This window comes from Aestuariivivens sediminicola (genome assembly GCF_022662015.1).
Taxonomy (GTDB): domain Bacteria; phylum Bacteroidota; class Bacteroidia; order Flavobacteriales; family Flavobacteriaceae; genus Aestuariivivens; species Aestuariivivens sediminicola.
In genome coordinates this window covers 57,672-221,313 of record NZ_JAKMCM010000006.1, presented here as the reverse complement: position 1 = coordinate 221,313, position 163,642 = coordinate 57,672, and the positions used below count along the sequence as shown (strand labels likewise).

Here is a 163,642-nt window from a genome sequence, read left to right as displayed (position 1 = left end):
CGATTGTAACTACGATACAGATGTGTCCTTTACCGGTGATGTTACCGATGAGGCTGACAACTGTTCTACAAATATCGAGGCTACTTACGTGGATAGCGCGCCTGTGGCCGGACCTTGTGAAGGTACACTGGTCATTACCAGAACCTGGAGCCTCTCCGATAACTGTGGTAATGCTGCAGCAGATCAGGTACAAACCATTACGATCTCTGACAACATTGCGCCTACATTCACTGCACCGGCGGATATCACGATCAACTGTGAAGACAATGCGGATGACCTTACTCTAACGGGGGATGTCACCGATGAAGCAGATAATTGTTCCACCGGATTGAGCGCCACTTTTGTTGATGACATTGCTGAAGGCGATTGTCCGAATGAGCGTGTTATTACCAGAACCTGGAGCCTCTCCGATAACTGTGGTAACACAGCGGCAGATCAGGTACAGATCATCACTGTCATTGACGATCAGGCCCCGGAATTGATTACAGAATTCCCGAGTGCCGTTAACGTGAGTTGTGATGCCATTCCTGACGCTCCGGAACTTGGATTCGCGGATAACTGTTCAGAGAATGTTAGTGTTGTCTTTACCGAATCATCCACATATACGACTAACATTACGGAAAGTTATGAAATCATCAGAACTTGGGAAGTGACGGATGAATGTAACAATACTGCGGTATATGAGCAAGTCGTAACCGTTACAATTGATGAGTTCCTGAATCAGATTTCAGACGAAGCCTGTTCGGATGACGGCGATATTAATTTAGATGACTATATCAGTAATTTCAATGATGATGCCAGCTGGACCTTTGTTGCAGGAGTCACCAACAACATCAACTTTAATGGAAGTATTTTCGATCCTTCAAACTTAGTGGACATCAATGGTGATGAAGACTATCTGGGAGACTACGTATTCAGTTATACCTATACAAGTCCGACCGGATGTTTGGAAACGACTGAAGTAACGATCAATATAAATGATGATTGCGTTGTATTCCCATGTAGTTCAGAGGATATCGTCATTTCTCAAGCCGTTACTCCAAACGGTGATATGTATAACGAAAGTTTCGATATAACAGGTATTACTGCCGATTGTGGTTTTGAGATTAGAGTTCAAATCTTCAATAGATGGGGTGCTCAAATTTTCGACGGCAATAATTATGCTATCGGAGAAGGTATGGGTAATTGGCGAGGTCAGGCCCACAAATCGTCTATTGGTAATGCCGAAACTGTCCCAAATGGTACATATTATTACATCATAACTTTAGAAAATAGTGGATTGCCTCCATTTACTGGACCAGTTTACTTAGGAACCAAATAAAACTTTAACCTATGAAACTTATGAAACAGTACATAATCGCTATAGCGTTGTTAAGTTGTACGCTTGGATTGGCTCAGCAATTGCCGCAGTTCACGCAGTACATGTACAATACTATTTCTATTAACCCGGCCTACGCGGGTAGTAGAGAAGCATTAAGCATCGTTGGCCTCCACAGAAGCCAATGGGTAGGCTTTGATGGTGGCCCCATTACACAAACGCTTTCCATTCATTCGCCTCTAAGAAATGATAGAATAGGTTTAGGCTTATCGTTTATTCAAGATGATTTGGGACCTGAGAACTTCTCATATCTGTACGGCGATTTCTCGTATAGCATTCCAACAGGAGTGGATGGTAAATTGGCATTCGGAATTAAAGGAGGGTTCACCAGTTACAGTCTGGATCCTGATTTTCGTCAATCCCAAAGCTTCGACCCGACCATTCGTGGTATAGAGGATCGGTGGAGTCCCAACATAGGTTTAGGTGTATTTTGGAGTACCAATAAATGGTATCTCGGATTGTCCGCTCCACGTATTTTAAACAACGATCGCAACCGCGATGAGGGTTACGAAGCCCTTGAGCGCCTGAGTTATTACTTTACCGGAGGTTATGTATTTAATCTGAGTAACACGCTAAAGTTTAAGCCCTCTTATTTGGTTAAAGCGACAAATGGTGCGCCTTTATCATACGATTTCACGGCCAACTTCTTGTTTAATGAAAAGTTCTGGCTGGGTGCCTCTTATCGATTGAATGAATCCACAGGAGCGTTCGGAGGCTTTGCCGATTTTCAGGTGTCAAGACAATTACGCGTCGGTTATGCTTATGAAAAACCCATTTCGGATATAAATAACTATACCAATGGAACCCATGAGGTTTTATTAATCTATGAGTTCAAGTTTATGAGTAATAAATTAAAATCACCTAGATATTTCTAATAAAAAATGAATTCCATGAAATTAAAAGATTACATATTAGTGAGTATCCTATTGACGGTGAGTTTTACAGTCTCTGCGCAATATGGAAAACAGAAAAAAGCAGATACATTATTCAATAAGTTCTCTTTTGTAAAAGCTTCTGAAGTGTACCAGGAACTTATTGAAAACAAGTACAATGAAGATTATGCCATAAGACGTCTTGCCGATTGCTATGCCTTATTGCGCGATCCTAAAAATGCGGCTAAATACTATAAGAAAGCTGTTAATCAGGAAAATATTCCCATAGAATATTACTATAATTATGCTCAGGCACTACGAGGTATCGAAAATTACGACGAATCCGAAAAATGGATGCAGCGTTTTAAAGATTCCGGTGGTGTTGTAAATAAAAGTAAGTTCTTGAAGCGAGGTAATTTCATAACCAACATCTTCAATGCCAAGCAACAGTATTTTTTGAATAAGTTCAACCATAATTCAAAACTCAGTGATTTTGGAGCTTATGAGCACCAGGGGAAGATCTATTTTGCATCAACAAGGGATGAAGGCGTTTCAATTAAACGTTTATATGGATGGAACGAACAGCCTTTCCTGGATGTTTATGCCATAAATAAAGATCGAAAGGAACCTGCAGACCATACTTCGAAATTAAAAGGTGATGTTAACACCATATATCACGATGGTCCTGTAACCATTACAAACGATGGTAGAACCATGTATTTTACACGAAACAGTTTCATAAATAATGTTTATGACAGCAACGAAAAAGGGATAAATCAGGTCAAAATTTACAGGGCTACTCTAAAAGATAGCACATGGACAGACGTTGAAGATTTGTCTATTAATGATTCGGAGTTCAGCACCCAGCATCCCGCCCTGAGCCCTGATAATAAAAAATTATATTTTGCATCCGACAGACCGGGTGGTCTTGGTGCATCGGATATTTATGTTGTCGACATAAATGACGACGGATCTCTGGGTGAGCCAGAAAACCTTGGAGAAGTTGTAAACACCAAAGGATCCGAAGGTATGCCTTTTATTAATAATGAAGGCAGTTTATTCTTCTCATCAGATGGTCATGTGGGACTGGGCCTTTTGGATATTTTTGGGACGGTTGCAGATGAATCAGGAGCAATTGTAGACGTTATCAATCTTGGCGTTCCCGTAAATTCCAGTAAGGATGACTTTTCATTTACAATGAATGCTGATGGCCTTTCCGGTTATTTTGCATCTAATCGTTCCGGTGGTATGGGAGATGATGATATCTATGCCTATACCCGTGTCCCGTTACTTAATGTAGAGGGAACGGTAACCGACATTGTGAACAATAAACCGGTGCCTAATGCGATTATAACCCTACTCGATGGAAATGGTAAGCAAATTGCTTATATGGAAACGGATGACGAAGGTTATTTTGAAATCAATATTGACAGAAATGTGGATTATGAAATTACCGCCAGTCAGAAAAAATATGAAGACGATAATAAAAAGTTCACATCCAAAGGGATTGAGGATTCCGTTACAACCATTACGGTGGATCTGGAGTTAACACCTGTTAGAGATGTTGTAAAACTGGCAGACCTTGGCATTATTTATTTCGATTTCGATAAACACAATATTCGTCCTGATGCCGCATTGGAATTGGATAAAATTGTGAAACTGATGAACGAAGATTATCCGGGAATGGTTATCCGAATTGAATCGCATACCGATTCCAGAGGAACTTTAACCTATAATGACAAATTATCTATAGATCGAGCCAATTCAACCTATGAATACCTCATTTCGAACGGTGTTGATCCTTCAAGGATTACAGCCCATGAAGGTTTTGGTGAACGCAGGTTAACCAATGGCTGTGACGGTAGTGTTAATTGTGAAGAAAACAAACACCAGTTGAACAGAAGAACTGAATTCATCATCATTAAGATGCAATAATAAAGCTAAATTCAATACTGATGTAAAAACCACTAAGATCAAAACTTAGTGGTTTTTATGTTTTTAAAGGGTTCTACTTCAGAATATTATCTCCGATGCCTAAACGCTACTATAATTGAATGAATAAGACAAAGGTCTATCCAAATCATACACTCCGGTCAGTTTTTACAATGAATTCGCCAGCAATAAGCATCTGTGTTGTACGCATCCGTCATGCCCGAAAATCACATATTTACCATGGTAATCTATGGTATGCATGCCATCAGTTCTCGGTTTGTATTGAAGGATCCCGTGGCCATACAAAAAAGGACGAATACATAACCATTTATTAAACGGGCTGTAACGATATGAGGCTTGAATCATGTACAGATTCCATGTCTCAAATCAGACTATTTTCGTCAATCTGTAAGGCGGTCCTAAAATTGGACACATATAGAAGAGACACCAAATAACGCGATTATTGTGGGGACAACTAATGGTTCAATTGGTTGAAAAGGGAATGTATAGTTAAGTTTGACGTCGTGCAGTACCGCATTTAAACATAAAAAATCCTCTCAGGAATGAGAGGATTTTATACCTAAAGCTAAATTCAATAACAATAAAGTTATCATATAACCTGTGCAATAAGGACTCGCTCAAAAGTCAGATACATAGGCTATGTTTTAAATTACTTCTTCAAGTAATGTTTATCTTTTTATAAATATGTTGGTATAATACCATTTACCTTCATCATTCTGCTCAGCGGAAACATCAAAATTGGTATAATCCCCTTCTATATTGGCCTTATGGCTTTCACTCTTTAACCATGCGTTGACGACAGATTCGGCCGAGGTGTAACCGTAGGCCACATTTTCAGATACTTTAGAAGCGCCGGCATTTTCTTTTAAGTAAGTGCTTCGCTTATAGAAGTTGTCATGAGAAACCACATTTTTATCAACCATGTAATCGGTATGGGAAAAGGCGACCGATTTTACGACTTTCATGTCATTCAGGGGATCTAATCCCTGGGATAACCTGTGATCATTAATAATATCCAGGATTTCAATTTCGATGGCCTTAGCAGCTGGAGAAACAAGGTTTTCAGCTAAGGAATCAGCAGTGTCATTGAGGTTTTCCGTCGAACAGGAAACTAAAGACAATGCGAGCAGTGCCACAACAGGCAGTTGTCTTAATAACTTCATAAGTAGGTAAATTTAGATTTGGTTCTGTAAAATTATAAGCCTACTTAGAAGACAATGTTAATAAAGTGTTAAAATCGATTAAAAACACGTAGTTAATCGATACTATGTGTTTTTTATCGATGAATAGTCGTTCGGGAATTAAAAAACATGTATTTAATCGTTATTTTAGGGAGATAATCGATGTATTTCCCAACTATAGTCCTTCTGAAGTCTGTAACGGATTCTATCATGTAATCGATTGGGGCGACCTTGCCAAAATTCGAATTCAATAGGCCGAACCATATAGCCTCCCCAATGCTTGGGTCTTGGAATGGTCTTTCCTTCGTATTTCTTTTCCAGGGCTTTAAGTTGATTTTCTAAAATAGCCCTGTTTGCAACTATTTCACTCTGGTTGGATACCAGAGCTCCCAATTGACTGCCGCGTGGACGTGATTCAAAGTAACCATCACTTAAATTTTTAGCAATTTTTTCGGCTTCTCCCTTTATAATGATCTGTCGTTCCGCTCCGTGCCAAAAAAAAGACAGGCAGACCTTTGGACTCGCCTGAATGTCCTTCCCTTTATCGCTATTGTAATTGGTGTAAAAGATAAACCCTTCATATGTGAAGCGCTTCAGCAAAACCACCCTGTTTTTTGGGAAGCCATCACGTCCTAATGTCGAAATGGTCATGGCATTGTTTTCGTCTTCAGGGAAATGTCTTTCGATCTCGTAAAACCATTTCTGAAACAATTCCAGGGGGTTTTCAGGGACATCTGCCAACCGCAGTTCCCCTTTTTCATATGTCTTTCTATGATGACTTAAATCCTTTTCCATGATGGTCGTGCAAGTTAATGCAAATTTCTAAAATGTAAAGACTTTCCCGTCTTCACAAAGTTCAACCGGTTCAAAAATTTCCTCGGCTTCAGCCTTAAAGCCTTCTATACCTCTGTAACGTGTCGAATAATGCCCGAGCAATAATCTTCCAACCTGTGCCTGCTTCGCTATTCTTGCAGCCTGTTTGGCCGTTGAGTGCTTCGTTGAAGGTGCCAGACGGGCATGTTTCTCCAAGAAGGTAGATTCATGATACAGCGCCGTGGCATTTTTAATTAGGGGTACAATGTCCTCCTTATAGGTTGTATCACTACAGAAGGCATAACTTTTTGGAGCTTTGGGATCTAAGGTAACCGTTTCATTTTTTATCAGTTCACCATTTTTATTAACCACATCAGAACCCTGCTTTAGTTTACTGTAATAGGCAACATCTATATTTGCTTTTTCAGCGGCCCTGATATTGAGCTTTCGCTCTCCAGGCTTTTCTTTGAACAGGTAGCCGTTCGTGTACACTCTGTGATCCAACGGGATGGTGTATACCTCAACCAAATCGTCCTCAAAAATTAATTTCGATGTTTTTGAGGTTAACTCATGAAAGACAAGTTGATAGTTGGTCCAGGAATCTGATAATTTCATTTGAAGGGTCACAATGTCCTTGATCCCCTTTGGTCCATAAATATGCAGATCGGCTTCTCTGGTAAGCAATCTGAAGGTGGAAATAAGCCCTACCAAGCCAAAAAAATGATCACCATGAAGATGTGAAATAAAAATATGCTTTATGCGACTGAATTTAATCTTGTTTTTGCGCAATTGTACCTGGGTGCCTTCACCGCAATCTATTAAAAACATATGATTGTTTATTTCCAATACCTGAGCCGTCGTATTGTTTAAAGCCCTGGGTGTCGCACTATAGCATCCTAAGATCGTAAGTTTCATTTAAGTTCTGACCGGTATTGTTTTCAAGTTGTATTGATCATCTGAGATCCATTGAACAACCTGCGCTTATTATATCCCTAAATCACGTTCCATCTCTTCCATCTCAATAATATCATAAGCTTCTTGCATCGTAGGCACAACAACGATTTCGTCGGGAACATCATCCAAATCGATGTTATCCGTAACGATTACGAAAGACTGTTTGGAGGCCCTATGCGTGTTAGACAGCTGTAAAAACTCAATAATATCGGCTGTCTGGATCTTTTGAATTGAGCTTAACGTAATTATGACATTATTATTTTTCAATTTGGGGTAAATGGCCTGTATTTTCTTTACCAGTTCTATTATGGAGGATTTCTCCTGAGTAATTATGGAAATAGTTCCATTTTGATCTAGTATCATCGTTTACTGTTTTATTTTTGCAGCTAATAAATAAATCACAGCCATTCTAATGGCCACACCGTTTTGCACCTGGTCTAAAATAATGGAATGATTGGAATCGGCGACATCGCTCGTTATCTCTACTCCCCTGTTTATGGGGCCCGGATGCATGATTACAATGTCCTTATCGAGTGCATCCAATAAGGCCTTATTCACACCAAATTGCTGGGTATATTCGCGTGTGGTTGGAAAATAGCTGACTTCCATTCGTTCATTCTGCACACGAAGCATATTGGCCACGTCGCACCAGTTTAAGGCTGTTTTTAAATTGGTCTCAACGTTCACTCCTAATTGATCTATATATTTGGGGATCAGGGTCTTTGGACCACATACCATGACCTCCGCTCCCTGCAGTTGTAATGCAAAAATATTGGAAAGTGCTACACGACTGTGCAGTATATCTCCAACGATGACGACTTTCTTGCCCCTCACGCTCCCTAGCCGCTCCCTTATGGAATACGAATCCAAAAGTGCCTGGGTGGGATGCTCATGAGCCCCATCACCAGCATTGATTATACTGGCCTTAACATGTTTGGATAAAAATACCCCGGCTCCGGGATTAGGATGACGCATCACAACCATATCGACCTTCATGGATAGGATGTTATTCACCGTATCAATCAAGGTCTCCCCTTTCTTAACCGAAGATTGTGCAGATGAGAAGTTCAAGACATCAGCCGATAACCTTTTTTCCGCCAATTCGAATGAAAGTTTGGTTCGTGTGGAATTTTCGAAAAATAAATTGGCAATGGTAATGTCTCTTAGTGAAGGTACTTTTTTAATGGGACGGTTGATCACTTCCTTAAAATGATCGGCCGTATCGAAAATGAGTTCAATATCTGCTTTGTTAAGATATTTTATTCCTAATAAGTGATCAACACTTAATTCGCTCATTGTTATTATTTATGTTTTTATTTTTCTATAAGATAAACCGAATCCTCCTTGTCATTTTCCATCCAGTTTACTTTTACTTTTTCTTCGTTAATAACATCTACCTGACGGCCGCGATAATCCGGTTGTATTGGTAAATGACGGCTAAATCGCCTGTCAATCAGGGTTAACAGTTCAATTTCTCTGGGCCTTCCAAAGGACTGTATGGCGGTCAAGGCCGCTCTGATACTCCTTCCTGTATACAAGACATCGTCTATAAATACAACTTTCTTGTCCTCCACTATAAAGTTGATCTCCGTCGTATTGGCCGCTAAGGTTTTATCTCCCCTTCTAAAATCATCCCGGTAAAAGGTAATATCCAAATACCCAAGCACAATGTGTTTTACCTTATAATCTTCCTTTAAAATTTGCGCTATTCGATTTGCCAAATAGATTCCCCTGGGCTGTAAACCAATTAAAACGGTGTTGGTAAAATCCGTATGCTTTTCTATTAATTGACAAGCCAATCGGTGAAGAATGATGTTTACCTCTTTTGCGTTAAGTAAAACTTTTTGACTCATATACTATCCAAACAGCTTTGGGCTACAAAGGTAATGCAAAAATCTTTATCTCATACCTTCAGGCCTGGAGTTATTGTAAAGAGATGCATTACGCATTCAGCGTATACCTAAATTATAAAAATCACCACCGCTTTTAACGATGCGTTCATAAAAACAGAAAGCCTTCAACCCGAAGGATTGAAGGCTTTTATGACCATCTGAAAGGGTTGAACAACAGGTCTTTCCTTCCAGTTAAGACAAGTAGATCTAAAGATTACTTTTTCTTACCGTCCATTTTATCTTTAAGCGCTTGCAAGGCATCGTTGGCATCACCCAAGGTTGGTTTTGCCTCTGCTGCTGCCGCTTCTGCTTTTCTAGCAGCCTGCTTTACAATTTTCGCTTCTTCTGCTTTAAATACCGCTGTGTGGGAAGCCACTACACGTTTGAACTCCTTGTTAAATTCAATGATTTTAAATTCTGCCTCTTCGCCTTTTTTAAGTTTTGAACCGTCTTCTTTCTCAAGATGACGAGAAGGGATGAAAGCTACCAAATCTTCATTGAATGCTACAGTTGCTCCTTTGTCTACAATTTCAGTAATTTTTGATTTATGAACTGTATTCAAGGCAAATTCCTTTTCGTATTTGTCCCATGGGTTCTCTGTTGTCTGTTTGTGCCCTAAGCTTAGTTTACGGCCCTCTACATCCAACTCCAATACAACAACATCCAGGGTATCACCTACGGCACAAAACTCGCTTGGATGCTTAATTTTCTTGGTCCAAGACAGGTCAGAAATATAAATCAATCCATCGATACCTTCTTCCAATTCAACAAAGACACCAAAGTTTGTAAAGTTTCTCACAATACCTTTATGGTGAGACCCGACAGGATACTTCGCTGTAATATCTGTCCATGGATCCGGGGTCAATTGCTTAATGCCCAAAGACATTTTGCGCTCTTCCCTATCGAGGGTCAATATGACGGCATCAACTTCATCTCCTACAGATACAAAATCCTGTGCTGAACGCAAATGCGTAGACCAGGACATCTCGGAGACATGGATTAAACCTTCCACGCCATCTGCTACCTCAATAAATGCACCGTAATCTGCAATAACTACGACTTTTCCTTTTACCTTGTCACCCACTTTAACCTCATCGGCCAAAGCTTCCCAAGGATGTTTACTCAATTGTTTCAGACCCAATTGGATGCGAGACTTGTCTTCATCAAAATCCAAGATGACCACATTGAGTTTCTCATCCAGTTCAACAATTTCATTTGGATGATTTATTCTGGACCAGGACAGGTCTGTTATGTGAATTAAACCATCAACACCTCCTAAGTCAATAAATACCCCATAAGACGTGATATTTTTCACAACACCTTCCAGGACTTGACCTTTTTCTAATTGACCAATGATTTCTTTCTTCTGCTCTTCGATATCCGCTTCAATTAAAGCCTTGTGTGAAACAACCACATTCTTGAATTCATGGTTTATTTTTACCACCTTGAATTCCATAGTTTTATTTACATACTGATCGTAATCACGTATCGGTTTCACATCAATTTGTGAGCCTGGCAGGAATGCTTCAATACCAAACACATCTACAATCATACCGCCTTTGGTTCTGCATTTCACGAAACCATTAACGATCTCTCCGGTATCATGTGCCTTATTGACGCGATCCCATGCCTTGATGACACGCGCCTTTCTGTGTGACAAAACTAATTGTCCCGTCGCATCCTCACGCACATCAATAAGTACCTCTACTTTATCACCCACCTTTAAGTTAGGGTTGTAACGGAACTCATTCAGGGAAATAACACCTTCTGACTTGGCATTGATGTCAATGATCGCATCGCGATCTGTAATATGTACCACAGTACCTTCTACAACTTCATTGTCTAAAGTGTCTACAAAGTTCTCTGCTACTAATTTTTCAAATTCCTTAAGCTGTTTGTCATCAACCTCGTCAATTCCTTCTTGGTAATTGTGCCAGTTAAAATCTTTTAAGAATTTTTCAGGATTTGCTTGAGCTTCCGATACTTCAGGAGCTTCAACTGCTTTTGCTTCCTCCGTTACTTCGGTTTCAGCTTGTTTTGCTTTTTCAGCCATTTAGTTAAATTGAGCAATGCTCTCACTGACCATATCCAAACCAGGGTCAAACATTGCTGTTTTGTATTCTGTAAACCTTGGAAAAATTAAGCGCTTAATTCACAGAAGCGTTATAGTTATTTTTTAAATCGACTCCTTTTATTCTCCAATAATTCGCTAAAAGGAGTGCAAAAGTAATGTTTTTTTAATGAAACACCTAATGTATACGAGCAAAAAGTGAGAATGAAGTGTGCAGTAAAAAGTGCAAATGATAGGCCTGTCGACTAAGCTTTATTTAAAACCTGGTTAACCAGGTTTAAAATGACGTCATATTGTTCTTTCAAATCCATATCGGTATTGTCAATTTCAATGGCATCAGAGGCCTTGATCAGAGGTGAATCTTTCCGGTTGGAATCGATAAAATCTCTATCCTTTACATTTTTTAATACGGCTTCAAAAGAGACGTCTTCTCCACGTTGTAAAAGTTCATTATACCTGCGTTCAGCTCTTATTTCGGGGGAGGCGGTCATGAATAATTTCAGTTCGGCATTTGGAAAAACAACAGTGCCTATATCTCGTCCATCCATAACAACACCTTTATTCCCGCCCATTTCTTTTTGAATTTTCACCAATTGAGCCCGAATTTCCGGTACGGCAGCAATCTGACTTACAAATTCCGAAACGGCGAGTGTACGAATGGCTTTCTCGACATTTTCCCCATTGAGGTACACTTCGGCATATCCCAATGCCGGATTGAATTTGAAGCTGATCGCCACATCATCCAGTATGGAGAGCAATGCAGCCTTGTCGAATTGATCATGGTCAATACATCCGTGCTGCATAGCAAAATAGGTCACCGCTCTATACATCGCACCGGAGTCCACGTAAATATAGCCCAAATGTTTGGCCAATTGCTTGGCTACAGTGCTTTTCCCGGTCGATGAATAGCCATCAATGGCAATGGTAATTTTCTTCATTTTCTTCAATTGAAGACAAAATTAACTAATTTAAAGTTTAATACGCGTCTGGAGTACTTATAGCGCCTGTTGTACCTATCCATTCAAATCGATTTGCAACCCGAAAAAATTGGCATTCGCTGCGCTGGTATATTTGGCATGGGTGTAACTAAATCGCATTTTATTCATCTTTATCGAAATCCCTGCCGACAATCCCGAAAAGTTACGTTGATCAATTATTCGCAGCTCCTCTGCCCTTCTAAAATTGTACCCCAACCGAATGTTAAAGCCCTTCTCAGGAAATAATTCTGCCCCCAAAATGGTGTGTCTTATGACCTGACCTAAAAACCCAATCTTTTCCTGAGTTTGATTACCGGATAAATCGCTTGTGGCTCTTGCCGGATTTGGCCTGGCTATGGGCCAGTCCTGCAGATTTTCCAATGTCACATGCCATCGTATCGGAACATGTTCTAAGGTTTGCGACATACCAAAATCGATTTCAAAGGGCAAAGGCTCATTTAAACCGGCATAGGTCTTTATCTGAGTGCCCATATTCCGAATCGCGAGCGCAGCATGAAAATCAAGGTTGTCGTTGATGTATAGCAATCCCAAATCACAGGCTACACCCAGGGAATTATACTGTTCCAACTTCGAGGTGATGAACTTTAAATTGGCCCCGAAATAGAAGTCAGAATAGCCAATTTGAAAGGCATAACCGAAGGACAGGGCCGCCTCATTTCCGGTAAATGTTCCTGTTGCGTTTCCATTCTCATCATACCCATCGAAAGAACCATAATTTATATAGGTTATGCCGGCGTGGAACGTTTGTGTGCGACGGTCTACGGTATACGCATAAGATGCCGTACCATAACCTATTCCTCCCAGATAACTCGTGTAATTCAATGCCAGTTGATTGTCCATATCAACATTAATGGTAGCCGGGTTGAACAGCCCTTGAGTCACATCATAATCCACGTTAGTCAACACCTTACCACCTAAAGCAGCCTGCCTGGGAGAGGACACTAAATTCAAAAACTGGTAGGTCGCCTCTCCTCCAACTTGTGAATAGGTGATGGTCCCAATTAATAACGCAAATAATGTGACGCTTTTCCTAAGCATATATATATGGCGCAAAGTAAACAAATCTATCTTAAAACGATGGCACCTCCTTTTTATTTTAGTTAAAAACAGGCCTCAAAAAATAATGCCTCTCGAAAGAGGCATGAATAATATAGTGTTCACGAAATCATTAATCTCATTATTTCAGTTCATCTTATTAGGAACGATTAATAGGTCCAATGACATATGCGCGATGAAGGTCATTTGACTAAGGGGTCATTGCATATTGCTTCCAATTCAGAACATGGAGATCAGAACTTAAAGTTTTTTGGCATCCTTAACCTTTTGGTTCGTAATCGCAATATCGATAACTTCACTCATATCGGTCACATAGTGGAAGGTTAACCCCTTGAGGTATTCCTGCTTTATCTCTTCAATATCCCGACGGTTATCCTCGCAAAGCAATATTTCCTTAATCCGGGCACGTTTGGCCGCTAATATCTTTTCCTTGATACCGCCTACGGGTAACACCTTCCCCCGCAGTGTTATTTCGCCTGTCATGGCCAAACTTTTCTTTACTTTCTTTTGGGTAAACAAGGACACTAAAGAGGTTAACATCGTGACACCTGCACTTGGTCCGTCTTTCGGTGTAGCGCCCTCAGGCACATGAATATGCACGTTGTATTTGTCGAAAACATCAGGATTGATACCAAGACGTTTCGCATTGGACTTAATGTATTGCAAGGCAATGGTTGCCGATTCCTTCATAACTGTACCGAGGTTACCCGTAATACTTAAATTACCCTTGCCCTTGGACAATATGGACTCTATAAATAAAATATCACCTCCAACACGTGTCCATGCCAAACCGGTAACGACGCCGGCCACGTTATTGTTCTCATATTTGTCGCGTTCCAATTTCGGACCACCCAGGACCTCGATAATATCGTCATTCGTGACTTTGATATTGTAATCTTCTTCCATAGCAATATTCTTAGCCGCATAGCGCACCATTTTTGCTATTTGCTTTTCTAAACCACGTACTCCGGATTCACGGGTGTAACCCTCAACTATTTTTTCCAATTGCGGTTTTCCTATTTTCAAGTGTGTGCTGTCCAATCCATGCTCCTTCAATTGTTTGGGCAACAAATGCCGCTTTGCGATTTCGACCTTTTCTTCAATGGTGTACCCGGTAACATTTATAATTTCCATTCGGTCCAACAGGGCGGGTTGGATGGTATTCAAACTATTACAAGTCGCTATGAACATGACTTTCGAAAGGTCATAGCCCATTTCCAAAAAGTTATCATAAAACTCACTGTTCTGCTCCGGATCCAATACCTCCAACATGGCTGAGGACGGATCACCCTGATGTGAATTTGATAGTTTATCAATTTCATCCAAAACGAAAACCGGATTGGAGGTGCCCGCTTTTTTGATACTTTGAATAATTCGACCGGGCATCGCACCAATGTAGGTTTTTCGATGACCGCGAATTTCTGCTTCATCCCGCAAGCCGCCAAGCGACATGCGAACATATTCCCTACCTAAGGCTTCAGCAATGGATTTACCCAATGAGGTCTTTCCAACACCGGGAGGACCGTATAAACACAATATGGGCGATTTCATGTCATTACGCAGTTTTAAAACGGCCAGGTATTCGATGATTCGGCGTTTCACATCTTCCAGTCCAAAATGATCCCTGTCCAGAATTTTCATGGCCCGTTTCAAGTCAAAAAGGTCTTGACTAAAGTCGTTCCATGGCAAATCCAAGAACAGATCCAGATAGTTCCTTTGAATCGAATATTCTGCGACCTGTGGGTTCATTCGCTGCATTTTGGCAATCTCCTTTTCGAAATGCTCGGCTACCTTTTCATCCCACTTTTTGTCCTTGGCGCGCACTTTCATCTCCTCGATTTCCTGATCATGACTTACACCACCCAGTTCTTCCTGAATGGTTTTCATTTGTTGATGCAAGAAATACTCACGCTGCTGCTGGCTCATATCCATTTGTACCTTGGATTGAATATCGTTCTTCAATGCCAGTTTCTGGAACTCCACATTCATGTGTTTTAAAGTGGCCAGTGCCCGTCTTTTGAGATCATTCATCTCGAGCAACTTCTGTTTCTCCTCTACAGGAAGGTTCATGTTCGAGGATACAAAATTCACCAGAAATGAATTACTCTCAATATTTTTTATGGCAAACGATGCTTCACTGGGTATGTTTGGATTTTCACGGATAATTTGAAGTGCAAGATCCTTTATGGAATCGATAATGGCAGTAAATTCCTTGTTGTTTATGGCCGGTTTCGCCTCAGGTAAGTCCCTGATGGTCGCATTCATATACGGTTCTTCGGTCAGTACCTCGGCAATTTGAAATCGTTTCTTTCCCTGAATGATCACCGTAATGTTTCCATCCGGCATTTTCAAGACGCGTAAAATTCGGGCTACTGTTCCTGTTCCATGGATCTCCTGAGCATTCGGATTTTCAACCGATTCCTCTTTTTGGGCAACCACCCCGATAACCTTATTGCCCTTGTTCGCATCATTAATGAGCTTGATGGATTTGTCCCGACCCGCCGTTATGGGGATAACAACACCGGGAAACAATACCGTATTTCGCAAGGATAATATGGGTAAGGTTTCAGGTAATTCCTCATTATTAATTTCTTCTTCATCCTCAGGTGTCATCAGCGGAATTAATTCTGAATTCTCATCAAACTCCTGTAATGACAAACTGTCAAACCTTATTAAATTGGATTTCTTCATCTATGTTTCTCAGTCAATCTGTCATTAATTACAAATTGAATCGCTATTTTACAAATTACTAAATTTATTTAATTAACTGTTTTACAATGAGTTAATATAAACTTACAGCACACAGCCATTATATCATTTCAATAGCTATGCCACACTACATTAAAGTTCTTCTATAAACATGTTTTTAAATTTTTCCGGCTTTCTTTAAAGCCAGCAAAACAAGTATTGGAATCGCCAATAAACCGATCATCAGGAGGTTCGTTCTGAATAACCAGGGCGACATCATCAAGGTAATGACGTAACCACCAACAGCACCACCAAAGTGGGCGTCATGACCAATATTTCCAATTCTGTTTTTCATACCGTATATGGAATACAGCAAATAACCGATGCCAAACAGGTAAGCCGGAATGGGTATCGGTACAAAAAACAGGTACAGGCTCATGCCTGGTTGAAGCAATATGGCGGCGTAAACAATTCCCATTACCGCTCCGCTGGCACCAACGGCACTGTAATGGTATTCATCCTTATGAAAGTACAGGGACAATAAGTTTCCCAGCAGTAAACTTCCAAAGTAGATGACTATAAATTTTGTGACATTCAACAATCCTATGACGACATCTGCAAAAAAATAAAGCGTAAACATGTTGAAAAACAAATGCGCATTGTCGGCATGCAAAAATCCGGAACTTAACATGCGTATCTGTTCGCCTCGTCGCACCGCGCCAACATTAAATTTATACTTTTCAAAAAAACCGAAATCACCAAAGCCCTTATAGGAAATAATAACATTGGCTGCAATAATAATAACGGTAATCAGGTCTAAATTGCCCATAGCTTTTCAGGTTTACAATCAAATTAATCTATCTTTGCGGCTACAAATCTATAACTAATTCATGCAATTTTTAGTTTATATTTTAGTATATCCGCTTTTGTGGTTCATTTCCATACTGCCCTTTCGCGTTTTGTACTTCCTTTCAGACCTGTTTTATGTGCTTCTTTATTACATTATAGGTTACAGGAAAAAAGTGGTGTCTAAAAATTTGGCCCTTGTTTTTCCGAAGAAATCGAAAAAAGAAATTAAAACGATTGAAAAAGCATTTTACAAACACTTGTGTGATATGTTTTTAGAAATGGTTAAAACCATGAGCATTTCGAACACCGAATTGAATAAACGTTTTGATATTGTTAATGTTGAAGAATTAAAACGCCTCGAATCCTTAAATAAGAGTGTCATTATCATGTTTGGTCATTATGCCAGTTGGGAATGGGCTATTGAACTTCAAAACCACATCAATTTTGAGGGCTATGCCGTTTATAAAAAATTAGCTAACCCGTATTTTGACCGGCTTGTAAGGAACATTCGTTCAAAATTCAAGACCACCTTGATTAGTACAAAAGAAACGATTAATACCATCAATGAAAATGAAAATAAGGGTGTTAAAAGTGTCATTGCATTTTTAAGCGACCAATCCCCCAGATTGAGTAAAGAGGTCTATTGGGGTGAATTCATGGGAGTAAAGGTCCCCTGTTTTACAGGTGCGGAACGTTTGGCGAAAAAGTTAGACCTGAACATAGCTTTTTTGAAAGTTAAAAAGTTAAGGCGTGGTTTTTACCAGGCTGAGGTCGTTACACTTGCTGAACACCCGAAGGACTATCCCGATTATAAACTCACGGATATATTCCTGCGTGAAGTTGAAAAACAAATTCACGAGGCCCCGGAATATTATTTTTGGACGCATAAACGCTGGAAACATCATAAGAAAGCACCTGAGTAATGGTCATATACAAAAAGGAAACGTGATTTAATAGGATGCAACGAAAGTTCGGATATAGGGTGTACCCTTTACAACAAGGCTAAAATTATAGCATAACAGAAAAATAAGCCTGGCTATTTATATCCCGGCTATCGCCCTGATCTCTTCTATAAATTCATCGGCCAAGGCGTTGGCCTCTTCCTGAGACTTCGCTTCCGTATAAATGCGAATGATGGGTTCGGTATTACTTTTCCTGAGATGCACCCAGCGATCCGGAAAATCAATCTTTACACCATCAATAGTGGTCAGTTGCTCGTTTTGATAGCGTTTTTCAATGGTCTTTAAAATACCATCGACATCTAATTGCGGGGTCAGTTCTATTTTCTTTTTGCTCATAAAGTAACTGGGGTATGTTTTGCGCAACTCACTAACACTCATTTTTTTATCTGCCAGTAAACTCAAAAACAGCGCCACACCAACCAGGGCATCACGACCATAATGCAATTCCGGATAAATGATTCCTCCATTACCTTCACCACCAATGACCACCTTATTCTTCTTCATGAGCTTCACCACATTCACTTCCCCTACAGCACTGGCCTCATATTTTCCTCCATATTTCTCTGTAATATCTCGTAAGGCACGTGTTGAGCTCATATTACTTACCGTATTGCCCGGTGTTCTGCTCAACACGTAATCCGCACAGGCTACCAGGGTATACTCTTCTCCGAACATCTCACCGTTTTCGTCAATAAAGGCCAAACGATCCACATCCGGGTCGACAACAATACCAAAATCGGCGTGTTCTTCTACCACCTTTTTCGAAATATCGGTTAAATGCTCCTTTAGCGGCTCCGGGTTATGGGGAAAGTGTCCGTTAGGTTCGCAATACAGTTTTACCACATGTACACCCAGGCGTTCCAATAACAGGGGTATGGCTATACCCCCTGAGGAGTTCACGCCGTCAACCACAACCTTAAAACGCTCCGCTTCAATGGCTTTTACATTAACCAGTGGTAAATCTAAAACCTCAATGATGTGTAAATCGAAATAGGCGTCATTCTTGGTGATTTTTCCAAGGCTATCAATATCTGCAAATACAATGTCATCACTCTCGGCAATTTTCAAAATTTCAGCACCGTCATCGCCATCCAGGAATTCACCTTTGTCGTTCAACAATTTTAGGGCATTCCATTGTTTCGGATTGTGACTGGCCGTCAATATAATACCCCCGTCCGCATGTTCCATAGGTACTGCCACCTCAACAGTGGGTGTGGTCGATAAGCCCACGTTAACCACATGTATACCCTGTCCGACCAGCGTATTCATGACCAAATTTTGGATCATCTTTCCTGAAATTCGAGCATCTCTGCCGACAACTACTTTATAACTGTCCTTCTCTCGCTGCCTTTTGAGCCATACCCCGTAAGCCGCTGCAAATTTAACCGCATCTATAGGCGTTAAATTATCGCCTACACGGCCACCTATAGTACCTCTAATACCTGAAATTGATTTGATGAGTGTCATAAAAACGATTCTATTCGCGAACAAATATACAACTAGAAAATCGTTTTTAGCCCCTTAAAAAACGGTTTTGTTTCACGCTTAAATTGGTTTGAGAATTCGTTTGACAAAAGACCTTATTCTCAATAATTGTTAAAAGATTGTCCATTTCTTTAATCCTAATTCGTAAATTTCAGCAATGAACTTTTTAGCGCATATTTATCTTTCCGGGGATAATGACCTTATTACCATCGGTAATTTTATTGCAGACGGTATAAAAGGAAAAGATTACGAGAACTATTCCAGGGATATTCAGATCGGCATTTTATTGCATCGTGAAATAGACACCTATACCGATGCTCATGAAACGGTTAGATTAAGTACCAAACGACTGCATGAAAAATACGGGCACTATTCCGGTGTCATTGTCGACATTCTCTATGATCATTTTCTAGCTAAAAATTGGCCTGATTACTGCGCCACGCCCTTGGAAAGATACGTACAGTATTTTTACGATATCTTAGAGACCCATTATGACCTATTGCCTCATCGTGTAAAAAAAATGATGCCGTATATGATAACAGACGACTGGTTGTCAAGCTATGCTTCTATTGAAGGTATTTCGAGGGTATTGGATGGTATGAACCGCAGAACCAAGAACCGCTCCGGAATGCATGAGGCGATTTATGAACTGGAGACCTTTTACCCACATTTTGAAGAAGAGTTCAGAGATTTCTTTGACGACCTTATCATTTTTTCCAACCAAAAGCTTCTGCAACTATCAAATACAGTGTACTAGAATGAATAAAGGTTTTTATCTATCCCTACTTCTCTTAATTGGTTTTGCATGCAAGGATTCCAGAGAGTCTTCAGAATTACGAACTCCTGAAAGCGGATTAATAACCGAAAAGGCCATGGTGGTATCGGCACGAATAGAGGCTTCTCAAATAGGGAGTGACATTCTTAAGATGGGAGGCAACGCCTTTGATGCCATGATTGGAACAGAACTAGCTCTGGCAGTGGCCTATCCATTCGCAGGGAATCTGGGAGGTGGCGGATTTATGGTCTACAGGACCAATGATGGTGCCATTGGGGCGATTGATTACAGGGAAAAGGCCCCCCTGGCTGCCACCAAGGATATGTTTCTCGATTCCATTGGCAAGGTGATCCCCAACAAAAGTATCATTGGTGCTATGGCGGTTGGCATACCGGGAACAGTGGCTGGCGTATTTGCCGTTCATGAAAAATTTGGAACCATCCCCATGGACTCCATTTTAAAACCCGTGATTGCCTTGGCAAGACGCGGTGTTGTCGTTACCCAAAAGCAAGAAAAACGGATACAAAAATACCAACCTTTATTTCCTAAAGCCAATAAAGACAGCATTCCCTTTGATCGGCATTGGAAGGAAAATGACACCATCAAATATCCTGCTTTGGCTAAAACCTTAGAGCACATAGCGCTTCATGGAAAGGCCGGTTTTTATAAAGGAAGAACAGCAAAAATTCTAGTCGATTTTATCCAGGACAATGGTGGCATCATGACCTTGGAGGATTTGGAGAAATATGAGGCCAAATGGCGTACACCTGTTGTTTTCACCTATGATGATCTGAGAATCATCTCGATGTCACCTCCTGCCAGTGGCGGTGTTTGTCTGGCACAGATTATGAAAATGATCGAACCTTTCGATCTGCATGCCTATGGCCATAATACCCTAAAAACCATACAGGTATTGACCGAAGCCGAGCGAAGAGCCTACGCCGATAGAAGTTTTTATCTGGGTGACCCTGATTTCGTTGATATTCCTTTAGACACCTTGTTGGATGTGCGTTATTTAAACCATCGCATGCAGAACTTTTCATTCGAGAGGGCGACGAAGTCCAGCGACATAAGCCATGGAAACATTGCGCTTTTTGAAAGCAATGAAACCACCCATTATTCGATTGTCGATCAATTTGGAAATGCCATTTCCGCAACAACCACGCTTAACGGGGCCTATGGTTCAAAACTCTATTGCTCTGAACTGGGTTTTTTCCTGAATAATGAAATGGACGATTTTAGCAGCAAACCGGGGGCCCCAAACATGTTTGGTCTCATCGGTGCTGAGGCCAACAGCATAGCCCCTGAAAAACGAATGCTCAGTTCTATGACACCTACCATTGTTGAAAAAAATGGGGAACTTTATATGTCTGTTGGTACACCCGGTGGATCCACCATTATAACTTCGGTATTACAGACTATTTTGAATGTGCATGAGTTTCATATGACCATGCAGGACGCTGTAAATGCACCTCGGTTCCACCATCAGTGGTTACCCGATGAAATCAGAATGGAACCCCATTCATTTGATACGACGCTTATAAATAGTCTGGAGAATTTAGGATATACCATCAACCTGGAGGACTCGCCAGTAATCGGCAAAGTCGATGGAATACTTGTTTTAAAGGATAAAAAGTTAGAGGGTGGTGCAGATCGTCGAGGGGATGATACGGCAGTCGGTTTTTAGCTTTTTTCTTTCTTTTACTCAACCACAATTAATATTTTAGCCAAAGAGGGATGCAATGGCATTTCTAAAATTGGGGCTGACATGACATTTAAAAAAATATTGAAAATACTGGTTGGAGTTTTGGTGTTCTTAACATTGCCCAGTCTTTTACTCTACGGGTTTTTATATTTTAAATATAACGAACCCCTGCCCAACGGCGTTTCGGGTGAACCCGCCGATGCCCTTGCTCATAAAATGCTGGAATCTTTAAATTACGAAGCTTTCAAGAATACGGCGTACATCGAATGGACCTTTAAAAAGCGTCGGCACTACAAATGGTATAAAAACAAACAACATTGCGATGTCCTATGGGAGGATTTTCGGGTTAATTTAAACCTTTCGGGTTCCGGTGCTCATAAGGCTTATGTCCATGGATTCATAAAAGACGGTCCTATGGCAAACGAACTCATTGAAAAAGCGATTTCCTATTTTAATAATGACTCATTCTGGCTGGTAGCGCCCTATAAGGTATTTGACGATGGGGTAAAGCGGCAACTGGTAACCGATGACCAGGGTGAAGCCCTACTGGTTACGTATACACTAGGAGGTTCCACACCAGGAGATTCCTATCTCTGGATCCTTAACAAGGAGCACAGGCCGATTGCTTTTAAGATGTGGACGTCCATCTTACCTATCGATGGATTAATGGCCTCATGGAACGACTGGACCACTACGACCACCGGTGCTCAGCTTCCTACATTTCATAAGTTTTTATTTTTTGGCTTGGAGATAGAAAATATAAAAACGGCTCTCTAAGAAGCTATAAGCTCTGGCATCCCACAAGCAAGATGCGGTTCTTGACTCAGATTAAGACCACATTAACACACCAACTGAACTATTTACCTCTCTGACCTACAAACTGATGTGATTTCGATTTAAACAGCACGTTAAAGGTTGTTAAACTGCCGTAAATTCTTGTAATGTACTGCTGCAAATCTATTTTCCCCTGTTCATCCAGATCACTTGAGTTAATCCGCTGTTCCATAACGCGCAATCGGTCCCTGACCATGGTAATTTTATGAAAAAAGGTGTCAATTGGAATCTCCTTACTCTGCAATGCGGTATCGGCAGGCTGCAGGATCATGGTTCCCCCCTTCCATTTGTCCGCTATCGGAACCGTTTCCGAAAAACCACTCCATTTCTTTAAAATATGGACTAAACTGCTTTCTACCTCGAAAAAACTAACTGTATCAACAACATCCTGACAGGCCTCAATCGTTTCAAATTCACTATCTAAATCTATGGTTTCCAAACCATTTTCCATGAATGTTACCCAATAATGCTGAGACGTTACGTTCGTAATGACACCCTTGCCATATTCAGGATGATTAATTCTTGAGCCTATGCCTAATAATTTCATGATTCCTTTTTTTATTGATTGCTGTATTTAATTTCTATACTGTGTTCTAAAGAAATATATACAATGATACAAAACTTGAACAGTTCTATAAGCATAATGATAAAATGATTGTGCCAATATAGCAATCCTTCCATATGTTTCAACTCATGTATACTTTTTGCCTACATATACATGTTCAAGATAAAAAAATATGCACCTCATAGTCTTTGTGATCATCCATATTTAAACATTACAACAGGTAAAATTACGCTTATTACATCTCAATAATCATTACCTATTAACCTCTTATTTAAAAGAGCTATTTATACTATTTAAGTCTAAACAAACGTCGTTTCCTTAGAATAAAAAGATATAAACCTGGTGAAATAGTGTTACTCAGGCCCGTATTGTGTTAAAAATGATTTTCGTTTAAAACATACATTCAAATAACGTATATTAGTTACCAAATTCGACTTTTCCTTAAAACATCAATCTTATTATAGTCATAATTATCCTTAAAGAATTCTAAACATGCGAGGTTTTCAGTTTCTATTGCTGCTAGGTTTATTATTTATGTCGTGCAAACATAAAAATGAAACCTTATTTATTGCTGCCACATCAGCAGCTACCGGAATTGACTTTAACAACACCATCACTGAAACGAATGACTTGAACATTCTTGATTACATCTATTTCTATAATGGTGGCGGTGTAGCTATCGGTGATATCAATAATGATAGTTTACCGGATATTTTCTTTTCGGGTAACCAGGTAAAAAACAAATTGTTCCTGAATAAGGGCAACCTGGAATTTGAGGATATCACAGCCAAGGCCGGTGTATCTGGCCATAGCTCCTGGAACACTGGTGCTGTTATGGGTGATGTGAATGGTGACGGCCTATTGGATATTTACGTCTGCGCGGTTGTTGGGCTGAATGACTTTAATGGCCATAATGAACTCTATATAAATAATGGGGATGAGACCTTCACAGAAAGTGCAGCGCAATATAAACTGGACCATAGGTCCTACAGCTCTTCTGCAGCCTTTTTAGATTACGATTTGGATGGCGATTTGGATATCTATCTCCTAAATCATGCCGTACATACGGATGACTCCTACAAGGGGGTGAGTTTGCGTCAAAAACGGAATTACAGCACTGGTGACAAACTTTTAAGGAATGATGGAGATGTTTTTATCGACGTGAGTGAGTCAGCAGGTATTATTGGTAGTATCAGTGGATATGGATTGGGTGTTACTATTGCCGATTTTAATCAGGATGCCTACCCCGATATCTATGTGAGTAATGATTTTTATGAAGACGATTATTATTATTTGAACAATGGCGATGGCAGCTTTTCAGAAAAACTTAGGGATTATTTCGGTCATGTAAGCAGATTTTCAATGGGAAATGATGTCGCTGATTTAAATCAGGATGGATGGCCTGATATCATGTCATTGGATATGCTTCCTGAAGATGAGGTGGTTTTAAAATCCTCGCAGGGCGATGATAATGTGCAAACCCATAATATGAGAAAACTGATGTTTGGTTATCATAACCAGTACACCAGAAACATGCTCCATATTAACCAGCAGAATGCCAATTTTTTAGAAACAGGACTCTTAAGCGGTGTGGCCGCAACAGACTGGAGTTGGAGTTGTCTTTTTGCAGATTACGATCAGGATGGTAAACAGGATCTTTTTGTAACCAACGGCATCCTAAAACGCCCTAATGATTTAGATTTTACAAATTTCTTTTCCAGCGACAACATCGGGGATAACCGGAAGGAATCAAAATTAATGAGCCAGAAAGCCCTTGATGCAATGCCTTCAGGTAAGATTAGGAATTTCATGTTTAAAGGAGGTGAAAACTTACTGTTCGAGGATGTATCAAACGAATGGATCCCGGATGAAAAATTTGTTTCCGGTGCAACAGCTATTGGTGATTTGGATAATGATGGTGATTTGGATATCGTGGTGAGCAATCTTAATGAACAGGCGTCCATATATGTTAACCAAATTAACGATTTAAAACCGGCTAATGCCAATTTTATTAAACTCAGATTTAATTACTCAGATGCTAATCCCTTCGGTATCGGTACTAAGGTATTTGCACATTACGATGGCGAACTTCAGTATAAGGAACTCTATACGGCCAGAGGGTTCCAATCGTCGTCGGAACCGATTATGCATTTTGGTTTTAGCGATGTAAGCACCTTAGATTCACTGGTGATCATATGGCCAAACAAAACGAGTCAAACCCTAAAAGACATTCGTTTAAACCGCACCTTAACCGTCGTACCTCATGAGGTTAGACCCTTTGAGTATGACGCATTACTAAAAACATCGACGCCATTGTTCAGAAAAACGGATCTTAATTTAGGTGTTGATTTCAAACATGTTGAAGACAACTACCTTGATTTTAATAGGCAGAAACTCATTCCCTATCGCGTATCAGATCGCGGTCCAGCCGTTGCCATAGGTGATTTGAATAACGATGGCAGGGAGGATATTTATTTTGGCGGATCAAAATCCATAGCCTCAAAAGTATTTTTTCAAACAGATACGACGTTCACTGAACAGGACGACTTGCCATTTTTAAGTGATCCCATATATGAAGATGTCGAAGCCATTATTGCCGATTTTAACAATGATGGAATGAACGACATCATTATCGGGTCAGGTGGGGGTGATTTTTCAAATCAAACTAAGCCACTACTCGATAATTACTATACAAAATCCAGGGATACCTTTAAAAAAGAAAGCTTCCCGGAATTTTACGAAAATGCATCCGTAATCATTGCCAACGATTTTGATAATGATGAGGATTTGGATGTCTTTATTGGAAGTCATGCGGTATCCAACGATTTTGGTAATATTCCGAATTCATTCATCCTTAAAAATCAGAATGGCAGTTTCTCAATTCTGAACAATGAAAAACTTCAAAAAGCAGGAATGGTGACGGATGCCATATGGGATGATTTTGATGGTGATGGGCAGGTCGATCTCATCGTAGTTGGAGAATGGATGTCTCCGAAATTCTTCAAAAACAATAAGGGTGATTTTACCGAAGTAACCGTAATGGACACCGCATTAAGAGGCTTATGGAGACAAATTGAAGCATTTGACATTGACAATGACGGAGATACAGATTACCTTTTGGGAAACTGGGGCAGCAATTCTAAGTTCAAGGCGTCAACCGAGCACCCGATGAAAATGTATTATGCAGACTTTGACCAAAACGGTAAAACCGAAACTATAGTTTGCACCTATAAGAACGGTGAATATTATCCGCTGTTAGGACTAAATGAACTTTCCGGGCAATTGGTTAATTTGCGTAAAATATTCAGTAAATATAAAGATTTTGCAGGTCAGCCGATTGAGAATATTTTAGGTAAGGACCAACTAAAAAAAGCTAAAGTTCTGGAGGTTGACGAACTAAGATCCGGATATTTAAAAAATGAAGATAATGTATTTTCATTTGTGCCCTTTAAAAATGAATTACAGGTATCGCCGATAACATCCTTTTTAAGTTTCGATTTTAATGCCGATGGAAGAAATGAAATTTTAGCGGGTGGTAATTATTTTGGTGTGACCCCATTTCATGGTAAATTCGACTCCTTTCCGGGGGCCTTGATAAAAAATGAAAATGATATCATAATGGGGCATTTAATTGGTTTGGATTTCAGTAATAAAGCGATCAAAAATCTCAGTATGATCCACATGAATGGCTCCTACTATTTATTGGCTACGATAAACAATGATAAAGCAGAAATTTATGAGCTTTTAGATTAATTTTTAAAAACTAATTTGTTTCCAGTTGTTTTTTCCAATGCCATTCTATCTTCAAATTAACACTGAAAATCGTACCTTTGCACTTTTGCAAATTTTATGGGTCATTTTGACGAATTTATCGAAGTTAAAGGGGCAAGGGTACACAACCTAAAAAATATTGATGTATCCATTCCCAGGGAAAAACTGGTGGTCATTACCGGTCTATCCGGTAGTGGGAAATCCTCATTGGCATTCGATACCATTTATGCTGAAGGGCAGCGCCGCTACATTGAAACCTTTTCTGCATATGCCAGACAATTTTTAGGCGGTTTAGAACGCCCCGATGTCGATAAAATAGACGGCCTGTCGCCCGTCATTGCAATAGAACAAAAAACGACTAGCAAATCGCCGCGATCAACAGTTGGTACGATAACTGAAATCTATGATTTTATGCGCTTGTTGTTTGCCAGGGCAAGTGATGCCTACAGCTACAATACCGGGGAAAAGATGGTAAGTTATAGTGATGAACAAATTAAGCAACTCATCCTCGAAAACTTTAACGGTAAGCGCATTAACATTCTTGCTCCGGTCATTCAATCTCGAAAGGGGCATTACCGCGAACTCTTTCAACAAATTGCCAGGCAGGGCTTTGTCAAGGTGCGAACCGATGGTGAAATACGAGATATTGTCAGTGGTATGCGACTGGACAGGTACAAATCACATGATATTGAAATCGTTATAGATCGCTTAAAGATCGATAACTCAGCAGATCTGGATAAAAGACTTACCGAGAGCATCAATACGGCCATGTACCATGGCAACGATGTACTTCTAGTCATTAATCAGGACACCAATGCCTTACGATATTTCAGCAGAAATTTAATGTGTCCCAGCTCCGGTGTTTCATACCCGAATCCGGAACCCAATAATTTTTCATTTAATTCACCAAAAGGCGCCTGTACGCATTGTAACGGGATTGGTGAACTATATCAGATCAATGAGAGCAAGATTATCCCGGATACCTCATTATCTATAAAAAATGGCGCTTTGGCGCCGCATGGTCCGGAAAAGAAAAGTTGGATTTTTAAACAGTTCGAGACCATTGCGCAGCGATTCGAATTTCAATTAAGCGATCCATGGAAATCCATACCCGAAGCGGCCAAACATATGATTTTGTATGGAGGCAATGAAAAGTTTTCGATCGAGAGTAAAACTTTGGGCGTAACGCGTAATTACAATATTGATTTTGAAGGTGTCGCCAACTTTATTGAAAAACAATACAAAACGGCAGAGTCAAAATCTCTAAAACGCTGGGCCAAGGAATTTATGGATAAAATTACCTGTCCGACTTGTGAAGGCTCAAGACTTAAGAAAGAATCGCTCTATTTTAAAATTAATGATAAAAATATTGCCGATTTGGTCAACTTAGATATTGGTGAGTTGGCAGAATGGTTCAAAGACCTTAAACATCATCTTTCGGATAAACAGTTTATAATTGCAGAGGAAATTCTTAAGGAAATTAATTCCAGGTTACAATTTCTACGCGATGTCGGCCTGGATTATCTGGCACTGAACCGAAGTTCAAAATCGCTTTCCGGTGGAGAAGCCCAGCGTATTCGTCTGGCCACCCAGATAGGATCGCAATTGGTTGGGGTGTTATACATTTTGGATGAACCGAGTATCGGCTTACATCAGCGGGATAACGAAAAACTCATTAACTCGTTGTTGTCATTGCGAGATATCGGAAATTCCATTATTGTTGTAGAGCATGACAAAGACATGATTGAACGAGCCGATTATATTGTCGACATTGGACCTGAGGCGGGCAGGCATGGCGGTGAGATCATCAGTATAGGTCCCCTTGACGAATTAAAATCGCATGATACACTAACTGCAGAATACCTAAACGGTACCAAAGCAATCGAGGTTCCCAAAAAAAGACGTTCGGGTAATGGAAACTATCTGGAGTTGAGAGGTTGTACCGGCAACAATTTAAAAAATGTATCGGTTAAATTTCCACTGGGAAAAATGATAGGTGTTACGGGGGTATCCGGTAGTGGAAAATCGACGCTTATTAACGAAACCCTATATCCCATTTTAAATGCGCATTATTTCAATGGTGTAAAAAAGCCAATGCCTTACAAAAGTATTGAAGGTCTGGAACATATCGATAAGGTCATCGATATTAATCAATCCCCTATAGGGAGAACGCCGCGGAGCAATCCAGCCACGTATACCGGAGTTTTCAGTGAGATTAGAGCCCTGTTTGCCAAAATTCCGGAAGCCATGATACGGGGTTATAAAGCCGGTCGCTTTAGTTTCAATGTATCCGGAGGACGTTGTGAAACCTGCAAAGGAGGTGGTTTGAGGGTCATTGAAATGAATTTCTTACCCGATGTTTACGTGGAGTGTGAAACCTGTCAGGGGAAACGATTTAACCGAGAGACCCTTGAGATACGGTATAAGGGCAAATCCATCAGCGATGTATTAAATATGACCATCAATGAAGCTGTGGCATTTTTTGAGCACATTCCTAAAATTTATAATAAATTAAAAACGATAAAGGATGTGGGACTGGGCTATATTACCTTGGGCCAACAGAGCACAACACTGTCCGGCGGTGAAGCACAACGCATCAAACTGGCGACCGAATTAAGTAAGAGAGATACAGGCAACACCTTTTATATACTCGATGAGCCAACAACAGGACTCCATTTCGAAGATATAAGAGTTCTTATGTTAGTCCTGAATAAATTGGTGAATAAGGGAAACACAGTGCTCATCATAGAACATAATATGGACGTTATTAAAACGGTCGACCATATTATTGACATCGGCTATGAAGGGGGTAAAAAAGGCGGAAAAATAGTGGCAGAAGGAGCTCCGGAGGCCATTATCAACCATAAAAAAAGCTATACCGCCAGGTTTTTAAAAAAAGAATTAAATTAGAAAATTGAATTTTAGTGACGTGCTATGAGAAAACAACATCACCACAAAGGTTGGAATGAGATCAAAACAAACGACTCCTGGGCCATATTTAAAATCATGGGAGAATTTGTAAATGGCTTTGAGAAAATGAGTCAAATCGGACCCTGCGTTTCCATTTTTGGATCAGCCCGGACCAAACCTGATCATGAAACCTTCAAATTAGCAGAACAGATTGCACGGAAAATAGTAGAATCCGGCTATGGTGTAATTACAGGCGGAGGCCCCGGAATAATGGAAGCGGGGAACAAGGGTGCTCATTTAGGCGGAGGAACTTCCGTCGGTCTGAATATAGAACTGCCTTTTGAACAACACGACAACCCTTATATCGATAAGGATAAGAGTCTAGATTTCGACTATTTCTTTGTTCGCAAGGTGATGTTCGTTAAGTATTCTCAGGGGTTCATCGTCATGCCGGGGGGATTCGGTACATTGGATGAGCTTTTTGAGGCCCTTACGCTTATACAAACAAAAAAAATTGAAAAATTTCCAATCATTTTGGTGGGATCCGATTTTTGGGAAGGTCTATTGCACTGGGTTAAGGACACGCTTTTAGCTAAATTTTCGAACATCAGTCCCAACGATCTCAACTTAATACATGTTGTGGACACAGCGGACGAGGTTATAGATATTTTAGATGCATTCTATAAGGAATCGCGCCTAAGCCCGAATTTTTAACCCCATTTATGTCCATGTTGATTGAAAACCTGTGAAGTTCTCCTATTTTGGATGACCCATAAATAAACGTATAATTCGCTATATTGCAACGCCTTGAATGATATCTTAAAAGCCTAAATGTTAATAATTTGAAGTCAAGTCTCTTTAGTATCTTAATATGCTTCCTCTTTCAATCTCTTGCCTTTGGTCAAAATAAAATAGACGTAAAAGCAAAATTTGATATTGAAAAAAGAGAGATTGCCATTATTCAAAGCATTACCTATACCAACACCACCCAGGATACTTTAAGTACCATTTATTTAAACGATTGGAACAATAGTTACGCCACCAAGACCACGCCCTTGGCCATAAGGATTGCCGATGAATATATTAATGACTTCCACCTGGCCAAAAATGAAGAACGCGGATACTCTGTCATTACCTCCATCAAGCAACATAATGCTGAGGTTCCTCATGAACAGCTTCTAAATCAGATAGATGTCATAAAAGTGGATCTCAACGTTCCCGTGCTTCCCGGACAGTCCTATACCTTAGACCTGAACTATTTGGTTAAAATTCCAAGAGACAAATTTACAAGTTATGGTATAACACCGGAAGGTGATCTCAATTTGAGATATTGGTATATAACACCGGCTGTATATGATGGTAAGTGGCATTACTACAGTAATAAGAACTTAGACGATCTGTTTATTCCAAAATCCGACCTGCATCTAGAGATTGAGTTTCCAAAATCCTATTATTTGACCTCCGAACTGGACGTGGATGGCATCTTGGAAACTACGGCCAGACAACGGGTTGTCAAATTAAGCGGCTCTAATAGAATAAATACAAAACTTTACTTAAATAAAACACCAACATTTAATTCGCTGGAATCGAAGGGAATTGAAATTCTTTCAAGTATAAATGAAGAAGGTCTCGAGAAGATAGATAAAGCTTTAATAACGGATAAAGTCGTTCATTTTATAAAAAAGAATTTCGGAGCATATCCACATAAAAAGCTTCTCGTCTCTCAGATAGATTTTTTGAAAGACCCCATTTATGGGTTGAATTTTTTACCCAGCTTTGTTAAACCCTATCCGAATCACTTTGAGTATGAACTGAAATTGTTAAAACTAGTGTTACATAATTATCTGGAGAACACCTTATTGATCAATCCAAGGAGAGACCAATGGTTATTGGATGGCATTCAGATCTTTTATTTGATGAATTATGTGGATGAATATTATCCCGACATGAAGTTTTTAGGGTCATTAGCGGACTTTTGGGGCGTGCGTTCATTTCGTGCCGCAGATATGACCTTCAACGAAAAATATGTGTTCGGGTATATGGTTATGGCCAGGACCAACCGAGATCAACCATTGCTTATGGCAAAGGATTCACTCCTAAAATTCAATAAGAACATAGCCAATAAATATAAAGCCGGGATTGGGCTCAAATATTTGGATGACTTCATTAATGCTGACGTACTAGAAAAAAGCCTCAGCACATTTTTAATGAACACAAAGCTCCAATTAACTTCGAGCGAGGAATTTGAGCGCTTTTTAAAACGGCGAACTTCAAAAAATATTGACTGGTTTTTCAAGGATTACCTGGAAACACGTAAAAAAATTGATTTCAGAATTAAGGATGTTAATGACGCTGAGGATTCCATTACACTGACAATCAAGAACAAGCGTCATAACAGTATGCCCATCTCCCTGTATACGCTAAATAACGATAGCATCATCTCTAAAATTTGGGTAGAGAACATAGACAAGAGCAAGACCCTCACCATACCAAAGCAGGACGCCAATAAATTGGTTTTAAACTATGAAAAATTAATCCCTGAAATTAATTTGAGGGACAACTGGAAATCTTTAAAGGGAATTTTCTTCAACAATAAACCCTTGCAGTTTCGCCTTTTCAAAGATGTCGAAGACCCTTATTACAACCAGGTGTTTGTGCTTCCTATTGCTGAATTCAACAACATTTATGATGGGATAACCCTCGGTATGCGCTTCTACAATACGGCATTACTGAGAAAGCGCTTTAACTATAAGATTGCTCCAAAATATTCATTCAGGTCCAAATCCCTGACTGGTGGAGGTGCCATGTGGATGAATCACTACTTCGAAAATAACGATTTGTATTCCTTGAATTATGGGATTAGAGCCAGCTACAACTCCTATGCGGACGATTTATTCGTAAGACAGATCATTCCATCGGTTACCCTCATGTTCCGACAGGACAATGATTTCAGGTCGAACAAAAGACAATCCCTTGTCATACGATATGTGGACATACATCGCGATAGAGACCCCAATAACACATTGAGTTCCTCAGAACCCAATTACACTGTGTTTAATACCAGGTATGTGCATTCCAATGACAATCTAATTCATTTTAACAAATGGTACGTCGATTTTCAGGTGGCTAAAAATTTCAGTAAGCTGGCCTTCAATTATGAATACAGAAAGTTATTTGAGAGCAACAGGCAGTTAAATCTGAGATTATTTGCGGGTACCTTTATCGAAAACAACAATGATCCAGCATCGGATTATTTTAGTTTCGCACTGGACAGACCAACAGATTATCTGTTCGATTACATGTATCTGGGGCGATCTGAAAATACGGGAATCTTCAGCCAGCAATATATCGATGCAGAAGGGGGCTTTAAATCAAAACTGCAAACGCCTTTTGCCAATCAATGGATAACCACTCTAAATACCAGTACCACCTTGTGGAACTATATTTTGGCCTATGGAGATATCGGTTTTGTCAAGAACCATAATAGCCATCCGAAATTTGTTTATGACTCCGGTATTAGAGTCAATCTTGTAACCGATTATTTTGAAGTTTATTTTCCCATATATTCCAATTTAGGTTGGGAAATCGGACAACCTAACTACGATCAGAAAATTAGAATCAAATTTACAGTAGACCCTCAGATTCTGTTGGGCTTATTCCGCAGGCGCTGGTTCTAGATATTCCATTTATTGAAATATTATCTGTTTAAATTGAATAAAATGAATAATATTCAATTATTTTCTATATTTCAATAACTTTTTTAAATATAATTCAATTATTTAACACAGCTATAAATTGCAAAAGCAACAAACTTTAGTTAAATTTGCAACGCACTTTATCAAGACAATGGATATCATCCCCGATTTAAAAAGCAACATCACTTTTGAGGACTTCAAAGCAGAAGTTTTGAAAGATTATGCCACAGCTTTGAGAAGCCGGGAATGCAGTTTATTGGGGCGTCGAGAGGTCTTGACCGGTAAGGCAAAATTTGGAATTTTTGGCGACGGGAAAGAGGTACCTCAATTGGCTATGGCCAAGGCTTTTGCAAAAGGCGACTGGCGTTCAGGTTATTACAGAGACCAGACCTTTATGATGGCCATTGGTGAATTTACGGTAGAGCACTTTTTTGCCGGGCTCTACGCCAATACGGATTTAGAACTGGAACCCATGTCCGCCGGGAGGCAAATGGGTGGTCATTTTGTGACACATAGTCTTGATGAACACGGAGAATGGAAGGATTTAACGACTCAGTATAACTCCAGTGCAGACATCTCCCCCACTGCCGGTCAAATGCCACGTCTTTTGGGACTGGCTCAGGCGTCTAAAATTTACAAAAACCTAAAAGCCATCGATGCCGCTAAATTTTCGAACAATGGCAACGAAGTGGCCTGGGGTACCATTGGAAATGCCAGCACCAGTGAAGGCCTGTTTTTTGAAACGGTAAATGCTGCTGGCGTTCTTCAAATTCCAATGATTATAAGTATATGGGATGATGAATATGGAATTTCGGTGCCGGCAAAATACCAAACGACCAAAGAGAATATTTCCGAAATTTTAAATGGTTTCCAAAGGGATAAGGAGCAGAAGGGCTATGAGATTCTGCGCGTTAAGGGTTGGGATTATCCCAATCTTATCGAAACCTATCAGGAGGCTGCTGCCATTGCGCGACATGAGCACGTTCCGGTAATTATTCATGTACAGGAACTAACCCAGCCGCAAGGACATTCGACTTCCGGCTCCCATGAACGCTATAAAAGTAAGGAGCGTTTGGATTGGGAAGCCGAACACGATTGCAATATCAAAATGCGCGAATGGATCATCGAAAGCGGTATTGCATCGAATGAATCGCTTTTGGAGTTAGAACGGAACATTAAAAAAGAAGTCCGGGCCATTAAGAAAAGTACCTGGGAGGAATTTTTAGAGCCGATTCGCAAGGATCGGAAAGCACTTATTGCTCTCCTTCAACCCCTGGTTGATACGAGTCCAAATGGAGTGTTTTTAGGCAAGCTGTTAAAAGACTTGTCCGCAATTAATGAACCCACCCGAAAGGATGTGGTTTCCTATGCGCGGCGCGCACTGCGTTTTACCATCGGCGAATCATCTGATGAGAAACGTAAACTGTCGGAATGGATAACTCAGGTCCTCGAGGATACCGAGCCGAAGTTTAGCTCTCATCTGTACTCTGAAACAGAGCGCTCCGCGATCCATGTGAAAGAGGTGAAACCTATTTATCAAGATGACGAACTGAATCAGGTTGACGGCAGAATCATAATTCGGGATAATTTTGATGCCATTTTCAATACACACCCCGAAGTACTTATTTTTGGGGAAGACACCGGAAACATTGGGGATGTGAATCAAGGCCTTGAAGGTTTACAGGAAAAATACGGTGAACTCCGCATAGCGGACACCGGAATTCGAGAAGCCACTATTGTAGGACAGGGTATCGGCCTTGCATTAAGGGGGCTTCGACCCATAGCAGAAATCCAATATTTGGATTACCTGTTATACGCACTTCAGATCATAAGTGACGACCTGGCGACGCTGCACTATCGTACCAAAGGCATGCAGAAGGCACCGTTAATAGTCCGTACCAGAGGACATCGGCTTGAAGGTATCTGGCATTCCGGATCTCCAATGGGAGGTATTGTGAACCTGGTAAGGGGTATTTTTGTTTTAGTGCCCAGGAACATGACCAAGGCGGCCGGTTTTTACAACACCCTACTCGAAGGCGACGATCCTGCAATTGTAATTGAATGTTTAAATGGGTATCGTTTGAAAGAGCGTATGCCGAGCAACCTTTCCGAGCTACGAACACCTATCGGAGTCGTTGAAACCGTTAAGGAAGGAAAAGATATTACCCTGGTGTCTTATGGTTCTACCCTGCGCATTGTTATGGATACTGCCAAAGCGCTATTAAGTGTGGGTATTGATGCCGAAGTTATTGATGTTCAATCTCTGATTCCTCTTGACTTAAATCATGATATCGTTAAAAGTATAGCAAAAACGAATCGTCTAATGGTAATTGACGAGGATGTTCCCGGGGGTGCTTCAGCCTATATTCTAAATGAAGTATTGAATACCCAGAAGGGATATCAGTATCTGGACAGCGCACCCAAAACCTTAACTGCCAAGGACCACAGACCGGCCTATGGAAATGATGGAGATTACTTCTCCAAACCTTCTGCAGAAGATGTTTTTGAAGCCGTATATGACGTCATGCATGAATTTAATCCATCTGATTTTCCTAAATTGAGATAAGATCAAGACCTTTAATGAAAGCAGTTCCACTTAAAGAGATCAAAAAAGAGTTAAACATGCTTTCCCAACCTGAACTTCAGGAACTGTGTCTCAGGTTATCGCGATTCAAAAAGGAAAATAAAGAACTCCTATCCTATCTTTTATTTGAATCCGCCAACGAGGAAGGCTATATCCAAAGCGTTAAGATGTATATGGACCATGAATTTGATCAGATAAACAGGGCGAGCTTTTTTTACATTCGAAAAAGTATGCGTAAAATTCTACGGAACGTTAAAAAGTATATTCGATATTCACAAAACAAAGAAACTGAAGTAGAGCTGCTACTTTATTTTTGTACGCTTCTACGAGATTTTAAGCCCAGTATACATCGAAGTCAACAGTTAATCAATATGTACCAACGCCAAATAGCCCTTGTACGAAAGATAGTAAAATCACTTCACGAAGATCTGCAGTATGATTATAATTTAAAGTTGGATGGGTTAAAACCCGTAAATTTTTAACTTTACATCGGTTGTGGATGTGCCATAAAGGTTAATCTGTTAGTGTTGGTTCAATCACTACAAAAAAACCTTATTCAAATCATCAAGAGATGTAAACACAGGCCTAAGAAAAACATATGAACGGGATTCATCAAAAGACATTACAAGATCTGGAATTTCCAACTGTGCTTGAACAGCTGAGTGACTATTGCGTCACCGGTTTAGGTCACCAGCATGCGCTTCAGATTATGCCGTATCGGTCTGAGGATGAACTGAAACTTGCTCTGGAACAGACCAATGAATACCTGTCGTCTTTTCAGAATGACAATCGCATTCCAAACCATGGATTCGAGGCCATCAGCAAAGAGCTAAAACTTTTAATGATAGAAAACACTTTTTTGGATGTTCATGGATTACAAAAAATAGCAGCCATATCCCTTACGGTCAATACCATTATCCAATTCTTACAGAAATTCAATGAATACTACCCCAAATTACATAGGTCGGCTTCGGAGATCGAAGTGACGAAAGTGCTCATTGAAAAGGTGGATGGCATTATTGATCGGTTCGGCGATGTAAAGGACAATGCATCCGTCTTACTTTACGACATCAGGAAGGCCATAAATAAAGTGAAAGGCAGGATTAATCAAAGTTTTGCAACAGCAATGCACACCTATCAGAAGTTGGATTATTTGGACGATATCCGGGAATCCGTAGTGGATAACCATCGGGTGTTGGCGGTAAAAGCGATGTACAGACGCAAGGTAAACGGTCAGGTTATGGGAAGTAGTAAAACCGGGAGCATTGTTTACATTGAACCCGAAACCACCATACAGCATTCCCGTGAGTTGAGTAACCTCGAGCATGAAGAGAAAGAGGAAATTATCAGGATTTTAAAGGAGGTTACCAATGCTATACGTCCCTATTTACCATTACTTCAGGACTATCAATCCTTCTTAATAAGCATGGATGTCATTTCGGCAAAAGCCAAATACGCGAGGTCCCTCAATGCCATACTGCCCGCTCTTTCCGAGAACCGGAGCCTCTATTTGCGCGATGCCTATCATCCCCTGCTCTATCTGAATAATTTGGAAAAGGACATTCCAACCTTTCCACAAACCATAAGGCTTAAAGACGATAGCCGAATAATTGTGATATCGGGTCCGAATGCAGGGGGCAAAAGTATCACGCTTAAGACCATAGGTTTGCTTCAGGTCATGCTGCAAAGTGGATTGCTGATTCCGGTTCATGAACGCAGTGAGGTCTGCCTGTTCGACAGAATTCTGAGTGACATCGGAGACAACCAATCCATTGAAAATCATTTAAGTACCTATAGCTATCGTTTAAAACAGATGAACTATTTCTTAAAGAAATGCAATGCCAATACCCTGTTTTTAATTGATGAGTTCGGAACAGGAAGTGATCCGGAATTGGGTGGGGCACTGGCGGAAACATTTTTAGAGGAATTCTATCATAGAAAGGCTTTTGGCATAATAACGACCCATTATTCGAATCTTAAGATCTTAGCGACGGAATTGCCGCATATGGTTAATGCGAACATGTTGTTCAACGAGCATACCTTAGAGCCTATGTTTAAACTCGCCGTGGGTCAGGCGGGAAGTTCTTTTACCTTCGAAGTTGCTCAGAAGAATGGCATCCCCTACAGTCTGATCAACCGTGCCAAAAAGAAGATAGAGCGCAGTAAGATTCGATTTGATGCTACCATCGCCAAATTGCAGAAAGAACGATCGCGATTGGAAAAGACAGGACAGTCTTTGCGTCAAAATGAGAGAAAAACGAGTGAGGAGGCGGACCGACTTGAAGAAATAAACGCCAAGATCCAAAAAAAACTGGAAAGCTATCAGGAGTTATACGACAGCAACCAGCGTCTTATTTACCTTGGACAAAAAGTAAAGGATCTGGCTGAAAAATATGTTGAAAACAAGCGTAAACGTGATTTGATGGCCGAATTGTTTAAACTGGTGCAGATAGAGAATTCAAAACGCCAAAAAATTACACCCAAACAAAAGAAATTAGTCAAAGCCAAGGAGCAGCAGGTGAAACAGGAGGTTGAAAAGAAAGTAAACCATATTCGAAAACAGAAAAAAGAGGCCAGGAAAAAGGCCATAGCTATCCCAAAGCCAAAACCCATCCTGAAAGTTGGGGATCGTGTGCGTATGGAAGATGGGCGTGCAGTTGGCAGCATCGACAAAATTGAAAAGAACAAAGCGGTTGTAAACTATGGTGTTTTTATCACCAAGGTCAGTCTGGAACAGCTGGAACTCGTGGAAACTAAAAGATGACAGTACCTATACCGAACCACAAGCAACTCATCCTTTTCGATGGGGTGTGTAACCTCTGCAATGGCGCAGTGCAATATGTCATTCGACATGATAAAAATGAGCACTTCATGTTTGCTCCTTTGCAGGGTGAGGCTGGACAAAAGCTTATCAGGCATTATGATATCGATACTTCAAAAACAGATTCCATAATATTATATACACCGGGAGAAGGCCTGGCATTTAAAAGTACGGGTGCTTTGAAAATCGCTTCACGATTAAGGTTACCTGTCAGCCTTTCGGTTGTTTTCTTTATCATACCGGTAGTCATCCGTAATTGGGTATACGATTACGTGGCCAGAAATCGGTATAAATGGTTTGGGAAACAAGCCTCTTGCATGGTTCCAACAGTAGAATTGAAAGCCAGATTCCTGGATTGAGGCGGAATCAACCCAATTGAATTGAGTGAATGACAAGCTATCGCATTATGCTTTAGTTTTTAGTCAGTAGTCTATAGATCTTAGAGCTTAGTTGGTTGAATAAGCGTATTATTAATTACGCATTTATCTGTCATTCCTGCGCCCGCCTGCCAGTCGATCAGGTAGGCAGGAATCCACAAGTAGAAATAAAAAAGAATTTTGAATTAAATAATCAGAACCCTCCGTCCCCCCGATCCCGAGTATTCGGGAGGGGCCACCTCCCTTAGTCTTAAGTGAGGAGCCGGATATATTAATATCTGAAGTAATTAAAGTCCCTAATAGCTGGCAGGCGAGTGTCAATCAATTGCAAAAGGCGTAAAAAATCCATGTTGTTTGACGACCATCGGGAGGAGTTCATGGATTTTAGCCTTTAAAATTAGAATTGACCGCCGAAGCCATAAGGACTAGACCTTTTTGGTTCTTTTTGCGGCAATGGGAAAAAGAACATTACTAAGAATTAAAATCTATCTATAATGGATTCCTGCCTTCGCAGGAATGACAGATCGTTGTCAAATATAATCTAAGTAATACCAAATGACTTCGATTGGGGATTCGGGGCAGTTTATATTGCCGAATAATTGAATTACTGCATACTTCTTAAGCAATTACAAATTCGAATTTCTTTTGTCATTCCTGCGCCCGCCTGCCAGTCGATCAGGTAGGCAGGAATCCACAAGTAGAAATAAAAAAGAATTTTGAATTAAATAATCAGAACCCTCCGTCCCCCCGATCCCTAGTATTCGGGAGGGGCCACCTCCCTTAGTCTTAAGGGAGGAGCCGGATATATTAATATCTGAAGTAATTAAAGTCCCTAATAGCTGGCAGGCGAGTGTCAATCAATTGAAAAAGGCGTAAAAATCCATATTGTTTGACGACCATCGGGAGGAATTCATGGATTTTAGCCTTTAAAATTAGAATTGACCGCCGAAGCCATAAGGACTAGACCTTTTTGGTTCTTTTTGTGGCAATGGGAAAAAGAACATTACTAAGAATTAAAATCTATCTATAATGGATTCCTGCCGTAGTTTATCCTGAGCCATAGTCGAAAGGCAGGAATGACAAGATAATTCAAATCTGTATTGCTCTTATCCAATAGTAAGAATATAAGCTCAAAAGCTTGGAGATTCAGGAGTGAAGCGACGCCAAGTTTTGAGCTTGGTTCACCGCAGGTGAAATTCCTACTATTGGTGTCCTTTTTTTGGTTCATTTTTTTGGACAAGCAAAAAAATGAACATAAAACCATATTGACCGCCGAAGCCATAAGGACTAGACTTTCCTGCCTGCCATCCGCCAGGTAGGCAGGTTTGGTTCTTTTTGTGGCAATGGGAAAAAGAACATTACTAAGAATTAAAATCTATCTATAATGGATTCCTGCCCTAGTTTATCCTGAGCCATAGTCGAAAGGCAGGAATGACAAGATAATTCAAATCTGTATTGCTCTTATCCAATAGTAAAAATATAAGCTCAAAAGCTTGGAGATTCAGGAGTGAAGCGACGCCAAGTTTTGAGCTTGGTTCACCGCAGGTGAAATTCCTACTATTGGTGTCCTTTTTTTGGTTCATTTTTTTGGACAAGCAAAAAAATGAACATAAAACCATATTGACCGCCGAAGCCATAAGGACTAGACTTTCCTGCCTGCCATCCGCCAGGTAGGCAGGTTTGGTTCTTTTTGTGGCAATGGGAAAAAGAACATTACTAAGAATTAAAATCTATCTATAATGGATTCCTGCCGTAGTTTATCCTGGGCCATAGTCGAAAGGCAGGAATGACATGAATTAACCTTTAATAAGACCTGTTTACTAAAAAAAAGAGGATCTTTATAGCACTCCTGAAGTGCACAGCTATAGCATTCTATTACACTTAATTTGGTGTATAAACCGAAAATACGTTTGGGAACACCAGTGTTTACAGGGCTTAAAAAAGATGCGGGAAAAATAAAATTCCATGCCTGTGTTTTCGCCATTTTATGCTTATGTTTTTTCCATTCCATACCCATGAAATTTTGGGCTTATAGACCAGGCATGAAACGAGGGATGGAAACCCGTGAGCACATTAAAAAATGCTTAAATTGAGATCAAATTGCTAGATTTTTATCTCAACAAAAACCCAATTAAGACATTCTTTAGTGGTATTCATTTTTAACTAAGGTGTCGTCAATTTCTATTAATTTATTTGTTTACTTTTGATATGACCGTCATACGGTTAATTCTGCAATAATCCATATGAAAACTAACATTATGAAAACTGCAACCCACCTCCTATTTACAATCCTTATGTTGTCTGTATGCAGCAGTTGTAACAGATCCGCCTCAAACAAAAGCAATGACCAATTAAAACCGCCTCACCTTGCTCCCTTTCAAGATATTGACACCATTGCGACGAATGACTGGTGGAACCGCAAACCCAACCCCATAATCGATGTTAAAGTCAATCGAGAGGAGGTCATTGCATTTGGTATATATACAGTGCACAACAACACACTGAAGCTCACAGCACAACTTTTTCCATTGTATCCCGATGAATCGAGAGCGGTTCATTTAGAAATTAAAAAAGACGACAGGTGGCAGGACATCATGACGGAGAAGGTCAATGACCTGGGTTGGTCTGCGACATTTCGTGTGGAAAATTGGAGTGCCCGGGAGGACACACCCTACAGATTGCGACATGGCAGTAATGCCACATATGAAGGTCTGATTAGAAAGGATCCGAAGGACAAAAAAGATATTGTGTTAGCCGCGCTGTCCTGTAACAGTAATAAGGATCGAGGCGACAGAGACCAATACGTTAAAAACATCAACTACCAGGATCCGGATATTGTGTTTTTTGCAGGCGATCAGTCCTATGACCACTCTGAACATACAGCGGCATGGTTAAAATTCGGGATGCAGTTTAGAGAGGTGTTTAGAAATCGCCCATGTATTACCATCCCTGATGATCATGATATTGGTCAGGGCAACCTCTGGGGAGAATACGGTAAGAAGGCATCGACACCTGCCGGAGATGATGGCGGCTATTTTTATCACCCTGAATATGTGAAGATGGTGGAGCGTTGCCAAACCAGTCATTTACCGGATCCTTTTGATCCTGCTCCAATTAAACAAGGCATAGGGGTATACTATACCAACCTTATCGTAGGTGGTGTTGATTTTGCCATTATAGAAGATAGAAAATTTAAATCGGGCCCGAAAGGCAAAATACCGCAGATCGGACCGAGGCCGGACCATATCAGGGATCCAAACTATGACCCTGCCAGTGTCGATCTGGAAGGACTTGAATTACTTGGGAAAAGGCAACTCGACTTTTTGGATACCTGGGGACAGAAGGACACGGATCATCTTAAAGTCGTTCTATCGCAAACAGGTTTCTGCGGAGGGGCTCATATACATGGTAGTATGGACAATCGACTGCATGCCGATATGGATTCTAACGGTTGGCCACAGTCCGGAAGGAACAGAGCACTGACGGCCATTAAAAAGGCTAATGCCGTTCACATTGCGGGAGATCAGCATTTGGCAACCGTCATTAAACATGGCATTGATGCTTTTGAAGATGGCCCATGGGCCTTTGTTGTCCCGGCCATCGTGAACAATTATTACAGCAGATGGTGGTGGCCGGAAGATGAAAAAGCAGGCCCCAATTCTAATGGTTTATTGCCTTGGAATGGAAGATACCTTGATGGTTTTAATAATAAAATAACCATGCATGCCTATGTCAATCCGGATAATCCATCTCAGGGAGCAGGCTATGGTCTCATACGATTTCATAAAGACGAGAAAGCGGTCACTTTCGAATGCTGGCCAAGGGATAGTGATGTCTCTGCACCGAATGCCGAACAGTTTCAAGGCTTTCCATACCGCGTTGAACTTGACGAATAGTAAGGTGTTAGGTTAGGATATGCATAGCATCCGGTAAACCTCCAAAACAATTGACATATGACTCTTCTTTAATTGAATTTATAAAAGCCATTTCATAACCCTGTCATGCCATTTCTTAATTTAAAAAAAACGTTTAATCACCAGGGCTGGCACTTTATTGCATTGCTCATATTACTTTGTTTGCTGTATTGGTATGCACAGACCCATGTCGGCATGACTTCGGGCAGCCTTTGGGGGTTGAGTACAACAGAATGGATGCTCCTAACGGTAATTATACCTGTACTCCATCAGGTCTATGTCATGCTGTGTTGGAGAATTGAACTTTACCAAAAAGGCATTTCTACAAGGTTTGGAAAACGAGGATTTACCCTTTATAAAATCGGATTTGCAATGCTTATTCTTCTTCGCCCGGTCACACTTATTTTATTGGCCGTTTCGAATCAGGGCACCATACGTATGGCCTCTTATTTAGCTTATACGATCGCGGTCATCCTACTGATTCCCTCCCTTTATCTCTTTTATTCGGTAAAGACCTATTTTGGAATCAACAGGGCGTTTGGAATAGACCATTTCTACCCGGACGAATACAAAACCATGGGATTCGTAAGAAAAGGCATTTTTAAATTCACCTCTAACGGCATGTACCTCTTCGGTTTTCTGATCCTATGGGTCCCCGGTATCCTTTTAAAATCGGAAGCGGCCATAGCAATAGCACTATTTAGCCACATCTATATATGGGTCCATTATTACTGTACCGAACGTCCGGATATGAAATCCATATATGGCAGAGAAAACAGGGGTAATACAGCCTAATCCTGCAAAGGTCCTCTAAAGGGCTAAGGTGCCTGTTATTTGAGACTCTTTAAAATAAAATCTACGGTCCTGTTGGTATTGTTATTTTCGGCATAGGCATCTGTAATATGCCTGGCAGGAACAGCAAGACCCTTGTCAATCAGGACTTCGATTACATCAAGATACTCCATGGTCACTTTACCGGTTAACAGAAGACTTAAATCCTTGCCCTCGTGATAATAGTCATACACCTTTTTCAATCCGGTTAAGTACAAATAATCTTTGGTAAACCCGCCACCCCGATGGGCACGAACCGTAATATAATAGGCATTTTCACGGTCCAGATCATACTGATTGTGCAATAACCTGAAGGTCCTGGAGAAGGAGTACCCCTTGGCCAGACTATCCACTGCAATAACGCGGTAGGCCAATTCTTTCAATCGTCGTATGGTCAGGTTATTACTCATGTATTCTGCAAAAACCGCCAAGCCTTCCTGCGTTTCCTCATAATTGGGAAAACCATGTGAAAATATTTTCAAAGGATGTAACATACCATTCATTGTTGTCACCATATGTACCCCTATCTCATGGTTGGTCAGGACGGCAATTTCGTTATCAGAAAACGTATAATTGGTATTTAAAACCAGGGTTTTAACGTTGTTCAACACCATGGCAATGGCCGAGATCTGACTGGAATGTTTTATGGCATAACTAAAGTCGTACCGTTGCGAAAAGGATCTGAAAAACGATTCGGCCTGCTGAGCCGAATATTTAGGTTTAAAAATAGGGTCCTGATCATCTTCGTCTTCAAAATGCAGAATGAATTTGGCATTTTCGACATCTGTTTCCGTGGGCGTACCAAAACAGTGCAGGCAATTATAATAGAATTTTTTTTCAGTGCCTATGGTCTCAATACATTGTATGAGGCCCGAATAGGCGTAAATGATCTCCTCATAAAGGTTTTTAATCTGTTCGTCCTCGATCAGTTCCAGGGGTTGCGTAAATAACTCCCTATGTAATCTAAACCGATCGAAATTTATTTCGGGATATTCAAAAACCGGAGGCTTTACATATTTCGATGAAAAGAATCGCTCCTTTTCCTCCTCTATATTTATGGGATTAACATAACTGAGCAGTTCAATTTGCTTAACTAAAGCATCGATAGCGTTATCGATGTCTAGGAGAATTTCTGTTGATACCTGCCGGTCCATCTTCATTTTATCTATCTTTTAAAGGTCTCGAATGTTTCAATAGCATGCTTTTCAATACGTTCCGCCAATTGCGTTTCAACGGCCTTAACCACTTCCGGATAAATGATCTGATCGTACTCATCGCAATACACTTTAGCTATTTCGGTTGCCAAAACTAAGGTATTTTTGAAATTCTGAGTAATGAATCTTAAAAAATACCCATTGCCCTGAAAGGTGTCATTAATTTTTGAGGTCGATTTTATACCTCTGGGGAACTGGACTTGAGAAAGACTTTGACGCCATTGCTCCACCACCATGCCAAACCGCTTGTTATCAATATTGCTTGTGCCTAAATTCCAGGTCGGCACTTCCCTGTCCCAACGTTTCCAGTTATAACTGTGCATATCGTAAACCGTACAGAACCCAAACCGGGATTCAACAGTCTGTATGAGGGCAAAGACCACCTTATAGAAATTGGCGTGCTTTTCGAGGCTCTTTTGAACCATCACCTCAGGGAGTGGCTCTTTCCACAACGGTTTACCCCAGGCTGTAACAAAAACGGCCTCTTCCGGAACCCTGTTCAAATCATATTCGAACCTGGAGTCGCATCCCGCAATAACTATAGGATGTGATTGAACCATCGTCCTGGTTTCAGGATCCTCTTCATACCAGCGCTCATATGCGGTATGCAGACACGAATCCCAAAGCTCCTTTCTAAACTGATGGCCATCATGTACTGCGCCACAAACATAGGGTACATAATCTGCAATTTTAATCCGAAATGAATAATCCGAAGACACCGCTTCAAAGATATGCTGCTGTCTTATTTTATAAATAATCTCGTTTACAGATAATTTTTCCATAATTATGCTTCTACTAATGTGCCCCATTCGGTCCATGAACCATCATAAACGGCACAGTTTTTATAGCCTGAAATTTCGGCTCCCAAGGCCAGGATACAGGCCGTAATACCGGAACCACAGGAAAACACAAGTTTGTCATCCTTATCAGCGATAGTATTAAACCTCTTTTCCAATGCTTCTTTATCCATTAACAGCTCCTCATCCATGAGTGCTGTATAGGGTAAGCTGACGGCATTTGGAATATGCCCGCTCCGCAATCCCTTTCGAGGTTCGGCTACCTCAGCATTAAAACGTGCCGCCGATCGGGCATCTAAAATCCTGGCGGTTCGGTCGGCAGAAATGGTTTTCATAGCATCAAAGAACACCATGGTGTCGGGTCGAAACTGCGCCTTAAAATTACCTTTTGGACCGCTGTAGGGTCTCATGGGTTCAACCGGATAACCGGCCTTTACCCAGGCCGGGAACCCTCCGTTGAGTACCGCGACTTTGGTATGGCCAAAAGCCTTAAACATCCACCACACCCTGGCACTCGAATAGATGCCTTTATCATCATATACCACAATGACACTATCGATGTTAATACCCAGGTTTCGAGCTTCTGTTTGAAATTGTGCCTCGGAAGGAAAGGCATTGGGAAAGGGATCGGATGTATTGCTGAATTTATGCTTAATGTCGAAATATCTGCTCTGTGGAAGCTGGTCCGCGATGGTACTGGACCCTTTATCAATGGTACCGTCAAGAATGATTATATTCTCGGCATTCAAATTTTCATGAAGCCAGTGAACAGAGACAACAGGATGTTTTATTTCTAAATCTGACATGGCTTATTGAAAGGCTTTGAATGTTTGAGGTATGATGATCCATCGATCATTGACATAAAAAAAAGCGGCTCTTGTTTTTTGTTCCTCACCATTATCATCAACATATTGTAGTCCATAAACCACGACATCGTCTTTTAAGTATTTCCCAAGTGTGCTGTAATCTTCAGGTAAACCATGGGTTATCGAAGCCAATAAGTCCTGCTTTGTCGCCATTAATAAGCGTACTTTATCAGTGTCATGCGGTGGTTTCATACTATGATCCGGGACCTTATCGATACCATCCCATTTCGTATTGGCATACGTCATGGCCTTATCAGCGTAATCCTTATTTAAAAAGAGCATCTCAAAATCTGCCATTGCCGGTCTTAAAGTTTTTAAAAAATTATGGTTCACATCATTCCGCAATTTTGAAATGACCTGATACCATTGTTCAACGGTGCTGTTCTGGCCATGCAATTGTAACCCTATCAAACACATCAAAACTATCATCAATGCTTTTTTAAGGGCCCTTGTGCTATGCATCTTCAACGGTTTTTCTCAATCGCGCACGCCTGTCAAAAGCCTGTAACTTATCCAAAACCTTACTTTCAAGGAAATCGATAACCTTTTCTTCAATTTTAACCTTGGGCTTATACACTTTGTTCATGTAGGTGATACCACCAGGGGACATGACATTGACCTCAACAAGCTTGCCACCAATAACATCGATACCCACAAAATAAAGACCATCATTCACCAGTTTAGGGCCTATCTGCTTGCAAAGTGCCTTTTCCGTTTTCGTTAAATTATGTTTTTGTACACTGCCCCCCGCAGAGACATTTGAGCGATGATCATCACTTCCGGGCACCCGTTTCATGGCACCAATAGGTTCCCCGTTCAGCAGTAAGATTCGAATATCCCCCTGGTCCGCCCCTTCTATATAATCCTGCAAAATAACGTAATTGGATGAGCCATCGCTATTGGTAATGTAGAAGTCTAACAAGGAATTGATGTTACTCATGGCCGATTTTTCGATTAAAATAACGCCCGAACCCCCATAACCGTTCAAAGGCTTCAAAATCATTTTATCGGCTTTGGATTCCTTGATCTGCCTAATGAGGTATCGTTTGTTTTTAGACACATGAGTCGCTGGAATTATATTGCTGTGGGCATCACCAAAGGCTGCGGTATACAGCTTGTTATTGGCCTCACGCATGCCTTCCAATGAATTGATGATAAACACATCATCCTTTACAGAGTCTAAGAAATTCAACATGATAGGATCCAGGGGTGGATTTGCCCTAAAGAAAATGGCATCGAAGCCGGCCAAAGGCAACATTTCCTCTCTTAAATCGGCTTTTTTATAGAAGGCCCTGAGGCTGGACGGTACTTTTTCCATACGATTAAGAACCGTACAAAAAGCGTTGGTAACGCTATTGCGTATGGTTAAATTGGCAGGGGTACACATGGCTAAACCATGGCCTCTCTTTGCACACTCCTTGATCAAGGCCAGTGTGGAATCGTTTTCCGGATCAATCTGATCCCAGGGATACATGATAAAACAAACGTTCATGTTGTTTTAATGGTTTTAATTAAAAATAAAAATTTTATTTGACTTCATCATAATGGTCATCCCATTCTTTAGGTTTAGGATCATGAATCTTATCCAAAGATTTGGCTACCAGCATGGATACGGTGGCATCTCCGGTAACATTGACTACCGTTCTGCACATATCCAAAGGCCGGTCTACCGCAAAAATAAGTGCTAATCCAATAGGCAGTAATTCTCCCGGAAATCCTATTGATTCCAAAACAATTACAAGCATGACCATTCCTGCGCTTGGCACAGCAGCACTGCCGATTGATGCCAATAAGGCTGTTAAAATAATGACCAACTGATTGGTAAACGTCAATCCCTCAGGCCAAATAACCTGCATGATAAATACGGCCGCAATGCCCTGGTACAGGCTCGTTCCGTCCATATTTACCGTGGCACCAACAGGCAAGACAAAACCTGAAACTTCCTTGTCTACGCCTAAATGTTCTTCAACGCGCTCCATGGTAACGGGTAAAGTAGCCGCACTGCTGCTGGTAGAAAAAGCCAGGAGCTGGGCAGGACTTATTTCTTTTAAGAACCACAAGGGTGATTTTTTGGCAAATACCCCCACGAGGGTCAGATAAAAAAGAATCATTACAATGAGTCCTCCAACAACACACAAGGAATAAAATAGAAGCTTTACCAGTATTTCAGTGTCGTCGAAGGCAATGATCACATTAGCCAACAGCGCGAAAACGGCATAGGGCGCAAAGAGCATGATCAAATCTACCATTTTCATAACCACCTCGTTGAGTGAATCGAAAAAATTAATTAAGGGTTTTGCTTTTTTCTCACCAATGAGCAAGAGACAGATACCTACAAACAAAGCGAAGAAGATCACCTGCAGCATGGAAGCCTCAGCAAAGGCTTTAAAAATATTACTGGGAAAAATATCGACCAATGCCCGCAGCGGACCCGCATCTTTCTGGGCTGTTGCCTCCATTAATTTATCGGTAACTCCGGCATCGTTTTCGTATTTCAATTTAATTTTTTCTATCGTGTCCTGGGGCATTCCTTTACCGGGTTGGATCACATTAACAATACTCAATCCGATAATGATGGCCACCACTGTCGTTGATATATAAATGGAAATGGTGCGCAATCCCATGGACTTTATCTTAGAAATGTCCTTTAAATCAGATATCCCCTTAATTAAAGAAGCCAAAATCAAGGGCACTGCAATGAGTTTTAAGAGGTTGATAAAGATGGTTCCAAATGGTGCGATCCAATCAGATACAAATCCCTTGCCGCCATCAACAGAATTCATGATGAATCCGAACAGGATGCCAAGAACCATTCCTATAATAATCTTCCAGTGTAATGCTAGTTTTTTCATAAATCAATTTTATATCCCGGGAAAAAGTACAATTTGTTTACTCAGGCAAGATAAGTATTTTTAATGTCTTAATGCGGTCAAGGCCCATCTGGCAGTTGTTCGAAATTATGAATTGGATTCTATGGACCAATTCTCTATGATTTTCTCTGTTAGTTTTTCGTTCTTTTCATTAAACATATCAATGAGTTCGTGCCTTTGAGACGGTACGTTTTTAACCTCAAGACCTAAGGCTTTTATGATTTCGGATGACGGTATGGTTTCTCTGCCCTTCTTTGCCAAACCATTAGCAAAACAAGCTGCAATGGGTTTTCCATTTCGGATAATCTTTTGTTCGAAATAAAACCAGGTGTCGTCCACATAGGACATCTTGGTATAGACCGAGGCCGCCTGGAACATTTTTAAGGGCCTGTAAAACTGAACATTGATGGCTTGATTGGGGAAAAACCACTTGTTCCTGGTGGCCACTTTGAAAAAATTAGATCGCACCATAAAATCGGCCCGTCCCATCTCGAAAACGGTCATTATGGCGGCATGGTTCATCACCGACACATCGATATCTGTAATCCATACCCGAAAGTTAAGGTGCGTCGTCTCTGAGCCTTGCAATTTGGGTCGGTACTTTGCCCTTGCGATCGTCAATAAAAGTTTAATCCATCTCATCTTTTAGAAATTATACCCTTCCTAATATCATCAATGTCCTCTAAACCGGGACATAGGGGTCTTGGAAACCCGATATCGTACTGGCCTATGCCCACAGCTTTGATCATCTAAAGTCATTAACCTCATCCCTGTAATCCTCATACCATAACAGTGATGTCATACCTTTGGTAAGGAAAGATAAAAAGAATTACGCAATTTTAACAGCTTACTGACGCCCTATCCATTGTTTATACATGGCGTTCGCATCACCGATGCATCCCATTGAAAAGGTACATCTATAAATCTATTGATAGATTTTATTGATTAGGAAAAAGTCTGCGATTACCAAAGCGGCCATGGCCTCAACAATCGGAACGGCACGGGGAACCACACAGGGATCATGCCGTCCTTTCCCCTGCATCTCAACGATCTGACCCTCCTTATCGATGGTCTCATATTTCTGAATTAAAGTAGCTACCGGTTTAAAGGAAACATTAAAATAGATATCCATACCATTGCTAATACCACCTTGAATACCGCCTGAATAATTTGTTTTGGTGGTACCATCGGTATTGAAAGCATCGTTATGTTCACTCCCATACATCGTACTGCCATGAAATCCACTGCCGTATTCAAAACCCTTTACCGCATTAATAGAAAGCATGGCTTTCCCCAATTCGGCATGCAATTTATCGAACACCGGCTCTCCCAAACCAACGGGAACGTTTTTTATAACACAACTTACAACACCGCCTATGGTATCCCCTTTACTTCGAACCTCTTTGATGTAGTTCTCCATCTTCGCGGCCATATCCTTATCCGGACAACGCACCACATTCGATTCTACCTGTGTCAGGTCCAGTTCACTATAGGGCTTATCTAAGGCCATTTTACCAACGCTGGATACATAGGCCACAATGCCGACCTCCTTAATTACTTGTTTGGCAATGGCTCCGGCAACAACGCGGCAGGCCGTCTCACGAGCCGAACTTCGCCCACCACCGCGATAATCTCTTAACCCATATTTTTGATCGTAGGTATAATCGGCATGACTTGGCCTGTAACTGTCCTTGATATGACTGTAATCATGCGATTTTTGATTGGTGTTTTCTATGACAAATCCAATCGGTGTTCCGGTAGTCCTTCCCTCGAATAGTCCGGAATGAAATGCAACCGAATCCGGTTCCTTGCGTTGCGTAACAATGGCCGACTGCCCCGGTTTTCTTCTGTTCAATTCGCTTTGAATGGCTTCCAAATCCAAATGTATACCAGGCGGACAGCCGTCAATGACACCGCCCAAGGCAGGACCATGGGATTCGCCATAGGTGGTTAATTTAAATAGTTTTCCGAAGGTATTTCCAGCCATAATGAAATTTTTTGCTAAAATAAATCTTTTTTAAGAATCTAATGGTGCAAAACCTTATGTTAATGAACAGGTTTAGGCTTATACCATTGTACTCCAATGATACCTTACTCGGAAAAAACCATGAATTCATAACGATAACTTAACAATATACTCATATAGAGATAATTATGAGGTAATGATTTAATAATACAAATAGTATTTATTTACCCCTTTAAACAGCATTCCCTTGAAACTTAAACGAAAAGTTGAACTCGTCGTAATCTCCGATGTGCATTTAGGCACCTATGGTTGCCATGCCAAACAGCTATTGACCTACTTGAACAGTATAGATCCAAAAAAGCTAATTCTTAACGGTGATATTATTGATGTGTGGCAGTTCAGTAAGCATTATTTCCCTAAATCGCATTTAAAGGTCATCAAAAAATTTATCGACATGGCTTCCAATGGTGTAGAAGTCATATATATTACAGGAAATCACGATGAAATATTTAGAAAGTTTGCCAACACAGAAATTGGAAATGTGTCCATCGTAAACAAAAAGGTTTTGGAACTGGATGGAAAAAAAGCGTGGTTCTTTCACGGCGATGTTTTCGATGTCTCCATACGAAAGGCCAAATGGCTGGCAAAACTCGGTAGTTATGGTTATACACTATTGACCCTTCTCAATAGACTGGTTAACTGGTATCTGGAATCTCGAGGAAAAGAACGCTACTCCTTGTCCAAGAAAATCAAAAACAGTGTTAAAGGCGCTGTCAAATATATTAATGATTATGAGTCCGTTATATCCGATTTAGCCATTGAGAAAGGCTATGACTACGTTGTCTGCGGACATATTCACCAACCTAAAATGGAATACATTGAAACCCCATCAGGTAAAACGATGTACCTGAACTCCGGTGACTGGGTTGAAAATTTTACGGCATTGGAGTATCAGTTCAAGCGTTGGAAAGTGTATAGCTTTAACAGTGATAAGCTTCTGCCGTTCTCTGTAGATGAAGACAATGACGATTTAGATGGTATACAGGATGTCATCGCTGCCATAACCATAGTGAGTCAAAAAGAACAGGAGCACCGTCAGAAGAAGCAGGCCTGATACGGTAGATACATCTGCCTATGTATGGGAATTCCTATTTTAATCCGGCGGATTCGACAGTAGTGTGCATATTCATTATAAGGTAGAGGTCCTATTCTGTAACCTATCCTACCATGGGCCTTATTTGGTAGCTCAGGATAGCTGAAGGTAGAGCATAAAAAGACCGTTTTTATCCTGAACGGTCAAACAGGGCTATTAACCTATCACAAGGTCAATTTTTAATTTCATGGTACTTAGAACCCACTATACCAAAGAGGTGTATAGTACTGATAGTTATTAATGCCGTTTATTCTTGAATACCTTATGCATTATGATATACGTTATTAGAATAAAGCCTAAAATGATTACAATAATCTCAATTTTTTCGATCATCATTTGGTAGATTAGGGTTTAATAGTGTCTTTTCGAGTACTGAGCAACCTATGTTCTAAGGTAATGGTTTCCCGTGATCACATTTTAATTCGGAACGTTCTGTACGCATGAACTCCAACTCCTGGGAAAAGGAGGTCAAAGGTGTTCCCTTTTCTTTAACTGTGTAATTCATTTTATGGGCTTTTGCCACCGGTAATGAAGGGTTTTTAAAACGGTTATACTCATCCCGTTCTATGAGACTAAACAAAGTGTTGTTCTGGAGGTCGCTTTTAAGGCATCTGATATCCATAACTAATATGTAAGGTTAAATTATTAAATGCGTTTGGGTAGATCAAAATTAGTGAATGTTTCTTGGTTGCAGTGGTCGCTATTGCCCGTTCATGGATAGTCTATATCGCCAACTGGTCAATACTATCGCGATCAGGATGCAAAAGCAGCCATAACAAGGCGTGAATTACAAATCATATTTATCTCTAAAACAACCCCTTATTAACAAATGTGCCCATTAAAAGAACGGCCTTGACATAAAAATAAACGCGTGATAGAAAAGATATCCAGATTCATGAATTTGAACGAACTCACTGAGAATATGATTTAAAACCTTGAAAAAAAGGGGTGAAATGTCTTAATTCAGGATAGATTCACCGAAGATATACAGGTTAACACCTGTATTTACAATAGGGCTTTTCTTAACACAGAAATAGGGTGTTCTGCTTCACGCTGTGTCCCATCTTTTATCTGATGTCTGCAACTCGTACCGTTGGCGCTGATAATCACGTTTTCAGGTGTGTTTCTAATGGCAGGAAACAAGCGTTGCTCTCCAACTAGCATACTCACTTCATAATGTTCCTTTTCATAACCAAAACTTCCAGCCATACCACAACAGCCACTGGGAATGATCGTAACCTTGTAGTTCCTGGGTAAATTCAACACTTCAAAACTCGAAGACTGATTGGCCAGTGCCTTTTGATGGCAATGCCCGTGGAATTTAATGGTTTTGCTTTCCGAAGTAAATTGTTCCGGTCTTATGTTACCCAGTTTAATTTCGTTGTGTATAAATTCCTCAATGAGAAACGTATTTCGAGCGATGGCTTCTGCGGCCTGCAAATCGTCAGCCAGTTTTAGATATTCATCCTTAAAGCTTAAAATTGCCGAAGGCTCAATACCTATCAAAGGGGTCTCTGCCGTAATGACATCCTTGAAGACAGCAACATTTTTATTGGCCAGCACCCTGGCCTGTTCGAGTAATCCCTTTGACAAAAATGCACGACCAGATTCTTCATGCCCGATAATCTGAACCTCATAGTTCAAACCCTCCAGCAACTCCAATGCATCCATGCCGATAGCCGTATCTAAGAAATTAGTGAACTCATCGTTAAACAGGTACACCTTCTTCAGGTAGCGGCCCTGTTTTCTGTTCGTTCTGAATTCCGAATAGTGTCTGTACAAGCTTTTATCCGACACCAATGGCAGTGTCCTGGGCTTGGCAATTCCAAAGGTCCATTTTAAAAGGGAAGCTGAGATGCTATTCGACAGCATTGCATTCGACAGCCTGGGCATGCGACTGGACCAGGTGTTTATGCGGTTGTTGTAAGCAAATAGTTTGGTTCGTAAAGACACCCCATTATCCTTTTGGTATTGGTATTGAAATTCTGCCTTTAAACTGGCTACATCCACGCTGCTCGGACATTCACTGGCACAGGCTTTACAGCTCAGACACAAATCGAATACGGACTTAAGTTCATCATGGTTGAAGGGATTGTCTTTAGTCGAATGGGTTAAGAACTCCCGCAATGCATTCGCTCTTGCTCGGGTGGTATCCTTTTCATTACGGGTTGCCCGATAACTGGGACACATCACACCCCCGAATTCAGGCAACTTCCTGCAATCGCCTGAGCCATTGCATTTTTCAGCTTCTCTTAATATCCCTTGAGATCTGGAAAAATCGAGAAGGGTATGTATTTCGGGTTCCTTTCTATCCACCGTATAACGCAGGGACTGATCCATGGGATAGGCATCGACTATTTTCCCGGGATTAAAAATGCAGTGCGGATCGAAGGCCTGTTTAATACGTTTTAATATCTCATAATTCTCCTCTCCGATCATCATGGGAATGAACTCTGCTCTTACGATGCCGTCGCCATGCTCTCCACTCATGGAACCCCCATAACGCTTAACCAATGTGGCAACATCAGTCGTAATTTTCCTAAATAATGAGACATCTTGCTTTCGTTTGAGATTGAGTATCGGACGCAGGTGAATTTCCCCCGCTCCGGCATGGGCATAGTAGACTGCGTCCTGCTTATAGTCGCGCATTAAACTGGTGAATTCAGAAATATAATCCGCCAGGTCATCTAAAACGACTGCCGTGTCCTCTATACAGGCTACCGCCTTTTTATCACCAATGATATTTCCCAGCAATCCAAGACCCGCACTTCGCAAGGTCGTAGCCTTATTTACATCGTCACCAAAGAGCATAGGATGGGCATAACTCAAGCCCGTTTGTTTTAAGGTTTCTATTAGTCCCCCAGCCTGTGCTTCAACCTCTGCTTTGGTGTTTGCACGCACTTCACACATTAATATCGCCTTGGGATCACCCTGCAGGAAGGTTCTGTTTTCCTCCTGGGTTTTATTGTTCCTCGTACAGTCTAAAATCGTCTTATCCATCATTTCACAGCTGTACAAATCATGCTTCATAAGCGGCACTACTGCTTGTAAACATTTTTCTATACTATCAAAATGCGCCGCCACCATAATCGCTTCCGAAGGCGGCAGTACATCCAATTTTAAGGTCATTTGCGTCGTAAAGGCCAGTGTGCCCTCACTGCCGGATAAAAGCTCACACATGTTAAATGTCCGAGAGGATGCATTGAATACTTCCGTTTGAATCAATGCATCAATGGCATAACCTGTATTTCTCCTGTGAATTTCAGGTTTTGGAAAAATCTCTAATACCCGCTCCTGAACGGCACTCGGCTTTAATTCCTCATAAATGGTCCTGTAAAGGTGTCCCTCCAAAGTATCCTTTTTGGTCTTTTCTAAAAATTGGGCTGTGGTAAGTTCACCAAAAACCACTTCGGTACCGTCGCTTAGGATGGTATGCATCTCTAAAACTTTATCCCGTGTCACCCCGTATTTTATAGAGGTGGAACCCGAAGAATTGTTCCCAACCATGCCCCCTAGCATACACCGATTGGAAGTGGAGGTATTCGGTCCGAAAAACAGCCCGAAGGGTTTCAAATAGTTGTTTAAAGCATCGCGAACCACACCGGGTTGCACGGTGACCGTTTGCCTGTCTTTATCGAGATGCAGAATCTTTGTAAAGTGCCTGGAAACATCGACTACGATACCGGAACCGACGCACTGTCCCGCCAATGATGTTCCGGCCGTACGCGGAATCAGACTCGTTTGATGCCTTTCCGCAAATTGTATGAGTTTTCTAATATCTTCAACGGTCTCCGGATAAGCCACCGCCAGGGGTAACATACGATAAACCGATGCATCCGTGGCATAAAGGGATTTTAAAAGGTCATCGAAAAACAATTCCCCGGAAAGCGTATTTCTTAAGGCCTGTAAATGTGGCTCTAACCCCATTATTGAATAACTTAGTTTATAAATTTAATTTGCCGATAAAGATAATTACATTTTTGGCGCTATTTTTGTAAATATAAGGCAATGTTGAAAATGATCTGTTTTTAACCATTGACCGTATATTAACAACAAAACAAAAAACTTTAAAATTTATGAAAAAAGTATTTTTATTAGCAATTGCTCTCATTGGATTTACATTAACATCAAATGCTCAGGCCATAGCCGATAATGCGCTGGGGTTAAGACTCGGTGACAGTGATGGCTTCGGTGCCGAAATTTCCTATCAACGTGCTTTAGCCGATAACAACCGTTTGGAATTTGATCTGGGATGGCGTGATGGAAATAACTATGATGGCTTTAAATTAGCCGGATTGTACCAATGGGTGTTTCCTCTTGATGACATGTTTAACTGGTATGTCGGTGCCGGTGGTGGCTTAGGTTCATTCGATTATGATAACGGTACAGTGAGTGATAGCGAAACGTTTTTCTTTGCTGCCGGCGACATTGGAATTGAATATAACTTTGATATTCCATTGCTAATATCCCTGGATTTCAGGCCTGAGATTGGTTTTGGGGATTTTAATGACGATTTGGATTTCGATATTGCATTGGGTATTCGCTATCAATTTTAAAACCCAATACCTTTCCCATATAAAAAAAACATCCCGCCTGTGGCGGGATGTTTTTTTTTACTATCACCTCTCAGTACTATAATACCAGACATTTGGTTAAAGTATCCTCATAAATGGCTTCGTATTGCGGCACTATGGTATGCAGGTCAAATTTCAGGGATTCTTTTCTGGCATTTTCCTTAAATGTTTTTAGCCTTTTGTCATCGCCTAAAATGTATAGGGCCTTCTCAGTCATATCGTCTATATCACCGACATTGCACAAATACCCGGAAACACCATCGACATTAACCTCGGGTATACCACCCGTATTACTTGAAATAATCGGCACACTGGAGGCCATAGCCTCAAGGGCAGCTAAACCAAAGCTCTCTGTTTCCGAGGTGAGCAAAAACAAATCACTGAAATAAAGTATTTTATTGATCTCATTGCTCCGTCCAAAGAAAATAACCTTATCAAGAATGCCTAGTTCCTGACACTGGTATTCAATCCTTTCCCTCTCGGGCCCCTCTCCAATTAACATTAATTTTGCCGGCATTTCCTTTTGAATGTTATAAAACACCTCTATAACATCCTGGACACGCTTTACAGGTCGTAAATTACTGATATGGGTAATAATTTTTTCTTTATTGCTGGCCATCATGGTACGATGACAATCCGTAAACTTGTAATCATGCTTATCCAGATCAATGAAATTCGGTACCACATGAATTTCGTTTTTAATATCGAAAAGACGCAATGTGTCTTCTCTGAGGCTATGAGATACCGCCGTTACAGCATCAGATTTATTTATACTGAAGGTCACCGCAGGCTTATAAAACGGATGACTCCCAACGAGGGTAATGTCGGTACCATGTAAGGTGGTGACGATCGGCACATAAATCCCCTCTTCCTGAAGCATTTTTTTGGCCATATAAGCGGCATAAGCATGAGGTATTGCATAATGCACATGCAATATGTCGATCTTGTGCAGCTTCACCATATCCACTAACTTACTGGACAAAGCAAGCTCATAGGGCTGATAATGAAATAAAGGATATTCCGGTACCGTGACTTCATGATAATGTACATTGTTGCTCAGTAATTCCAACCTAACAGGTTGGTTGTACGTAATGAAATGAATTTCATGTCCCCGTTTGGACAATTCTAAACCCAGCTCGGTGGCCACTACGCCACTTCCTCCAAAGGTCGGATAACAAACGATTCCTATTTTCATTTTAAAGTTATAAGTACGTTTAAGTTTAAAGTACGTTAGAGTTTAAAGTACGTTAAAGTTATAAGTAAATTAAAGTTAAAAGTACGATTAATTGTCGATTGCTTCATAAATCAAACGTTGAATTGAGGTTCTTATATTTTTCTTTAATAGCACATTGTTTTCAGCTTTAGGATAGGTTCTATTGGCCAAAAACACATACACGATTTCTTCTTCGGGATCAGCCCATGCATAGGTGCCCGTAAATCCCGAGTGACCAAAACTGGTCATAGATATACAACCACAGGTAGGGCCTTCTTCACCCAGCTGTGGTTTGTCGAATCCTACACCTCTTCTGTTATCATGATCGCAATAATAACAGGTGTTGAACATATCGATGGTTTCCGGTTTTAAATAACGCTTTCCCCCATAGAAACCGCGTTGTAAATACAGTTGCATAATCTTAGCCACATCGTTGGCATTACTGAAGATACCGGCGTGACCTCCAATTCCATTCTGCATGGCTGCTCCCATATCATGCACATAACCATGTATTTCCTGATACCTAAAATAATCATCGTCCTCAGTAGGTACAATTTTCTTATCGCTTACCTTATCATAGGGATTATACATCGTATGATTTGCGCCGAGGGATTCGTAAAAATGATTTTGCACCAGCTCGTCCAATCTTCTGTCGTAATGATACTCAATAAATTTCTTTAGCATATAATAGGGGAAATCGCTATATCGGTAACGTCGTCGCTGCAATAGCTCCGACTCTTTGATGATTTCCTGAATGGAATCTTCGTAATCTGTCCTGAGATAAAGATTCTTGGCGACTTCAATATTAAATGCCTTGCTTTTTTCAGAACTGTAATATTTCGGACTCGGTTTAAGGGTAATGGAATCCAGCGTCTTGTAGTAAAACGGTTCCCATGGGCGTAATCTCGCGTAATGCGACAACATACTTTTTAAGGTGATATGCGCCTTATTGGAGTCCTCGTACTCGGGAAGAATCTCCGGAAGTTTAGTGTCCAAACTCACTATACCCTGTTCCACTAACTCCATCAGCAATGGCAGAGTGGCCAAAATTTTGGTCAACGATGCAACATCATAAATATCATCAGACTGTACTTCCTTCTTTCCTTTATAGGTGTGCTTCCCAAAATTTTTATTATAGATTACTTTGCCCTTTCGAGCCACCAGAAGTTGAATACCGGGGGTCATTTTTTCTCGAATCGCCAACCGGGCAACTGAATCTATTCTATTCAACCGCTCAGAATTCATCCCTACATGTTCCGGCAATCCATAGCTTAACCGTTTTATCGCATTAAGAAAAATGCCATCACCCACCTTAAAATGCGTTCCTGCAGAAACCGGCATCACCCCTTTCGAGGGAATGGCGCCGAAGAGTAACTGTGCCGATTTTTCCTGAGCAATCCTGCTGTTCTGATAACTTACAACAATGCCCTCTATATCCGATATATCCTTTAAATCGATTAAGGCATATGGCTTTACGAAAACATCTAAAATCACCTGATGGGTTTTCGATATCTCACTGATCCAGTTCAATTGGCTTTCATTAAATTTATAAGGCTTCCACGGATTGTCGTTAGATCGGTGAAAGCCAACTATGACCGTGTTATAGGCGTTTAACTTATTGGTCAAATCCTGAAAATCATCCGATTCGATTTTATGAATTTTAGTGTATTTTTTGAGCGCCTCATAAAAGGTGTTACCCGAGTCATCACCCAATTCGACATAGGCGAATGATTTGGTTTCCAAGTTTCGAAAGGGCAATATATTGTTCGCGTTCTTTACAATGGTCAGGGCATTTTCCATGAGTTCTTCATAGAGCACATCATCCTTGAGTCTGTTCAGGTCTTCCGCCAGATTATACAGTCCGACGGGCTCATAGTTGTTCAGTCCCACCTTGTATTTTGCTCGAAGCACTTTTTTGACCGAATGCGCAAGACGTTCCTCGGATATGTCACCATCATTAAAGGCTGCTTCAATTCTTGCGATCCCTGCTGGCACATCTTCTGAAATAAGCAGCACATCATTACCGGCCTTAAAGGCTTCCAGGTCTATTGCACCGCTGGTTGTAAATTTATGGGATGTACTTCCATCGACATTGGGTACGGCCAGATCGGCAACACCTCTCATATTTAGGGCGTCCGTGAAAATAATACCCTTAAAACCAAGACGCTCCTTTAAAATATCCGTTATTATCGTTTTGGATAAAGAGGACGGGTACCCCAAACGCGACTCCAGGCTGGGCACATTCAAATGGGCCACCATAACACTCGACAAGCCCTCTTTAATGAGCTTTCTGTAGGGATATAGTTCAATGGAATCAATTCGTTTTTCATCGAAACTAATCGATGGCAAGGTTTTATGCGAGTCCTGGTCGGTGTCGCCATGCCCGGGGAAATGCTTTGCATTGGCTAAAACACCGGCATCCTGCATGCCCTTCATAAAAGCTAAGGCCTTTTCGGTTACATTATCTCTGCTTTCTCCAAAAGAACGATTACCAATGATGGGGTTATTTGGGTTGGTATTGATGTCCACTACGGGTGCAAAGTTAAAATGCACACCTAAACGTTTGCAGTGTTCGCCAATGTACTGGCCGGTGCGTTCTATAAGTTTATTATCCTTAATAGCACCTAAGGTCATATTCCATGGAAAGGCATAGGTGGAATCCAAACGCATGCCCAGACCCCATTCTGCATCCATACCAATTAATAACGGTACTTTAGAAATGGCTTGAAATTCATTATTGAGCCTGGCCTGCCTCAGAGGTCCTCCCAATGAATAAATGACACCCCCCAATTGATAGTCCCGAACCAAATCGATATTGGCCTGTCTTGTTTTCTCATCCTGATTGGAAAATACCATGATCATATAGAGCTGACCGATCTTTTCTCTGAGCGTCAATGCATTGTAAACACTATCGACCCACTTCTGTTGCGCCTCAAAATCTTCGCTTGCTAGAGGATCACTATGTGTTTGGGCAAAAGCGGATATATAAACAGATAAATAAAGAACAATAAAATAGATATGGCGCATACAAAGGACATTAATTAATCATTACCAGAAATCGGAGTAACAACTGGGACAAATTAATACATTTAGAATGAAGTAAAAAAGACTTTATGATAGATTTATAAAGAAAGATATTAAAAAAACAGACTAGTCTATGAGATCAATATGTCTGTCATGATACCCCAGTAAGTACAGCACGCCGTCTAAACCAATACTGGATATGGAACTTTGAGCATTATTTTTCACTTTGGGTTTGGCATGAAAAGCAATGCCTAAACCGGCAAGGTTCAACATTGGTAAATCGTTGGCACCATCGCCAACAGCTATGGTCTGACTGATATCGATACCTTCCTTTTTAGCTATTTCCTTGAGGAATTCAGCCTTTTTTTCACCATTTACAATGGCACCTATATAATTTCCCGTTAATACACCGTCTTTTATTTCCAGCTCATTGGCATAGACATAATCTATTCCAAATTCCTTTTGCAAATAATGACCGAAATAAGTAAATCCACCCGATAAAATAGCTGTTTTAAAGCCATAGGATTTTAAGGTGTCAATGAGTCGTCTGGCGCCTTTGGTAATAGGAAGATTTACCGCCACATTATGAAGTACCTCTTCGCTCAGACCCTTTAAAAGTTTCATTCGCCTTTTGAAACTTTCATTAAAATCGATTTCGCCTTGCATGGCCGCTTCAGTAATCGCCTTCACTTCCTCTCCCACTCCGGCCAATTCTGCCAACTCATCTATGACTTCGGTTTGAATTAATGTGGAATCCATATCAAAACATACCAAACGCCTGTTTCTTCTGAAAATATTGTCTTCCTGAAAAGCAATATCCACATCCAGTTCATGGGAAATCTGCATGAACTTCTCTGTAAATTCCGTTTTATCCTCTATTTGCCCTCGAATGGACAACTGAATTGAAGCCCTCGGATACTCCTCCTCCTTCACCAGGGATAAGCGACCTGTTAGTCGTTTTATGGAATCGATATTTAGATTCTTTTCTGAAATAACCTTGGTAACTTCCGTTATCTGCTCAGCCGCCAGTTTTTCACCCAGAATGGTCACAATGTAGCGGTTTTTACCCTGTAGGCTTACCCAATGCTCATAATCCTCAAGTGAGATCGGTGTAAACTTTGCTGTTATGCCCAGTTCATAGGCCTTAAATAAGAGATCCTTTAATACGGCTGCCGATTTTTTACCGGATTCAATTTTGAACAAAATACCCAAGGACAGGGTTTCGTGTATATTGGCCTGACCGATATCTAAGATTTTTGCATCATATGACGCTAATACCCCCATTAAACCCGATGTTAAACCAGGTTTATCCTGTCCAGAAATATTTAATAAAAAAATCTCGTTAGCCATAAAACCCTATATAATTTTTATAAGCCGTAAAAATGAGTAATCTGTTTAAATTATGAAAGTTTTTTTTCAACTAGTTATGGCCAAAATCATAACATCGCGACCGTAAACTATCTTAAAAACCGACTATGCCAGCTGTCACTGGCCGGTACTTCCCAATTTTCCTTAAACTCCGCAATATTGTTCACCAAATTATTAAACACGATCGTCTGTTTGGAAACCGCTTTATCCTTCGCCATTTGCTTAAAATCGGTCAATGGTTTATAGGTAATATAATCGCCCTGCTTGAATGATACGTTCATTTTGTCCATTAAATCAACCTGATATTCTTGTTCTAAATGTTGAATGAAATGGACTGATGCATCGATTGAACAACCCGTCGCTTTATTTAGATCTTGATTTAATCCAATAACTATAAATCTCTTATATTTAATTACATAACCCGCGTTTAAATCGCTACCATGAGCTGTCCAGTTTTCAATGAATGCATCGAGCTTGTGCTCAATTTGTTGAATTTCTGTATCGGTGAATGGCCGATTGGATTGGTAAATCCAAACGCGAGACGTTTCAGGTAATGTGCTAAAATCTACTAACATCGATTCTTTTTAAAACTTAAAACCCACAACTTTACTATGGGTAAATTAATAACTGTTCGTCCACTATAGAATTTCCTTAACATTTTTAAATTCTAAACGGACATCATAAATCCTGTGCATTCGAAATGAGTTCTGCTATATCCAAAACTTCAACTTCGCCTTCCTTCTCTTTGGCCTTAACCCCATCGGTCATCATCGTATTACAAAAGGGACAACCGGCAGCTATGATTTCGGTATTCGTATTTAAGGCCTCTTCAGTGCGTTCCACATTCACATCCTTGTCTCCTTTTTCAGGTTCCTTGAACATTTGGGCACCCCCTGCCCCACAACACAATCCATTTTGTCTGCACCTTTTCATTTCAACAAGTTCAGCCTCCAATTTTTCAATGAGTTCCCTGGGGGCTTCATAAACCTTGTTCGCGCGTCCTAAATAGCATGGATCATGAAAGGTGATCCGTTTACCCTTAAATTTACCACCGTCGATCGTTAAACGCCCCTCATCCAATAAGGACTTTAAAAACTGGGTATGGTGCATCACCTCATAATTACCACCCAAATCGGGATATTCGTTTTTTATGGTATTAAAACAATGAGGGCATGCCGTTACAATGGATTTGATCTGATACGAATTCAATAGTTCAATGTTGGTAACGGCCTGCATCTGGAATAAAAATTCATTACCCGTCCGTTTGGCGGGATCGCCGGTACAGCTTTCTTCCGCACCTAACACCGCGAATTCAACCTTGGCCTTATGTAATAATTTAACAAAGGCCTTCGTTATTTTTTTTGCTCTGTCATCAAAACTACCTGCACATCCAACCCAAAATAAAACTTCAGGTTGTTTCCCTTGAGCCACATATTCAGCCATTGTTGGCACCTTTAGTTCTTCACTCATCTCCTTTTTTATTCGTTCTTCCAATTTAACCTGTCCATTTGATTATAGGGCCATGGTGCACCATTGTTCTCTATATTTGTCATCATATTATTGAGCTCTGCAGGGGCAGCACTCTGTTCCATAACCAAATAGCGTCGCATATCCATAATTATGGATAACGGATCAATACTCACCGGACAAGCCTCCACGCAAGCGTTACATGTGGTACAAGCCCACAGTTCCTCCCTTGATATATAGTTATCTAGCAACTGCTTACCATCTTCTTTGAACACGCCCTTGTTCGCATCTATGTTTTTACCAACTTCCTCCAATCGGTCTCGGGTATCCATCATAATTTTTCTGGGAGACAGTTTTTTACCGGTCTGATTGGCCGGACATTCACTTGTACACCGCCCACATTCCGTGCATGTATACGCATTCAGTAACTGCACCCAACTTAAATCCTGAACATCGCTAGCACCAAATTTAGCTGGAACTTCAGGCGAAGTTCCCTCCGGTGGCGATGCAAAAGGATCGATGTTAGGATCCAGCATCATTTTAACTTCATTGGTTACCGATTCAAGATTATTTAATTTCCCATTCGGTGTTAGCTTCGCATAATAGGTATTTGGAAACGCCAATAAAATATGTAGGTGCTTCGAAAAATATAAATAGTTTAAGAAAATCAAAACTCCCAATATATGCAGCCACCAGGCCGTCCTTTCGATCACATGAAGCGTATTTTCCGGTAAGCCGGAAAACCAATCCGCTACAAACTGACTCACAATATTTCCGGAATTCAGGCTTTGAAAATTGACATCGGTTGCATTCATGACTATAAACAAGGCCATGAGTACCATTTCAAAATAAAGTATGTAATTGGCATCATTCTTCGGCCAACTTGTCATTTCACTATTCCAGAATCGTTGGAGTTTAATTGTATTTCTTCTCAACCAGAACACGATTACAGCCACAAATACAAGTACTGCAAGGATTTCAAACGTCCCGATTAAAACCCCATAGACATGAACAGGCAGCACTTTTAATCCGACCCTGTGGGTCCCGACAAGCCCATCGATTACAATCTCTAAAATTTCAATGTTAATTATTATAAACCCGAGATAAACAATAATATGCAGCATACCGGCAATAGGACGTTTTACCATTTTACTCTGACCAAGAGCGACCATGAGCATGTTTTTCCATCGCAGAGGTTTTTGATCAACAACCTCAACATCAAGTCCTAGTTTAATGTTGCGAATGAGCTTTTTAACATTTCTGGTAAAGTATGCTATACCTATAAATAGGGCTATTGCAAAACAAATATTGGGCAAATACTCCATTAATTCTTAATTGGATTCCGCGTTACCAGTATACGGGATTTCTTTTTTAGATAAAATTCTAAAATAACGTTTCGGATGTAATTTTATATCCCTTAGAAGTTCTTCTAACTCCTTTGTTGCGCCATCAAGATTAGCATACAAGGCCTCATCCTTGAGAAGTTTTCCCACGGTGCCATTTCCATCGTCTAAATCCTTTAAAATGGCATTGAAGGTCGCTAAGGTTTCATCCAATTTAGCTACTGTTTTACTCAATTCAATATCCTTAATATCATTGGATAGGGTCGCCAAATTTTCACTGGTATTGTTAAAATTATCGATGACCTTGCTTAATTTCTGATCATTATTATCCACCATTGCCTGGACAGAAACGGCTAAATCTTTAACTGCAATTAAAGTACCGTTTAATTCGGCTATAGTGCTTTTTATTCCATCATCAGAAGTATCTGTCACCAGTGTATTTAAACTTACAAGTAAGGTATCTGCAGAGCGCAGGGTACTGTCTAAATTAGAGCTGAGTCCGGTAAAATTACTCTTTAAACTGGAAATGAGTCCGGGTTGTATTTCGGATTCTATAAAATCTCCGTTTTTAGCAAATTCAGTGTCGTTGGCCTTTATTATGGCCAGGGCATTCCCCCCCATAAGACCCGTTTCGTAAAGTCGTATTTTACTGTTCCTGGAAAACTTTAATTCCGGATCGACAGTAAAATATACCTTGGTTTTACCTGTTTTAAAATCATAAACAATATCACTCACCTTACCCACGGCATTTCCCCTAATGGTTACTGAAGAAGAGGTACTCAGCGCATTATAATCGAACTCTGTGTAATAAACAGCCTGGCTGGTAAAGATGCTTTCACCCTTTAAATAATTAAACCCATAAATAAGAAGGAAGATTCCAGAAATAACAAGTAAAGCAGTTTTAACTTCTTTGGATAGTTTCAAAATAATTTATCTTTTAGAAAAACAAATTTAAGATAAATTTAAAAAGAATGGAGCTAATTAGCTGTCGATTTTAAAGCTTCGGATAAAGTAATCTTCTTTCCAGCTCTAAAGGGCACAACAAAGCTTGAGGCATAGCCCCTGCCCTTTGCTTCCTCGATCATGGTCTTGGTGGCCTCATAGTTCGAGGTTTCGCCATAAAAATATTTAAAGAGATTACCTTCCCGCTGCATGGTTATGCCATCCAGACCCTTAAAATTATAAGGTTTCGTCTCAATGGATTTCGAACTTGCTGCTATTTGAATCTTAAAAACGATATCGTTCGACACACTGCTCAGATCATCCTCGGTTTCTCTATACGCAACAGCGTAATCGATATTGGCTTCCAGACTATTTCGATACTCCATAACAGCCGAAACTATGGCCTGCGCGATTTCTTGCTGTCCCTTTTTTGAGTTTAAATAATGGCCTTCCTTATGATAGGTTAAAAAACCTGTTTCAATGAGCACACTCGGCATAACCGTTTGGTGCAATACAATAAAACCAGCTTGCTTGACCCCTCTGCTTTTACGTTTCAGCGTTCCAGAGAATTTGTCTTCAATTAAACTTGCCAATAGTATACTCTGATCTAAATATTCTTCCTGACTCAATAATATACTCATGACCGATTCCGGGGAATTTGGATCAAAACCTTCATAGTTCTTTTCATAATCCTCCTCCAAGAATATAACGGAATTCTCCTTTTTGGCTACTTCAAAATTGGTCTGATTGCGATGTGTCCCCAAAACAAATGTTTCCGTACCATGAGCACTTGAACCATGGGAGTTACAATGCACGGACACAAATAAGTCTGCATTTGCCTTGTTAGCAATTTTTCCCCTTACAAACAAATCCACAAACACATCTCGTTCCCTGGTATAAACCACCTTAATATTGGGGTTTTTCTCGAGTTGCTTACCCACCAGTAACACGATTTTTAATGCAATATCCTTTTCCTTAAATCCGTTACCTACATTGCCAGGATCATGACCTCCATGTCCGGCGTCCAATACCACCACAAACTTATGATCCTGTGATTGGGCATTTGCCATTATAGGATAAAAATAGATTAAAACTAAAATGGAAAATATAAAACCTATAGAATTATTCACTCTCATTTGTATGTCCTATTATGGAATCAGGTCAGGTTCAATGTGCAATAAAATTGGTTGCCACATGTTTGTTTTTTTCAATAGCAAAAGACCTAGAATTCCGATATAATACAATTTAAAATTTTTAAATAAATATCAATCAAATCACAGAAAAATATCTGTAATTTTGGCAATTCAATAACCGAGCCATACTTTTACAAAAATACATCAAAAGCGTTGCACACAAACAGCATTAAAATACTTTTTGCCTTAAGTTTTACCATGTTTATCAACATGATTGGCTTCGCTCAAGAGTTCCCGGTTAAAAAGGAAATCGTCAATAATAAAAGAGACAGCATCCCTAAAAGTATTACAATTATAACAGATAGTATTCTGGATACCAAAAATATAATCATTAAAGAACAGGATTCTACTTTACAAGACTCCATTAAGCCAAAAAACGAGATTTTAACGGATATAGTAAAATACACCTCTGCCGATTATGCCTCGTTCAACAAGAAGAAACAGAAACTCTATCTCTACAATGAGGCCGAAATAAACTATGGCGAAATGAATATAAAGGCTGGAAGCATCACTATTGATCTGAGTACGGATGAAGTATATGCCAAAGGCATTACAGACAGCATCGAAGGCTACACGCAGGCCCCAATATTCACACAGGCCGGAAATGTGGTGGAACCTGATTCTATATTATTCAATACGAAAACAGAAAAAGCGCTGATCTATCATTCTGTAACCGAACAGGGAGAAGGTACGGTCATCGCAAATATAACCAAAAGGGTTAACGACTCTGTCTATTTTATAAAGGATGCTAAATACACCACTGCAACAGATCTGGATGACCCGGAATACTATATTAAATTGAGAAAGGCAAAGGTCGTTCCTAAAAAGAAAATTGTGACTGGACTTGCAAATTTGTTCATTTATGATGTCCCCACGCCCATTGGTTTGCCCTTTGGATTCTTTCCTCAATCGGAAAAGCAAACCTCGGGTATCATTATTCCAAGCTTTGGGGAACAAAATGATCGTGGTTATTTTTTGCAAAATATGGGCTACTATTTCGCCATAAGTGATTATTTCGATTTGGCGATTTATGGCGATTACTACACCAATGGAAGCTACGGTTTCCGTGCTGAGAACACCTATGCGGTGCGCTATAAATTCAGAGGGAACTTAAGTTTTAGATACGAGAATTTAATTACCAGTGAACGCGGTTTTCCCGATTATTCCAGAAATACAATTTATAATTTGAGGTGGTCGCATAGTCAGGATTCAAAAGCGAGTCCGAGTTCTCGTTTTTCTGCATCGGTCAACCTTGGAAGCAGCACCTATTACAGGAATTCACTTAACCAGATAAACACAGGAAATTTCTTGAATAATACCCTGGCGTCGTCGGTTTCGTACTCGAAAACCTTTCAAGGTGAACCCCAGGTCAATTTTAGTGTTACAGCAACCCATTCTCAAAACACCAACACCGAACAAATAAATATGACCCTACCTACTTTTCAGGGTAGCGTGGGACGTATCTACCCTCTTGCACCCAAAAATGGATCTAAGAAAGGGATTATACAGAACATTAATCTTCAATACAGTGTCAGGGGAGAAAACAGGATTCAAACCACCGATTCGCTATTTTTTAAAAAGGAAATGTTTGACGATGCCAAAACGGGTTTACAGCACACGATACCCTTAAATACGAACTTTAAAATATTCAAATATTTCAGTGTGAGTGCGAGTACGAATTACAACGAAGTTTGGACATTTAATACGGTGAATAAATTTTACGACCCGGATGAAGGTAAGGTCGTGACAGAAGATTTGAAAGGTTTTGACTCTTACAGGACCTACAATTTCAGTACTAGTTTAGGAACCACTGTTTATGGAATGTACAATTTTGAAGAAGAAGGTGAAGATCGTGCCATTAAGGCCATTCGACATGTGATGCGTCCGTCGATTAGTTATAATATAAATCCGGCCTTCGATAAATATTATGAGACTGTGGAAGTAATTAATGCCGATGGCCAAACCGAAAGTGAAGTGGAATTCTCCCGCTTTGAGGGGGGACTGTTTGGAGTTCCCGGAAAGAATTTTTCGAGTTCCATGGGGATTTCCATAGCCAACAACTTGGAAGCCAAAGTTAGGGATAAAGACAGTACAGCCACCGAACCCAAAAAGATTGTATTACTAAATAATCTAAATTTTTCAACGTCTTACAACTTTGCCGGAGATTCATTGCAATGGAGTCCCGTTAGAATGAGTGGTGGTACTCAACTCTTTAATAACAAAATGAGTGTGAACTTCGGAGCAACCCTCGACCCCTATGCACTGGATAATAATAACAACAGGATAGACAAATTTAATATTGAGAATGGGGGGAGTTTGTTTCGACTGACAAGTGCCAATTTAACCATGAGCTATTCCCTTTCTAGTAAGGATAACAAAAAGGATAGAGATCAAGGTCCGGAAGCGAGCAATCGCCCAGAAGATGTCTTACCTAAAAACTTGGACTTCTCTAACCAACAAATCGATGGACCGGGTGAAGAGGAGCAAGAAGAGCAAAAACCAAGTGAATTATATAATTATAAAATTCCATGGAGTTTGCGCCTGGCCTATGCGGTAAATTATAGCAACAGTCGAAGACAAAACGAAATTTCATCGCATTCCCTCATGTTCTCCGGAGATGTTGAGCTATCACCCAAATGGTCTGTTGGGGTGTCATCCGGTTATGATATAAAAAATCAAGGATTTACATATACACAATTTAGATTTGAACGCGATTTGTTGAGTTGGCGAATGAGCTTCAGTTGGGTGCCCTTCAGTGCTCGTAGCTCATGGAATTTCTTTATTGGTATAAAGTCGAGTATTCTAAAAGATTTGAAGTACGAAAAACGTAGACAACCAGATCAACAATTATAGTTTTAAAGGTCATGAAAAAAATAATTAACACGCCAAATGCACCTGCGCCCATTGGACCCTATAATCAGGCCATTCTAGTGAACAATATCCTTTATATATCGGGACAGATAGCTTTAAATCCCAATACAGGAGATTTAATATTAGACGACATTAAACAGGAAACACATCAGGTTATGAACAATTTAAAAGCCATATTGGAGGCTTCGGACATGAGCTTTGAAAATGTTGTTAAATCGTCTATTTTTATTAGTAATATGAATGATTTCAAGTTGATTAATGAAACTTACGGTAGTTATTTTGACGGTCATAATGCCCCTGCACGCGAAACAGTTGAAGTCGCACGATTACCTAAAGACGTGAATGTTGAAATCAGTATGATTGCTATAGGATAATCCCCTGTCCTCCTCTTAATAATGCTAAATTGTTTTCTGTTTTCAGCATAATGAACTAATTTTAAGGTGGATTAAATTAAAATCATCATGCGCATTGAATACGATATCAAGTTAGGTTTTAAAGATGTTATGATCCGTCCGAAACGTTCTACTTTAAAAAGTAGAGCTCAAGTAACTTTGGAGCGCGAGTTTAAATTTTTGCACAGCCCATTAATCTGGAGCGGTATTCCTGTAATGGCTGCTAATATGGATACGGTAGGGACTTTTAATATGGCACTGGCACTGGCTGATAAAAAATTATGCACTACCATTCATAAGCACTATACGGTTGAAGAATGGGGTAAATTTGCTGTTTCCATTCCTGAAAGCTATTACAATTATATTGCTGTAAGTACCGGTATTGGTAAAGCAGATTCGGACAAATTAAAAGCAATCTTTAAAATTATACCTGCATTACAAATGATATGCATAGATGTGGCGAATGGCTATTCGGAGTATTTTGTAAATTTTGTAAGACGAACAAGAGAACAGTACCCTGAAAAAGTTATTATTGCAGGAAATGTGGTGACTGGTGAAATGGTGGAAGAACTTCTGTTGTCCGGTGCAGATATCGTAAAAGTAGGTATAGGGCCTGGATCCGTATGTACGACACGAGTTAAAACAGGTGTTGGATATCCTCAACTCTCCGCAATAATTGAATGTTCAGATGCTGCTCATGGTCTTGGAGGACAAATAATAAGTGATGGTGGATGTGCTTCCCCAGGCGATATCGCTAAAGCCTTTGGTGCAGGAGCCGATTTTGTTATGCTTGGTGGCATGTTAGCAGGACATAATGAAAGTGGCGGTGAAATCGTTGAGCGTAATGGACAGTCGTTCCGAAAATTCTATGGTATGAGTTCGTCAACAGCAATGACAAAACATATTGGTAGTGTAGCAGAATATCGCGCTAGCGAAGGTAAAACTGTTGAAGTTCCCTATAAAGGGGAAGTAGAATCAACCATTCAGGATATATTAGGAGGTCTTCGAAGTACCTGTACCTATGTAGGTGCCGCACGTCTGAAAGAATTAACAAAACGGACGACATTTATTAGGGTTAATGAACAGGAGAATCAAATTTATTCGGAATAATAAATTCGTTTTAGTCTTTCCTGTTTTTTGAAACTAGAAAAGGATGTGCCTGGAAGACAGGTCACATCCTTAACTAAATCAAACCAACTAACTAATCAAATTTTTCTTTTTCTTTCTATGCTGTGTATTACAACTATGGCATCAGAACAGCGTCAATTACATGTATGACTCCATTTGTTGCTTGTACGTTTAATAAACTGGGTACCAATGAGGCATTACCATCAATGGTTAATGTTCCTAAATCCAAATCAAAATCACCATTCAATGTAGATACGGCTCCAGACGACAAATCACTTGAATAAACGCGACCTTCTACGACGTGATACAATAAGATATTTGTAAGGGTCGTTACGTCAAGACCGCTGATCACTGCTTTCGCTTCTTCTATGTCAGTCAAACCAAGAAGGCTTAGAAACGCCGCATTGGTTGGAGCGAATACGGTGAGTTGCTCATAAGGACCATCACCACTCAAAACACCGGCCAATCCAGCTGTAGTAGCTGCCTGAAGCAATAACGAAAACTCTGGATCAAAACTTGAAGCCAATTCCACTAAATTCATTGTGGGTGGCATAAGTACTTTGTCAATGGCATGCACCACTCCGTTGGTAGCCTGAACATTAGGTATAATGACATTTGAATCGTTAATGTATACCATTGGGGCCATGTCTAAATTCACTTGCACTGCAGCACCATTTATGGTCGGCACAAAACCATTTGCCAATTGATTACTAAAGGCATAACCATCAACCACGTGGTATAATAAAATCTGAGTCAATAAATCCATGGGTACGTCTTCCAAACTTGTGAAGGGTGTAGCTTCCAATAAATCCATAAAAGCCTGATTCGTTGGTGCAAATACAGTGAACGGACCGCCTTCGGCTAAGACTTCTCCCAAACCAGCCATAGTAACAGCCTCGACCAGGATGGAAAATTCAGGATCCTGACTTAAAGCCAATTCAACCAAATTCAGTGATGGAATAGATAGGACGCTATCCAAAACATGTATTACCCCATTTCTTGCTTTAATATCAGCAATGGTTACGATAGCATTATTAACTAAGACATTATCACCATCAACATTCACAATCACATCAGTTCCCTGTACCGTCTCAACCGGCCCGGAAGACAAATCTGAGCTGTACACAGGTTGACCCACAACATGGTAAAGCAAAATGTCTACGATTCCAGGAACGTCTGCAATGTTCTTTTTATTCAATCCGATCGCTTCGAAAGCCTTGTCCGTAGGAGCAAAAACAGTCAATCGATTTCTGGAAACAGTACTTGCCAATTTCGTTTTCGCCAAAGCCACGCTTAAAATTTCAAATGTGGGCTCTGAATCTGAATATTTATCGTCACTGCTTTTTTGAGCCGCAGTAGTACGATTGTAAGATTCTAATACTTCCACAATATTGGGTTCCATATTCTGAGGCTCTAACATTTCAGCGTCCTCGTTACTACATGAGAAAGTGAGAAATAAGAGAGATAAAGAAAGTAAGGTAAACCTCAAAAAACGACTTGGGACTTTTGCTTTTACGTTTGTTGTTTTCATAACCTTTTGTTTAACAATTTACAATTTTCATCAAACATAATACTTTTGTTTAATTTATAAAAGTTTTTTTTAAACAAAAAGATTAAAAGCAAAAAACATCGCTGTAATACAAGGCTAGCTCAAAAAGTCTAATTATTTCAGTTCAATCGTGTATTTGAACTCTGTAAAACGGAAGTCTAAAAAATTTATAAATCTTGTTTGTACCTATTTATCATGTCGATTTGGCTCTCAGGGTCCTCAGTTGTTCCTAATTGATCCTTTAACATTTCTCCCATAGTAGGAAAAGAATCTCTTTTAATTTGAGAGGTCATATCCCATAATCTAGATCGCATTAAGGCTTTGGCACAGTGTAGAAAAACCTCTTTTATATCGACTATGATACAACATTTGGGTTTATTCTTTTCAGAAGAAAACAAAGCCAAATGGTCTTCGCTCGTCGATAGGTATGCATGACCATTCACTCTCAGAGTTTCATCCATACCCGGGATTAAAAACAGCAGACCTATCTGCTCCGTTTGAATTATATTGCCTAAGCTGTCAACTCTATTATTGCCTTTGGCATCTGGAATGATTATTTGGGATGCATTTACTATTTTCACAAATCCCGGATGCCCTCCTCTGGGAGAAGCATCCAATTTTCCTTTTTTGTCACATGAGGACAAAACAAGAAAAGGAGCGTGATGGATGAAATTTATACAGTGTTTATCTAAACTGGTCAATACTTTATCTTTGGCCCTCCCACTTGGATATCCATATAAGTCTCTTAACTCTTTTAAATTTGAAATTTTCATAAATTCCAAGTCATTTTTATGTGATTAACTAATCAATTTATTAACAATTTCCTTCACTGGAAGTATGGCATGTGTATGCTCAATACTGGGCCCTGCTACCCAAACCGTCTTATAAGTCGCTTTGGTAGCTGCAGTTTTGGTTGCTTTCATACCGATGGCAAATCGAATCATTTTTACCCATTTTTTAAGTTTTCGATTTTTGTTTAGAAGATTTTCAAGCCATGTTGCCTTAGTTCCTATTTTTTGGACATAAGGCGTATTGATAACCGTACAAGGTGTACCGGAAATACGTTCAGTCAATACAATATCGCTCGCCCCATAGTCCACGCAGGCCTGCTTATACGCTTCGTTAACATTGGCCTCCTTAGAGGCAATGAAGGGACTGCCTACGGATACACCGGCCGCACCGAAGCTAAGCATTTTATCGAGATCTGCCTTGCACCCAACACCACCAGCCGAAATTATTGGAATATTACAGTGGGTTGTTAATTCTCTAAGTAATTTTTCTGGTGAAATTTCTCCTCTGTGACCACCTGCTTGATTGTTTACAGCAATAATAGCATCTGCTCCCAAGCCTTCAACCTTGCGTGCATAATTGAGGTCAACCACATCGCAAAATACTTTTATTCCAACCTTGTGAGCGTGTTTAATAGTTTCTTTAGGACTTCCCAATGAGGTTATGATGAAGTCACACCCTTCTTGACATAGGACCTCCAATTGCCCTTTATATTTGACATTTGATTTATTAACAATTAAATTAAATCCAAAAGAACCTCCTTCTACTTTCGCCAGATGCAAGGCTCTGATAGCCTCACGAAGCTCATCTAAGGTTCTGTAATTCAATGCAGGAATACAACCCGCAATACCACTATTCATGGCCTCTTTAACCATAGCAACATTCGAAACCAAGAACATGGGTGCCTGAATTATCGGGTACTTTATATTTAAAAGTTCGGTGAGTTTTATTGACATTAGTGAAAAATTAATTGCTTCAAATATACGAATATTATGCGTGCATAATAAATATCTTAGGCGTCGAAAAATCTATAATAGCCGCATTTCAGGTAAGCCCCTTCCAAAAAACGAACAGGATGATCTATATCATGTCCGGTTTTAAGGATGCGGTCAAATGCTCTCTTTGTTAAGGTTAAAACATGATTATTAATATCAAAAAATGTCTGATCTGAAACTCGAGAAGAACATGAGGCTAATACTAACAAGCCATTCCCTGCTGTTAATTTTTCACCCAAAGCCGCCAACTGCGCATATTTCCTTTTGGCTAATTCTATCTCTGAATGACGTTTTGCAAAACTTGGAGGATCGATAACGACCACATCAAAAGTTACATTTCTTTTAATCAGTTTATCCATCTCCTCAAAGGCATCGCCAACTATAGTGTTATGTGTTCCGTTGTAGGCATTCAATTTCCCATTATTAACTGCCATGTCCAAAGCCTGTTCACTCAGGTCCAAACTTGTTACCTCCTTTGCACCCTGAGCTAAGGCATGAACTGAAAATCCACCGGCATATGAAAATACATCCAATACAGATTTCCCTCTGCTCCACTGTCCAACTTGTTTTCTGTTGGCACGATGATCCAGAAAATAGCCGGTTTTATGGCCTCGTATGACATTTGCTGAAAATCTCACACCATGCTCTAAAAATTCTACTATCTCATTGTCCATGCTACCAAAAATAACCTCACCATCCGCCAAACCATGATTACTCAATTGATTTAACTGTCGACTTAACCTTAGTACGATACATTGTGTTTTAGTGTATTGTAATAAAATCGGAAGTATGATCTCTAAATAAGGCCACCATATCTCTGAGTATAATTTTATAACCAGAACCTGACCGTATACATCAGCTATTAATCCTGGAAAACCATCGTTCTCACCAAATAATAAGCGATAACTATTCGTGTTTGTGGCCAAAAGAGGCAATCGTATGTTATAAGCTTCGTTTATCTTTCTTTCAAAAAATGCTTCATTAATTACAACCCGATCTGTCCCACTATGGAGCATTTTAATTCGAATCGGAGAATTGGCATCATACAACCCCAGCCCGATAACCTTATTTTTGTTTTTGCTAAATATAACAGCCAGGTCTCCAGTTATGGCATCATCGTTCATCTTTGTGATACTATTAGAAAAAATCCATGGGTGGCCCTTTAAGACAAACTGTTCTCCTTTGGAATTCAATTTTACGGCAATCCGTTTTGTGCGGTATTTGTAATTTATTTTCTCTGAAAACAATAGTGCAAAAGTTTTGTTTACAAATAAACTAAATAATTTAGGTAATCGCTTATCTCGCTGATATTTATCATTGTGTATGCTATATTTTAAAAATACATTTAGACGAATAACCCTAAAAACTTGTTATCATGAAAAAATTAATTTTTGGTCTCATTGGTTTTAGTCTATCTCTAGCAATTTATGCACAAAACCAGCAATTACCTGCTGTAGAAATCACGGCAGTGAACTACAAATATCTGAGTGCTGTTGATTCAGAAGATGTCGATTTAACCGTTCAGAAATTAGAAGAACAAGTGGCGATGTACGATGTGAAAGGTTCAGATCTTTACAGCGATGCATACGACACTTATACTGTATCCTTTCATATCCCAAACGGCGCCATATTAGCCGCTTACGATAAAAATGGTAAAGTATTACGAACCATCGAAAGATTTAAAGATGTAAAATTGCCTAAAATGGTACGAGAAGCTCTTTTCACACGCTACCCAAACTGGAATTTTGAAAAAGATGTCTATCGTGTGACCTATTTCTCTGAAGGTGCAAAAGTGAAAAAACAATACAAAGTTAAACTTACTAATAACGATCAAGTTATTAGAGTGAAATTGGATGAAACAGGTGATTTTCTATAAGAGCAGCATCTTTAAAAGATAAAAACGCAACCAAATTGGTTGCGTTTTTTTTTTAAAGTATTAAAGATTAAACGATTATCTTATCCGAAGTTAACCCTTCGACAAAGCTCAGGACAGGCTACTTGACTTCTTCGAAGTCTACGTCTTCCACATCACTTCCTTCTGCCTTACCCTCCTGCTGTCCAGCATCGGAGTCCTGAGCAGCAGATCCGGTCTGCTGTGCTTCAGCTTGAGCTTTGTACATTTCTTCAGAAGCCTGTTTCCAAGCTTCATTTATTTTTTCCAAAGCTGGTTCAATAACTTCTAAGTCTTTAGACTCATAGGCCTTTTTCAACTCTTCCAATGCATCCTGGATTGGTTTTTTCTTATCCTCAGATAATTTATCACCAAACTCTTCCAACTGCTTCTCTGTTTGGAAAATCATTGAATCTGCCTCATTTAACTTCTGTGCTTTTTCAGCGGCCTTTTTGTCCGCTTCAGCATTTGCCTCGGCATCGGCTTTCATTTTTTCGATTTCCTCTTCGGTTAATCCTGAAGATGCTTCAATTCGGATATCTTGTTTCTTACCGGTTGCTTTATCTTCCGCTGAAACTTTTATAATACCATTGGCGTCAATATCGAATGTCACTTCAATTTGCGGGGTACCACGTCTCGCGGGTGGAATACCATCCAAATGGAAACGTCCTATGGTTTTGTTGTCGGCTGCCATGGCGCGTTCTCCTTGTAACACATGAATTTCCACAGAAGGCTGATTATCTGCCGCTGTTGAGAAAATCTGTGATTTCTTGGTAGGAATCGTGGTATTGGCTTCTATCAACTTGGTGAAGACATTACCCATGGTTTCGATTCCTAGAGATAATGGCGTAACATCCAATAAGAGGACATCCTTAACATCACCTGTTAATACACCACCTTGAATACCAGCTCCCAAGGATACAACCTCATCCGGATTCACCCCTTTACTCGGTGCTTTTCCAAAGAATTTTTCGACGGCAGACTGTACTGCAGGAATACGTGTTGAACCACCAACTAAAATAATTTCATCAATATCACTCTTACTCAAGCCCGCAGCTTTCAGAGCAGATTCACACGGAGCGATGGTGCGCTTCACTAAATCATCAATCAACTGTTCGAATTTTGAACGTGTTAAGGTACGTACCAGGTGTTTTGGTCCACTGGCAGTAGCTGTTATATAAGGCAGATTGATTTCGGTTTGGGTAGAAGATGACAATTCAATTTTTGCCTTTTCAGCAGCTTCCTTTAAACGTTGCAATGACATAGGGTCTTGTCTCAAATCCATTGCCTCGTCCTTTTTAAATTCATCTGCCAACCAGTTAATGATTTTTTCATCAACATCGTCACCTCCCAGGTGGGTGTCACCATCTGTAGATAATACTTCAAAGACGCCATCACCCAGTTCAAGAATGGATACATCATGGGTGCCACCACCAAAATCGAATACAACAATTTTTTGATCTTTCCCCTTTTTATCCAATCCATAGGCCAAAGCAGCCGCTGTTGGTTCATTGATGATACGTTCTACCTTAAGTCCGGCAATCTCTCCGGCTTCCTTGGTTGCCTGACGTTGTGAGTCATTAAAGTAAGCCGGTACAGTAATAACTGCTCTAGTTACATCCTGACCAAGATAATCTTCAGCAGTTTTCTTCATTTTTTGAAGAATCATAGCCGATAATTCCTGAGGGGTATAAAGACGGCCATCAATATCCACTCGCGGTGTGTTATTATCACCTTTCACCACTTTGTAAGGCACTCGATCGGCCTCTTTCTGAGATTCTGAATATTTATTACCCATAAAACGTTTAATTGAATAAACTGTTTTCTTGGGGTTTGTTACCGCTTGTCTTTTCGCCGGATCTCCAACTTTAATTTCGCCTCCCTCAACGAATGCAATTACCGATGGCGTTGTACGCTTGCCTTCGGCATTTGGTATTACAACCGGATCGTTACCTTCCATCACGGAAACGCACGAATTGGTTGTTCCTAAATCTATTCCAATAATTTTACTCATGATATATTTGACTTTTTATTGTGTTCTAAAATCTTTTAATTCGGTTTGTATAAGTCAATGATTATGCCAACAAAAGCAAACTGACACAGTGTCATATATCGTTTATTACACTTATTTTAATTCAGGTTTGCAGCTATCAGAAGTGAAATAGAACGTTTAGATTCGACTAATTTCCAGATAAAACAATGTTGCTTTTGATTTACAAGCCCCAAAAAGCGCTTATATTTACAATTCAAAATCCCTTCACCTAAACAAACATTGTAAATGGAATGCATTTCGGTTTTTGACATGTTAAAAATTGGTATAGGACCCTCCAGTTCACATACCTTAGGCCCCTGGCGGGCTGCAGAACGTTGGATTGCATCGTTAAAAAAGTCCAATAAGTTTGACAAGGTCGAGCGCATTACCGTAAATCTATATGGTTCCTTATCACTTACTGGAAAAGGTCATGCCACAGATTTTGCTGTCATGCTAGGATTGAGCGGGGCTAACCCGGAAACGATTCCTACTGAGCAAATTCACCAAATTATAAAGGAGATAAAAAATACAAACAGCATCCTACTTAATGGTGAACGAAAAATAACATTCAAGCCCGAAAACGAAATTGTCTTCAATAAAAAGTTTTTGCCGTTTCATTCCAATGGAATTCAGTTTTCGGCTGTTATCCATGGTCGGAAAACGAATGCCACCTATTATTCCATAGGCGGAGGTTTTGTCGTTCAGGAAGAACGCAAAAGGGCCAAAGCTAACAAGATTATATTTTACTGCACCTTTCCCTACCCGATCGAAACCGGCGCGGATTTACTCAAATACTGTAGACAATTGAACACCTCTATTTCTGAAGTGGTCCTTGAAAACGAAAAGTCCATTAGAGCGACAGAAACCATTGATCATGAATTACATCGTATTTGGAACACAATGTTGGAGTGCATGTATATAGGTTGTCACACCGAAGGGAATTTACCCGGAGGTTTGCAGGTAAGACGACGTGCATTTGACACCTATAGAAACTTAAAGGGTGATATGCCCTATAATTCACCACAAGAATGGCTACAGAGTATTAGAAACACAGAAGTTAAGTTTCGACAAATTTTAAAATGGGTAAGCTGTTTCGCTCTGGCCGTAAACGAGGTGAATGCGGCTTTGGGACGTGTTGTTACTGCGCCCACAAATGGAAGTGCAGGTGTCATTCCTGCTGTATTGATGTATTATATGGTTATAGAAAATCATGAAGCAGACTTCCAGCATATCAAAAAATTTCTGCTGGTGGCCGGTGAAATTGGAAGTATCTTTAAGAAAGGCGCCACTATAAGTGCTGCGATGGGGGGCTGTCAGGCTGAAATTGGAGTCTCTTCAGCAATGGCGGCAGCGGCACTTTGCGAATTATTGGGTGGCACCCCGGAGCAAGTGTTGATTGCGGCAGAAATTGCCATGGAGCATCATTTAGGCCTTACCTGTGACCCGATCGGTGGTTTGGTGCAAATACCATGTATCGAACGGAACGCCATGGGCGCCATTAAGGCAATTAACGCTGCCGAACTCGCCTTGGATACAAATCCCAGTAATGCAAAAGTTCCATTCGACAAAGTCGTATCGACCATGTGGGAAACCGCAAAAGACATGAACACCAAGTATAAGGAGACAAGCGAAGGAGGGCTGGCCGTAGGCGTGCACTTAACGGATTGCTAATTCTGCTTAACCGTTTTCACAACCATTGCGTCGCCGGGTATCAATTAAATATATGATCTTCCATTGATCCCCTTGTTTAAATAATTGAAAGGAATTGACACCGCAGTGACTGAACTTGCCATTAAACCAAAATTCATAGGGCGTCCAGGCATTGGCCATATTCCCATCTATCTGAATGCTATAGTCCAATAAACGTTCATCCCATATTTGCTCTGGTGGTCTGTTGGCAACGGCATTTATGAGCTTTGATATTTCATCGGATACCAAAACGTCCTGGCCTTCCTTGTTTCTATAAGCCGTTTGCAACAACACCTTTTCCATCATAACGGATTTAAGTAATGTTGTATCTCCCTTATGAAACCCTTCAAAAAAGGTATCTACCGCTTCACGGACCTTTAATTTTTCATCGTCTTGTCCCAATAGTGCCGTTGAGATTAAAACAACCGCATAAAATAGTATGTGTTTCATAAAAATGAGTTTGGCTCGAAAATAAAACAACATCCGAGAATACTACTTTGTTTAAAGAAAAGTTTAACAGTTTCTATTTTTAAATTATTACTTTTACACAAGTTACATGATGCCCTTTTTCTATTGTGGTAACCTTCTAAAACAAACTAAACAACATGTCTTCAGCTAAAAAGGAATACAAGCGCATAACGGTAAAAACTTTGGTCGATATGAAAGCAAATGGTGAAAAAATTTCCATGCTAACGGCTTACGACTATACCATGGCGAAAATTGTAGATGGTGCCGGTGTAGATGTTATTCTTGTAGGTGATTCGGCAAGCAACGTCATGGCGGGTCATGAAACCACCTTACCCATTACCTTGGATCAGATGATTTACCACGCCTCTTCCGTTATTCGAGCTATAGATCGGGCTTTAATAGTTGTGGATTTACCCTTTGGCAGTTACCAGAGTGATCCTAAAGAAGCCCTTAGATCAGCCATTCGAATCATGAAGGAGAGCGGAGCTCATGCTGTTAAATTGGAGGGCGGGAAAGAAGCGAAGGAATCTATCAAGCGTATTTTAAATGCGGGTATTCCCGTTATGGGACATTTAGGATTGACTCCACAATCTATATACAAGTTTGGAACCTACACCGTCCGTGCCAAGGAAGAAGAAGAGGCCCAGAGACTTAAAGAAGATGCTATTATGCTTGAAAAAATAGGCTGTTTTGGTATCGTCCTTGAAAAAATTCCGGCAAAACTTGCGAAGGAAGTTGCAGAGAGTGTCTCTATTCCTATTATAGGTATTGGAGCCGGTAATGGTGTTGACGGACAGGTATTGGTTTTACATGATATGCTTGGTATGACCCATGAATTTCACCCTCGTTTTTTGCGCCGCTATCTCAACCTCTACGAGGACATGACTAGAGCAATGCAACAATATGTCGCTGATGTCAAAAATATGGACTTCCCCAATGACGATGAACAATACTAGGTGTCGTTTGCATTTTATTTATTCCCCCTAAAGTAGCCCCTATTTCGTAAGGAACTGTAGCTTTTCATTCTTTAAATCGATTTTTTTTGGTATATGTTAGGTAGCTAACATTTTATATCGGCATGTTCGAATAGTTTTGAATCATTATTAATCTTAAAAGCTATTTATCATGAAAATGACGATTATTTCTATGTTACTCTTCGGACTGTTCGCTGTTTCAACAGGATGCTCCGATGAATCCACTGAAGTTATCCCAAATCAAAAAGTCAATAATTTGGAACTTCTGCAGTATATCACCGATGTTAGCTCGGGTGTTGACGTTTCGAGTAAATCGGGCTCCAATAAGTCAGAAAATTCAGGAAGAGAACGACCACCGGTTTGGGCAGATTGTATTGAATATACGGCAATTGTAGTTCCGGCAACCTTCAAACCCGGCAAGGGTAATTTTGACGAATTATATATGATGCCAGAAGCGATGTTTTACGGTGGACTGCCTTTAATTTCAGATTCAAAACCTGGAGATCAAGATTACAATGGTGGGCGTTGGCATATGAATCTACTTAAAGATGGTGTGGATGCCAGCAAGTATGCCATGGCCTGTTCAGAAGAAGATCTTGACCCAAATGACTTTGATTCCATAGATCTGTATTTCGAATGCCCATTACTGCCTAAACGTTAAAAATTGCCATTTAAAGAAAAATTTAAGGGAATACATCGTGTATTCCCTTTTTAAGTTACACCGGTATCTCGCATTAATTTATTTTGTCCGAATAATTATCATAAGTTTGCTTTTTGTCAATTTATGAAGACGGTATCCAATGTTTCGAATTTAGCAGTACTCTATGAAGACAATCATATTATTGTTGTTAACAAGCGTGCTGGGGATATTGTTCAGGGTGATAAAACCGGAGATCCCCCCTTAAGTGAGATTGTCAAAGCCTACCTAAAAATAAAATATAATAAGCCCGGTAATGTGTACCTTGGTGTTGTCCACCGACTGGACAGACCAACAACCGGTATAGTTGTATTTGCCAAAACGAGTAAGGTCTTGCCCAGATTAAACAGTTTATTTCACTCGAATGCTATCCACAAAACCTATTGGGCCGTGGTGAAGAACATGCCAGAACAACATGAGGACACCTTAATTCACTGGTTAATAAAGAATCCAAAGAACAATAAATCTACTGCTCATTCACGTGAAACCAAAGGGGCTAAAAGGGCAGTTCTGAGCTATAAGGTCATTAAGCAATTAGAACGTTATGTGTTACTTGAAATTACATTAGAAACGGGCAGACATCATCAGATCCGGTCACAACTCAGTAGTATCGGCTGTCCCATAAAGGGTGATTTAAAATATGGTTTCGACAGGAGCAATAAAGACGCCAGTATTCATTTACATGCCAGACAAATAGAGTTCACCCATCCAGTAAAAAAAATTCCGATAAAAGTTGTGGCACCATTACCTCAGGACCCTGTTTGGGATGCCTGTCACTGATCAGAAAACTATTGGGGGAAACCCAACATTTCACCCATACCCACTGTAAACAGCCAACAGCCATAGATGGCATGTTCTAAGGAAACCAAAATTGTAGAACGGGTTTTAGAATAGGTAATGGCAAACAGTAATCCACCCAAAAAGGTGAGGAGTAATACCCATCCATTCTTAAAAAAAACATGCCCCACTGAAAAGACTGCCGCATTCAGAACAATAAATAACCTTTTGTCACTAATGTGACTGAGATATCTTTTAAAAAAAAAGGTCCTGTAGACGATTTCCTGAGGATAAACAGAAAAAAGAGTGTATATAAAAAGAATAATGACCCAAAGATAAGGTTTCGTCATTACGACATTAAAGAGTGCTGTTTTGTTGGTAAGCCAAACCAAAAGTGTTGTTAAAATCGCTATTATTGTGAACTTGATCATGGTTTGTTTCCAAAACCATTTCCAATCTAATGCCTTATTTCTCTTCAAGGCAATCCCCTCATGTTTGGTTAAAACAAACCCGATATAAATAAGTCCAAGAAGTCCAATACTTAATTTAATCCAAATCGGATAGTTAAAAGCCAAACCAATGGGGAAAGCCATAAAAATGACTAAAAACTCAATGATTTTATATCTTGTCGAATTCATATTAAAAGTTAATGGCAGTAGAATGCTTTACCTCACTGATCACAAACATGCTATGGGTACTTCCAATATGATCTATTGTTGTTAATTTTTTTACCATGAACTCACGAAAGGAAGGCATATCCCTGACAATTACCTTTAACAAATAATCATAATCACCACTGATGTGATAACATTCCAGTACCTCATTCAAACTCGTAACTGCCTTCTCAAATTTAATCACATAATCCTGAGCGTGCTGTACGAGTTTAACATGACAAAAAACAACGAAATCCTTTTCTATTTTTTCTTTATTTACTATTGCCACGTAGCTATCAATAAAGCCTTCTCTTTCTAACTTTTTTATGCGTTCATAAACTGCGGTTACAGAAAGGTCTAATTTTAAAGATAGTTCTTTATTCGTTTGCTTGCTGTCTTGTTGTAAGTACTCTAGTAATCGCTTGTCAATTGCATCAAAAACCATAACCGAATAATTTTCTTAAAATATGGATTAAATCATTAAAATAATAAAATATAATCTATAATAACAAATTATATTAGTTTTATTTTCTATAGTTATATAATAATATTGATTTTTATTCTGTTTTATTCGAAATTTGCACTATACTTAAAAATAATCATCATGGCTTTTAAACCCGCAAACAACATTCAGGATTTACAGTATTTCGGTGAATTTGGTGGGGTTAACCCTTCCATATCCGATTCATCAACATATACCTTTTTATCGGCAAAGAAGATGTTCGATACCTTTGAGGGGAATGCCGATGGATGTTATTTGTATTCTCGTCATTCATCACCTTCTAATTTATACCTCGGGGAGGCCCTTGCGGCCATGGAAGGTACTGAAACTGCCAATGTTGCAGCCTCGGGTATGGGAGCCATTACTTCAGTGCTCTTGCAGCTTTGTAGCTCCGGCGACCATGTGGTATCGAGCAGAACTATTTATGGCGGGACCTATGCCTTTTTAAAAAACTTCACCCCCAGGTTTAATATTTCAACCACATTTGTTGACATAACCAATCTGGAACAGGTCGAAAACGCCATCACCGAAAAGACCAAAGTCCTATTTTGTGAATCGGTTAGTAATCCATTATTGGAAATCGCCGATATAAAGGGCCTTTCGAAAGTCGCCAAGAAATATCAGATCGCGCTTATTGTAGACAACACCTTTTCCCCTTTATCCATTTCACCTGCCAAGTTAGGAGCCGATGTGGTGGTGCACAGCCTTACAAAATTCATAAATGGATCCAGCGATACCGTTGGAGGTGTGGTTTGCGGAACACAAGAGTTAATAAACCATTTGCGCAATGTTAACGATGGTGCGTCGATGTTACTCGGATCTACTATGGATAGTTTGCGGGCGGCTTCCATTCTAAAAAACCTGAGAACACTTCACATTCGAATGCAACAGCACAGTAACAATGCCATGTATCTGGCTAAAAAATTTGAAGCCGATGGATTGAAAACGGTTTACCCAGGTTTGGAATCTCATCCCTCGCATCATTTATATAAGCGCATGATGAACGAACAATATGGCTTTGGTGGCATGCTTACCATCGATGTGGGTTCGATCGAGAATGCCAATAAACTCATGGAACTTATGCAACACAGAAACCTTGGTTATCTCGCTGTAAGTTTAGGGTTTTATAAAACGCTATTCAGTGCACCGGGAACCTCTACGTCCTCTGAAATCCCCGAAGATGAACAAAAATTGATGGGATTAAGTGACGGACTGATTCGTTTTTCCATTGGATTGGATGCCGACATAGAGCGCACCTATAAGATGATGCACGAATGTATGATGGAGTTAAACATTCTCAAACCACGTCCAGAGAAGTTAGGCCTAACCCTTTAAATTTTATATTCCTTTTGCACGCTCCCAAATGGATTGAATAGCCACATTTATTTTTTCCGTATTACGCTCAAAAGGCTTCATGTTTAAACGGCCATTGTCGCGATAAAGCTTAAAGGAAAAGACAGAAGAATTAGGATCAGTCGTATCGAGTAAAGGATATCTTAAGTCATTATACTGATAGGTACTATCACTAATTTTGTAAACACTGTAATACCCATCACTAAACCAGGCTAAATTGTTGATATCAGTATATGCTGAAGGTTTTAAATCCCTTTGCTTCGGGAGATCGACAAAATTTAAAAAACGGTTTCCTCTATCCATCAACGAATACTGTCCCACCGTATAAGCGGTATCAGTTTCTGCAATGCCATACCACAGGATGTTTGAAAAAATTGACGGCTGAACCATAAAGCGTTTATATTCAATACTATTATAACTCAGGGATGCTTTGAAGATATGATCTATGTACACCTTATTCCCGATAGTAAACAGCATATAACATGAACTTATACCAATACCCCACCATAGGAATAATCTTCTACGTTTTGAAGTTCTTTTGAAAAACATGGCGATCAAAAGAAATATCAGAAAAGGAATTGTGTAAAACGGATCCACCACCGCTATGTTGTTAAATGCCACCCTATAATTGGAAAATGGAGCAAATAGTACGGTGCCATAGGGCGTAAAGGAGTCTAATATTGGATGGGTGATCAAGGCCCACAAAAACAGGTGGGTCCAGTCTTTCTGAGTTGTTGTCCCAAACCGTCTCCCTGTGTTATACAGCCTGTAGATTAACCATCCCAAAAGAAAGGCAGCAATAAAAGCAAAGACGAATGAATGCATGAATCCGCGATGAAATAGCATACTGTCAATGGCATTACCGTATATTAGGCTACCAACATAGACATCTAAGTCCGGAATGGTCCCTCCGATAGCGCCAAACAGCATAGCTCTATTACCAATTTTTTTACCTAAAACTGCTTCTCCACAAGCTGCACCTAATACGATTTGTGTAAGCGAATCCATATACCATAATTTAAACCAACAAAGGTAAGCACAATACACATTCATTTGCATAGCAAATATGAAAATCGTAACATTACGTCTTTAAACTTCACGAGTTACATGAAAGATAACAGCAACCTTTCCAAAATTAAAGTCGACGATCAGAATATAATTGAAAATAAAGAGTTAAACATTTGGGAAGCGCTGGTCCCTGTTATCATTTTAATGGGTTTACTGTTTTACAACATCCAGTTCGAAGATGGTGCAATGCTGGGCGATTACTCAAATCAATTCATACTTTTAATTGGAGGATTGATCGCAGCGATCGTAGGATTTTTCAATAAGGTTCCTTTGTTCAGTATGTTAACTGAAATTTACGAGAATTTAAAAAGTATTTTTATTCCTGTAATGATATTATTGCTTGTAGGTGCCCTGGCGGGAACCTGGCTGGTTAGTGGTGTAATCCCGGCTATGGTCTATTATGGCCTACAGGTGTTGAGCCCGGCCATCTTTTTACCTGCATGTGTGGTGATCTGCGCCCTAATTTCCATAGCCACAGGAAGTTCATGGACTACCTCTGCCACGGTGGGCATTGCCTTGATTGGCATTGGAACTGCCCTGGGTATTCATACCGGTATGATTGCGGGGGCGGTCATTTCGGGAGCCTATTTTGGGGATAAGATGTCACCTTTGAGTGACACGACCAATTTAGCTCCTGCCATTGCGGGAACCGACCTTTTTACGCATATCCGATATATGACTATCACGACCGTACCATCCATACTCATTACATTGGTTGCATTTGCTATATTGAGCACCACCATAGATACCACAGGAAGTACAGACTTAAGTAATTTATTGGGGTCAATTGATGCGGCTTTCAATATTACCCCTTGGCTATTTTTGGTTCCCATAGCCGTTATTGCTTTAATATTAATGAAGACCAAACCTTTGGTTGCACTTGCTGTAGGAGTGGTATTTGCAGCAATTTTTGCATTTATCTTTCAATCATCCGTTCTAAATGAACTGCACGATTCAAAACTTTTTGCCGTATTTGCATCGGTGATTAGAGATACTCAGATTAGTACTGAAAATGAAAGTTTAAACGAGCTCTTTACCTCGGGAGGTATGGCGGGTATGCTCTGGACCATTTACCTCATCATTAGTGCCATGATTTTCGGGGGTATTATGGATGGAATTGGTGCCCTCGCGAGGGTTACTAGGGCCCTGCTTTCAGTGGCTACCACCGTATTTGGTTTGTTTGCCAGTACTGTTGTGAGCTGTTTAGGTTTAAATGTAATTGCTTCCGACCAATATTTGGCAATAGTAATTCCTGGTAAAATGTTTAAGAACGCATTTGACGACCGAGGATTGGCACCACAAAATTTAAGTCGGACACTGGAGGATTCGGGTACGGTAACCTCGGTATTAATTCCCTGGAATACCTGCGGTGCCTATCAGTCCGGTGTTTTAGGTGTGGGTGTAGCCGAATACTTCGTTTATGCAATATTTAATTGGCTAAGTCCGTTCACTACTTTATTTTTTGCGGCTCTTAACATCAAAATAAAACAATTAAGCTCGAAAGGCGGTTAAATTGTCAACACCTCGTTCATAGTAATATTGCGGTTAGGTTGCAGTTCGTTAAAGAAAAAGCCTTAGTGTTCCGCGTCGATCCTAACAACGGAAGTTTATAATGTGAGCAACAGAACAAGGTATTGATGAACTATTACAGCGATGAACACAAAATTCAATTTTGACATAAAAATAAAGAGAAAGCCTGTTGGGCATTCCAACAGGCTTTTGCATTAATCAGAATTTAGAACCCCAAATCTTACTTAAAAATTAGGGTATCAATAAGAATTCTAAATTAGCATCTTCGCTATAATTAATCCAGGTCAAAACGATCTGCGTTCATGACTTTAACCCAGGCATTCACAAAATCCTTTACAAATTTCTCCTTGTTGTCATCCTGGGCATAAACCTCGGCATACGATCTTAAAATCGAATTCGAACCAAATACCAGATCAATTCTGGTGGCAGTCCATTTCGTTTCTCCGGTTTTACGATCGCGAATGTCATACGTGCCATTTCCGGCAGGTTTCCACTCATAGGCCATATCCGTAAGATTTACAAAGAAATCGTTGGTCAAAGCACCGACATTATCCGTAAATACCCCGTGATTGGTTCCACCGTAATTGGTTCCCATGACACGCATACCGCCTACCAAAGCGGTCATCTCAGGAGCAGTTAATCCCATTAATTGGGTGCGATCGAGCATCATTTCTTCCGGACTAACGACGTAATCTTTTTTCTGCCAATTTCTGTAACCGTCGGCTAAAGGCTCCAATGGAGCAAAAGACTCCGCATCGGTCATCTCATCCGAAGCATCACCACGTCCTGGTGCAAAAGGCACTTTCATATTCATACCTGCATTCTTAATGGCTTTTTCCACGCCAATATTTCCTGCTAAAACAATGGTATCTGCAAGACTCACTCCACATTCAGCAGCAATGGGTTCTAAAACCGATAAAACCTTCGATAATCGCTCAGGCTCATTTCCTTCCCAATCTTTCTGTGGTGCCAATCGAATTCGAGCGCCATTGGCTCCTCCTCTGTAATCGGAACCTCTAAATGTTCTCGCACTATCCCAGGCTGTTGCCACCATTTCGGAAATAGACAGGCCGGAGGCTTCAATTTTTGCTTTGACCTCATCTACGTTGTAATCGGCATTCCCTTTTGGAACGGGATCCTGCCATATGAGATCTTCCTGAGGCACGTCCGGACCAAACCATCTATCCTTTGGTCCCATATCACGATGCGTTAACTTGAACCATGCTCTTGCAAAGGCATCTGAAAAAGCATCAAAATCATCTTTGAACTTCAATGAAATTTCTTTGTAAATAGGATCCATCTTCATCGCCATATCGGCATCGGTCATGATCGGATTGTGTCGCGTCGTAAAATCCTCTACATCAACAGGCATATCCTTCTCCTCAATCGTGACCGGTTCCCATTGCCATGCCCCGGCTGGACTTTTTCTCGTTTCCCATTCATGGTTGAACAACATTTCAAAATAACCATTATCCCATTTGGTCGGATGCGTCGTCCATGCGCCTTCTATACCACTTGTAACGGTATCCCTACCCTTACCGGTACCTGTAGGATTAGACCATCCAAATCCCTGCTCCTCTACGGCTGCTGCCTCAGGATCAGGACCTAAAATACTGGCATCCCCGTTACCATGCGTTTTTCCAACGGTGTGGCCACCGGCCGTTAAAGCCACGGTCTCCTCGTCGTTCATGGCCATTCTTTTGAATGTTTCACGAACTTGTGCACCTGTCTTTATAGGATCTGGGTTTCCGTTCACACCTTCCGGATTGACATAGATCAGACCCATTTGAACAGCCGCCAGCGGATTTTCCATGGTCTCCGGTTTATCCACATTCTCATATCTGTGATCACTAGGTGCCAACCATTCTTTCTCAGCACCCCAGTACACGTCTTTTTCAGGACCCCAAATGTCCTCACGACCAAATGCAAATCCGTAGGTTTTAAGACCCATGCTTTCATAGGCAATATTTCCCGCAAGGATCATAAGATCTGCCCAACTGACTTTATTGCCATATTTCTTCTTTACAGGCCATAGTAAGCGTCTGGCCTTATCCAAACTCACATTATCAGGCCATGAATTTAGAGGAGCAAAACGCTGATTGCCCGTTCCTCCTCCTCCTCGACCGTCAGAAATACGATAGGAACCGGCAGCATGCCAAGCCATGCGAATCATTAGTCCGCCATAGTGTCCCCAATCTGCCGGCCACCATTCCTGACTATTGGTCATAAGGTCATGCATATCTTTTTTTAAGGCTTCGACATCTAAAGATTTTAGCGCTTCCTTATAGTCAAAATCCTCCCCTAAGGGATTTGTTTTGGTGTCATGCTGATGTAAAATATCCAAATTTAGTGCGTTTGGCCACCAATCCATCACTGATTTTTCGGTAGCAGTGTTTGCCCCATGGCTGAAAGGGCACTTCCCTGCTCCGTTTAAATGTTTCATGTTTTCCATTATTGAAATTTTTAAGAATTTTAAATTGAGATGAGTATAAAATTAACAATTATTAATTTAAGAAATTTTAAATGATATTCTAATAAATTATATCAAAATTGATAAAACTTATTACCCCTAACTTTCGAAATAAATTTAAAATTTCAAACTCCAAACAATTTAATATTCTTATTTTTAAGACCTAAAACAAAACCTAAATAAAAATGGCAATATTATCTTTAAAAGGAAATACAATTCACTCGAAAGGAGATTTACCACAGGTTGGTGAGAAAGCACCTGATTTTGAATTAGCTGCCTCCGATTTATCAGATAAAACCTTGAGTGATTACAAGGGACATCGGGTTATCATGAACATATTTCACAGCATTGATACAGGCACTTGCGCTGCCTCTGTCAGGGCCTTTAACAAAAAGGCAAGCGAACTGCCAAACACGAAAATTTTATGCATTTCAAAGGATTTACCATTTGCCATGTCACGATTTTGTGGCGCGGAAGGGATTGACAATGTAGAAGTGCTTTCGGATTTTCGCGATGGTAATTTTGGTGAAGCTTATAATCTAACCTATATCGACGGACCTATTCGCGGCCTTTTAGCCCGATCTATTATCATTTTAGATGAAGACGGAACCATTCTCTACACGGAACAGGTGCAGGAAGTTGTTGAAGAACCGAATTACGATGCAGCAATAGAGGCATTGCGTGCCTAAAGCCTATTAATGTCCAATAAAGAGTCCTTCCTGGTCAATCGGTTAAAAAGTATTAAGTATGCCTGTCGAGGTGCTTTGATACTTTTAAGAAAAGAATCCAGCATCAAACTGCAGGTGCTTATGGCTGCTTTACTTACCATTGCCGGATTTTATTTTAATATATCTAAAACCGAATGGCTGGTGCAAATACTGGCCATAGGTTTAGTTATAAGTATTGAGGGTGTTAATACGGCTATCGAAGAAGTTGCCAACTTTATACATCCGGAATTTCACAGTAAAATAGGATTCATTAAAGATATTGCTGCAGGGGCCGTATTTATTGCTGCATTTTTTGCATCAATAGTCGGATTAATTATATACTTACCCAAAGTTTTTTAAATACTTTCGCGCTTAGGATAAACGTTTGTAATTTGTATTTTTGTTGCATTCTGAAAACAACTTTGCTGAACACCTGTTGTAACCATAATTTGAATTGATACGTCGATGGCGAAAACGAAATCAAAAAAAACACCAAGAGCAAAACTTAAAAGACCACGTTTTAAGTTATCCAGTCAGCAAAAGCTCGTTTTTGGAAGTTTTCTGGTACTTTTTGGTATTTTATTATTCATTTCGTTCGTATCCTATTTCTTTACAGGTAAAGCCGACCAAAGTACCGTAACTGAGTTTCTGGCACGAGATACCAAAGCCGAGAACTGGCTGAGCAAGACAGGAGCCTGGTTGAGTGATTTTTTTATACATCGTGGATTTGGGATTGCCTCATTCCTGTTTGCAGGGCTGCTATTTCTATCCGGTGTTTATGTTCTCATGGACATTAATAAATCCAAACTTCGAAAACATTGGTTTTGGGGCACTATAATCGTTATATGGACCGCAACGCTTTTGGGTTTCTTTGCCGATAACATTGACGTTCTTGGTGGCACTATAGGTTTCGAAATCAATATGTTCTTACAGGATTATTTGGGTAAAATAGGTGTTGTTCTCCTATTGTTATTCGGGCTCATCACGTATTTAGCCATCCGATTTAAAATTACATTTGAAAGCATTTCTAAACTATTCAGATCCGCCAAAAAGAACATAGCCCATGAATTTAATGACATGGATGGCACTGACACCACGGTTCCTCTGGATAATAACCTATCCCAGGAAGCTGAGGCGATTCGATCGGCATTTGAACTGGATGTAAACACTGATAAGCTCTCAGATGATGAGAGTTCAAATAAAAATAAAGCATCCCTGGAAGCACATCGTTCTGATGAAGAAGCGATTGATGGCGACGATAATGACAGTCCCGGAAGTTCGCCTATTGAGATCACCGTTGAACATGTCAAGGAGGAGCACTCTGAAACGGATAACCTGGCCAATAAACTTGTCGAAAACTTTGGCCTTTATGATCCTACCCTGGAGTTGGGCAATTATAAATTTCCACCTTTGGATCTGCTCAAAAAATATGATACTGAGGGCATAAAGATCAACCAGGATGAGCTCGAAGAAAATAAAAACAAAATTGTTGAGACACTCAATAATTATAAGATCGGAATCGCCAGTATTAAGGCTACCATCGGTCCTACGGTAACGCTTTATGAAATTGTACCTGAAGCCGGAATTCGAATATCGAAAATAAAGAATTTAGAAGACGATATCGCCTTATCACTGTCCGCGCTGGGTATTCGTATCATAGCGCCCATTCCGGGTAAAGGCACCATTGGAATAGAGGTCCCAAATAAAAATGCCACCGTGGTTTCCATGAGATCCGTAATCGCCTCTAAAAAATTTCAAAATTCTGAGATGCAGTTACCTATAGCCCTGGGTAAAACGATTAGCAATGAAACCTTAGTGGTCGATCTGGCTAAAATGCCCCATTTATTGATGGCCGGTGCCACAGGGCAGGGAAAATCGGTCGGGCTCAATGCTGTTCTCACTTCATTGCTCTATAAAAAGCATCCAGCGGAGGTAAAATTCATCTTGGTCGACCCGAAAAAAGTAGAACTCACCCTATTCAATAAAATTGAACGCCATTATCTCGCCAAATTACCGGACAGTGAAGACGCCATCATAACGGAGAACACCAAGGTCATAAATACGCTTAATTCGTTATGTATAGAGATGGACAATCGCTATGAGTTACTCAAAAACGCGATGTGCAGAAACATTGCCGAGTACAATGCGAAATTCAAGGCGCGCAAATTGAATCCTAACGACGGCCATCGATTTTTGCCATACATTGTTTTAGTTGTCGACGAATTTGCGGATTTGATCATGACAACGGGAAAGGAAGTAGAAACGCCTATAGCGCGTCTGGCACAATTGGCAAGGGCCATTGGTATTCACCTTATCATTGCGACCCAGCGTCCATCGGTGAATGTCATTACAGGGATTATAAAGGCCAATTTCCCGGCACGTATAGCGTTTAGGGTGACCTCGAAGATAGACTCCAGGACGATTTTAGACGGTTCCGGAGCCGATCAACTTATTGGCCGTGGTGATATGTTATACACCCAGGGTAATGACTTGATACGATTGCAATGTGCTTTTGTAGATACCCCTGAGATTGAACGTCTTACAGACTACATTGGTGCTCAAAAGGCCTATCCGGAAGCCTATTTGCTTCCCGAGTATGTCGGGGAGGAAAGTGGCACAGGTCTTGATATAGACATAGAGGACAGAGATCAGCTATTTAAAGAGGCTGCCATTGTTATCGTGAACGCACAGCAAGGATCGGCTTCGTTGTTACAGCGGAAGTTAAAACTGGGATATAACAGGGCGGGCAGACTTATTGATCAACTGGAAGCTGCCGGTATTGTAGGACCCTTTGAAGGCAGCAAGGCAAGACAGGTTCTCGTCCCTGATTTAGCTGCATTGGATAATCTTTTAGAAAATGAACTTTAAAGAAATGAAAAAATTAATACTCCTTTTACTACTTACAGTGCCTTTCAGTATGTACTCTCAAAATACCAATGATGCCAAGGGCCTGTTGAAAGAAGTCTCTCAGAAAGTCAAGGGATACACCAATATTTCAATCGATTTTAAATATGTTTTAGAAAACACGGCGGAGAATGTCAGGCAAGAAACCCGCGGTGATGTTGTTATGGAAGGCGATAAATATGTTCTTAATATTCTGGGCATAACACGAATTTACGATGGTAAAAAGATATATAATATAAGTCCTGAGGATGAAGAGGTCACCATTTCTTCAGTCGATATTGACGATGAGGACAGTATAACACCTAGTAAAATGCTTTCGTTTTACGAGGATGGGTATACCTATGCTATGGATATCATACAAAATGTAAAAGGAAGAAAGATTCAATATGTGAAACTCACACCCATCGATTCCAATTCAGAAATTAAAAGTATCTTATTAGGTATCGACGCCCAGACAAAACACATTTATAATCTCATACAAATGGGTAAGAACGGCACCAAAACAACGCTAACTGTTAATTCTTTTAAAACGGATGAACCGATTTCAAAAACCTTGTTTAATTTTGATGCCTCAAAGTACAAAGAGTATTACATCAATACATTAGACTAGGTTTTGTTGTGAAAATATTGGATCGTTACATATTAACCACCTACCTTAAGACCTTCATCAGTGTATTTTTAATTCTTATACTCATTTTCATTTTACAGACCATTTGGTTGTATATAAAGGAGCTGGCTGGTAAGGATTTGGACTTGATTGTGATCGTAAAATTTATATTTTACTTTCTTCCTAAACTCATTCCTTTGGTCTTACCACTGACCATATTGTTATCATCGATTATGGTCTTTGGTAATTTTGCAGAAAATTACGAATTCGCCGCCATGAAGTCTACAGGCATCTCTTTGCAGCGTGCCATGTCCGGCTTAAGCATTTTTATTGTTATTCTGGGATTCACGACGTTTTTGTTTGCGAACAACGTTATTCCATGGGCTGAGTTCAACTCCTATAATTTGCGTAAGAACATTGCAAAGCTAAAACCGGCAATGCTTCTGGCTGAGGGTCAGTTTAATCCTGTTGGAAATTACAATATAAAATTTGCAGAAAAAACGGACGACAACCACCTTGAAGATGTGGTTATCCACATCAAGGGAAACAATGGCCGTAAGAATTCCACCTTTATCAAATCCAAAAAAGGTGTTTTCATAGGTAAAGAGACTTCAAAGGTTTTAAAACTTATTCTGACCGATGGTAATTATTATAATGACATTACACCCAAAAAGGCGGCAGCACGAAAAAGACATCCATTTGCAAAGAGCACTTTTGAAAAATATATCATAAATATTGATCTATCCGAATTAAATGATGTTGATATCGATGACAAATCCTATTCCGATAAGTATAATATGCTTAACCTAAGTGGATTGGATAAGGCCATGGACTCCCTGTCCAACAAGCGACAGGCTGAACTGGATGCCTTTTCCAAAACACTTTACCAGCGTTCCAGCATACAGAATTTAGGGAACACCTCCTTTGCCGATAAAGCATCAGTAAAAAAGGAAACGAATATGCCAATGGAAACGGACAGTCTTTCAGAAGGGTCGTTCTTAGACGTATTCGATACCAAGGCTAAGAATCAGATCGTCACCACGGCCTATAACTCTGTAAATAGTACAAAGCAGATCATTGCCTCCAAAGAGACCTTTGTTAAAAATGAAAATGTCATTTACAAGAAACACATTGTCTCCTATCACGAAAAGCTAGCGCTGGGATTTGCATGTATCATATTATTCTTTGTTGGTGCTCCGCTTGGTGCCCTGATCCGTAAGGGTGGTATTGGACTTCCCATGGTGGTGGCCATACTTCTATTTTTAACCTATCATTTCATAGGGATATTTGCCACAAACAGTGCTAAAAACGGTAATTTCAATCCCATTCTTGCCAGTTGGTTCTCCACCTTGGTAATGCTGCCTTTGGGGGCGTATTTAACGCGACGTGCTACGGCCGACAGGGGCTTATTTGAAATTGGAAATGTATTGGAGCCCATTAAGAAAATGTTTAAATTCAAGGAAAAAGACAGCGTCGACTATACCTTCCTCAATAGCTATAAAACCCATGAGCTCGTTGGGGTTATAAACAATTATGAATCTCTGGGGCACGATGAAAACACGAGATATGAGGCCATTAATATCTTGAAAAGCAAAGGTCTGTCAATTGAAGATATACGTGAAAAGGGTGTCTTTATTCATAAAGATTTTGACCTGGCACAAAATGTTACAAAACAATACACCGATCACGCCAGGTACGCTGTTGTCTTATACACCATAGGTGTTATTCTTTTGGTTTTGTTCTTTGTATTCAGAAATAATAAATTACCCTCATTGGCATCGGCATCTATTCAATTGAGTATTATGTCACTGGTGCTTTATATGATCTATTATATCAAAGCCAAAATAGACCTCTTTCGGTTTTACAGGCAAATCAATAAAAAAACACCGCATCTCCTACTCCTTTTCTTTGGAATACCCCTTTATATGTTTACATTTCCGTTTATTAAGGTTAAGGTAAAAGAAGACTTAAAATTAAATTGCTTAAATAGTTTAAAATAAGCAATATCTTTGCACAATGATTTTAGATGAATCCATGACCAAAAATACTTCGACATTTGTTTTAGATGATATTCAGGATGCCATAGACGACATTAGAAATGGTAAAGTTATCATTGTAGTTGATGATGAGAATCGTGAAAATGAAGGTGATTTTGTTGCAGCCGCCGACAAGGTGACACCAGAAATGATCAACTTTATGGCACATCATGGTCGCGGTCTCATTTGTGCACCTCTCACAGAAACGCGCTGCAAAGAATTAGAGCTCAATATGATGGTGAGGAACAATACGGATCCTATGGAAACGGCCTTTACGGTTTCAGTCGACCTTAGGGGCGATGGGGTAACAACGGGCATTTCGGCAGGCGACCGTGCTAAAACCATTAAAGCGCTTATCGATCCCGGTACAAAACCATTTGAATTGGCACGACCCGGGCATGTGTTTCCATTGGTTGCAAAGGAAGGTGGCGTCCTAAGGCGCACCGGACATACGGAAGCTGCCATAGATTTTGCGCGACTGGCCGGCCTGAAACCTGCAGGTGTTATAGTAGAAATCATGAATGAAGATGGTTCGATGGCACGCCTGCCTGAACTCATTCAGGTTGCAAAACAATTGGATCTAAAAATCGTTTCCATTGAAGATTTGGTGGCCTACAGGATGCAATACGACTCACTAATTGAAAAGAAGGAGGATTTTGAAATTGAAACCCGTTTCGGTCGCTTTAGATTGAGAGCCTACAAACAAACCACAAATAATCAGGTACATATTGCCTTGACAAAAGGCCGCTGGAAAGACAATGAAAAAGTGCTCACCCGTATTAACTCTACCTTGGTGAACAATGACATTTTAGGAACACTTACCAATACCGTTGATGAGCAATTACAGAAGATGTTCAAAGTTATTAACGATCATGGTAAAGGCGCTATTATCTTTATAAATCAGGAATCGCAATCCATGAATATCCTGAAACGGCTGTCTTATTTAAAGGATAATCAGGCGGTGGGTGAAGTCACCAAAGCACCAAGAGTGAATATGGATACGCGCGATTTTGGAATTGGGGCCCAAATACTACACGATTTAAATATTCATAAACTCAGGTTAATATCCAATACTGAACAGACCAAACGTGTTGGCCTTATAGGCTATGGATTGGAGATAGTAGAGTATGTGAATTATTAAAACTAAACTAGAATAACAGTAGCCCAATATGCTAGTTTACTTTATGATAATCCTTTTTACACCGAATTGATCATTGCTCCATACTCTGAGGAAATAAATTCCCGCGCTTAAGGATTTAACATCTATTTGATTCGTAGCATCATATTCTTTGACTTTCAATCCTATAGAAGAAAATAGTTCAATTGTATCAATTGGCTGACTGCTATCAATATGGATAATATTTGAGGCAGGATTGGGATAAACTTTCAAGTCTTTCAACGTTTTGCTTTCAACACTCAGAGCAGTATTCTGATATACTCGCACATAATCAATTTGCATAGGGCTTTGCGTAAATGAAGGATCTATTGAACCTGCTACACCACCCATGGCGATATTTAAAAGAATATATTGATCTGCATCAAAAGGCCAGGTACTGGCATCTTTAGTCGATGGATTGTAGGTATAGAAACCTACATCATCCACAAGAAAAGTTATTTGATCTGGCGACCAATTAACAGAATAAATATGAAAATTATTAGCCACATCGCTAATTTCCTGGGAAGCGTAATTAACAGTTGCACCAAAACTGGAAGGTGTATGTATGGCGCTAGAAGTATGATTTACGGGGCCTAAACCATGTTCCATGATATCAATTTCACCACATGCAGGCCATGATGTTGTGCCAAAGCCTTGATTGTCCCAATAAGCTCCGTCTTCATTGATATTCTTACCCAAAGTCCAAATAGCGGGCCAAGTACCATCTCCAAAAGGTAATTTTGCTCTCACATCTACCCTTCCGTACGTAAAAGCGAATTTAGAATTTAATCGAGCCGATGTATACTGCTTCGTCTCTCCTTGGTCGGTAAATGATTCTTTGATTGCGACTATATTCAACATGCCATTTTCTACAAATGAATTTTCTATACGATCCGTGTAATGTTGCTCTTCACCATTAAACCAACTGCCACCAGCCGGCAATTGGGTTTGATGAAACCAATTTGAAGAATTAACGGCTGTTTTTCCAGGTGTATCAAACTCATCAGACCAAACCAAATCGGTGTAAATAACATCTAGCGCATGAGGATCTGTTGGCGTTGAACCATCGTCAATATCATCAATTAAATATGTTCCCGAAATGGCGCTACCTCCATCTACAAACACCGTTATTCTACTATAAGTTCCAGTAGCGTTAACAGGCGTTGTACCATCTGAACTTAAAACGGCATTCCCAAAATCGAATACAATACCACTGGTCCAACCCGAATTGGGAATGGCAATAGAGACTTCCACATCGGGATTACTTCCGTTCTCAAGCTTCAGCATAACTTGATGACCCGAAGCATTATATGAATAAAAGTCTAAACTAATTTCTTTCTGAAAATCTAAATCGATGGGTGAGGCCAAATCCAGATAAAAACCTTCCCATGGATTGCCACCATAATTAATAAACTGGCCTACCATATCGTTTCCATCATCTGGATTTGCAATGATGGAAAATGAACTGCCTCCAAATGCACCAAAACTATCAGAGCTATCCGAAAAATCAATGGGCATTTGTTGTGCATGAAGATTGAAAAAAGAGACTATAAGGATTGAAATGAGTATAATGTAAAATCTGTGCATAAATAAACGTTTGACACAAATCTATTGCAAATGATTCTCTACAAAGAATTTTGCACCACAACAAAAACCATACACAAGACCTTAAATAGGGGTTTTTGAAAAGTTATAATAACGATTTAATGCTGCTGGCCATTTTATCGGCTCGCCTTCTTACCTCCTCTTCCGTCCAAGATAATTTAATTAAACAGGAGATATTTCGACCGATATAATGATCCGACTGCTCGAAAGTCTTAGTTTGAAGATATTCTAAGCCTTTTTTAACTTCCTCTGAAATAGGGTATAATGACTTTAATTCTTTAAAGTGTTCCCATTTGCGTATATAATGCCAATTATTCTTGTAATAATTCCAGCAAGCATCTATGCCATGATCTTTAAATGCTATCATAACTTTTTCGGCAGTCGATACGTCTGGTAAAAAGAAATTCAGAAACGCACAGCTTTCCACACCACCTTCAGGAACCGTTCTAAACGTTACTTCAGGAATTTCCGATAAGGCTTCCCTAATAATGTTAAAATGTTTCCTTTGAATATCTAAGAATTCAGGTAATCGTTTTACCTGTGCCAATCCAACGGCCGCGTGTAATTCTGAAATTCTAAAGTTATAACCAAGAAATGGATGACTTTCTGCGCCGCGATCGTTTCCAATATGATCATGACCGTGATCGCTGTAATGATCGGCATTTAAATACCAATTCTCATTATCGGTCACAACGGCACCGCCTTCACCACAGGTAATGGTCTTGACAAAATCGAATGAAAAACATCCCAAATCGCCAATACTTCCTAAAGGTTTTCCTTGATAGGTTCCTCCAATCGCTTGACAAGCGTCCTCGATCAATAAGAGATTATGTTGGGTGCAAATGGCCTTCAAGGCATCCATGTGTCCCATACTGCCACACATCTGAACCACCATAACGGCTTTGGTCTTTGGTGTGATGGCTTCTGCAACAGCCTTGGGATCTAAACCTAAGGTGTCATCAATATCCACGAGAACCGGAATGGCACCAAGCATCATAATGGCCTCAAAACTGGCAACGAAGGTAAAGGTAGGCATGATCACCTCATCACCCGCACCCACGCCCGCCGAAGCCAGGGCCACTGAGACTGCGGCAGTCCCACTGGATACCAGTTGGACGTATTTCGTTTGCAGCGTATTCTGGAGTTCCTGTTCCAGCGATTTCGCTTTCCAATGCCCCTTGCGCATGGGATCGAAACCGTAACGCATTAATACACCATTATCCAAAACATCGTTTACTTCTTTGCGTTCCTGATCTCCAAATAATTCAAATCCTGGCATAGTTTCTTTATATTTTGGTTCGCGTTAGGGATTGCAGCAGGTTACCCGCCTGAACCTCTGAAGGGGCAGGTGTGTAACGCGTAAAGCCCGCCTGCGCCTGAGGCGTGGGAACGCCCTAACAATACATGTTATAATTCTAAAATGGTTTCCTCTAATGGTTTTCGTACTTTTTTGAATGATGAGAACATGTCATCTACGGCGCGGTAACCCACGGGCAGCAACAATACAGATCGCAAACCATGAGCCTTTAGGTTAAGAATTTCATCGAACTTACCCGGTACAAACCCTTCCATTGGTGTGGCATCTATTTCTTCAATGGCACAAACCGTCATAAGATTACCCAGGGCAATATAGGCCTGGTTTTTAGACCATTGCTGCCGCTCCTCGACCGTCATTTTTCGCATCATCTCAGCCAGACTTTTTCTGTATGGATCCAAGATTTCCTTAGATGTACCCCTGGTGTTACTAATGTTTTCGTAATAGGCATTGACGTCGGAATCATGAATGTTCTCCTGAATACAAATGACCAGCAGGTGCGATGCCTCAACAACCTGCTTTTGCCCATAAGCATATTTGAGCAATGACTGACGCTGATACTTATCTTTTAAGACGACAAGCGCTAAGGTCTGCAGACCAAACGAGGTAGCCGTTAAATTAAATGCTTCCTTTAAAATATTGAGCTTCCCGGGGGGCAAGGTCTTTTCGGTATCGAACTTTTTCGTGGCGTATCGCCATTTTAGTTTTTCTATGATATCCATGCATTGAGATTAAATCTTAACAAAAATAAGACTTGTATTTTTCTTATGCTACGAATATGAAAGTAATTCAATGAAGGACACCTTATTTTAATTTAAATAACCTTAAATTTATTTGAAAGAATTAAAAAAGCATTCTATATTTGCATCCGCTTAGGAGTAAGGCATCAAGTGATTTTCGCAAAGCGAAAAAAGAAATATATTACAAATCCGGTTGGGGCCGTAGAAAGCTCAAACTGAAATTGGAGGAATGGCAGAGTGGTCGAATGCGGCAGTCTTGAAAACTGTTGAGGGTCACACCTCCGGGGGTTCGAATCCCTCTTCCTCCGCAAAAAGAAACCAGGGCAATCGCCCTGGTTTTTTGCTTTCCAGAATTGTTAAGAGCCTGCTGTTACGAGCCATGGAAAGTGAAAAACAACGCCCGAAGGGTGCTGGTTTCTGTGCATGCTCAGGAGATTCATTAAGAATCATCAAAGGAGACCCTCCATAAACCTGGTTTACTAAACCATGCCGACAAGTGGTGCTGGTTTTTGAGCTTACTCAGGATCACATAGCTTGTATTAATTTAGTCAATCCCATCTGATTTCTAGAACAACTCACTGATAAATATCATAGTATTTTATCAATTAAAGTCGTAACATAAAAAATTCTTCCTTTTGTTGAAATAGTGAATCAACAACAAAATATAAGTTGATGAATGTACTATTAATTGCACCGACCGCTTTAGATAACAAGGGTAACCCCATTACCCAGAGAAGATTATATCTCCCAGGGCTTACTCTCCCAATGTTAGCGGCTGTTACCCCTTCATTTGTAAACTTGAAAATTGTTTATGAGACTGTTGATAAAATACCTTTTGATCAGCATTGGGACCTTGTGGGATTAACAGGGATGGGTTCCGGAATTTACAGGGCCTGGCAAATTGGAGATACATTTAGAAGTAAAGGTATTAAGGCTGTTCTCGGAGGCATAGGTGCCTCTTTACTTGATATACAGGAATCCTTAAAGCATTGTGATACAATCGTTTTAGGAGAGGCAGAAGATTTATGGCCCCAAATTATAAATGATGCCAAGGAAGGAAATCTAAAACAAGTTTATCACGCTCAATTCCCTCCGGACATTAATAATTTACCAGCTCCGCGCCTTGACCTCTTGGAAAGGAACAAATTGGGATTATGGAGGCCCGTTCAAATTAGTCGGGGCTGTCCTCATTCCTGCAACTTCTGTTCAGTAAGCACATATTACAGCCGAAGTTATAGAAAACAGCCCATAGAAAATGTGATCCGAAATGTGAGGGCCGCAAAGAAAACCGGTAGTAAATTTATCGCCTTTATTGATGATAATATCGGAGTGGATTTCAATTATTCAAAGGACTTATGGGAGGCTCTAATTCCTGAGAAGATTATTTGGATTAGTCAGTGCAGTTTACATATTGCAGACAGGCCAGACATGCTCGAACTTGCACATCAAAGCGGTTGCAGGTTACTGTCTTTCGGTATTGAGACCACTTCAGAAGCCAGTCTTGAGAACATCGGAAAAAGCTTTAATAATCCAAAAAAATACAGCGAAAGTATTGCCCTAATAAAAAGCCACGGAATAGATGTATCGACCGAAATGATGATTGGTCTTGATGGAGATGACAACTCGGTCTATCAAAACACATACGATTTCATAATGAACAATCATATATCAACTCCACGGATTCACATATTCACTCCCATCCCCGGAACTCCCATATATGAAGAATTGGAAAAAGAAAATAGGATTGTTCACAGGAACTTTAATCTTTATAGCGGTGGAAATGTAGTGTTCAAACCAAGAAAATTGAACATGGAGGACTTACAGCGTAATTATTGGAAGTTATATAAAGAACTTTTCAAATTAAAATCAATTTGGAGCAGAACCAGCAGGAATGAGGCTTCATTAGGACCCATAATGAGAGCATTCGTGATCGGCGTCAATTTCCATTATAGAAACCATATAAAAAACGGCATTTGCCCTGGCATAGTTTAAACATTTACTGATGAACATATTATTAATAAGACCGCCTGTATCAAAATTCACCATTGGCTTGAAAAACTTAATGGTTTGTGAGCCATTAGGTTTAGAGTATGTTGCAGCAGGTGTCAGTGCAAAACACAAAATCAAGATATTTGATTGCCTTGTCGAAAATCGACTCTCAAAAATCTTAGAACAATTTAGACCCGACTTAGTTGGATTAAATTGCTATATCACAGGAGTAAATGAGGTCATAAAAATTTGCAGAAAAATAAAACGTAAGAACCCTAATTGTCTTAATGTAGTTGGAGGAGTACATGCAACAAAATGTCCGAATGATTTTATAGATACTTCAGTTGATGTCATTGCAATGGGAGATGGCATCAAGACTTTTTCTAAAATTATTGACTTTAAAGAACGAGGTATATCACTAATTAATATACCCGGGCTTGCATTTCCCTTAGGACCCAATAAACTGTATACGACGTCAGAACCTGAGCCCATGGAAAATATGGACGAACTACCCTTTCCGCGCAGGGATCTGGTAAAGCACTTAAGTCACAAATACTATTACATCTTTCATGAACCTTTAGCGACCATCAAGACCACATGGGGATGTTGGTACAAATGTAATTTTTGCTACAATTGGACAATAACAAATGGAAAAGTTTTCTCTCGAAGTCCAGAGCATATCGCCAGCGAACTTGAAATGATCGAGCAAGAGGACGTTTATATTGTTGATGACATATTTCTAATAAAACCTAAACGTCTGGAACGGTTACGAGAACTAATAATTGAACGCGGTATCCGAAAGAAATTCTTAGTCTTTGGAAGAGCCGACTTCATCGCCAAAAATGAAACGATTATAAAAGAATGGTCTGAAATTGGCTTAACAGCTGTTTTGATTGGTTTGGAAGCATCGACCAACGCAGAATTGAATTCGATGAATAAAGAGTGCTCGGTAGATTTTAATTATGAGGCCATCAAAGTACTATCGCGAAACGGCGTGGAGACATATGGCTCTTTAATACCTCAACCTGATTATACTGATGAAGATTGGAAGCGACTATATAAATTTATTAAGGAGACTGGACTGATATACGTAAATATATCACCACTCACTCCCCTTCCGGGGACTCTTGAATATGTTAGATTGAAATCTCAAATCACGGTGCCCAGAAAAGCCCATGGTTTATGGGATCTTTCACATATCCTGTTACCTACCAGTGACTCTTTAAAAAAATATTACCAAAAGTTACTCTGGCTTTATGTTAAAACCTGCATGAATATGGGTAGGGTCAAAAAACATGCAATTCGAAAGTTACCCCCATGGTATAAGGCCAATAGATTCCGCTTAATTAAAGGTATATTAAAATGCTACTTACAATTCAGATTTGCCCATTGGCATCATAATCAAAGATTAATCAAGGAAGCAATGGATCGAGGTCCAGAGACCGCAGGATTGCGGTATCGGACTTTACATGATTTACAGGAGAATATATTTTAAATATGAAAAATAAAAAAGTTGTAAATAATCTTCCGAAGGATCCTTTCTCAGGATATTTTTTATCTGATAAGTCACATAGATTTGGTCAGAAACTTTTGCAAACTCAAATTTCATCTTTTTGGAGTCGCCTAATCTCAAAAACTGTTTCAAAAGGACAGTATAACTATCTCCAAAGTGGGGAATTAAAATCCACCAGTAAAATTCAGCTCGGGAAAAGAAATTTTCTCAATGTATCTTCTTACGATTACCTGGGCTTAATCGGGAATCGGGAAATTGAAGCCAGTACTATTAAGACCATCGACAAATATGGGACCAGCACAGGAGGTGTTAGACTCCTTAGTGGCTCTCATGTGCTGCACGAAGAACTGGAACACAAACTGGCTGTATTTAAAGGAACAGAGGCCACCATAACCTACACATCGGGATATATGGCTAATCTGGCGATCGCTTCGGCACTTATCGATCCAAAAGACACGGTGCTGATAGATGAAAAAATACATATGAGTATCATGGATGCACTTTCTATGGCGAAGTCCAATTTCGAAAAGTTTAGCCATAACAATATGGAAGACCTTGAACTCAAACTCAAAGAATTGTCTACTCATAAACGCATATTCGTAATTGTTGAAGGCATCTATTCCATGGATGGAAGTATTTTGGATCTACCAAATCTTATCTTACTCAAGAAAAAATACGAATTCTTCCTCGTTATAGATGAGGCTCATTCCTTTGGTATCCTAGGAAAGACCGGAAGAGGAGTTAATGAACATTTTGGAATCGATGCCAAGGAGGTAGATATATGGACTTCTTCCTTGTCTAAAGCTATACCTTCTAATGGTGGATTCATCGGTGGAAGTCGGGAGTTAATCATATTCCTTCAACATCAATCTTCTCCCTATGTCTTTTCTTCGGCATTGAATTTAGGCTCTGTTGCCGCTATCATTAAGTCTCTGGAAATAATTGACAGGCATCCCGAAAAGATTGAATCCCTTTGGAAGAATACTAATTATTTCTTGAATTCATGCAGGCAAATTGGACTGAATACGGGAATTTCTCAATCCCAGATAACACCAATCATTGTGGGTGCCAGGAAACAAACCCTAGAACTGTCGGCATTTCTTTTTAGACATAAAATTTTATCGCCCGCGGCAGTATTCCCCGCAGTTCCCTTTAATGAGGGAAGACTTAGAATTTGTATGAATGCGGACATGCGCGTTGAAGAACTTGATTATATCATTGAAAAAATAGAATGTGGATTAAAAAATAATGTTAAAGCTAATACCATACAAGAGTATTCATGATATCGAATCTGAATTATGGGATTCTCTGGTTCCCTCAAGTGAAATATATCATAAACACGACTTCATAGGTCTACTTGAAGACATTAAAGAGGAGCAGACCGATCATTGGTATCTTTTGATATATAGAGAAAGTCTCCTAGTTGCCACAGCCTGCCTGAGTAAATTCAGGATTGAGTTGGATTGCCTAATGCAATACAAGACAAGCTGGATCAAATTCCTTAGAAGATACTTTAATAACTTTATGATGGTTGATGTGTTGATGTGTGGTCTTCCTATTTCCCTTGGTCAAAGAAATCTTGTGATCAGGAAAGGATTAGATTCAGGTCCGATACTTGAATCGGTAGTGTCCTACATGAAGAAGATCGCCAAGAGCAGAAATATAAATCACCTCTTTTTTAAGGAGATCTCGGAAAACGAAAACCATATATTTAAAATTTTATCAGATCATGGATTTATACAGGCCTTTAGCCTGCCGTATATGGAAATGGATGTGCATTGGGATTCATTTGAAGATTATGTCAATTCCCTCAAACATCATTACCGAAGAAAGATAAAGAAAGGGCTTGCTAAATTAAACATAGATGAAAGAAATTTTTTGTTCAATGTAAAAAAAACAGGAATGCAAATGAATTCCTATAACTCCCATTCAGCGGAGGAATTTTATCGGGGCTACATGGCTATAATGCAAAGAGCAACGACCAAACTCGAAACACTTCCCTACGAATTCTTCAAACTGCTATTTAAAGTATTTCAACATAAAATGGAATATCTGGAGATCAAGAATGGGAACGAAGTTCTTGCTACCGCCTTGCTTATCAAGGAAGGTCGTGGCCTTCACTTTATGTTCTGTGGACTACCACAATATAAAAATAGCATGTATGATCCATATTTTAACTTGTTATATGCCATAGTGAATCTGGCAATAAATTCGAGTTGCAAAAAAATCTTTCTCGGACAGACGGCTTATTGGTCAAAGCAGCAAATTGGTGGATATCCTAAACAAAGGTTTATCTATTACCATAGCAATATTAGAATAATTCATCATGTCATTCATAAGCTGAAACGATACATATTCCCTCAGACAAACCTAAGGGAGATCAATATTTTTAAATCCGATACACCGGTAAAAGAGAAGCATAGTGTCAAAATGAAATACGTATGAATGCACTAATTACAGGAGGAAGTTCAGGTATTGGACAGGCAATAGCTTGCCGACTTGCCCAACAGGGAGCGCGGTTATTCTTAGTCTCCAGAAGTAAAGAGAAACTGGAAATTTCAAAAAGACTAATCAGGTCTGAGTATGATGTACAAGTCGAGATATTCTCCTGTGATGTCTCAAATTTTAACGATTTACAGAATGTAGTAAATGGTATTGAAGAAAAATATCCGATACAATATCTTATATGTTGTGCCGGGCAGAGGCTTTGCGGAAAAATAGACGACATAGAAAGTTTTAAACTTCGAGAAAACATGGACGTCAATTATTTCGGAGTAGTCAACGCTTATAAGGCGATAATTCCAGCAATGAAAAAAAGAAAAAGTGGGAAAATAGGAATTGTATCGAGCGTTGCTGGGTATTTCAGCGCTATCGGGTACGGAGGATATTCACCAGCGAAATTTGCTCTTTCCGGACTAGCAGAATGCCTGCGTATGGAAGCAAGAGACTATGGTGTTGGTCTAACCATAATTTATCCGTCCGATACGGATACCCCAATGCTGGAAATAGAAAAAAAAGAAACGTTACCTGAATGCCTGGCCATAACAAAGAATTCGAAAATAATGAGTGCCGATCAGGTTGCTGTCAGATTGCTGAATGGTATGAAAAAAAACAAATTTGAAGTGTATTGCAATTTGGAAGGTAGATTTATACGCTGGTTTAGGGTGGTAGCACCTAAACTCTACTTTAGAAAATTGGACAGCGTAATTAGAAAAGACAGAATTAAAAGAGGGGTCTTATGATAACTGTAGAAAAAGTATCAGATAAATTAAATTTAGATGATTTCATAAATTATCCATATCAACTATTCCATCAAGATAGGTATTGGGTTCCACCACTTAAAATATCGGAAAAAAAGCGATTCGACAGAGTCAAAAACCCCTTCTATAAAAATTTCGAAGTGAAATTTCATCTGGCAAGAAACGGTGAAAAAATAGAGGGACGAATAGCATCATTGTATGACAAAAGATCGAGTAAGGGGTATTTTGGATATCTCCATGCCATTGATGATCAAGATGTATTTGATCATCTTTTTCATCAAGTTGAAATGGACATGAGTGAACGCAATATTAAGGAAATTACAGGTCCGGTATCCCCTAGCATAAACTATGAGATGGGTGTATTGACAGCGGGATTTGAACATTCCCCTTTTATCATGATGCCCTATAACTATGATTATTATGATCATAATATTCAACGAGCAGGATATTCAAAAGTCAAGGACTTTTATGCATACCAAGCTCATAGAAACGAGATTAGGCTCCCTAATAAAATAAAGCTAATTGCAGAGAGAATCAAGAACAAGTTCAATTTAACATTGAGAAATCCGAATATGAATGATTTCTATTCGGAAATATTGAAGATTGAAGGAGTATATAACGATGCTATGTCTAAACATTGGGGTTTTGTGCCCATGGACTCGGATGAATTTAGACATTTGGCAAAGGATCTTAGAACTATCATCGATCCAAAAATGGTTTTCATAGCAGAAATTGACGATGAACCCATAGGATTTATCATGTGCCTACCTGATTACAATGAAATATTTAAAAAGATACAGAATGGGCGGCTATTTCCCACAGGAATTGTAAAACTGCTTTGGAGTCAAAAAAAAATTAAAGGGCTGCGCGTGGTCACCCTCGGCGTTAAAAATAAATATCAGCCATTTGGGTTAGGAAGTGTTCTTTACAATGAGGCCATTATTAATATGATAAGATCAAATTATGAACATGTTGAATTTTCATGGATCATGGAGGACAATTATAAAGTTCGAAAAATAGCGGAATTAATTGGCACAAGAATTTATAAAACGTATAGGGTATACGGAAAGCTATTATAATTGAAAATTATTTTCGTTTCGGAATTATGTGAATCGTAAAATGAGAATTGGTAAAAATATTAATCAGAATAATTTTTCGAAGCATCTAATATCGATTTGTCTTCGATACAGGTGGGTATTATTGGGTTCGTTCCTCTTATTCATTGGGATATTTCTTAATAAATTATTAGTTATTGAACCAAATAATGATTTCGAACATTGGTTTAACAAAAAAGATCTAGAATATAGAAACTATTCAGATTATGTCTCTTCATTTGGAAATGACCAATACTTCATACTTGTTTACCGAAATGATAGTCTAATTTCGATATCCGGACTTGAAAAAGTTAGGTCAATTTCGGACAGTATCTCGGAACTCGAAGGTATTTCTCACCTGGTTAGCTTGAATACGATTAGAATTCCTATTCAAAGCCCATTTGGAATACTGTCAAGACCACTAATTCCGTCCAGAGACATTAACCCCTTAACTGTTGAAAACCAAATTGATAGATTCGATAAAATACTCAATAATATTATTTCCGCTGATCGAAAAGCTACCGTTTTTCATATTTACCAAACACCCGAAATCAATCAAGACAGTCTTTATTCAAAGCTCAAAAATATAATACGAACCTCAGGTGAGGTTACTAATTTTCATTTTTATAGCGGAAAAGTGCTTTCCATTGAGGCGACAAAACTCGCGACATCACAATCAGGAACCTTTCTCTTTCTTTCTCTCTCAATAATATTTGTGATCCTGATACTAATATTCAGAAATATTGTTTTTGCAATTATTCCCTTAATCACGTCTATTCTGTCAATTGTTACAACTCTTGGCATATTTGCAGCAAATGGTGGGTCCATTGATATGTTAAGTGGTATTATTCCCTTAGTAATTTTGGTGACAAGCTCCACCTTCTCGATTCATTTCTTAAGTAGAATTAAACACTTTTACAACCCAAATATTACAAGATCACAAATCCTTGAGTCTTCACTTCAAGAGGTGTTTTTACCAGGACTGCTTAGCAATATCACCACATCGCTCGCTTTAATGTCATTTGCATTTAGCTCTATTGAGCCCATTCGTATCTTTGGAATATATTGTGCTTTGGGCATTTCCATATCTTTCGTTGTTAGCTGCATCCTGATCATCATATTCTTTAATACTTTTCCTAAATGGTTTTCATCAACAGCGAATTTGTCTCAGTTCTCGACCGAAAGATGGATAACTATTTATATGAGATCAAAAATCATTAAAAGTCCGGGGACTTTGATCTTTGTTGCTTTAATGACCATCATTTCCATTTATGGAATCTCTCTGTTAACTATTGAGACAGATGTGTTTAGATTTTTTAAATCAGACCACAAGGTTATTGAAGACAAAGAAATTGTTGAATCCCGTTTTACAGGTACGCAACCATTGGAAGTTATTATATCGACCAAGCACTTCGAAAAAGATTCACTTCCAGAATTCATAAATGAAATCGGGGCCCTTGAAGAATACCTTGAAACCATGCCGAAAATCCAATACTGTTTATCCATATTTGATTTCTACCATGAGTTTGGATTTGATCTTCTACCAGGAAGTAATTTAATTAAAATGATAAAGTCATCAGACTATTTAGAACGCTTTTATGCCGAGGAAAACGAGCAATTAAGGTTAATCGTCAATACGAATTTTATTAGTAATCAGGAATCCCGAATGTTGGCCGAAGAAATTACATTAAAGATAAATTCATTTTTTAAAGATGACCCTCCGGAATATTTCATTACTGGGGTATCGATGCTTTATGCAGGGCTAAACACGAAAATATTGGAGAGCCAGATGACTAGTCTTGGGTTCTCATTTTTTATTATCTCAATGGTAATTATTCTAATATTCGGAATTAACAATATTTCTCTGACTGGAATTCTTCCCAATGTACTCCCGGTGGTAAACACGTTGGGAATCATGGGGCTGATTGGTGTGAATTTGGATGTTGGAACCGTACTGGTGGCTTCTATATCTCTCGGAGTCTCTGTGGATGATACCATCTATCTGTTGCACGCCTACAGGCGCAAGGGAAATATAGGTTTGGCATTAAAACAGGTATCATCCGCACTGATAAAGACAACCTTTGTTATATGCATAGGTTTTCTAATAATGATCTTTTCGAATTATAAACCTATTTATTATTTAGGAATATTCGTTGCTATGAACATATTCATGGCACTTTTATACGACCTTATTCTAGTTCCCTGGATAGTAATTAGACTGAAGAAAAAAAATAAAATACAGGCATTATGAAAATTACATTAATAAAACCAAAATTAGGGCATAGTAAAGATGGTGCTTACAGAGACAGGGCCGTAATGGAGCCCTTGGTCATGGCCATATTAAAAGCACTAACGCCTGATGATGTTGAAGTCGTGTTCTTTGATGACAGAATTGAGAAAATAAATTTCGATGATGAAACTGATCTGGTAGCCATAACAGTAGAAACCTTCACAGCTCTGCGCTCCTATCAAATTGCTTACGAATATAGGAAACGAGGTGTGAAAGTTATTCTTGGCGGATATCATCCAACGCATATGGCAATGGAGTCCATTCAGTATGCTGACAGCGTGTACATCGGCGATGCTGAAGATAAATGGCCGGAGGTCATTTCCGATCTAAAAACAGGAGAGCTTAAGCAGTTTTACCATTCAACAAATGGAATGTCCACTGATTGTCTTATTCCTGACAGAAGTATTTTCAAAGGTAAAAAATATTTGCCTGTAGGGCTTGTTCAATTTAGCCGAGGCTGTTATTTCGACTGTAATTTCTGTTCAGTAAGCTCTTTCTATAATAAAAAATATCATTTTAAAGCCATAGATCATGTGCTGGAAGAGATTGAATCTCAACCCAGAAAATTACTTTTGTTTGCAGATGACAATGTGGTAATGAATCACAAACTATCGAAGGATCTTTTTAGAGAATTGATTCCTCTTAAGATCAAATGGGCTTCAGAAGCGGATATTAACATGGCCAATGACCTCGAATTGATGGATCTTATGAAGGAGAGTGGCTGTATTGGTCAATTAATAGGCTTCGAGTCTGTTGAAGTGGAGAGCCTTAGAGCCATGAAAAAAATTCCAAATTTAGTTAAATTCGACACCTATAAAGAAAAACTGAAAATTCTTAAAGACTATGGTCTCTTTGTTTGGGGAGCTTTTACAATAGGTCATGATTCAGACACTCAGAGATCAATAGATAGTATATTGGAGTTTTCGAAAATTCATAAATTCATCTTAGCTGATTTTAATGTGCTTATGCCCTACCCCAAAACCCCTTTGTATAATCAGTTGGCTAAAGAAAATAGGCTGCTTTACAATGGTAAATGGTGGCTACATCCCGACTACCGTTTTGGAAAGTCGACATTCATTCCGGTTCATTTTTCTCCGGATGAACTCGCGGATGCATGTTATGAAGCCAGATTGAAATACTTCACTCTTGGATCCATATTAAGAAGGGCCTTTGACTTTAAGGTTAACATGAGATCCCTATATAGCATGGGTATATATTCATTGCTTAATTTTTTATCTTATAATGATGCCATTAAAAAACAAGATATAATTCTTGGTGCTGCTGGTGCTGTGGACGTTAAGTTTAATTAAAATGATTAAATGCATTTACCACGCTCTAATGAAGTTTTGAAATGTATGATCCATTAAAATAGAATCTTATTAAATTATGTGGTGAAACATTTTTACATAACATTGGTAAACCTGATTTATTATATTAATTTTAAATACAACAGATCTGTATGAGCGATTTGATCTATGCACTTATTCGATGAAACAACCATCTGGCATTTTCAAAATAGTAATCAGATATAAGTCTTTGTTAGTATTCATAACAACTGTAGTAGCAATATTTGCGAAGTGTCAGATTGATTCCGATGAGGTTAATATCGATTTTTATCCGGTTCCTTTCGGATAAATACTCCTAAACACCAGTTCCAAATTAATTTAATAACTTCGTTGTACCACATGACCTACACTAAATATGAAAAGAAGACAATTTATTGGAACCATAGCAAATTCTAGTTTGTTTTTATTAGCCGGTGGGGTATCATCATGTTTAAATTCAAACAGAAATGGAACTTCAGAGGAGTTTGTTTTTATAGAAGCGGAACAATTTGCAGATTTTGGGGGATGGGATTTAGATCAACAATCCATGGGTCAGATGGGATCTCCCTATTTGCTTGCACATGGTTTAGGCATCCCTGTTGAAGACGCAAAAACGCGTATCAGCTTTCCCTCTTCGGGAAAATATCGCGTTTGGGTTCGAACGCGTGATTGGGTGGCCCCATGGAATGCCCCGGGTGCGCCAGGTAAATTTCAGGTTCTTATAAATGATGCACCTCTTGAAGAGACTTTTGGTACTAAAGGAGCTGAATGGCATTGGCATGATGGAGGGATAGCGCAAGTAGGGAAAGAAGCCTCAATAGCTTTGCATGACCTCACTGGTTTTGAGGGCCGATGTGAGGCCATATTGTTTTGTAAAGACCTGGACTTTAAACCTGTGAATGATGTTGAAGCGCTTACTAAATTTCGTCGCAAGTTATTAGGTTTACCTGATACACCAGATGATGGAGGTGTTTATGATCTCGTGGTAACAGGCGGGGGATTGGCAGGCACCTGTGCAGCAATATCGGCTGCAAGAAATGGAATAAAGGTAGCACTAATTCAAGACAGACCGGTACTTGGAGGAAATGCGAGTTCTGAGGTACGTGTTTGGCCGGAAGGAAAAACGAATCAAAGTCCATACGTTCATATTGGTGATATTGTTAACGAAATTCTCCCTCCGATAAAGAAAGAACCGGGACAGGTTCTAAATGGTGTTAATTCCAGATATTATGATGATGCCTTGAAACTGAAGGTTGTGAAAGCGGAACCGAACATAACCCTATTCATCAACCATAGGGCAATAAACGTTGAAACCACTGAAAAAGAGATTGATGCTATTATAATTCAAAGCACTATATCTGCACGACAGACGAGGTTAAAAGGCAAATTTTTCGCAGATTGTACAGGTGATGCTACTATCGGATTTAAAGCAGGTGCAGATTATGAATATGAAGTCAAAAATCTCATGGGAAGCAGCAACCTTTTTAACGTACTTGATGCCTCTAACCCGGAAGAAGTATTGGCTTGTGAATGTAAAGATAAAAGCGCTTTAGCTATGAAGTGTGAAATTGGAGAAATTGAACAACCTTTTCCGCGGTGTCCGTGGGCATTAGACCTCTCTGACAAACCATTTCCGGGTAGAAAAGGCGTGAAAACATTTCATCGTGAAGGGCTTGATGCTTTTGCTAATATGTGGTATTGGGAGAGCGGATTCAACAAGAACCAGGTTACTGAGATAGAACTCATACGCGATCACAATTTTAGAGCGATGTATGGCGCCTGGGACACGCTTAAAAATATAGATGGAATGTATCCTCACCACAGACTGGGTTGGTCCGCATTTATTGCCGGTAAGCGTGAATCCCGACGTCTGATGGGAGATGTCATATTAGATGCAAAAGATTTTAAACAGCAACGCACATTTGACGATCCGGCCTTCCCCTGCTCCTGGCATGTTGATATTCATACACCGAAAAAGGAATATCAGACCGGATTCGAAGGAAACGAATTTGTATCTGACTATACCCGTGGGGAGAAATACAAATATGGTGGGTTATTCTGGGCACCCTATCGTACGCTCTACAGTAGGAATATTAAAAATCTTTTTATGGCAGGTCGCGATATCAGTGTAACGAAATCAGGCTTAGGACCCGTTAGGGTAATGAGGACCACAGGGATGATGGGAGAAATTGTCGGCAAAGCCGCCTCGATTTGCGTTAAACGAAATGTTTCCCCTCGAGAAATTTATGAAAAACACCTTACTGAACTTAAAGACCTTATGTCAAAACCGGGTAATTATCGGACCTAGAAATTGAGTACACTGAGAATTAACGGATAAATCACTTGGTACAACACCAAAAAAAATGGCGTCAACAAATCTAAAACTATACCTAAAACCATAGCTACTTTCTAAAGAATGACCATCAACGAATTAAAATTATACTGCTCTGATGTATCAAAGCAGACCGATTTTTACGCAAAGACCATCGGATTAGAAATAGTCGAACAATCCGATGTACACACTGTATTCCGAATTGGACAATCACGACTTAAATTCGTGGAGCGCAAAGATTTTCAGCCCTATCACTTCGCGATAAACATTCCCTGTAACCAGGAGAACGAAGCCCTGGCCTGGTTAAAACAGCGGGTTGAAATCCTAAAAGACGGGACTCGGGACATCCAGGATTTTAAGTCCTGGAATGCCAGGGCCATTTACTTTTACGATGCGGACAAAAATATTGTAGAACTCATCGCCCGTAAAAATCTTAAAAACCAAAGCACGAGCCTGTTCAGCGCGCATGCCTTGTTGAACCTATCGGAAATCGGACTTGCGGTTAATGCTATAGAACCTATCTATAACCAGTTAATCGAGATTGTTAAACTGGGGATCTATGATGGGGGATTTGAACGGTTTTGTGCCATCGGAGATGAACAGGGCCTGTTTATCTGTATAAACAAACAGGTTAAAGACTGGTACCCCACCAGCGACAAAGCCTATAGTTCTGAATTTGCGATTGCATTCACGGAAAACGGAGCAACCTACCACCTGGAATTTAAAAACGGAAAATTAGAACCTGTATCTTAAATGGCTTAAAAACCTCCGGAAACACCAGTGTTTACAGGGCTTAAAAAATATGCGCATAAAATTCGAAAGACGTAAGCACAGAATCGGAAAAACATAGGCATAAAAACCATTTTTCCTGCGCATGAAATTTTAAAACCTCAGGCATTCATTTTTTTACTAAATTAGTTCGCAACTAACGCCGGGCCTTTCTTCTTGTATTGGCTGAAATCATACACTAAATGACTGAGCATCATGACCGTCTCAACGCCCTTCTTCAAAAACTGGAATCACTCCTTGAGAAACAAGACCGCTTCTCTCGAGAACTGAATACCCTGAGATCAGAAATAAACGAATTAAAATCGGATATTTCCAGAGCACCCGTAGAAGAGGAAGAACCCATTGAAGAACAACCCGTCGAACCCCCTATCCTTAAGGAGCAACCTGCTCGGCGTCAGGAGACATCATCCAGAAAACTCACCAGGTCACGAAGAAGTAAAATTCTGGGAGGCGTCTGTTCCGGGATGGCCGAGTATTACAAGATAAACCTGTTTGTGCTGCGATTCATTTGGATCCTACTTTCATTGTTATTTTGTGTCGGTATTTTGGTCTATTTGCTTCTATGGATTATCCTTCCCCTAAAAAAAGCAGAACAGGCAGTAACTAAGACAACTGAAGCTATCAAGGCGGTACCTAAAACACCCGAAGTGGTCAAGGCGGCACCTCAAATGGTTAAAGAGAGCCCTCCGGCGCAAAGCGCAAGTGCCGATACACAAAAAGAAGAAAAAAGCAGCACTAACCTGGAAAAATTCATTGGTGAAAACCTTATCAATAAGATTGGTATCATCATCCTCATTCTTGGCGTAGGCATCGGTGCAAAATATACTATAGAGAACGACCTGATAAGCCCCTTAACACGAATTATTTTAGGCTACCTGGTCGGGCTGGGGCTCTTAGCATTCGGCATCAGACTCAAACGAAAATATCTGAATTTCAGTGCTGTACTGGTCAGTGGGGCCATGGCCATTCTATACGTTATAACCTATCTCGCCTATGTATTATACGACCTGTTTCCTGAGGTAATTGCCTTTTGCTTAATGTTGGTCTTTACTGTTTTTACAGTGTTTTTTGCCTTAAAATACAGCAAACAGATCATTGCCCACATCGGCCTGGTCGGTGCTTATGCGGTACCCTTCTTATTAGGCGACACGGCAGAAGACCCAAGCTTTCTTTTCAGTTATATGCTCATTATTAATATCGGTATTCTGGTGATAGCCTTTAAAAAATATTGGAAGGGGCTTTACATTTCCTCTTTCGCACTGACATGGCTTATCTTTTCAACCTGGTATGCGACAAGTACATTCATCAGTAGTGAAATAGACGTCCCCATGGCCCTCATCTTTATTTTCCTATTCTTTACCCTATTTTATGCTACGTTTTTAGCATTTAAACTTATTCAAAAGGAAAAATTCGATGTCATGGATATTTTATTATTGCTGGCAAATTCCTTTATATTCTATGGTTTCGGTTATGATATTCTGGATCATCCGGACATGGGTGGCAATTTACTGGGCTTATTTACCCTGGGCAACGGCCTACTGCACGCTGTCGTGAGTCTCATTATCTACAAACAAAAGTTAGGCGACAGAAATTTATTCTATTTGGTTTCGGGACTGGTACTGCTGTTTATCACCATAGCCATTCCGGTCCAATTAGACGGCAATTGGGTTACCCTTTTATGGATTGGTGAGGCGGCATTACTGTTCTGGATCGGAAGAACAAAAAACAGGGCTGTCTATGAAAATATCGGATACGGGCTAATGGTGTTGGCCACCTTAAGTTTGGTTCAGGACTGGACCGTAAATTACACAAATTATTGGAACGACACGAAATTAAGACCCTTCTTAAACCCGCAATTCCTCACATCGCTTTTATTTATTGCAGGGCTGCTCTTTATTTCTGTTTTGGATGCGAATAAAAAATACAAGTCCGCCGTAGAGCGTCAGTTATTGGAAATCACTTCCTTTCTAATACCTGCCGTTCTCATAGGTACGATCTATTTTACCTTCAGACTGGAATTGGAAAATTATTGGTACGTTCTCTATCAGGATACACGGGAACAGGTAGATCACTATTTAACGGGTCCTAATTTCGATGTACTCAAGTTTAAAACCATTTGGGTACTTAACTACTCCCTGTTATTTGTTTCTATCCTGTCGTTCGTGAACATATATAAAATAAAAAACAGGCTGTTGGGTCAGATTAATATCGGACTCATTGGATTGGCCATTCTGGTTTTCCTGACTCAGGGGCTTTACACCATAAGCCTGTTGCGCGACAGCTATTTAATGTATGAACCTATGGGCTATCATCATATAATTATAAGATACCTCTCTTTTATCTTCCTTGGTGTGGCCTTGTTTGCATGTTATAAATATATACACCGGGAATTTATGAAGGTGGATTATAAATTAGCCTTTGACATCCTGATCTACACCACGATTATCTGGATTGCCAGTAGTGAGTTGATCCACTGGCTGGATATGGCCCATTCTGAAACATCTTACAAACTGGGTCTGAGCATTCTCTGGGGTGTCTATTCATTAATCTTGATTTCTCTGGGGATATGGAAAACAAAAAAGCACCTGCGTATTGCGGCGATTACCTTATTTTCCGTGACACTGTTGAAGTTATTCCTGTATGATATCGCTCATTTAAATACCATCTCCAAAACCATTGTATTTGTTTCCCTGGGCATCCTGTTACTCATCATTTCGTTCTTGTATAACAAGTTCAAGCACAAAATCACGAATGAAAATGAACCTTAGATGATACGGTTACCATGACATGGCAATTTAAATCTGTTCCTGAAACGAAATGCTTTGAGACCATATTTTAATGCCCCTTAAAATTTTCTGATCAAATGCTTTACCCCTGTGGTTCAGGTATGGTTGGAAACAGCCATGAGAGATCTCAAATGCCATGCTGCTATCATTATCCTTTTTTTTATATCTTAGTTCACTTCCCAGATTGTCCGGTCAAATTCGTTTTGTACCCATAGTAACCATCTTAACCAGTACTAATTTCTAAGACTATGAACCAGATTAAAATAATTCTATACGCCCTCTTAAGCACCTTTCTTTTTCAGAGCTGCAGACCTGAACATACGGTTCAGCCTGATGATGGCATCGCTCAAAAAGTTGAGGCCCTTTTAAGTCGAATGACCTTAGAGGAGAAAGTCGGACAGATGAATCAATACAGCAGTTTTTACGACGTTACCGGCCCGGCACCCAGCGACGGAAAGCTAAAGCTGAAGTATGAACATCTCAAAAAAGGACTTGTTGGTTCCATGCTGAATGTAAACGGCGTAAAAGAAGTCAGGGAATTTCAAAAATTGGCGGTTGAAAATTCGCGTTTGGGAATTCCATTGATTTTTGGTTTCGACGTGATTCACGGTCATAAGACCCTGGCTCCTATTCCCCTGGCGGAGGCTGCAAGCTGGGATCTCGAAGCCATCCGTAGATCGGCGGAAGTTGCCGCAACCGAAGCGGCAGCCATGGGTATTAACTGGACCTTCGCCCCTATGATCGATATTACACGGGATGCACGCTGGGGTCGTGTTATGGAAGGGAGTGGTGAAGATCCCTATCTGGGAACTCAAATCGGCGTTGCGCGAGTGAACGGCTTTCAAGGTAATGACCTGTCATCCGTACATACACTGGCGGCCTGTGCCAAGCACCTCGCCGGCTATGGCTTTTCTGAGGCAGGTAAGGAATACAATACGGTTGATATGAGTACCTCAACCCTGTTCAATGTGGTCCTTCCTCCTTTTAAGGCTGCTGTTGAAGAGGCCAATGTTAAAACGGTAATGAATGCATTCAACATCATGAATGGTGTGCCATCAACCGGCAATGCATTTTTACAAAGGGATATTTTAAAAGGGCGATGGGGCTTTGATGGTTTCGTGATTTCCGATTGGGGCAGTATTAAAGAAATTGAATCCCATGGTATGGCGGCGAATTTAAAAGAAACGGCTATGATAGCAGCCAATGCAGGTTCGGATATGGATATGGAATCCTACGCCTATGTTACCCATTTGGCGGATCTGGTTGAAGAAGGCCTGGTATCGGAGGATAAGATCGATGAGGCGGTGCGACGGATCCTGACCGTAAAATACGAATTGGGATTATTTGATGATCCCTATAAATATTGCAACGAAGAACGTGAAAAAGAGCTGCTCTATCACCCCGATCATTTGGAGGCTGTATTGGATATGGCCAGAAAGTCCATTGTACTCCTGAAAAACGAAGGCGATCTGTTGCCCTTAAAACGAGATCAAAAGGGTATTGCCGTAATCGGAACCTTGGCCTCCGACAAGAACAGCCCTTTGGGTAACTGGCGATTGGGTTCCGATAATAACACTGCCGTGTCCGTCCTTGAGGGGCTTGATACCTATTGCACGTACACCTATGCCAAAGGTGCCGACCTGTCTACGGGAATCGAGGTATTTAACCAGGATCTGACCATCAACACCTCTGACAAGAGCGGGTTTAAGGAAGCTGTCACTCTGGCCAAAAACGCTGAGATCGTTATTATGGTCTTAGGAGAACATGGCATGATGTCCGGAGAGGCCAGAAGCAGAACCCAAATCGATATCCCCGGTGTGCAGCAGGACCTGCTGGAGGCGGTTTACGAAGTGAATAAGAATATTGTTCTTGTTTTAATGAATGGCCGGCCATTGGCCATTCCATGGGCTGCCGAACACATCCCGGCTATTGTTGAAGCCTGGCAATTGGGAACCCAATCAGGACATGCTGTGGCTGACATCTTGTTTGGGAGGTATAATCCATCCGGAAAATTACCCATGTCCTTTCCCCGAAGTGTAGGACAGTGCCCTATTTATTACAATTATTTTAGAACCGGCAGACCGGGACCAAGGAATGAAGTGTTCTTTTCACGTTATATCGATGAGGACAGGACGCCGCTTTACCCCTTTGGTTATGGTCTGAGCTATTCCAAATTTGATTACAGCAATTTGGTCATCGATGATTCAGATCAAAAGCGTATTAAGGTGGCGGTGCAGGTCTCTAATGTAAGTGATACGGACGGGGAAGAAGTCGTTCAGCTCTACATCAACGATAAGGCAGCCTCAATTGTACGTCCGGTTAAAGAACTAAAGGGTTTTGAAAAAATAGCCTTAAAAGCGAAGACATCACAAACCGTGACATTCGAACTAACGGATAAAGAACTCGGATTCTATGATCCAAATGGGGACTATAAAGTGGAATCCGGCATGTTTGATGTCATGGTGGGTACGAGTTCCGCTGATGGCCTGACGGGGTCATTTCAGTTAAAATAAAAAGGGTGTAAATTGATCTTCAAAAACAGAATATTTTGATTTTCAAATCTGTATTTTTGTATAAAACACACCTATTAAATTTATGATGTTATGGCTTCATTTTCAGAAATCATCAATCAGGACAAACCCGTTTTAGTTGATTTTTTTGCCGAATGGTGTGGCCCTTGCAAAATGATGGCTCCCATATTACAAGAGGTTAAAAAAACGCTCAATGAACGCGTGTCCATCATCAAGATTGATGTTGATAAAAATCAAAAATTGGCTGCCACTTATCAGGTACGCGGTGTGCCCACCCTGATCCTTTTTAAACATGGCAAACAGGTGTGGAGACAGTCTGGCGTTGTTCAAAAAAACGATATCATTCAAGTTATAAGCAGTGTATAGTTGATGAATTTATCAGAATCCTTTTGGAACAACCGCTATCTGAACCACGATACGGGCTGGGATTTAGGTCAGGTTTCACCACCCCTGAAAGGGTATTTCGATCAACTAACTGACAAAGATCTTAAAATTCTGATTCCCGGCGGGGGTAATTCCTATGAAGCCGAGTACCTCTTTACCATCGGATTTAAAAACACCTCGGTGGTAGACCTCTCCACTATTGCTTTGGATAACATTAAGGAGAGGGTTCCGGAGTATCCGTTATCGCAATTAATACATGGTGATTTTTTCGATTTAAAAGGCCGTTTTGACCTCATCATAGAACAGACGTTTTTCTGTGCTATCGATCCTCAGTTAAGACCCTTATACGCACAAAAGTCTCACGAGTTACTCGAAACGAATGGAAAATTGGTAGGCTTGCTCTTTGATGCGCCATTAAATAGTGACAGGCCACCCTTTGGCGGGACCAGGGCGGAATACCTGGATTATTTTAAACCCCTCTATAACATTGGTGTTTTTGAAACCTGTTACAATTCCATAGAAAGCAGATTCGGAAACGAACTTTTTATTAAAATGACAAAGGTTTAATTTACGGCCTGATGTAAATTGGAGCGCTTTCCAATACCCTTTGTTGCTGGTGCGGATTCGTACTCGTGGCCTCCCTTCCTTAACCCACCTCCAAGAAATCGGTGTTATCTTCAATCCACAACCTGCGCCCTGTGTAACATGAGTCACCGAGAATGGCTTTTTAATTTCTGAAATTTGTATATCATTTAAAATCCAATATCATGAAAAATTTAAGATATACCTCAGTTACAACCCTATTTATGCTGTTGTTAATGTCCTTGGTCTATGCTTGCGATGACAATCAAAACGAACTCGCTAGTGATACTTTGGTGGTGCAAGATGTCACTCAGGAAGAGATCAAAGCCTTACAGTTCATGCTGGAAGAAGAAAAACTAGCTCGAGACACGTACAGTTATTTAGGATCCCTATGGTCCGTAAATCAATTTAAAAATATTAAAAGCAGTGAACAGACCCACATGGATGCCATAGAAAATTTAATGATCCAAAATAATATAGAATATACCATTTTGCCACCGGGTCAATTTAAAGATGATACCTTACAGCAGCTGTATGACACATTTGTAGTTGAGGGTACCACGGATGTCGTCAGTGCATTGAAAATAGGCGCAACAATTGAAGATCTCGATATAGTAGACTTACAAAACTATATGGACGCCACAACAAACCCGGCGATCATAACGGTCTTCGAAAGACTACAATGTGGTTCTCGAAATCATTTAAAAAGTTTTGTCTTTGGTATTGAAAATAATTTGGGCACCTATACCCCTCAATATTTAAGTCAGGATGCATATGAAAGCATTTTGTCCCAGAACCGTGAGCGCTGTTACTAGGTGATTATTGGTTGGTTTTGAGCACTCTTATTAAAGAGTGCTTTTTTTTTGGGTAACATTTGTTACTCGACACAAACATTTCTAAGGCTACTTTTGCCCTGAAATTAATATAAAATGATACTTAGAACATTCATAACATCCCTATTCTTTACAGGAACATTTTCGATGTTTGGACAGGAGAGCGTCCCCATTTCCAGGCAGGACGTCATGGCCTCTGTTTCAGAGAACAACACGACCATTAAAATTTCGATCGAGGAATTTAATCAGGCGAGGGCAGAATACAGACAGACCAATGCGATCTTTCTACCCAATATCTCGGCGAGTTATACCGGTATTTCAACCACGAACCCGCTCATGGCCTTTGGTTCAAAATTAAACCAGGAAATTTTGACGCAGAACGATTTTGATCCAGCCTTATTGAATGACCCTGATCAGATACAAAATTTTGCGACAACCTTTGAAATACAACAACCCCTCATCAATGTAGACGGTTTTTATCACCGTGCTGCAGCTAAATCCAAAATGGAGGCCATGTCGTTAAAAAGACAACGTACGGCCGACTTTTTGGAATTTGAAGTGTCGAATGCCTACATGCAGCTGCAATTGGCTTATAAGATAGTTGATGTTCTTAACAAAGCTTATGAAGCTGCAAAAGCCAACAAGAAACTGGCCGACAATGGCTTCAGGCAGGGCCTCTTGCAGCGTGCAGATGTCTTGAACGTCGAGGTGCGACTTAATGACGTTAAAAATCAGTTACAACATGCCGAAAGCAACATCAATAACGCCTCAAATTATATCTCGTTTTTAATGAATGACGACAGCTTCCTGCGCTTTCGCCCTACCGTTAGTTTAACGGTTAACAGCATGTTCGATAGCAACAAAACCGTTTCGGAAAACCGCAGCGATATTAAAGCCATGCAGTTGGGTACACAGGCGCTCGAAGCTATGAACAAAGCCGATAACATGGCGTTTCTCCCGCGATTAAATGCCTTCGGAAGTTATCAGTTATACGACGACGATATGTTCCAGGCCGACGCCAATGGTTACGTGATTGGGGCCAAACTAAGCTGGGATATCTTCCAGGGATCAAAACGATTTGGAAAAGCCCAGAAAAGTAAAGCCGAATTTGAGAAGTCGAAATTACAATACGACCAATACCTCTCGAAAAGCAAACTGGAATTCAATAAAGCACAACGCATGTTTATCGATGCCAAAAATAAACTGGATCTCACGGCCCTGGCTTTGAAGCAGTCCGAAGAATCCTTAAGAATTCGCACCAACAGGTTTAAAGAGGGCCTGGAAAAAACATCAGATCTGTTGATGGCAGAAACACAATATGCGCAAAAGCAATTAGAATATTATCAGACCATATTTGAATACAATTATGCACTCAACTATTTAGAATTTTTAACCAGGGAATAACCCACGCGATCACGCTAAAAAAGTGAATGGAGATTTTAGATCGCCCGAGTTGTCCCTCAACATAATTATAAAAACACCATGACCATGATAAGAAAAATATACCTCCCCTTAATAGTCATCACAACCCTGTTACTTAACAGTTGTGGTGGAGACAACCAAAAGAACAACACCGATGATACCGAAGGTATTCCCGTTACGGTAAGCCAGGCGGACGCCAATGGCGAACACGGTTTTCTGACCGTTAGTGGTAAGATCAAGGCAAAAAATACGGCAGATTTAAGCACCAAGATGATGGGTTTTGTGGAGCGTGTTCCGGTGCGTGTTGGAGAGAAGGTTCGAAAAGGACAACTTCTGGTGAAGATCAATAATGCAGATCTTCAAGCGAGAAAAGCTCAGGTCGATGCCTCTATTACAGAGGCCAGGGCCGCCTTTGACAACGCTGAGAAGGATTACCAGCGTTTTAAGAATTTATTCACAGATCAAAGTGCATCGCAGAAGGAATTGGATGATATGACCACACGATACGAAATGGCCAAGGCACGATTGGAAGCTGCGGAACAAATGAAAAATGAGATTGATGCACAATTCGCTTATACAAACATTACAGCTCCATTTAGTGGTGTAGTGACGCATAAAACCGTTGAAAAAGGAGATATGGCCAATCCGGGACAGCTTTTAATTTCAATTGAAAATCCAGAAGGATTTGAGGTCATTGCCATGGTACCTGAAACGGAGATCTCTCAAATTAAAAACGCGACCAGGGTACAGGTCATGGTAAAGTCGCTTAAAGAAAAGATATCTGGTGTGGTTACAGAAATAAGTACATCTGCAAGAAATACGGGCGGACAGTATCTGGTAAAAATAGATTTAGATGCATCCGAGACTCCGATTCTCTCCGGAATGTTTGCCACCGTTGTATTCCCGGTTGAAAAAAAGGTAAATGCGCAAATGGTATTAATTCCAAAATCAGCCATAGTGGATCGTGGACAGCTATCGGGTGTCTATACCGTGAGTCAAAGTCAGACAGCCATTCTGCGTTGGTTGCGATTAGGCAGAACCTTTGGCGATCAGGTGGAAGTACTTTCGGGCCTGAATCCCAATGAGACCTACATTGTATCGGCTGAGGGCAAACTGTATAATGGTGTGAAAGTAACGGTAAAATAATCCCGAAATTATGAAAGAAGGTATTGCAGGAAAAATAGCTAAAGGCTTTATTCAGTCGAAGCTCACCATACTCTTAATGATCGTATTCATGGTCATTGGGGTGTATAGTTCCTTTTTAATCCCCCGTGAGGAAGAACCACAGATTGATGTGCCCATGGCCGACATCTTCGTGGGATATCCAGGTGCGAGCCCGACAGAGGTTGAATCCCGGGTCATCGAGCCATTAGAACAGTTAATCTCAAATATTAAAGGTGTCGAATACGTGTACTCTACAGCCATGAAAGAAAAAGGTATGGTGATCGTACAGTTCTTTGTTGGAGAGGATATTGAACGGTCTTTTGTTAAACTCTACAACGAGATTAACAAGCATATGGATCAAATGCCCGAGGGCGTTACATTTCCCTTAATAAAAACACGAGCCATTGACGATGTTCCCATTTTAGGATTGACCCTCTGGAGTGAAACCTACGACGATTATCAATTGGGCCAATTGGCACTCGAACTGGAATCTGAAATAAAAAAGGTAAAGGATGTTGCCATTACCAATAAAATTGGGGGTAGAGAACGCCAGATCCGTATTGTTCTGGACAAAGATAAGTTATCTGCATCCGGTTTGGATTTTCTTTCGGTTTCTGAAATGATTCAGGCCAATAATGCACAATTGAACTCAGGCACCTTCAATAAAAATGATACCGAATTTGTTGTCAATACAGGTAAATTTTTGGAACATGCCGGAGATGTAGAAAACCTCATTGTTGGTGTTCAAAAGAACCAACCCATCTATTTAAAACAAATTGCCAACATCATTGATGGTCCGGAGGTTCCCAAAAACTATGTGAGCCTGGGGTTTGGTAAGGCGAGTAACAAATCGTCAGCATACCCATCGGAATATCCGGCGGTAACCCTTTCCGTAGCCAAGCGAAAAGGGGCAGATGCCATGAAAATTGCCGATATATTAACAGAAAAGGTTGAACATCTGCGACAAACTTTGATTCCGGACGATGTTCATGTTGAAGTGACCAGGAACTATGGTGAGACGGCTTCCCATAAGGTATCGGAATTACTATTGCACTTAATCGGATCCATTATTGCCGTAACACTGGTGGTCATGCTGGCCATGGGTTGGCGTGGCGGACTGGTGGTTTTCCTTTCTGTGCCCATTACCTTTGCGTTAACCCTGTTGAGCTATTACATGCTGGACTACACCCTTAACAGGATTACCTTATTCGCCCTTGTTTTTGTTACCGGTATTGTAGTAGATGACTCCATTATCATTGCAGAAAACATGCACAGGCATTTCAAAATGAAACGCCTTCCATTTAAACAGGCGGCGCTATACGCCATTAATGAAGTAGGTAACCCAACAATCTTGGCCACGTTCACGGTAATTGCGTCTGTATTGCCAATGGCCTTTGTTTCCGGACTAATGGGTCCCTATATGGCACCGATGCCCATAGGAGCTTCAATAGCCATGATATTGTCCCTGTTCGTCGCCTTGACCATCACACCTTATTTAGGGTTTGTTTTCTTACGTGAAAAAGATAAAAAAGCAATCAAAGACGATCACAAAAAACCGCTTGAGACGACTCGAATTTACAAGATTTATGAAAAACTAGAACGTCCCCTCATCGAGAATCGAAAGAAGCGATGGTTGTTCTTAGGCTTAACATTTGTATTGCTTATGGGGACTATGCTTCTGTTCTTTACCAAATCAGTAGCTGTAAAAATGTTACCATTTGATAATAAAAATGAATTCCAGGTCGTCATTGACATGCCGGAAGGCACCACTCTGGAGCGTACCGCTGTGGTGGCAAAAGAAATTTCGCAGTACCTATCGACCCGGCCGGAAGTGGTGAACTATCAAAATTATGTTGGAACATCGGCTCCCATTACCTTCAATGGGCTGGTACGCCATTACGACCTTAGGGGTGGCAGCAACATGGCTGATATTCAGGTCAACCTGGTAGATAAAAGCGACCGTTCCGATCAAAGTCATGCCATCGCCAAATTATTGCGCCCTGATATCCAAAAGATCGCATCGCAATTCAATGCCAATATAAAAGTGGTAGAAGTACCACCCGGACCACCGGTATTATCGACGATTGTTGCAGAGGTTTATGGCCCTGATTACGATAAACAAATTGAAATTGCAAACAACATTCAGGACCTGTTATATCAAACCGAAGATGTCGTGGATATCGATTGGATGGTAGAGGCAGATCAAACAGAATATCAGTTTACAATCGATAATGAAAAAGCCATGCTCTACGGTGTTGCTCCAAAACAAATTGCCTACACCATGAACATGGCCCTATCCAATCGTCCCATTACATCTTTGTATGATGAAGATGCCGTGAATCAAATAGGCTTGGTTCTGGCACTGGATGAAAAAGAAAAATCTACCATTACGGACATTTCACAGTTAAAAGTGAAATCTCAGCAAGGTGAACTCGTTCCGATTGCCGATTTGGTTTCCATTGAAGAAACGACGAGTGCCAAAAGCATTTACAGAAAAAACCAGAAGCGCGTAGTATACGTTTTGGCCGATATGGCCGGGGCGTTGGAAAGTCCGGCATACGCCATTCTGGGAATGGAAGAAAAGTTGAAAAACATCCCATTACCCGAGGGGTATGAGATTAATGAAATGTATTTGGGGCAGCCACAGTACGAGGATGATTACACCGTAAAATGGGACGGCGAGTGGCAGATTACCCTTGAGGTGTTCAGGGACCTGGGGATCGCCTTTTTAGGTGCCATTATATTGATCTACATCTTAATCGTCGGATGGTTCCAAAACTTTAAAGCACCCGTGGTCATGATGGTGGCCATACCCTTGTCCCTTATTGGTATTATTTTGGGACACTGGCTCATGGGAGCCTTCTTTACCGCAACATCTTTTATCGGTATGATTGCACTGGCAGGTATCATGGTTAGAAATTCGGTATTGCTTATCGACTTTATCAATCTGCGACTGGAAGATGGGGTGTCGCTAAAACAGGCTGCCATTGAAGCCGGTGCGGTGCGTACCACACCTATTCTCCTAACCGCGGGCACCGTGGTTATCGGGGCCTTCGTGATCCTATTTGATCCTATCTTTCAGGGATTGGCCATCTCCCTGATGGGCGGTACCATTGTATCCACCGTACTCACCCTATTGGTAGTACCATTGGTGTATTATATGATTGAACGTAAAAAATATGTAGACAGATGAGAGCCCTTTCGAGAATGATTTTTATACAATGGCGTATGATGATCCGGGTGTTACCTGTATGCTTTCAAACAATAAATATCGAAATATGAAATTAGTTCTTGTTACAGCCGTAGAAGACTTTCACAAAGAGGTGATAAAACTCTTTAAAAAAGCGCAAATTAAAAATTTCAGCCAGTCCGACATCGAAGGGTATAAAACATCCACTGCCGCAATGGAAGCTTCAAATTGGTTCGGATTTGAAAATACCGGAAACGAATCGGTTCTGTTTTTTTCATTCACAGATGAAGTGTATATCGATGCGCTATTCGAACACATAAAAGAATTCAATAAAACATTGCAGACCAACAATCCCATCAGGGCCATTGTGGTTCCCATAGAAAAATCAATATAAATTTTAAATCATTGAAATATGTTAAACAGGTATATTAGAGCAATCGCAGGTACTTTTGTTATTATGAGTGTATTATTAGGCATGTTTGTCAACCCGAACTGGTTTTGGTTTACCTTGTTCGTAGGTGCAAATTTGTTACAATCCTCAATCACAAAATGGTGTTTAATGGAGACCATTTTAATCAAATTAGGGGTAAGAGACTAAGCGCTTCGTTTGGGTTCAAAAACACCTTCGCTGATGTTTTAAGCCGGATATTTTCCATATTACGGCTTATAACATGGGGAAAACAATAAATGTTGGTTTTCATACCAAATACTAATCCTAAAAGTTATATTTTTAGCTTTTAAATTTTGGTTATTTAGATGAAACGCCAACTCTACTTCTTATTTACTTTGTTTTTAATCCTGTTTTGGAGTTCTTGTAGAAAGGACTTCGATTTTGTACCAAGCAAGGGGAATTTAGAATTCTCGAAAGATACGGTGTATCTGGATACGGTGTTTACTAATATTGGTTCCAGTACCTATACCCTTAAAGTGTACAACAGAAGCAACGACGATATTTCGATTGCCTCCGTAAAACTGGGACTGGGTGAATCGTCGGCTTACCGACTGAGTGTCGACGGGATGCCCGGCAAAGTATTTGAAAATGTAGAATTATTGGCAGAGGACAGCCTATATGTCTTTGTTGAAACAACCATCGATATTAATAATTTTTCGAATCCGGATGGCACATACCTCTACACGGATCAAATTGAATTTGGTACCGGTTCGGATCTGCAGAAAGTGGAACTGGTAACCTTGGTCAAGGATGCCGTTTTTATTTACCCCAATCGCGACAACACGACAAAGGTCATTGAGACCCTGACCCTGAATATTGGCGGCACATCTCTTGAAACCGAATTACAGGGGCGCGAATTAATGGCTGAAGAATTGACCTTCACCAATGAAAAACCCTATGTTATATATGGTTTTGCAGCCGTACCTGAAGGGGAAACCCTAAACATTGAAGCCGGGGCACGCATTCATTTTCATGAGAACTCAGGTATTATAGTTTCAAACAATGCCTCTTTGCAAGTGAACGGCAGTCTTAGTGCTGATCAGGATCTAATGGAAAACGAAGTTATTTTTGAGGGTGATCGTCTGGAACCGACATTTTCCGATGTTCCGGGACAATGGGGAACCATCTGGCTGGTTGATGGCAGTGTTGATAACAGCATCAATTATGCAACCATTAAAAATGCACTGGTCGGGATTTTATGTGATGGTAATCCGGATGCCGTCAATGACAAACTCACCATTGCGAATTCCCAGATTTATAATTCGGGGAGTTTTGGTATTTTAGGTAGGAATACCTCTATAAGAGCTGAGAATGTGGTCTTGAATAATGCGGGACAGTCATCTTTTGCCGGTACTTTAGGGGGGAAATACAATGTAACCCATAGTACGATTGCGAATTACTGGAACAACGGATTCAGGCAATTCCCTGCCCTGCTTTTGAATAATTTTGTCCTTGATGAAGAAAATACAGCAATCATAGCCGATTTAGACGAAGCTAATTTTAACAACTGTATTATTTACGGTAATGACAACCCGGAGATATTATTGGATGAAATTGAAGATGATGCCGTTGCCTTCAATTTTAAATTTACCAATTGTTTAATTCGGTTCGAGGACAACAACAATAACTTTACAGGGCCTAATTACAATTTGTCAGATACGAATCACTATGAAGGTACGATCTTCAATGCAGACCCGCATTTTAAAGATCCCGGTACCAACCAATTGATTATTGGCGAGGAATCTGCGGGAATTAACCAGGGTAATACCACTTTTTCGGATCAGGTCCCCTATGATATTTTAAATGTAGATCGCACCAACACCCCTGATCTCGGGGCCTACCAACATATTATTTTCCCGGAAGAAGACTAACTCATAAGGATTCTACATACGATCTGAAAGGCTTCAAACCTACAGAAAATGATGTGCTTATTAGTGCGTTAGGACCGCACTATACGAACAAAGGCTTATCCTTCATCATGGTATTGACTTTAGACTTTACCGCTTGCAACAGATCGTCATCTTCATGATTGCTAATCACCTCATCGATGAATTCGGCAATCGTTGTCATATCTGTTTCCTTCAAACCGCGCGTGGTCACGGCAGCTACCCCTAATCGAATACCCGATGTTACAAAAGGTGATTTATCATCAAAAGGGACCATGTTCTTATTGGCCGTAATATCGGCTTTTACCAACGCAAGTTCTGCATCCTTACCCGAAATATCCTTATTGCGCAAATCGATCAACATCATATGGTTATCAGTGCCTCCTGAAATAATATGATAATCTTTAGCTACCAATGCTTGTGCCAGTGCCGAGGCATTGCGTTTTACCTGCAGCTGGTAATGCAAAAATTCATCGGTTAATGCTTCTCCAAAGGCAATGGCCTTGGCCGCAATAATATGTTCTAAAGGTCCGCCCTGATTTCCGGGAAAGACTGCTGAATCCAAGAGAGACGACATCTTACGTAACTTCCCATTCTTCAAAGTAATACCAAATGGATTGTCAAAATCGGCACCCATCATAATCATACCACCTCGAGGACCGCGTAAAGTCTTATGTGTCGTTGTGGTTACAATATGGCAATGCGGGATAGGATCATTTAAAATCCCTTTGGCTATAAGTCCTGCAGGGTGTGAAATGTCGGCTAACAAGATCGCTCCAACACGGTCTGCGATGTCCCTGAATCGCATAAAATCTATATCTCGTGAGTAGGCGGACGCCCCTGCTATGATCAATTTTGGTTGTTCTTTAGTTGCAATCGCCTGAATTTTATCATAATTCAACACCCCTGTCTCCTGCTCTACACCATAAAATACAGGATTGTAGAGCTTACCTGAAAAATTAACCGGCGATCCGTGGGTTAAATGCCCCCCATGCGACAAGTCGAACCCTAAAATCTTGTCTCCCGGTTTCAGACACGCAGCGAATACTGCGGTATTGGCCTGACTTCCAGAGTGCGGTTGAACGTTTACATAAGCAGCACCAAACAATGCCTTGGCTCTGTCGATGGCTATTTGCTCTACTTCATCGACCACTTCGCAACCACCGTAATAACGTTTACCAGGATACCCTTCAGCATATTTATTGGTTAAAACAGAACCTGCGGCTTCCATAACCTGATCGCTTACAAAATTCTCTGAAGCAATAAGTTCTATGCCATGTAGTTGTCGCTCTTTTTCGGCTTGAATAAGTTCAAATATTTGTTCGTCGCGTTGCATAAAATTAAAATCTGGTTATATGTTGGGCAAAAATAGCAAATAGATTAGTTAAATACGTCAAAAAATATATATTTACCTTTAAGTTTTGAACCATTTTATTAACTGTCATAATTAACCTGAATTTTCACTGTTTTTTTAAAAAAATTATGTAGGTTTGATTAGAAATATTTAAAAACAAATCGTAAATGCACACGTCGATCTCAGCTAACAATCCCGATAGAACTTCATGGTTACATGTAGATAAAAACTCAGATTTCCCCATTCAGAATATTCCCTTTGGTGTGTTCCTAACACGTGATGATATCATTACCATCGGCACAAGAATTGGAGATACTGCAATCGATCTAGGCGCATTACACCAATTAGGTTATTTTGAGGGCATTCCCCTTACGGATGATATTTTTCTTCAGGACACCTTGAACGATTTTATCGCAGATGGGAGAAAAACATGGCGCGCCGTTAGAAATCGCATTGCCCATATTTTTGATGCTGAGAACAACAGCCTTAAGAACAACAAACAACACAAGGAAATTGTGTTATTCAGGCTGGATGAGATTGAAATGCAGTTACCCGTTCAAATAGGAGATTATACGGACTTCTATTCCAGTATGGAACATGCCACCAATGTTGGTACCATGTTCAGGGATCCGGATAATGCGCTTTTACCTAACTGGTTGCACATACCGGTTGGCTATCATGGTAGAAGTTCGTCAATCATCCCTTCCGGAATTCCGGTACACCGACCTCAGGGACAGATTTTACCCGAGGGTGCATCAGAACCCGTATTCGGCCCCAGTAAACTTGTGGATTTTGAGTTAGAAATGGCCTTTATTACTACGGACGCCAATGATCTTGGTGAGCCCATCCCCGTCAATGAGGCTGAGGAATATATATTCGGGTTGGTTTTATTGAACGACTGGAGCGCACGTGATATTCAAAAATGGGAATATGTGCCACTGGGACCCTTCCTTGCTAAAAATTTCGCCTCCTCAATTTCTCCATGGATCGTTACCCTGGATGCTTTGGAACCCTACCGCGTGGAGGGTCCTAAACCCATTAAACCACAACTGGACTATTTGAAGTACAAAGGGAAAAAAAGTTTCGACATCAATCTGGAAGTGGCCATTCAACCTAAAGGGGCTAAAGAACAGACCGTCTGTAAATCCAATTTTAAATACATGTACTGGAACATGTCGCAGCAACTGGCGCATCATACCATAAACGGCTGTCCGGTTAACTCCGGGGACATGATGGGTAGTGGAACGATTTCAGGCCCTACCCCGGAATCCTACGGTTCTATGCTGGAACTCACCTGGAAGGGTACAAAACCCATTAAAATGAAGGATGGTTCAGAACGGAAGTTCATAAACGATCACGATACGGTTATTATGAGAGGCTATTGCAAAAAGGATGATACACGTATCGGTTTTGGTGAGGTTTCAACAAAACTACTTCCTGTATTTAAAAAGAATAAATAATTGTTTATCAGTTTATTACACTGGTTTTCCCATTTTTAGTTTTATTTTGGCATTACTATTGGATACCGTATTGAGTAGGACCGTAAGGCCTAGCTTATGAAATAAGCATTAACCAGTTTAATTGCTTCATGTTGAACAAAACGTTTTAAATAGATGAAGATAAATTTACTCCTTATATTGTTCGTAATACTCTGTGCTTGCAATACCCGGAAGCAAGTCCAAAAGGCTGTTAGTTATGGAAATTACGATGAGGCTATTGCAACGTCAATAAAGAAACTGAGCACAAATAAAAATGCAAAAAGGAAACAGGATTACGTTTTTACCCTTTATGATGCCTACACCAAAGCGAATGAGCGGGATTTAAGTAGCATTGAACACCTTAAAAAAGATGATAATCCGGAGATGTACCGGGAAATCTATGAGCGCTATTTAGACCTGGATTCCAGACAGGAGCTTATAAAACCACTATTACCCCTAACCCTAAACGGTAAAACCGTTTCTTTTAAATTCAGCAATTACAGTGATGTGATCCTTAGGTATACGGAAAAAACATCGGACCATTTATATGAAAAAGGCTTGCAACTTTTGGAATTGGATGACAAGAACAGTATGCGGGAAGCCTATAACACGTTGGCGTACGTCGAAAATATAAATCCCAACTATGAAAACACCAGAGCATTATTAAATGAAGCTCATGAGCGTGGCATGGCCTATATTTATGTTACGATTCATAATGATACCCAACAAATTATTCCGCGTCAATTGGAGGAAGACCTGCTGAATTTTGACACCTATGGCATCGACAATTTTTGGATGACCTATCATGCGCAAAGAGCCGAAGGCATTGCATACGATTACGCCATGGAATTAAATTTAAAGCGCATCATTATTTCCCCAGAAAGCATTAGCGAGCGCGAATTGATTCGGGAAAAGGAGATTATTGACGGTTGGACCTATCAACTGGACAGCGACGGGAATGTCGCCAAGGACAGCCTGGGGAATGACATCAAAATAGACAAAATAGTAACCGTAAAATGCCGTTTAAAAGAAATCAAGCAGTTTAAATCCACACAAATCATTGCCGATGTCGTTCATATCGATTTAAACACCAATCAAGTACTCGATAATTTTACCATTGACAGTGGATTCGTTTTCGAGCATTTCTATGGCAGGATGCGCGGTGATAAACGTGCGCTGGACAAAGAGGACAGAGCACTGACAGAACGGAGAAGAATACCATTCCCGAGCAATGAGCAAATGGTATATGATACCGGGGTCGATCTAAAGGCCAAGCTCAGGAAACATATATTGGCCTTAAACCGGAGATTTTTTAATTGGTAATGGTATCTTTGTGAGGATGTCCGTTATAACTTATGCACTATAAATTTTTAATCTATATCTCCTATAGTTATGCCCTTCCCATTGGGATGCCCCTTGAAAAAGAGATTTTAAAACGTGGGTATTCCATTTATTGGTTCAGTGATCTGGAAGCCGGTAAAAAAGCACTTGTCGACAAGGAGCATGTGTTGGACACCATTGAACAGGTTTGTGATTACGGCCCACATATCATTTTAGCCGCTACGGATACCGTTCCCGATTTTATAAATTGTCTCAAGGTCCAGATTTTTCATGGGTTCAATGCAGAAAAAAGAACCTTTAAAAAAGACCATTTTCGAATCAGAGGATTGTTCGATCTGTATTGTACCCAAGGCCCTAGCACGACTTCCGTGTTTAAGTCGATCGCCAAAAAACGCAGACACTTCGACGTTATCGAAACCGGTTGGAGTAAAGTTGATCCGTTATTCCCCATTGTACGGAACCGGAATTCGGACCTGCCTACCATCTTCATAGCCTCAACATTTACAGAACGATTGAGCCTGGCACATAACGACGCCGTTTTTGAATCCATAAAGGGATTGGCCAATTCGGGGAAATATCGCTTTATCATGGTACTTCATCCTAAAATCCCAAGGGATATTAAAGAAAAGTGGGCCGGCCTAAACAATGCCTATTTCAGCTACAGGGATACAACAGCACTCATTCCTTTATTCCGTGAGGCCGATATGATGTTTTCGGATACCACCTCGGCCATTCAGGAATTTGGATTGCAGGAAAAGCCTATTGTCACGTTTAACCATTACAAACCGAAACCGTATTTAATCAATATCACCTCGGCAACAGATATAGAACCCGCCATTTTAAAGGCATTATCCTATCCAAAGGCTATTTTAGAGGAGTTGAAGGTCTTTAACCAGGCACTTCACCCCTACACTGATGGAAAATCGAGTGCGCGCGTCATCGAGGCGACCATCGCATTTTTACACAAGGATAAAAGCTATCTCAAGAATAAGCCGCTTAACTTAATGCGAAAGTACAAAATCAGAAAAACCTTAAACCACTTCACCCTTAAAAGCTTTAACAGGCCTTTTACACTGCCTAAGTCAGCTTCGTAATCCCATAAGGGGTCATAACGGTTTTAGATCGCCTCGTTTGTTTGCGTATCAACTTATTTTTTTCCAACGCGAGGGTATTGAGATAGGGGCGTTCATGGTACAAATGCAAACATATGGTACTATATCGCACCTGCCTGAATGCAATGCCCTTATTCATTAAACGCTCTCCAATTTCACGGTCTTCACCACCGTATTGCATGCGTTCATCAAAACCATTCACCTCCAATATATCCTTTTTCCACCCGGAAACATTCATGCCGTCGAAAGTTGCCTTTGTTGGTGTGAATGTATTTAAAAACCAGGCTTTAAATCCAAAGGCCGTAAGCTTATTCGCTTTAAAATTCTTTTCCAGACCATGGGTCTGTAGCCAGCGCAGTTTAAAACAGTCCTGATGTTCGATATCCTGTCGGGTAATGGCCTCAGAAAGAGGTTTTGGCAATTTAAAATAGCCTCCCGATAAAAAATAATTACGGCGTCTGAGTCGTATGTGTTCGGATACGAAATCGTTTCTGGGAATACAATCCCCATCCGTAAAAATCAGGTAATCATATGCAGACGCCACTATGGCTTTATTGAGAATCTTTGTTTTTTGAAAACCCTGGTCAGGTTGCCACACATGCTTAATCTCCAGTGGTGAATTTTTTTTAAAGGAATCAATAAGTACTTTTGTTTCGGCATTCGATCCATCATCGGCAATGACAATCTCAAAATCTTTAAAGGTCTGAACCTGATATCCCCATAACACTTTTTCTAACCATTGTGGCTGATTATAGGTACTTATAATTACTGAGGCCTTTACTGCATTCATTGCAGCAAAAATAACTATTTTTACCCATCATTTAATACTTATGGTCAAACTATCGGGGGTTGTTATAACCTACAATGAAGAGCGGAATATAGAAAAGTGCCTGCGATCACTTCAACCCGTTGTTGATGAAATTGTGGTCGTGGATTCCTTCTCTACCGATCGCACCAAATCCATTTGTTTAGATCATGGTGTGACATTTATTGAACAGGAGTTCCTGGGTTATATAGAACAGAAAAATTTCGCCTTGTCCAAAGCCTCCTTTGATCATATCGTCTCGCTTGATGGCGATGAAGCACTGTCTGAACCATTACAACAATCCATTATCAAACTCAAATCCAATTGGACGAATGACGGGTATTACTGCAATCGGTTTAACAATTTTTGTGGCCAATGGATAAAGCATTCCGATTGGTATCCCAATAGAAAGCTGCGCGTTTTTGACCGCCGAAGGGCCCGGTGGGAGGGCATTAACCCCCACGATGCCGTTCGATTGGAGAAAGGTGCAACATCAGGACGGTTGACAGGGGATATTTTACATTGGACCTACCAGAGCTATAGCGAATTCAATAAGAAAACAGAATATTTTTCGACCATTGCCGCCAGGGCCTACTATGAGTATGGGAAAAAGGCCCCATTTTATAAGATCTGGTTTAATCCGTTATGGGCATTTATTAAAGCCTACTTTTTTAGACTTGGCGTTTTAGATGGAGTCAACGGTTTGGTAATCTGTGTACAAACAGCTCATATTACCTTCTTAAAATACACGAAGCTGAGAGAACTGATTCAACAGAATAATTAAGTGTTCTTCCAGAATTTCAACTTTTTTTTAAGTCGTTTTTTTCTGTGAAATTTATACTGGAAGGATGTTGTGGCCTTCCACATGAGATCGACAATCCTTTGATAGTCTTCTCCTGAGCATTTGGCATATTCATCGCTCATCACCTCTACCATGGACCTATGGATGGTAAGTTTGGCAAAGTTCCTGATACGCGATTCAAAATCCAAATTTCGAAACGCCATTCGGTTGAGGTCCACCAGATAAAAATCATAGGTATCGCCATTCTTTTTTATCAGTGTATTTCCGGGTGAGTGATCCAAAAAGTGAATACCTTTCTCATGTAAACTGTACGTAAACCTGGTAAAAGCCCTGAGAATGGTCTCGTAATCCGGATAATTAAAATTTGTAGTCAGTTCCCGATAGGTTAAATCGCATTCCAGATGCTCACTTAGGTAAAAACTTTTTGTATAACGCCATGGTGTGAGGTATTCAAAATAAGCCAAAGGTTTCGGGGTGCCCACCTTCATTTTCGTCAGCTTATGCGCATATTCAAAAGAGCGCTGTGCCTTACTTTTTCGAAAAAACCGATATACGATCTGGTTAAACAGATGCGGCACCTTAAAGGCCTTGATGTTTAAATTAGACGAATTGAGTGTAGTGGTTTTTATGATATTGCGCTTCCCAACACCTCCCTCAATCGATTCAAAATCATGAATCAACTGACTAAGATCTGCTTTAAATGCCGCACTCAATTCAGTATTAAACACCTTAATTTCCTTCACAGACTTAAATTTTATCTTGGCTTATAAAATTCTATTGTACTTTTGCGCCAGTGCAAATATAGGTTCTAATAATTAAGATGCCATGTTCAAACATTTTTTAATTACACGCTTTAACCTTCGGAATCCGGATTGGACAACCAGCAAAAAAAATAAATCGGTTCTTACAAAAGAATGGCATGACAACCGATTCGAACTATTTACAAATTTTTGCTTTGAAAGTGTTAAGGGACAAATTAATACAAATTTTGAGTGGTTGGTCTATTTTGACACGACAACCCCTGAAAAGTTCAAGACCATAATCCGGGATTTAGAAAAAAAGATGCCTAATTTCATTCCCATTTTTATTGATGGTATGTCTTTATTTCTGCCGTCCATAACATCCTATATCGCGAAGTGCTCAGAACCCTATATTATAACTAGCAGAATCGATAATGACGACTGCCTCGGTAAACAGTATATCGAAACGGTACAAAAACAGTTCAATAGACAGGATTTTATGGCCGTCGATTTTATTGATGGCTATACCATACAGACCCATCCCCAAATAAAAATTGGGAAAAGACTGGACCAGTATAATCCTTTTATTTCCTTAATTGAAAAAAACAACAATCCGAAAACGGTTTGGTCGATCAGACATTCTCACTGGAAACGAGAGAAACACGTTCTGCAATTAAAAGGTGAGCGCCATTGGGCATCGATTATCCATGAAGAGAATAAAGTCAACGAATTTGAAGGTTATGGCGATGTGGATGTAGACATCATGTTTCAAAACTTCGCCATTTCTAAAATTTGGGAACGGCGGATTAAAGCCGAGGCCATTCCTTATTCGAAATGGAAATTTCAAAGTTTCCTTAACCGTTTGGAATCCTATTGGGATTACGCATTCAGAAATATGAAAAAAGCACTCGGGGTATATAAATTTAAATGAAATTGGTTTGAATAGAGACATACAGAACGCATTGCAGATTTTAAGGGAAGGAGGAACCATCTTATATCCTACCGATACCGTTTGGGGGATTGGTTGTGACGCATCAAATCCGGAAGCAGTTAAAAAGGTTTACGAACTTAAGAAGCGTGAAGACAGCAAAGCACTTATCTGTTTGGTCGCTGACGACAGGATGTTGAAAAAATATGTGAAAGAAATACCTCGGGCCGCTCTGGATATTATTCACATTGCCGACAAACCGACCACAATAATTTACGATGAGGCCAGGAACCTGGCCGGTAATCTCATAGCTGACGACGGGACTATTGCCATTAGAATTCCCGATCATGAATTTTGTTATCAGCTGTGCAGGAAGTTCAATGGCGCCATCGTATCCACATCGGCAAATATCAGTGGCCAACCCACACCAAAGTCCTTCGAAGAAATTAACCCTGCTATTTTAAAAGGTGTGGACTATGTTGTAAATTTGCATCGCGAAAAAATTTGCGCCCAACCTTCTTCCATTATCAAATTGAGCAACAGTGGAATTGTTAAGATTATTCGAAAATGAAAGTTTAATGGGCACCTCTGTTTATGGTAAACATGAGTAAAAAAAATTAAGACCTATCACTTTAGATCATTCTGATATCGTGACAGAAAAATTGACTCACATAAAGGCTTTAGAGCATCCTATATTTGCAACCATCTCCCAGGCTGCCGCAGCTTTAGATGTCGATGCCTATGTTATTGGTGGTTTTGTTCGTGATTATTTCCTCGACCGCGGTTCTACGAAAGATATTGATATCGTTGCCATAGGTGACGGTATTCAACTGGCCAGACAGGTCGCGAAGCAACTGCCCTCAAAACCAAAAATACAGGTGTTTAAAACCTACGGTACTGCCATGATTCGGCATGAGGATCTGGAAATTGAATTTGTGGGTGCCCGAAAGGAATCCTACAGCAAAGACAGCAGAAATCCCGCCGTTGAAAATGGCAGTTTGGAAGACGATCAGAACAGACGTGACTTTACCATAAATGCACTGGCCCTAAGTTTAAGGTATTCCAATTTTGGTGAATTGCTCGATCCGTTTCAGGGGCGAGAGGATCTGAAGCGGAAATTGATCAGGACACCTTTAGATCCGGACGTTACTTACAGCGATGATCCCCTGCGCATGCTGCGCGCCATTAGATTTGCCTCCCAGTTACATTTTAAAATAGAAAGTGAATCCCTGAAGGCGATTACGGAAAATAACCAACGTATCAGTATCATTTCCAAGGAACGCGTGGTTACCGAGCTCAACAAAATACTGGAAAGCGATACGCCATCAATTGGATTTTTGCTTTTAAATAAAACCGGTTTATTGGAATACATTTTACCGGAACTGTTGGCTTTAAAAGGTATCGATGAGATTGAAGGTCAGCGTCATAAGGATAATTTTTTTCACACCCTGGAGGTTGTTGACAATATTTCAAAACATACCGATAATCTGTGGTTAAGATGGGCCGCATTGTTGCACGATATCGGAAAGGCACCCACAAAGAAATTCAATAAAAAACAAGGATGGACCTTTCACGGCCATGAATTTGAGGGCTCTAAAATGGTTTACCGCCTTTTTAAACGTCTGAAAATGCCGCTCAATGACAAAATGAAATTTGTTCAAAAAATGGTGCTCATGAGTTCCAGACCTATTATTCTGGCCCAGGACAGCGTTACTGATTCGGCCGTGCGCCGCCTGGTATTCGATGCCGGTAATTATGTAGATGACCTCATGACACTGTGTGAAGCCGATATTACCACCAAAAACCCGAAGAAATACAAAAAGTACCACAATAATTTCAAGATTGTTCGTGAGAAAATAATTGAAGTTGAGGCGCGTGACCATATTCGGAACTTTCAACCTCCGATATCAGGAGAGGATATTATGAAAACATTCGGTATAAAACCGTCACGAGAAATAGGACTGATAAAAGAGGCCATCAAGGAAGCTATTTTAGAAGGTGACATTCCAAACCAATATGATGCAGCTTATCAGCTGATGCTGAAGGAAGGCGAGCGCTTAGGTTTAAAAATGAGTGAATTAAATGATTAAACTTATACGAACGGATGCATCACACCCCGACTTTATAAATTTGGTTAAGCAACTCAATACCTATTTAAGAATAGTCGATGGTGAAGATCATAAATTCTACAGTCAATACAACCATATTGAGGCTATAAAACATGTTGTTCTGGCCTATGTTGAAGACAAGGCCGTAGCCTGTGGTTCTTTTAAGCCTTTCGATACAAACACGGTCGAAATTAAACGGATGTTTACTTTAAAGGCGTTTAGGGGACAACATTTCGCCACACTCATCTTAAATGAACTGGAACTATGGGCGAAAGCGCTTGGATATGACCAATGTATTTTAGAAACTGGGAAAAGACAGGTTGAGGCGGTTGCATTTTATAAAAAAAATAAATATCAAAGGATTTCAAACTTTGGCCCTTACAAAGGTGTAGCCAACAGTATTTGCTATGAAAAGGAATTATAAGGACATGAAAAAAGATAATAGAATTGTTAGGTATTGGCTGCTCGCGGGATGCGCACTCATCTTTATTATGGTAATTGTAGGCGGAATTACAAGATTAACGCATTCAGGGTTGTCTATTTCAAATTACAAACTCATCTCAGGTACAATACCACCGCTGAATGACACCGAATGGCAAGCTGCCTTCGAACTCTACAAACGGTATCCTGAATATCAGAAGTTAAACTATAATTTTACCCTCGAGGATTTTAAGCAGATCTACTTTTGGGAATGGTTACATCGTGTTATCGGCAGGCTTATCGGACTTGTCTTTTTCATTCCATTTCTATATTTCCTGATAAAAAGGCAACTCACTACATCGACTCTAAAAAAAGCACTTGTTTTAATGGTGTTGGGTGCGTTTCAGGGTTTTCTGGGGTGGTATATGGTGAAGAGCGGGCTCGTGGACCGTCCGGATGTAAGTCACTTCAGGCTGGCGGCACATTTAACCACTGCCTTTATCACCTTTGCCTACACATTCTGGGTTGCTCTGGATTTAATTTATCCTGAAAAAAATCAAATACAGAAAGGCTTTAGAAATCTCATTCGATGGGGATTAGCCATACTGATGTTACAAATAATTTATGGTGCCTTTGTTGCCGGATTGGATGCCGGATTCATACACAACCACTGGCCAATGATGAGCGAGGGGAAATTTATGCATGAAACCGTTTATATTGAGCAGGAACCTTTGTACAAGAATTTTATTGAAGGTAAAAGTGGTGTGCAATTTGTGCATCGTATTTTAGCCTATGTAGTCGTATTTTTTGTCTTGCTCATTTGGATAAAATCAAAAAAACTAAAACTGGATCGACTTCAATCCAATGGCATTCAGATGCTTATGATATTAGTAGGCATTCAATTTATCCTTGGTGTTCTGACCATTCTAATGCAGGTTCCGGTCTGGCTCGGTGTAGCCCATCAGGCGGGGGCCTTTTTACTTTTAAGTGCGATGATATTTACTTTGCACCGTTTTAGCAAATAGTTTAAAAAAACTACATTTGTAAAATACAGATTATTTATGATTTACAGATTTAGAGTCATACTGGATAACGATACAGACGAGGCTGTTTTTCGTGACCTGGAAATTCGAGAAGAAGACACTCTGGAGGATTTACACAATGTGATTACCCAATCCTTTGGTTTCGATGGAACGGAAATGGCTTCATTTTATATAAGCGATGCGCAATGGAACCAAGGAGAGGAAATATCCCTGTTTGATTTGAGTGATGATGGCTCGGCCCGCTTAATGAACGAAACTCGCATTAATGATGTCGCTCATGAGGCCTCTCCAAAGCTGATCTATGTGTATGACTTTTTGAGCATGTGGACCTTTTATGTGGAATTGGCAGAAATTGTTGAAGAAGCAGAGGGTTTCGATTATCCAAATCTTATGTTTGTTCAGGGTCAGGTGCCGGACGCGGCTCCTGAAAAATCGTTTGAAGCCGAGTCGGATGATGATGATTCAGATGAAATAGAGGATGGTTTAGATGTCGATGATTATGAACATCTTGATTTCGACGAGAATTGGAATTAAGGTCTACTTTAGACTTTCCAGCTTTACGTTTTCATAGTTTCGGGTAAGAAAGGCCAAGGCATGTCTTAATATTTCTCCCATATTATTAGATCGTTTGAAATTCACATCCCGGGTATACTGGAATACTTTCATCTTTAACAAATCCACATTGTCCTGACTAGAGATATGGTCCGTTTCCATACATTCGATTAATTTTCCTATTCGGTTCTGGAAACTTTTAAATCGTTTTACCAAAACGGATCTTTCTTCCGTTTTATATTGATCAATCGAAGGCTTTTGAATCATTGAGGTGACCAATTCTACCATTTTTAAATTCTCCTTAAAAAACTGTGGCCTGTAAATATTGAACTTACCCTCATAACATTGCTGATCGAAATCTATAGCCCTGATTTTGTACACCACATGATCGAAATCATGGGTCGGTACAATAACGTAATTATAGGATCGCATATCCCCCAACAGTCGTATCATACAGCGTTCATTGAACTTTACGAACTCCTTGGCAATCTGTGCTTTTTCAGACCTGGTGCAATGCGGTAACATGTTCTTGATAAACTCATCGCCCGGGACACCTGTAATATGCTCTTCGATTAAGGTGTTTTTGTAGACCAGAAAGTTAAGATTGTAGGGCGATAGCATATGCTCCAGCTCCAGGCCATAAACCCGGGAGGCATCTGCCGACTTTACATAAAAATAGGTGTAGTTGTCGTTCAGTACATTACGCACCTTTATTCTAAAAGGCTTGGAATTTCCAAACGTACAATAATCTATGGCATCCACATTTAAAAACGGAATGGTATTTATACTACCGTCCGAATGCAAAATGCTGTATATTTTCTTCAAGGCTAGATCGATCTCCTGGCGTTCAAATTCGTTGTAATAGACCCGAAGCCATAAGGTGTCATTTCCGTCATCATCATAAACTACAACACCACCTTGAAACCGCAAGAGATCGTCATAAAAGATAGGAATTTTAACATCCCTGTCATACCTCACCAGGTATTCATGCAAGCGCTCGGTTATCGGGAACGAGGGTTTCTTTTTGGATATCTTTAAATCTTCCATGACACTATATATGCTTCAAATTTACTATTTTTATTGATAGGTATGTAACAAATAATAGGGACTATCGTCTTACTTTCAAAACCAACCTGACTGATAGTATCAGGAAAACTAAACAACCATTGGATTCTATTCTTAAGCTTAACAACCTCACTAAAAAATTTGGTTATTTAACTGCCGTCAAAGATTTATCGTTTACCATTAACAAAGGTAATGTTTATGGCATATTAGGCCCTAATGGCAGTGGTAAATCCACCACTTTGGGAATTGTATTAAATGTGGTCAATAAAACCTCAGGTGACTTCCAGTGGTTTGACGGTAAGGTTTCTACTCATGAGGCTCTGAAAAAAGTAGGCGCTATTATTGAACGCCCCAATTTTTACCCCTATATGACCGGTAGCCAGAATTTAAAATTGGTATGTAAAATAAAAGGGGTGCCTTATACTAAGATTAATAAAAAACTGGAATTGGTTGGGCTCTTGGAACGCAAGGACAGTAAGTTCGCTACCTATTCATTGGGTATGAAACAGCGATTGGCCATTGCTTCCGCCCTCCTGAATGATCCGGAAATTTTAATCTTAGACGAACCGACTAATGGCTTGGATCCCCAGGGTATTCATCAGATCAGGGAGATTATCAAACAAATAGCTGCTAAAGGCACTACCATATTATTGGCATCACATTTACTCGACGAAGTTGAAAAAGTATGCTCTCATGTCGTGGTACTTCGCAAGGGCGAAAAATTGTATTCCGGTCGTGTCGATGAGATGATTTCCAGTCATGGCTTTTTTCAATTAAAATGTAACAATCAGGAAGCGTTGTTATCATTTTTGAAAACTAACGAAGCGTTTGGAACCATTAAAGTTCAGGATGAATTTATAACCGCCTTTTTAAATGAACCGCTGAATTCTGAAGAGTTAAACAGGCAACTGTTTAAAAAAGGTATAGTCCTCACCCATTTGGTGCAGCGCAAGGAAAGCCTGGAAGAGCAGTTTTTAAAATTAACCGATAAAAATTAAACCAATATAATGCTTCGACTTTTAAATTTGGAATTGCAAAAGCTGCTTTTGAATCGAACGAGCAAAATCCTCATATTCGTCTCTTTTATTCTGCCTTTTTTCGTCATTTTATTATCCTCGTTAAAAATAAATGTTTTTGGAATTTTCACTTTGGAATTAGGAGAATTAGGAATCTTTAATTTCCCCATTATATGGCATTTAACCACCTTTTTTGCAGCCCAGTTCAAATTCTTTTTTGCCATTGTTGTAGTGAGTATGATTGGAAATGAGTACAGCAACAAGACCATCAAACAAAATTTAATAGACGGTTTAAGCAAAAAGGAATTTATATTGTCTAAATTTTACACTATTGTTTTCTTTTCACTGGTATCAACGGTATTGATAGGTCTCATTACCTTATGCATTGGGCTGTATTATTCAAGTTTTACGGAGTTAGGTATCATCATTCAAGAAATTGAATTTTTGTTTGCCTATTTTATTAAATTGATCGGGTTCTTTAGTTTATGTCTCTTTTTTGGAATGCTCATCAAACGATCCGCATTTGCCTTAGCATTCTTATTTATACTATTCATTTTAGAATGGATTATTTTTGGTTTAATAACCTGGAAAGCAAATGCTGATATCGCTGAGCGGATCCAGGGGTTCTTTCCATTGAAATCGATGTATAAATTAATTGATCAACCGTTTCAGCGCATCGCCATGACGAAATTCCCGGACAAGAGTGATTTAGCTTATGACTATGCCGTCCACTGGCATGAATACGGTGTTGTTATTTTGTGGACTGCCCTATTTGTCTTTTTATCGTATAGATTATTAAAAAAGCGCGATTTATAATATATTTGGTGGCGTTGCCATGAAATATGAAAAAAATTGCTTCTTTTCTGCTGCTTTGTTTCCTCTGCCTTTATTCCTATTCCCAGGATGAGGCCTCCAATTGGTATTTTGGTTCAAATGCGGGTCTGCGTTTTAATCCGGATGGTTCAACAACCAATTTAAACGATGGGCAATTGAATACGGATGAGGGTTGTGCGAGTATTTCAGATAGTGACGGCAACTTATTGTTTTACACAGATGGCATTACGGTTTGGAATAAATTACACTTACCCATGCCCAATGGATTAGGACTTTTCGGAGATCCTTCCAGCTCACAGTCGGCAATCATAGTACCCAAACCTGATGATCCTGATATCTACTATATTTTCACAGTAGATACCTCTATAGGTGGTGATCCTGACAGAGGGTTTAATTATTCTACCGTGGATCTTACTTTACAGGGTGGTTTAGGGGATGTTGTTGCTACGTCAAAAAATATTAATCTCCTTGAGGATAGTTCTGAAAAAATTAGTGCTGTATTAAAAGATTGTATTTCAAAATCCATTTGGGTAATCACTTTGGCATCAGACACCGGAGCACCCGCTGAAAACCCTATTTTTGATACGTTTTATGCTTATGAAGTCTCCAATACGGGGGTCAATACAACCCCGGTAAAATCGTTTGTTAACACCCTTATATCAGACCACAGGGGCTACCTTAAACTATCTCCTGATGGCACAAAATTAGCATGTGCCAATATTGGTTCAGGGCTTTATCTATTCGACTTTGATGCCTCAACGGGAATCGTTAGCAACCCCAACCGCATTATAAGTGCATATAGTCCCAATAACAAGCCACAAGTACCCTATGGGGTCGAGTTTTCACAGAACAACGAACTGCTTTATGTCTCCACCTACTACGAGGCCACACAAGACGAATTCAACAACCCGGACAGTCAGTATGGTGCACTCCTGCAGTATGATTTAACGGCCCCTGATATAAGCTCGAGCCAGATTGTAATTGATCATAGACAGATGTACCGCGGAGCCCTTCAATTAGGTCCTAATGGAAAAATATATCGTGCCATGAACATTACCTACCTCATAGGCACCCCGTTTCTCTCCGTAATTAACAATCCCAATGGCAGGGGGCTCGCCTGCGATTATCAACATCAGGCTGTTACATTGAGTAGAAACACCAGACAAGGTCTGCCACCTTTTATAGCCTCATTCTTTGCCGAGAAAATAAATATAACTCAAAAGACCGTTAACATTACCTATCTGCCGCTATGCAATGGTGAAAATTATACACTGATTGCAGATGCTATTCCCGGGTCGACCTATACCTGGACGAGAGACGACATACCACTATCGGAAAATGATTTTGATTTGGAGGTTGATTTACCCGGTGAATACAAGGTCGTCGTGGAAACCATTAATAATGACTGTAATGTATTGGAAGGTGAAGCCCTGGTTAGCTTTTTTGATCCTCCTGTGGCGAATCAACCCACCGACCTTAATATATGTGACGATAATAATGATGGCCTGTTTGACTTCGATTTAACCTTCGTAAACAGCGAAATTTTAGGAACTCAGGATCCGAATGTTTATGAAGTTAAGTATTATAATTCACAGCTTGACGCCGATTTGAATCAGAATGAAATTACAGAATTATTTAGAGCTACCACCGGAGTTCAAACCGTTTATGTTCGGCTAGGACTTTTCGATAATAACACGTGTTTCGACACCACCGTCTCCTTTAATGTTCAGGTGTATGATACACCAATCGCCAATACCGTGAATAATTTAATTATTTGTGATTTAGAGACTCCGACAGATCCTGATGAGTCAAATGGCTTTACAGATATTGATCTCCACCAATTCGATCGTGCTATTCTTGGCAGTCAAAATGGTTCCGATAACACCATAACGTACTACAGTTCCATAAATGATGCTGAGAATAGAAACGCACCGCTCAACTTTGACTATACAAATCAGACTGCCTTCAATGACACCATATATGCCCGAATTGAGAACAATCTGAACCCGGATTGTTATTCCATATCTGACCCTATTGTACTCAACATTAATCCCTTGCCTGAATATACCAACAGCAGCCTGATACAATGCGATGAGGATGGTACTTTTGATGGACGCACCCTATTTAATCTTTTGGAGGCTGAACAAGAATTGGTGAGTAACGTCCAAGACCGATCCTTTAAGTTCTACGAAAGTTTATCAGGTGCTGAAAATGACGTCGATGACATCCAGAATGCCGACAGCTATGAAAACACGAATAACCTGCAGGTAGTTTACGTCAGGGTGATCGATGACACTACGGGATGTTTCGATATTGCCGAACTTACTTTGGAGGTCTCTACAACAAACATAGATGATTACGATGCACCGGCACTGTGTGACGAATTAGGATCTGAAGATGGCGTAAATACGTTTGACCTCAACAGTATTGAGGCGGATATCCAGTCATTGAACGGATTTACATTTCCAGTGACATTTTTTGAAACGTATGATGAGGCACTTCTCGAGCAAAATCCACTGAATACATCCTTTGAAAACACGGTTCCCTATTCACAGATCATCTATGCCAGAGCAGAAAACAATAATGCCTGTTATGGTATTAGTGAAGTACGCCTGACCGTAAATGAACTTCCTCAAATTGAAACAGAGACACTCGACTATTACTGTCTGAATAATTTTCCACAGCCCATAATTATAGATGCTGCCATATGGAACGACACGCCGGCTAACTATACCTATGATTGGTCCACAGGGGAAACCACATACGACATTCAAGTGAATGAAATTGGTACCTACTCTGTTACCGTTACCAATTCCAATGGGTGTTCCAAAGAAAGAATCGTTAGCATAGAATCTTCAAATATTGCAAGCTTTGACAGCCCATCTTTTGACATACAGGATGTGTCGACCAATAATTCCGTAACCGTATTCGTATCCGGTGAAGGATCTTATCTGTTTGCATTATATGATGACATGAATCAAAGTGAATACAGAGGCTATCAGGAAAGTAATTATTTTGATAATGTGTCTCCGGGAATATACACTGTAAATGTTATGGATATTAAAAACAATTGTGGAATTGTTTATAAACAGGTATCCGTAGTTGGGTTTCCGAAATTCTTTACCCCAAACAATGATGGGTATCACGATACATGGCAGGTATATGGCATTTCCGAAATGTTTCAACCAGACTCCAAAATATGTATTTTTGATCGCTTCGGAAAATTGTTAAAAGAATTAAATCCTCTTGGTGAAGGATGGGACGGTACGTTTAATGGCCAAACCATGCCGACAGACGATTATTGGTTCGCCGTAACCCTTCAAGATGGCCGTATTTTTAAGAGCCATTTTACTCTAAAACGATAAAATTGGGCCATAATACCTGACTTTAATTGCGTTTAATCTGATTTATTTTGCATTTTGTCTATAAAAATGTTAATTTTCCCTCAGAAATAATCCAAATCAACTAATTGTTTTGCCCAAATAAAACAACGTGACTAAGCACCTACAACTCTATTGTATCATTGCGATACTGTTTTTTGGTACCCTCCCTGCTATTGCGCAACAAGTTAGTATTGACAATAGTGTTTCTCTTCAGCAACTTATTGAATCACATTTAGCCAACAGCTGTGTTGAAATTTCGAACGTGAGTTCGACTGTGAATGGCAGCAGTGATGGCATCATTAGTTATGGCAGCTTCGACAGTGGTAATTCCAGTTTCCCATTGGAAAACGGTATTGTCCTGTCGTCGGGTGATGCAGCTTCAGGTGGTAATTCCGTTATCAGCAATGATTTGAGCGATGGCACAGTGAACTGGGGAACCGATCCGGATATCGAGACCTATTTAGGTGTTGGTAATACTATAAATGCCACCTCCATAGAATTTGATTTTGTAGCCCTATCCGATAATATACAGTTCAACTATTTACTGGCCTCTGAAGAATACTTTGCCAACTATCCCTGTAATTCATCGGATGGGTTTGTGTTCCTGATAAGAGAAGCAACGAGTACCGGACCCTATCAAAATATTGCCGTGGTACCGGGATCAGGGGATCCGGTAACCGTGGGTAACATTCACGACCAAATAGGCACAGCCTGCGCCGCAAGTAATGATCAGTATTTTGATGGTTATGCTATTGGTGACACGAACTACAATGGTAGAACAACGGTATTGACAGCCAGTGCGAACATCACGCCCAATGTGCAATACCATGTTAAATTGATCGTGGCAGATCAAAGTAACAACGCGACAGACCCTGCCATAGATACCGCTGTATTTATTGAAGCCAATACCTTTACAGAATTAGAATTAGGAGACGATATCGACACCTGTTCTAACAGTGTGACCCTGAATGGTGAAATTCAAAACCCATTGGCCAGCTATACTTGGTTTAGAGATAATACACTAATTAGCGGAGAATCCAATGCAACACTTACGACGTCACTAAGTGGATTATATCGTGTGGAAGTGAGTATCAACTCATGTGTCCTTCAGGATGAAGTCAATGTGAATATCGATACGGAACTCGTGACCAATGCGATAACACCCTACGAACGCTGTGACAATGACGGTAATGGAGAAGAAACATTTGATCTGTCCACGAAAAATACAGATGTTGAGACTGCCATTCAAAATTTACCTCCAAACTACACCATTTCATATTACCTCTCGGATAATGATGCCAGAAATAACCCTTCGAATAACATTACATCACCGATAAGTACGTCCTCAACGACCATTTATGTTCGTGTTGAAGATACCGTTAACGGATGCCTCATTTTTGGAAATTTTGATTTGCTTGTTCATCCGACACCAACCGTGACGCAGCCTACTCCACTGGAGGTGTGCGATAATGACAGTTTCCCTAATAGCATCACAACGATTGATTTGAGCCAGAAGGATGGCGAAATAACAGGTGGAGATACAACTAGTGTTGTGACCTATCACGCTACCCAATTGGAAGCGAGCAGTGGGGCCAACCCCATATCGCTTCCCTACATCAACACAAATCCTTCGGAAACACTTTTTGTTCGTGTTGTAAATACCCTTACGGGATGCGTTGATGCCTCAGGAATAACTTTAGATATTAATGTTATAAATGGAAATACCCAGATTAACAGGAATACCCAGTATATCGATGCTTGCGATTCTGACCATGATGGTTTTGCGACATTCGACATAACACAGGTACTCAATGCTATTTTAAATGGCGCCACCGGGTTTTTACCACCAACCTATCATTTGAGTTATTCTGATGCCGAATCCGGGACCAGTCCAATTTCAAATCCGCAGAACTATACCAACAGTACTGCCAATGAAGAAGTTATTTTTTTAAGATTGGTAGACGATACAACGGGTTGTTATGCCATTGTACCTATTGAAATTCATACTAACCTGCTCTTAACAGGTACCAATATTCCTGCCAATGGATTCGCCTTTTGTGATGAGGATGGTGATGGTCTTGTGGATGTCTACCTGAATACCCTGGAAAATGTAATAGCAAATGGATTATCCAATATATCAGTGACCTTTTACGAAACTGCAAGTGACAGAGATAATAATAGCTCGCCCATCGATACGTCGAATCCAATAACGATAAACGATGGGACACCATTGACACTTTATATGGCTATAGAAAACGGATTGTGTTCCGATGTTTCAGAAGTATTACTTCGTGTGAATCCGGTCATCACGTTTAGCCAGGTGGATCCTATTCCCTATTGCGACACAGATGATGACGGATTTACCACAGTCGATTTTAGTACGTTTGATTCCGTGATTACCGGAGGTAATACGGCCTTTAACGTGCGTTATTTTATGGACCAAATGGAGGCAGAAAACGGTTTGAATCAACTCCCTCAGTTTTATGATACGGCGTCCGGTAGCTTTTATGCGCGTATTGAAAATAATACGACGGGATGTCATACCGTTAACCCTTTTGAAATATATGTTATTCCGGCGCCCACCGTAATGACTCCCAGCGATATTTTAATTTGTAATAATAGTACCAGTACAACCTCCGACATAAGACTTGAGGATAAGATCTCAGAAATCGTTTCGGACCCGTCTAACCTCATTATCGAATTCTTTACTGATATTAATGCCGCACAAAATTTTGATAAAGCAAATCCCTTAGGTAATTTGGACAAACAGAATTTTGAAACAACGAACCAAACAATCTATGCGCGTATTGAATCGACAGAGATCGGTACCTGTTTTAGCATTGTTTCGTTTGATGTTGTTGTAAATACAATTCCAATAATTCCGTCTATTACACCTTATCAGATCTGTGTTGATCCCGGAACTACAAATGCCAATTTCTATCTTCAAGATAAAGATCTGGAAATTTTAAACGATCAATCAGGCAAAGAAGTATTTTATTTTCAGGATCCCGGTTTAACAATGCCTTTGGAAAAAACCATTCCCTACAATAGTAACGGCTCTGAAGCCATATACGTCCGGGTTGAGAATAGTTCAGACCCTAACTGTAATGCCACTTCCTCCTTTATATTGGAAATTGGTAACAACCCGAATTATAATACCAATTTTACAAATTTTCCTCCAATTTGTCAGAGTACAGCCGGGACACATACCTTCGATTTAAATGCCAAGCGTGAAGAAATAGCCTCAGGAAGCACTGATACCCTCGATATTCAGTTTTATTTAACTTACAACGAAGCCGCATCGAATGCCGACAGTTACTTACCAGATCAATACACCTCGCAGGCCTTACAAGGACAATTCTACACGAGAATAGAAAACGCAGCTAACTCTTGTTATGTTATTGAAGAAGTGCGGTTTACGACCTTTCCAACACCTTTGATCGCTTCCGCTTCAATTGAACCTGTTTGCGATACAGATTACGACGGCAGTACGCCCATAGACCTAAATACTGCCGTATTACAGATCGAGAACGTGAGGTTTGGTGATGTTACTATTTCTTTCTATGCAGACAGTGCACTTAGTAATCGCATACCAGATAATCAATTAGGTAGTTATCCTGTAAGCAATAACCAGACGGTTTATGTAAATGTGGAAACTTCAACAGGATGCTCAGATGCCTTTCCGATGGAAGTCTTTGTTAATATTCCTCCTGAACTGTTTCCTGTAGGCACCATAACAGATTGCTACCAGACCGACAATACCTTTGACTTAAGTGTGGTGGATAGTTATGTTACCCACAGTTCCAATCAAGTGACTATCAGCTATCACGATTCTCAGGTTAATGCTGAAAATAACACCGGTAGCTATACCAATAAAACATTTAATTACACGAGCACCGGTAATTACACCATCTATGTGAGGGTTGAAGATAATATATACGGATGTCCGGCCTACACAACATTCAATTTACAGATTGATGCAAACCCGATTGCAAATACCCCTCCTGATTTAGTCGCCTGTAATGATGATTTCGATAATGCTTATGAATTCGATCTCAGCCTAAATGACAGTGCCATTTTAGGATCACAGAGTTCGCAAGACTTTTCAGTATCCTACTATAATAATACGATTTCTAATGCTGAGAATGATGTGAATCGATTGGATACGCTTTACACTGCTACCGATGGAGAACTCATATATGCCCGTATAGAAAACAATGTCACGGGCTGTTATAGCCTGACTCAGTTCCAAACCATTATAAATCCTTTACCTGTAATTCCTTTAGAAGATACCATTCCTATTTGCTTGAACGATTTACCGCGAACACTTAGTGCAGATACTGGTAACCCCACCGATACCTATCTGTGGTGGACCGGTGAAACAACTTCAGAAATAGTGGTAGATGAATCCCATTTGGGAGATCACTGGGTAACCGTAACGACACATCCTCAGAACTGCAGTTACACCCAAACCTTTTCTTTAATAGAATCGGAAGAGGCCACTATTGATGCCACTGCCACTGCCGATTTTACGGATCCCAATACGATTACCGTAACGGTTAGCGGTGTTGGGGATTACCAATATGTTCTGGACGGCGGGACGCCCCAGGATTCAAATATTTTCAATAACGTAAGTCTGGGACCCCATATCGTCACCATTATCGATTTGAATGGCTGTACCCCTGCCAAAACAGAGGTCTTTGTAATAGATATTCCAAAATTCGTCACGCCGAACAATGACGGCTATTTTGATACCTGGCATATTGTCGGTATTTCGAGACTGCCGGGGACACTTGTTTATATTTATGACAGACAAGGAAAACTCCTAAAAATGTTACCTCACACTACCATTGGGTGGAATGGAACCTTCAATGGACAAGATATGCCGGCAGATGACTATTGGTTCTCTGCAGATATCATTCATGACGGGGAATCCTTCAATATCAAAGGCCACTTTGCTCTGAAGCGCTAATTTCTTCACAAAAGGTTAGCCTTGTTCGTTAAACGTACTTTTTATTCATTTTATCAAATAGGAATTAAACTTTTTGCAATTCATAAAGTCTAATTTAGATTTAAGCCATACTTTTAATACCTTCAAAAGTTATTATTTCGAATAAAACTGAAAAGTATAAGGAGTCATGAATTATGCAAAACATACAGGATATTTCTTTATACTTTTAATCTTCCTTTGTTTTAAAGGCTTCGGACAATTAAGCAAGACCCATTATATTCCGCCATTAACGAATTCACCTTTTGGAAATGCCAATCCGGAGGATCAATACATCTATATTTCTACACCCAGCACTTTTGATGTACCCTACACCATTATACCGGTAGGTCAGCCCGCGTCGAGTTATATTACGGGTAATGTATCAAATACCAACGCTCAGGAAATATTTATTGGCAATGGAAACGGGCAGTTATTTATGTCTTCTGATCAAACCAGTCTGGTGACCAATAATAAAGGCTATATTATTGAAGCTGAAGGTCCGGTTTATGTTTCCGTAAGAATGAATGCAGGTAACGGTGCTCAGGCAGGAGCCTTAGTGAGTAAAGGGCTTTCGGCTTTAGGAAAACTTTTTAGAATCGGTACATTTACGAATGAAAACCCTCAGACTAATTATTTGAATTTTCTGTCTGTCATGGCCACAGAGGATAATACCGTGGTGAATTTTAGTGATTTACCTGCTGGCCTTATTATCGACAATTATACGGGTTCGACACCCATTTCAGTTACATTGAACAAAACAGAGAGCTACACCATAGCCACAAACAGTTCATTTAGTGTTGCAAACAGAGATGGTCTTATCGGATGCCTAGTAAATTCAGACAAGCCTATTGCAGTGAATTGTGGATCTGCCAACGGTAGTTTTCACAATGGAGGTGGAAGGGATTACGGAATAGATCAGATAGTGGGCCTTGATAAGGTCGGTAAGGAATATATTTTCGTTCGTGGTGATGGATTGAATGAATGGGAAAATATTTTAATTGTAGCCCATACGGACAATACATCTGTAAGCGTTAACGAAAGTGGTCCGATAGCAACAATCAATGCGGGTGAATACTATGTCATCGAAGGAGACCAGTATAACAGTGGTGGTAATCTATATGTTGAAACCTCGCAAGACGTATTTGCCTATCAAGGCGTAGGTGCAACTGATAATGAAGCCAACCAGGGGATGTTTTTTGTACCTCCCTTAAGTTGTGAAGCCCGTGGTAACCTGGACAACATCGCCCAAATAGAAAGCATCGGTTCAACAACATATTCAGGAGGGGTTACTATAGTCACAAAAACCGGTGCTACGGTAACCATTAACAACACACCTATCTCCAATTTTAGCACTATTGGTCCTAGTAGCGTTAATGGAAAATCGGACTACGTGACCTACAAGGTTACGGGACTTTTTGGAAACATTTCAGTTCAAAGCACTGATGAATTGTATTGTGCCTATTTTAATTTCAATGGAGTTGCCACCTCGGGAAGTTTCTATTCCGGGTTTCCTTCAGCGCCCGAGATTAATTTTGACGCTGAATTCGCCACTTTAGGGAATTGTATCCCCAACATTACGCTTGAGGCCGCCAACACCCAAAATTTTGACAATTATGAATGGTGGTTCGATGATGGCACCGGCTTCCAATTGGTTTCTTCCAATATTCCCTCTATAACACCATCTGATCCGGGTAAATACAAACTCATTGGAGAAATTACATGCACATTAGAACGTTTAGAATCCATTGAAGTTCCGGTAAGTATTTGCCCAGATGATATCGACAATGATGGTATTATTGACAATATTGATATCGACAATGATAATGATGGTATTCTTAACTGTACTGAATCTAAAGGAGATGTTACCATAGATATCCAAAATATCAATGCACCGCAATTAATTTTCGAGGATGGCAGCATTAATACAACCATCACAAGTTCAAGTTATACATTTTCAAATGCCTCCAACACCTTTACCGCTGATGTTTCCGGAAACTTTGCCAGTACGGTTTTAGCCGGTGCAAATGAACAAAATGACTATACGCTTAACTTTACCGAAGCTGTTAATGTTAAGTATGAAGAGGACACTTCAGTGACAGATGTTATTATTGATGGCGCATACTTTATTGCTCGAATTGCTCCGGTGGATAAAAATATTACATTGATAGATCCGGATGATAGACTAATCGTGGATTCTAATTTTGACGGTGTCTTTGAAACAGGTATCACCCAGATTTCCGGTTCTGAAATTCATTTCAAATTAAATCCTTCTCCCAATGGTAATACACCATACCAGTTCTTTGCAAATCAGGTAGACAGCTTCTCTTTTATACATCATCTCTCGAATATTTCAAATAACTCTTCTATGCAGGGTATAATATCATTAACCTGCTTTAAAAGGGATAACGACAATGACGGTGTTAAAGACGAATTGGATTTGGACAGTGACAATGACGGTATACCGGATTTTATTGAGAATTTAGGTGTTTTAATCCTACCGAGCGGAGTTGATGACAATCTCAATGGATTGGATGATGCCTATGACCCGGCAGTGCTACCTGTTGATACTGACAATGACGGCGTACCCGATTACCTCGATCTTGATAGTGATAATGACGGGATTTATGACCTCATTGAAAGTGAACAATCCGGAATCTTTTCTGATTCTGGTCTAGATGGCATTGAAGACGGACCGGATTATGGATCCAATGGGTGGACCGATGTGGCCGAAACAGCTCCGGATAATGGAGTTATGGGCTATTCCTTGTCTGATTCGGATACGGATGGCAATTTCAATTATAGCGATCTGGATAGTGATGGAGATGGCTGCAGCGATGTGATTGAAGCCGGCTTTTCTGATGCAAATAATGATGATCTACTCGGTGATAGCGCAGCTACGGTGGACCTTAATGGACTGGTTAACAACGCCTCTGACGGGTATACCATACCTAACCCAGACTATTTAATATCGGCTCCAATTCTTATTTCGGAGCAACCTTTAAATACGGAAGTTTGTGAGTCGTCTGCAACAACCTTATTCGTGAATGCTCCGGAGGCGGATGTGTTTCAATGGGAATGGAGCACTGATGGTGTGAATTGGTCTGCATTAATGAATGGAATGAATTATAATGGATCACAATCCGGCGTTCTGGAAATCCTAAATGTACCTCTAGGTTTTGATAAGTATCAATACAGGGTAAAATTAGATCGCAGTGGTAATACCTGTGGGGTCTATTCGGAAACAGCATTATTAACAGTACATCCATTACCCATAGTGAATACCCCGGGCACCTATTCGCAATGCGATGATGTTTCAAACGATGGTCAGGCCTACTTCAATCTCACTTTGGATTGGATAAAAGAAGACATCGATTCCAATTATTTGTCCAATAATTTAAGTTTTACATATTATTCGACGCAATCAGAGGCCGAGAATGGATCGAATCCCATACCGGATCCCACAGCCCATCAGGATGCCCTCGGATTTATGTCTGAGACCATATGGATACGGGCGGAAGATCCCGAAAGTTGTTACAGAGTGGTACCACTAACCTTAGTGGTTAACCCCTACAGCGGTGCTTTAAGTACGTATAATCCCGCTTCAATTTTTGAGTGTGATGATGGCCTTGATCCCAGGGATGGCGTCGCTACTTTTGACATGACCGCTTTTAGGGACCATATTAGTAATGTTATTTTTTCTACCATCGATGTAAGTGTCCATTTGTACGAAAACCAAATTGATGCCGAAACGGAATTAAATGAAATAACAGCTATCGCTAACCATCAAAATATAAATTCACCAAATGTTCAGAATATTTGGGTCCGCATAAAAAGTGATTTAGGTAATGATTGTCTTGGTTTGGAAGAATTTCCAAATTTATTGGTCGTAGAGGCATTGCCAATAGCGAATCCTGTAACCATTGATCGCGTATGTGATGATGGCTCGGATGGCACCCCTATAAACGACGGTTTTTACAATTTGGACACGGCATCTATTGAGAGCAGCATTTTAGGAGCTCAAGACCCTGCAGATATCACCATTACCTATTGGGATGACAATGGAAATCCCCTTAAAGATGGCAACGGTAATGACGTTGTAAGCCCGATAGCAAATCCTTTATTCATTTCCTCTCAGACCATTACCATAAGAGTGACTAATAATATAACTCTAGACCCGGATGGCCCATGTTATGATGAAACGACATTAGAATTTATTATAGATGAACAACCTGTGGCAAACACAGTCCTTCCTCAGGTGGTTTGTGATGGTGATGCAGGCGATGTAGATAATGACGGTACCTATGCCTTTGATACCTCAGCCTTCGAGTCAACAATAAGAGGTGCTCAAACTGGGATGGACATCTTTTATGATTTTATAGATGAAAATGGGATGCAAATAACCAATAGCACGGAATTACCAAACCCGCTTATTTCGGGGAATCAAAGCATCACAGTTCAGGTAATTAACCCTGTAAATCCCAATTGTTCGGCGTCAACCAGTATCGACCTTATCGTTCATCCACTGCCAGACTTCACTATAAATGAAGAGGAAATTGTCTGTACCTCTGATCCCACCTTCACGGTCCTCTTATCTCCATTACAAAGCAATATGAATGAAACCTTTCAATACGAATGGTATTTTGAAGATGGTACTTTCTTAGGCGGTTCGGAGAATTTAGAGGTATCAACTCCTGGTAACTATTTTATAACATTAACACATCCTGTTACCCTCTGCTCAAGAACGAAAATGGTTTCCGTACAAGCATCAGAGCTGGCGAATATTACTCAAAACGACCTTACCATTGTAGATATTTCGGAGAATAATTCTGTTACCATAAACAACCCCAATGGCCTGGGTGCAGGAAACTACCAATTCGCACTAGAATCAAAAGACAATGAAATTAGTTTTCCCTATCAGGACAGTCCGGTATTTAATCAGGTAAGAGCAGGAGTCTATACCCTCTTTGTTAGGGATGCTATTTGTGGTGTAGTAGAATTAGATGTTTATGTGGTAGGGTACCGAAAGTTTTTCACGCCGAATGGTGATGGTCGAAATGACTACTGGCAATTACAAGGTTTATCAACTTTACAAGCAAATAGCGACATTTATATCTTTGACCGATTTGGTAAATTAATCAAGCAGCTGCCACCATTTTCACAAGGATGGGATGGTACATTTAATGGTGCTCTATTACCAACTGATGATTACTGGTTCAAGGTTTCTCTGGCCGACGGGAGAACTTTTATGGGCCATTTTACACTAAAAAGATAATCCTAAATTAACACGGATCGAATTTTAATTTCCACCAACTTTATTTACTTTAGTCACATTAGGCATTTATTATCTTAAGGCATGCGTTTTAAAATTAAATCTGATTTTAGTCCAACAGGAGATCAACCTGAAGCTATAAAACAACTTACAGATGGTATTAATACACATGAGAAATACCAGACATTACTGGGTGTTACAGGCTCCGGCAAGACCTTTACCGTAGCTAACGTTATTCAGGAAGTCCAACGTCCAACTCTGGTGCTGGCCCATAATAAGACATTAGCGGCTCAGTTGTATTCAGAGTTTAAACAGTTTTTCCCGGATAATGCCGTCGAATACTTTGTATCCTATTACGACTACTATCAGCCAGAGGCCTACATTCCGGTAACCGGAGTCTACATTGAAAAGGATCTGTCCATTAATGAAGAAATCGAAAAAATGCGCCTAAGCACCACCTCCTCCCTCCTTTCGGGTCGAAGAGATGTCCTTGTTGTCGCCTCCGTTTCTTGTTTATACGGTATTGGTAATCCGATAGAGTTTCAAAAGAATGTGATTTCTTTAGAGCGTGATCAGGTTATCTCCAGAACACAGTTACTACATCAATTGGTTCAAAGTCTCTATTCCAGGACGGAAGCAGAGTTTAACCATGGAAATTTTCGAATTAAAGGGGATACTGTGGATATTTTTCCAAGTTACGCAGATGATGCTTTCCGCATTCATTTTTTTGGTGATGAAATTGAAGAGATTGAATCGTTCAATATCCTGTCAAATGAAGTGATCGAAAAATATGACAGGTTGAATATTTATCCTGCCAACATGTTCGTTACCTCACCCGAAATTCTTCAAAATGCCATAAGAGATATTCAGGATGACTTGGTAAAACAGTACGAATACTTTAAGGAAATTGGAAAACATCTTGAAGCAAAGCGTTTGAAAGAGCGCACTGAATTTGATTTGGAAATGATTCGTGAGTTGGGTTATTGTTCAGGGATTGAAAACTATTCGCGGTATCTGGACGGTCGATCACCCGGATCGCGCCCCTTCTGTTTACTGGATTATTTCCCGGATGATTTTTTAATGGTTGTCGATGAGAGTCATGTCACCATTTCTCAGGTACATGCCATGTATGGTGGTGATCGCAGTAGAAAAGAGAATTTAGTTGAATACGGTTTTCGGCTTCCCGCAGCCATGGACAACCGCCCTTTAAAATTTGAAGAATTCGAAGCGCTTCAAAATCAGGTTATCTATGTAAGTGCCACTCCCGCGGATTACGAATTGCAAAAATCCGGAGGTGTTTATGTAGAGCAGGTGATTCGCCCCACGGGGTTATTAGATCCTGAAATTGAAGTAAGACCAAGTTTAAATCAGATTGATGATTTGATCGAGGAAATTCAAATTCGCGTTGAAAAAGACGAACGCATTTTAGTAACCACGCTCACAAAACGAATGGCTGAAGAGTTGACAAAATACCTTGAACGGATTCAAGTCCGCTGCAGGTATATTCATAGCGATGTAGACACCCTGGAACGCGTAGAAATAATGCAAGATTTGCGTAAAGGTTTATTTGATGTCCTGGTAGGGGTTAATTTACTTCGTGAGGGTCTCGATCTTCCCGAAGTATCCCTTGTGGCCATTTTGGATGCAGATAAGGAAGGATTTTTACGCTCGGCAAGGTCCTTGACCCAGACTGTCGGTCGCGCTGCGAGACATTTAAATGGTAAGGCCATCATGTATGCGGATACCATAACCAAGAGCA

The 163,642-nt window shown here is 40.2% G+C and carries 120 protein-coding genes and 1 tRNA gene (1 of these 121 running past the window's edge); 73 read left to right on the top strand and 48 right to left on the bottom strand.

The genetic code is table 11. The features are described 5' to 3' along the window. From MR041_RS13760 to MR041_RS13750, 3 genes are all read left to right on the top strand, one after another. The coding region (locus MR041_RS13760) for a T9SS type B sorting domain-containing protein (protein ID WP_242094826.1) at positions 1 to 1,321 on the top strand (1,321 nt) is incomplete at its 5' end. Between the two features lie 11 nt (positions 1,322 to 1,332). Continuing rightward, on the top strand, positions 1,333 to 2,253 hold the full coding sequence (locus MR041_RS13755; protein WP_242094825.1) for a PorP/SprF family type IX secretion system membrane protein: 921 nt from the start codon (positions 1,333 to 1,335) through the stop codon (positions 2,251 to 2,253). A gap of 15 nt (positions 2,254 to 2,268) precedes the next feature. Continuing rightward, a complete protein-coding gene (locus MR041_RS13750) occupies positions 2,269 to 4,185 on the top strand; it encodes an OmpA family protein (protein WP_242094824.1) in 1,917 nt (638 codons plus the stop codon). Positions 4,186 to 4,871: 686 nt separating this feature from the next. Here the strand turns inward: MR041_RS13750 and MR041_RS13745 are convergent. The 11 genes from MR041_RS13745 to MR041_RS13695 all read right to left on the bottom strand — a co-directional run bounded on the left by MR041_RS13745 (position 4,872) and on the right by MR041_RS13695 (position 16,685). Beyond that, complete coding sequence (locus MR041_RS13745; RefSeq protein ID WP_242094823.1) at positions 4,872 to 5,366, bottom strand: CAP domain-containing protein; 495 nt, start codon at positions 5,364 to 5,366, stop codon at positions 4,872 to 4,874. Between the two features lie 165 nt (positions 5,367 to 5,531). Beyond that, positions 5,532 to 6,179: a pyridoxamine 5'-phosphate oxidase gene (pdxH, locus tag MR041_RS13740; RefSeq protein WP_242094822.1), complete on the bottom strand. Its 648-nt coding sequence runs from the start codon at positions 6,177 to 6,179 to the stop codon at positions 5,532 to 5,534. Positions 6,180 to 6,206: 27 nt separating this feature from the next. After that, positions 6,207 to 7,112, bottom strand: a complete 906-nt coding sequence (locus MR041_RS13735; RefSeq protein WP_242094821.1) for a ribonuclease Z — start codon at positions 7,110 to 7,112, stop codon at positions 6,207 to 6,209. A 69-nt stretch (positions 7,113 to 7,181) separates the two neighbouring features. Next, complete coding sequence (locus MR041_RS13730; protein ID WP_242094820.1) at positions 7,182 to 7,514, bottom strand: ribonuclease Z; 333 nt, start codon at positions 7,512 to 7,514, stop codon at positions 7,182 to 7,184. A gap of 3 nt (positions 7,515 to 7,517) precedes the next feature. Further along, the gene (locus MR041_RS13725) at positions 7,518 to 8,447 is read right to left on the bottom strand and encodes an aspartate carbamoyltransferase catalytic subunit (RefSeq protein ID WP_242094819.1); all 930 of its coding nucleotides are present in this window, start codon (positions 8,445 to 8,447) and stop codon (positions 7,518 to 7,520) included. A 17-nt stretch (positions 8,448 to 8,464) separates the two neighbouring features. Further along, positions 8,465 to 9,004, bottom strand: a complete 540-nt coding sequence (gene pyrR / locus MR041_RS13720; RefSeq protein ID WP_242094818.1) for a bifunctional pyr operon transcriptional regulator/uracil phosphoribosyltransferase PyrR — start codon at positions 9,002 to 9,004, stop codon at positions 8,465 to 8,467. A gap of 253 nt (positions 9,005 to 9,257) precedes the next feature. Next, on the bottom strand, positions 9,258 to 11,096 hold the full coding sequence (gene rpsA / locus MR041_RS13715) for a 30S ribosomal protein S1 (RefSeq protein WP_242094817.1): 1,839 nt from the start codon (positions 11,094 to 11,096) through the stop codon (positions 9,258 to 9,260). A gap of 263 nt (positions 11,097 to 11,359) precedes the next feature. Further along, the gene (gene cmk, locus MR041_RS13710) at positions 11,360 to 12,052 is read right to left on the bottom strand and encodes a (d)CMP kinase (protein ID WP_242094816.1); all 693 of its coding nucleotides are present in this window, start codon (positions 12,050 to 12,052) and stop codon (positions 11,360 to 11,362) included. 75 nt (positions 12,053 to 12,127) lie between these two features. Then, the gene (gene porQ / locus MR041_RS13705; protein ID WP_242094815.1) at positions 12,128 to 13,150 is read right to left on the bottom strand and encodes a type IX secretion system protein PorQ; all 1,023 of its coding nucleotides are present in this window, start codon (positions 13,148 to 13,150) and stop codon (positions 12,128 to 12,130) included. A 258-nt stretch (positions 13,151 to 13,408) separates the two neighbouring features. Next, positions 13,409 to 15,859, bottom strand: coding sequence for an endopeptidase La (gene lon / locus MR041_RS13700; RefSeq protein WP_242094814.1), 2,451 nt, complete (start codon positions 15,857 to 15,859; stop codon positions 13,409 to 13,411). 175 nt (positions 15,860 to 16,034) lie between these two features. Beyond that, positions 16,035 to 16,685, bottom strand: coding sequence for a rhomboid family intramembrane serine protease (locus tag MR041_RS13695; protein WP_242094813.1), 651 nt, complete (start codon positions 16,683 to 16,685; stop codon positions 16,035 to 16,037). 61 nt (positions 16,686 to 16,746) lie between these two features. On the opposite strand from MR041_RS13695, the gene MR041_RS13690 reads away from it, so the two are divergent. Further along, entirely contained in the window at positions 16,747 to 17,628 is an 882-nt protein-coding gene (locus MR041_RS13690; RefSeq protein WP_242094812.1) for a lysophospholipid acyltransferase family protein, read from the top strand. Positions 17,629 to 17,745: 117 nt separating this feature from the next. Here the strand turns inward: MR041_RS13690 and glmM are convergent, their stop codons facing one another. Further along, positions 17,746 to 19,134 (bottom strand): phosphoglucosamine mutase, encoded by a 1,389-nt coding sequence (glmM, locus tag MR041_RS13685; protein WP_242094811.1) that lies wholly within the window; start codon positions 19,132 to 19,134, stop codon positions 17,746 to 17,748. Positions 19,135 to 19,309: 175 nt separating this feature from the next. On the opposite strand from glmM, the gene MR041_RS13680 reads away from it, so the two are divergent. The 3 genes from MR041_RS13680 (at position 19,310) to MR041_RS13670 (ending at position 22,409) form a co-directional block, all read left to right on the top strand. Further along, positions 19,310 to 19,909 (top strand): acyl carrier protein phosphodiesterase, encoded by a 600-nt coding sequence (locus tag MR041_RS13680; protein ID WP_242094810.1) that lies wholly within the window; start codon positions 19,310 to 19,312, stop codon positions 19,907 to 19,909. A gap of 1 nt (position 19,910) precedes the next feature. Continuing rightward, complete coding sequence (gene ggt / locus MR041_RS13675) at positions 19,911 to 21,614, top strand: gamma-glutamyltransferase (protein ID WP_242094809.1); 1,704 nt, start codon at positions 19,911 to 19,913, stop codon at positions 21,612 to 21,614. An 81-nt stretch (positions 21,615 to 21,695) separates the two neighbouring features. Next, a complete protein-coding gene (locus MR041_RS13670; protein ID WP_242094808.1) occupies positions 21,696 to 22,409 on the top strand; it encodes a hypothetical protein in 714 nt (237 codons plus the stop codon). Positions 22,410 to 22,488: 79 nt separating this feature from the next. Here MR041_RS13670 and MR041_RS13665 read toward each other — a convergent pair whose 3' ends face one another. Continuing rightward, positions 22,489 to 23,013: a hypothetical protein gene (locus tag MR041_RS13665; protein ID WP_242094807.1), complete on the bottom strand. Its 525-nt coding sequence runs from the start codon at positions 23,011 to 23,013 to the stop codon at positions 22,489 to 22,491. A 552-nt stretch (positions 23,014 to 23,565) separates the two neighbouring features. Between MR041_RS13665 and MR041_RS13660 the strand changes: the two genes are divergently transcribed. The 10 genes from MR041_RS13660 to MR041_RS13615 all read left to right on the top strand — a co-directional run bounded on the left by MR041_RS13660 (position 23,566) and on the right by MR041_RS13615 (position 43,898). Next, positions 23,566 to 26,784, top strand: a complete 3,219-nt coding sequence (locus tag MR041_RS13660) for a VCBS repeat-containing protein (RefSeq protein ID WP_242094806.1) — start codon at positions 23,566 to 23,568, stop codon at positions 26,782 to 26,784. Positions 26,785 to 26,880: 96 nt separating this feature from the next. After that, on the top strand, positions 26,881 to 29,712 hold the full coding sequence (gene uvrA, locus MR041_RS13655; protein WP_242094805.1) for an excinuclease ABC subunit UvrA: 2,832 nt from the start codon (positions 26,881 to 26,883) through the stop codon (positions 29,710 to 29,712). A 24-nt stretch (positions 29,713 to 29,736) separates the two neighbouring features. Next, positions 29,737 to 30,426 carry an LOG family protein gene (locus MR041_RS13650; protein ID WP_242094804.1) on the top strand — a complete coding sequence of 230 codons (690 nt, stop codon included), beginning with the start codon at positions 29,737 to 29,739 and terminating at the stop codon, positions 30,424 to 30,426. A 128-nt stretch (positions 30,427 to 30,554) separates the two neighbouring features. Then, a complete protein-coding gene (locus tag MR041_RS13645; protein WP_242094803.1) occupies positions 30,555 to 33,389 on the top strand; it encodes a gluzincin family metallopeptidase in 2,835 nt (944 codons plus the stop codon). A gap of 169 nt (positions 33,390 to 33,558) precedes the next feature. Next, positions 33,559 to 35,973: an alpha-ketoacid dehydrogenase subunit alpha/beta gene (locus MR041_RS13640; RefSeq protein WP_242094835.1), complete on the top strand. Its 2,415-nt coding sequence runs from the start codon at positions 33,559 to 33,561 to the stop codon at positions 35,971 to 35,973. A gap of 14 nt (positions 35,974 to 35,987) precedes the next feature. Next, positions 35,988 to 36,473 carry a hypothetical protein gene (locus tag MR041_RS13635; RefSeq protein WP_242094802.1) on the top strand — a complete coding sequence of 162 codons (486 nt, stop codon included), beginning with the start codon at positions 35,988 to 35,990 and terminating at the stop codon, positions 36,471 to 36,473. A 116-nt stretch (positions 36,474 to 36,589) separates the two neighbouring features. Next, complete coding sequence (locus MR041_RS13630; RefSeq protein WP_242094801.1) at positions 36,590 to 38,755, top strand: endonuclease MutS2; 2,166 nt, start codon at positions 36,590 to 36,592, stop codon at positions 38,753 to 38,755. Next, positions 38,752 to 39,171, top strand: coding sequence for a thiol-disulfide oxidoreductase DCC family protein (locus MR041_RS13625; protein ID WP_242094800.1), 420 nt, complete (start codon positions 38,752 to 38,754; stop codon positions 39,169 to 39,171). The genes MR041_RS13630 and MR041_RS13625 overlap by 4 nt, the downstream gene beginning before the upstream one ends. 2,276 nt (positions 39,172 to 41,447) lie before the next feature. Continuing rightward, positions 41,448 to 43,085: an alkaline phosphatase D family protein gene (locus MR041_RS13620; protein ID WP_242094799.1), complete on the top strand. Its 1,638-nt coding sequence runs from the start codon at positions 41,448 to 41,450 to the stop codon at positions 43,083 to 43,085. Between the two features lie 105 nt (positions 43,086 to 43,190). Beyond that, positions 43,191 to 43,898 (top strand): phosphatidylethanolamine N-methyltransferase family protein, encoded by a 708-nt coding sequence (locus MR041_RS13615; protein ID WP_242094798.1) that lies wholly within the window; start codon positions 43,191 to 43,193, stop codon positions 43,896 to 43,898. A gap of 35 nt (positions 43,899 to 43,933) precedes the next feature. Here the strand turns inward: MR041_RS13615 and MR041_RS13610 are convergent, their stop codons facing one another. From MR041_RS13610 to aroC, 8 genes are all read right to left on the bottom strand, one after another. Then, entirely contained in the window at positions 43,934 to 45,094 is a 1,161-nt protein-coding gene (locus MR041_RS13610; RefSeq protein WP_394800486.1) for a peptidase MATCAP family protein, read from the bottom strand. A gap of 5 nt (positions 45,095 to 45,099) precedes the next feature. Beyond that, positions 45,100 to 45,930 carry an N-formylglutamate amidohydrolase gene (locus tag MR041_RS13605; protein WP_242094797.1) on the bottom strand — a complete coding sequence of 277 codons (831 nt, stop codon included), beginning with the start codon at positions 45,928 to 45,930 and terminating at the stop codon, positions 45,100 to 45,102. A 2-nt stretch (positions 45,931 to 45,932) separates the two neighbouring features. Beyond that, positions 45,933 to 46,751 (bottom strand): sulfurtransferase, encoded by an 819-nt coding sequence (locus MR041_RS13600; protein ID WP_242094796.1) that lies wholly within the window; start codon positions 46,749 to 46,751, stop codon positions 45,933 to 45,935. A 3-nt stretch (positions 46,752 to 46,754) separates the two neighbouring features. Further along, positions 46,755 to 47,273 (bottom strand): hypothetical protein, encoded by a 519-nt coding sequence (locus MR041_RS13595; RefSeq protein WP_242094795.1) that lies wholly within the window; start codon positions 47,271 to 47,273, stop codon positions 46,755 to 46,757. Further along, positions 47,266 to 48,303, bottom strand: coding sequence for a glutathione synthase (gene gshB / locus MR041_RS13590; RefSeq protein WP_242094794.1), 1,038 nt, complete (start codon positions 48,301 to 48,303; stop codon positions 47,266 to 47,268). The genes MR041_RS13595 and gshB overlap by 8 nt, the downstream gene beginning before the upstream one ends. Positions 48,304 to 48,337: 34 nt before the next feature. Beyond that, entirely contained in the window at positions 48,338 to 49,663 is a 1,326-nt protein-coding gene (locus MR041_RS13585; RefSeq protein ID WP_242094793.1) for a dicarboxylate/amino acid:cation symporter, read from the bottom strand. A 105-nt stretch (positions 49,664 to 49,768) separates the two neighbouring features. Further along, on the bottom strand, positions 49,769 to 50,323 hold the full coding sequence (locus tag MR041_RS13580; RefSeq protein WP_242094792.1) for an acyl-CoA thioesterase: 555 nt from the start codon (positions 50,321 to 50,323) through the stop codon (positions 49,769 to 49,771). 283 nt (positions 50,324 to 50,606) lie between these two features. Further along, positions 50,607 to 51,668: a chorismate synthase gene (gene aroC, locus MR041_RS13575; protein WP_242094791.1), complete on the bottom strand. Its 1,062-nt coding sequence runs from the start codon at positions 51,666 to 51,668 to the stop codon at positions 50,607 to 50,609. 226 nt (positions 51,669 to 51,894) lie between these two features. Here aroC and MR041_RS13570 point away from each other — a divergent pair, with 226 nt between their 5' ends. Beyond that, on the top strand, positions 51,895 to 52,761 hold the full coding sequence (locus MR041_RS13570; protein WP_242094790.1) for a UDP-2,3-diacylglucosamine diphosphatase: 867 nt from the start codon (positions 51,895 to 51,897) through the stop codon (positions 52,759 to 52,761). Between the two features lie 427 nt (positions 52,762 to 53,188). Here the strand turns inward: MR041_RS13570 and MR041_RS13565 are convergent, their stop codons facing one another. Further along, the gene (locus tag MR041_RS13565; protein WP_242094789.1) at positions 53,189 to 53,422 is read right to left on the bottom strand and encodes a hypothetical protein; all 234 of its coding nucleotides are present in this window, start codon (positions 53,420 to 53,422) and stop codon (positions 53,189 to 53,191) included. Between the two features lie 383 nt (positions 53,423 to 53,805). Continuing rightward, positions 53,806 to 56,727, bottom strand: coding sequence for an FAD-binding and (Fe-S)-binding domain-containing protein (locus tag MR041_RS13560; protein WP_242094788.1), 2,922 nt, complete (start codon positions 56,725 to 56,727; stop codon positions 53,806 to 53,808). A gap of 149 nt (positions 56,728 to 56,876) precedes the next feature. Between MR041_RS13560 and MR041_RS13555 the strand changes: the two genes are divergently transcribed. Further along, positions 56,877 to 57,356, top strand: a complete 480-nt coding sequence (locus MR041_RS13555; protein ID WP_242094787.1) for a porin family protein — start codon at positions 56,877 to 56,879, stop codon at positions 57,354 to 57,356. Between the two features lie 76 nt (positions 57,357 to 57,432). On the opposite strand, the gene bshA is transcribed toward MR041_RS13555, so the two are convergent. The 8 genes from bshA to MR041_RS13515 all read right to left on the bottom strand — a co-directional run bounded on the left by bshA (position 57,433) and on the right by MR041_RS13515 (position 67,801). Then, a complete protein-coding gene (bshA, locus tag MR041_RS13550) occupies positions 57,433 to 58,569 on the bottom strand; it encodes an N-acetyl-alpha-D-glucosaminyl L-malate synthase BshA (RefSeq protein ID WP_242094786.1) in 1,137 nt (378 codons plus the stop codon). 87 nt (positions 58,570 to 58,656) lie between these two features. Then, positions 58,657 to 61,614, bottom strand: a complete 2,958-nt coding sequence (locus MR041_RS13545; RefSeq protein WP_242094785.1) for a serine hydrolase domain-containing protein — start codon at positions 61,612 to 61,614, stop codon at positions 58,657 to 58,659. A gap of 123 nt (positions 61,615 to 61,737) precedes the next feature. Further along, complete coding sequence (gene serB / locus MR041_RS13540) at positions 61,738 to 62,961, bottom strand: phosphoserine phosphatase SerB (RefSeq protein WP_242094783.1); 1,224 nt, start codon at positions 62,959 to 62,961, stop codon at positions 61,738 to 61,740. Positions 62,962 to 63,068: 107 nt separating this feature from the next. Further along, positions 63,069 to 63,554: an ABC transporter ATPase gene (locus tag MR041_RS13535; protein ID WP_242094781.1), complete on the bottom strand. Its 486-nt coding sequence runs from the start codon at positions 63,552 to 63,554 to the stop codon at positions 63,069 to 63,071. A gap of 103 nt (positions 63,555 to 63,657) precedes the next feature. Further along, positions 63,658 to 64,449: a (Fe-S)-binding protein gene (locus tag MR041_RS13530; RefSeq protein WP_242094833.1), complete on the bottom strand. Its 792-nt coding sequence runs from the start codon at positions 64,447 to 64,449 to the stop codon at positions 63,658 to 63,660. Between the two features lie 8 nt (positions 64,450 to 64,457). Next, complete coding sequence (locus MR041_RS13525) at positions 64,458 to 65,771, bottom strand: 4Fe-4S dicluster domain-containing protein (protein ID WP_242094779.1); 1,314 nt, start codon at positions 65,769 to 65,771, stop codon at positions 64,458 to 64,460. A 6-nt stretch (positions 65,772 to 65,777) separates the two neighbouring features. Further along, the gene (locus MR041_RS13520; RefSeq protein ID WP_242094777.1) at positions 65,778 to 66,713 is read right to left on the bottom strand and encodes an MlaD family protein; all 936 of its coding nucleotides are present in this window, start codon (positions 66,711 to 66,713) and stop codon (positions 65,778 to 65,780) included. Between the two features lie 53 nt (positions 66,714 to 66,766). After that, the gene (locus MR041_RS13515; protein ID WP_242094775.1) at positions 66,767 to 67,801 is read right to left on the bottom strand and encodes an N-acetylmuramoyl-L-alanine amidase family protein; all 1,035 of its coding nucleotides are present in this window, start codon (positions 67,799 to 67,801) and stop codon (positions 66,767 to 66,769) included. A gap of 321 nt (positions 67,802 to 68,122) precedes the next feature. On the opposite strand from MR041_RS13515, the gene MR041_RS13510 reads away from it, so the two are divergent. The 3 genes from MR041_RS13510 to MR041_RS13500 all read left to right on the top strand — a co-directional run bounded on the left by MR041_RS13510 (position 68,123) and on the right by MR041_RS13500 (position 72,297). Continuing rightward, entirely contained in the window at positions 68,123 to 70,777 is a 2,655-nt protein-coding gene (locus MR041_RS13510) for a putative LPS assembly protein LptD (protein WP_422613578.1), read from the top strand. A gap of 11 nt (positions 70,778 to 70,788) precedes the next feature. Next, on the top strand, positions 70,789 to 71,169 hold the full coding sequence (locus MR041_RS13505) for a RidA family protein (protein WP_242094774.1): 381 nt from the start codon (positions 70,789 to 70,791) through the stop codon (positions 71,167 to 71,169). Positions 71,170 to 71,256: 87 nt separating this feature from the next. Next, the gene (locus tag MR041_RS13500; RefSeq protein WP_242094772.1) at positions 71,257 to 72,297 is read left to right on the top strand and encodes a GMP reductase; all 1,041 of its coding nucleotides are present in this window, start codon (positions 71,257 to 71,259) and stop codon (positions 72,295 to 72,297) included. Positions 72,298 to 72,430: 133 nt separating this feature from the next. Here MR041_RS13500 and MR041_RS13495 read toward each other — a convergent pair whose 3' ends face one another. From MR041_RS13495 to MR041_RS13480, 4 genes are all read right to left on the bottom strand, one after another. Next, positions 72,431 to 73,846: a fasciclin domain-containing protein gene (locus MR041_RS13495; protein WP_242094770.1), complete on the bottom strand. Its 1,416-nt coding sequence runs from the start codon at positions 73,844 to 73,846 to the stop codon at positions 72,431 to 72,433. A gap of 185 nt (positions 73,847 to 74,031) precedes the next feature. Beyond that, complete coding sequence (locus MR041_RS13490; RefSeq protein WP_242094768.1) at positions 74,032 to 74,637, bottom strand: pyridoxamine 5'-phosphate oxidase family protein; 606 nt, start codon at positions 74,635 to 74,637, stop codon at positions 74,032 to 74,034. 24 nt (positions 74,638 to 74,661) lie between these two features. Then, positions 74,662 to 75,609: an NAD(P)H-dependent flavin oxidoreductase gene (locus tag MR041_RS13485; protein ID WP_242094766.1), complete on the bottom strand. Its 948-nt coding sequence runs from the start codon at positions 75,607 to 75,609 to the stop codon at positions 74,662 to 74,664. Between the two features lie 56 nt (positions 75,610 to 75,665). Beyond that, positions 75,666 to 76,895, bottom strand: a complete 1,230-nt coding sequence (locus MR041_RS13480; RefSeq protein ID WP_242094765.1) for a class I SAM-dependent rRNA methyltransferase — start codon at positions 76,893 to 76,895, stop codon at positions 75,666 to 75,668. A gap of 128 nt (positions 76,896 to 77,023) precedes the next feature. Here MR041_RS13480 and MR041_RS13475 point away from each other — a divergent pair, with 128 nt between their 5' ends. Further along, positions 77,024 to 77,524 (top strand): nicotinate-nucleotide adenylyltransferase, encoded by a 501-nt coding sequence (locus tag MR041_RS13475; RefSeq protein ID WP_242094763.1) that lies wholly within the window; start codon positions 77,024 to 77,026, stop codon positions 77,522 to 77,524. Positions 77,525 to 77,642: 118 nt separating this feature from the next. Here MR041_RS13475 and dnaK read toward each other — a convergent pair whose 3' ends face one another. Continuing rightward, positions 77,643 to 79,553: a molecular chaperone DnaK gene (dnaK, locus tag MR041_RS13470; protein WP_242094760.1), complete on the bottom strand. Its 1,911-nt coding sequence runs from the start codon at positions 79,551 to 79,553 to the stop codon at positions 77,643 to 77,645. Between the two features lie 264 nt (positions 79,554 to 79,817). On the opposite strand from dnaK, the gene MR041_RS13465 reads away from it, so the two are divergent. Further along, positions 79,818 to 81,242 carry an L-serine ammonia-lyase gene (locus MR041_RS13465; RefSeq protein WP_242094758.1) on the top strand — a complete coding sequence of 475 codons (1,425 nt, stop codon included), beginning with the start codon at positions 79,818 to 79,820 and terminating at the stop codon, positions 81,240 to 81,242. Between the two features lie 6 nt (positions 81,243 to 81,248). Here MR041_RS13465 and MR041_RS13460 read toward each other — a convergent pair whose 3' ends face one another. Continuing rightward, a complete protein-coding gene (locus MR041_RS13460) occupies positions 81,249 to 81,710 on the bottom strand; it encodes a nuclear transport factor 2 family protein (RefSeq protein ID WP_242094755.1) in 462 nt (153 codons plus the stop codon). Positions 81,711 to 81,865: 155 nt separating this feature from the next. Here MR041_RS13460 and panB point away from each other — a divergent pair, with 155 nt between their 5' ends. The 3 genes from panB to MR041_RS13445 all read left to right on the top strand — a co-directional run bounded on the left by panB (position 81,866) and on the right by MR041_RS13445 (position 84,179). Further along, entirely contained in the window at positions 81,866 to 82,684 is an 819-nt protein-coding gene (gene panB / locus MR041_RS13455) for a 3-methyl-2-oxobutanoate hydroxymethyltransferase (protein ID WP_242094753.1), read from the top strand. 169 nt (positions 82,685 to 82,853) lie between these two features. Further along, positions 82,854 to 83,363, top strand: coding sequence for a hypothetical protein (locus MR041_RS13450; protein WP_242094752.1), 510 nt, complete (start codon positions 82,854 to 82,856; stop codon positions 83,361 to 83,363). Positions 83,364 to 83,486: 123 nt separating this feature from the next. After that, positions 83,487 to 84,179, top strand: coding sequence for an RluA family pseudouridine synthase (locus MR041_RS13445; RefSeq protein ID WP_242094750.1), 693 nt, complete (start codon positions 83,487 to 83,489; stop codon positions 84,177 to 84,179). A gap of 8 nt (positions 84,180 to 84,187) precedes the next feature. Here the strand turns inward: MR041_RS13445 and MR041_RS13440 are convergent, their stop codons facing one another. Both MR041_RS13440 and MR041_RS13435 read right to left on the bottom strand, forming a co-directional pair. Beyond that, entirely contained in the window at positions 84,188 to 84,814 is a 627-nt protein-coding gene (locus MR041_RS13440) for a CPBP family glutamic-type intramembrane protease (protein WP_242094748.1), read from the bottom strand. Position 84,815: 1 nt separating this feature from the next. Next, positions 84,816 to 85,274 carry an Lrp/AsnC family transcriptional regulator gene (locus MR041_RS13435; protein ID WP_242094746.1) on the bottom strand — a complete coding sequence of 153 codons (459 nt, stop codon included), beginning with the start codon at positions 85,272 to 85,274 and terminating at the stop codon, positions 84,816 to 84,818. Positions 85,275 to 85,433: 159 nt separating this feature from the next. On the opposite strand from MR041_RS13435, the gene MR041_RS13430 reads away from it, so the two are divergent. After that, the gene (locus MR041_RS13430; RefSeq protein ID WP_242094744.1) at positions 85,434 to 86,666 is read left to right on the top strand and encodes an aminotransferase class I/II-fold pyridoxal phosphate-dependent enzyme; all 1,233 of its coding nucleotides are present in this window, start codon (positions 85,434 to 85,436) and stop codon (positions 86,664 to 86,666) included. Between the two features lie 3 nt (positions 86,667 to 86,669). On the opposite strand, the gene MR041_RS13425 is transcribed toward MR041_RS13430, so the two are convergent. Then, the gene (locus tag MR041_RS13425) at positions 86,670 to 87,692 is read right to left on the bottom strand and encodes a metal-dependent hydrolase (protein ID WP_242094743.1); all 1,023 of its coding nucleotides are present in this window, start codon (positions 87,690 to 87,692) and stop codon (positions 86,670 to 86,672) included. A gap of 99 nt (positions 87,693 to 87,791) precedes the next feature. Between MR041_RS13425 and MR041_RS13420 the strand changes: the two genes are divergently transcribed. Continuing rightward, positions 87,792 to 89,264: a Na+/H+ antiporter NhaC family protein gene (locus MR041_RS13420; RefSeq protein ID WP_242094742.1), complete on the top strand. Its 1,473-nt coding sequence runs from the start codon at positions 87,792 to 87,794 to the stop codon at positions 89,262 to 89,264. Positions 89,265 to 89,556: 292 nt separating this feature from the next. Here the strand turns inward: MR041_RS13420 and katG are convergent, their stop codons facing one another. Beyond that, on the bottom strand, positions 89,557 to 91,734 hold the full coding sequence (katG, locus tag MR041_RS13415) for a catalase/peroxidase HPI (protein ID WP_242094741.1): 2,178 nt from the start codon (positions 91,732 to 91,734) through the stop codon (positions 89,557 to 89,559). A 203-nt stretch (positions 91,735 to 91,937) separates the two neighbouring features. Here katG and tpx point away from each other — a divergent pair, with 203 nt between their 5' ends. The 6 genes from tpx (at position 91,938) to ribB (ending at position 99,147) form a co-directional block, all read left to right on the top strand. Next, the gene (gene tpx, locus MR041_RS13410) at positions 91,938 to 92,441 is read left to right on the top strand and encodes a thiol peroxidase (RefSeq protein ID WP_242094739.1); all 504 of its coding nucleotides are present in this window, start codon (positions 91,938 to 91,940) and stop codon (positions 92,439 to 92,441) included. Positions 92,442 to 92,450: 9 nt separating this feature from the next. Beyond that, a complete protein-coding gene (locus tag MR041_RS13405) occupies positions 92,451 to 92,819 on the top strand; it encodes a diacylglycerol kinase (RefSeq protein ID WP_242094736.1) in 369 nt (122 codons plus the stop codon). 105 nt (positions 92,820 to 92,924) lie between these two features. Then, positions 92,925 to 95,327: an FtsK/SpoIIIE family DNA translocase gene (locus MR041_RS13400; RefSeq protein WP_242094734.1), complete on the top strand. Its 2,403-nt coding sequence runs from the start codon at positions 92,925 to 92,927 to the stop codon at positions 95,325 to 95,327. A gap of 4 nt (positions 95,328 to 95,331) precedes the next feature. Then, on the top strand, positions 95,332 to 95,973 hold the full coding sequence (gene lolA1, locus MR041_RS13395) for an outer membrane lipoprotein periplasmic chaperone LolA1 (protein ID WP_242094733.1): 642 nt from the start codon (positions 95,332 to 95,334) through the stop codon (positions 95,971 to 95,973). Positions 95,974 to 95,981: 8 nt separating this feature from the next. Beyond that, the gene (locus MR041_RS13390; RefSeq protein WP_242094731.1) at positions 95,982 to 97,970 is read left to right on the top strand and encodes an LptF/LptG family permease; all 1,989 of its coding nucleotides are present in this window, start codon (positions 95,982 to 95,984) and stop codon (positions 97,968 to 97,970) included. A 16-nt stretch (positions 97,971 to 97,986) separates the two neighbouring features. Next, positions 97,987 to 99,147, top strand: a complete 1,161-nt coding sequence (gene ribB / locus MR041_RS13385; RefSeq protein ID WP_242094729.1) for a 3,4-dihydroxy-2-butanone-4-phosphate synthase — start codon at positions 97,987 to 97,989, stop codon at positions 99,145 to 99,147. 36 nt (positions 99,148 to 99,183) lie between these two features. On the opposite strand, the gene MR041_RS13380 is transcribed toward ribB, so the two are convergent. The 3 genes from MR041_RS13380 to MR041_RS13370 form a co-directional block, all read right to left on the bottom strand. Continuing rightward, positions 99,184 to 100,749 (bottom strand): glycoside hydrolase family 16 protein, encoded by a 1,566-nt coding sequence (locus MR041_RS13380; RefSeq protein ID WP_242094727.1) that lies wholly within the window; start codon positions 100,747 to 100,749, stop codon positions 99,184 to 99,186. Between the two features lie 103 nt (positions 100,750 to 100,852). Continuing rightward, positions 100,853 to 102,046 carry a DegT/DnrJ/EryC1/StrS family aminotransferase gene (locus MR041_RS13375; RefSeq protein WP_242094725.1) on the bottom strand — a complete coding sequence of 398 codons (1,194 nt, stop codon included), beginning with the start codon at positions 102,044 to 102,046 and terminating at the stop codon, positions 100,853 to 100,855. Positions 102,047 to 102,174: 128 nt separating this feature from the next. Beyond that, positions 102,175 to 102,804 carry an NAD(P)H-dependent oxidoreductase gene (locus MR041_RS13370; protein WP_242094724.1) on the bottom strand — a complete coding sequence of 210 codons (630 nt, stop codon included), beginning with the start codon at positions 102,802 to 102,804 and terminating at the stop codon, positions 102,175 to 102,177. Between the two features lie 241 nt (positions 102,805 to 103,045). On the opposite strand from MR041_RS13370, the gene MR041_RS13365 reads away from it, so the two are divergent. The 22 genes from MR041_RS13365 (at position 103,046) to MR041_RS13260 (ending at position 132,628) form a co-directional block, all read left to right on the top strand. Continuing rightward, positions 103,046 to 103,130 (top strand) — tRNA-Ser (locus MR041_RS13365). Positions 103,131 to 103,494: 364 nt separating this feature from the next. Continuing rightward, positions 103,495 to 104,814 (top strand): B12-binding domain-containing radical SAM protein, encoded by a 1,320-nt coding sequence (locus tag MR041_RS13360; protein WP_242094722.1) that lies wholly within the window; start codon positions 103,495 to 103,497, stop codon positions 104,812 to 104,814. A 10-nt stretch (positions 104,815 to 104,824) separates the two neighbouring features. Beyond that, positions 104,825 to 106,306, top strand: a complete 1,482-nt coding sequence (locus MR041_RS13355) for a B12-binding domain-containing radical SAM protein (protein ID WP_242094720.1) — start codon at positions 104,825 to 104,827, stop codon at positions 106,304 to 106,306. Between the two features lie 2 nt (positions 106,307 to 106,308). Then, the gene (locus MR041_RS13350) at positions 106,309 to 107,607 is read left to right on the top strand and encodes an aminotransferase class I/II-fold pyridoxal phosphate-dependent enzyme (protein ID WP_242094718.1); all 1,299 of its coding nucleotides are present in this window, start codon (positions 106,309 to 106,311) and stop codon (positions 107,605 to 107,607) included. Next, complete coding sequence (locus MR041_RS13345) at positions 107,573 to 108,769, top strand: peptidogalycan biosysnthesis protein (protein WP_242094716.1); 1,197 nt, start codon at positions 107,573 to 107,575, stop codon at positions 108,767 to 108,769. The genes MR041_RS13350 and MR041_RS13345 overlap by 35 nt, the downstream gene beginning before the upstream one ends. Continuing rightward, complete coding sequence (locus MR041_RS13340) at positions 108,766 to 109,566, top strand: SDR family oxidoreductase (protein WP_242094714.1); 801 nt, start codon at positions 108,766 to 108,768, stop codon at positions 109,564 to 109,566. The genes MR041_RS13345 and MR041_RS13340 overlap by 4 nt, the downstream gene beginning before the upstream one ends. After that, positions 109,563 to 110,663 carry a GNAT family N-acetyltransferase gene (locus MR041_RS13335; protein WP_242094712.1) on the top strand — a complete coding sequence of 367 codons (1,101 nt, stop codon included), beginning with the start codon at positions 109,563 to 109,565 and terminating at the stop codon, positions 110,661 to 110,663. The genes MR041_RS13340 and MR041_RS13335 overlap by 4 nt, the downstream gene beginning before the upstream one ends. A 382-nt stretch (positions 110,664 to 111,045) precedes the next feature. Next, positions 111,046 to 112,929 carry an efflux RND transporter permease subunit gene (locus tag MR041_RS13330; RefSeq protein WP_242094710.1) on the top strand — a complete coding sequence of 628 codons (1,884 nt, stop codon included), beginning with the start codon at positions 111,046 to 111,048 and terminating at the stop codon, positions 112,927 to 112,929. Beyond that, positions 112,926 to 114,278 (top strand): B12-binding domain-containing radical SAM protein, encoded by a 1,353-nt coding sequence (locus MR041_RS13325; RefSeq protein ID WP_242094708.1) that lies wholly within the window; start codon positions 112,926 to 112,928, stop codon positions 114,276 to 114,278. The genes MR041_RS13330 and MR041_RS13325 overlap by 4 nt, the downstream gene beginning before the upstream one ends. Positions 114,279 to 114,669: 391 nt before the next feature. Next, complete coding sequence (locus MR041_RS13320) at positions 114,670 to 116,601, top strand: FAD-dependent oxidoreductase (RefSeq protein ID WP_242094706.1); 1,932 nt, start codon at positions 114,670 to 114,672, stop codon at positions 116,599 to 116,601. 108 nt (positions 116,602 to 116,709) lie between these two features. Further along, positions 116,710 to 117,378, top strand: a complete 669-nt coding sequence (locus MR041_RS13315) for a VOC family protein (RefSeq protein WP_242094704.1) — start codon at positions 116,710 to 116,712, stop codon at positions 117,376 to 117,378. Between the two features lie 218 nt (positions 117,379 to 117,596). Further along, positions 117,597 to 120,182, top strand: coding sequence for a DUF2339 domain-containing protein (locus MR041_RS13310; protein ID WP_242094703.1), 2,586 nt, complete (start codon positions 117,597 to 117,599; stop codon positions 120,180 to 120,182). Positions 120,183 to 120,448: 266 nt separating this feature from the next. After that, on the top strand, positions 120,449 to 122,713 hold the full coding sequence (gene bglX / locus MR041_RS13305; protein ID WP_242094701.1) for a beta-glucosidase BglX: 2,265 nt from the start codon (positions 120,449 to 120,451) through the stop codon (positions 122,711 to 122,713). Between the two features lie 90 nt (positions 122,714 to 122,803). After that, positions 122,804 to 123,097, top strand: a complete 294-nt coding sequence (trxA, locus tag MR041_RS13300) for a thioredoxin (RefSeq protein WP_242094699.1) — start codon at positions 122,804 to 122,806, stop codon at positions 123,095 to 123,097. 3 nt (positions 123,098 to 123,100) lie between these two features. Then, positions 123,101 to 123,682, top strand: a complete 582-nt coding sequence (locus tag MR041_RS13295) for a TPMT family class I SAM-dependent methyltransferase (RefSeq protein ID WP_242094697.1) — start codon at positions 123,101 to 123,103, stop codon at positions 123,680 to 123,682. Between the two features lie 200 nt (positions 123,683 to 123,882). Then, positions 123,883 to 124,512 (top strand): DUF2202 domain-containing protein, encoded by a 630-nt coding sequence (locus tag MR041_RS13290; RefSeq protein ID WP_242094695.1) that lies wholly within the window; start codon positions 123,883 to 123,885, stop codon positions 124,510 to 124,512. A 114-nt stretch (positions 124,513 to 124,626) separates the two neighbouring features. After that, entirely contained in the window at positions 124,627 to 125,934 is a 1,308-nt protein-coding gene (locus MR041_RS13285) for a TolC family protein (protein WP_242094693.1), read from the top strand. An 84-nt stretch (positions 125,935 to 126,018) separates the two neighbouring features. Further along, positions 126,019 to 127,098 (top strand): efflux RND transporter periplasmic adaptor subunit, encoded by a 1,080-nt coding sequence (locus MR041_RS13280; protein ID WP_242094692.1) that lies wholly within the window; start codon positions 126,019 to 126,021, stop codon positions 127,096 to 127,098. Positions 127,099 to 127,108: 10 nt separating this feature from the next. Then, positions 127,109 to 130,309 (top strand): efflux RND transporter permease subunit, encoded by a 3,201-nt coding sequence (locus MR041_RS13275; protein ID WP_242094690.1) that lies wholly within the window; start codon positions 127,109 to 127,111, stop codon positions 130,307 to 130,309. A gap of 85 nt (positions 130,310 to 130,394) precedes the next feature. Next, the gene (locus MR041_RS13270) at positions 130,395 to 130,700 is read left to right on the top strand and encodes a hypothetical protein (protein WP_242094688.1); all 306 of its coding nucleotides are present in this window, start codon (positions 130,395 to 130,397) and stop codon (positions 130,698 to 130,700) included. 18 nt (positions 130,701 to 130,718) lie between these two features. Next, the gene (locus MR041_RS13265; RefSeq protein WP_242094687.1) at positions 130,719 to 130,904 is read left to right on the top strand and encodes a YgaP family membrane protein; all 186 of its coding nucleotides are present in this window, start codon (positions 130,719 to 130,721) and stop codon (positions 130,902 to 130,904) included. A gap of 158 nt (positions 130,905 to 131,062) precedes the next feature. Beyond that, positions 131,063 to 132,628 carry a hypothetical protein gene (locus MR041_RS13260; protein WP_242094685.1) on the top strand — a complete coding sequence of 522 codons (1,566 nt, stop codon included), beginning with the start codon at positions 131,063 to 131,065 and terminating at the stop codon, positions 132,626 to 132,628. A gap of 79 nt (positions 132,629 to 132,707) precedes the next feature. Here MR041_RS13260 and glyA read toward each other — a convergent pair whose 3' ends face one another. Beyond that, entirely contained in the window at positions 132,708 to 133,979 is a 1,272-nt protein-coding gene (gene glyA / locus MR041_RS13255; RefSeq protein WP_242094683.1) for a serine hydroxymethyltransferase, read from the bottom strand. Positions 133,980 to 134,164: 185 nt separating this feature from the next. Between glyA and fahA the strand changes: the two genes are divergently transcribed. The 3 genes from fahA (at position 134,165) to MR041_RS13240 (ending at position 137,910) form a co-directional block, all read left to right on the top strand. Then, complete coding sequence (gene fahA, locus MR041_RS13250) at positions 134,165 to 135,457, top strand: fumarylacetoacetase (RefSeq protein ID WP_242094681.1); 1,293 nt, start codon at positions 134,165 to 134,167, stop codon at positions 135,455 to 135,457. 153 nt (positions 135,458 to 135,610) lie between these two features. Continuing rightward, positions 135,611 to 136,798 (top strand): hypothetical protein, encoded by a 1,188-nt coding sequence (locus MR041_RS13245; RefSeq protein WP_242094679.1) that lies wholly within the window; start codon positions 135,611 to 135,613, stop codon positions 136,796 to 136,798. Between the two features lie 32 nt (positions 136,799 to 136,830). Further along, positions 136,831 to 137,910 (top strand): CDP-glycerol glycerophosphotransferase, encoded by a 1,080-nt coding sequence (locus MR041_RS13240; RefSeq protein ID WP_242094678.1) that lies wholly within the window; start codon positions 136,831 to 136,833, stop codon positions 137,908 to 137,910. Here the strand turns inward: MR041_RS13240 and MR041_RS13235 are convergent. After that, complete coding sequence (locus tag MR041_RS13235; RefSeq protein ID WP_242094677.1) at positions 137,894 to 138,718, bottom strand: glycosyltransferase family 2 protein; 825 nt, start codon at positions 138,716 to 138,718, stop codon at positions 137,894 to 137,896. The genes MR041_RS13240 and MR041_RS13235 overlap by 17 nt on opposite strands. A 40-nt stretch (positions 138,719 to 138,758) precedes the next feature. On the opposite strand from MR041_RS13235, the gene MR041_RS13230 reads away from it, so the two are divergent. Beyond that, positions 138,759 to 139,517 carry a glycosyltransferase family 2 protein gene (locus tag MR041_RS13230; protein ID WP_242094676.1) on the top strand — a complete coding sequence of 253 codons (759 nt, stop codon included), beginning with the start codon at positions 138,759 to 138,761 and terminating at the stop codon, positions 139,515 to 139,517. Here the strand turns inward: MR041_RS13230 and MR041_RS13225 are convergent. After that, entirely contained in the window at positions 139,514 to 140,278 is a 765-nt protein-coding gene (locus tag MR041_RS13225; RefSeq protein ID WP_242094675.1) for a lipopolysaccharide kinase InaA family protein, read from the bottom strand. The two genes, MR041_RS13230 and MR041_RS13225, sit on opposite strands and share 4 nt — an antisense overlap. Before the next feature lie 82 nt (positions 140,279 to 140,360). Here MR041_RS13225 and MR041_RS13220 point away from each other — a divergent pair, with 82 nt between their 5' ends. The 6 genes from MR041_RS13220 to MR041_RS13195 all read left to right on the top strand — a co-directional run bounded on the left by MR041_RS13220 (position 140,361) and on the right by MR041_RS13195 (position 145,308). Further along, positions 140,361 to 141,206, top strand: coding sequence for a glycosyltransferase (locus MR041_RS13220; RefSeq protein ID WP_242094673.1), 846 nt, complete (start codon positions 140,361 to 140,363; stop codon positions 141,204 to 141,206). Between the two features lie 7 nt (positions 141,207 to 141,213). Beyond that, on the top strand, positions 141,214 to 141,774 hold the full coding sequence (locus MR041_RS13215) for an L-threonylcarbamoyladenylate synthase (protein ID WP_242094670.1): 561 nt from the start codon (positions 141,214 to 141,216) through the stop codon (positions 141,772 to 141,774). 91 nt (positions 141,775 to 141,865) lie between these two features. After that, entirely contained in the window at positions 141,866 to 143,293 is a 1,428-nt protein-coding gene (locus tag MR041_RS13210) for a CCA tRNA nucleotidyltransferase (protein ID WP_242094668.1), read from the top strand. Beyond that, complete coding sequence (locus tag MR041_RS13205; RefSeq protein ID WP_242094666.1) at positions 143,286 to 143,735, top strand: GNAT family N-acetyltransferase; 450 nt, start codon at positions 143,286 to 143,288, stop codon at positions 143,733 to 143,735. Before MR041_RS13210 ends, MR041_RS13205 begins: the two co-directional genes overlap by 8 nt. Before the next feature lie 4 nt (positions 143,736 to 143,739). Further along, complete coding sequence (locus MR041_RS13200; protein ID WP_242094831.1) at positions 143,740 to 144,756, top strand: COX15/CtaA family protein; 1,017 nt, start codon at positions 143,740 to 143,742, stop codon at positions 144,754 to 144,756. Positions 144,757 to 144,792: 36 nt separating this feature from the next. Beyond that, on the top strand, positions 144,793 to 145,308 hold the full coding sequence (locus MR041_RS13195; protein ID WP_242094664.1) for a plasmid pRiA4b ORF-3 family protein: 516 nt from the start codon (positions 144,793 to 144,795) through the stop codon (positions 145,306 to 145,308). 3 nt (positions 145,309 to 145,311) lie between these two features. On the opposite strand, the gene MR041_RS13190 is transcribed toward MR041_RS13195, so the two are convergent. Then, entirely contained in the window at positions 145,312 to 146,373 is a 1,062-nt protein-coding gene (locus MR041_RS13190) for a hypothetical protein (protein ID WP_242094662.1), read from the bottom strand. Positions 146,374 to 146,492: 119 nt separating this feature from the next. Here MR041_RS13190 and MR041_RS13185 point away from each other — a divergent pair, with 119 nt between their 5' ends. From MR041_RS13185 to uvrB, 6 genes are all read left to right on the top strand, one after another. Then, entirely contained in the window at positions 146,493 to 147,389 is an 897-nt protein-coding gene (locus tag MR041_RS13185; protein WP_242094660.1) for an ABC transporter ATP-binding protein, read from the top strand. A gap of 9 nt (positions 147,390 to 147,398) precedes the next feature. After that, on the top strand, positions 147,399 to 148,223 hold the full coding sequence (locus MR041_RS13180) for an ABC transporter permease (RefSeq protein ID WP_242094658.1): 825 nt from the start codon (positions 147,399 to 147,401) through the stop codon (positions 148,221 to 148,223). A gap of 26 nt (positions 148,224 to 148,249) precedes the next feature. Then, positions 148,250 to 151,606, top strand: a complete 3,357-nt coding sequence (locus MR041_RS13175; protein ID WP_242094656.1) for a T9SS type B sorting domain-containing protein — start codon at positions 148,250 to 148,252, stop codon at positions 151,604 to 151,606. Between the two features lie 127 nt (positions 151,607 to 151,733). Further along, positions 151,734 to 156,596 carry a T9SS type B sorting domain-containing protein gene (locus MR041_RS13170; RefSeq protein ID WP_242094654.1) on the top strand — a complete coding sequence of 1,621 codons (4,863 nt, stop codon included), beginning with the start codon at positions 151,734 to 151,736 and terminating at the stop codon, positions 156,594 to 156,596. Positions 156,597 to 156,762: 166 nt separating this feature from the next. Then, the gene (locus tag MR041_RS13165; protein ID WP_242094652.1) at positions 156,763 to 161,886 is read left to right on the top strand and encodes a T9SS type B sorting domain-containing protein; all 5,124 of its coding nucleotides are present in this window, start codon (positions 156,763 to 156,765) and stop codon (positions 161,884 to 161,886) included. An 81-nt stretch (positions 161,887 to 161,967) separates the two neighbouring features. Further along, positions 161,968 to 163,642: the 5' portion of an excinuclease ABC subunit UvrB gene (gene uvrB, locus MR041_RS13160; protein WP_242094649.1), read on the top strand. Its footprint extends 329 nt past the window's final position; 1,675 of the gene's 2,004 nt are visible here — the first part of the coding sequence; the start codon lies at positions 161,968 to 161,970; its stop codon lies off the right edge, out of view.

What these genes read in the sequence shown, in the direction of transcription:
- MR041_RS13755 (WP_242094825.1), top strand. Translation starts at nt 1,333, where the DNA reads ATGAAACTTATGAAACAGTACATAATCGCTATAGCGTTGTTAAGTTGT.
- MR041_RS13750 (WP_242094824.1), top strand. Translation starts at nt 2,269, where the DNA reads ATGAAATTAAAAGATTACATATTAGTGAGTATCCTATTGACGGTGAGT.
- MR041_RS13745 (WP_242094823.1), bottom strand. Translation starts at nt 5,366, where the DNA reads ATGAAGTTATTAAGACAACTGCCTGTTGTGGCACTGCTCGCATTGTCT.
- pdxH (WP_242094822.1), bottom strand. Translation starts at nt 6,179, where the DNA reads ATGGAAAAGGATTTAAGTCATCATAGAAAGACATATGAAAAAGGGGAA.
- MR041_RS13735 (WP_242094821.1), bottom strand. Translation starts at nt 7,112, where the DNA reads ATGAAACTTACGATCTTAGGATGCTATAGTGCGACACCCAGGGCTTTA.
- MR041_RS13730 (WP_242094820.1), bottom strand. Translation starts at nt 7,514, where the DNA reads ATGATACTAGATCAAAATGGAACTATTTCCATAATTACTCAGGAGAAA.
- MR041_RS13725 (WP_242094819.1), bottom strand. Translation starts at nt 8,447, where the DNA reads ATGAGCGAATTAAGTGTTGATCACTTATTAGGAATAAAATATCTTAAC.
- pyrR (WP_242094818.1), bottom strand. Translation starts at nt 9,004, where the DNA reads ATGAGTCAAAAAGTTTTACTTAACGCAAAAGAGGTAAACATCATTCTT.
- rpsA (WP_242094817.1), bottom strand. Translation starts at nt 11,096, where the DNA reads ATGGCTGAAAAAGCAAAACAAGCTGAAACCGAAGTAACGGAGGAAGCA.
- cmk (WP_242094816.1), bottom strand. Translation starts at nt 12,052, where the DNA reads ATGAAGAAAATTACCATTGCCATTGATGGCTATTCATCGACCGGGAAA.
- porQ (WP_242094815.1), bottom strand. Translation starts at nt 13,150, where the DNA reads ATGCTTAGGAAAAGCGTCACATTATTTGCGTTATTAATTGGGACCATC.
- lon (WP_242094814.1), bottom strand. Translation starts at nt 15,859, where the DNA reads ATGAAGAAATCCAATTTAATAAGGTTTGACAGTTTGTCATTACAGGAG.
- MR041_RS13695 (WP_242094813.1), bottom strand. Translation starts at nt 16,685, where the DNA reads ATGGGCAATTTAGACCTGATTACCGTTATTATTATTGCAGCCAATGTT.
- MR041_RS13690 (WP_242094812.1), top strand. Translation starts at nt 16,747, where the DNA reads ATGCAATTTTTAGTTTATATTTTAGTATATCCGCTTTTGTGGTTCATT.
- glmM (WP_242094811.1), bottom strand. Translation starts at nt 19,134, where the DNA reads ATGACACTCATCAAATCAATTTCAGGTATTAGAGGTACTATAGGTGGC.
- MR041_RS13680 (WP_242094810.1), top strand. Translation starts at nt 19,310, where the DNA reads ATGAACTTTTTAGCGCATATTTATCTTTCCGGGGATAATGACCTTATT.
- ggt (WP_242094809.1), top strand. Translation starts at nt 19,911, where the DNA reads ATGAATAAAGGTTTTTATCTATCCCTACTTCTCTTAATTGGTTTTGCA.
- MR041_RS13670 (WP_242094808.1), top strand. Translation starts at nt 21,696, where the DNA reads ATGACATTTAAAAAAATATTGAAAATACTGGTTGGAGTTTTGGTGTTC.
- MR041_RS13665 (WP_242094807.1), bottom strand. Translation starts at nt 23,013, where the DNA reads ATGAAATTATTAGGCATAGGCTCAAGAATTAATCATCCTGAATATGGC.
- MR041_RS13660 (WP_242094806.1), top strand. Translation starts at nt 23,566, where the DNA reads ATGTCGTGCAAACATAAAAATGAAACCTTATTTATTGCTGCCACATCA.
- uvrA (WP_242094805.1), top strand. Translation starts at nt 26,881, where the DNA reads ATGGGTCATTTTGACGAATTTATCGAAGTTAAAGGGGCAAGGGTACAC.
- MR041_RS13650 (WP_242094804.1), top strand. Translation starts at nt 29,737, where the DNA reads ATGAGAAAACAACATCACCACAAAGGTTGGAATGAGATCAAAACAAAC.
- MR041_RS13640 (WP_242094835.1), top strand. Translation starts at nt 33,559, where the DNA reads ATGGATATCATCCCCGATTTAAAAAGCAACATCACTTTTGAGGACTTC.
- MR041_RS13635 (WP_242094802.1), top strand. Translation starts at nt 35,988, where the DNA reads ATGAAAGCAGTTCCACTTAAAGAGATCAAAAAAGAGTTAAACATGCTT.
- MR041_RS13630 (WP_242094801.1), top strand. Translation starts at nt 36,590, where the DNA reads ATGAACGGGATTCATCAAAAGACATTACAAGATCTGGAATTTCCAACT.
- MR041_RS13625 (WP_242094800.1), top strand. Translation starts at nt 38,752, where the DNA reads ATGACAGTACCTATACCGAACCACAAGCAACTCATCCTTTTCGATGGG.
- MR041_RS13620 (WP_242094799.1), top strand. Translation starts at nt 41,448, where the DNA reads ATGAAAACTGCAACCCACCTCCTATTTACAATCCTTATGTTGTCTGTA.
- MR041_RS13615 (WP_242094798.1), top strand. Translation starts at nt 43,191, where the DNA reads ATGCCATTTCTTAATTTAAAAAAAACGTTTAATCACCAGGGCTGGCAC.
- MR041_RS13610 (WP_394800486.1), bottom strand. Translation starts at nt 45,094, where the DNA reads ATGAAGATGGACCGGCAGGTATCAACAGAAATTCTCCTAGACATCGAT.
- MR041_RS13605 (WP_242094797.1), bottom strand. Translation starts at nt 45,930, where the DNA reads ATGGAAAAATTATCTGTAAACGAGATTATTTATAAAATAAGACAGCAG.
- MR041_RS13600 (WP_242094796.1), bottom strand. Translation starts at nt 46,751, where the DNA reads ATGTCAGATTTAGAAATAAAACATCCTGTTGTCTCTGTTCACTGGCTT.
- MR041_RS13595 (WP_242094795.1), bottom strand. Translation starts at nt 47,273, where the DNA reads ATGCATAGCACAAGGGCCCTTAAAAAAGCATTGATGATAGTTTTGATG.
- gshB (WP_242094794.1), bottom strand. Translation starts at nt 48,303, where the DNA reads ATGAACGTTTGTTTTATCATGTATCCCTGGGATCAGATTGATCCGGAA.
- MR041_RS13585 (WP_242094793.1), bottom strand. Translation starts at nt 49,663, where the DNA reads ATGAAAAAACTAGCATTACACTGGAAGATTATTATAGGAATGGTTCTT.
- MR041_RS13580 (WP_242094792.1), bottom strand. Translation starts at nt 50,323, where the DNA reads ATGAGATGGATTAAACTTTTATTGACGATCGCAAGGGCAAAGTACCGA.
- aroC (WP_242094791.1), bottom strand. Translation starts at nt 51,668, where the DNA reads ATGGCTGGAAATACCTTCGGAAAACTATTTAAATTAACCACCTATGGC.
- MR041_RS13565 (WP_242094789.1), bottom strand. Translation starts at nt 53,422, where the DNA reads ATGGATATCAGATGCCTTAAAAGCGACCTCCAGAACAACACTTTGTTT.
- MR041_RS13560 (WP_242094788.1), bottom strand. Translation starts at nt 56,727, where the DNA reads ATGGGGTTAGAGCCACATTTACAGGCCTTAAGAAATACGCTTTCCGGG.
- MR041_RS13555 (WP_242094787.1), top strand. Translation starts at nt 56,877, where the DNA reads ATGAAAAAAGTATTTTTATTAGCAATTGCTCTCATTGGATTTACATTA.
- bshA (WP_242094786.1), bottom strand. Translation starts at nt 58,569, where the DNA reads ATGAAAATAGGAATCGTTTGTTATCCGACCTTTGGAGGAAGTGGCGTA.
- MR041_RS13545 (WP_242094785.1), bottom strand. Translation starts at nt 61,614, where the DNA reads ATGCGCCATATCTATTTTATTGTTCTTTATTTATCTGTTTATATATCC.
- serB (WP_242094783.1), bottom strand. Translation starts at nt 62,961, where the DNA reads ATGGCTAACGAGATTTTTTTATTAAATATTTCTGGACAGGATAAACCT.
- MR041_RS13535 (WP_242094781.1), bottom strand. Translation starts at nt 63,554, where the DNA reads ATGTTAGTAGATTTTAGCACATTACCTGAAACGTCTCGCGTTTGGATT.
- MR041_RS13530 (WP_242094833.1), bottom strand. Translation starts at nt 64,449, where the DNA reads ATGAGTGAAGAACTAAAGGTGCCAACAATGGCTGAATATGTGGCTCAA.
- MR041_RS13525 (WP_242094779.1), bottom strand. Translation starts at nt 65,771, where the DNA reads ATGGAGTATTTGCCCAATATTTGTTTTGCAATAGCCCTATTTATAGGT.
- MR041_RS13515 (WP_242094775.1), bottom strand. Translation starts at nt 67,801, where the DNA reads ATGGCAAATGCCCAATCACAGGATCATAAGTTTGTGGTGGTATTGGAC.
- MR041_RS13510 (WP_422613578.1), top strand. Translation starts at nt 68,123, where the DNA reads ATGTTTATCAACATGATTGGCTTCGCTCAAGAGTTCCCGGTTAAAAAG.
- MR041_RS13505 (WP_242094774.1), top strand. Translation starts at nt 70,789, where the DNA reads ATGAAAAAAATAATTAACACGCCAAATGCACCTGCGCCCATTGGACCC.
- MR041_RS13500 (WP_242094772.1), top strand. Translation starts at nt 71,257, where the DNA reads ATGCGCATTGAATACGATATCAAGTTAGGTTTTAAAGATGTTATGATC.
- MR041_RS13495 (WP_242094770.1), bottom strand. Translation starts at nt 73,846, where the DNA reads ATGAAAACAACAAACGTAAAAGCAAAAGTCCCAAGTCGTTTTTTGAGG.
- MR041_RS13490 (WP_242094768.1), bottom strand. Translation starts at nt 74,637, where the DNA reads ATGAAAATTTCAAATTTAAAAGAGTTAAGAGACTTATATGGATATCCA.
- MR041_RS13485 (WP_242094766.1), bottom strand. Translation starts at nt 75,609, where the DNA reads ATGTCAATAAAACTCACCGAACTTTTAAATATAAAGTACCCGATAATT.
- MR041_RS13475 (WP_242094763.1), top strand. Translation starts at nt 77,024, where the DNA reads ATGAAAAAATTAATTTTTGGTCTCATTGGTTTTAGTCTATCTCTAGCA.
- dnaK (WP_242094760.1), bottom strand. Translation starts at nt 79,553, where the DNA reads ATGAGTAAAATTATTGGAATAGATTTAGGAACAACCAATTCGTGCGTT.
- MR041_RS13465 (WP_242094758.1), top strand. Translation starts at nt 79,818, where the DNA reads ATGGAATGCATTTCGGTTTTTGACATGTTAAAAATTGGTATAGGACCC.
- MR041_RS13460 (WP_242094755.1), bottom strand. Translation starts at nt 81,710, where the DNA reads ATGAAACACATACTATTTTATGCGGTTGTTTTAATCTCAACGGCACTA.
- panB (WP_242094753.1), top strand. Translation starts at nt 81,866, where the DNA reads ATGTCTTCAGCTAAAAAGGAATACAAGCGCATAACGGTAAAAACTTTG.
- MR041_RS13450 (WP_242094752.1), top strand. Translation starts at nt 82,854, where the DNA reads ATGAAAATGACGATTATTTCTATGTTACTCTTCGGACTGTTCGCTGTT.
- MR041_RS13445 (WP_242094750.1), top strand. Translation starts at nt 83,487, where the DNA reads ATGAAGACGGTATCCAATGTTTCGAATTTAGCAGTACTCTATGAAGAC.
- MR041_RS13440 (WP_242094748.1), bottom strand. Translation starts at nt 84,814, where the DNA reads ATGAATTCGACAAGATATAAAATCATTGAGTTTTTAGTCATTTTTATG.
- MR041_RS13435 (WP_242094746.1), bottom strand. Translation starts at nt 85,274, where the DNA reads ATGGTTTTTGATGCAATTGACAAGCGATTACTAGAGTACTTACAACAA.
- MR041_RS13430 (WP_242094744.1), top strand. Translation starts at nt 85,434, where the DNA reads ATGGCTTTTAAACCCGCAAACAACATTCAGGATTTACAGTATTTCGGT.
- MR041_RS13425 (WP_242094743.1), bottom strand. Translation starts at nt 87,692, where the DNA reads ATGGATTCGCTTACACAAATCGTATTAGGTGCAGCTTGTGGAGAAGCA.
- MR041_RS13420 (WP_242094742.1), top strand. Translation starts at nt 87,792, where the DNA reads ATGAAAGATAACAGCAACCTTTCCAAAATTAAAGTCGACGATCAGAAT.
- katG (WP_242094741.1), bottom strand. Translation starts at nt 91,734, where the DNA reads ATGGAAAACATGAAACATTTAAACGGAGCAGGGAAGTGCCCTTTCAGC.
- tpx (WP_242094739.1), top strand. Translation starts at nt 91,938, where the DNA reads ATGGCAATATTATCTTTAAAAGGAAATACAATTCACTCGAAAGGAGAT.
- MR041_RS13405 (WP_242094736.1), top strand. Translation starts at nt 92,451, where the DNA reads ATGTCCAATAAAGAGTCCTTCCTGGTCAATCGGTTAAAAAGTATTAAG.
- MR041_RS13400 (WP_242094734.1), top strand. Translation starts at nt 92,925, where the DNA reads ATGGCGAAAACGAAATCAAAAAAAACACCAAGAGCAAAACTTAAAAGA.
- lolA1 (WP_242094733.1), top strand. Translation starts at nt 95,332, where the DNA reads ATGAAAAAATTAATACTCCTTTTACTACTTACAGTGCCTTTCAGTATG.
- ribB (WP_242094729.1), top strand. Translation starts at nt 97,987, where the DNA reads ATGATTTTAGATGAATCCATGACCAAAAATACTTCGACATTTGTTTTA.
- MR041_RS13380 (WP_242094727.1), bottom strand. Translation starts at nt 100,749, where the DNA reads ATGCACAGATTTTACATTATACTCATTTCAATCCTTATAGTCTCTTTT.
- MR041_RS13375 (WP_242094725.1), bottom strand. Translation starts at nt 102,046, where the DNA reads ATGCCAGGATTTGAATTATTTGGAGATCAGGAACGCAAAGAAGTAAAC.
- MR041_RS13370 (WP_242094724.1), bottom strand. Translation starts at nt 102,804, where the DNA reads ATGGATATCATAGAAAAACTAAAATGGCGATACGCCACGAAAAAGTTC.
- MR041_RS13360 (WP_242094722.1), top strand. Translation starts at nt 103,495, where the DNA reads ATGAATGTACTATTAATTGCACCGACCGCTTTAGATAACAAGGGTAAC.
- MR041_RS13355 (WP_242094720.1), top strand. Translation starts at nt 104,825, where the DNA reads ATGAACATATTATTAATAAGACCGCCTGTATCAAAATTCACCATTGGC.
- MR041_RS13350 (WP_242094718.1), top strand. Translation starts at nt 106,309, where the DNA reads ATGAAAAATAAAAAAGTTGTAAATAATCTTCCGAAGGATCCTTTCTCA.
- MR041_RS13345 (WP_242094716.1), top strand. Translation starts at nt 107,573, where the DNA reads ATGTTAAAGCTAATACCATACAAGAGTATTCATGATATCGAATCTGAA.
- MR041_RS13340 (WP_242094714.1), top strand. Translation starts at nt 108,766, where the DNA reads ATGAATGCACTAATTACAGGAGGAAGTTCAGGTATTGGACAGGCAATA.
- MR041_RS13335 (WP_242094712.1), top strand. Translation starts at nt 109,563, where the DNA reads ATGATAACTGTAGAAAAAGTATCAGATAAATTAAATTTAGATGATTTC.
- MR041_RS13325 (WP_242094708.1), top strand. Translation starts at nt 112,926, where the DNA reads ATGAAAATTACATTAATAAAACCAAAATTAGGGCATAGTAAAGATGGT.
- MR041_RS13320 (WP_242094706.1), top strand. Translation starts at nt 114,670, where the DNA reads ATGAAAAGAAGACAATTTATTGGAACCATAGCAAATTCTAGTTTGTTT.
- MR041_RS13315 (WP_242094704.1), top strand. Translation starts at nt 116,710, where the DNA reads ATGACCATCAACGAATTAAAATTATACTGCTCTGATGTATCAAAGCAG.
- MR041_RS13310 (WP_242094703.1), top strand. Translation starts at nt 117,597, where the DNA reads ATGACTGAGCATCATGACCGTCTCAACGCCCTTCTTCAAAAACTGGAA.
- bglX (WP_242094701.1), top strand. Translation starts at nt 120,449, where the DNA reads ATGAACCAGATTAAAATAATTCTATACGCCCTCTTAAGCACCTTTCTT.
- trxA (WP_242094699.1), top strand. Translation starts at nt 122,804, where the DNA reads ATGGCTTCATTTTCAGAAATCATCAATCAGGACAAACCCGTTTTAGTT.
- MR041_RS13295 (WP_242094697.1), top strand. Translation starts at nt 123,101, where the DNA reads ATGAATTTATCAGAATCCTTTTGGAACAACCGCTATCTGAACCACGAT.
- MR041_RS13290 (WP_242094695.1), top strand. Translation starts at nt 123,883, where the DNA reads ATGAAAAATTTAAGATATACCTCAGTTACAACCCTATTTATGCTGTTG.
- MR041_RS13285 (WP_242094693.1), top strand. Translation starts at nt 124,627, where the DNA reads ATGATACTTAGAACATTCATAACATCCCTATTCTTTACAGGAACATTT.
- MR041_RS13280 (WP_242094692.1), top strand. Translation starts at nt 126,019, where the DNA reads ATGATAAGAAAAATATACCTCCCCTTAATAGTCATCACAACCCTGTTA.
- MR041_RS13275 (WP_242094690.1), top strand. Translation starts at nt 127,109, where the DNA reads ATGAAAGAAGGTATTGCAGGAAAAATAGCTAAAGGCTTTATTCAGTCG.
- MR041_RS13270 (WP_242094688.1), top strand. Translation starts at nt 130,395, where the DNA reads ATGAAATTAGTTCTTGTTACAGCCGTAGAAGACTTTCACAAAGAGGTG.
- MR041_RS13265 (WP_242094687.1), top strand. Translation starts at nt 130,719, where the DNA reads ATGTTAAACAGGTATATTAGAGCAATCGCAGGTACTTTTGTTATTATG.
- MR041_RS13260 (WP_242094685.1), top strand. Translation starts at nt 131,063, where the DNA reads ATGAAACGCCAACTCTACTTCTTATTTACTTTGTTTTTAATCCTGTTT.
- glyA (WP_242094683.1), bottom strand. Translation starts at nt 133,979, where the DNA reads ATGCAACGCGACGAACAAATATTTGAACTTATTCAAGCCGAAAAAGAG.
- fahA (WP_242094681.1), top strand. Translation starts at nt 134,165, where the DNA reads ATGCACACGTCGATCTCAGCTAACAATCCCGATAGAACTTCATGGTTA.
- MR041_RS13245 (WP_242094679.1), top strand. Translation starts at nt 135,611, where the DNA reads ATGAAGATAAATTTACTCCTTATATTGTTCGTAATACTCTGTGCTTGC.
- MR041_RS13240 (WP_242094678.1), top strand. Translation starts at nt 136,831, where the DNA reads ATGCACTATAAATTTTTAATCTATATCTCCTATAGTTATGCCCTTCCC.
- MR041_RS13235 (WP_242094677.1), bottom strand. Translation starts at nt 138,718, where the DNA reads ATGAATGCAGTAAAGGCCTCAGTAATTATAAGTACCTATAATCAGCCA.
- MR041_RS13230 (WP_242094676.1), top strand. Translation starts at nt 138,759, where the DNA reads ATGGTCAAACTATCGGGGGTTGTTATAACCTACAATGAAGAGCGGAAT.
- MR041_RS13220 (WP_242094673.1), top strand. Translation starts at nt 140,361, where the DNA reads ATGTTCAAACATTTTTTAATTACACGCTTTAACCTTCGGAATCCGGAT.
- MR041_RS13205 (WP_242094666.1), top strand. Translation starts at nt 143,286, where the DNA reads ATGATTAAACTTATACGAACGGATGCATCACACCCCGACTTTATAAAT.
- MR041_RS13200 (WP_242094831.1), top strand. Translation starts at nt 143,740, where the DNA reads ATGAAAAAAGATAATAGAATTGTTAGGTATTGGCTGCTCGCGGGATGC.
- MR041_RS13195 (WP_242094664.1), top strand. Translation starts at nt 144,793, where the DNA reads ATGATTTACAGATTTAGAGTCATACTGGATAACGATACAGACGAGGCT.
- MR041_RS13190 (WP_242094662.1), bottom strand. Translation starts at nt 146,373, where the DNA reads ATGGAAGATTTAAAGATATCCAAAAAGAAACCCTCGTTCCCGATAACC.
- MR041_RS13180 (WP_242094658.1), top strand. Translation starts at nt 147,399, where the DNA reads ATGCTTCGACTTTTAAATTTGGAATTGCAAAAGCTGCTTTTGAATCGA.
- MR041_RS13175 (WP_242094656.1), top strand. Translation starts at nt 148,250, where the DNA reads ATGAAAAAAATTGCTTCTTTTCTGCTGCTTTGTTTCCTCTGCCTTTAT.
- MR041_RS13165 (WP_242094652.1), top strand. Translation starts at nt 156,763, where the DNA reads ATGAATTATGCAAAACATACAGGATATTTCTTTATACTTTTAATCTTC.